This window comes from Streptococcus ovis DSM 16829 (assembly GCF_000380125.1).
GTDB lineage: Bacteria > Bacillota > Bacilli > Lactobacillales > Streptococcaceae > Streptococcus > Streptococcus ovis.
This window is the reverse complement of sequence record NZ_KB904574.1, coordinates 57672-266095: the sequence shown is the minus strand read 5'-3', so window position 1 is coordinate 266095 and position 208424 is coordinate 57672. Positions and strand designations below refer to the sequence as shown.

Genomic DNA, 208424 nt, shown 5'->3' with positions numbered 1-208424 from the left:
TTCCTTAACTCAGATGATGAAGAAGTTGTGTTTTTTGGCCATTTATTGCAAGAGCATAATATCTCCCCTCATATCTTCAGACACTGGTACACAACACAGTTAGTTCTTTCTGGTGTGGATGAGATCAGTGAGCTGATGTCGGCAAGGGGTGACAAATCTCCTGAAAGTGCATGGGTGTATCTACAAAATAAAGGTGAGANAGCTAAACAGTACAGACAAGTTAATGACGGTGTGTTTGATTATCTTAGTTGGAGAGCAAATGATTTATTTGGAGGAGGAGAGTAGTGGCAGTCGATTTAAAAAGATTTCTTGAAGCTCTTTTAATAGAGTTAAATGCAGATACTCCAAAAATGAGAGAGAAGATAAGTCAATATTTATTAGATAATAAGTGGTTTTATATTGGGATAAATAAAGATAATCAGTGTATTAAAGATCATGATACTCAGCTTTTAAAGAAGCGAATAGTTAGCTTTTTGACAACTGAGCCTGGAATTGAATCGATGGAGGCAATTTTTAAACAAAAATTTCCCATGTCACACCAATATTTTAAAGAATTTGTAACTATTCAAAATCTTGAAGAAGCTAGTCAATTTTATCTGATGGATTTTCTTAGTTATTACTTGGAGAAAGACATTTTTCTATATAATGATCGAAACCTTGAAAAACTCATCGAATACGCAACCGAAGCTCTGAGCAAGTCTCATGGTAAAGAGTTGATATCATTTTCTGATTGGTTATTAGGGAAAGGTGTGACACATTACAGAAACTCTTATGTTATGACGAATCGTTATACGCTTGAAGATAAAAACGGAGCATACGAGTTGAATGACTACTTACAATTGATGTTTTATCTTTTTAATGATGACTATATTCAAAAAAATAACATGCTTTACCTTGCAGCCCAATCTAAAGATTACGCTGACACTTGGCTTTATCTTGCACTCCATTTTATATGTGCCTTTAGAACTACAGATTTGGAAAGAATTGGACACCCCAAATTATCTCGTGTTCCTAACGACATACTAAGGGCAGTCAAGAATGGTACTTGGACTACTGGTGAGGCAAGGCGAACACTCCTTAGTATTACCACAAGATTGACATATCTCAACATTACTCCAAACAAGACTAAGAGAGCTTCAAATGTCAGCCAATTGAAATTCCATGTGCCTGAGAGCTGTCAGGTGCTGATTGGAACACTCCTGGCTATCTGTGAGGCACATTATCAAATAGCAAACAAACAAGCTTCTGAGTCACCTCTAATCAGGAAGATATCCGACTATGAACGAATTCATAGATACATGGGAGAAGAAATTGGTAGCTTATTTTTAGAAAGAAACTTTAGTAGCCGTTCAGCAAATAAATCATATCTCCAAGCTGTCGCGATGCTCGCCGATGATGTCATAGAGGAGAAATCTGAACTCAACATAAAAGGGTATTTCTTAGCAGCCTTAGCTAGAAGTCACAAAGGCTCTTACGATGAATTTGCTCAAACGACGTCAACATACTTAAAGGATGCTCAATTAGGACAAGTGCAGCCTGAAATGGTTGCAAAAGAACTATTTGAGAGAGGTGTACTATCAATGGTTCCATCAATGTTATTGACGATTGTAACGAGAGGTAAGTACAAAGAGCTGACTCCAAGTCAACAAACACGGATGATTAAAGAATTAGATCTGACACCTGCGGAAATAGAAAAAACTTTAGAAATTAGTATAAGAGCTGATTCTCGCTCGCAGAATGCGCTAAAAACAGTTATTCAAGAGCAATTGAGTCCTCAACAATTATTGACAGTTTGCCATAGAATCGGTAATGGAGAAGCATTTTCCAAACAGACCGAAAGCATGTGCTTGTTATCTGCACTTGGTAAACTTTGCCCCTACATCGACAAGCAGCATTGTGTAGGTTGTCAATATGAATTGCAGACGAAATCAACGCTTTTGCTTCTCATCGGAGAATTTAATCGTTTGAACCATCGTTATAACGAAGTAATAGATGATTTAGAAAAAGGAAAGATAAAAGCAATATTGGAATTGCAGTTGAAGCCCTGTTTGACTGAAATGCTACAGTCGCTTTCTGAGCAATACGGTGAAGAAGTCTTGAATGACTATGAAGAAATAATAAAGGAGTTAATCCATTGATTACAGAAGCAAAGCTATTTCAAACCATTAAAAGTATTACCGAAATCGATCAAGTCATGGTTGATAAGGCACATGTGTATTTTAAGGACTATTATGAAAAAGATATCATTCTTACTCCTGATTTTGAATCAGGAAAATGGTTATTAACTAATGAATATGCTAATGTAAATTTTCTCTTCAATGTTAACAGATTTCAATATGAACGATATTTTGAGACATTGACAGGTTTTACTTACCATTCATTTATTGAATATTTGAAGTCATATGTAGTCTTATCTATGGAACAGCATGTCCTGACCACTTTGCAAATCTTTTTACGAGATGTAAAAAGATTAGTAAAAACAACAAAGCAAAATGTTGTATCGGATATGGCAAATATCAAATTATCAGCTCCCAACTTATGTTTTGACTTTTTTGCAAGTCTACCTTGCGTTGAAGATTCACAAATGAATCAATTCTTGGAACAACTAGATCATGTGATTGCATTGCAATATCAATCAAAATCAAAGCAACAGCGTCAACTAGCCCAATTTCAGTCCTATTTTGCATTTAACGATATCCTAACTGACTATTGGTCTCAACCCCTCCCTGAAACTGAAAGGTTGTTTTACTACCCAATTTATCTTTGGTGGCAAATTACAGCAGTAGTTCCCTTACGACCACGGGAATTTTTATTGACTCAAAGAGACTGTCTATCTGAGAAGAATGGTAAGTATTATCTAACTCTTAGAAGAAATAACCTAAAAGGAAGAGAGAAGGCGATTTCACATAAAATTACTGAAGACTATTACTTAACGACCTATGAGATTCCCACTAATCTTGCTCAATCAATCCAACATTACTTAAAATTAACACAAGATTTAGAGTCAACAAAATTAAATACACTTTTTGTAACCGATACGCATTATCAGCGTTGGAATAGAAAGACAGGTATCAATAACCGCTTTTTAACGTATCAAAATATCAACACCATATTAAAGTATTTCTTTAATGAGATTATTGAGGTGAAATATGGCTATCAAGTACATTACATCGATCCCATATCTCGATTGGAAGATAAGGAAATCAACTTTATCCATATCGGAGACACTAGACATATTGCAATGATCAACCTAATTGCTGAAGGGGCTAGCCCAGTAACTGCAATGTTGCTTGCAGGCCATGATAACGTAGCAACTTCGTCACATTATTTTTCAAATCTTAGTCAATTCATAGAATGTCGAAGCTATCAAGTATTTCGTAAGCTGACTAGTTCACAAACAACTTATGAGATTAGTAAGGCACAACCTAGATATACAGTAGGAAAGGCGTTTGTTCAATTAGAAAACAAAGGACGGTGCTACTCACCGAGGTTTGCTTCGGGTGATTACTCAGATTGTCTAAAAGTTATCAGTAATCATGCAGAACTTGGAGCTTGTACGAGTTGTCCGTTCTATCGCAAGGCTGGAAAAGAGTATTTTTCAATGGATAAGACTTACAAGAAGTCAGTTGACCAAGAAGCCCTTATTGTTGATGAGGCTGTAAAACGAGTTAGACAAGGCAAGGGGAATATGGAAGATATTGGCGAGGCACTTTTGAAGCTATCGTCTGTAAGCCACTCGTATCAAGAGTATTTAGGTGCGAAACAAATGTTTAAAGCGGAGGGGTTAAATGGCTAGAAGAAGACTAATTTCTGATGAAGATTTATTCGAAAAATTCGAGGAATATGTCTTAAATGAGTGTTCAAATGATATTTCTTTGTTCAAATTACCAAAATTCGGTGATTACTTAAGAGTTACAGGTTTTCCCGAAGTTACCGATACTACCTTGAGGCGAAATAAAAATTTTCGATTAACTATCGAGAAACGAAAAGCTGAGGCAGAGGATGAAGAATTTCAAACTATCATTACTTACAAGACCTTAGATATAGACAGTTTTATGATGACCAATCGAACACCCAGGGCAATCCGTTCAGCACTAGTTGAACTGAACAAATACTATAAAGGGATTGTTGAAGTGGCTTTAAAGTATAAAGATGAAGCAGAAGTTCTGGTAATTGAGAATAAAAAGTTAAAGGATCAACTTGAATTGACATCAAGTAATATTGAAGAGTGCAAGGTATTAATGGATGAAATCAGCTCACTTAAAAGTATCATCAAAACTACTGTCTATCCTGAAATTGCTAACGAACTATTAAAAGCAGAGGGTCTTTTGAAATCAGAGAATAGAATCATTTCTGATGATTATCTAGCAAGTCAGATTATTACAGCAGATTCAAAAATTGATTTTCAATCAAAATCAACCAACAATGATGGAGCTAAAAATAAAATTGTAAATATAAAAAATTTACTAGATAGCAAAACAAATTATTGAGAGATGAAGTATGATAAAAACAATAAAAGAAGTGCCAGGTATGCTGTTATACTGGAATTTGAACTTGAATATATTGGATTTAGAAAGTACAAAAGTAAATAGTCGGCATTATGCAAACTGGATATGCCCCAGCTGTTCGTATCAATGGGAGGCTAAAATCAATGACATTTATAAAATAAGTCTGAAGATTCCCGATTTTTGCCCTTGTTGCAATCTTGGAAAAGTTCTTATTAGTGAGATAAATAGCATCAAAGCTATGTTTCCTGACTTTGAGAATTATATAAATTATCATCGTGAGGATAGAGAAACGATTAGTCACTTACTACAGAATCAAAGATTTAACTCTAGACATATATTCCAACTTAAATGTCCAACTTGTCATAGCTCCTGGAGAGATGCAGCTATAAATTTAAGATTATTTCAGTCTGAGGAAAAGGAAATATTCCATATTGGTTGTAATGAGTTATCGTATCAAAATTACTATACTGAAGTCTATCCGAATCTAGGACAAATATATAACGATGAGTTGAATGATATTCAATTCAATGAATTAAGGCTGAACACAAATGTTACAAAACCTATGCATTGGAACTGTGACAAGTGTCGTTATGATTTCACAATGCCAATTGATAGTTTGTTCGCTAGAATAAGGCGAAACGGCAGTTATTGTACTGAATGCAATGCAAGTTTTAATAACCCATTACAGAATTCATCAACAAATGCACCATTGGATTTTTTAACACCAGACTACATTGATGAATGGTCAGAAGAGAATAACATATCACCTAATCAAGTTGATGCGCTTTCAGATATGCCTGTAATATGGAGTTGTTCAAAATGCAAGGGTTCCTATTCATGTAAAGTCTATGAAAGGACTAACCATAGTTGCCCATTTTGTAGCAACAAAGAAATGTTGAGAGGCTTTAATACACTAGATAAAACCCATCCATATCTAAAACAATTTTTACATCCAAATAACCTGGAAAGTCTAACAGATTATTGGCACCAATCTACTGAAGAAATTACTTGGATGTGTCCTTGTTGCGATATTTCATTTGAATGCAGTCCAAAAGAAATGATTACTCGAACAGACTCTAAAAACGTATTTGTTCAATCCTGCCCAAATTTCTGTGAATGGTCAACCAGTGTATTTAAAAATAATTCTCTGCATAACGAACCCATTCTTATCAAAGAGTGGAGTGAAAAAAATAAAATACCTATGTTTCTAGCCCTCACAAATGTAGAAACTAAGAAATATTGGTGGAATTGCTCAGATTGTAAAAATGACTATCTTTGCTCTATACCAATTCGAAGAGAAATTCAAAGTTGCTGTCCGTATTGTAATAATGAGTTGCCTTTAAAGGGTGTAAATACCTTATTTGATCTTTATCCTGAATTGAAAACAATCTGGGATACAGAAAACAATATTACTACAGAATCTGTTATCCTAGATTACAAAAGCAATAGAAACTACAGTTGGCGCTGTAATAAATGTCAAATAAGCTACAGAGAAAGTATCAATGTAGTACTGAACAGATACTTAACTGATACGGTAAGTATCGATAATGTCTGTCCCAGTTGTAATAAATTAGATGTTCCTTATGTAGAAAATAACATGAGCGAAACATACCCTCATTTATTGAAAGAATGGGATTATCTAAACAATATGTTGCTTGGAAATCCAGAAAATCATACAGAAAATAGCAGACAGCAAGTATGGTGGATTTGCAACAATAATCCCGAACATCGCTATAAGGCATCTATTAAAAATAGAATAATGTGTGAGATAAGAAATCAAGAGCCATGTTCGATATGTAAAGGATTTAGAAGAAAACGAGCTCATTTTGTTCAATTTAAGAAATAATAAAACAGGTCTAAAATATAGATCTGTTTTAAATTTATGTAAAAAATGGGGGGATCTCTATGTCCGAAAACATAGTTTTAGGTATCAAATTAAATAGAAAAATGTACTTTTGAAAAAATTTCCAGTTTTGTCGTTAATAAAGTACACTTTTATAGAAAAATGAAGGTATCTAGAAATTCCAGTTTAGCCTTGAATTAAGTACATTTTTAGCTGATTTATCCTAGAAAAATTTTTTTGGTTATTGTAGAAAAATGTCCTTTATCATCTTTCCGAAAAACTATAATTTTCTTGAAATATATCTATATACGTGTTATACTACTTGTATAGAAATTTAGGAGAATATACGATGCGACGTGAATTATTATTGGAAAAAATTGAAGAATTAAAATCTGTGATGCCCTGGTATGTCCTGGACTACTATCAATCAAAATTGGCTGTTCCCTATAGTTTTACAACCTTGTACGAATACTTGAAGGAATATCGACGTTTCTTTGAATGGCTGATTGATGCTGATCTGGTATCTGTTCATCAATTAGCCGATATTCCTTTAGATAGACTAGAAACTTTAACAAAAAAAGACATGGAGGCCTTTATTCTTTATTTACGGGAACGACCTTTGCTCAATGCCAATACAACCCAGAACGGTGTCTCTCAGACAACGATTAACCGAACCTTATCGGCTTTATCCAGCCTGTACAAATATCTGACTGAGGAGGTCGAAAACGACCAAGGAGAACCTTATTTCTACCGAAATGTTATGAAAAAGGTCTCCACTCAGAAAAAACGTGAGACACTGGCGGCTCGTGCAGAAAACATCAAGCAAAAACTCTTTTTAGGCGATGAGACCATGGATTTTTTAGAGTATATAGATTGTGAATATGAGAACAAACTTTCCAATCGTGCCAAATCATCTTTCCGAAAAAATAAAGAACGTGATTTAGCCATTTTAGCTTTGCTACTGGCTTCTGGTGTCCGCCTTTCTGAAGCTGTGAATCTTGATTTGAAGGATGTTAATCTCAAAATGATGATCATTGAGGTCACTCGTAAGGGCGGAAAACGGGACTCTGTCAATGTTGCTGGCTTTGCAAAGCCCTATCTCGAAGCTTATGCTGCCATTCGCCAACAACGCTACAAGGCTGAAAAAACAGACTTAGCCTTCTTTTTAACAGAGTATCGAGGTGTCCCAAACCGTATTGACGCTTCTTCTATCGAAAAAATGGTCGCCAAGTACTCTGCTGACTTCAAGATTCGTGTGACACCCCATAAATTACGACACACTCTCGCAACACGCCTCTATGATGCGACCAAATCACAAGTGCTGGTCAGTCATCAACTAGGGCACGCCAACACGCAAGTTACAGACCTCTATACCCATATTGTCAATGATGAGCAGAAAAACGCATTAGATAATCTATAATTTACATAACATATATTATGTAAATTATAGATATTTAAAAAACACAGGAAAAACTCCTGTGTTTTCATTTAATCGATTTTAAAGGCTGCAACCTTCTGGGATTTGAAGACGTTTGTCTTGTTTATCAGTCCACGGAACTCTCGGCGGTCGTTTCCGTTCAAGACATGCAACAACTTGCTGACCACTCTTGTCAAATTCAAGCACAGCATAGAACTGATCATGGTAGAAAAAGAACTGATAACTGTTTTCATAAGCTATTTTCATCCATTTTTCTTTCGCCGCAATAGCATCCATTGGATAGTCATCCACTGCTGCTACCCACAGGGGATTGCGATGTGCATGGCTTATCAGCAAATCAGACATGTGAATCATTGTTTTGTCGCCTTGTTTCAGGAGAATAATGCTGTGTCCATTACTGTGACCTCCCGTGTGATGCATTTCAATCCCTGGAAGAACCTCTAGAAATTCACCGAATGTCACGACTTGTTTCTGAATAGCTTCCCAGTTTTCCTTTAGATAAGTGCCCCGTGTTCGTTTATTTGGATGACGTACCTCGTTCCACTCAATTTCCTGAATATAAATGGTGGCATTTGGAAACGTAGATACGATTTCACCATCTTTTAGCGAAGTTAAACCTCCAGCATGATCATTGTGCATGTGGGTCATCAAGACATAGTCAATATCCTGAATAGTTAATCCAAGACTCTCTAAACTTTCTACCACACGATTTTCCGATAGAATTCCTAGATTACGTCGTTGTTTTTCGTCTAACTTTTCTGTACCTAGGCTGGCATCAATCAGATAATGCTTTCCTTGATAGGAAATAAGAATTGGATCTGTCAAATCAGCCAATAGACCATCTTCGGTTGTGGGAAAAAATCGAGACCAGACTGCTTTTGGAACTGGTCCAAAAAGTGTCCCAGCATCTGTATATTTGTCGGCACCTCTTAACCACGTAAGCGTCATATCTCCAAATTGGTAAGTTTGTAATTCCATAGACTCATCCTTTTCTAGTTCTCTAGCCAAATCTGAGCAATATTTCGTTTCAAACTATCTGTTGCACCTCCATAAAGCCCAGTCACTTTAGCATCATGCACATAGCGTTCAATATCATTATCGGCAATAAAACTATAGGCTCCTGTGATCCGCACCACTTCATCTGCTACTTCTTGAGCTGTTGAAGTGGTCAGTAATTTTAACATGGACACTCGACGATCATCCACCATACTCCCTCGGATATATTCATGGTAATAGGCTTTGCAGGCAGCTAATTTCATTTCTATCTCAGAAAATTTGAATTGGTTAACACTCACATCAATCGGTCGTCTACCAAATCCACGCTTCAACCTACTATAATCCAGCCCTTTTCGAAAGACCCCTTCAGCAATTCCTAGGGCTTGTGCACTGATTGCTAATCGCATTTTCACAATAACCTGAGCCAATACCTCGAGGGCGTCTAAGCGATTCCCTAGTAAGGAATCCTTGGCTAATTGGACACCGTCAAAAGTAACAGGAGCAATCGGCATTGCCTTAACACCATATTTTTCAATTGCTTTTCCCACAGTCACTCCCTCTTGATGAGAATGAACAATGAAAATACCAGTCCCTTCTTGACCCTCTAGGGTCTGTGTACGGGCAAAGACGAGCAGGAAATCAGCCAGACTAGCATTTGAAACCATGTGTTTTTGACCTGTCAAAATCCAACCTGTCTCTGTTTGGATAGCAAGTGTTTGAGGAAGTTCTTTTTTCAGACGAATATCTTGTTCCGAAAAAGCAAAACCTCCAAGTATTTCACCGGAAACAAGACTTTCTAGATAGACTTCCTTTTGCTCCTCTGTTCCAAAATGCTCCAAGGTCCAAATAGCATAAATTCCTTGGGTCAATAAGATGCTTCCCAAAGAAGCGAATTCTTTAGAAATAATACGGATTGCTTCTAAAAAGGTCCGAAAAGAACGAGGTTGTGCATCTTTTGTAATTAAGCAATCAAATAAACGCAGATTTTTGCTTAAATAATGCCAGTGTTCCTGCGGAAAAGTTTGTGAATCATCAAATTCTCGCGCCTTTCCAGCAAGATGAGTATGTGTGTATTGAGATACTTCAGCAGTTAAATCTTCGTGAAACAAGTGTCTGACCTTTCTAGTCTGATACAGGCATATAAAACAGTTTTAGAAATTCTTCATAAACAAAGTTTTCAACATCATTTGTTCTTGTTTTATAGGGACGACAGAACCAAATATTAAAAGGAATAAAGTCCCTAAAACGAACGACCTTAAAACGATCATAATCTAATAAATTCTCAATCGGAGCAGGCAAAATACTGATGATGTCCGTTTTATACGTTGATTCCACTAAGTAATCCCAACTAGATGATAAATGAGCTAATTTCGCATTGATTTTTTCTTTTTTTAATTTTTCCTCTACAAGACCATAAGTTGTAAAGCTTTTTACAAAGGTTCCCAATTGATAAGCTTCTAGATCTTTCCATTCTAACAAGTCTTTTTGCGCCAGTGGATGATGTTTATCCATAAAGGCTACATACTCATCCATCTGAATGATATGTTGTTCGTATTTTTTAGTATCAAGGCTAGTTGGCTCAATTAATAGAGCGTAGTTGAGTTCTTCTGCCAATAATTTTTGACGCAAATCCACTCCACCACTCTCAACAATTTGAATATCAATATGAGGATGTTTCAATAAGAAGTTTGGTAGGATATTTGAGAAATAAAACCGAAGAATCAGAGAAGGGAGCCCCAAACGAATCGTTCCTTTTTGCTTGGCTGATTCACTTTGGATGGCATTTTGCATCTCTTCGTACTTGCTGATAATCTCTGTAGAATATCGATAAATCCGCTCTCCTGCTTCTGTTAATCCGTCCAAACGTCCATTTTTTCGATGAAATAGCTGAATATTCTCATTTTCTTCAAAATTTTTAACAAATTGACTCAGTGCTGATTGGCTAATATGAATTTTCTTTGCTGCTAAGGAAAGATTACAGCTGCATTCTACAATATTCATAAAATAGTACATTTGAATAATATCCATATTGGCTGCTTCACCTTCCCTTAAAATATTCTACACAACTAGTATAACATAGAAGTAGTTAACTATAACTAGTTAGAGATTCTGAATTTCAATTAATCAGTTAGGAAACTGACCATCAGCTTCCTAACTTATATTAAATCGGCATGGTGATGAGATTTTCAGATACAATCACATCTCCAGCAGTTTTTTCCAACACTTCCTCAACGGTCACGCCCGGTGCAAGTTCTTTTAACAAATATTTTCCATCCTGGAAATCAAATACTGCTAATTCTGTAATGACACGAGAGACGACTCCTTTAGCTGACAAAGGAAGAGTACATTCTTTTAAAATTTTAGAATTGCCATTCTTATCGACGTGCTGAATTGCTACAATCACACGTTTGGCACCAACGAGAAGATCCATTGCTCCTCCCATACCTGGAGCAAACTTTCCTGGAATAATCCAGTTGGCAATACTAGCATCTTGGCTCACTTCCAAAGCTCCCAATACGGTTGCATCTACATGTCCACCACGAATAATGGCAAATGATGTTTGGATATCAAAGGTAGAGGCACCTGGCATTAGGGTAATGGGAGAACCACCTGAATTTGCAAGATTGGGATTGTAATTCTCTTTCGTTGGTGTCTCACCAAAACGAAGAGCACCGTTTTCAGCTTGCAGTATCACATTGACACCTTCTGGAATAAAATCTGCTGAATAGTTTGGAATTCCAAATCCCAAATTGACAACGTCCCCATCACGGAACTCTAAAGCAACACGACATGCAATAACTTCTTTTGCGTTCATCTTCTTACCTCACCGCTAATTTCTTTGTCTCAGTCCACAAATCACCCATCATCTTATAATGCTCGTTTGTAGAAAGACCTTGGACAATATAGTCTACCAAGATACCTGGAATATAGATATCATCAGGTGAAATGTCGCCTACTTCGACAATTTCATTCGTTTCTACAATCACTACATCTGCAGCGAGTGCCAATTGACGTGAAATATTCCGAGTTGTTCCATCGATGAATAAATTTCCGTATGCATCAGCTTTCGTAGCTTTTATAAGCGCTACGTTCAACTTGAGTGGATCATAAATGAGGTAATCACGGCCATTCCGAGTAATCTTTTCTTGTGTTTCTTCAAGAATGGTTCCAACACCTGTTGGAGTAAGAACGGCCCCCAGCCCAGCTCCAGCAGCATGCAATCGCTCAACAACTGTTCCCATTGGTGTAAATTCAACTTCCATGGCTTCTTCAAAGTAAGCACGTTGAGCAGCTGCAGATGTTCCCACGTGGGCTGCGATGTATTTTTTCACTTGATAATTTTCACAGAGTCGACCTACTCCCACTTCTTTACCAGGGTGCGAGGTCACAACAGAGACCAGTGTTAAATCACCTGTGTTTTGTTCGACCAATTCTTCAATTAATTCAAAGGGTTCCCCAACGCCAAGAAAACCTGAAATTCCGACAACATCTCCTTGTTTGACTAAGCTAATTGCTTCTTGAACATCAACAATCTTTGCCATGTCTTCTCCTCCCTTATTTCCGTTTAAATGCTGCTTTTCGTTTTTCTACAAAAGCTCCCATGCCCTCTACTTTGTCTTCTGTTGAGAAGAGGAGTGCTTCTGCTTCTGTTTCCAAACGAATGGCATTTTGAAGGGGAAGATCAATACCAACAGTGATCACATGTTTTGCTTTTTCAACCGCAAGCGGAGCATTCTTCATGATACTACGTGCAAGATTTTCAGCTTCTTCAAGAAGATTTTCAGCAGGGACCAAACGATTTAAAATGCCTAGTGCAACTGCTTCTTCAGCTTTCACATGGCGGGCTGTGAAAATTAATTCTTTTGCTTTGCTTGTTCCGATAAGGCGTGGCATGCGTTGTGTTCCAGCAAAACCAGGAATAATCCCTAAACCAACTTCTGGGAAGCCAAGCAAGGTTTTCTCATGACCAAGACGAATATCTGTTGAGAGAGCTAACTCCATACCACCACCGAGCGCATAGCCATTTACAGCTGCAATCGTTGGTTGGCGAAGTTGTTCTAATTTAGAAAAGACGTCGTTCGCATAAGTCATATATTCAAAAGCTTCTGTTGGCGTCATTTTATCCATCTCTTTGATGTCAGCGCCTGCGACAAATGCTTTTTCTCCAGATCCTGTCACGATAACAACACGAATGTCATCATTTTCTTTTACATCATCCAGTACCTTATCCAAGTCTGATAATACTTGTGAACTAAGTGCGTTCAAGGCTTCTGGTCGATTGATTGTGATGTAACCAATTTGCTCCTTTACTTCCAGCAAGACAGTGTTACTCATAGTGTGTTCTCCTATTTTGAATTTTTAGCGAAGGTACCTAGCGTCAACAAATGTACCTTACTTCTTCAAAATGTAAAACGCTTACAATATTATTGTACCAGCAACATCAATTTTAGTCTACTTAAGTTAAATTAATACACCTATAAGCTAGACTTATAGGTCAGTGCGATAGAAATTAAAAAAGTTACAAGAAAGCTTAAACTTGTAACTTTATTGAATCATATGAAGGAAAATGGGAAATCTATTAAGATTTCTTAAGCTTTTTTATAAAGTAAAGTTGGAAGAGTATCCCAATAAGAGCCATTGCAATTACAATGAAGAAGGCAAGGGTATAATCTCCGTTATTGGCAGTTTTGATGTTGGTAGCTAATTGCGGGCCAAATAGAGCAGCTACGCCGTAAGCGGTAAACATCCAACCATAGTTAGAACCTGCGTTCTGAACTCCCCAATTTTCAGCAGTAATTCCAGGGAAGGCTCCAAGGAAACCACCGAAAGAAAGTGCTACCATCATTACACCAATAATACCTAAACTAGCACCAAGCGATTGATTAGAAGCAAGTAAGAATAGGCCTACTGCTATAACCATAAACATGGCAACAACGGTAAAATAGCGTCCAATTTTATCAGAAATCACTCCCCAGAAGATACGTCCGAAAGTATTGGCTAAACTGACTAACATTACAACCAGTACAGGGTCGGCTAATGCGTATGTTTTGGCAATATCACTTGCCGTACCAATCATCATCATACCTCCTGTCGCTCCAAGAGTGTAAATCAGCCAGAGTAACCAGAAGTTTCCTTCTTTGAGCATTTCTTTGTAGGTCTTGCCAGCTAGCACTACTTGTTCTGCTGCTCCTTTTGTTGTAGGTGCTTTTTCCATCACAATAGAAGCACCACAAATGATGACCAATAGAACCAAACCAAGAATGTTAAAGGTACGATAGACCCCTACTGAAGCAATCAAGCTCTTGATAATGGGTGAAAAGATAATTGGGCCTGAGCCAAAGCCTGCTGCTGTCAAACCACCAGCCAAGCCCTTTTTATCAGGGAACCATTTTACAGCAACTGATGTTGCTGCACCATAGGCTGAGCCAATACCAAGCCCGAGAAGCACACCGTAAGTTATATAGAGAAGTGGAATACTAGTAGCAAATCCTGTCAAGAACATACCTAGACCGAACAAGATACCGCCTAAGAAAACAAATTTCTTTGGCCCTTGCGCATCTATTTTTGGTCCAAAAAGAATCATTCCAACAGGGACCATGGCAAAGGAAATACTGAAGGCTAGGGATGTCTGTGACAGTTCCCAACCCTTACTGGCATTGGTTTCCAATAAGGCTGCTTGGAAAACAGACCAGGCATACCCTGTTCCCAATGAAAGGTTTGTGAGAATAGCAGCTGCTAAAATCAGCCAACGATTTGGTTGTTTCGTCATCGCCACTACCCCCTACTACCGTTCAACGATTACAGCAGTCCCCATACCGCCACCGATACAGAGAGTTGCTAATCCACGTTTGGCATCACGTTTTTGCATTTCGTGAAGTAAAGTAACGAAGATACGAGCACCAGATGCACCGATAGGGTGTCCTAGAGCAATTGCCCCACCATTAACGTTGACAATATCTGTGTTCAAACCGAGTTCTTGGTTGACTGCGCATGCTTGTGCTGCAAAAGCTTCATTTGATTCAATCAAATCAAGGTCACTGACTTTCAAGTCTGCTTTTTCTAAGGCTTTACGAGTAGCGTAGATGGGGCCACAACCCATGTATTCTGGTTCCAAACCAGCACTTGCATAGGATTTGATAGTCGCAAGGATTTCAAGTCCAAGTTCTTCCGCTTTTTCACGAGATGTTACGACCACGGCTGCTGCACCATCATTGATACCAGAAGCGTTCCCAGCTGTTACTGTACCATCTTTCTTGAAGGCAGTACGCAACTTAGCCATACCTTCCAATGACGCATTTTCACGTGGGTATTCATCCGTATCAAATACGATTGGGTCACCCTTACGTTGTGGCACAAGAACTGGAACAATTTCTTCTTTAAAACGACCAGCTTTGACTGCTGCAACTGCTTTGCGTTGTGAATGAACAGCAAAGGTGTCCTGTTGTTCGCGCGTGATGTTATATTTCTCAGCAACATTTTCTGCGGTGATTCCCATGTGGTAATCGTCAAACGCGTCCACCAAACCATCACGCAAAAGGGTATCTACAACCTTGCTGTCGCCCATACGTGAACCCCAACGTTGTTGTTGCAGGACATACGGTGCTTGACTCATACTTTCAGCTCCACCTGCTACGATGATATCTGCATCCCCTAGCATAATAGCTTGCGCTGCCAATTGGATGGTTTTCAAACCTGATCCACATACTTTATTGATGGTAAATGCGGGACTTGAAATTGGAATACCTGATTTTACGCTGACTTGGCGTGCCATATTTTGGCCAAGGCCACCACTCAAGACATTCCCCAAAATGACTTCATCTACTTGTTCTGGTTTCAAGCCAGCGCGCTCAATTGCACCTTTTACCACTGTCACACCTAAATCAACTGCTGAAACATCTTTTAATGATCCACCGAAGCTACCAATCGGTGTCCGAACTGCTGAGACAATTACTGCTTCTTTCATATTTTTACCTCTTTCTAACTCTGCTCTCTCTTAATATTTAAAGAAACCTTCGCCTGTCTTACGGCCAAGTTTACCTGCTTCAACCATTTTCTTAAGGAGTGGTGCTGGACGGTATTTTGGATCGTTGAAACCATTGTTCAATACGTTCATGATGGCCAATACGACATCCAAACCAATCAAATCACCAAGTGCCAATGGACCAATCGGATGGTTGGCACCCAATTTCATTGCTTCATCAATTTCTTCTGCTTCTGCCACACCTTCACCGAGCACAAAGATAGCTTCATTGATCATTGGAATCAAGATACGGTTGACAACAAATCCGTAAGAATCCGCAACACGAACCGCTGTCTTATTGATTTGACCAGCTAATTCTTCCATCAAGTGAACAGTCTCAGTTGATGTCTGGATGGCTTTAATAATTTCAACCAATTTCATCACTGGTGCTGGGTTGAAGAAATGCAAACCAACAACTTTATCAGGACGACCTGTCGCTGCAGCGATGTCTGTAATAGAAAGTGAAGAAGTGTTCGAAGCCAGGATGGTATTTTCACCAGTGATTTCATCCAATTGTTTGAAAATGCTGAGTTTGATATCACGGTTTTCAGTTGCTGCTTCAACAATCAATTCTACGTCTTTCGCATCTGCATAATCCACTGAAGGAATAATGCGGTCGAAGATTTCTTCCGCTTGTTCTTGTGTCAAACGCTCACGGGCTACTGAACGAGCCAATTGTTTTTGGATGCCTTTCAAACCACGTTTTACAAATTCTTCGTTGATGTCATTGAGATAAACTGTGAAACCAGATTGTGCAAATACTTGAGCAATACCGCTACCCATTTGACCTGAACCGATAATCATTACTTTTGAAATTGTCATTGTTCTTTTCCTTTTCCTCTTAAATATCCAACAAGAAAGGAACAGTCGAATGGCATCAGCCTTTCAACCATTCCTTCACATTCCTTTTTTATACGAATGCACCGATACCTGTCAATTCACGAGCAACGAGCATAGCGTTGATTTCATGCGTCCCTTCGTAAGTGTAGATTGCTTCTGCGTCAGTGAAGAAGCGTGCCACCTCTGTTTCAAGAGTGATACCATTACCACCACATACTTCACGTGCCAGGGCAACTGTTTCACGCATACGAAGTGAGTTGTGCAATTTCGCAAGAGATGAGTTGAGCATCACTTCTTGACCTTCTTCTTGCAATTCACCAATACGGACACTGTACGCAATAGCTGCTACTACGTTCGCTTGCATACGAGCCAATTTTTCTTGTACCAACTGGAAGCCAGCCAATTTACGGCCAAATTGCTCACGAGTTGTTGTCAAACGAAGGGCTGCATTATAAGCACCAGCTGCTGTTCCCATTGCGATGTACGCTACGTCTGCACGAGTACGGACAAAGATTTTTGCAACATCGCCGTAGCCGTTGATATTTTCAAGACGGTCAGCTTCTGCTACTTCAACATCTTTTAATGTGATGTGTCCGTTATTTACCAAACGAAGCGCAATTTTGTGTGGTACGTTTTCAACTGAAAGTCCTTCACTACCTTTTTTAACCATGAAACATTTGATTTTCTTCGTTTCTACATCACGAGCAAAGACTGGAATGAAGTCGGCTGTTTTTGCACCACCAATCCAACGTTTTTCACCATTTAAGATCCATTTGTCGCCACGGCGCTCAGCAGTTGTTGCCAAACCACCTGCGATATCTGAACCATGATCAGGCTCTGTCAAAGCAAAACAAGTTTGTGCTTGAAAGGTGCGAACAGGTGTACCGAAGCGTTCGCGTTGCTCTTCATTCCCACCGATGAGGATGGTGTTGTATCCCAAACCACCATGTACTGTATAGAATGTTGCTACTGAGGGATCGAAGCGAGCCAATTCAAGATAGAGGAAAGTGTTGTAGATTTCACGTGATTTCCATTGACCTTCGCGACCTACAAATAAGTCTGGGTGATCCATGATGCGAGCTGCTGCAAATGCACCAAGAATTTCTTCACGTGGCAACAATGCTTTTTCGTAGCTCTCAATGAGAACTGGGCGAATACGTTTCTCCATTTCTTCACGAAGGTGTTTCAAAACCTTCAATTCACCTTCCGTTAGCTTTTCAGCATAACCAAACAAATCCTCTGGGTACAATTCACGTGCTAATTCTTTAACTGACATCGTTAAAACTCCTTTTATATTTATTATGAAATTTTTCCGTGTAAAGCGTTTACATTTTTGTTGACACCCTTATCTTAATATGAAACGCTTTCAAAGTCTACTTAAGAAAAATTAATCAGACTATAAGTTAAAGTTATAGATTTGTGAAAAGGCTTTCTTTATTGATTTTTCGAAGTCTTTCCTCCTTAAACACGCTCACATTTTCCTTCAAAGTTTTCTGCTACTGTATCATAAAATTTGAAAAGGGCATAAAAAAGCAGGAACCATGTCCCGCTTTTTTTCAAATTTCACATCTGTTTCATATGTCTTTCTTATAAAATTCATACGAAATCTTAAGTAGTTTGACTGATAAATGCAATCATTTCATGAATCGCTTCTAGATTTTCTGCTGTCAAGATATACACAAGATTGCCCTGTAAGGCTACAAAGGCTTCTGGCATCCTTTTGACCATCTTCAATTTGCCTTGGTAACGAGCGCGAATTTCTTCTTCCGTATGGACATAGCTGGTCTGATCTCGTCGGCTAATTGAAAGAGAAAACTGAGCTGGATAGATTCGTTCCGCAACGGTTTCACCAGCAACCATTCGCGCATAATCGCTGTACAAATCAATGGAATGCGCAAAATTATAGGCATCAACTGTAAACCCACCAGCTGGACGATTATTGTATTCAATCACGATATAGTCATCGCCATCTTTGAAAAATTCAATATGGAAGAATCGTTCTTTCATACCAAAAGTCTTTATGATAGCCTGCCCATATTGACGAAGTTTTTCATCAACTTTATCATAAATAAAATAGGCATTGTCCTTCTGGTCTACTACCAAACTTAAAGGTGTATGGACATACTCTAAGCTCGTCTCATAGACGATATTACCCTGGCTGTCAATTAAGCCATCATAGGTAATCACCTTACTAGAATTGACAAATTTCTCAAAGAAATAGACAGTTTGACCATCCCACTCTGCTTGAAAACGTTCAACATCTTTTGGGGTAGATAGCTTATAAGTGGCTGCTGCCCCTACACCATTGTCTGGTTTTGCAATCATTGGAAAACCAATTTCTTTGACCGCTTTTTTGATGTGTCTCTCTGTTTTGATTATTTGGCCTGCTACTACTGGTACACCAGCTTTTTTGAAATACTTTTTCATTTCTGATTTAAATTTTGTTTTCTTCAAATCCGCAGGCTTTGGCCCAAATACATCAAATTGAGCACGGAGAGCTGCATCCATGTCGAGCCAGTATTCATTGTGCGATTCAATACGATCAATTGGACCATGTTTGTAAAAAAGAAAGGCAACTGCACGTTTCACTTCATCCAAATCTTCTAGATTTTCTACACGGAAATATTCCGTTAACGCTTCCTGCAATTCTGCTCCCAGCTGATCATATGGCTCTTGACCTATGCCTAATACAGTTACATTTTCTTTTTTAGCCAGTGCAGTGGTAAAGGGTTGGAAATTATCAGGATAATAAGGGGAAATCACAAGGTAATTCATAAGCAATCCTTTCTAGAGATTCATGTGATGAAGGAAATAAGGCATTTGCTGACGCCACCATACCCAGTCGTGCGCCACATCATAACCCCATTCGTCAAACCAGGCTGGAATATTTTTGAATTGAAAGGCATCTTTGAGTGTATAAAAGCTGGGTAAACCATCCTGTTCCCAAGCGCCCAGACCACTACAGACAATAATATCTGCTGCCCTATAATGGTCGATAAACCAACTATCCTCTTGATTCCAAAGATAGTCTGCTGGTGAATGTTGGTAAACGGTAGGATCATTGCCATAATCTTGATTTCCGTTAAAATAACGGACATCATAGACGCCTGAAAGGGCAATGACCTTGGTAAACACATCTGGGTGCTGAAGGAAGAAATTCACAGCATGGAAGGCTCCCATCGAGCAGCCTGTCACCATCATTCCGTCAAACCAACCCGTTTTGTGCTTGATAAAAGGAATGGCCTCGCTGATCACATAACCTTCGTAGGCTGTATGTGCTTGTGCACGGTCATACATCGATTTCCAATCTGCTAGCCAACTTTCATTATCAATACTACTTAGAGTAAAAAATTGCACTTTTCCTGCCTCGATAAACTCATGACAGGCTTCAATCATACCAAAATCAGCATATTCATTGTGGGTACCGCCTGATGATGGAAAAACGACAACAGGAATACCAGCATGGCCATACCGATTGAGCGCCATTTCACGTCCCAATTGCCCTGACCAATGACTTAAAAATTCAACATGCACGATGATAGGTCCTCCTTACCAATTTTCACTTAAAAATCGCAAGCAATCCGGTAGATATGATGCCCATGCTTCCTCGTGATGAATCGCTCCCGATGCAATAGAAAGCTTAAGATTGTCCACTCCAATTCCTCCCGCTATCAATTGACGATAGTAGGAGAGAGAAGAATCAATATAAGCCTGTTTAATATTTCCTGCCATAAGTGTTTTATCCGTGTCATCTGCTTCTTCTGTGCCTACATAGATATAAACGCGCTGCTCCTTATCCAATACCTGTCTGTCAATGTAACGATCAAAGGCGTCTTGATGAATCCAATTCGCAGACGAAAAGACACCAAGACAACCAATCTTCTCTTGATAAGCCAGGCCCATAAATTGCGTGATATTGCCTCCAAGAGAAGATCCTATCATCGCTGTATGAGCCTTATCAGATTTGGTACGGTATTCTTGATCAATAAACGGTTTCACGACATCCATGATGAACTCTGCATACTCTGTTCCCATTCCTCCGAATTGCACACCAGGAATTCCAAATTCTTGGTACTTCCATGCAGCATATTCATTCATCCGATTTGCGCCATCATTGTCAATTGCCACTACAATCATTTGCGCAATATCGGGATTGCGTTTAATCGCAGGAATCACCTTCCAAGAATGGCCAGCAAAAGCTTCTTTGCTATAAAAAACATTTTGGCCATCATGAAAATATACTACCGGATAAGTATCAGAGGCATTTTCTTCGTAGTTTTTTGGCAAAAGTACACGAATGCGGCGCATCTGATTGGTATAAGGAACGCATAATTCATGCGTTCTCATTTCAAGATAAAAATAGGCTTTGTTCACATGCATATTCCTGTCATTCTATTGTTTTTGCTATTATACCTTACTTTTCAGAAAAATTCTATATTCATATAAAAAATAATCTCCCTTGCATACAACAGAAAGGGAGATGTAGACAGAATGATTAGACTGTTAGATAGCCTTCTAAATCATTCAAAGCACGTGCTGCAATCGTTTCATAGCGCTCTTTTTTATCACGAATCCGTGGACCATCAAGCTCTTTAATAATCCCAAAGTTGACATTCATTGGTTGGAAATGTTTGCTTTCCGTATGCGTGATATAGTATGGTAGAGCACCGATAGCTGTTGTTTCAGGGAAGACAACTTCTTCTTCGCCCTTGAAAAGACGCGCTGCATTTATCCCTGCCACAAGACCAGATGCCGCTGACTCAACATAGCCTTCCACACCTGTCATTTGACCAGCAAAGAATAGATTTGGGTTGGTGCGGGACTGGAAGGTTTGTGTCAAGAGATTTGGTGAATCCATGTAAGAATTACGATGCATCACCCCATAGCGGACAAACTCAGCATTTTCGAGACCAGGAATCATTTGGAAGACGCGTTTTTGCTCCCCCCATTTGAGATGCGTTTGGAAGCCTACAATATTGTAGAGGCTCCCTGCTGCATTGTCTTGGCGGAGTTGTACGACTGCATAAGGTGTCTTAAACTCGCCATCACGCGGTCCTTTATAATCTTCAGGGTATTCTAGACCAACTGGCTTCATAGGGCCATAGAGAATGGTTTTAATACCTCGTTTGGCCATGACTTCAATTGGCATACAGCCTTCAAAGTACTTTTCTTTTTCAAAAGAATTTAGCGGAGCTTCTTCAGCCGTTGTCAAGGCTTCATGAAAAGCCATAAACTCTTCTTTGGTCATCGGACAGTTGAGATAAGCCGCCTCGCCCTTGTCATAACGCGATTTCAGATAGACCTTGTCCATATCAATCGTCGACTTGTCAATAATCGGCGCTGCTGCATCGTAGAAATAAAAACCGTCACCACCATTTAATTCATGGATTTTTTCTGCTAAGGCATCTGAAGTCAAGGGACCAGTTGCAATGACTGTGATGGCATCATCAGGAATCTCTCTCATCTCTCCACGAATGACTTCAATCAAAGGATTGCTTTCAATTTCAGCTGTGACAGCCTCTGCATAACCTTCACGATCCACCGCCATCGCCCCACCAGCCGGGACACGATTGGCTTCACCATTGCGAAGAATAACCGAATCCAAACGACGCATCTCTTCTTTCAATAAGCCAACCGCATTTGTTAAAGAATCACCACGGAAGGAATTGGAACAAACTAACTCAGCAAAATTGGCTGTCTTATGTTGTGGCGTTGGCTTGACACCACGCATTTCATATAGTTTTACTGGAATACCTCGTTTAGCAATCTGATAAGCTGCTTCTGAGCCAGCCAGACCAGCACCAATGACATTGATATACGACGCTTTTTTGATTGATTGAGACAATACACTAATACCTCTTACTAGAAATGTATTCTAGTTCAAATCTTTCTATTTTAATAATGACTATTATATCAGAAATACCTAATTCTTGCGAATGACCTACTCACCATTCATATTCAAAATATTGGAGCTTGAATGAATAAGAATGCAAAAAAGTTTACATAATACATGTTATGTAAACTTTTTTTGCTTATTTAACTTTTTCTTCTTCGTAATCACCATTTGGACAAACAACTTGCTTACCGCCACCACGAACTTTCTTTTCAACCAGGTAATGGTCGCATTTTGGACAGTGACGACCAACCGGCTTGTCCCATGAAGTAAATTCACATTCTGGATAGCGGTCACATCCATAGAAGAGACGATTTCGTTTGCTCTTTCGCTCAATGACATGTCCTTCTCCACAGACTGGGCAGGTTACGCCAATTTCTTTGACAATTTGTTTGGTGTTGCGACAATCAGGGAAATTTGAGCAGGCGTAGAATTTGCCGTATTTGCCTAATTTGATGACCATTGGATTACCGCAAACATCACAGTCAAAACCAGCAGGCTCATCCTTGATTTGGATTTTTTCCATTTCTGTTTCTGCCTTGGCCAATTCGACCTTGAAAGGCTGGTAGAAACTATCAATGACCTTCTGCCACTGCTCCTTCCCAACTTCGACATCATCCAGTTTTTGCTCCATTTCGGCTGTAAACGTCACATTGACAATATCAGGGAAGAATTCGACGATGAGTTTGTTGACAATTTCACCTAGTTCAGTTGGTTCAAAACGTTTAGAAACAAGTTTCACATAATAACGTTTCTGAATAGTCTCAATCGTTGGGGCATAAGTAGATGGACGTCCAACACCATTTTCTTCCAACGTCTTGATAAGAGTCGCTTCTGAATAGCGAGCTGGTGGCTGCGTAAAATGCTGTTCAGGATTTGTTGTCGAACGTGTGACAACATCACCCGTTTCCATATCAGGAAGCATCTTGTTCTTATCAGCATCATTGTAAACAGCCATATAACCGTCAAATTTGACCTGACTACCATTGGCAGTAAAGAGAACTCCATTTTGACCAAGACGGACATTCATAGTATCAAAAACGGCTGCGGTCATTTGGCTAGCAACAAATCGATTCCAAATTAAGGTGTAGAGTTTGAGTTGGTCCTTATCTAAGTGTTTCGCAATAGATTCTGGTGTCAGATTGACGTTCGAAGGTCGAATAGCTTCATGCGCATCCTGAGCACCTGATGCATTACGCACTCGACTTCCATGCTTCGAATATTTTTCTCCAAATCGCTCCGTGATGAAGGCTGCTGCTTGTTCCTGTGCCACAGGACTGATACGCGTAGAGTCTGTACGCATATAAGTAATCAACCCTTGCGCTCCACCAGTTCCCAAATTCACTCCCTCATAGAGTTGCTGAGCGACCATCATGGTTTTACGAGTTCGGAAATTGATTTTATTGGCCGCATCCATCTGCATCGTGGAAGTTGTGTATGGCAATGGAGCATTGCGTTTCCGTTCCTTGCGTTCCACCTGCTCAACTTGGAACTCATCTCCCTTGATGCGAGCCAGTACTTCTTTGACTTGATCATTGTTCTCGAGTTTCAGTTTTTTTCCATCAAGTCCGTAGAAATTCGCTTGAAACTTTTTATTTCCCTTTTTAAAGTTCGCATCAATGGTCCAGTATTCTTCTGGTTGGAATCGGTTGATCTCATTTTCGCGGTCAATGATCAGCTTTAAAGCAACAGACTGCACACGTCCTGCTGATAAACCTTTTTTGACCTTCTTCCATAGGAGTGGTGAAATAGAATACCCCACGATACGGTCTAAAACACGACGAGCCTGCTGGGCATCTACTAGGTCATGGTCAATCGTTCGAGGCTCTTTAAAAGCATTTTTTACAGCATCTTTGGTAATCTCATTAAAGACCACACGGTTGGCATCCGATTCGTCCAAGTTCAAAATATGTGCCAAATGCCATGAAATAGCTTCTCCTTCACGGTCCGGGTCACTCGCTAAATAGACTTTTTTAGCATTCTTTGCTTCTTTTTTCAGAGAGTTTATTAGGTCTCCCTTACCACGAATATTGATATATTGCGGTTCATAGTTATTCTCAAAATCAATTGACATGGTTGATTTTTTCAAATCTCGAATATGTCCAACTGAGGCAACTACCTTGTAATTTCGACCCAAATATTTCTCAATTGTTTTTGCCTTTGCAGGCGACTCTACGATAACTAGATTTTTCTTTGTTATCGTTTTCTTTTTTGTACTTGTTTTTGTAGCCATTTTCATACCTTTATAGTTTTAACTCTCAAAAGAATATACTATTTTTAGGTATGTGTCAAGAACTTTCTTTTTCCTATAGGAGAAACAACTTTCATTTTTCATACTCTGATAGGATGTCAAAGCCTGATGTGACGCACTTTGCGCCTTCTTGTATTAAAAGGTGGCATCCATCCGATTTTCCATCTAAAATGGAACCAGGAATTGCAAAGATATCACGTCCTTCTTCCAAAGCTCTCTCACAGGTAATCAGACTACCAGATCTCATCTTAGCTTCTGCTACTAGAACCGCACGAGATAGCCCTGCAATAAGTCGATTCCGTTCTGGGAAATGGTATTTCAAAGGCTTAGATTCTGGTTCATACTCTGACAGTAACAATTGGTTCTTGGCAAGATAGTTTTGTAACTCTCGATTTTCTCTTGGATAATACTGGTCGAGTCCTGTCCCAATAACAGCAATTGTTTGCCCACCGTTTTTGAGACTGGCAATATGCGCCGCTGTATCAATCCCACGTGCCAAACCACTCACAATGACAAAGCGATTCTTCAACTCATTGATGATTTTTTGAATAGATTGGATTCCATACGTACTAGCCTTGCGCGTGCCCACAACAGCAAGTTTTGGTAAATCCAGTAATTCTAAATTCCCCTGATAAAAGATAAGAGTAGGTGGATTGTAAATTTCTTTTAACTCCATAGGATAGATGGTGTCTAAAATAGAAAACGATGGGAAGCGATTGAACTCCTCACGGCAGGACTTAATATCTAATTGCTTATATTTTTCAATAAAGAGAATTGGTTCCTTGCACTCAGATACTACTGCAATATCCCGTAGCGATAGTCGCTTTCCGACTTTCTCTTTATACGCTAATACCTTATTGATATTGAGATTTGTCAGTCCTGCTTTTTTCAGCTTAAAAATGTCAAAATTATTCATAAAATCCCTCCATTTATTTAATTCGAAAACCGTCCAACAAACTTGTTGAACGGTTGAAAAATTGATCAAAATAGAGTGAATTGATTCACTTTACTGTTGTTGGGACTTCAGGATACCTTTAATCGGTTCGAACGTTTTTCGGTGAATTGGTGTCACACCATATCTTTTAAGACCTTCCAAATGCTCCGCCGTCCCATATCCAGCATTTTGAGCAAAACCATATCCCGGAAATTGCCGGTCGTAGTCTGCCATGATACGATCACGGGTGACTTTAGCCACGATGGAAGCAGCAGCAATTGAAAGAGAATTAGCATCTCCTTTAATAATAGATTGCTGTGGAATTTGAGTTTCTAGCTTCATGGCGTCAATCAGCAGATAATCAGGTCGCATCACTTCACCTTTCAAATTGTGAATGGCTGCTAACATTCCAATTTTGGTCGCCTCATAGATATTAACTTGGTCAATGGTTTCCTGGTCTACAATTCCGATTCCCACGCTGAGTGCAGCTTCTAAAACAGCTTGATAGATAGTCTCGTGCTTACTTTTAGGAATTTTTTTAGAATCATTAAGACCCGTAATCTTACAATTCTTAGGCAAAATGACACAAGCAGTCACCACAGGACCTGCAAGCGGACCCCGACCCACTTCATCAATCCCCGCAATCGCCTCATACCCTTTGCTGTATAACTCCTTTTCATAGCGCAACATGTTTTCCAAGCGTTCCTCTTCCGCAATCACCGCTTGAATAGTCTTTCTTCGCTGACGAATGGCAGATTGGACTCCTGCTCTGCTATCCGCCTCAAACATGGCCCAGCGTTCATCAGCTAAATCTGAGATAGTAGCCAATTCTTCTTTAATTTCCTTGATTGTCGCCATCTACTTCTACCCTATCCAGTGTATATAGCCCTAATTTTCCATCACGAACATCCTTCACAAAAAGACTGTAAAACCGATCATAATCATCTCGGAAACCTAATTTCTTTGTCAGTGACATGATCATTTCAGGCGCTTCTTCCTCCAAGTCAATCCCTTTAAACCGCTCTTTTAGGCGTTCTGGATAATAGGTTTTGAAATAATTTAATCCAAAAATCGTTACTTCGTCCATCGGGAGTAACTGATCTTTAATCGCACCTGTTAGAGCTAATTTTAGACCAACCACCTCATCTTCAAACTTGGGCCAGAGAATCCCTGGTGTATCCAAAATTTCCAAATCTTTATTCGATTTGAGCCACTGTTGCCCCTTTGTCACACCTGGCTTATTGCCAACGACGGCGATTTTCTTACCTGCCAAACGATTCATTAAGGTAGATTTCCCTGCATTTGGGATGCCGATAATCATGGTGCGTAAGGTTTCAATCTGGATCCCCCTCTCTTTCTGACGGGCAATTTTATCTGCCATCAAAGCCTTCGCCGCATCTGTCACTTTTTTAACGGTTGACTGTTCCTTGGAATTGATGACCAAGGTTTTAATTCCTTGACTTTCATAAAAAGTACGCCATTCCTTAGTCCGAACTGGATCTGCTAAATCCGCCTTGTTCAAAATCAGCAACTTTGGCTTATCTCCGACAATCTTTGTTAACATGGGATTTTGACTGGATAAAGGCAATCTTGCATCTACCAAAATCGTCACAAAATCCACAAATTTTATGTTTTCCTGTACCTGTCTCCGAGCCTTGGACATGTGCCCTGGAAACCATTGAATCGTAGCCATTTATTCACCTCATACAATTACATTTTCATTCTCTCTATTATACCATGAATGAGGCAATAATGGAGAAGCGACATTTTCATAAAACACATGACAAAAATCCCCACCAAGAAAACTCTCAGTGGGGATGCTATTAGAATATTGCAAGTACTTGCAGAACTCTATTATTTAAGAGTTACGCTAGCTCCAGCTTCTTCCAATTTAGCTTTGATTTCTTCAGCTTCAGCTGCAGAAGCACCTTCTTTGATGATTGATGGTGCGTTGTCAACGATAGCTTTAGCTTCTTTAAGGCCTTCACCAGTGATTTCACGTACAACTTTGATAACGCCAACTTTTTTGTCGCCAGCAGATGTCAATTCAACGTCGAATGAATCTTTAGCAGCTTCTTCAGCACCACCAGCAGCAGCAACTGCAACAGGAGCAGCAGCTGTTACACCAAATTCTTCTTCGATAGCTTTTACAAGGTCGTTAAGCTCAAGGATTGTAGCTTCTTTAATTTCAGCAATAATGTTTTCAATGTTCAATGCCATTGTGATTTCCTCCAAATAGTTTTTTTTAAAATAGTTTTTGTAGCACTAAGCAGCTACACTCTGACGCATTAAGCAGCGTCTTCTTCTTTTTCTGCAACTGCTTTGACAGCATATGCAACGTTGCGAACAGGCGCTTGAAGTACTGAAAGGAGCATAGAAAGCATTCCTTCGCGGTTTGGCAATGTAGCAAGTGCTTCAATTTCAGCTTTAGTTGAAACTTTACCTTCTACAGCACCACCCTTGATTTCAAGAGCGTCAGCAGTTTTTGCAAAATCATAGATAATTTTAGCTGGAGCAACTGCATCGTTTGAGAATGCAACTGCAGATGGACCTACAAACAATTCTACAAGTCCTTCAAGACCAGCTTTCTCTGCAGCACGACGCAAGATTGAGTTTTTAATGACTTTATACTCAACTTCTTCACCACGCAAGTTACGACGAAGAACTGTATCTTGTTCAACTGTCAAACCACGTGCGTCTACTACAACGATTGAAGTAGCAGCTTTCATTTGCTCGGCAACTGCATCTACTAATTCTGCTTTTTTAGCAATAATAGCTTCTGACATTTCGTTTTACCTCCGTTTTTATTTTGGGCTAGGCACAAAAAAAATCGCACCTAAACCTAGACACGAAAGTACAAATACGCATAATTAAGATTATCGTTTTGTGCCTCGGTAGGATCTTTATGAGTCCAGCTCCCCTACTGTCTTAGGTCAGTTTTTTCAAACCTCAATTATGATACCATACTTCTGTGATGGATGCAAGGATTTTCTTTCAACATTTGAAAAAAATCGGAAAAAATCCGATTTTTAATCAATTTTCTCTAAAATACTGTTCCAAGCCTCTTCAAATCCATGTCGTGTTTCTGATGAAAACACCACAAAATGATCACTTTTCTCAAAATCTAGTTTCTTCTTGATAGCTGATTCATGCTTATTCCATTTTCCGCGTGGAATCTTATCTGCCTTTGTAGCCACAACAATAACAGGAATTTCGTAATACTTGAGAAATTCATACATCTGTACATCGTCAGCAGATGGATCATGTCGCATATCGACTAAGCTCACCACTGCTCGAAGATTATCACGGCTGGTCAAATACTCCTCAATCATCTTACCCCACTTGGCTCTCTCTGTTTTTGAAACCTTAGCGTAGCCATAGCCAGGAACATCGACAAAACGAAGCTTGTCATCAATATTGTAAAAATTGAGTTGCTGAGTCTTTCCAGGTTTACTTGAGGTACGTGCTAAATTTTTACGTCCTAAAAGCGTATTGATAAAAGAGGATTTTCCCACATTTGAGCGTCCAGCCAAAGCAATCTCAGGCATATCGTCTTGAGGGTACTGTGCTTTCGAGACAGCACTAAGAACAATCTCTGCATTATTGGTATTGATTTCCATCATTTTCCTTTCAACAGTAGCCAGCGGAATCAACGCTGACCGGTATCATCATTCTGATTTAAGCTGTTTCTAACAAAGGTTTTTCAGTCCCTTGGACAGCTTCTTTGGTGATACGAACGCGTTTCACCTCTTCCTGACTTGGAATTTCAAACATGACATCTAACATAGTTTCTTCAATGATTGAGCGAAGACCACGTGCGCCTGTCTTCCGTTCAATCGCCTTATTAGCAATTTCTTGAAGCGCATCATCATCAAATTCTAACTCTACGTCATCGTAGGATAGAAGGGTTTGGTATTGCTTCACAAGAGCATTACGAGGCTCTGTTAAAATACGTACTAAATCGTCAACCGTTAGTTGATTCAACGCCGCAAAAACAGGTAATCGTCCAATCAATTCTGGAATAATCCCAAATTTCTGGATGTCTTCTGAAATGATATTTTGCATGTATGAATCTTTTTCGTCAATTGCTTTATTGTTATGGCCAAAGCCGATGATTTTTTCGCCGAGGCGCTGTTTGACAATTTCTTCGATGCCGTCAAAGGCACCACCAACGATAAAGAGGATATTTTTTGTATCAATTTGGATCATTTCCTGATTTGGGTGTTTACGCCCACCTTGTGGAGGTACACTTGCTACAGTTCCCTCAATAATTTTCAAGAGAGCTTGTTGCACCCCTTCACCAGAAACATCGCGAGTAATAGATACATTTTCACCTTTTTTTGCGATTTTATCAATCTCATCAACGTAAATAATTCCGCGTTCAGCACGCTCAATGTTATAATCTGCCGCCTGAATGAGTTTTAACAAAATATTTTCAACATCCTCTCCGACATAGCCTGCTTCTGTCAAAGAGGTTGCATCCGCAATCGCAAACGGTACATTTAGACTTTTAGCCAAGGTTTGAGCCAAAAAGGTCTTTCCTGATCCAGTAGGGCCGATCATCAAGATGTTGGATTTCTGTAAATCCACATCATTCTCATCTCGACTATCTTGGAAATTGATACGCTTGTAGTGGTTATAAACCGCAACAGCTAAGGCGCGTTTCGCCCGATCTTGTCCAATAACATAGTGGCTTAAGATGTTTAACAATTCCTGTGGCTTTGGTGTGTCAGCCAAATCAGTGAGCACCTCTTCCGCTAACTCTTCACGAATAATTTCCTGTGCTAATTCCACACATTCGTCACAAATAAAAACATTATTTCCTGCAATGATTTTTCTGACTTCTTCTTGACTCTTTCCACAAAAAGAACAATAAATCATCTCAGGCTGGTTGTGTATTGCCATTTTTTCCCTCTTACTCTACAAAATTCTAAAACAAAAAACCATAAAATGCATGAATACTATTGACCAAATTGGTAAAGGCATTCAGCAAGAAGATGGTGGCTAGCCCATAGCGTTTTTTTTGAAATGCTTGACCAGCACAAAGGACACAAATACCGCATAGGAAGGCTGTAAAGAGTCCAAATAAACTTTTTTGCATGCTCTTATTTCTCTCTTTCAAATATCCTAATGGTAAAATCAGCAGGATTTTCTGCATCTTTTGCTCTGAAGTCTGACCGAACTTCTTTCCAAACAGACCAATCAAAGTCAGTAGGAAAATACGTATCTCCTTCATAGTGAGCATGGATATCTGTACGGACCAATTGGTCTAAATAGGGTTCAAATATCGTAAATACCTGCTTACCACCAATGACATACAAATTTTTATCCTGCGCTTTGTACCAATCCAAAATCTCATTAACATCATGGAAAATGAGAACACGCTCGTTGTCACTGCGAAATTCCCTGTCACGCGTTAAAATGAGCGAGAGTCGACCCGGAAGTGCCCGTCTCCCCATTCCGTCAAAAGTAACACGCCCCATCAAAAGATTGTGTCCAATTGTGGTTTCCTTAAAATGCCGCAATTCAGCAGGAAGAGACCATGGCAAGACTTGATTCTTGCCAATGACACCTTCTTCATCTTGCGCCCAAATTCCGATGATTTTTTTTGTCATATTCTCCATCTTTCCATTATTATATTCTATCAGATATTCAATAAAAATGCACTTGCCAGACTTGTGGCAAGTACAAATTGTTAAATTGCGAGGTCAAATTTCAATTGTGGCCGAACAGGTTCATAATCCACCAACTCAAAATCCTCAGGTTTAATGTCAAAGAAATTCGTTTCATCTGGCACATTCAATACTAATCTAGGTTGACAATCTGTTGCCTCACGGCGAAGCAATTCTTGAGCTTGCTCAAATTGATTATCATAGATATGAAGATTGTTAACGAAATAAAAGAATTTTCCAACTTTCCAACCAAAATGTTTGGCAATCATCATTTGAAGGGCAACATATTGCATGGCATTAATATGATGAGCCACCAACATATCATTGGAACGTTGGGTCAACGTTGCATCTAAATATATTTCGCCATCAACATGTCGTACATCAAACATGGTCTGAAAAGCGCACGGCAAAAGTCCTTCTGATGTTTCAAAGGCTTCATAATCCCAAAGCGAAATGACATTCCGGCGATTCCAAGGATTTTCTTCCAATTGTTTTAGGATTTTATGGACAATCTGATGCTTTTTAACAATGGCACCATAGCGCTCACCAATTGTCCCGCTATCCCCTACTTCCCAGTCATTCCAATAATTCACATTGTATTTGTCCGTCAACACAGACAAATCACTGGTTTGATCCTGATAAATCCAAAAAATCTCCTTGATGGCAGACTTGATGGCAATCGGACGAAGGGTGGTAATAGGAAATTCCCCTTTATTCAAATCATAACTAGCGAAGACGCCTGTAATGTACTTAGAGTTGGCAGTTTGTCCATCCTTATACTTAGGCCGAGCCTGCTCTGACCATACACCTTCTTCCAAAATCTCACGAATATTCTCTTTAAAAATTTGATCTGCTTTTGTCATACTTTTATTATATCACGCAGACCCGTTTTTGTCTGAAAAGAAGTGAAACAAGAAAAAAGACTAGAAATCTAGTCTTTAAGAGTTTATTTCAACACCAATGACGCTGCACCAATAACACCTGCATCATTTCCAAGATTTGCCAAGGACAATTTGGTAGATGTCTTGATAGGTGGGAAGACATTTTCTTCATAAACCTTTTGAACACCCGATAGAAGAAACTCTCCTGCTGCTGATACACCACCACCAATAACGATAAAGGCTGGATTCAAGATACTGGCAATATTGGCACAGGCTGTCCCAAGGTAACGTGAAAAATGTTTGTAAACGATAAGAGCTAAATCATCACCTTCTTTCGCCAAGTCAAAGACATCTTTTGCAGTGACTTCTTGGCCGTCATCAATCATCTTCTTGAGCTGTGCATCTCCTGCATACTGATCAGCATAACGGCGCGTTAAATTGACAATCCCTGTTGCAGAGGCAACCGTTTCAAGACAGCCCTTCTTGCCACAAGTACAAGCGATTGGGTCTTCAAAATCAACCACGATATGACCCAATTCCCCTCCAGCGCCACCAAAACCATGAATGAGATTTCCAGAAGCGACAACACCGCCACCAACACCTGTTCCTAGTGTCATAAAGACAACATCTGGATTGTTTTCGCCAGCGCCAACCCACTGCTCACCAAGAGCTGCTACGTTGGCGTCATTGTCAATATAAAATGGCAAACCAATGGCTTCTTCAAATTGTTTTTTGACTTCTTGCAAGTCTTTCCAGTTGAGGTTATAAGCTCCGATGACAGTTCCTGCATGGCGGTCAACAACACCCGGCGAGCCCATTCCAATCCCCAAAAAGTCTTCTTGGTTTAAATTGTGCGTTTCCATGCGGTGCTGGATAGAAGCAATGATATCTGGTACGATATGACGTCCGTCTTCCAAAATATTTGTCTTAATCGACCATTTTTCTTGAATTTCACCATCAGTTGTTAAAATTGCTAACTTGACAGATGTACCGCCAAGGTCAATACCAATAATTTTCTTAGACATACTGTTCTCCTAAAAATAAATGAATGTTCAGTTTATTATATCATATTGGAAAGGGTTGCAACATCAAAAAATTCATTTTGTTATCGTAAAAAATAGAGCAACACTAATAATTGTAAATGAATGAGAAAGCGAACGGCACTAAACACAAATACCATTGAAAATTTACTCTTCTCTCCTTGGTAACTGGTATAGAAAAAGAGACTGGAAATAGATGTAAAACTAAGAGCGAAAACGACCATTTGAACTGGATGGTAACTTTTAGCATAAAACACCAGACCTGCTAACACCAATAGAAGAAATAAGCAAAGAAGTATAAAGAGAGATAAGCGCATCGTTTTCGTTTTTAAAAAATTATATAAGCCTGCAAACAACGCTACAAGAATATAGAGTATCAGGCAACCAATTGCAACTAATTTCATCTAATTTCCCTCGCTCTAATTTTCTAGTTCACTCAGATACTCGTAGCGCTCATACTTTTCTAAAAGGAGATCATTTCGAGTATCTAATTCTTTTTGTAAATCAGAAAGACGTGTGAAATCACTACCACAAGTCTGCATATCTGCTTCTATCTCTGCAATTTTTTCTTCGATGCTAGCAATATCTGTTTCTATACTTGCCCACTCTTGTTTTTCGACGTAGGACATTCGTTGCTTTTCAGTACGAACGCGATCCGTTTTTTCAGATTTCTCTTTGACCACTGTTTGCTGAGGCATTGCCAAAAAGGCTTTTTCATCTAAATAGTCCGTATAGTTTCCAAAGAAAATATCAATCCCTTGATCTTCAAAGGCAATGATTTTGTTAGCAACTTTATCAAGGAAGTAACGGTCGTGGCTGACTGTGATAACGGGACCTGCGAAATGCTGCAGGAAATTCTCCAAGACAGTCAGAGTCGCAATGTCTAAGTCATTGGTCGGTTCATCTAAGAGAAGAACATTTGGTCGTTCTAATAAGATTTTTAGCAAATAAAGTCGCTTCTTCTCTCCACCCGATAATTTTTCAATCAATGTTCCATGAGTATTACGAGAGAACAGAAATTGCTCCAGCAACTCTGCAATCGAAACCATTCCTGAGCTGGTTTGGGCTTCTTCTGCCACTTCCTGCAAGAAGTTAATGACTCGTTTTTTCTCATCCAGTCCTTTGATTTGCTGCGAAAAATAACCAATCCGGATTGTTTCGCCAATGTCAATTTTTCCAGTATCAGCCTGCAATTCACCTGCAATTAGATTTAGCAGGGTTGATTTTCCTTTCCCATTATCGCCAACAATTCCGATACGATCTGCATTTTGAATAAGGAGGCTAAAATCAGTCAAAATTGGTTTATCAGGATAAGAGAATGACACCCCTTCAAACTGAATGACTTTCTTTCCAATTCGGCTCGTTTCAAAATTCATTTCTAGTTGGCTATCATTTACCTTATGAGATAAATCTTCTTTCAAATCATGAAAGCGATGAATTCGCGCTTCCTGCTTCGTCGCACGTGCCTGAGGCTGACGGCGCATCCAAGCCAATTCCTGCTTGTATAATTGCTCTTTCTTATGGAGGGAGGCTGCGTCACGCTCATCCTGCTCTGCCTTCAGACGAACATAATCCTGATAATTCCCCTGATATTCTGTCAGATTCGCACGGTCCAATTCAAAAATTCGAGTCGCTACATTATCCAAGAAATAGCGATCGTGGGTAATGAAGAGAACTGTCTTTTTTGATGATTTTAAGAATTGCTGCAACCATTCAATGGTATCAATGTCCAAGTGGTTTGTTGGCTCATCTAGTAGGAGCAAGTCATCATCACCAAGCAAGGTTTGGGCCAATTGCACTCGACGACGTAATCCACCTGACAAATCTCCAACTTTTTGATTCAAATCTGACAGGCCCAATTTCGTCAAAACCGTTTTGACTTGACTTTCCACTTCCCAAGCGTTCAAGGCGTCCATCTCGGCCATGACCTTTTCGAGTTTTACCTGATTCGATTCATCATACTGGCTGGTCAACTGTTCGTAGTCTCTAATCAGTTGCATTTCACGCAAATCATTTGACAAGACTGTGTCTAACACGGTTTTGTCATCATCAAAGTCAGGATCCTGCGTTAAATAAGCCATCCGGTAGTCATTTTTCCGTGTAAAAGGTGAACGGTCACCATCAAATCCTAATCTTCCTGAAATCACATCCAGGAGCGTAGTTTTCCCAGTCCCGTTGACCCCGATAATACCGATTCGGTCTTCCTCATGAATAATGAAGGACAAATCTCTAAAAACGGTCTTATCTCCAACAGATTTTGTCAAGTGTTCAACAATAAAATCACTCATACTATCCCTTTCCCTTCTAAAAAGGCAAAGATTGCTTCTTTTTGATTTTCAATCTGGCCCCAAACAATTGCTTCTTCAATGGTCGTTAGGAGCTTCCCTAACTGCGGTCCAGGTTTGATACCAAATTCCTGCATCAATGTCGCACCATTGACCACCAGTTCATGCTTGTCATGAATTTGCAAACTAGCATCTAACGCTTGAATACTTTCAGTTTCTACCGAAAGCCCCTGCGCTTGACGCAAATCCTCAACTAACAGTAAATTGTCCAAACCATATTTGTAGCACAGCCACTTGTCCGCGGAAGCCTCTTCGCGAATTCGATAAACCTCAACTAAGTGTGAGACTGTTTTTTGAAAATCATTAGAAGTCTTCCATTTTCTAAGAAAGCCTCGAACATCCTTGACTTCCAAAGCGATCAACAGCATAGCCCACGCCTGTTCGGATGTTTGAAAACAAAAATCCTCTTTCAATCGCTCTAATAAAGCAGTCAACTCTGTTCCCTTCTGCTTCATCTCAGGCAAGAAATTGTAAGCTTTGGCTTCAATCAATTTCTGAAAACCTTTCCGCCAAAAACGTGCCAGCAATAGTTTATCAAATTCTATAAAAATACGTTCTACCGAAATTTTTTCAAGTAAGGGAGCTGTTTCACGCATGGCTTGGAAGGTTTCTGTTTCAATATCGAAATCTAGTGTCGCTGCAAAACGAAAGCCACGCATGATTCTCAAAGCATCCTCGTTAAACCGTTCACTAGCGACTCCTACTGCTCGGAGCAAGTACTGCTGTAAATCTGTCAAACCATCGAATTGATCAATCACCTCTCCTGACTGATTTAGCGCAAAGGCATTCACAGTAAAATCGCGACGTTTTAAATCCTCATCAAGGGAACGCACAAAAGAAACCTGACTTGGACGACGATAATCAACATAGACGTCCTCAGTCCGAAAGGTTGTAATTTCATATTCATGCTGATGATGTAGTACCAAAACAGTCCCATGTTCTATCCCAACATCAACCGTTCTTTGAAAGACAGACTTTGTTTCCTCAGGGTAGGCACTAGTGGCAATATCAACATCATGGATAGGACGGCCTAAAATGGCATCTCGAACTGAGCCACCAACAAAATAAGCCTCATAACCAGCTGATTGTAGTTTATTTAAAATCGGCAAAGCCTCCTGAAATTCAGAAGGCATATTGTGTAATTTCATATTAAATGTTCCAACCCATTTACAAGTTTTTTATCAGAATAAAGACAGCTTTGCATGTAAATGTCATCATAAGACTGAGATTCACACTAAAATGTCATTGTGTGTATCATAAAAATAAAATGCAAATGTCTATTCTACTCAATAATCGGTGTAATACCTGCTGCAATTGCCCCTTCACCTAAGTGTGTTCCAATGACAGATCCAAATGTGACAATTGGCAATTCCCCTGAAACTCCTTGCTCACGCAGAAGACGTTGAAATTCCTCAGCCTTTTCAGGGGCATTCGCATGAATAATCAATGTTTGATATTCACCATCTCCAAATTTTTCTTGAATAATTTCCAAGAGACGTTTTACGGCTTTTTTCTCTGTCCGAACTTTCTCGTAAACCTCTATTTTTCCTTCTTCAGTAAAATAAAGGATTGGCTTAATGCTCAGCAGATTTCCCAGCAAAGCAACGCCATTTGATAGACGACCACCTTTTACCAAATGATTCAGGTCATCTACCATAATGAAAGCTGCTGTTTTATCAATTTGATATTGTAATTTATCTAAAATCTCATCAAATGTACTTGTATTTTCAGACCAGCGCAATACATTTTCAACCATTAACCCTAGAGGTGCAGAGGTAATACGACTGTCTGGAAATGCGACTGTCAAATCTGACACTTCATCTGCTAAAAACTGAATATTTTGATAAAAACCTGAAATTCCTGATGACAAGAAAAGTCCAATAGCATGTGTATATCCCTGTGCTGGTAATGCAGTTAGAATTTCTGCAAGACTTGCTAAACTTGGTTGACTAGTTTTTGGTAATTCTGTCGACTGCGCCATCTTTTCATAAAATTCTTCTGCAGTGAGATTCTTCCCTTCGACATACTCCACATTATCAATGGTAACAGGAATTTCCAATACAAAAAGACGTTCATGCTGGGCAATATGTGAAGGCAATACAGCTGATGAGTCTGTAATAACGGCTAATTTCATTCTACATCTCCAATTTCACGCCTGGTGCATCAAAGGCAATTTCTGTCACTTCATAGGTCAAGCGTTTTAACATATCAATGAGGGGTTCAACCAAGAAATGTTTTTCTTCATCTGAAAATTCATTTGGTCCTTCTACGATTCGGTTTGAAATATGAACACCTTGTGTCATCAATCCTGAAATAACAAATTGGTCCAAGACAATCATAAAGTTCATGATGGTCACAACTGTCATAGTTTGTTCTTCATCATTTTTTTCCATCAAATGAAAATCCACTCGAACCCTAGTTTCAGGAACACCATGCTCTTCTTCCCACTGACGATTACGTGCATCAAAGTGATATTGATTGACAAATTCTTTCTCGCGTACGACTTCCATCTCTTACTCCTCATTACAATAATAATTTATATTATACCATAAATTCATGTAAACATCGAAAAAACCTTGTCCAAAACAAGGTTTCTTCATGCTATTTACAATTATTATTTCGCTTTACGAAGAGCTCCGAAGAGAACACCAGACACCAGTGCACCAATCAGAACAAAGACAAGGTAAAGGAATGGGTTAGATGTTAAGGCAATAACGAAGACCCCTCCGTGTGGCGCCATCAATTTAATACCTGCAAGACCAACAAGAGCACCTGCTAAAGCAGAACCAGCAACAAAGCTTGGGATTGCACGGGCAGGATCTGCAGCTCCAAATGGAATCGCACCTTCTGTGATAAAGGAGAGACCCATGATGATATTTGTCAAACCAGAATCACGCTCTTCTTGTGTAAATTTGTCTTTGAAAAGTAGTGTAGCAATAAAGACTGCAAGTGGTGGAACCATACCACCAGCCATAACAGCCGCCATTACGACCGAACCACCACTTGTTACTGTTGCGGCAAGTGTTCCTGTACCAAAAACATAGGCAGCTTTATTTACAGGACCACCCATATCGACAGCCATCATACCACCAACAAGAAGACCAAGAAGGACAGCTGAACTACCTGATAAGCTTGTTAAGAAATCATTCAACGCTGTATTGATAGCAGACATTGGAATATTCACAGCTAGCATCAACAATCCTGTAATCATTACCCCGAGAAGCGGTAATAGCAAGATTGATTTCGCACCTTCTAATGAACGTGGAACTTTCACATATTTTTTCAAGATATTGACAACCCAACCAGCCAAGAAACCACCAACAAGGGCGCCAAGGAAACCAGAAGGAACTCCTGCAAGAGCCAAAGTTTCTTCTCCTCCAGCTGCGAAAGGAATTTTACCATAAGCCAAACCACTTGAAGCAATGGAACCAGCTACAAAACCGGAAACAAGACCCGGTTTTTCAGCGATTGAGTACGCTACATAACCAGCAAATACTGGGAGCATGAAGCCAAAGGCTGCACTACCAATCTTATTGAAAATAGATGAAATTTCATGATATGAACCAAGGCTACCTAAGCTGTCTTGTGGCACACCAAGGATATTGTCGAAAAGGAAGGCGAGGGCGATCATAATACCACCACCGATAACGAATGGAAGCATTTGGGAAACCCCACTCATCAAGTGTTTGTAGAAAGCTTGACCAGCTGACATCTTTTCTTCAGTCGCTACTGTTGCTTGTGCACCTTCTTTGGCTACATAAACTTCCGCTTCATCGTTCAAGATGATGTTAATCAATTCTTCTGTTTTCTTGATACCATCTGCAACTGGACGATTCACAAGTGGTTTACCGTTGAAACGAGGCATATCAACAGCCTTATCCGCTGCAATGATAACACCTTTTGCTTTTTCGATATCTGCTGCAGTCAATTTGTTCCCAACACCAGAGGCACCATTGGTTTCAACTTTGATACCAACGCCCATTTCAGCTGCAACTTTTTTCAAAGCTTCTTCAGCCATGTAAGTATGGGCGATACCAGTCGTACAAGCTGTAACAGCGACGATAAAGTCTTCACCAGCTTTTGGTGCAACTGGAGCTTCTTCTACTTTATCAGCTTCTTCAGCAGCGTCAAATGTTGCGATCACATCATCTGCCGATGTCACCGTGCGTAATTTAGCAGCAAAACCATCTTTCAACAAGTATTTAGATAATTCCGCAAGAGCTGCTAAGTGGGTATCATTTGCTCCATCTGGAGCTGCAATCATAAAGAACAAGTCAGTTGGTTGACCGTCAAGCGCTTCGTAGTCCACACCTTTAGCTGATTTAGCGAAAAGAACGGTTGCTTCTTTCACTGCTGCATTTTTGCTATGTGGCATCGCAATGCCATCACCCAAACCAGTTGAAGTCTGCGCTTCACGGTTCATGATACCAGTTTTGAATGTATCAAAATCAGTCACAACGCCATTGTTCACAAGGCTTGTAATCATTTCATCAATGACTGCTTCTTTTGTAGTTGCTTGCAAATCAAGAAGCATCACTTCTTTTTTCAGAAGGTCTTGAATTTTCATAGTTTTTCTACCTCTACTTTTTCATAAGTTTCTTTAATAAATTCGGCTGTCGCCAAATCATCTGAGAAGGTGGTTGCTGTACCACAAGCCACTCCCCATTTGAGAGCTTCAACTGGATCGCCAGATTTGACAAATTCACCAGTAAAACCAGCTACCATCGAATCTCCTGCTCCGACAGAGTTTTTCACTTGGCCTTTAATTGGTTTTGCGAAATACGCAGCCTCGGGAGTGACCAAGAGAGCACCATCTCCAGCCATAGAAATAATCACATTCTTCGCACCTTTAACAAGAATCTCACGGGCATATTTTTCAATATCTGCCAGACTGTTCAATTCCACTCCAAAGATATCTGCCAATTCGTGGTTGTTTGGTTTAACCAAAAGTGGCTCATGTGCTAGTGAATCCAAGAGAGTTTGTCCTTCGAAATCACAAACCACTTCTGCGCCTGCTTTTTTCGCAATTGGAATCAAGGTATTGTAAACCGTGTTGCCCAAACTTCTTGGTGCAGAACCAGCAAATACCACTGTATCTTGACTGGTCAATCCAGCTAAAATAGATTCTAGTTCTGCTAATTTCTCAGTTGAAATAGCAGGACCAGCTCCATTGATTTCAGTTTCTTCACCCGCTTTGATTTTTACATTGATACGTGTATCATCTGCAACTTCAACAAAGTGAGTGGCAATCCCTTCCTCAACGAGACCATCTTTGACAAAACGTCCTGTAAAGCCACCGATAAAACCAGTAGCAGTATTTTCAATCTCCAAACGTTTTAAAATTCGACTAACGTTGATTCCTTTTCCCCCAGCGTACTTATCATCGCTCTCCATGCGGTTCACGCTCCCCAGCGCTAAACTTTCAAGGCGAACAATATAGTCAATCGAAGGATTTAGGGTAACGGTATAAATCATGCGTCGATTACCTCCGTTTTTTCCTTAATTTTTTTTACAAGGGCTCCCTCAGCTTTCGTAGTGAGAATCGTCACTTCATCTACTTTAGCTACCTTAACAAATGAGACCTGCCCAAACTTAGAAGAATCTAAGAGGACATAGGCTTTTTGTGCATTTTCAATAATTGCTTTTTTGATGACCGCTTCTTCAATATCAGGTGTTGTCAGATAATGTTCATCCACACCATTCATACCGATAAAAGCCTTATCAAAATTCAGCTGTGCAATCTGGTCTAACGCCACTTTTCCAATACTAGCATCTGTTGACTGCTTTACATATCCTCCGATGATAATCGTCTTGATTTGCTGATCAACCAGCTTTGCTGCATGGTGAATAGAGTTTGTTACGACCGTCAGCTGCTTTTGGTGTAATTCTTCTACTAATAGTTCCGTAGTCGTCCCTGCATCAATGAAAATCACCTCATCATCCTCAATGAGCGATGCTGCTTTTTTAGCAATCTCCCGTTTTTGCTGAACGTTTTTGATAGATTTTTCTTGAATGGATTCTTCCACTTGTAAGCGCGAAATCATCTCCGCACCACCGTGAACTCGACGTAGATGGCCTTCTGCCTCCAATTCGTCCAAATCCCTTCTAACAGTTGACTCCGAACTATCCACTAATTGAACCAGTTCTTCTAGCTGAATGAATTTTTTTTCCTTGATTTCCTTCAAAATCAATTGTTTTCGTTCAGATTTAAGAATAACCATCACCTCCTGCAACCGATTACATCTATTATTATACATCTTTATTTCATTTTGTCAAACATTTTCTATCAAAATCTTTCAAAATAATGCATTTTTTTGGGGTAATTCGATCAAAACTATGAAAACAAAGACGAAAACTATCATTTTCTTTCATTTCTCTAAAAAAACACTACATTTTACTGCAGTGTTTCTCTCTCTTGTTTGATTTTCTCAAAAATCTTTCGCTCTTCTTCTGTAAATGAGTAATGTTCTAGTAAATCTGGTCTACGTTCTAACGTCTTGCGCAGACTTTGTTCGATTCGCCAACGACGAATATTCTCATGATGACCACTCATCAAAACATCTGGCACTTTCATTCCACGGAAATCATATGGACGAGTGTACTGTGGATATTCCAAGAGACCTGATGAGAAACTATCGTCTTGATGGCTAGCTTCTTTGCCAATCACTTCTGGAATAAGACGAACGGTAGCATCCACCATGGTCATGGCTGCCAACTCGCCACCTGTCAATACAAAATCGCCTAGGGAAATTTCGTCAGTCACCAATGTTTTGATGCGTTCATCATAGCCCTCATAGTGCCCACAGATAAAAATTAACTCCTCTTCCCGTGCCAAATCTTCCGCGTAGGCTTGGTCAAAGGTGCGGCCAGCAGGATCCAGCAAGATCACACGAGGGTTCTTCGCTTGAATAGCATCCATTGCATCAAAAATCGGCTGAGCTCGAAGCAACATTCCTTGCCCACCACCATAGGGTTCATCATCCACATGACGTGCGTTCTCTGCATAATCACGAAAATTGTGATAGTTGATGTCTAACAGACCTTTTTCTTTCGCTTTTCCAACAATGGAATGCTCGAGTGGGGCGAACATTTCTGGAAAGAGCGTCAAAATATCAATCTTCATCATCTAACCCTTCCAACAGTTCAACATCTACGCGATTACCCGCAATATCCACATTTAAGACCACTGGTGGGATATAAGGCAAGAGCAAATCACGCTTGCCTTTACGAGCCACTACCCAGACATCATTGGCACCCGGTTGCAAGATTTCCTTGATTTGTCCGATGAGAACATCCCTTTCATACACATCTAATCCAATGATTTCATGATAGTAGAATTCGTCCTCTTCTAATTCTGTCAAATCTTCTTCAGCAACCTTAAGCGAACACCCTTTATACTTCTCTACATCATTGATATGATAGAGCCCCTTGAATTTGACAATGTCAAAATTCTTCTGCTTACGGTGAGTTGCTACTTCTACTTCCAATACAAACTGATCCTTGTCGTTAAAAATAGATAGTTTGCTTCCTTTTTTGAAGCGCTCTTCTGCAAAATCCGTCACCGATAACACACGCAATTCGCCTTGCAATCCTTGCGTATTGACAATTTTTCCAACGTTAAAGTAATTCATGTAAACTCCAAAACTATATTTTCTCTATTCTATCAGAAAGCTCTTTTTTTCTCAACTTGATTGAAAATATCAGCACAGCTTCTCTGCTTCTGAGCGAAATAAAAAATGGTCCACTGGACCATTTTTTATTTCTCGTCAATGACAAGACGTACTTTTTTATCACTTGTTGGAACTGAATAAACAATCGTACGAATCGCAGAAATTGTGCGACCTTTTCTACCGATTACACGGCCGATATCAGACTGATCCAAGTCCAAATGGTACTCTAAGAATTCAGGTGTATCAACGATTTTAATCGTCAAGCTATCAGGTTGTGAAATCAAAGGTTTCACAATTGCAATAATAAGATTTTCAATCATATCCATAAGTGTTCTCGTTTCGTCAGGTAATTATTTTGAGAATTTAGCGTCGTGGAATTTCTTCATAACGCCTTCTTTTGAAAGGATGTTACGAACTGTATCAGATGGTTGCGCACCTTTAGCCAACCAGTCAAGAACGCGGTCTTCTTTCAATGTTACTTGATTTTCAGCAACCAATGGGTTGTAAGTACCAACTGTTTCGATGAAACGACCATCACGTGGAGCACGTGAGTCTGCTACGTTGATACGGTAGAAAGGTTTTTTCTTAGAACCCATACGAGTTAAACGGATTTTTACTGCCATTTTTAAATGTTCTCTTTTCTTTAATTTTTTATTTTGTTGACGGTCTCCCGCAACTTACTTAATCTATTATAACAGAATTTCGAACAGTGTCAAGAAAAAAACTTGACAGATAAAAAATATTTTTAATCGTACTGAAAAGTAGATTCTAAAAATGAAAAGCCCTCATTCCGAATATGGATTATAGACTGTTCGTCAATATGTTGGATGGCTACTTATCAAACCAAAATCGTTTTCTAATTTATTGACGAATCAAATAGTCAAAGGCACCAAGGGCGGCTGTCGCCCCTGACCCCATAGAGATGATGATTTGTTTATAGGCGCTATTCGTACAATCACCTGCGGCAAAGATACCATCAATATTAGTAGCTCCGTGGCTATCCACTACGATTTCTCCTGCCTTAGTAAATTCTAAGCCACTGTCTGCCAACCAATTGGTGTTCGGAACTAGACCAATTTGAACAAAAACTCCCTCAATATCTAAAGGAAATTCTTTTTGAGTGGTGCGGTCCGTATAAATTAGACCTTCCACCTCATCGTGACCAACAATCTCTTTTGTCGCTACATTTGTCAACACAGTCGTATTAGAAAGATTATGTAGACGTTCTTGCAGAACTTGATCTGCTTTGAGGGTTTCCATAAATTCCAAAAGGTAAACATGATCAGCTAGCCCCGCCAAATCAATCGCAGCCTCAACACCAGAATTACCGCCACCGATAACTGCTACCTTCTTCCCTTCAAAAAGAGGTCCATCACAATGCGGACAATAAGTCACCCCTTTATTGCGCAATTCTTGTTCACCTGGAACATTGACATTACGCCATCGAGCACCAACAGCTAAAATAACAGTTTTCGCTTTAAGAATGTGACCATTTTCCAGTTCCACCTCAACTAAGTCTGTCTTACGAATGGATTTTGCACGTTGATTTTTCATGATGTCAATCGGATAAGACTTAGTATGATTCTCTACATGCGCCATCAACTTTGGACCTTCTGTATAGGTCTGTCCTATCATATTTTCAATGCCGACAGTTTCCATCACTTGACCACCGAAAGTCTCGACTAACATGCCTGTCTTAATTCCCTTGCGCGCCGCATAAATGGCTGCACTGTTACCTGCTGGACCACCACCGATAACCAAAACATCAAAGATCCCCTTTTTAGCAAAACTGTCATCTGGCAAAGGGCTAGCAACCTTATCAACCAGTTGCTCAATTGTCATTCGACCGCTGACAAACTCTTCACCATTGAGGAAGACAGTTGGTACTGCCATGATTTTTTTGGCTTCTACTTCCTCTTTAAACATACCACCTTCTATCATGGTATGACTGATCTTAGGATTGAGTACACTCATAATATTGAGAGCCTGAACTACATCTGGACAATTATGACAAGTCAAGCTAACATAAGTCTCAAAATGAAGTTCTTGATTGATAGACTGGATGCGTTCAACCATTTCCGCATCAACCTTAGGTGCGCGACCTGAAACTTGCAAAAGCGCTAGAACAAAAGAAGTAAACTCATGCCCTAGCGGTAAGCCAGCAAAACTAACACCACTTGTACCATCTGGTCTTATGATTTCAAATGTAGGTTTGCGTTGACCTAAATCGGTTTCTAATAAACTTAGACGTGGTGACATTGTGACAATTTCTTCTAAAAATTCTCGAACCTTTTGAGAATGATCGTTTGTTGCTAAATCAGCTTTGAAAATCAAATCTGATTCTAGTAATTCTAAATATTGCCCTAATTGAACCTTGATATCTGCATCTAATGCCATAGAATCACCTCTAAATTTTACCAACAAGGTCTAAACTTGGTTTTAGAGTTTCTGCCCCTTCTTTCCATTTTGCTGGACAAACTTCACCCGGATGCTGGCGAACGTATTGAGCAGCGCGAATCTTGTCTACCAAGACACTCGCATCACGCCCAATACCATCTGCATTGACTTCCATTGTTTGAACTACACCATCTGGGTCAATGATGAAAGTACCACGCTGTGCCAAGCCAGCTTCTTCGTCTAAGACATCAAAAATACGTGAAATATGGTGAGATGGATCACCAATCATGATGTACTCAATCTTGCCAATAGCATCTGACGTATCATGCCATGCTTTATGCGTAAAATGTGTATCTGTTGAAACGGAATAAACCTCTACGTCCAAATTCTTGAGAGTAGCATATTGCCCTTGCAAATCTTCCAACTCAGTCGGACAGACAAAGGTAAAATCCGCTGGATAAAAGCAGACAACGCTCCATTTCCCTTTGAAATCTTCTTGTGTAAGTGATAAAAACTTACCATTGTGATAGGCATTTGCTGTAAAATCTTCTACCGCTTTACCAATAAGTGACATAATAAAATCCTCCTTAGTATAGTATAGTTGTTTGATAATCAAAGAATATCACTAATCCTATTATAAACATTGAAAATGGTTTTTGCAACTATTTTATACTAATCTGGTAAATTATTTTTGTCACATTCTTATTGAACAGAGAAACTATTCACATTAAACGATAGCATTGTTCTACTCGGTACACTTACATCAACAGTATTCCATAATGAAACTTCTGATAAGGCCTCACAAATCGTTTGAATCCAAAGTCTTCAAAGACCGTATCTCGAAAATGGGCTTTTAGAATGATTTTATTACGAGCGACACGTTTGGCTTCTGATAAAAAAGCTTCGTTTAATTTAGCATAATTTGCCAACTGCTTGATACCAGAAAGATTGTCGGACTCTTTGATTTCCTCTGAAAACATGGGGTCACAGTAAATGATGTCGTAGGAATTGTCCTCTTGCTGCTTGAGGAAGTCAAGACTATCAGCACACGCCGTCTGAATCCGACGCATCGCTGTATTGACGACCATATTTCCCGTATCAAAAGTCTGCAACCCACGCGCAACAATCGCATGAATAAGAGACTGACTTTCCAAAGCAGTTACTACATGACCAGCAGCACTCATAACAATGCTATCGCTCGCCAAGCCCATTGTCGTATCTAAAATCGTCTGTGTTTCCTTACCCAGCAACTCAACCAGAGGATCACGTGGCGCCTTTATCCGCAACATAGCTGTATCAGGATGGAAAGAAAAGGAAGTCCCATCCGCATACTCTAGGCTCAACTTCTCCTGAGTTAACAAGAGAATATCACCGTATAATGCCTGTAACTTCTTCATAGACCGCTTCTCACGCGCTACATAGTCTATTTTTAGTGACGCTCCAATTGCCTGCGCCTCTTTCTCTAAGGCCGGTGTCACTCTTGAACTCGTTGTGATTATCATAGGAGTATTATAGCATGAATCCCTCATAAAAACTAAGACTGGATGTTTATCCAGCCTTTTCATCTTATATCGCTTGTGTGGTAAAACCGCGGTTTTCAAGGACTTGTAACATGGCTTCTGCTGTATCAAGTGCTGTAAAAAGTGGTACACCTTGACTAATGGCTGAGCTTCGGATCACTTGACCATCTTCATCAGCGGTCCGTTTGGTACCAACTGTATTGATGATGGCTTGAACTTTTCCTTGGCGAACGAGGTTTGGAATGGCGGTTTCTCCTTGACCAATTTTACCGACAAGTTGCGTTTCTAGACCATTTTCAGCAAAATAATTTGCAGTGCCTTCTGTCGCAAAGACTGTATAACCAATGCGGTCAAATCGTTTGGCCAATTCCAAGGCTTCTTCTTTGGTATCGTCCGCAATCGTAAAGACCACATTGCCAAATTCTGGTAGATGGAAATAAGATGCTTCAAAAGCTTTATAGAGAGCTTTTTCTAAAGTTACATCAGATCCCATCACCTCACCAGTTGACTTCATCTCAGGTCCCAACAAACTGTCTACTTTTGCCAATTTGGTAAAGGAGAATACCGGTGCTTTTACATGAACCTGTTGGCTCTCTGGATATAATCCATCTTCGTAGCCTTGTTCAGCCAGTGATTTGCCAAGAATCAAGTTCGTTGCCACTTGCGCCATCGGAATATCTGTCACTTTAGAGAGGAACGGTACCGTACGGCTAGCGCGTGGGTTCACCTCAATCACATATACCGTCTCGTCTTTAATGACAAACTGAATGTTCATCATACCGATACAGTTTAAACCAAGAGCCAAACGTTTGGTGTAATCTGCAATCGTATCTTGAATTTCTTTGGAAAGGGTCTGTGGAGGATAGACGGCCATGGAGTCACCCGAGTGAACTCCTGCACGCTCAATGTGTTCCATGATCCCTGGAATTAAGACATCTGTACCGTCAGAAATAGCATCTACCTCACACTCTCGTCCAACAATATAAGAATCTACAAGGACAGGGTGCTCTGGACTTGCTTTGACAGCTGTCCGCATATAGGAACGCAAGTCTTCTTCATTTTCTACAATTTCCATAGCACGACCACCGAGAACATAAGATGGACGAACCAGCACTGGAAAACCAATCTTACGGGCAGCTTCGACCGCTTCTTCTTCGTTGGTTGTAGTTTGCCCTGGTGGTTGAGGAATGTCTAATTCCTTCAGTGCTTTTTCAAATAAATCACGGTCCTCAGCACGGTCCAAATCCTCAACCTGTGTTCCAAGAATCGTAACTCCTGCATGCGACAAGGCTTCTGCTAAGTTAATGGCAGTTTGCCCACCAAATTGAACTACAACACCTTTGGGCTGTTCTAACTCAATGACATTCATCACATCTTCAAAAGTCAATGGTTCAAAGTACAGTTTATCAGAAACAGAGAAGTCTGTTGACACTGTCTCTGGATTTGAATTCATGATGATGGCTTCATAACCTGTTACTTGAATAGCCTTGACAGAATGAACCGTTGCATAGTCAAATTCTACCCCTTGACCGATACGGATTGGACCAGAACCAAGCACAAGCACAGAGTCTTTATCAGACTTGATAGACTCGTTTTCCCACTCATAAGTTGAGTAAAAATATGGCGTGCTTGATTCAAACTCTGCTGCGCAGGTATCTACCATCTTGTAAACAGGGACAATCTTATTCTCAAGACGAAGAGTACGTACTTCTGCTGATGTCATCTCCCAAAGCTCTGCGATCTTCCTATCCGCAAACCCATTGCGTTTTGCTTCTTTGAGCACATCAAGATCACCGATATGCGTTGCAAGTTCTTGCTCAATTTCATAAATGTGAAGAAGTTTATCAAGGAAAAAAATATCAATCTTTGTCAGCTCTGACAATTCCTCAATGGTATAGCCACGACGAATCGCCTCCGACAAATAGAAAAGTCGATCATCTTGTGCTTTGACGATTTTTGCTACCAAGTCGTCATCTGTCACTTCTGATAGTTCCCGCATTTCATTATGGAAAACACCGATTTCAAGGGAGCGACAGGCTTTTAGAAGACTTTCTTCGATGTTTCGACCGATCGCCATGACTTCCCCAGTTGCCTTCATCTGCGTGCCAAGTTGGCGTTCTCCGTGTTCAAATTTATCAAATGGAAAACGTGGGATTTTCGCCACAACGTAGTCTAAGGCAGGTTCAAACATAGCGTAGGTTGTACCTGTGACAGGGTTAATCATTTCATCAAGAGTTAATCCTACCGCAATTTTGGCAGCTAATTTGGCGATAGGATACCCAGTTGCTTTTGAAGCAAGAGCTGAGGATCGAGATACACGTGGATTTACCTCAATCACATAGTATTTAAAACTATGTGGGTCAAGGGCTAGTTGCACATTACATCCCCCTTCGATTTTAAGGGCACGGATAATTTTCAAGCTAGCATCCCGTAGCAGTTGATTCTCAATATCTGAGAGTGTTTGTGTAGGAGCAAAGACGATGGAATCGCCTGTATGAATGCCAACTGGGTCAAAGTTTTCCATGTTGCATACGACCAAAGCATTATCAGCTGCATCGCGCATGACTTCGTATTCAATTTCTTTAAAGCCAGCGATTGAACGTTCAATCAAACATTGAGTTACTGGTGACAATTTCAAACCATTTTTAGCGATGTCACGGAGTTCTTCTTCACTGGCACACATACCGCCACCGGTACCACCAAGTGTAAAAGCAGGGCGGACAATCACAGGGTAACCAATGCTATTAGCAAAATTCACTGCTTCTTCAACTGTTTCCACGATTTCAGATTCTGGAATTGGCTGCTCCAAATCTTCCATCAATTGCTTGAACAAATCACGGTCCTCAGCTTGGTCAATAGCAGACAATTTTGTTCCCAGAAGCTCAACACCAAGCTCATCAAGGATACCTGCTTTAGACAGTTGCATCGCCATGTTCAAACCAGTTTGACCACCAAGGGTTGGTAAAAGAGCATCCGGTCGCTCCTTGCGGAGAATGCGGGTCACAAATTCTAAGGTAATGGGTTCAATATACACCTTATCCGCAATTTCTTTATCTGTCATAATAGTAGCAGGATTGGAATTGACTAAAATGACACTGTAGCCTTCTTCTTTTAAGGCCAGACAGGCTTGTGTCCCTGCATAATCAAATTCAGCAGCCTGCCCGATAATAATCGGTCCAGAACCAATCACCATAATTTTTTTGATATCAATACGTTTAGGCATAATACATGATACAAAGCCGTCAAGCGAAGGCAAAATAAGAAACTTGAGGCAGACACTGGCGTCTAGCCAACGTTTATCTTTTTAGCACAGCTTGTAGGGCGTGTTCAAATTAGCAGACTCACTAACTGAACCTGTATCCTCTCCTTTCTTTATTCTCTACCTCACAGGGTAGAATTAAATAAATGTTCAACGATTTTTCGTCAAAAATCTAGTACAAATAACACCTGGACTATCCTTTTTCCAATTTCCATGCATCTATCATTTCTAAAAATTCATCAAAGAGATAACTAGCATCATGCGGACCAGGTGCAGCATCAGGGTGAAATTGTACAGAGAAAGCTGGAAATTCACGATGACGGACACCTTCAACTGATTTATCATTGATTTCCTCATGTGTCACCATCAAGCAATCAGGCAAACTCTCTCTATCTACTGCAAAACCATGGTTTTGACTGGTAAAGTCAACGCGGCCAGTCGCAATCTCACGGACAGCATGGTTAAAACCACGGTGGCCAAATTTCATCTTATACGTTTTCGCACCATTAGCTAAACTAAAGAGTTGATGTCCCATACAGATTCCAAAAATTGGAATTTTCCCCTGCACACCACGAATCATCTCTAACGCTTCTGGGACTGCTGTTGGATTGCCAGGACCATTTGAGAGCATAACACCATCTGGATTCAAATGTAAAATCTCTTCTGATGTTGTGTTGTATGGTACCACTGTGACATTGCAATCACGTTTTGAAAATTCACGCAGAATAGAGTGTTTCAAACCAAAATCAACCAGTACAATATTTTTCCCAATTCCAGGAGCAGGATAGGCTGTTTTTGTGGATACTTGTTTAATATGATTTGCTGGTAATACGGTCGCTCTCAATTGATCTGATAAATGCTCAATCGTATCCCCCACGTCTGCCATGGTCGCTTTCATTGTGCCATGTTGCCGAATAATTTTAGTCAAAGCTCGCGTATCAATCCCTGAAATTCCTGGAATCTTTTTCACTTTCAAAAACTCATCCAAGGTCATCTGATTTCGCCAATTGCTTGCACGACGTGCTACCTCCGAAACCACCACTCCTTTACAAGTTGGAAAAATCGATTCATAATCATCTCGGTTGACTCCATAATTTCCCACTAATGGATAAGTAAAGGTCAAAATTTGTCCATTATAAGATTGATCCGTAATAGATTCTTGATATCCAGTCATCCCTGTATTAAAGACAATTTCGCCTGTGACATCGATATCTGCTCCAAAGGCTAGCCCTTCAAAAATAGTCCCGTCTTCCAGTATTAATAGTCTCTTTGTCATTTACTTCCTTTCGTAGATTCTCTCTGAAATCCTTTAACGATGGTGAAAATTAGGCTTTACCGTTCAAAACTGCTTCTAAAATTGCCATCCGCACAAAGACGCCATTGGTCATCTGACGGACGATACGCGCTTTCGGAGCCTCAACTAAACTATCATCAATTTCTACATCACGGTTAACAGGTGCTGGGTGCATGACAATGGCTGTATCTTTCAAACGTTTATAGCGTTCCACTGTCAGACCAAATTGACGATTGTAATCCTCTTTTGAGAAACTTTCTTGACCATCATGACGCTCATGTTGGACACGAAGAAGCATCATCACATCTACCTCGTCAACAATGTCATCAATACCAACATGTTGGCCATATACATCAAATTCGGATGAATACCATTCTTTCGGACCAGCAAAAAAGATTTCAGCTCCCAAACGTTTCAAAATCTGCATATTGGATTTCGCCACACGCGAGTGCGTAATATCACCAGCAATGACAATCTTTAAACCTTCAAACCCACCAAATTCTTCATAAATCGTCATCAAATCTAACAAGGATTGACTTGGGTGCTGACCCGAACCATCACCACCGTTGACAATTGAAGTTTGGATGGTTGGACTATCAATCAACTGCTTGTAATAGTCCACTTCTGAGTGGCGAATCACACAAATATCTACTCCAAGCGCACTCATGGTTAAAATCGTATCATACAAAGTTTCTCCCTTATTAACTGAACTCGTACGTGCATCAAAGTCAATCATCCCCATTCCAAGGCGAAGCTCTGCCATTTCAAATGATTTATGCGTCCGAGTAGAATCCTCAAAGAATAGATTTGACGCATAGTAAGTGCGATCGTGTGCAATCTCAACTTCTCCTTTTTTGAACTGAATGCCACGTTTAATCAGACCAAGAACTTCCTCGTTAGAGAGAGTTTCCATTGTAACCAAGTGCTTGAGTGAAACCTTACCATTTGTGATTGTCATGCTTTGTACCTTTTTACCTTTGTTATTGAAATAATATGAAGAAAAGTGCGATGTAACTAATTTGCTTCTAAGAGAAGGACAGTGTCTTGTCCATCAATTTCGGACATATGAACAATAATTTCCTCAGTGCGACTGGTCGGAATATTTTTCCCAACATAATCCGCCCGAATCGGTAATTCTCGATGACCTCTATCTACCAGGACTGCTAGACTCACACGCGCAGGTCTTCCGAGACTCACAAGGTTATCAATCGCAGCTCGAATTGTCCGCCCTGTATAAAGGACATCATCAATCAAAATGACATCCCGGTCATTGATATCTGCCTTCATCATCGTCGTATCTTCTTCGACTTTTACATCATCACGGAAAGGTTTCGTATCTAGCTCACCGACTGGTACTTCGATACCTTCCAGTTGTTTCAGTCGCTCCTGAATTCTACGAGCAATAAAGACACCTCGTGTTTTAATCCCTGCCAATACAATCTTATCCAGATTCTTATTGCGCTCAATGATTTCATAAGTAATCCGAGTAATGGCACGTTTCATTGTCATTTCATCGACAATTTCTTTTGTTCTCATCAAAAGACCTCCTAATTTTTACCTAATGGCATGAAAAAAATCTCCTCTTTCAAGGAGATTTCAGAAAATCTAGGGATAACAAAACCAGTCACCCTATCTCTACATGATACTCCTTGCTTGCCTCACGGGACAATACTTAAAGGATTTTTAATTGCTCTTAGTATAGCAGAAAAAAAAAGAACTGACAAATGATTTCCGTTAAAATCAGAAATTTTCTAGTCAATTCCGAATGATTCTCGTTTTTTATCTCGTTTTTCAATCTTTTCTCTTCCACGACAGGGATTTCACCATATAAAAGACATAGCCTGCTAACACATAACTGACAAAAATTCCTGCAGCATACGTTAAGACGAACTGCCAGCCATACTTGGTCACATTCAGGAAAAAGTAGGCAAATGGGCTATCAACAGCTGCTGGAATAGGTATTTTCACTACTAAACCATTGAAAAGAGCAAAAATCATGTATAAAACAGGCAATACTGTCCAGAAAATTGGGTCATACCATCTATACTGCGACTGATGGTCTATCAAGAGGGTATCAATGAAAAAATACAGTGGAACGATATAGTGGCAAAGAATATTTTCGAGACGCCAAAAATCCGTTACCAAGGGAGCCAACATAAAATGATAGATGACGAAAGTAATCATGATCGACATGGTCACTCCAGCTTTTACACGTAAAAAAGATTGGTTTTGCAAATCCTTTTTATGATACATTGCAACGACCATATATACTGAAAAAACTGCGACTAATAAGTTGGACAAAACTATGTAATACAGCAACATTCCTGCACCATATAGGTAGATTTGTAAAGTTGTTCCAAGGATAGCAACAAATGCCAACAAACAACGTGAATAAAATAAAATATTTCGATTCATCTTTTCCTTCTAACTAAAAGAAGCTGGAACTTCCAGCCTCCTCATTTCACCATTAAATCTTTTTCACAAACTCTGATTTGAGCTTCATTGCTCCAAATCCATCAATCTTACAGTCGATATTGTGATCCCCTTCAACAATGCGAATATTTTTCACACGCGTGCCTTGCTTCAAGTCTTTTGGCGCTCCCTTGACTTTCAAGTCTTTAATCAGTGTGACTGTATCCCCATCTGCAAGACGGTTCCCATTCGCATCAATTGCGACAACACCTTCTTCTTCTACCACATCAGCTGGATTCCATTCATAGGCACATTCAGGACAAACAAGTAATGTTCCGTCTTCATATACGTACTCTGAGTTACACTGTGGGCAATTTGGTAAAGTTTCCATACAATTGTCATTTCCTTTTTCTATTTTTCCTGTTTTATAGTATAACACGTTAGGAGAAGAAGGGCAAGATGATAAGGTTTTCACTGCTTTTTCCAAGCAAAAATGATGACGATAGGCCATCATTTTGTTATGGTTACCTTGTTTTTAATTTCGCAAGCGTTTCTTGGAAAATAGCTGGCGCTTCTGCTGTAAAAGTCATCATTTCTCCAGTACTTGGATGCGTAAATCCAAGAGTTTGCGCGTGCAAGAATTGACCGTGGCCCTTTAAGGTTTTACGAGATCCATATACCTCATCTCCTGCAACGGGGTGGCCAATATAAGCCATATGAACACGAATTTGATGTGTCCGACCTGTTTCCAGAGTCAATTCAACCAGTGTATAGTCTCCAAATCGCTCCAACACTTGGAACCGTGTCACTGCCGGTTTTCCTTTTGCAGTCACCGCCTGTTTCTTACGATCTTTGTCAGAGCGACCGATCGGTGCTTCAATCACGCCACGGTCATTTGGCAGATTTCCATGAACGATAGCAAGGTATTTCCTTAAGGACTTCTTCGCCTTTAATTCATCCGCCAATTTTAGGTGTGCTTGATCATGTTTAGCAACCATAAGAAGGCCAGACGTATCTTTATCAATACGATGGACAATACCTGGACGCAAGACACCATTAATACCAGATAAGTCCTTCACATGATATAAGAGAGCATTGACCAAGGTACCACTTGTGTGCCCAGCCGACGGGTGAACAACCATGCCCTGAGGCTTATTGACCACCACTACATCCGCATCTTCATACACGATCTCAAGCGGTAGATTTTCTGGGAGGTATGCTATCTCTTCCACTTCAGGTATTTGATAACTGATAACATCTCCAGCCTGTACAGTGTATTTCGCTTTTTTAGGTTGACCATTGACCAAGACCTGCCCTAGTTTAATTTGCTCATTGGCTACTGTTCGTGACAAGTCAGTCAAATCTGCCAATGCCTTATCCAGACGAATCCCGCCCTTTTCAATTGTTAAGTCCATGATCCTCTTCTTTCATCAAACAAATAAATAAAATTAGTACACCTACTGTTAAATAACTATCCGCCACATTAAAAATTGGAAAATTAATAAAGTCCAAGTGAAACATATCAACGACATAGCCTAAACGCAGACGATCAATAAAATTCCCCAAGCCACCAGCAATAACTAAAGATAGACTGCTCACTAACCAAAGGCTTCCTTGCAAATTCTTCACCAAATACCAAACAGCTCCTGTCATTACCACCAATGTAACAATGATAAAAAAGAATTGTTGATTTTGCAAGAGTGACCAGGCAGCACCGTAGTTTCGTAAGTAAGCCAAACTCAGCACATTCGGTATAAAATCTTGTACTGTATCCAAGGCAATATGTTCAACAATCCACCATTTTACCAATTGATCAAGTACAATCATTGCCGCAATAGCAGTTGGAATCCAAATTTTTCTCATATTATCCTTTCTTTTCATCAAAGTATGCTTGCATCATTTCAATAAAATCTTGGGCACATTGCGTTAATTCTGCATCCTCTCGTTTCACATACACCATGCGATTATCCGTTTCTTCTTTCAAAGGAATCACAGTAATCCCGTGCACACTATGGCTATCTAAGAAACCGGACCCTGTTGCATAGGCGTCTGTCCGCTCCAAAATACCATTTAAGGTCGCACGGTCTGTCACATCAAAGGTTACTGAGGAATCAGACGTATCAAAGAAATTTTCAGAGTAATAGAGATACTCCTCTTTCTCTTGCGTGAACCGAACTGTTGGCAAACCGACTAAATCTTCTAGCTCAATTTCTGTTTTCTTAGCTAAAGGATGGCCCTTGCGAATATAGAGATGTGTTTGAAAATGAATCATCTCAACAGCCTCTAGATGTAACTTAGCTAACTTCTGTAAAATCCCTTTCGTATTGCGATGATTGAGATAAATAATCCCCAACTCGCTATATCCTTGAGCTACCTCATCTAAAATTTGTACCGTGGTCGATTCAAAAATGCGAAAGTTGGCATACTCAGGGTGAGCAGCAGAAAATTCTGTAATGAGTGGAGNCAAAAAATCATAGTGCTGACTAGAGATTGAAAATTCGACCTTCTCTTCTTCTGGTTGCAAATAGAGATTCTCAAACGAGTCGAAGCCTTTTACCAATTGCTGTGCTTTTTCGTAAAAATCCATTCCTCGTCGCGTCAAAAAAGCCCCAGAACTGGTCCGATTGAAAATTTTAAAGCCTAATTCCTTCTCTAAATCACGCACAGAGATCGAAAGACTTGGTTGTGAAACAAACATTTTTTCAGCTGCCTCACGAAAAGTTCCACTATTGGCAATCGCTACAACATAGCGCAATTGTTGAATATTCATATCATACTTCCTTCTTTTGCTTGCTTTATTATACCACAAAATCCCCTTAACAAACACGCCTTACCAACTAAAAACAGGCCATGGAGCCTGTTCTATTATCTAACTACTGAAATCTTCTTCTCCAACCAAGTAACTAAAAATTCTTGCGCTAGGCTATTTGAATAAATGGCTGCGCGTGCTTCTTCAGGTGTGAACCAAGTTGCTTTCCCAATTTCATAGTTACAGTTTAATGCTGCAGCTTCCTTGACGCAACAAGCAACATTTAACATCAATACATTGTTCTTCTCATAAAAACGGCTCGCATTGAAACAAATATCTGTCACCTCTAAACCAGTTTCTTCAGCAACTTCTCGACTGACAGCCTCTTCTAAAGCCTCCCCACGGCCTACATAACCTGCAACAAGAATATTTTGTTTCATGCCATATTGCTGGATGAGTAAAATATGTTCCTCACTGTCGTCGTATACAATTGCTGACATGGCAACATTGTACTGAAGGAATCGAAAAGCTTCACAATTCTCACAATATGGGATGATGCCTTCATGTTCTAGTTCTTTTGGAATCAATTTTGTTCCACAATCAATACAATAACTCATCATATTTCTTTTCCTTGGAATTTATTTTACCACAATCCAACTCAAAAAGGATAAAAATAATGAGCTTCCTGATTTCTCAGAAAGCTCATATTTCAGCTTTTATAGCCTTATTTTGCGATTGGGTAAACAGATACTTGTTTCTTATCGCGACCTTTACGTTCGAAGCGTACAACGCCTTCTACTTTGGCGTAAAGTGTGTCATCTCCACCACGACCTACATTAGCTCCTGGGTAGATTTTTGTACCACGTTGGCGGTAAAGAATAGAACCACCTGATACAGTTTGGCCGTCAGCAGCTTTCGCACCAAGGCGTTTTGCTTGTGAATCACGACCGTTTGATGTTGAACCTCCACCTTTTTTGTGGGCGAAGAGGTTTAATTGAGCAAGATTCAAGTTTAACATAATGTTATTCCTCCAAATTTATGTGATGATAGTTGTTATACTACGTGCTGATTAAGCGTTGATAGCGTTGATAACAACTTTTGTATATGGTTGACGGTGACCTTGTTTTCTGTGGCTACCTTTTTTAGGTTTGTATTTGAAAGTTACAACTTTCTTTTGTTTTCCTTGTTTTTCAACAGTTCCAACTACAGTAGCGCCAGATACAAGTGGAGTACCGACAATAGTTTTCTCACCACCAACAAGAACAACTTCGTCAAAAGTTACATCTTGACCAGCTTCAACGTTCAATTTTTCAACGTAGATAGCTTGACCAACTTCAACTTTAACTTGTTTTCCGCCAGTTTTAATGATTGCGTATGTGCTCATTATGCACCTCCTATGATTTTTGTGGGTTTCCCCAAGATTGTGAAGACTCGCCTAGTACCGTGGGGCGAACCACTTAAACGGTAGTCGTGCGGTTGCACAGGGTGTGCATAGTCAACTCAGTAATTATATTACATTTTATAAAAAAAAGCAAGAAAAACTTGCTTTTTACAATTCAAAGGCTCTTTGATGTTGCTTATTTGGTAAAAATACTGAAGCGATAATGCCGATAAGAGTTGGCAATAGCCAAGCCAATGATTGATTTCCAAGCGGCAAAGAGTGAATGCCATCTATGAGCGCTGTCCAACCAAACTGGCCTGCTAACACTTCTATAATAGAAAATATAGTCACAAATCCAACTGTCGCTCGCATTCCATAAAGGGACAAAGGCACCACTTTATTGACTAAGATGATTAGGACAATCGCAATCGTAATTGGATAGAGAATCAACAATGCTGGAAGTGAGTAAGCAATAATCTTACTTAATCCAAGGTTAGCAATAGCAAGGCCAATCAGTGTAAAGATGGTCACATAGACCTTATATGATAACTGTGGAAACCGCGTTTCAAAATATTCAGCAGTCGAGACAATAAGGCCAACCGTTGTTGTGAAACAAGTGACTACCATCATCGCCGCCAAGAAAATTTGCGAACTTGGACCAAAAATAGAGTGAGTAGCTTTTGTCAGCACATAGACTCCTTTGTTAGCATCCGACGCCATTACATCAGCAGGAATAGGAAAGTGATTACCTAGATAAGCCAAACCAATATAAAGAACTGAAAATGCCACAGTCACTACTGCTCCAACACTCCAAATGGTGGACATGTATTCTTTTTTATCTTTAAAACCAAGTTGCTTCATAGTATTGACTGCAACGACACTAAATGCAACAGCGGCAAGAGCATCTAAAGTATTGTAGCCTTCGATAAAGCCGGTTCCAAATGCTTGGTTATCCATATAAGCGTCACTTGCCAACATCGGAGGCTGATGACCGTATTTCCCGATACCTAAAATCACTAAAATGATAATCAAAAAGGCGAAGATAGGAGTCAAAATACGACCGACACGGTCTAGGATTTTTGAAGGATTTAGTGAAATCCAATAGGCAGCAGCAAAATACAAAACTGTAAAAAAGAATAAAGCTATGGGAAGATGACTCTTGTCCAAAAGAGGAGCAATCCCTACTTCAAACGAAGTAGTCGCTGTTCTTGGAATAGCAAAGAACGGACCAATAGCTAAATAAAGAGCTACAAGGTAAACCGTTGCAAACATCGGTGAGACCTTAGCAGAAATTTCATCATCGTATCCTTTAGGATTCATCATTCCCAGAATAAGTGTGAGAACAGCAATCCCCACACCAGAAACAATAAAACCTGAAATAGCTGGCCAAAAATTTTGACCTGAAAGCACGCCAAGCGCTGGAGGAAAAATCAGATTTCCTGCGCCAAAAAAAATCCCAAACAGAAGTAGGCCTGTCAGTGCACCTTTTTTCATAATAATCTCCTAAATAATATATTATTTGACTAGTCTACCACAAAGAATAAGAGTAGGAAAGATTTTTGCTCAATAGAGATTGTCCAAACAATAATCTCCTTAAAAGTTAGAAGCATCACATATAGATAATCGTAAATAATTTTTTTACTACTAATTCTCTACTGGCTTATTTTGATCTTGACTCCTGATGCTTCTACTCGCTTCGCAATCTTTTCAAAATAGTGAATGGGCTTATCAGGTTGAGTAGTCATGACATGATAGATTTCTTGATTCTCATGGTAACGATAGGCTGTTAAATAATATCCGTTTTTCTCATAAAAACTTAAGCGCTTCTTTCTCTGCAAAGCATTGTCAGCAGTAAAATCTAACGGTTCAATCGTCACATAAGAAGGTCTCTCACCTGCTTTTTTAGCAATCGCAGATAGTATTTTTCCTCCGCAACCTTGCGATTGCATCTCTGGAACAACCGCCAAAAAAATGGGATAATAAACCTCCTTAGAAGATAAACTAAAGGTAAATCCACAAAAAATTCCATCTAGATAATAAGCAAAAAAATCAGCACGATTTAACATTGCAGTACTTGTCATCCAAAAATAAGGCAGTCGCTCCACCGCAGGAAAACTATGTTCATATAGCTTCTTAACCTTCCAGTATACAGGAGTCAGAGGTTGAATTTTTTTTGAGACAAACGTAGAACTTTCAGTCATATTGTTTTCCTTTAGAGTAAATTGTCAATCAATCGTGACAAATCATCGCTCTCATCTTCTAGGGCTGTTATTTCCAAGATACGCACCCCTGCCACTGCTCGTTCAACCAGTCCTTCTACGTCTAAACGCTGTTCATATTGCTCAACGTTTTTAATCTTCGGATTCGTTTTAGGACGATCGGGTGCAAAAATAGTACAGCAGTCCTCAAAAGGCTGAATTGAAATATTAAAAGTATCAATCTTCTCGGCAATCTCAATAATTTCCAACTTATCCATGGTCACAACAGGACGAATCACTGGAGTATTTGTCACTGCATTGATAGCCTGCATTGATTCCATTGTCTGACTGGCAACCTGACCCAGACTTTCGCCATTGATAATCACCAGTCCTCCACGTTCCTCTCGAATACGGTCTGTAATGCGCATCATAAAACGACGAGTAAGGGTCATGAGATAGGCTTCTGGAGCTTTTTCTTTGATTTCTTCCTGAATTTCCGTAAACGGCACTTCGATGAAGGTAATATTCCCGCCGAAGGCAGTCAATTTGCGTGTCAAATCCTGTGCTTTTTTCAGTGCGCCTGGACTTGTATAAGGTGGACTAGCGAAATGCACTGCCTCGATATCGACACCACGTTTGAGAGCCAAGTAACCTGCTACAGGAGAGTCAATTCCACCAGATAACATCAACATACCCTTACCTGCGGTCCCAACTGGTAGACCTCCTGCACCTCTTATTTCTTCATGAGAAATATAAGCTGCGTCCGAACGAATTTCCACCCGTAGAGTAATGTCAGGCTTTTTCATTTGAACTTGCACATTTGGCAAGACATCAAATACAGCATCGCCCAAGACTTGGTTGAGGTCACGACTATCCAATTCAAAGCTATGGTCACTGCGGCGGGCTGCAACTTTAAAGGTCATTCCCTCCTTATAAATATTCTGCATAATAGTCTGAACTGCTTCCTTCAAAGCTGGAACAGTTTTTTCGATTCGGTAAGAAGGAGCAAAATTTTGAATCCCAAAAATCTTTTTCAACGATTCAGACACTTCTTGGTAATCTGCCCCGTGAAGATAAACATGACCACGGTCTCTATCAAAGTAGACCGTCACTTCTGGATAAATCGCCAGTGCCTCTTGGATATTTTTACGGAGTTTGTTGATGAAACGCATCCGGTTTTTTCCCTTCGTAGACAATTCTCCATAGCGAATCATAATTTCTGAATACTGCATCTTATCTCACTTTCTTGGTATTAGCGTAAATCTGTTTAAAAATTGTTAAAAATTGCTCTACTTGTCCCATATCGTTGTCATCATCGATACTAATACGCACAGCTGTTTGAGCGATTTTTTGCGGTACTCCCATCGCAATTAAAGTACCAGCTGGCTTACCTGCTTTGGACGAGCAGGCTGAAGTGGTTGAAATATAAATTTGATGTTCCTCAAATGCATGGACAATCACTTCGCCACGAACATTTTTTATACCAAAGGTCAAAATATTAGGGACAAAATGGTCTATCTGAGAAAAAATGGTGACATCTGGATACTTCGCCAACTCATCAAACATCACCTGTTTCATCGCGAATAAGCGTTTTTGGCTATCTTCAAATTTATCCGTCAAGAGACGAAGAGCCTTCGCTGTCGCAGCGATACCTGCAACATTTTCTGTTGTTGAACGTTTATCAGACTCTTGGCCTCCACCCGTCAGCAAGGGCGTGATTTTCTTGCCTTCCTTAGCGTAAATAAAGCCTACACCACGAACAGAATGGAACTTGTGACCTGAAAACGTCGCAAAATCGACACGGTCCGTTACATATTCTTTAAGAGAGACCTTGCCTATTGCCTGTACCGCATCCACATGGAAGCTAATCGTTGGTTTATCAGCTAATAACTCTGAAATAGCTTGAATTGGCTGAATGGAGCCAATTTCATTATTCACCCCCATCACCGAAATCAAAATCGTATCCGGACGGATTAATCCTGCTAGTTTATCAACATCTACAAATCCTTCTTTTGTCACGGGTGCCAAATCGATCTCAAACCCTTGTGTTTTCAACCAAAGGGCTGATTCCTTGACTGCAGGATGTTCAATACTGGAAACAATCAAGTGTTTTCCAAGGCGAGCCCTCTCAAAAGCAACTCCTTTAATCACCCAATTATCTCCTTCAGTCCCACCAGAGGTGAAAAAGATTTCTGAAGGTTTCTTTCCCAATAACTCTGCAATTTGCTTGCGTGACGCCTCCAAAATTCGAGTGGATTGACTACCAAGATTGTGCAAACTTGAAGGATTCCCCCAAATTTTTGTTGCAACTTCTGTGTAGGTTCTTAAGACATCTGGATAAACCTGTGTTGTTGCCGCATTGTCAAAATATATCATTCTTCTTACACTTTCTACCAGTATTTTCTTTCTAACACAATAGTCCTATTTTATCACGTTTTCAAGACAGATGCCACTCATTCTTATTGGAGGCCCACCATCTACAATCAAGACACAATGTGATTATTATAAAACTGCTCTCAAACCATCCAAGTCATCTTGAGTAGTGGACCAACTGGTCGCTAACCGAATGACAGTTCGATTGGCATCATACTTTTCCCAGAATCCATATACGACACCTGCCTCAGTTAATCTATTCAGCATGTCATTGTCTACAATGATAAACTGTTGATTGGTCGGAGATTGTAGAAAAAAGGAATAGCCTTTATCCAGGAGAATCGTCTTTAATTCTTCTGCCATTTCAATCGCATGCTTTCCTAACTCTAAATACAGATTTTCCGTGAATAGTCGATCGAATTGTACTCCTACAACACGTCCTTTTGCTAAAAGTGCCCCGTGTTGTTTCACTATAGAAACAAAATGTTTTGGCTGATTTTGTTTGGTAAAAACAATTGCCTCACCAATCAAAGCCCCCATCTTCGTTCCCCCGATGTAAAAGACATCTGTCAATTCTGCTATAGTTGGCAAATCTACATCTGTCCTATCAGCTGCTAGACCGTATCCCAATCGCGCGCCATCAAGAAAGAGTGGAATACTGTATTCTCGACAAACACGAGATAGTTCTGTCAACTCTTGCTTACTGTACAAAGTGCCATATTCTGTTGGATGTGAAATATAAACCATCCCTGGAAAGACCATGTGTTCATGATTGGCATCAGAGTAAAAAGTCTCCACATACTCTTTCACATCAGAAGCAGAAATTTTTCCATCAATATGGGGCAAGGTCAATACTTTATGACCAGAAAATTCAATAGCCCCTGCTTCATGTGAAGCAACATGTCCTGTTTCTGCTGCAAGAACTCCTTCATAGGAAGCCAACATTGAAGAAATCACTACTTGGTTTGTCTGGGTTCCACCAGCTAGAAATGTAACTTCTGCTTGTGGACACTGACAAGCCGTCCTAATTTTCTCAATAGCACTTAGGGTATATGTATCTGTTCCATAGCCAGATAGCCCCTCATTATTTGTCTTCACTAAAGCTTCTAATAAAGCTGGGTGAGCACCTTTGTTATAATCATTTTCAAAATGTAACATAACCTTCTCCTTGTCTCAATCTTTTACATATTTTATCAAAAAAATACAGATTCTGCTCTCATGCAATATGTCGCATTTCAACTCTATCATTTTTCCAGCAGATACCCACACTTTGAGATGATAAGGCTAAGTAAAATAAGCTAGCCATTATAGCTCAAAGCCACAAAAAGATGACCTATCGAGGTCATCTTTTTCCTAATTCAATCAATCCGTCCTGAGGGAATCGAACCCCCATCTCAAGAACCGGAATCTTACGTGATATCCATTACACTAAGGACGGAAAGAGAGAAGCTAGGACAATGTCCAAGCTTCTAAAATCATTTTTCAATGATGATTATAATTCGATGTCACCGAACAAGTCAGCCATTGAGAAACCAGTTTGTGTTTCTGGCAATTCGAAATCACGTTTTGCTTCACGTTTTGGACGACGTGCTGGACGTGATTGACGTTTTTCACCTTCTTCGCCTGCATTTTCTTCACGTGCTGGACGCTCTTCCAATGCTTTGATAGAAAGTGACACACGTTCGTCAGCTGCATTGACTTCAAGAACTTTCACAGTTACATCTTGACCAACAGTCAAAGCATCTTTTGGATTTTCAACACGTTTGTGTGAAATTTGCGAAATGTGAACAAGTCCATCAATACCTGGCAATACTTCAACGAATGCACCGAAATCAGTCAAACGTTTCACTTTGCCTTCGATAACATCACCAGCAGCAAGTTTTTGCTCAACGCCATCCCATGGTCCAGGTGTTGTTGCTTTCAATGAAAGTGATACACGACCTTCTTCTTCATCGATTGCCAATACTTTTACTTCAACATCTTCACCAACAGTTACAACTGATTTAGGTGAAACGTTACGCTCATGTGACAATTCAGTCAAGTGAACCAATCCATCCACACCACCAAGGTCAATAAAGGCACCAAAGCTAGTGATACGGGCTACTTTACCAGTTACAACTTCGCCAACAGACAATTTGCTGAATACTTCAGCACGAGCTGCAGCTGCAGTTTCTTCGATAACTTCACGACGTGAAAGGATGAAACGGTTTTCAGCTGGATCAACTTCTTTGATTTTTGCGTCAAATTCTTGACCAACAAAACGTTCAGTATTACGAGTGAAACGGCTATCGATCATTGAAGCAGGAATGAATCCACGAAGACCTTCAAATTCTACTGACAAACCACCTTTTACAGCGCGAGTCACTTTTACGTTTACCACTTCGCCTTCACGGCCAACCAATTTGTCCCATGCTTTGCGTGCTTCTAAACGTTTTTTAGATACAAGATATGTAACAGTGTCAGTATCTTTACCAACAACTTGACGAAGAACAAGCAATTCAAGTGTTTCGCCAACTTTAACAAGTTCGTTGATATCTGCATTGCGGTCGTTAGTCAACTCACGAAGAGTCAATACACCCTCAACACCAGTTCCAGCGATTGCCACGTTAGCTTGACCAGCATCTACTGTCAATACTTCCGCAGTTACCACATCACCAGGTGTAACTTCATTTACACTGTTCAACAAATCTTCAAATTCGTTCATTAAAAAAACCTCCGACATCAGCTAGCCCCATTGCTAGACTGATAAAAATATATTTTATTTAAGGCACACGCAAGGACAACATTATTTAGCTTCTTTGACGAATTAGGATTACTCCTAATACCTTGACTGGGGTAGCTGGATTCGAACCAACGCATGAGGGAGTCAAAGTCCCTTGCCTTACCGCTTGGCTATACCCCAAGGTGGATACTGTACAACTTCTTCAACCTTTGAAAGAAATTGAACTCGAGATTAATTTCCTAGGAAAATAGATAGACTTCCTTGAGTGAGTAACACTCAGCGTCAGTCTCCTAATTTTCTACGGAAATTTCTGGCATGCCAGACCATCTCTCGTATCTTAATGGAGAGAGAGGGATTCGAACCCCCGAACCCGAAGGAGCGGATTTACAGTCCGCCGCGTTTAGCCTCTTCGCTATCTCTCCACAATACTAACAGTCACTATTTTAGCACAAAATAGCAACCATTACAAGTGTTTAATGACTTAAATTGTAATTTTCAATAATATTTCCGACAGCTTTTTCTAATTTCTTATAAAAACTTTCGGTATTTCCGTTCTTTACAACTGCAAATTGATTTTCTGCGATTTCTGCAATCTCACCAATTACTTTTTTTCCAATACTCAATTGATAACCGTCAAAATTTTGCCCATTGACTTGTACCTGACTATCTTCAATTTGAATTTCAATTTTTTTATCTTTTTTGCTCATCTTTTTACCTCACTTCCACCATTTTACCGAAAAAGAAAAAAGCTTGCAAGAGCAAGCCCTTCTTTTTAATCAATTTTAACAATCCATCCTTCAGGAGCTTCCACATCACCAAATTGAATTCCGGTCAATTCATCATACAAGCGACGCGTAACAGGACCGACTTCTGTCTCACTGTAGAAAACATGGAAGTCATCTCCATGCTGTACTCCTCCGATAGGAGAGATAACAGCCGCCGTACCACACGCTCCCGCTTCAACAAATTTATCTAAATCATCGAGAAATACATCGCCTTCAATCGCCTTCATTCCTAAACGGTGTTCTGCCAAGTAAAGGAGTGAATATTTTGTGATAGACGGTAAAATAGATGGACTCAGCGGTGTTACAAATTCATTATCTGCAGTAATTCCGAAGAAATTCGCTGAACCGACTTCTTCAATCTTAGTGTGCGTAGCAGGGTCCAAATAAATGACATCTGAGAATCCATTTTTCTTAGCCAGCTGTCCTGGAACAAAGCTACCAGCATAGTTTCCACCAACTTTAGCTGCACCGGTTCCATGTGGAGCTGCACGGTCGTATTCATCTTGAATAAGGAAATTAGTAGGTTGCAAGCCACCTTTGAAATAGTTTCCAACAGGCATCGCAAAGACAGTGAAAATATATTCATCTGCTGGTTTCACACCAATGATATCTCCGATTCCAATTAAGAGAGGACGAAGATAGAGAGTCCCGCCGCTACCGTAAGGTGGTACAAAATCTTGATTTGCTTTCACAACTTGTTTACAAGCATCAATAAACATTTCTTCAGGCACTGGCGCCATCATCAACCGATCTGCTGTACGTTGTAGACGTTTGGCATTTTGGTCTGGACGAAAAAGTTGAATCGAACCATCTTTTGTTCGATAAGCCTTTAGTCCTTCAAATGCCTGCTGTCCATAATGCAAGGATGGAGAGCTTTCAGAAATATGCAAGACTGCCTCTTCTGTTAATTCCCCTTTTTCCCATTGGCCGTTTTTATAGTAAGCCAAATAGCGATAAGGTAATTTCATATAAGAAAAGTCAAGGTTTTCCCAATCAATCGTTGCTGCCATCATTATCTCCTTTACTTATCCATTTTATTATAAAAAATATTGTATCTCTTTTTTTACAAAAAATCAAGGAATTTTCAGAAAATTCTATATAGTTTGGATTTTTTATCATCCATGAAGAGGTTTCAGTTTTTCAACCAACAATTCTTATCAACAGAAAAAAGAAGTGGAATCCACTTCTTTTTCGTTATAATTCAAGATTTTGAATCGCTTGAGCAACTGCTAATTGATCCTTCGCAATCAAATGAATACGTGACTGAATATCTTTGATTCCCATCTCAATATTGCGACTCAACGCCATATCCGTTAATTGAGGTTCAAAGAAAACCTTGTATTCCGCTAAGCGCTCTTCTGTTTTGAAGGTATTGGAAGGGATAACCACAAATTTGTCAAAGCTCATATCACCGCCAAGTGCTGCTTTGATCCAATCCCAATCAGTCCGCGCCCATGCCCACACTTTTTCTTGTGCAAATGGTTTGCCAAGGAAATTCAAGTACCACGTCGCCAAATCTTGTGGCTTAATGATATCCTTGTTTTCAAAGGCAGTAATCAATGTATCGAGAACGGCTTCTTGTTTCGTCTCAGCCAATGCTGCAATCAGTTGACGTTGGAAGGCTCCGTCATTAGTTTGGATATACGTATCCAACAACAGGTCTGTTAACTCTTTGCTTTCCGCATGTTTCACTTGGTTTGTCAATACATCCGCACGGATGGCAGCTGGAATGCTGGCTATATTTTCTTTATGTGCATCGAAAATAGCTTTTGCTTTCTCAATAGCATGTTCTTGGTCCGCATACAGCGTAAAGGCTACTGCAAATTCACGAAGTAATTCATCTTCGTCTGTTTCTCCTTCTTTTCTCTCAAAACCAAGACGTTCAAAATTTTTGGCAAAAATATTAGCAACCATTGATTTGAAGAGTGTCTCTTCTTCACTGTCTTCATCGATAAATCGTTTCAGTCCACTAAGAACTTGTGCGATAGCACCTAATACAGCTGAATCTGTTTCTTCTGTCAAACCAGCAACAAGTGGAACCAATTCGCTGTAAGAAATCACGCCACTTTCTGCCAAGAAACGACGTTCTTGCAAGACTTGTAGTTTAGAAATCTTATCCAGATTATTCCAGTTTGCTAGGAGATTATCCAGTAATTCGCCTTGGTAAGCCGTTAGGTAATGAGCTGTATTTCCTGTGTTCAACTGCAGAGCTTCACTATCTTGACTTGCCAAAGCACTAAAGTTCGGAATGACTAATTTTTCATCTGTTAAGGTATCAGGTAAACCAGCCCAATTACTATTAAGCGGTACTTGCCATAAACGTCCCTTCTCTTCATGCTCTCCAATGAAGAATTGCTCTTGTGACAAAATGAGTTGATCATTTTCAACGGTTGCCGTTACAAGTGGATAACCTGGTTGTTCCAACCAAGAGTCCATAAATCCAGCTACATCACGTCCAGAAGCTTCAGAAAGGGCATTCCACAAATCACGACCAACGGTATTACCATACTGATGACGCTCAAAGTAAATTTTGAGACCAGAGCGGAAGTCTTCGTCTCCCAACCAACGACGAAGCATGTGCATGAGGCGACTGCCTTTAGCGTAGACGATGGCTGCGTCAAATAACGTATTGATCTCATCAGGATGATTAACCTCTACGTGTACAGACTGAACGCCATCTGTTGCATCCCGCTTCAAGGCTGCTTGGACACCACTTGTTTGGAAATCTTCAAAGATATTCCAGCTTGGTTCAATCGCATCGATTGCCACATATTCCATCATGTTTGCAAAGGACTCGTTGAGCCAGAGGTCATCCCACCACTTCATTGTCACAAGGTTACCAAACCATTGGTGAGCCACTTCGTGCGCAATGACAAGGGCAACTTGTTGACGGCTGGATACGGTTGAATTTTCATCCACAAGTAGATAGACTTCACGATAAGTCACCAAGCCCCAGTTTTCCATGGCTCCAGCTGAGAAATCTGGCAAGGCAACATGAAGACATTGTGGAATAGGGTATTTGACTCCAAAGTAATCTTCATAGAACTCAATCACACGCACAGCAATATCCAGTGAAAAATCCAATTCACTAAGTTTGTGTGCTTTTGTCGCATAGGATCCAACCAAAGTACCATTTTTCGTATGAGCTGTTTTTCCGTGCAAGTCTCCAAGGGCAAAGGCAAGCAAGTAAGAGGACATACGTGGAGTTGTATCAAAAGTCCAGATACCTGTTTTCTTGCGTTCTTCACTCTTAATTTCAGGCATGTTGGACAAGGCTATTTCGCCTTCTTCTTGGTCAAATTTCACTGAGAAGTCAAACGTTGCTTTCGCTTCAGGTTCATCGACAGATGGGAAGGCTTCACGCGCAAAGTGACTCTCAAACTGGGTAGAAATTACTTCTTTCTTCACACCATCCACTGTGTAATAAGATGGATAAATACCTGTCATATTGTCCGTAATGCGACCTGAAAACTCGAGATCAAGTGCAATTTCACCAACTTCTGGTACTTGGATATGTACAACCTCATTCTCATCATCCATAGTAAAGTCTAGAGTTTGTTCACCAATGACTACTGAAGCAATGGTCAAATCTTTTTGATGAAGGGAAATTGTCGTCTCTTTCGCTTCTCCCTTAATGGTTACACGACCAGCAAAGGTCTTGCTTGCACGGCTCACGTCTAAGAACAACTCATAGTGTTCAGGCACAAATTTTTCAATCAAACGATGTACACTCGTCATAATGTCTCCTTTTCTTTTTTTCTATTCAATGCCATTGTAACACAAAAAGACAAGATGGAGTATTTCCAACCCTGTCTTTCTCCATTTATTTCATGGCAACTCTGAATACTCCCTGATCTGAAATCTTATCTGAAATAAAACTTCCATTACTTGTCCGCTCAGAAATACTCAAATTGGTCAAATTGATTTCTTCGACTTGACCTGTCGTGGAGGTGACTTGCAGGATTTGTTGCTTCTCTTCTACTTCTGTCGCAAATAAATCAAATTCTGCTCCGCCATTTTCAGCTAAGACAGGACCTGCTACGAAGACACGGTGAGGTTTTGATTTTAATTCCCGAAGGACTTGAAGACCGCGGCCTGCACGTTTGGCAACAGGAATATCGGAAATCGCCATCCGTTTCAAACTACCGCGCTGCGTCAAGAGATACATGGTCTTGGTGTTGGCAATGAAGGCAGCCTGTACCACATCATCATCTTTCAGATTAATAGCTTTCACACCCGCTGCCTTGGCCCCAATCACAGGGACTTCTTCGATATTGAAACGAAGTGCGTAACCATTATGCGTCACAACCATCACATCATCTAAAAGAATCGGAGAAACGGTCACAACACAGTCATCATCATCCTTTAACTTAGCATACTTGAGGGATTTAGATTTATAGGTCCGCCATGGTGTAAATTCCTTGCGCTCAAAGCGTTTGATTTGACCCAATTTCGTCACAGCAAAATAAGTCTCGCCACCAAATTCATCGACAATCTCAGCATAGATGACCTCTTCATCTGTCGCAAAGGTGGTAATGGTTTGCGACAAGTGTTCCCCGATATCTTTCCACCGAATATCTGTCAATTCGTGAATCGGACGATAGATAACATTTCCTAGATTGGTAAAGAGGAGTAAATGCTGCGTTGTCTGAGCGTTTTGTAAGAAGATAAGTTCATCTTCCTCCCGTTTCCCAATTTCTTCAATCGTTGAAGAATTGAAAGAACGTGGACTAGTCCGTTTGATGTAACCACCACGTGTCACGCTGACAAAGGTTTCCTCTGCTACAATCAAGCTAGCTGTGTCAATCTCAATCGCCTCTGCTTCCATCTGCAATTCAGAACGACGTGGATTGCCAAAGACTTTCTTCAATTCACGGAGTTCCCGTTTCATGACATTGTACATGGTCCTCTCATCTCCGATAATGGCTGTCAGCATGGCAATCTTATCGCGCAAATCAGCCTCTTCATTTTCCAATGTCACAATGTCGGTATTGGTCAAACGATACAGTTGCAGAGTCACAATCGCTTCTGCCTGCTCTTCTGAAAATTCATAGCTAACCTTCAGATTTTCCTTGGCATCTGCCTTGTTTTCCGACGCACGGATCAATGCAATGACTTCGTCCAAGATGGAAATCACTCGAATAAGTCCCTCAACGATGTGAAGGCGTTTTTCAGCTTTTTCCTTGTCAAATTTTGAACGGGCTACGATAATATCACGACGGTGGGCAATGTAGCTAGATAGCATCTTTTGCAAACCAACCTGACGCGGCGTGAAATTATCAATCGCTACCATGTTAAAGTTGTAATTGATTTGCAAGTCTGTGTATTTGAACAGGTAGTTCAAAATCGTTTGTTCATCCGCATCCTTCTTCAGCTCAATCGCAATCCGCAAACCATCACGGTCTGATTCGTCGCGCACTTCTGCAATACCAGGTACCTTATTATTGACACGCACATCATCGATTTTCTTGACGAGATTGGCTTTGTTGACTTCGTAAGGAATCTCCGTGGCAACAATCTGCTTCTTGCCGCCTTTGAGGTTTTCGATTTCTGTCCGCGAACGGACGACAACTCGGCCTTTTCCAGTTTCATAGGCCTTGCGGATTTCATCAGCCCCTTGGATAATGGCTCCCGTCGGGAAATCAGGGCCCGGCAAGAATTCCATCAACTTGTCCAACTTAGCAGACGGATGGTCTATCATATAGACAACCGCATCGATGACTTCTGCCAAATTATGCGGTGGAATATCGGTCGCATAACCTGCTGAAATACCTGTCGCACCATTGACCAATAGATTTGGAAAGGCTGCTGGTAAAACAGTCGGTTCTTTCTCCGTATCATCAAAGTTCCAAGCCCAAGGCACGGTATTTTTGTCAATATCTTGGAGTAGGTAACCCGCAATTTCAGATAAGCGAGCCTCTGTATAACGCATGGCAGCCGCAGGGTCACCGTCCATTGAACCATTGTTCCCATGCATCTCAATCAGGGTTTCACGGTTTTTCCAGTCTTGCGACATCCGAACCATGGCATCATAAATCGAACTGTCACCATGCGGGTGGAAATTACCCATGACATTACCCACAGACTTGGCGGATTTACGGAAGCCTTTTTCAAAAGTATTGCCATCCTTATTCATCGAATAAAGGATGCGGCGCTGAACAGGTTTCAACCCGTCACGAATATCAGGCAGCGCCCGCTCCTGAATAATGTATTTGGAGTAGCGACCAAAGCGCTCTCCCATAATATCCTCGAGGGATATATTTTGAATATTAGACATAATTAAGATACAAAGGGACGTTTCACGTACGAAAGATTTCGTAGAAAAATAGGAAAACTAATAACCACGCTTGCGTCTAGGTAGGTTTATCTTTTTTCCTAGAAATTTAGTCCCGTGTTCAGTTAGGAAACTAGCTGAACATTCCTTTCTTTGTTTCTCTGGGTTCTTCTCCTAGCCGGAGTAGCTTTTTAAAATTATTATTTTTTACTAGTCTTGGCTCGCTTCGGTCACCGAAATCATTCTTTTTTACAATTCTTCTGTCTTATACAGATGATACCCCTCATAATGATAAGAAGCATCCACTCCTTTAAAGAAGGTTGCTTGACTCATATCATCCGTCAAGGAATTTAATAATAAATACTTGAGCTCTCCTGTTGAAATAGGACTGCGTTTCATGGCATTAAGATACTCGTCTTTATCAATCTGATTCCAGTCTACGATTTTCCCCAGTTTATCCCGCAACATATTGTCTAGCCAAATTCGCATCGCACGCCCATTTCCCTCACGAAAAGGATGAGCGACATTCATTTCTGCATATTTGTCAATAATCTCATCAAAATTTTCATGGGGAAGAGTGTCCAGATAGTGCAGAGACTGCTTCAAAAACATACGAGGAGCAAACTGAAAATGATCCTTAGCAATATTAACATCACGAATGTTGCCAGCAAACTCATAAATATCTGAGAAAAGTGCTTTATGAATAGCAGACAGGCCTGCAAACGTCCCAATTTCAAACTCAAACAGCTGACCACTCTCAAACAGTTCTTTCGCTCTCAACTTCGTCATGCGTTCTTCTTCACGCGCAAGCTCTGCTGAATTGGTCAAACCTAATTTATTTTCAAGTACCATATTCTTTCCTTATTTCCTATATTGGTAATGTGTCTTCCGCCACTCCATATAGTCTTTCAAGTCTGATTGGACTAATTTCCAGCAGATTCCTAAGACAACAGCATCATCTGAATACCCCAAGAGTGGAATAAAGTCTGGCAGACCATCAATTGGGGACAGGAAATAAATCAAAGCACTCACTACTGCTAATAAGGTGCCAACTGGTACTTCTTGGTATTCCTTTTTGAAATAATTTCGCAAGAGAGAAAGAAGGATAGGAAGCTCCTTTATTTCTCTCCCCAATAAAGGAACCTGCTTTAGCTTTTGCTCCAATTTCTGAAGAAATCGCTCTATCTTATCAGGTTCTCTGAGCAATTCCTGAGCTTGTGCATAGCCCTGCTCCAATTCAATGCGCGCACGCTTTTCCTTAAACCAAGGAAGATTGAGTTTTGTTTTCATATACTTTTACCATTTGAAAAAAAGAAGTCGTTATTGTGTCGCTTTCGAGATAATTGACTTCGAGGTATCTTGCTGCCAAGCACAAGTATTCTATTCCTTAAAACACAGTATTTTCTTCCAATGTAAACTTGACATTGTCTTCAATCCATTTACGGCGGGGCTCGACTTTGTCGCCCATGAGGACATTGACGCGGCGTTCTGCACGGGCAAGGTCTTCGATGGTCACACGGATGAGGGTACGGGTTTCGGGATTCATAGTCGTTTCCCAGAGTTGATCGGCGTTCATCTCACCGAGACCTTTGTACCGTTGAAGCATGGCCCCTTTGCCAAATTTCTTCCGTAGGTCTTCTAACTCACCATCAGTCCAGGCATATTCAACCACTTCCTTAACTCCCTTACCTTTGGACATCTTATAAAGTGGTGGGAGGGCGATATAGACATGCCCTGCTTCTACCAAGGGACGCATATAGCGGTAAAAGAAGGTCAACAGCAAGGTCTGAATATGAGCGCCATCTGTATCCGCATCGGTCATGATGATGATTTTGTCGTAATTGCTATCTTCTACATTGAAATCGGCCCCAACACCCGCACCAATCGTGTAAATCATGGTGTTGATTTCTTCGTTTTTGACAATGTCACTCATCTTGGCCTTGGCTGTATTCAAGACCTTACCACGCAGTGGCAAAATGGCTTGGAACTTCCGGTCACGTCCTTGCTTAGCAGAACCACCGGCGGAATCCCCTTCGACTAGATACAATTCATTTTTCTTCGGATTTTTAGACTGGGCAGGTGTTAATTTTCCTGACAACAAGCCTTTATCTTTTTTATTTTTCTTTCCATTCCGCGATTCGTCACGCGCCTTACGAGCAGCTTCACGGGCATCACGCGCCTTGATGGCTTTTCGAATGAGGTTAGAAGCTACTTCCCCATTTTCTAAGAGGAAGAAGGTCAATTTTTCAGACACAATCCCATCGACAATCGGACGTGCCAGTGGTGAACCCAATTTATCCTTCGTTTGTCCTTCAAATTGCAAGTGTTCTTCTGGCACAAGGATGGACAGGATAGCTGACACCCCTTCACGGTAATCAGAGCCTTCCAGATTTTTATCCTTCTCCTTGAGTAAGCCAGTCTTGCGAGCATAGTCATTCATGGCCTTGGTAATGGCTGATTTCAGGCCTGTCTCATGCGTTCCTCCATCCTTGGTCCGGACATTATTGACAAAGGATAGAATATTGTCTGAGAATCCATCATTATACTGAAGCGCTACCTCCACTTGGAAACCTTGGTCTTCTCCAGAAAAGAAAATAACAGGTGTCAAGGTTTCCTTGTCTTCATTCAGATACTCAACAAAATCTTGCACCCCATTTTCATAGTGGAATTCTTCATGCAATACCTCATCAGGTCGCAAATCTGTCAATGACATCGTCACATTTTTTAATAGAAAAGCAGATTCCTTCAGACGTTCAGAAATGGTGTTGAATTTGAAATCAGTCGTTGAAAAAATGGTCGCATCTGGCATAAAGGTAACCTTGGTCCCAGATTTCGACTTGGGTGCTGTCCCAATTTTCTTCAAGGTCGTAACAGGCTTGCCTCCATCTTCGAATCGTTGCTGGTAGACAGTTCCTTCACGTGTAATCTCTACCTCAAGCCAGCTAGACAGGGCATTAACCACCGAAGAACCAACCCCGTGCAGACCGCCTGACGTCTTATAACCACCCTGGCCGAATTTTCCTCCGGCATGGAGAATGGTGAAGATGACCTCAACCGTTGGAATCCCCATGGCATGTTTACCGACTGGCATTCCACGACCGTGGTCTGAAACGGTTAAACTACCATCTTTATTAATCGTAACATCAATACGGTCACCAAATCCTGACAAGGCCTCATCGACCGCATTATCGACAATTTCCCAGACAAGGTGGTGAAGACCCGTCCCATCTGTTGAGCCGATATACATCCCAGGACGTTTTCGAACTGCATCCAACCCTTCTAGCACTTGAATGGCATCATCATTGTAATTATTTACTGTAATTTCCTTTTTAGGCATACTAAACTCCTCTAGTTCATCCTAACTATCTTACCAAAAAATCCCTAATCGCGCTATCCTTAACCTTTTTTTTACCGTGCTCGTCCCCTCATATCATCCGCTGTATCAGAAAAAAATCTTGTTTGCCTCACCGAATTAAAACACTCTATGTTATAATAAAAGAATGTTAATGAATGTATTTTGTTTAATAATTGCCTACCTTTTAGGTTCCATTCCCTCTGGATTGTGGATTGGACAAATCTTCTTTCATAAAAACCTGCGCGACTATGGTTCAGGAAATACAGGTACAACCAATACTTTTCGAGTGTTAGGTCCAAAAGCTGGCGTGATTGTCTTTATCATTGACTTCTTAAAGGGAACAATCGCAGCACTTCTCCCCGTCCTGTTCCATTTAAACGGCCTGTCCCCTATTGTTTTCGGACTAGTTGCCGTGCTAGGTCACACTTTCCCTATCTTTGCTCAATTTAAAGGGGGGAAAGCTGTTGCAACTTCTGCAGGTATGTTGATGGGGTTTGCTCCATTATTCTGTCTTTATTTGGTTGTCGTCTTTGTTGCTACTCTTTATCTGTCCTCAATGGTCTCTTTATCAAGTATTGTTGCTTCTGGATTTGCGATTTTGGGTGCCATTATCTTCCCAGTTTTTCACTTTATTTTGCCAAGCTATGATTGGATTTTTACTCTGATTGTCCTATTTCTTGGAACATTTGTTATCATCCGTCATCAAGACAATGTAGCGCGCATTCGACAAAAATCTGAAAATCTTGTCCCTTGGGGATTAAACCTCACTCATCAGAATCCAAAAAAATAGTTAGTAGAGGTCTACTAGCTATTTTTTCATATACTCATAACCCAATTTTTAATCGTTTCTGCCATCTGACATCCTCACTCATCAAATCTGGTTAGGTGATATTGCTCAATCAAGGCATTGAGTTTGCTTGCATAGTGGGTGTCAGTTGCGTAACGTCCTTGGAGATAGGCAGTCGCATCTTGGTAGGATTTAGTACGACTTTTCCATGCACCCGCATAATAGTCAGAATCCCATGAAACACCATTTTTAAGCAGACTAGCATTATCTTCTAAGGAACGATGGTAAGTCGGATATTTACGAAAATCTGCCATAACCGTATAGAGCTTGCCTGTCCCATCATCTTCCTTCGTTTCAATCTGATAGGACTCTCCGTGGTACTCTCCCTTCACGCCAAAAAGGTTGTTAGCTTCTTTGGTCAATTGACTTTTTCCCCAATCACTTTCTAAAATGGCTTGTGCGACCATGACAGATGCATATAAGTCATTCTCCCCAGCAATTCTACGAGCAGAGTTTCCAACAATCTCAATAAATTCCGTATGGTTGGCTTTTTCAAAAGCCTCTTGCTCAACATGAAGGGTCCATGCTTGATACAATCGGATGCCTCCAAACAGAAGCAAAACAAGTGCTCCAAAAAGAATGAGTCGATTCCGTATGGATTTTTTTAGTTTTTTTCGCTTCTTTTTTGTTCCTTTTTTGGAAATAGAGGCTTTTTTCTTTGTTACTTTTTTTCCCATATCCTAGTCCTGATAGACAATCTCACCTTTGCAGATGGTGTACTTCACTTGACCTTTCAGCTTGTCACCAATAAACGGTGAATTGCTTGCTTTTGAAGCAAAATGGTCAGATACCTCACGGTCTGCCTCCATATCAAAAATGACTAAATCTGCAGGACCATTTTCCACCAGATAGCCCGCATCCAAACCATACAATTCAGCAGGTTTGTAGGTCATCTTTTCTAAGAATTGAGGGAGGGTCAAATGACCAGCATGAACCAGATAGGTCAAACCGAGAGAAAGAGAGGTTTCAAGTCCTGTCATCCCAGACGGTGCCTTGGTCACATCTGCTACATTTTTCTCGTCAGCATGGTGAGGAGCATGGTCTGTCGCAATCACAGAGATAACACCTGATTTCAGCCCTTCGATGACTGCCAAACGGTCACTTTCTAGACGCAAAGGCGGATTCATCTTGGCATTGGCACCTTTGGTCAGCAAGAGGTCTTCTGTCCGTGAAAAATGTTGCGGTGCGGCTTCAGCAGTTACATTAGCACCTAGCGACTGGGCGAATTCGACCACCTTGACAGACTCGGCTTTTGACAAGTGCTGAATATGGACCTTGGCCCCTGTTTCATAGGCAATCATCACATCACGCGCTACCATGCTATATTCAGCGACACCTGTAGCGCCACAGATATGGAAATGTTTTTTAGCAATATTTTCATTGAGGCCCAACACGCCGTTCAAGTTTGGATCTTCTTCGTGCAAGCTCAAGAGGACATCATGTTTTTTCGCTAATTTCATAGCATCACGAAGAACGCCCGCATTGGTCAATGGAATCCCGTCATCTGAAAAAGCGACAGCGCCATTTGCCAATAATCCATCGAAATCCGTAATAGTCTCCCCATCAAAGTCCTTAGTGATAGTCGCAACTGTATGGATATTGATATTCTCTTTAGCGGCTGAGCCCAGGACTTCTTTTAAGGTTTCCACGGTCGAAATGGTTGGATTGGTGTTAGCCATCATGACAACGGAGGTCACACCACCAGCCGCAGCAGCAAGAGCGCCCGTATGGATATCTTCCTTGTGAGTTTGACCAGGCTCACGGAAATGCACATGGACATCGACTAAGCCAGGAGCCACCACCAGACCAGTCGCATCAATGACTTGTACTTCTTTTTCTTCGATATTTTCAGCAATTTTGATAATCTTTCCATCAGACACCAAAATGTCTAAAACCTTATCTGTGTTTGATTTTGGGTCAACAACACGACCATTTTTGATTAAAAGCATGGCTTCTCCTTCTTTTATTGAAATTCAATATGAAATACAGTTTTTACTTGCTTATCTTTTGAAATTTCGATGAGTTGAACGCCTGTAATGCATCCTTCTAAGTTTGACAATCGCCCCTGACAAAAAGCGAATGCCTCCTGTAATTGATCAGCTGATAAATAATTCGCGAGCGTTACATGGGGAATCCAATGTTCTGGACTATATAGATTCTGAGCAGACCATTGATGAAAGGTTTGATAGTGCGCTTGATGCAAGACAAATAATGATTGCGTGACAACAGGACTAAGAAAAAGCGTAGCCGACTGTAAAAAGGAGCCAAGTGATGAAAATTGAACAGTCAAACTTGGCACTTGACGATAGAAAAGATTGAACTGTTTCTCAAACACTTCTACATTCGCAATCTCTTCATAAGAAGCCAGCGTCAGATGAGGTTTTCGATTTTGGACTTGGCTAGCATAATCAGAAATCCCCTGCTCCTCTAGTTCTTGCCATATTTTCTTAATTCTATCTTCTATTTGTTCATCAAATGTTAAAATAACCGCGTACATTCTGTATTCCCCACTCGTTTCTCAGACTCTATCACTCCTCATAAAAAGTCACACTCTTTTATCTCACTTTTCCCATTAGTTCATCTATTTCACGAACACCATATTCATCGCCTAGTTCCACGAAAATATCTCTTGCTTTTTGGAGATAAGATATGTCAGTTAATATCTCTCCTAAACCACGATAGGCACAGGCATGGGCAACCTTATCCTCTGTTTGCAGAGCCAATTTCAAACTGAACTGCATCTCTTTTTCTGCTACTGCTTTATTTCCCAATAGAAAATTAAGATAAGCATATTCGTAAGTAGCGACCGCTTTATCTAGCGTAACATCATTTCCAGCCAAAGCCAACTGTTCGATGATTTCTTTTTCTTGGATGATGTAGTCCAATGCCTGTTGATACTGTTTAGCCTCACGTTCAATATAGGCAAGTTGGTGTAAGGCGATATGTTTTAATTCCAAATTATCAAGTTCTTCTGATAGTCTGATATTTTCATTGCCAAATTCTCTGGCTTCTTGAAATACGCACTTTTTTATAGAGAGATAGATATGGTTGTTATTCAGCCAGAATAAACTATTTTTATCATCTGATTCTAACAATTCATAACTCTCTTTTAGTATTTCATCAGCCTCTTCCAGTCGTCCCTCTTCTAAGGTTGTGAAAAATAAAACGGTTCTGTCGAGTTCTGTCATATAACTGTCCTCTATCCTGTCTTGATACCGAGTATTCACTCTCCATAAAAGGTCACACTCTCGTCCACTAGTTTATCTCCCTTATAGGTGAAACTGGCCGAAAAGAAAGGTTTATTTTCAAGAAGCCAGCCGACAAAGGTATGATCTCCCTCCCAAGTGGGTTTGTCCCAGACTTGATCGTAAGGCACCCATTCCAACGTTCCTTCGTCACAATCTTTAAGCTCTCCTGAAAACTCCGTCACCTTAAAAACATAGGTATACCAGTCATGACCAGGAGTAAATTCTGGAAAGGTGATGACACCAGCAAAGTGCATTTTTTCAACCGTTAAGCCCGTTTCTTCAAGGATTTCACGCCTAGCGCAGGCTTCTGGCGTTTCTCCTTTTTCGAGTTTGCCTCCAACCCCAATCCATTTTCCAGCATGAACATCATTGGGCTTTTTATTGCGGTGCAGGAGTAGAAATTCCTTGCCATTATCGATATAACAAATGGTTGCTAACATAACCATATCTTACCTCAACCAATCTATTGTTGCTCTGCCATTTTCCACCAAAAAATCATTGGTTTTTGAAAACGGACGGCTACCGAAGAAACCGCGATAAGCAGAGAGGGGACTAGGGTGCGCTGATTCAATAATCAAGTGCTTAGGGTTGGTAATCAAGGCTTTCTTCTTGCGTGCATAAGAACCCCAGAGAACAAAGACGACCGATTGCTCCTGCTCATTTACTACCTTGATAATAGCATCTGTAAAGGGTTCCCAGATAAGTCCAGCGTGTCCATTGGCATTGCCCGCTGGAACAGTCAAGCAGGCGTTGAGAAGCAATACTCCCTGCTCAGCCCACGGCGTCAAGTCGTGTGAAACTTTCACGCCGATGTCATCAGACAATTCTTTCAAGATATTTTGGAGAGAGGGCGGTGCTGGTAAATCATTTGGCACTGAAAAGGACAAACCTTGTGCTTGCTTGGGTCCATGATAAGGGTCCTGCCCTAAAATCACCACCTTGACATCTTCTAAGGCTGTTGTCTGAATCGCAGCAAAAACTTTTTCCTTGGGCGGATAAACCATGCCTTGTGCATACACTTGGTTAAGAAAGGCATTGATTTGAGCATAGTAATGTTCTGGTAGTTCTTTTTTGATTGCTTCGTGCCAAGCTGAATGTTTCATTTTCTTTCTACCTCCTCTACATGGAATAACTAGTCTACAAACGAAGATAAAGCCACACTCTTTTACTTAAAACTTCCATCCTATCAGTTTATCTTCTGCTACAGGAGAATCCTAAAATGCTAGCAGGAGATATTTTGGCTGTGATTGGCCATATATCGTTATCAGATATCGTTACATTTTTCTATATTATAGCATAAAAAGGCGGGTTCCCCGCCTTTTAGCCTATTCTTGCCAGTTTTCTTGGTCTTCCTTGAATTTTTTCAACAATGTCAATCCATCAGCATTGATATAGCCTTGCACTTTTGCTACCTTAATTAGTTCACTGTAATTGGATAAGGTTACCAATTTCACGCCTGCTTTTTCAAAGTTTTCAGTAGCTTTTGGCAGTTCATAGGTAAAGATAGCAACAACTCCCAAGACGTCGACACCTGCATCCTGCGCAGCCTTGACCGCATCCAGCACAGAGCCACCTGTCGAAATCAAGTCTTCGATGATGACCATTTTTTGTCGCTTCACCACGCGCCCTTCAATCTGATTACCAGCCCCGTGTTTTTTAGGTTTGCTGCGGATGTAAGAAAATGGTAGATTCATCTTATCTGCAATGATTGCACCATGTGGAATCCCTGCGGTAGCAGTTCCTGCAATCACTTCAACCTCTGGAAAATGTTCTTTGATTTTCTCAACAAAACCATTTTCAATCAGTGTCCGTGTTTCTGGATAAGACAGTGTAATACGGTTGTCTGTATAAATGGGCGATTTGATCCCTGAAGCCCATGTGAATGGTTCCTCAGGTTTTAAATAAACAGCTTTAATGTCTAATAAATCTGATGCAATTTGTGTCGCTAATGTCATAAAATTTCCTCCTCCAGCATCTCAATGCTTGATGTAAAATATTGTTCAATAAAATATGTCTGTGCCTGAATAGCTTCAAGCGTTAGATTTTCTCCTGGAGAGGTTAGTATCCATTTGTCTTCCACATCATCTTTACGATGAATGATGGCCACCAATTCTCCGAAAAAAGTCGTCAAAGGCTGTGAAACATGCTGAGAGATAATGTAAACATCTTGCTCCTCACCATCTCCTGCTAACAATTCAGGGATGTAACCATAGTTAACAGGATAGGTATTCCCAAAATGATCTCGAAACCCCATAGGTCTATCAATGATGACCTGATAACTCTTCCTAACCATTCCACTCTTCCTTAATTGCTTGGTAAGCCGTCACAGGATTTTCTGCCTGTGTAATTGGACGTCCTACCACGATGTAGTCACTGCCAATTTTCCTAGCCTGACTAGGTGTCATGACCCGTTTTTGGTCACCAACAGCAGAGCCTGCAGGACGAATGCCCGGTGTCAAACAGACGAAACCACTCGATGTAGCAGATTTAATAGCTTCAACCTCATGAGCTGAGCAGACGACACCATCAAGACCTGCTTCCGCTGATTTGCGAGCGTAGTTAAGGACAGACTCTGCGAGGCTGGTTTGAATATTTTGGTCAGACTGCATTTGTTCTTCGGAAGTTGAAGTTAGTTGCGTCACCGCAATCAATTTGGCACCTTCTCCCAAACCTTTTCGTGCAGCCTTCATCATCTCAACCCCACCTGCTGCATGTACATTGGTCATGTCAACCCCTAAATTGGCCAGCGCAGCCATTGCCGACTGGACTGTATTGGGAATATCGTGCAATTTTAAATCCAAAAATACACTGTGCCCTAAAGATTTCACATAACGTACAATCTCTGGACCAACCGCATAATACAATTCCATGCCAATCTTAACATAGAGCTTTTCTTCCCGAGGAAAAAGAGCTAAAAATTCTTTAACCGCTTCAAAATTAGGAAAATCAAGGGCAATAATCGGGCGAGCTTCGCGCATATTCTTCCTTTCTGATACATAAGGGAATCATGTACTGTCTTTTCTCTATGCTATCCAACACTGTTTTTGACGCTACAAACTTGTAGCTGCTACATCTACTCTCACACTGTTCTAACAGTACAAAGAAAAGCCTCACCAAAGAGGGTGAGGCTACACAAAATATGGGTACACTGCACCCTTTTTCCGTGGACCTTTGATGCCTCTCTGGACATGATTAAAGGTTATTTGATTATCTTCATTCTACATGGCTTTCCAACGATTGTCAAGGAAAAACCAGATTTCTTAACATTCTACAATGCGAATGGGATGATTGACAAAATCCATGATTTTTTCAAAATCTGTATAAGCAATATTTAAGGTCGTCGAGTTAATAAATGGATGGAAACCTACTGTCAAGGTTTGGTCTACTTCCGCATCCACCACTACTTGAATCCGATTATCTGTGTCAAAAAGGAGACCAAAGGGCGTCACCGTCCCAGCTGGAACATGCAGCAGCTCCTCCAGTTGTTCATCACTGGCAAAAGAAAGACGTTTTTCCCCTAATCGCTCTGCTAAATCGGCAATGTTGGCCTGCTTTTCATCATGTAAAATGACCATATAAAATTGACGACTTTTCTTGTTTTTCAAGACTAGATTTTTTACTTGTTGACCTGGTAAAGTAAACTCTAAATCCTGAACTGAAGTAATCGGACGATGATCCAACCGTTCATATGAGATCTCTAATTTTTCTAGTAAATCATAGGCTTCTTTTTCAGTCGCAAATACCATTTAAACTACCTTCTTTCTATCCTTTCAGATTGATTCTGACTTCTTTTCGCAAGTCTTCCAAGCTTGCAATCCCATATCGATCCATCACTTTTGGCAAGTCTTCAATTATATTCGGACAAGCGAACGGATCCGTAAAATTAGCTGTTCCTACACCAATAGCAGACGCACCCGCAATCATCATTTCAATGGCTGCTTCGGCCGAATTCACACCACCCATCCCAATAATCGGCAAATCAGAAGCTAGGGCAACCTGACGAATGAGTTTCAAAGCAACTGGAAATACTGCTGGCCCTGACATGCCTCCTTGGCCATTCGCGATAATCGGCTGACGCGTTTTCAAATCATATCGAGTTCCAACCAAGGTGTTGATCATGGTAAAGCCTGTCGCTCCTGCTTCTTCCACAGCTTTAGCAACTGTCGTAATATCCGCAACACTTGGTGTTAGCTTGACATAGACAGGCACAGCGGAGTTCTCTACACTGGCCCTCACCGCTGCATAAGCCAATTCAGGCACCTGACCAATGAGCAGTCCCGCATTGCCATGATCCACATTGGGGCAGGAGATGTTCAGCTCAATGGCTTTTACATTTGGTGCCTGAGAAATCTTTTCAGAAACATAGGCATATTCGTCGTTTGAAAAGCCAGCGACATTGGCGATGATGGGGAGGTCCGGAAAATGCTCTGCCAACCAAGGGAGTTTTTCAGAAAGAACAGCATCCACTCCTGGATTTTGCAGACCAATGGCATTGAGCATCCCCGAAGGCGTCTCTGCTACTCGTGGTGTCGGATTCCCAAAACGAGGTTCTTTTGTCGTCGCCTTTATCATGATAGAACCTAGCACATCAAGATCATAATACTCAGCATATTCCTGTCCAAAACCAAAGCAACCCGAAGCAGGAATAATAGGATTTTTCAGTTCTAATCCAGGAAGTGAGATATGTAATCGATTATCATTCATCCTTGTCACCAACTTCTACAAGACAACCTTGCCTGCCTCAAAGACAGGACCGTCTTCACACACACGCTTGTTTGCTGCGCCATCTTGATCACGCAAGCGCACCACACAGGCATAACAAGCTCCCATCCCGCAAGCCATTCGTGATTCCATCGAAAGATAGGCATGCGGATGATTCTCAAATTTGGCATCCACGTACTTGAGCATGCCTGGTGCTCCACAGGAATAGACTGCATCAGGTGTCCAGGCGAATTGATCCACGACTGTAGACACATAACCATGAATCCCATACGAGCCATCGTCCGTCGTCACATAGACCTCACCGTATTGACACAATTCTTCTTCCAAAATCACTGCATCTTTATGGGCAAATCCGATAACAGATACGACTCGCACGCCCTTCTGAGCCAACTGCTTAGCTGTTTCAACTAGAGGTGGAACACCAATACCGCCGCCAATCAAGAGAGCAATCTGTCCTTCTGATACAACCGACAGATCAAATCCATTACCTTGTGGCCCCATCGTATCTACGACGTCACCCTCCTGTAAATGGGATAAGAGAGCCGTTCCTTCTCCTTCCACACGATAAATGATCGTCGCTTCCCCTTTTTCCTTATCAATCTGAGAAATCGAAATCGGACGACGCAATAACTTACTCGGATCTGGAACCCGCAAATGTAAGAATTGCCCAGCCTTCATCTCCTGAACCATCCTCCCTGATAATACCATCTCAAAAATCCGAGGTACCATCTCACGCTGGCTGACAATTGTCAACTCCTCTTTCAATACAGAGGAGTTCTTACACCCACTCACACCCATTTTCTCTCTCCTCACTTTCTACAAACCGAAGGACACAAACGATAGAAAAAAACCTCGCCCCAAGGCAAGGTTACACAAAAACAGGCAGAGCTTGCAATACTACTACTCAACCATTTTTCACGACAACCTTGCCAGCCTCACAGGACTACATTAAAGGTCTAATTTTCACTCATTATAACTTGAAAAAAGAAGGTTGTCAAGGGGAGGCTATTTTCTGGAAGTACCAGTTCGTTTATCCGTTTTATTTGTCAAAATCCCTAAAAAGAGTAAAATACTTAACACAATACAAACCGTCTGTTCAATTTGATTCAGTGGCTCACTTAAGTTCATATGAAAATTAACTGAAGTAATATGTCCACCAACATCAAAACCAATGAGACTAGGCCGATCCAAAACATATGCCGATGCATTCGCTTTTTAATATTATCCATAAACATTTTCTCCTTTTCAATTTTTATAGAATTATCATGCTAAAAAGTTGAAAAAATGAGAATATATTACTGTTTTTTTAATAAAATAATTCGGATATCACGAACGTAATATCTGAAAATCTAAAAATTTTGATTGACTAAAATCGAACTACGATTTATGGTTTGGCTCTAGTAATGAAGTATTAACAAAATTTTTATCTTTTATTAAAAGAAACATTTTACACATTAATGCGACTGCTTTCTCACCTGTAAAATTTTATTTAGTTCTTGGATAAATATTCTACGTTTTAATAATAAAATCAGCAATAAAACAAGTATCAGACCAAATCGCCACAACGGATAATTGTACGTCAACAATACCATATTACCAATTATTAAAAATGTCAAAGAAATAATAATGACCTTCTCTTTCTCATATGGTCGAACTCCACCACAGTACAAATCACATACTCTATTCATAAAGATATAATGACCTAATCCATATATAATGTAGCAGAATAATGTTGTATAGCCTGCTGCAATATAGCCAAATTGAGGGATAAAAATATAATTTAATGCTATATTTACAATTGCTCCGATAACACTCGCAAACATAATAAATCTTGTTTTTTCATAATAGAACGCAAATTTAGCAAATAAATCATAGATGAACATAAAATAAACACTCATCGTAACTGGTGGAATAATCCATATTGCTTCATAATAAGATGGTGGTGCAAAAAATCGGACGGCCTCTGGCGCAAAAAAGATTAATAGAATATTCACAAATGCAATGAGAATCATCGTAAAATAAGCAATTGATTTAATCTCTCCAAATTGCTTTGCTCTAATTTTCTGATAAATCCATGGACTAAGAGTTTGCATCAACGCTGTATTAAATAATGTCATCAAAACAGCGATTGAATAGGCTAGACTGTATATACCTGCTTTATCAGTAGAAATCATATTTTTTATCATGATTCTATCCGCACTATTTAAAACTGTTTGGGATAGATAATGAGGAATCAATGGCAAATTAAACACCAATGCATACTTCCAAAACATGAAATTAACTTTTCGCTTAGATTTTCCTAGTAAAACAAAAAACAATGGAGTAAAAAATACGATTTCTACTAATAATATTGCCACTATCCTTGCTGTCACTTTATCTGTAAAAACAGAAACAAAAATAACTCCAATCACTGGTTTTAATAAAGATACTAATAGTGTAATAAGAACTAGCACTTTGTATTTATATTCTACCCTCTGTCTAGCAGCCCAAAAATTAAACATACTCGTTGTCCATATCATGATTAATAACGACAACATTTGTATAGAATCAAGAGATAGCAATCGCCCGAAAAAATCTTGAAATCCGCCCCAAGAAACCAAAGAGAATGCAGCGATAGTTGTTGAAAGAAGGACTAAAGAAGAAGTATACTCTTCTTTTTCAGAATCAAATTTAACTAACCCCTGTAAATAAACCCCTGAAGTCAGATTTAAAGATACAAAAATGCTAATAATGCTCAGCCATGAATCAAAAACACTATATTGTCCATATTCAGACGCAGACATCAAACGAGTAAATATAGGTGTCGCAATGACAGAAATCCCCTTTTGAACAAAAACCGAAAATAAAAACCATATTGATGCTTTAAAAGGAGTTGACAACTCCTTGTAATTATTTAATAATTTTTTCATATTTTATATTAATTCTTTGAATCGTTCAAAAATTCTTTAATACTTGAAGAAGAAATTCCGTCTGTTCTCTTCAAGCGAACAACCTTCTTTCCGTGTTCTATACACCACTTCTCTATCTTGCAAAAACGTTCAGCAACATGATCTTCACCCAGTGCTAAAATATCAAAATCTATGATTGATAAAAAATCAATTGAAACAGTTTGATAAATTAAAACTTCATCAACACATTTGATAGCTTCTAACATCTCTACTCTTTCACTTGTATTGTATAAAATCTTAGCCTCAGGCTTATATTTTAAAATGAAATCACTATCTTGTACAGCAACAATCAGATAATCTCCATGTAAATGGCACTGTTTAAATAAACGTAAATGACCTAAATGTAGAAAATCATATACTCCAAATGTTAATATTTTATTCATTTATAAATTCTTCTTTCAACTTATCTAATACTAGTAATAATGGATCGTATACTTTCTCACAACTAATCTTATCAAAATATCTTTCATACAAAATAGGTAATTCTGTACACCCTAAAATACAGATAGAATTTGCATTGATTAATGAAAGAAACTTACTTTCTATATCTTCACTATAAGAATGTTGTTTCACTGCCTCAATACAATCTCTTAATATTTTATATTGCTCTTCTTCGGGAACGAGACAACGTATGCCACTTTCTTCAAGAATCGTTTGATATACCCCCGATTCAATCGTACCTTCGGAACCTAGCAAATAGACTTCATCAATACTATCTTCTAAAATTTTTTGGGAACAGTTTTCGATAATATTTATAATCATCCCCTTCGCTTGAGGAAATTTTTCTTCAATTTTTGGAATAAAAATATGAGACGTATTGCAAGCTAAAATAATTTTATCAGCACCCGCATTCACTAAACTTTTAATTGAATCTACCATTTCGTCAACAAGTTGATCAGTATTTTCATCATATAAAAAAGCTCTCACTCTACTAGGCATAGTACACCGATTATCAATTATTATTCTAGGTCTTTCCCATTCCTTTTCCGCCTTAAACACACTGGCATACTGTTGGAAAAAATGGATTGTAGCAAAAGTCCCCATTCCTCCAAGAACACCAATTGTCATCTTTTTTTTCATAAATTCCTCTCCATTCAATTAATCTTGGCAACCGTTCGCAAACCAATTTACCATCTTTTCATAATCATCAGGAGTATCTATTTCACGCGACCGTACTCTTATTAAAGGTAGCGGAAGATGTTCTTTCATCATCTCGATTACACTATCCTTATATTGATGAAGTTTAAAAGTTTCAATTTTTACCAGTCCAATCCACTCTGTCTCAGTTTTATTTTTTGAAAATTCTACAATTCTTGTTGCATCAGAACTTGTCGACATATAAATAGTTTCTTCTGAAGTTGGGTCACTACCTGCAATACATTCATATGGTGCTTCTAAAAATCCTTGGAAATCATTTGGATTAATTAATAAATCACCATCAATAGAAACCACATATTTTCTAGCTCCTAGAATTGCTTTAGATAGACTAGCAGCAACACCTGTTGTTTTATAATCATAATTAAATGCAAAAGTGATATCTTTTCTAAATTCTTTTACAACATTGATTACTTTTTCAGCCTGAAAGCCTACTACTATCCGAATATCATCATAATCTGATAACATCTCTAAAAGATGGATAATAAGAGGCTTTCCACAGATATTCACTAACGTTTTTGGAGTACCAATGCCTAAACGTGTTCCCATACCTGCACAACATATTACAATGGTTGTATCGTTCTTATTCATCATTAAACCTCATTTACTACAACAAACTTTCTAAAAAATTTGCACAAGCTATATCATCGTAAAATGCATAATCAATATTTCTAAGTAACGATGGAGCAATTTCTCTAACTCCACCAAAACCAATCGCAATATCTGCCAACCTTGCCATTCCGGAATCATTATCACCATCACCAATTACAACGAGTGGATGTACAAATTGCCGAGCGATTAATTCTTTATCAGCAACGCTAACGACATGATCAATTTTGTTTTCCTTGACATTTGCTTTTGAACAATATAAATGCTCCTTCATAGATAATTTTTCCATTAGTGTGTCAATCCATACATCCAAATTACCAGTAACAATATAACATCTGTCCTTATTACTCATAATAAAATTGGCAATTGCATGATTCAACGGAATATCTTTCACAATATCTCGAACATCATTGACATCAATATCTTTAAGAATATCCACTCTTTGCAAAAAGCTTGTCTTAAAAGGTAGCTCTCCTTGCATTGTAGCCTCTGTCAATCTTCTCATCTCACTCAACTTACCAATCTTTTCTGAAACTGTTGGTAAAATTTCTTTTTTTGTAACAGTCGAATCTAAATCAAATAAAAATATATATTCGCTCATTTAATAATCCTTAAAATACCTATCAAGCTTGATAAAAATCTCTTAAATCAGTTAATGTCTGGATGCCATAATTTCGAGGGATATTGCATTCATAGCTGTCCACTCCCGTAAACTCCCCGTCCATATAATATTCTTTTCCTGCTAACTGAGAATACCAAGTAAGAACTTCATCTGTTTTTGGAATACTAATCTGACATATATCAGCTAAACCTTTTACAAGTGCCAATCTATATGGAAAACTTTCTGTAAAATATCTCGAATTTAAATCAACCACATACTTTCCTTTCGTTGTTTCAATAAGAGGTCCCTTTATACTAGAAAGGGAAGAAATCGAACATAGTTTGTGTGTCAATAATTCTGGTGTTTCGCTCTCATAATGAATAGAATAGGGAACAAGTTCGCTAGTAGGAATTCCTTTTTGTTCTAAACTACTTGCCACTTTGTGTAACTCTGAATCAAGTTCTAAACAAATTTCAGAGGCAGAGTCTCTCCATTCTCCATAAAAATATGGATTTACATCTAGCAAGTCTCCCTCTTTGTAATCCTTGTATAAATCGTATAACCTAGAAGTATGCAAAGTAGGAGTCAGTGATATGGATATAAATTGGCTCATCGCATCACACGGAACCTCGAATAATTCCGAAATAACTCCTGCTAATGAAATAGCCTCAGCACTAGGAATGGTAGCTATACGATAATGTTGTTTTTTTGAAGCGCAAACACTTTTTCCATAATCTCTTACTCTAGAAATATAAGGAACTCGCTCAAAACCAAAAATAGGAACTTTTCGATCCACCAATTCTTTCGAAAGATACTCAATTCCCCCTGCACCTGGAACGAACCCTACCTTTACATCCTTTTGTAAAAAAGGAATAAGTTTCTCTACGGTTTCTTTAATTAAAAAAGTCGGTAAGCAAATAAAGATAAGTTCAGCATCAAATACAACTTCCTTGTAATCATTCGATACAAGAGCAACATTTCCAAAATGTATTACCTTAGTTACTTCATCAATATATTGCAAACTCTTTCCAAAACTTTCTGGCCTTGAACTATATATTTTGACTTCGTGATTTCTTCCTAAATCAGCGGCGATTGCTGTTCCCAAATTACCAGCACCGATAATAGCTATATTCATTTTATAATCTCCAATATTAATTAGGGCTCTAAAATTTTACAAAAACCTTTTTTCCCTGACAAGACACGACAAGCTGGACCAGAACCTGCAACCCAGTTAGGATTAGGTACCCTCCAAGTTGAAGTATACAATCCAGCCAAGTACTCTTCGTATTCGTTAGGGACATGGAATTGCTTTCCATCAATCAACATCACTTGAGAACCACTTAATTTTACAGTATTAAAGGTTCTCACACTTTGCTCATTCTCAGAAGCATATTCTTCTCCCATAATTTTATAATATGAATAGAAATAAGTTTCATCTTCAGTTTCAAAATGCCTAAAGAAATCAACATAAGTATTATTTCGACGATAAGTCTGTTCTGTTAGTAACTCATTTTCAAAGTAAAACTCTTTATACTTTGAAAAGCCTAAATTACGAAGGCTAGATTCTAATGTTTCCCAGCCGAATTGTTCATCAATATAGATACCGTAATCAATATCATGATCCCATTTAATCATTTCTCCATCTCGAACTATACCCAATAGTGAACCATTCCCCAAAAAGAATGTGGCTCCTTTGCTGGATAATGCTTCCTCTATCTCCTGAATAGTTTCGATGCCGGTATGTTGTATCTCATTTCGTCTATCTGTCAAGAAATAATTCGTAATATGCTTCCCTATATATTTTTTATAGAGCGGAAATAATAATTTGTTTTTTTGAAATTTTTTCCAATATTTCGTGTCTGTAAAATTCACTTTCATTCCTCCACATCAAAGGTACGCTTTAATAAACGCTCCCAAAATCTTCTTACCTGTATTCTTTCAAAAAATTTTAGCCTTAAATAGTCAATCAATAGACTCATACTAAACACAAGAATAGAAATTCCTAATAAACTAATGATAAAATACACAAATGGATACTCTACTAGATATGTCAATTTATTCTTTAAAAAAAGTTCATAAGCCATCGGTTGAAAATGCAATAAGTACACCCCTAAAGTTAAAGAACTAATCACTGCTAATACCTTTTTCGTCGTATTTGATGGAATTTGGATACGACTAAATAAGATAAAAACAGATATTGCGCTCAATAAAATTGTAGGAGAACTATACATTAGCCAATAATCAGCCTTAAAAACTTGCTTCATTAGCACTGTTACAAAAATTGAACTGAAATAGATGACACAAAGAATAACATTTTTAATCTTATGTAAATCTATTTTATACAATAATGCTCCAATCAAATATAAATTTATCAACCAAATTGTGCTTAGCCCCTGATTTACTCCTAAAAACTTATTACTATCTGATAATATTGTTGGAAAGAATGAAAAAAGAAAAAAAGAAACTAAACAGACTCTCATCAACTGAGTTGCTGTCATTTTTTTTAAAATTGGATTCATAAGAGGGATAAAAATTAACATTCCAAAATAAGCCGTCATATACCAATATGTGCCACTAGATATAGGAAATAACGTTTTTTTCCATATTTCTGTCGTAATATCAGTATAGCCTATCAAAAATAACAATAACGTCCCACCTAAGCTATAAAAAATCACTTGAGACCATAACAAGAAAATTTTTAAATAATTTGATTGCTTCTGTACTCCTAAATATCCACTGATTAAACCATAGCAATTAACATGACAATAAAACGCAACAACAATTGCCGAAACAACATAATATTTGCTCCCCCCAATATGTTGGAGGGTAGAAATAATTCCACCTTCTCCAAGTAAATGAATAAACAGTATCATAAACATTGCGATTATTTTTAATATATCTATTCCAGAATTTCTTTTTTTCATTCTTACTCCTCATTACCTAAAGTTTAACCTTCTCAACATAGCTTTAAAGGGTAAACTTGGAAAATAAATAAAGGAAATCAATAAACTAGATATAGCTTTTAAGAAAGAATACTCTTGAATAGCCGATAAAGATTGAGATAAATACTGGGAGGCAATTAAAAAATTCTTTTGTCTTCTAGGTGTTATTTTCTTTTTGTTGAGAAATCTTTGCAATTCGTCCATTGAATATTGATCTTTACCATTCTGTTGACGCCTTTTTTCAGATAATGAAACAATATATTCGCTAATATAATATTGCTCCAATGCTCTACCAATTGAAGCACTAGTACTTCTTAATCGATATTTCAACAATACTTTTCTAATATGACCTATTTTATAGCCACTTTCAAGCATCCTTAACCACAAATCATAATCTTCAGAATTTGGAAAATTACGATACCCTTTCAAGGCAATTAGAACACTTCTTTTCACTAATACTGTAGGATGATTAACAATATTACTCCCAGAATACAAACTCTTCTGAATATCTCTGTCTGATATCTTTTCTTCAAAAAAAACAGCACCATCTTCACTCATATTTATTTTATCAGAAAAGACCAAATCATATTCATTTTCTTCCAAGTGTTTCAACTCTTCTTCGATTCGACTAGATAACGATATGTCATCCGCATCCATTCTTGCTATATATTCCCCTTTTGCAAGTTCAATCGCCTTATTCATAGAAGAAGCCAAGCCAATATTTACTGTATTTTTCTCAATCCTTACATTAGAATATTGAGACGATAATGTTGTCAAGTACTCCAAAATGGAGCTATCGATTTCGGGATTATCTACAATAATAATCAACTCAAGATTGGTATATGTTTGATTTAAGATTGAATCAATTGACTGTTGAATCCATAATAATTTTTCATTATAAATGGACATGATTACTGTGATCAATTTTACGCTCCTTCACCGCTAACATTACAATTGGTAAAATAATTGAAATGATGTAAAATAAAGTTTCACCCTTCATTTCAAACATCACAATCACTAATACCATCAAAATGCTGAGTAAAAATCTATCTAAATTAAATTTCTTAAAAAAGATTCTAACAAATTTAAAACCAACTGAAACTGCAAATAGTACTTCTAAAAAATAATTTATAATTCCATAGAACAAGAGATGTCGCATAAAACCAATATCAGTACTCATATAATAATGTCCTAAATCAGTGTATTTAAAGTCTCCAAAAAGTAAAGTAGAGATTTCAGGTATCCAGTACATCTCCTTTAACCTTGAAACAGATCCAACATTATCTACAAAACGCCCCTTTTGATAAAAATTAATGAAAGCAGAAAACATCCAATTATACCATTCATTCAAAAAAGAGATATGTGACTTTACGAATACAAGTAATATTATCCCAGATGCACCTAAAAGCATTACTTTTATAAGATAGCCAAATTTTAAATTAACTGCTAATATAAAAACTAATACGACCAAAGAAATAGCAGACACTACAAGTCCTGTTCGGCCATAAAACATATTCCCCATGATATAAATTGGAATTCTCATTAAATAACGTACTTGTTTTTTTCGATTATTCTTATAAAAAACAGATAGAACAATACAGAACAATACACCGAGCGTACTCCAAATCGTAAAATCAAAACCTGACCAGCCTGACCAACCAAAACGAGTCAAAAAAGTAGGCAACGTCAAATAATTTGCAAATTTTGAATCAATTTCAAGAATATTTAGCAACAAACTCCTTAAAGAAGGAATCAAAATTAAGACTAAACTAAAACTGATATATAGCGTTAGAGCATTTAAAAAATAATTAATGAATTGTTCTACTTTACTTCCATTGTTTGTCGCAAAATATTTATCAAACGCAATAATCAAAAATAGATTTTTTAGGAAAAAAGCAGAGAAACCAAACCAATAAATTGTTAGAAATGAAAAATCAAAGGTTCCAAACAGTATCGGAAGCAATAATGATATACCAAGTAAATACATATATCCAATTAAAACAAGGAAAAATACTGATTTCTTTAATTCAGTAAAAACCTGTACAACCCATCCCAAATTAAAAAAAATATACGTAATCGGTAATGCATATAAGAATAAGGAAGATATGATCCCCATTCCTTTTAATCGTAGAGGAAATTCAATAAAGGCAACTAACAAAAAGAACACTAAACCAAATTTATTTTTATTAAAACTCATAATCTATCTATCCACCAATTGACAATATTTTTCCTCAAGTAAATTTGTCGCATTTCTAATATCAAACCGTTCATCTATTATTTGTCGTCTCGCTCTCTGATAATCATCTAAAACATACTCAATCTTATCCGCCCATTTTTCAGCAGAATCCAGCGGGAGAAAGGAGACTTGGTCAGAAATCGCCACTTCTTTTGAAATATTCGCTGACAAAAAGACTGGTAGATGGCTCGTTTGTGCTTCGACCGCTACCACTGGAAAACCTTCAAAAAAACTTGGGAGTACGAAAGCGTCAAAGGCTTGATACCAAACAGCTGTATCACTTCTTTTTCCAAGACAATGAACCGAATCTTCTAAACCTTTTTTCGACACCTCTTCTACAAAGGATTGAAGCAATTCTCCCTCTCCAACCGTGACCAGCTTATATTGAGCTGATTTTTGTAACAACTTCTCTAGCACATCGATGAGGAAAAACACATTTTTCTCATCACCAAATCGACCGATAAAACCAAGAACTTTATCCTCTGGTTGGAGTTTCAACTGCTCTCTACTTTGGTTTCGCAGAACTGAATCAAATGCAAATTTTCGCATATCAACTGCATTTGGAAGAACATAGTCTTTATCAAAATGCCCTCCCCACATCCATTCTCCAGCCTTAATCCCACAAGCCCACTTATGAACTCGCAGGTTACGCAATATCGTTGTATTGGTCGCATTGAGAACTTTTCGTAGCAAGCCGTTCGGCGTTGAACTTGAATGCGAATGGCAAATGACATTTGCACATTGTTTTTTAGCCACTAATACCGGCAGAATATTGGCGGCTGACTGCATATGGATATGGATGATATCATAGTGATGATTTTCTAAAAAACGATTAAATTCCTGAATAAACAAAACAGTTTTCTGCTTATAATTAGGCAAGGTGATAACTTGTCCCCCTAGAGTTTGAATATCCTCTGCAAAAGCAAGACCATCTCCATAAATATCCGCAAAATCAAATGTAAATTGTGTTTTATCCATATTGCGGAAGTAATTCAGCATCAGATTTTCAACACCACCTGGATTAGAACTCAATCCAACATGAAGAATTTTTATCACCTATCGCTCCTGTTATTCACTAATTTTCTCTCTTAATAGCTTGGTAAAGATAAATTTACGGACACCTGTCGGCACAATCGCAACTAAAGATTGGACAATCACGCTGGAAGCATAATCCATAAAACCAATCTGATGCCGTTTGTACATCAATTTTCGTGCTCCCGAATATTGTTGTAAATATGAAAAACCTCCACGTCTTTCATACATACCGTCTCCCACTCGTACATGACATAAAACGAGGTCTAAATTTTTTGTGTTAGCACCCGCAGACAACATATTAAGCCAAAGCAAGTCATCTTCCATGTATAGACCATGTTCATAGTTGCCCGCTTTTAGAACAGCATCTTTTTTGAACATCACTGTAACATGATTAAAGGCACTGCGTTTTTTCTGATACTTTGCAATCTCCTCATGTGTAAGAGGAACACGTCGGTGAGCAGTTGGACTGTTTGGAACTGTCATAAATTCACTGATATGTCCACCAACAATATCTAATATCCCATCTTCTTCAAATGCTTTTTCTTGCAATGCCAAACGATTTTCAACAGAAATGTCATCCGTATCCATGCGTGCAATCAGACTAAAACGACATTTTTCAACACCAAATTTCAAAGCTAACCCTAACCCTTGATTTTCTGCGAGGGGATAACGTTGAATCAAATCTGGAAAACGACCTTGTAAATCATTTAATTCACTATAAAGTTCGTCCGTCAAGGGACCATCTTCAACGATGACAATCTCGTCTGGCACTCTAGTCTGATAAACCATGCTCTCAACTGCTTGTTTCAAAAACAATGGCTTCTCATTTTTATATACTGAAAATAATACACTGATACCGTAAGGTACACTACTCATGAATCTCTCCAATTATTTGTTTTAATGTCTCAATTACATATTCAACTTCTTCATCTGTCAACTTCGTATGTAATGGCAACGTAATGGTGTTTTCAAAATAGCTCTGTGCATTTGGGTAATCCTCCATTTTAAAGCCCATTTTTACATAAGCTGTCAATAATGGAAGTGGTTTATAATGCACATTGCAAGCAATCCCTGCTTCTGCCATTTTTGTAATCAACTCATTACGCCGTTCTTTCGTAATACCATCAATATGTGTGATATAAAGGTGATAAGATGAAACATAATTATCGCTAACGTGTTGTAATGGATGAATATTTGTCCCCTCAAAACCTTTATTATACGCTTCGACAATCTCACAACGACGTTTTAATAACTCAGGGTATCGTTTATACTGTGCTAAACCAATTGATGCCATAATGTCAGTCATATTGCACTTAAAACCCGGAATAACAATATCATACTCCCAAGCACCAAGTTGTGTCTTTGCAAGCGCATCTTTGGTTTGACCATGCAGTGAAAACACTTGGAATTGACGATAGATTTCGTCATTATCAACTCCATCGTGATTTTTCCAAGTAATAGCTCCTCCTTCTGCTGTCGTAAAATTCTTAACAGCATGGAATGAAAAGGCCGTAAAGTCAGCAACATTTCCAATCATTTTACCTTTGTAACTTGCACCAAAAGCATGAGCTGCGTCAGAAAGAACAATGATTCTACCATAAAGCTCTTGAATAGAATTGCTTGGTCTAAACAACTCTTTTTTACTATTAATCACTTTTTGGATTTTTTCATGATTACATGGAATCCCTGCTAGTTCGACAGGAATAATGACCTTTGTACGTTCAGTAATTGCTTTCTCTACCAAATCATAATCCATTTCATGACTATTCTCTTGAATATCGACAATAACTGGAGTCGCACCAACATGCTCGATAACACTACAAGAGGCTGTATAGGTCATCGCTGGGACAATCACTTCATCACCTGCACCAACTCCTAACACACGCAAAGCCAGCTCTAAGGCAGCAGTAGCTGAGTTAAGACAGACCGTTTTAGAAGTCCCAACATATTCTGAAAGTAACGTTTCTAATTTTTTGGTTTTTGGACCTGTTGTAATCCATCCTGAACGTAATGCATCTGCTACTTCCGCTATTTCTTCTTCAGAAATATCTGGTGGAGAGAAAGGAATATTCATTTTCTTTGTCATTTCTTGTCCTCATCTTATAACACTAATCACTGTCATCAACATAATTTTAATATCTGAAAAAAAATTAAAAGAGTTGATATATTTGATATTTGGAATCATTTTTTTCGGGAGAATACGGTGTATATAAATATCATCAACGGTCTCTCCCTGCTTCATAAATTCTTCAATAATAGTATCTTCATCCTTAAATTGTATACTAGAAAGTGAAGTAACTCCCGCTGGTAACAACAGAGTTGTTTTCATTTCATCTGTGTACGATAATACATACTTCACAACTTCTGGCCGTGTTCCTACAAAACTCATATCACCGAGCAAGATATTAATCAATTGAGGAATCTCATCTAACCGATAATCTCTAATTTTTGCCCCAATCTTCGTAATCCGCGAGTCATTTTGCTTCGTTACTAAACTTCCAATTTTATCAGCATTCATGACCATAGTACGAAATTTAAAGATTTTAAACAATCGTCCATTAGTTGTTACGCGTTCCTGCCGATAAAAAATGGGGCCCCCATCTTCTAACTTAATAAATATAGCTAAAATCAAAAAAATAGGCGAGAGAAAAACTAATAATAAAACTGACATTAGCTTATCAAATAGAAGTTTTAAAAATAATGATACGCGTTTCTTTTTTAACTGTCTTCGAGCTTCGTGAACTTCAAAAACATCAAGAAATTCTTTTTCTAGCACAATTCTACTCCTGTTTTGCAAATTCAATCAAACGTTCTTTTAGCGTCACATTGTCTAGTTGCAATAGATTATCAATAAAACACTCTACTTCGTCAATTGGTTTTGGTGTAACCTTACCCACAAAAATCTTCTCATGAATTTGTTCGCTCACACGCTCATCAGAAGACAACAATTCTTCATAGAGTTTTTCTCCCGGGCGAATACCTGATTCCACAATTCCAATCTCCGCAACAGTGTGACCGCTCAATTTAATGACTTTTTTCGCTAAATCTACGATTTTTACTGGTTGTCCCATATCAAGGACAAACACTTCACCACCATGCGCCATATAACCCGCTTGAATCACTAATCGACTCGCTTCTGGAATGGTCATAAAGTAACGCGTCATGCGGAAATCAGTAACAGTAAGAGGACCACCTTTGGCAATCTGCTCTTTAAAGACAGGTACCACACTACCACGGCTCCCCAGTACATTCCCAAAACGCACTGCCACAAATTGTGTTTTCCCAGCTTCATTAAGACCTGTCACAATCATTTCAGCCACACGTTTGGTTGCCCCCATCACATTTGGCGGATTAACTGCCTTATCTGTAGATACCATGACAAATTTAGCGACACCGGATGCCTTAGCTGCTTCAGCCACATTTTTTGTCCCAAAAATATTATTCTTCACTGCTTCTTTTGGATTGTATTCCATTAGAGGGACATGTTTATGAGCAGCAGCATGGTAAACGATATCTGGCTTGTACTGTTGCATCAAATCAAAGATTAGGTTTTGATCCTGAATATCCGCAATCAAGGGTACAATTTCAAACTTTCCACCATACTTATCCACCAATTCACGATGAATGAGATAAATCGAATTTTCCCCATGTCCTAATAATAACAAGCGTTTTGGGTGAAATTTTGAGACTTGACGACAAATTTCTGAACCAATCGATCCACCTGCGCCAGTCACTAAAACTGTCTTATCCGCAAAAAATGTCCGTAATTCACCTTGTTCAAGGACGATTTCTTTACGTCCTAATAAGTCAGCAATATCAATTTCTCGCAGTTGTTTACTTGAAATTTTACCGACAACGATATCTTCAACACTAGGCATGTTATTCACTTTAATGTTGAGTTCGTGGCAGAGGTCAACTAACTTTTCACGTTCCTCACCTGATAAGGATGGGATAGCAATGGTAATTTGCTCTACATCATAGTTTTTGACAATATATGGAATACCATCCCGATTTCCAAGCACTCGAGCACCGTGGATATAAGTCCCTAATTTATTAGGATCCGAGTCAATCAAACCAACAATCTCAATATCGCTATTGCCACTTAAAACAGTATCGACAAAGAGACGTCCACCTGCTCCGGCACCGATTACTAGTGTTTTGACTTTTTTCTTTTCACCATTTGAATGAGTATTGTTCTCGATTTTTTCACTTAGCACTCGCCACACAATCCGTGGCAACATGAGAATCGGAAATGTAAAAAACCATGCTAAGAAAAGAAAACGATAGCTGTAATCATTGAATAAGTACGATGCACCAAATAACACAGCATATGCAAACGTAGTGGAAACGAATAGCGCAAACAATACACGATAGTCCGTATAACGGTTAATAATAGAAAATATCTTAAAATAACTTGCAATGACAAAGTAAGCCACTAATACGATAGCATACGAAATCAAAAAACTGGTATATGAAACACTAGCAAAAAAATTGACAAATGCCAACGATAGTCCCATCGCAAACAATAGCAAAATAGTATCAATTGCGATTAATATTATTTTTTTATTTGTACGAGTTAGTTGATTTATATCCATCTTTTTTCCTATATCTTACTTAATTCTGTCAATTACTTTTTAGAAGCTTTCTTGGCATGTTTTGCTGCCTGCTCCTTTTGTTTTCCATAATCTCCGTATGACCCGTAGCTACCGTAGTTATCTTTTTTGGTATCCACCTTATTCAAGATAACCCCTAAAAACGGTACACCACTCTGTTGCATTTGCTCCACTGCCTTCTTGACAAACTTACGGCTAACTGCTCCAAATTCTGTAACCAACAGGCTAGCATCTGACCGTTGTGCAATGACGGCTGCATCAACGACTAAGCCGATCGGTGGCGTATCAATAATGACGAAATCATAAATATTTGATACCTGATCAATCATCGATGAAAAAAGAGCGTTTTGCAATAAGGTCGTAGGGTTCGGTGAAACCTGTCCAGCAGGTACAATATGAAGATTTTCTACACTTGTTTGAGAGATAATATCTGCTAATCCCACATGACCTGATAAATAACTAGTCAATCCATGATAGGCATTGTCTGCCTTAAAAGTCCCTGTCATGACAGAGTTCCGGATATCAGCATCAATCAGCAAAGTCCGGTATCCTGCCTGTGCAAATGAGAGAGCCAAATTAGCAGAAGTCGTCGACTTCCCCTCACTAGGCTGTACAGAAGTCACTGTAATCACCTTAAAGCTACTGCCACTAAATTGAATATTGACACGGATGGAGTTATAGTACTCTTCCATCGTTTTAAACATTTGAGCTTTTGTTCTTGCTAATACAAACTGTGCCATTTTTCTCTCCTTATAACTTTTCTGAATTTGGTACGACACCAATCAAAACAAGCCCTAATACTTCTTCAATATCTTCCGGACGACGCACATGATCATCTAGCAATTCTTTTAAAAGAACACCTGCTACTGAAAGGAAGCCTCCAGCTAGCACACCTAGTAGGACATTTCTCTTTGTATTTGGAGAGGTTGGCTTTTCAGGAACCTTGGCCTCTTCAATCGTTGTGACATCTTCTACTTTTGTCACTTCTTTGATTTTTTCTGCCGCTACTTTCCGTACCCCATTTGCTAATCGTTGGGCTTCTTCCGCATCATGACTGTTCACAGAAATGGTGATAATGCGAGTGTCCGCAGGAATAGATACCGAAATCATCGAGGAGAGTTGCCCCTCAGACATTGCAAGTCCTTCTTTTTGGATGGTATCAGACATGACCGCACTTGACGTAATAATCTCTTTATAGTCATTTACCAAGTAGGAACCTGCTTGCAAGTCTTGTGCCGTAATGCTTTTTTCTCCCATTTGATTAACAACATAAATCCGAGTAGAGGAAGTATAGGTTGGTTTTATCAGTAACACACTGATCAATAACGATAAAATCCCAAAAAAGAGGGCGCTAAATAAAATTAAAACTTTTGCATTCCAAAGTTTTCGCAAGAGATAGAGGACATCAATCTCAATGGTATTCGTATCTGTTGAATTCATTTTTACTCCTATAAATTACTATTTTCTAATAAAGTTTGAGGATTGAAGCGAAAAAGCTCATGGGCTCGTTTTCTGCCGAACTCCCTCATCACAATCCGATAGGCTTCCGCCATATAAGGCTTTCTCTCTCCAGTATTGTGCATGTCACTAGCTACACAATGCACTAAATCTTCTTCTAAAAAGTAACGAGCACGTTTCTTAAAGATCTTGTATTTGTCGCCAAACAACTTTGGCTTTAAAACGTGAGAACTATTGACCTGCGTATAACATCCCATATTAATCAGTTCTTGAACCCGCTCTCTTTTAAATTCCAGTGCATTGTAGCGTTCAATATGGGCAATAATGGGGGTAATGCCCAGCATCAGCACTTTTCCAACTGCTGCTTGGATGTCTTTCCACGGGGTGTTCATACTAAACTCAATCAATGCGAAGCGCGTTCCATTCATTCTTGGCGCATTTCCTGCTTCTAACTTTTGAAGAATATCGTTGCTATAATAAAGCTCTCCACCATAATATAACTCAAGATCCGGAAAGTATTTTGCAACTTCTGCTTTCACAACTTCGTAATGCGCACGAATCTTCTCTTCGGGAGTTTCAAACATGCCTTTGCGCCGATGGGAAGTAGAGACGATTCCACGTACCCCCTGAGCATAGCTTTCAGCAATTAGCTGCATACTTTCCTCTAAGGTACGCGGACCATCGTCAACATCAAAAATAATATGCGAATGAATATCAATCATAAGTTATCCTATTATTTTCCTTCCATCACATCTCTTATAGCTTGCTTCGCTGCATCTACACTTGCTTGGTCTAGGGACATCATATAGAGACTAGCACCTGGCATTGCATAAGATGGCAATTGCCCTGTCGAACCAGTCCCTGTCACATCTTGAGATGTTACCGTAAATGGATTCTTAGAAGACAACTGATTATTGGCAAATTGCATCACTGTTTCTAAAGACATATTGGTTTGAAGTGAATCTTGCAAGCCACTGACGATATTTGAAAAATTAGCAATGGAATCAATAGAGGCTAATTTGTTGATAATAGCTGCTATGACTTTTTGCTGATTCCGACCACGGTCTGCATCTCCATTTGTCAATGAATAGCGCTCTCTTACAAATCGAAGTGCCTTTTCTGAATTGAGGGTAATTTTTCCGACAGGGAAATCATATTCAGATGTGCTGAACGCCTGATCATTATACACTTCGACGCCACCGATTAGATCAATCAATTTCAAGAAACTTGTGAAGTTAATCCGAGCATAGTAATTGATATCGATACCATACAGGTTTTCAAGGGTCTTCATGGACGTTTCAACACCGTAGATACCAGCATGTGTCAACTTATCATACTGATCTCCACCACCATCTGGGATTTGAACATAGGAATCCCGAGGAGTCGTCGTCAATAACACCTTATGCGTATCCATATTAACCGTCATGATAATGTTCACATCTGAACGAGAAACCGTTGAAATAGAACCATAGGTATCAATCCCACTAATATAGAGATTCAAGACATTTGCATTCGCTTGTGTTTGCTTCTCTGGCGCTACTTTTTCAGTAATTTTATAGGTATAAATGGTTTTGAGCTTCTCTTCGTAATCTGGATAAGTCAGCTCTAGCAAACTAGAATAGGCACCGTTTAAAACCATCGCCTGCGTTGAGCCACCCGTCACATTTTCATAGGCATGTTGATAAGAATCAACTGTTTCTGTCGCCAACGTGACGCCCTTATTTTGCTGAATATCGTTGACTAATTTTTGGATATTTTCCGAGTCATTCTTCGTTGGTGCCTGGACAGTCGTTAATTCCGAAACATCTGAAATAGGACTATCTGCCGCGACAACCACGCGCATCTCTGTTTCTGAGTAAGAAGCAGTTTTATTGATTTTTTCAGCAACTTGGACCGTTGACTGCACAACATATAAGCCAGCAGCAGATAAGAGGGTAAATACCAGTAAGACAATTGCAGTTCCTAATTTTGCTTTTTTCGATAACAGCAAGAGGAGCCCAAACACAAAAATAGCAACCAAGATACCTGTCAGAATGACATTGAGGTGTCTAAAAGCCAAAAAATGATGGCGGAACATCTGATAGGTAAAAAAGGCAGCCAAAACCGTATAAAGTGTTAACAAGGCAGAGTTTATCATACTCCAAGTTCGATGGGAACCTGTCTTTTTCTTCTTAGATTGTGCACGTCTAGACATTGAATTCTCCGATTTTTAAAAATACTTAAACGAATCTAGAATACCATTTTTTCAGAAGTTTTACAATGAAAATCACTGCTTTTTTACATTATTAGTGAAATTTATTTATATTTTTACACATCCTTTTTAGAACATTTCTATATTTCCGAACATTAACCGTTTTCATAAGAAATGTCAGAAAATTAGAAATTGGTGCGGTGTTTTTAATTTGTACCTTGTTCAACTTCTTGCAGGAAATCCGTTTTTGAGATACACTACTATTATGAGAATCCAACAATTATACTATATTATTAAAATTGCAGAAACTGGCTCCATGAACGAGGCGGCAAAGCAACTCTTTATTACCCAGCCCAGTCTGTCAAATTCCGTCAAGGATTTAGAAAAGGAAATGGGGATCACTATTTTCAACCGCCATCCAAAAGGCATTACCTTAACAAAGGACGGTATTGAGTTTTTATCCTATGCACGCCAAGTGGTCGAGCAGGCTGAATTATTAGAAGAACGGTATAAAAAATCAGATGTCCGACGTGAATTGTTTAGCGTATCCTCACAGCACTATGCTTTTGTCGTGAACGCCTTTGTGAGCCTCTTAAAAAAGACAAACATGGAAAACTACGAGCTCTTCTTGCGGGAGACGCGGACTTGGGAAATTATTGATGATGTCAAAAACTTTCGTTCAGAAATCGGCGTTCTCTTTTTAAACCAATTTAACCGTGATGTCTTATTGAAACTGCTTGATGATAATCATTTGACCTATACACCACTCTTCACAGCAAAACCACATGTGTTTGTCAGCAAAAAAAATCCTCTGGCTAAAAAAGAAGTCGTCACACTAGATGATTTGGTCGATTTCCCTTATCTCAGCTATGAGCAAGGGATTCATAACTCCTTCTACTTTTCAGAAGAAATTTTATCCCAAGAGCACCACAAAAAATCAATTGTTGTGTCCGACCGTGCTACACTTTTTAATCTCTTAATCGGACTAGATGGCTACACCATCGCAACAGGTATTTTAAACAGTAACCTAAACGGAGATGGTATTGTCTCCATTCCACTGGAGTATGATGATACGATTGAATTGGTTTATATTCAGCATGAAAAAACGCACCTCTCTAATATGGGAGAAAAATTTATCCAATACCTACTTGATGAAGTGCCGTCTGATTTTTAAAAGCTCCAGTTGATGGCTCTTTGTAAAGCGAATCTTATACAAAATTATGAAAAAATAATGAAAAGTTTTTTGAATAAAATTGAAAACTCTTCAATTTTATAACAGGAAACGCTTTCATTATTTTTTCTTTTATGGTATAATTTAATTATCTTAAGAAATAAGGAGTGATCATTTTGGCACAAAACAAATTATTAGCGATGATTCTTGCTGGTGGACGTGGTACACGTTTGGAAGGCTTGACAAAAAAAGTCGCAAAACCTGCCGTAGCTTTCGGAGGTAAATACCGTATCATCGACTTCCCTTTAAGTAACTGTGCAAACTCTGGTATTGATGTTGTTGGTGTCTTGACCCAATATGAATCTGTCCAGCTGAATTCTTACGTCGCACAATCGCAACGTTGGGGACTTGATGTTCAAGGATCTGGTATCTTTGTCTTACCTCCTCGTGAAAAAATCGAAGGTTTTGGACTCTACAAAGGTACTGCTGATGCGATTACCCAAAATATTGATTTCATCGACCTACACGAGCCAGAATACGTCCTTATTTTGTCTGGTGACCACATCTACAAGATGAACTACGATAAACTGTTGGACACTCATATTCAAAAAGAAGCGGATGCTACTATCGCAGTTATTGAAGTCCCAATTAAGGAAGCTTCTCGTTTCGGTATTATGAATACGGACGAAAACTACCGTATCGAAGAATTTGAAGAAAAACCTGAAAATCCTAAGAGCAATCTTGCTTCAATGGGGATTTATATCTTTACCTGGAAGAGCCTCAAAAAATATTTGCAAGAAGATGACAAATTGGACACTTCTTCTCATGACTTCGGACATGATATCATTCCAAAATATTTGGAAGATGGCAAACGTCTCTATGCTCATCCGTTCCGTGGATACTGGAAGGACGTCGGTACTGTCAACAGCCTTTGGGAATCCAATATGGACTTGATTGATCACTCTGGTGACCTAGATCTGTCTGACCCAACTTGGAAGATTTACTCAGAAGACTCTGGCTCTCCTGCTCAAGTAATTGGCTCAAAAGCAACTGTTAAAAATGCTTATATTGATAAAGGAGCTATCATTGACGGAACAGTCGATCATTCTGTTGTTTCAACGGATGTCATTGTCGGAGAGGATTCTTCTGTGAAAAATTCTGTCCTTCTACCAGGCTCTTCTGTCGGTGAAGGTGCTCAATTAGAATATGTCATTGTCGCTGAAAATATAAAAATCGGTGATGGCGTGAAACTTGCAGGAACTGCTGATAAAGTCTTGCTAATTGACAAGAATACGACAAAATAAGAGAGGGAAACTATGTTAAGAAATACATTGGGAATTGTCAATATCGAAGGAACAAATGTTCATTTTGGAGATGTTATGAACCACCGCGGTGTGCAAGCTTACGCTTTCCTCGGTCGTTATCGTTTGATTGACTTTATCCTATCCAATATGTCCAACTCTGGCTTGACAGAATTTCAAGTCTATATGCCAGCTAGAATGCGCTCCACAATCCAACACGTGGGTACAGGAAAACATTACAATATCAACAGTAAACGTGGCAAACTCCGTCTATTGAACAGTGTAACAGATCCAAATTCTGTCTACCAACATGATATTAAGGCTTTCTCAGATAATATTCACTATATCGAAAGTTCAGATAAAGAGTATGTCTTGATTGCTCCTTCTTACTTCATCTATAGTCAAGATTTCTCAAAATTGCAAGACGAACATTTGGAAACTGGAGCTGACATCACTGTTCTCTACAAAAATGTAACAGATGCTAAAAATCATTTTATTGGTTGCCAAACATTAAAATTTGGTGATGACAAACGGATTGTAGAATTCCAAGAAAATCATGGAAAATACAAAAACCGTCCCGTTTCTTTGGAAGCCTACTTCATGAAACGTAGTTTGTTCCTTGAGCTCATCAAACGTGCAAATAAAGTATCATCACTCTATTGGTTGAAAGATATTCTACGTGATGTCGTAGATCAATACAAGATTATGGGCTACGCCCATCGTGACTATGTCGCATGTATCAACACTGTTGAAGCTTACTACCAAACACAATTAGAACTGATTGACCGTGACATCCGCAAATTGCTCTTCAAGAACAACTGGCCAATCTACACACAAACAAGTGATAGTTCACCATGTCTATATGGTCCATTGGCTGAAGTAAAAGGTAGCTTGATTGCAAATGGTGCTCACATCAACGGACAAGTTGAAAATTCTGTCATTGACCGTGATGTTGTCATTGAAGAAGGCGTTGTGGTGAAAAACTCTATCATCCTCAACGGAGTCGTCATTAAGAGTGGTGCAAATATTGAGAATGCCATCGTTGATAAGGCAACAAAAATCATTCACCCAGTAGATATCAAAGGAAGCGAAACATCCCCTGCTTATCTGAAGACTTACCAAATCATCTAAGGAGGGAATTATGACCAAAAAATCAGTCTTGTTTGTCGCTTCTGAGGGGCTTCCCTTTATTAAAACAGGTGGTCTTGCAGATGTGATCGGCTCTCTGCCGAAAGAATTAGTCCGTCAGGGAATGGATGTTCGTGTTGTGATGCCACTTTATTTGAAAATGGCCATCAACAACCACAATCAATTTGATTACGTAGCTAGTTTTGACGTTCGAGCAGGTGACATTCAGACAATGGCGAATGTGTATAGTCAAGTTGTTGACGGTGTTACATTCTATTTCATTGAACATCGTGACTACTTCGAACGTGATCAACTCTATGGCTATGATGATGATGCGATGCGTTTTGGATTCTTCCAACATGCAACCTGCCGTCTCCTTGAAGCCCTCAACTATTTCCCAGATGTCATTCACACGCATGACTGGCATACTGCTGCTATTCCTTTTCTCTGTCATACATTTTACAGTTATCGGGAAGAATTTCGTGCCATTAAGCATGTCTTTACGATTCACAACCTTGCTTTCCAAGGAATTTTCCATGAGCACTATCTCTGGTCTGCGCTTGGTATGGACTTCGGTTATTACTTGGATGGCACGGCGCGCTTCTACGACGATTGTATCAGCTTCATGAAGCTGGGTATTCTTTACGCAGACAAAGTAACGACTGTATCAGAAACCTACGCACAGGAGATTTTAACAGAGGAATTTGGCGAAAACATGCAGCATGTACTGGAGTTGCGTCGCCATGACTTATGCGGTATTGTCAATGGAATTGACTATGATACTTGGAATAGTCAAACAGATTCATACCTTGTAAAAAATTATGGCAAAGATACCATTGCTGATAAGAAAGTAAACAAGCTGGCTCTTCAAGCGCAATTTGGTTTACCACAAGATGAAAATATTGCACTTGTAGGGATTGTTTCCAGATTGACTTGGCAAAAAGGATTCTATCTGATGACGGAAGTCTTAGGCCATCTCTTACAAGCAAATGTTCAATTTGTCATTCTTGGGAATGGTGAAACAGACATCGAGAATGCCTTCAACCACTTCAAGAATGCCTATCCTGATAAATTTGCCTTTTACCGTGGGTATAATGAACCTCTTGCGCATCAGATTTACGCTGCGAGTGATCTCTTCCTTATGCCATCCATGTTTGAACCATGTGGTATTAGTCAATTGATTTCCATGCACTACGGTACACTTCCACTCGTTCGAGAAACTGGTGGTTTACGTGACACGGTAACGCCTTACCATCTGGATACAGCTGCAGGTACCGGATTTAGCTTTGGCGGAAAAGACGCCTACAGTATGAGACAAGTCTACGACTTGGCACTGAAAACATACTATGAACGTCCTGATGACTGGGCAAAACTGGTACAACAAGCAATGGACTTAGATGTGAGTTGGACAGCTTCTGCTGAGAAATACACCTTCCTCTATCAAGAAATCACACAATAAAGCAAGCAAGGGAGTACGATATCGTCGATTCGTCGATTGTCTGTCGGCTCCCTTTTTGAAAGGAGAATTCATGACACAATTTAGTGATGTTGATCTTTACTATCTTCAAACTGGTGAACATACCAATCTCTATGAAACCATGGGAGCTCATATGGTCAAGGAGAGAAACAAAATCCTTGGAACTGAGTTCCGTCTGTATGCTCCAAATGCTGCACAGGTTTTTCTTGTGGGAAATTTCAACAACTGGGAACGCACTCACGAAATGCAACGAGAAGTTGATGGTGTTTTCTATCTTTATGTTGAAGGACTCAAATCACTTGAAACGTATAAGTATTTGATTATTACACAGCAAGGTTGGGAACTCCACAAGGCGGATCCTTATGCTTTCTTTAGCGAGGTTCGTCCGAAAACAGCATCTGTCACATACAATCCTCGCTACAAGTTTAAAGATGATGTCTGGATGTACAATCGTGTCAATTATGATTTCAAGACGAGCCCATTTTCTGTCTATGAAGTCCATCTAGGCTCTTGGCGCCAAAAGGTGGTTGACCAAGCAGCTCTTGAAGCTGATTCAACAGCTTGTTACTACTCTTACAAAGAATTGGCCAGTATGCTGGTTGACTATGTGAAAGAAAACCATTTTACTCATATTGAACTCATGCCTATTACCGAGCATCCTCTCGATGCTTCTTGGGGCTATCAAACAACAGGTTATTTCAGTGCGACTAGCCGTTATGGCAAGCCAGATGAGTTGAAATACTTGGTAGATGCTTGTCACCAAGCAGGTATTGGGGTTATTCTCGATTGGGTACCGCTCCACTTCTGTAAAGATGCGCATGGTCTCTATCAATTTGACGGTTCATCTCTTTATGAATACGAAAAGGAATATGACCGAGAAAATGTGCAATGGGGCACTGCAAATTTCGACCTTGGAAAAGGTTCGACACGTTCCTTCCTTCTTTCGAACCTCAAGTATTGGTTGAAGGAATTCCACTTTGACGGGATTCGTGTAGACGCGCTTTCTTATCTTCTCTACTGGCGTGGAGAATGTGCGGATGAAAATATCAACCATACCGCAGTTGACTTTATCAAACGTGTCAATGCCCTTGTCCATGCTGAGTTTAAAGGTGTGGTCATGATTGCGGAAGATTCTTCTAGCTTCCCTAAAGTCACACATAGCCTAGAAGATGGTGGTATCGGATTTGATATGAAGTGGGATTTGGGCTGGATGAATGACACTCTCAAATACATGGAACGTCCTGCTGTTTATCGTAAATATCATTCGAATGAGTTAACCTTTGGTATGTACTACAACCAAAGTGAGCAATTCTTACTACCACTCTCACACGATGAAGTGGTACATGGAAAGCTTTCTATCATTGATAAAATGAATGGAGACTACGAAGACCGCTTCCATCTAGCACGCGCTTATTACAGTTACTTCTATGCTCATCCTGGTAAAAAACTCCTCTTCATGGGTAATGAATGGGGGCACATACGCGAATGGCACGAATATACTGAAATGGACTGGAATCTGCTTGAGTTCCCAATCCATCAATCCTTCCATCAAATGATGAACTACTTATCTGGCTTTTATCGCGAACATCCTGCCATGTGGAAATACGATTACCAAGCTTACGAAAAAGGGTTCAATTGGGTAAAAATAGATGCTGATTGCAACCTATTTGCCTTTACTCGTACTGCGGAGGAGGATGAAGTGCTGATTGTCAACAACTTCAATGATGTTGATATGTATGAAACCCAATTGAATTTGACGCCTGATACTGAATACAAATTAGTCTTCTCATCAAGCATCCTTCCAATGGAATCATTCTCAATCTTCACAAACGAACACGGCGATACCCATCTCAGTGTACCTCGCTTAACGACTTATTATTTGCAACGAGTGTTTCCCGAAACCCCAAAGAAGAAAAAAGCTACTCGAAAAACAAAGAAAGTTGAAAAATAACTCGATTTGAAGAAACAGTAAAAATCCCTCTGTCGCTGTGACAAAGGGATTTTTTTACAATTCTTAGAGCATTCTGTACTGTGTTTCAATTGTTGCCGTATCTCACCAAAATTCTCTGACAAAATCATCTTCTAGTCGTTCAGAGTAGAAGAGTTCGGACAGCTCTTCCTCTTCAAAAATACGAAGCAGGTTGAGCAAGTCATAAGCTAACTCCATTTCTGGAAGTGCTTGGCGTGAAACCCACTTCACTTCTCCTTCTTCTGATGACCGTAGTTCTCCGGTAAACTCAGACGTCCGGTAGAGAAAAACTAGATAGCGCACATTTTCAGTAGTGTGCCAATGCTTCATCCCAACCAATCGCGGATTTCGAATGGTTAATCCTGTTTCCTCACGTACTTCTCTCGCAACCGCCTCATGCAACGATTCTCCAGCTTCGATATGCCCACCAGGCAAGGCTGCACCAGACCAAGCATAGCGCTTGGGGTCTCGTATTTGCATGACAATATTTCCTTGTCCATCTTCTATCAGGCACATATTGGTTAAAATCACATTTTCTGAACGGGACATTATCTACTCCTTTTATCACGATGGCTGTATTTTATCAAAATTAAGGGTAAAATACAATTTTTTGAGGAATAGATTAATAACAATTTCAATTATACTCAGTAATAGATTTACAGATAACAGCCCGACAAGCATTTTCATAATATGGTTTGATTCCAAAAATATCAACTATAAAATGTGGAAAAGCAGATAAGATAAGAACCTGATTAGACAGATTAATAAATTTTTCGTATTGTTTTAAAAATATAGTTTCAGAATTAGCAATTTCCGATTTGTTTTCAACTAAATACAAAGAACAGAATATAAAATATTGAACCAGTTTTTCGATTTTCTCAACACTATAAAATGGATTATTGTAATTGTCAGTAGAAATGAACTTATATTTTTTCTTAAAAGTTGTTGCACTTCCTTCAACTTCATAAATATCAAACAAATACAATAAAATTTCATCTCTAGTCAAACATTTATCATTAAAACATTTTAAAGCTTCAAACATAGGATAGCTGATTAACAGTTTTCCTTTTTCTGTTGATTCGTTGAAAAAAGACAAAAGGTCTCTCATTGCTGAATATAGAATCGCATTCCTATTCCTTTTTTTATAGTGATAATGCGCATCTAAATCAAAAAAAAGAAAAATATCTGAAAACATCTCATATTCTTCTAATCTAGTATCATACTCAACTCCTCTAGAGTTTAATATTTCTAGTAAAACAGGTATCGTTTCAAATTCATCATCACTACGGTAGCTTGAAAGTCTTTTATACAAATCATAGATTAATGTTCCATAACTCTGCACTACAATTGATGAGACATTGTTTCCGTTTTTCGTCATGAGTTCTTGATGATATTGAATAAACTGATCTATATATTTAGGTTCATCTTTGAGTCCCTCAACAATAAATAATATGTTACTCATTATCAAAACTACCTGCTCTATACATTTTTTCAATATTTTGTGCTTGACGAATTTCACGACCAGAGCGCTCTGCAATATTAGCAATCGTTCCATTTGAGATAATAAAATAGCTATCTGGTCTTAAAATTGCATTCGACATATTTGCAGTGTTGTGTGTCGTTAGAATTACCTGTGCTTTACAATTCTTTAGTTTTTCTATTAGTTTTCTTGATACATCATGATGAAAGTAAGAATCAAATTCATCAATAAACATGAAGTTTATACCGTCAACCAATTGCATATACCACATAAAAAATAATGATAAAGCTAATGTACCTTTAGACATGATTTTAAAGAAATTAGCTTCTTTTCCTGAAGCAAATTTTGTGAAAATATATTTCGTATCATCGATTTCTTTTTCAAATAAGTTATATTTAATGCCGACATATGAAAGAAAGTCTTGATACTCTTTTACTTTATTTTTTTCGATAATAATCTCAGCAATACTTCCACTACCTGTTGTGTATCCTTGGTAATGGTTACCATATATAGAATCAAAAGATAGCATCGAATCAACAAACGTTATAAATTTATTAAATACATCATCCTTGCTACCTTCTATATGATCACTCCCTGTAGCATAAACATACGCCAATTTAACCAGAGATTGATCATCTCTTAATTTATCAAAGTTTATGTTATTACCATTTTTTAGATTTATCCTTCTAAGTTGTTGTTCTTTATCATATTGAATAATTAAATCACCATCTATAAATAATTCCTCATACACAATATCATCATGATTTTTTTTAGAATAGTTATATTCGACAATATGCTTATTGAAATTGAATGTATATTCAAACTTTGCAACCTCGGGCACAGTTTCTAAATTTAAAAAATGCTTTTTATAATCATCACTATTCTTTTCATTATCTGTCAAATGAGTAATGATATCCATAATAGCCAAGCCTAAATTAGATTTTCCAGATGCGTTATCTCCATAAATCACTACTGTATTCAGTATTTCATTTTGAATAATCTCATCATTAAATGCATAATTTCCAGATGTTAAATTAAATTCTATCTTTGACGAAAAATTTTTAAATCCTTCTACTTTAAACTTTTGTAACATTTTGTGGCCTCCTTGTTGACCGTAAAAAAATTACGGCCAAATTTATTATACGATAAATAATTAACCAGTGCAAGTCACAATATCTAGTTTATCAACCAAATACTCAACATTTCGAGCCATTTTCGCTCAAGTTATACCAGTTTCCCTTTTGGTGAAATGATAATTGTAAATTTCTCTAGCCGTCTATTCTAGAAAGTATTATAATAAAGATAGATAATACTGCTTGAGGTGCCTGTATGAAAACGTCACGTTATTCTTATTTCAGACGAGTTTTACTAGTTGGAATAGGGCTTTTACTCCTTTTTCCTAGTCAACTATCCTACTTCTCCTATCCTCTGTTAAATGCTGAAACCACACACTCTGCCAATTATACACTGGAATTAAGCGAGCTTGACGCACTTGGAAGAGCTGGGAGGGCGCATATCCGATTAAAAGAAAGTGATGAGCCTAGGAAAAAGCGTGCAAGCAGGCTCAAATACAATCCTGCGGGTTGGCACAATTATAGATTTTACTACGACAATGGGCAAAAGAGAGCCTGGCTCATGAATCGTGGCCATCTCATTGGCTATCAGTTTTCAGGTCTAGAAAATGAAGCACGAAATCTTGTTCCGATGACGGCTTGGCTGAATTCCGGCAACTATAACGGCATGGACAAGGGAAATCCAGATGGCATGCTCTATTATGAAGAGCAATTGGACAACTGGCTCGCACTCCACCCTAATTATTATTTAGATTACGCTGTTTATCCGATTTATGATGGCAATAATCTCCTCCCCCATCAAATCCTGCTGGCTTATTTTGGAATTGATAAGGATGGAAATAAATTAGAAATTCGTCTCGGTGGTAGACGGGAATCCATCAATCAAGACGGAGTGACTGTTGTCACGCTAGACAACACTTCCCCAAATGCGACCATTGATTACGCTACTGGCGTCGCGACAAATACAATCCAAAAATTTTCGGAACAAACAAGCACTCAAACACCTCCCACACAATCAGCAGCAAGCGAAGCAAGTGTGCCTAGCATTTCAGAGGACCGCATCGTTTATATCGCTCGAAACGGAACTGCGGATGTTTACTGGTATTCAAAGGATAGCATGCCTTACAATACCAATTTCTCCAATGTCATTGAAGTCACAGAGCAAGAAGCTATTTCCATGGGCAAACGTCACACCAGCAAAGAATAGTCAAGCCCGATGATTCTCCAAATGAACGAATGGTGAAAAACAAAAAATAACACTTGATAATTTCATCAAATGTTATTTTTTTATTACAATTTAGTTCGGAAATAGCCATAGATTGGCGCGATAATCGCAAGTGAAATAAGTAAGATAATTCCGATAGTTGGCGCAACTAGCAAAGGTTTCACCTGCGTTGCCTCAGAAGTCACACGTGCTTTCTTAGCAGCATTCTCAATTCGATGTCCTCTGACCAATAAGCGATGAGAGTTCACTCCATATGGTGTACAGGTCACTAGCGTCACATAATCCTGCTCTGGATCAATTTTAAGGGCTGAAACATCATCAGGAGTTACCGTTAAAATCTGATCTACTTCATAGGTTAACGTTTCATCCAAAACTTGAATTAAGAAGGTATCTCCTTCCACCAACTGGTCAATATCTGTAAATAACTTTGCGGATGGAAGACCACGGTGACCAGAAATGACAGAGTGTGTTCCCTTTCCTCCAACAGGCAAAGAAGTTCCTGGAATATGCCCAATTGCCACCTGCAAAATCTCATCACCAACTCCATGGTAAATCGGCATAGTAGTGTTTAACTTCGGAATTTCGACATAAGCCATGATTCCTGTTCCTGTCACATCCAAAAGTTTATTATAGTTACTCACATCATCATTAGTTACATTTAAGTCAGGAATGATGTTCTTGTCTAAATTCTCATTGTACTTGTTTGCATTCGCAAACATCTGATCGTACTCTTTCTTGGTCATGTCCTCTACTTTTTCAACATAACCTGCCACAGCTCGAGATTGGTGGAAAGAATTCCAGTAGTCACTGACTGTTGGGTACAACAGTAGGGACAACCCAATCAATAATGTAAAGACCAATAAGATAGTCGTCAGATTTGATTTTATTTTTTTCAGCATAAAATAGGCTCTCCTTACCATTGTCAAAAGGAAAGAGGTAGCCAGGCTACCTCTCACCCTATAACAACAGAAATGTGTTTTTGTTAGCTTAGATTAAGCATCCATACGTTTTTTAGTAACAAGAAGGACACCTGCACCAATAGCCAGGATTGCACCGACTACATAAAGAATAGTTGTACCTGTGCTACCTGTACTTGGAAGTTCAGAACCTTTGTTATTGACAACGTCAGTAGTCAACGAACCAGCAGTTACATCTTTAGTGAATGTAATTTCACCTGAAACTGCATTACCGTTAAGGTCAGTCAATTTAGGCTCATCAGCTGTTTCATCATGAGTTGCAACGATTGTGAAAGTGATATCTGAAATTTTGTTGTATCCTGCAGGAGCTTTTGTTTCACGCAAGACGTAGTCACCATCATCAAGACCGTTGAAAGCAAATTGTGTACCTTCTTCAGCTACAACAACTTTAATTTCTTTCTCTGAACCATCTTTCAATTTCTTGAAGAGTGTGAATTCAGCACCAGCCAATGGTTTTTTATCTTTGTCAACTTTGTTTACAACTGTTTTGTAAGTGAAGACGATAACTTTGTCTTTTGGAGTTTTACCTTTAGGTTCTTTATCACCACCACCTGTGTAGTTAGGGTCGTTTGAGTAAATCAATTGAACTTCATTGGGGTTACCAGTTGAACCGATAACAGCATTTTCGTTAAGAGTTGCTTCGTATTCTACAACAACTTCGCTACCTGCTGTAGCTGCTGGTACAACTGTTTTCAAGTCAGCGAAGCTGAGTGAGAAACCTGCAGCAGAAGTAGTAATTGCATATTTAGATGCATCTACTGCAACACCATCAACAGTCACTTTTACTGAAGCTTGGTCAAATGTCAAACCTTTTGACATCGTATCAGCAAATTCAAGATAGTAAGTTTTGTAAGCAGTATAGTTGCTTGGAAGTGTAGCAGTCAATTGGAAAGGAACTTTATCATTAAAATCATGGTCAGCAGAATCTTGCCAATTTGAAGTTTCACCAGTTGTATCGTTTGTGTCTTTAACTTTTTTCTGTACAGTTGGAACATCAGCTTTTGGTTTTACTGTCACATCTTTCACAACTTCTAAGATATATGACGTGTAAGACTTGTCAGTATCGTTGAGAGAGCCATCTTTATCTTTGATCAAGTAGTAACCAGCTTCTGGCGCTGTAATTGTTGCGCCATTTGCAGCGATTGCATTTTGCAAGTATGGTGCAAGTTCTTTCGCAAATGCTTCAGCTTTTGCAGTGTCAGTCAACGTTTCAGCCTTAGTTCTAGCATCTCCAAGAGCAGCTTGACCTGCCGGACTTACTCCGTTACCCCAAGTAATATTTGAAAGTGTGTCACCAGACAAGTCACCTTTGAAGATCTGGTAAGCTTCATAAGTGTGCCCATCAATAGCACCATCTACAGTAATTGTATAGGTGTCTGCAGAAACGTTCTGTGCACTAGCAAAAGCCACAAGAACTGCAACAAGTGTTGCAAAGATTAATTTTAATCTTTTCATGTTATTCTCCTTTTTAAAATAGTTTAGTAAGAATGACTTCTTACCGCCAACAATAATGCCCGAGGGCTGAGAGGTCGCGATGCTTACCAGTAAGCATCACCACCTCTACTATTTACCACCTTTAACATCACAAGGATCCACCTCCTTGATAACGTTTATAAGATTGATAACTAATTAATGAAATTGTCAAGATTGACAACGCTAGACCCATCCATAGAATCTTTTCAGGACCAATACCACCCGTTTTCGGTAAGCTGTATTCCTTATTTGCTTTGTTGATGACGTTGATGCCACCAGACTGTATTGCAAAATCTTTCGGTGTCTCACTAAGAGCACTACTGCTTGTCGCATCACCGTACATCGTTGAATAACCTGAAACAGCTTTTTCAACGACATAGTAAGTATAGTTCACTGAAGCCCCAGCTGCATTTTGACCTTGAACCGGCAATTGATCAAATTTCTTCATCCAATTATCAGCAAATGTAACAATTGCAGTTGCATAGTCTTTTTCTTGACTTGTGCCATCTGCCTCAGTAGCGATTTGTTTCAATGTCAACTCAATTTGACCGTCTACACGTTCAGTTTCCTTACCATCGGCTTTTTGCCAAATCTTATGAACTGTAATAGACGTTTCATCAGGAAGTTTCTCATTTTCAAGATAAACTTGCCTACTTTGCTTAGCTAAGTTTGTCCACTCATTTGAGACAACACTACTAGTGCCACTATTTATAGGAATTGTACCTGTCGGAGAATAATAGAAGAAATATCTTTCCCTAGCATCTTCTTCTGGCAATACATAACCCATTGGCGCCTTCACTTCAATCGCGTAGTAGAGTTTATTTTCTTCAAGTGCGACACTACCTGGCTGAGCTTCTTTACTATCTTGTGTGATATAGAAGGAACCATCAGCACCGGTCTTATAAGTAGCAACAACTTTATCACTAAGATTTTCTCTCACTTCGAAGATTGCACCGGGTAGGATAATACCAAAGTTTGCTACATCTACCTTTGTAATCTTAAAGAACTTATTACTTTGAGCAGTACCACCAGCATTAATTTTTTGCCAAGTGATGTCTGTACTATCTTCTGTACCGCCAGTCTTAAGACCTGAAATTGAAGCCTTATTCTTAACTGTCAAACTAGCTGAGGCATCTGCTGCAACATCTTGAGAAACGCTATACTTATACTTCAATGTTAATTTCTGACTATCTGGTACTGTCAATTTCATTACACTACTATAAAGTCCACTAGCATCTTTTGTCTTTTCAACACGCCAAGACCATAGTGACTTGTCAATTGGTTTTCCAGATTCATCTAAGAGCTCTACAGATTCCTGTACCAAGTCATAACTTAGATGAGTTGTTAGATTTTCTTGATAAGTCAGAGTATCAGTTACCTCAATAGTATCTTTTGAAGCAACTAAGTCTTGTTTATCTGGATTAATAGTTAGTGAGTACTCAACAGCACGAGAATCATTATTCCAAATACCATTTTTTTGAATCTTTTGACCTGGTTTATGCGTAATCTTTTGCGTATGATCGTCTTCACCAGAAGGAACACCATCAATTGTAGCTGAGGCCTTATTCGTATATTCTTTTACGATATCGTCATCGAATGGAACGACATCAGATTTAAACTTGAAGCGAGCATAAAGTTTGTTGCTACCTTTCAGTATTTCCTTCAGAGTCTTACCGTTTTTAGCTTCAAAATTTACTGTTACAGATCCATTCGAACCAATTGTTCCAAGTACAGATATATCTGTACCATAGCCACCTGGCCAACCTGTATTCGTCCATTTGACCTCAGTGTCGGTTACTGTAAAGTCACCACTATTGATAGAATATGTTGCATCACCATAAGTAAATCCAGTCAACTTCAATCCAGCAGGAGGCGTATCTGTAATAGTAACCTTATTAGTATTATCCTCAATTAAAACACGAACAACCCAGTCAATTGTACCATCTTTATTGACAATATGCGATGTATCTTTCGCGTCAAACTCACGTCCTTGGCCATCCCAAACTGTGTCATGTCCATCCATCTTACGAACTTTGCTCGTATCTTCAAACTTATAAGTGGCTGACTTCTCAAAGCCAGAGCTTGAGATTTTATTTGTAAAGTTCACCATTGATAATTTATTAATAGTGGAATTATAGGTAAGACTAATATCTGAGCCAGTATAGGGCTTCAAGAGTTTGAATTTGAAACCTCTATATGTCTTAGTAGAAACCATCTGCTCGTATGGAACATAGGTATAATAGTCAAATGGCCAAATAGTAAACTCGACATTACCTGCCCCAAATACATCAGTCAACTTCTGGTAAATAGCATCTAATTGTGCCTTCGTGTAGTAATGTTCTCCAGTCTGACTATTATCCTTACCAGTTAATATATCTTCGAACTCTACGTTTTGCGGTAATTTTTTATCAGCTGGCATCTTAATGACTGATTTCCAAGTCACTTCTTTGATGTCATCGTTATCGGTAGGTGTCATTTTTTCGACAACCTTATCAAGTCCACCCGTATTACCACCATCATTAGGTTTTGGAGCTGTTGAAGTTGCGCTATTTGGTTCACCACCATCAGTAATCGTAGCGGTATTCGAAATATTTTGTGACTGCTCACCCCAACTTTGTGGCGCCGGACCAGCATCTGTTTGATAAGTCAGTGTATATTGCTTGGTATTCCTACCACCATTTGTGGCAGAAAACTCAATGTTTTTAATTGTACCATCTGGATTGGCATTAATTTTCATGCCAGACATATCCGTTGATTTCAAATCAGCCACCTTGACTTGATTAAACATGGTATCCGTCAAGACTGTGCCAGCAATATCATTTTTGTTCTCGTTAATCTTAATCGTCCAAGTGATTTTATTTGAATCTTTATCATATGAACTAGATTTTGAAATCTTATTCCGTTCCAGTGTTACAGAATTATCTTTCGGACCTGGGTTAGGAACATCAGGTGATTCAACTTCCAGCTTGTTATTAACAACAGTTGCTTTACCCGCTGGGAAGCCTGTTACTTTATAACGATAAGTAATGGTATATTTCTGTTTCGCCTCAAGTTTTGGCAAAGTTAAATCAAATGACGTGTTTGAAATCTTATTCGGTTGTACTGTAAGAGTCTGAGGATTATTGTCTTCATTCGCATAATAATATTGATAGCTACTCTTCTTAATAGAGGTTACTTCGAGTGGTGTTAATGTCAGTCCATTCGCAGTTAACGTATCTTTCAATTTCACAGTCTCTTTCGTACCTTTGTCAGACCAAACGACAACAGTGTAATCAAGAATTCCTGTATCCCCATCATAAGAGACTGAACCACTCTTTTGACTACCTAAGTCATATTTATTTTCTTGCGGTGTTGGAACTTCATTGTAACTATTTGGTGGGATAGTAATGATTACATCATCCGAGTAAGGAATCTTATACTCACCGTTTCCTCCACGGCGAGACTCACCAATACTTGCATTGTAATAAATATCCCCTTTAACATCCGATCCTTGCGCAACACTATTGACGTAAGTATCTAAGAAAGTTAATGCAAGATACTTTTTACCATTCTGCTCGATAAATCTAAACTTGAAGGCATCTCGATTCCCATCTTTACCAGTATAATCTGTATAAGGTTGAAGTCCTTCTCCCCACGAAGTATCCGCTGGTAGCTCGATTGCATACGATTTGTTTGCTGCTAAAGCAGACTGTGGAATCTTGTAATCAAGATTAATTTGAGCAAGTAGTTGCTTGGTGCTTTGTGTGTAGGTTGCACTTCCTGAAAGACTTGCAGCAGTAAGGTACCCTGAGAAATCAGCATACTGAACTCCAGCTAGTATATATGGTGAGAAAGAGTCAGACTTAAAATTAATTCCTGTCACTTCTTTTTCCGCTGTCTCAGCAATGGTTGTCGTCTTTTCTTCTGTCAAATCTTCCACTGCTTCTACTTTATCTTCTTTAAAGTGATATAGTTTCCAACCAGCTTGTAAGTCTTCAGCAAGAGCGACCTTGTTTTTGAAATCAATTGAGACCTGAACTTCTTGGCTTGGTTCAATCTCCACTCCGTCTTTATTTTTAAAAGAAATGTCATACGAGTGAGCGACAGTAAGTGTTTGATTTTGTTCGTTTAGAAGATCATTAATTTTCGCCTCATACGCACTAGAATTCTCTAGAGGTCGAACATTCAATACCACTTCTTCAGAAAAGGTATCGGCTCCATAATGAACTGTAACAACAACATCATCTGTTTCTGCTTTAAAAGTACCCGCTTCTCTAGCTTTTCGTTCTCTTTCTTCTTCGGTGTCTTCTTTACTTGATATTGATGTTTCAGTTTTTACAGTGCTTGGCTCAGTTTCCGACACAGTAGGCACATCCATTTCATTTATAACTTCTGCTGCTGTCGTATCAACAACTTCAGTTGTAACCGCAAACTCACTATTGTCTCCACTCGCATCTGTCACAGGGGCTTGCGGACTTGGTGGATCTTCCTGCTGCAAAACCGTTTTGCTTGCATTATCAGTTAATGTTAGGGCCGGTAGGACAAGGGCATATGTTGTACAAAATACTACCACGATCGATAGTACTAAAGCAATCCTAGCCCAAATACTCTCTCGTACCCTTTCTCTGATAAGAGCAACCATTCTTTCCCATAGTGTTTTCAAAGATAGTTCTCCTTTCTATATAATAGCTATTTTACCCATCCCATTTTTGGGAAAGGCCAAATACGAAATGTCAATTTTCCAACATACTGCTCTTCACTTATTGGACCAACTGCAGTATTTCGAGAATCGACAGACACACTTCTATGGTCCCCCATTACAAATATCTTACCATCTGGAACCTGATAGGGTAATTCAATATTGGTATCACCTAACGCTTTTGCTTCTTCATCTAGATAAGGCTCATCTAACTCTTCGCCATCAATGTAAACCGTGCCATCTTTTTTAATATCAACCCATTGGCCGGATGTTGCAATCACACGTTTTACTAGAACCTTATTATTGTAATAAAAAGCTATCATATCTCCTGCTTTCAATTTTCCTGCACTGACAGAAACAACCATATCACCGGCCTCTAGCGTCGGGCTCATCGAGTTTCCATATATTTGTAAAACAGGAAGCCATATCGTCGCAATTAGCACTGCAACTGCGGCTACAGTAATCAAGGTGGAGACTGTACTTTTTAAGGTCCTTCGATAGCGTTCCTTATGCTGTACCAACTTCAGCTCCTCTGCTAAAACAGATGCTGGTGGTAAGTCATGGAGACTTATCTCACTCTTTTGAATCTTAAACAATCTTTATTCCTTCTCTTCTGTTTCTTTCTCAGCGTCAGTCAATCGTTTGACATTCTCAACATATAAATCGGCCGCTCGCTGGGCCGCCTCGAAAATATGTTGTACTTGTAAGGCAGCTTCAGCAATTGAACCAGCTTCTCGTATCAAAATCTCTTTCTCGTCCACTTGTGCTTGCAGGTCCGTCACTTTTTGCTCTAATCGTTCAATCTCTTCTGCTTGAGAAACTAGCAAACTAAACAAGTCTGACCGTCGTAATTTTCGTAAATCTTTTTGTTCCATACTTAATTTTTTACTCTATTTTTTCCTTTTCACATTTTATGTTAGCACATCTTTTTAAGCAAATCAATATATAACTAGAAAAAGATACTTATTTGCAAAAAAGTTTCAGATTTGAGTACAATCTTACTTTTCAAATATCATTAAATAGTGATATTACAATTGAAAAATAGACAAAAAAATGCTAGATTGTCTAATTTTTACACTTTCTACATAATTTCTTGACTTATCAATTTGAAAAAGCGATCATGTTAAGAAATGTTTTTTAGGGCATTTTCAATATATTTTTTACCACTGAAAGGTGAAATGATGAGATTAGATAAAAAAGAAAATAAACGACTCTACTCAAAAAATCAAATACAGAAAGCGTTTTTTATTCTATTAGAACAAGAATCCTATCAACATCTTACTATTGCGATGATTTTAGATGAATCGCAAATCTCTAGGCGGACTTTCTACCGTCACTATTCCAATAAACAAGCGATTGTAGAAGATTACCTTGAATCCTTGTGAGATGGTTTTTATAAACAACTAAAACTCATTGTAAAAGAAACATCTCTTTATGATGTACTCATTTCTTGTTTAGATTATTTCTATCAAGAAGTTCATCATTTGATACTTCTTAGTAAGAATAATATTCTATACTTATTACTGGAAAATTTCAAGAACAATGAACTGTTAATTGTCGAACAGTTGCGTGGATCTGAACGTTTTTCACACTATAATAGTGAAAATTTTTACCTAATCAAATTTTTGATAGGGGGTTGTTTCACTGTGATCGAGTCTGCACTTCAACAGACACCGCCACCACCACCTGAAGTCATCGCAAGTGACTTGGTAGCCCTCTTACATTCCAATATCAATCAGTAACCAAGATACCATTTCATAAACCAAAAAGGAGTTGAACGGATAAAGTCAACTCCTTTTAGCTATTTTTTAATCTTTTCCCTCATTAGGTCAATCAATGTCATTGTCGTATTGGCATTACGCAGGGTCACCATCTGATTAAAAGGTTTCGCCATGATTTTCTTCGCATGAGCCGTCTTACGATATTCTTCCTTAGTGGGAGCTAACCAATAGAGTGCTTTGTCTCCTAGATGATAGTTTTCCCCCTCTGTCAACGGCCAAGTCGATATTAAGTTTGCTACTACTTCTTTAGTAATAGGCGGTAAATAAAAGAGAGCATCTCTCCGATAAGCGGTTTCATCCTGCCACCAGTCAGGTAGATTTTGTCCTTCTTCCAGTAATTCCTCCATGTTTATTAGGGTAAAGGGAATCGCAAAGTCATAATAACTAGATAAAAGAGTCGCAATCTGACTGACCAAATCATCATACAAGCAATTGGAACTGAAAAAAAGATTACCAGTACTGATATAGGAAGAAACCTCTTCTAATCCAATAGTCTCTAACTGCTCTCTTAAAATAGGCATACTGACCTTATTGTCATTGCCAAGATTGATGCCACGAAGTAGGAGAAGGTAAATTTTCATATTCATTCTTTTCTCATTTTATGTTACTGATATTTAAAAAGATATCGTTAATTTCATTTTACCATATACTAGTATTGTCTATGATTTTTTACTTAATCGAACTTTGATTTCTTCTAAATCATTAATAAAAGCTAAATGTTAACTAACATTTATTTTATCTAAAGCAATTCATAGCAACAACCATTGATGGAATTTCCCATTTATATCAGTAAATCAATCTATTCATTTTTCTATCTACTATTTAATATCTCAGTATCAATAATTGATATCTGAATATATACACAGATTACCGTACAACTTACTAATAACATATTATACTATTCCACTTTTGTCTGTCGAAAACTATAATACAAAAAAGGTAATATTGCAATTGATAATAAAGTATAAAACAGAACAAGAAATGGTATCTGCTTAAATACAACACTTCCAATTTGATAAATATAAGGAATCCGTACGCTATTCATGATATTGGTTAACTGATCTGGCGTTAAACTGAAGAAACTCTTAAAAGGAAGCACCCTACCAATAAAAGGAGAAACAAAAAATAGAATAAAAGGAGCTACAATAGCAATACTTGTCATTCTTGTTTTAGCAGCGACAAACATAGACAGGCTAGCTGATAATAAACTAGCAATATAGCCACAAATTAAAATCACACCGTAAAGTTCTCCAAATGTCAGAGAATAAATAGAGTAGGGTTGATAGAATTGATAGGCTGTTAAGATGCCACTGATTCCCATCACACTAAAACAAATAAATGACAATAATCCCATACCTATCACATATACAAATGTCGTGATTGCTAAACCAGCGTAAATCTTACTTTTTATAACTTTACTTCTTCCATATTTAGTCGAAAAAAGTATGGCAGACGTATGATAACGAAATTCATCAGAGAAAATTCCAGCTGTAATAAGACTGATGATCATGATTAAAACTAGACTAAAAGTTGTTGCATAGAGGAGCATGGTGTCCCACGCATCAGCTGCTTCATAGTAAAAAGGGGAGCGAATTTTTTTATACTCTTTCATCAGAAACCTTCTTTGCTCCGGAGTCTTCCCCACCTCCTCAACTTCTTTTTTCAAATTTTCTTTATAATAGTCATAAAATGATTGGAGGCTTTCCGAATCAGCTGTCAAGATTGCTTCATAATCATAAGACTCATTATCCTTTGCTTCTCCAACTAACATTTCATTCAGCGCAAAGAGAATATCACTTGTTGATTGCCAATCACCATTTTGTTTTGCTTGAATTAGCTCCACAATCCTATCAGGTGACAATTCCCCACGCCATTGGTTTTTAGTCTCCACCAACATTCGTGGTGCAGAAATCCCTTTTATCAGATGATTGTCCGTATCTTCATATTGAAAACTGCCAATAGCAAATAAACTAAAAACAAAGGCTAGTCCAATTGCTATCAGAATGGCTATTTGAGTGACTCGTTTTGATAGAACTTTCTTCATCTCATAGAATGTCAGCATGTGCATTCCTCACTTCCCGTCCGAAATAATATAAAAAGGCATCTTCCAATGTCAACTGTTCTTGTACCGCTCCTGGAATAGGGCAGGTATCTGATAAGATCCGAACTTCTACTCCATTCACAATTGTTTTGACATTGGCAACTAAATACTGAGTTAAATATTTTTCTAATTCTATATTTGAAATCTTACACGTCCATACTTGTGTATCAACACTGGATAGGATTTCTTCCAATGTTCCTGTTAAACAGAACTCTCCCTTATTCATCAAGACAATTTGTTTCGCTATGAATTCGATATCTGACACAATATGAGTAGACAGAATCACAATTTTATCCATTGCTATCTCGCTAATAATATTTCTAAATCGAATCCGTTCACTCGGATCTAAACCAGCTGTTGGCTCATCTAGAATCAAGATTTTTGGATTATTCAACAAGGCTTGGGCAATGCCTACCCGTCTCAACATGCCCCCGGACAATTTTCTCATTTTCACATTTCTTTTTTCATTCATGCCAACTTGCTCTAATAACTCGCCAATTCGTTTTGTAGCTTCCGAAACCTGCAAACCCTTCATCAAGGAGACCGAGAATAAGTAATCCCAAACCGTTAAATCCGGATAATAGCCAAAATCTTGTGGGAGATAACCTAGCTTACTTCTGTATTCTTCTCCCATTTCTTGGATATTATTCCCTTTATAGCAAATCCTTCCCTCACTTGGAGAAGTTAGGGTACAGATCATATTCATTAGTGTGGTTTTTCCAGCACCATTGACACCAAGCAAGCCATAGACACCATTTTCAAATACAAAACTTTGATGATTCACCACAATTTGAGAACCGTATTGTTTAGTGATATTTTTTAATTCAAGACTCATAACCGCCTCTCTTTCTAGTTTTTTCAATTTTAAAACACCTAAAAAGCCATCCTGCAAAATAGGATGGCTTTTTTTGACAATTAACTGACCAAGTATTTTGCTCACATCTAGCTTACAGCTTTTTGAAATAAAATACGTGGTACTTTTGTGCACGTTTATTCTAAAATATTTTCTTTTATGTAGCCAAGATGCGTTGCCTTTCGAATCATTTCTTGGTAATTCTTAACATCTAGTTTTTCATAAATCTTATTGAGGTGATTAGCAAGTGTTCTTAAGGAAATGAACAGCTTTTGAGCCACTTCATTCCTTGAGTAGCCTTGGGCATAAAGGGTAACAATCTCTAATTCTTTTGGTGTTAAATCCGTTAATTTATCTTCTTGAATTTTAAAGAGTTTATTTCCGAGTAGAACTTCTTGTAATTTTTGATGCAACGTTTCTGTTTCGATTTCTTTATTTAAAAAACCGAACGCTCCCATATTTTTAGCTTCTTTTTCAAAAGCATAATAATCATATCCCGTCAGAAATAGAAGTCTTGCTTCTGGTTTTATTTTTAAGATTTTCTGACCCAATATGAGCCCATCACTGTCACTAATCCGTTTAATATTAATATCCAGCAATAGAATATCAAAATCATTTTTTTCAATTAGGTTGAATAGATTCAATTCGGAAATGGGAGAATCAATCACAGCAACTTCTTCTATATCAGGATATTTTAACAACTCATTCTTCAGACTCGTCGATAATAGTTTATGATCTTCGATTAATAGAATGTTCAATGACAATCCCTCCTTCAATCGGAATACGAATAATGATCCGTACACCATCATCCTGTGGTATTAGAAATTCCCCATTTAACAAATCAACTATTCGGTATATCTGAGCTAAACCTGAAAAAACGCGATTGTTATACAAAGCCTTTTCGTCTAATGTGCCTTCGTCATTATAGGCTTCGATATGCACTTCATTTTCTTCCTTGATGATTCTTATTTCAGCAAATGTTGATTGAGAGTGTTTATAGATATTATTCACCAATTCTTTCACGATTCTCAACACTATTTCGTCATAGGGAGATTCAAGATATAGTCTTTCATCACAAAATATATCTAATAGTACAGGATTCTCTTGGTACCTGTTTTGAATCTCTTCAATCGTTAGACTGATGTTTTCAGAGAATGTCTTATCTAAATACATTTTAGGAGAAAGCGTGGCCATTTTTTCTCGAATTGATAAAATGATCTGAGAGAGCATTTCTGAAGCTTCTTGATGTGGAACATTCTCAGCATCAAATTTCTTTTTTAGATAGATGATGTCTTGTAACACTGAATCATGAAAATCATTAGCTATTTCTGACTGGAATTGTGATTCATTTTTCAACTGTTCCACTCTTCTTTGGAATTCATGTTTACTTATTTGCTGGTGTACTAATCCAAAATAATGATTCATTTTAGTAAATACATATCCATTTAACCCAAACAACATCACTAGACCAATAAGATAAAATCGTCCGATAAGTAGAATGATTGCAGCAATTGTTAACCACACAAAACTTTCTTTTACCAGCTCTTTTATGTTTGAATAATAGGTCAAAAAAAGATTTTGAACACTGTAGTGAATCATACTAAAGATGATAAATAAGTTTAACGGCGAATAAGTTCCATCCATTACTCCTAATTTATAATAAACCACAACGAATACAATCCATAACATCGTTAGAAATATAAGGATATTCTTCTTATACTCCATATAATTGATGATTCGTTTATAATTCACTAAGACATGCCCTATCGGCAGTAACATCATGACGAGTACAGATACAGCTAAATAGATTTCAAGAATTCTCTCACCAAAGAAGAAAAGAACAGAACCTATCAAAAATGACAAACATAAACCAGTCCATATCAGCACCTTATGCGCTTGATACTTCTTATTGTCTAATATACTATGCCAATTCACAAATATAAGGAGATTGGCAATGATTAACAACATATGCGCAAAATAATCATCTACATCCTGAAAATAAATCAATAAAACAAACGATAATATCAGACTGACTACTTGAAAATTGAGTAACAGAGGAGTCTCAATCTTAGTTTCAGACATCCATAATAGTTGGATAGACAGGACATTAAACAAAAAGATTGCAAAAAAATGCTCAAAATGTAACTTTCCAAATAGTGTTAGAGCAAAAATAGCCACCATAATGAACACATAAATGCCTTCTAACACGAATCTACCAAAGCGATGATTGTACATATATCTCCTCAGTCTATATTAAATCAAAGTTTCTTTCATATCTAGAAAATCCTCATACCAAGACAAGCTATTCTTCTCATTCCACTAATGCCATCAAAGTCTGACATTGTGCATCGGTCAATTTTGTCCGAGAACCCGTTCGGCTAATTTGAATGAAATGTGTAAATGCAGAAAATGGTATTGGTGTTGCTAACACTTGAAAATCAACAATATCTGCATACCACCTACTTTCCCAAGCAGGATTAGCGTAATTTGAATCAGATTCAAATGGTACACTACCAACTTTTCCAATAGCTACAATGTGACCAGCATATTTCCGATACAACTCTTTTTTCTCACGGGAAAATGCAATAAAATCATCATCAAACAAAAAAATCTGTCTCTTCAATTTCACTGAGTAATCGATTCATATGATCAATTGAGGTCCTAGCACAAGAAAAGAAAATTTTCTCTCCAATCTTAGCGTATTTATCAACCGTCCACTGTCCAATCGTATCTTCAAAATGAAGAATATGATCAATGTTGGTCAATCCATCATATTCCCATCTATCTAATAAATCATCAAGGGTTTTTGGTGATTGAAAATTTAATAAAAATGCCATATTTTCCTTCCCTAATCCATCGCTTTCAGCTCTAGCACCACATCACGGATTTGAGCTGCCAATTCAAAGTCAAGCAACTCTGCTGCTTCCTGCATTTGTTTTTGAAGTTTCTTGATGGCGTCTTGGCGCTCTTTTTTGTTCATGGCTGAATAGTCCACAGTCTCTTCTGCCACGTCTGTTTCTGTCACTTTACTGATAGCAATGAGGTCACGGATGTCTTTCTTGATAGTTTGTGGGACAATGCCGTGCTCTTCATTATAAGCCATCTGAATCTCACGACGGCGTGCGGTTTCATCCATAGCCCGTTGCATTGATTCGGTAATCTTGTCAGCGTACATAATCACATGCCCTTCGCTGTTACGCGCGGCACGACCAATAGTCTGAATCAGTCCACGCTCATTGCGGAGGAAGCCTTCCTTGTCCGCATCAAGAATGGCAACCAAGCTCACTTCTGGTACATCAATCCCCTCACGGAGCAGGTTAATTCCAATCAGCACATCGAAGACACCGAGGCGGAGGTCACGAATAATTTCTGTCCGCTCTAAAGTTTTAATATCCGAGTGCATGTACTTGACCTTGACACCCATTTCCTTGAGGTAATCGGTCAAATCCTCTGCCATCTTCTTAGTCAAAGTGGTAACAAAGACACGCTCGCCTTTTTCAGTTCTGCTATTGATTTCCCCCAAAAGGTCATCCATTTGTCCCATAGTCGGACGAACTTCTACTTCTGGATCAAGAAGACCTGTCGGACGAATAATCTGTTCAATTACCGTGTCTGTCTGCTCCATCTCATAATCCCCAGGGGTCGCTGACACATAGACAATCTGATGCACATGACTTTCAAATTCTTCTCGGCGCAGCGGTCTGTTATCCAAGGCTGACGGTAAGCGGAACCCGTAATCCACCAGCATCTGCTTGCGAGAGCGGTCGCCATTGTACATGCCCTTAATCTGCCCCATGGTCATGTGACTCTCGTCGATCATGATGAGGAAATCCTCTGGGAAGAAATCAAGAAGTGTATAGGGTGGCTCTCCTTCCGAACGGCCATCCATGTGGCGGGAATAGTTTTCGACACCGTTGGTGTAGCCCATTTCACGGAGCATTTCCACATCGTATTCTGTCCGTTGTTTCAATCGCTGTGCTTCTAAGAGTTTGCCCTCTGCTTCAAAGAATTTGAGTTGTTCTTCCATTTCAGCTTGGATTTTGGCAATGGCCACTTCCATATGTTCCTCATTGGTCATGAAGTGGGTGGCAGGAAAAAGCACCAAATGTTCCACCTCACCCATTGGACGCCCTGTCAAACTTTCGATTTCCTGAATGCGGTCAATCTCATCACCAAAAAATTCAACACGAAAGGCATGTTCGTCACGAGAAGCAGGGAAAATTTCCACCACATCGCCACGCACGCGAAAACGCCCACGCTGGAAATCAATGTCGTTCCGTTCAAACTGAATATCCACCAGTTGGTTCAACAGTTTGTCCCTTGAAATCTCCTGACCAGGACGCAAACTAACGGCTGAATCTGCGTATTCTTTTGGAGACCCCAAACCGTAAATGCAAGAGACAGATGCTACTACGATGACATCATTGCGCTCTAAGAGTGAAGACGTCGCTGAATGGCGGAGTTTATCAATCTCATCATTTACCGAACTATCTTTTTCGATATAGGTATCAGATGATGGTACATAAGCCTCTGGCTGATAATAATCATAGTAGGACACAAAGTATTCCACTGCATTATTGGGGAAAAATTCCTTGAACTCCCCATAAAGCTGTCCTGCAAGGGTCTTGTTGTGGGCAATGACAAGGGTTGGTTTGTTAACCTTAGCAATGACCTGACTCATGGTATAGGTCTTACCAGTCCCTGTTGCCCCCATGAGGATTTGTGCTTTTTCACCACCTTCAATATTGTCCACTAGCTGCTCAATGGCCTGCGGCTGATCTCCAGATGGTTCGTATTTTGACACCAATTCAAACTGATTATCTTCTCTTCTATCAATCATATGATTCTATTCTCCTCATTTCTTCTATTATATTCTATCACAGAATGAAAAAAGATTGGCCATGCCAATCTTTTTAGTTTTTATTCTCAATCGAATAAGTGCTAGATTCCTTCTTTCCAAACAGAGACCAACTTAAATACAGAATAAAAGCAAGCAAGACAGCGGAGGCAATCAAACTTCCCTCTGGACCAAAGTTGCCTCCTGATAAATAATCAGGTACTGCACCTATTTGAAAACTCATCGTTGCATAGCTTGTAGAAATTCCACTCACATTCAATCCAAAGAAACTTCCTTGGAAATAATTCCAGGCAGTATGGATAGCAGCAATCCCCCAAATATTGTCCGTTTTAAGAACATATAGACAGGCTAGCAGTCCAAAAAGTGCGATATTCAAGAGTGAAATCCATGAGACAGAGGGATTTGCTAAATGAAGCACTGCAAATAAGAGACTAGAAACCGCTGTCCCAACCAAAAGATTACTATTACGAGAGACAACTGGGAAAAGCCAACCACGTGTTATTAATTCTTCCGTTCCGCTTTGAATGAACCAAAAAGGGAGGATCAAAATCAAGCTCATCAGGTTTGCAACAGAAAAATCCAATCGAGTAAGCTCAATACTCCCACTCAGCACTTGCAGACCAACTACTGTACCAATCAATAGCACTCCAATGAAAAACCCCTTCAGCAACTCAAAGATAGCCCTCTTCTTAAAGAAGCCTAAGCCAGATACCGGTCTTTTTTCTACAAAGCCAACCCAAAGACAAACCAGTGTACTCGGCACCAGGAAAACTACTAAGGACAACAAGATAGGATCAATGGTAAACAAAAGGGTTTGCAGCCACTCCCCAGGTAGTAAGGCAATCATTCCTCCTAATAGCGACTCACCAAGAGCAGAACCAATAACTAAGAACAACTGCACTCCGACAATTGCCAATAAGGCATATAGTCCTCTCAATCCTTTGCTTTCTGGTACTTTTACACTTTTTAGCATGCGCTTTTCTGTCATCCAGCCGCCTCCTTTCCTATTATTCTATTGTATCGAAATTCAACTTCTTTTTCAAGTTTCTTACGACCTTTAAATCGATGTTAGATTTTCTTACATCAGAAGTTTGCAAATTTTCTGACTTTATGCTATACTTTTAGTCATATTTAAAAAGGAGCTAGAATATGAAGAAAACATTACTCATTTTATTAGCAAGTGTCGTATCACTGCTCCCTATCTACATTGGTGGGGTTGCTTCTGCAGATACGATTCAGGTTGTTTCTGACACTGCCTATGCCCCATTCGAATTCAAAGATTCTGACCAGATTTACAAAGGAATTGATGTCGATATCATCACAGAAGTGGCAAAACGTTCCGGTTGGGACCTTGATATGACCTATCCAGGTTTTGATGCGGCTGTCAATGCCGTTCAATCTGGTCAAGCAGATGCCCTTATGGCTGGCACGACGATTACAAATGCCCGCCAAAAAGTTTTTACCTTTTCAGATCCTTACTATGACACAAAAATTGTCCTGTATACACGCGCTGATGCCAAGATTAGTGAATACAAAGCATTAAAAGGGAAAACAGTTGGTGTTAAAAACGGCACCATTGCTCAATCCTTTTTAGAAGATAACAAAGACAAGTACGGCTATACTATCAAATCATTTGATACAAGCGATTTGATGAATAATAGCCTAGATGCTGGTTCCATTGAAGCTGCAATGGATGACCAACCTGTTGTCCAATATGCCATCAAACAAGGAAAAGAATACGCCATTAATATGGATGGTGAAGCCGTCGGAAGTTTCGGATTTGCGGTCAAAAAGGGAAGTCAGTATGAAGGCCTTGTTGAAGATTTCAATACAGCCTTAGCTGACATGAAAAAAGATGGCACCTATGCTCAAATTATGGCCAAGTGGCTTGGTGCTGAAACCAGTACAGCTAGCAAGGCTACAGGAGATGCTTCAGCCAAAGCGACACCTGTTAAAAAGAGCTACAAAGTTGTCATGGACTCTTCATTTGCTCCATTTGAATACCAAAGCGATAACGGAGAATACGTCGGTATTGATGTTGACTTGATTAAAGCAATCGCAGAGCAACAAGGCTTTACCCTTGAATTGTCAAACCCTGGATTTGATGCTGCCTTGAACGCAGTTCAAGCAGGTCAGGCTGATGCTGTCATCGCAGGTATGTCTATCACAGACGCCCGCAAAGAAATCTTTGATTTCTCAGACTCCTACTACACTTCAAATATTATTTTAGCTGTCAAAGAAGGAAGCATTGTCAAAGCTTATAAAGATTTAAAAGGCATGACAGTCGGTGCAAAAAACGGTACTGCTTCTTATAGCTTCTTAGAAGAACACGCCAATGAATATGGCTACACACTCAAAGCTTTTGACGAAGCTTCTTCGATGTATGACAGTTTGAATGCTGGCTCTGTTGACGCTATCATGGATGACGAAGCCATTCTGAAATACGCTATCCAACAAGGCCGCAAATTTACAACACCGATTGATGGGGAACCCTCTGGAGATTATGGCTTTGCTGTGAAAAAAGGGAGCAACCCAGAATTGATTGCTATGTTTAACAATGGACTGGCTGCTCTGAGAAAATCAGGAAAATACGATGAAATCCTAGCAAAATACCTGGGAGATGGCAAGGCCACCGACTCATCTAAGACGGTCGATGAAACGACTATTTCTGGGCTCCTTTCAAACAACTACAAACAATTACTATCTGGTTTAGGAACAACCCTTAGTCTCACTTTAATTTCCTTTGCCATTGCGATGGTAATCGGAGTCATCTTTGGGATGATGAGTGTATCACCAAGTGGCGTCTTGCGCACTATCGCTTCCATCTTTGTGGACGTTGTGAGAGGTATCCCGCTCATGATTGTAGCAGCCTTTATCTTCTGGGGAATTCCAAACTTGATTGAATCCATGACTGGAAACCAAAGTCCGATTAATGACTTTGTAGCTGCTACGATTGCCCTTTCCCTCAACGGTGGCGCTTATATTGCCGAAATTGTCCGAGGAGGAATTGAGGCTGTCCCAGTTGGGCAAATGGAAGCTAGCCGTAGTCTAGGTTTGCCTTATGGTAAGACCATGCAAAAGGTCATTCTACCACAAGCCATCAAGCTCATGCTTCCAAACTTCATCAACCAATTTGTTATTTCATTGAAAGATACGACTATCGTTTCTGCAATCGGTTTGGTTGAACTCTTCCAAACAGGGAAAATTATTATTGCCCGTAACTACCAATCTTTCCGTATGTATGCTATTCTGGCAGTGATCTATCTTGTCATGATTACACTATTGACCCGTTTGGCAAAACGACTAGAAAAGAGGCATAACTAATGGCTGAATTAAAAATTGACGTACAAGATTTACACAAGGCTTATGGAGAAAACAAGGTCTTGAAAGGGATTGATGCCAAATTCTATGAAGGCGATGTTGTTTGTATCATTGGTCCTTCTGGCTCTGGCAAATCCACCTTCCTACGTACACTTAACCTCTTAGAAACCATTACCAGTGGCAAGGTCGTCGTAGATGGCTTTGAACTATCTGATAAAAATACCAATGTGGACAAGGCACGCGAAAACATCGGAATGGTCTTTCAGCATTTCAACCTCTTTCCTCATATGACCGTTTTAGATAATATCACTTTCGCCCCTGTCGAACTGGGTAAGGAAAGCAAGGAATCTGCTGAAAAACACGCCCGCGAACTTCTTGAAAAGGTGGGGTTGTCCGATAAAGCAGATGCTATGCCAAATAGCCTCTCTGGTGGACAAAAACAACGGGTTGCCATTGCACGCTCCCTTGCAATGAACCCGGATATTATGCTCTTTGATGAGCCAACTTCCGCCCTTGACCCTGAAATGGTCGGTGATGTATTGAACGTTATGAAAGACTTGGCTGAGCAAGGTATGACCATGCTCATTGTTACACACGAGATGGGCTTTGCTCGCAAGGTTGCCAACCGTGTCATCTTTACCGATGGCGGCGAATTCCTTGAAGACGGCACACCTGAAGAAATCTTTGACCATCCAAAACATCCACGTTTAATTGAGTTCTTGGATAAAGTCTTGAATGTATAACATAAAATAGAGTTCTGCAATCAGAACTCTATTTTATTGACTCCATATGATAAAGAATATTCCTCCTCACTCACCCCTCCATTTTTGACATCGTTTTCAAAACATGCTACAATAATTTCAGAAATACATTCGGAGGTAAAGGAGCCATGATCAACTAAAAAACAAAAACGTTGATACTTTATCAAGTTGTGGTTTTTTAGTGTGCGCTCATCTCCTACTTGCCCCTCTATGGTGCGGTCTTTTTGAAGTAGCAAACAAATTCCCTGCTTGGTAAAGTAGGGGATTTTTTATATGGGCAAGAAAGGAAAAGAAGATGACAAAATTGGTAAGCTTTAAAGTAAAAATCAAACCGCATAGCATACAACAAACGCAGATTTTCAGTAAAATAACCTGCTCTAACCCTACCAGACAGCACATAAAAGTGATCCCTAACCATAATCGCGGGAATCGTTAACGCCATTATTAATCAAAGGAGGTTCTATGCTAAAATTCGAACACCTAACGATAACACACCAAAAAGATTTACAGGAACTCATCCACGACCTGAACCTTGTCATTAATCCTGGTGATAAGGTAGCCATTATCGGTGAAGAAGGTACTGGAAAATCTACACTTCTCAAAAGCATCGTATTACCTGAAGAAATAGCTCAATATGTAAGTATCGAAGGGCAGATCATCAATCAGTTCCACCAGACAGCTTATTTACCACAGAGATTGACTGCGGCACAACTCGCCCAAACTGTCCAAGACTTCCTCTACTCCGACATTGATTACACCCTTTTTGACTTCAATCTTTTTTATAAAATGGCAGAGCAGTTTCAACTAGATGTTGATGGGTTTCAAGAAAGAAAGCAAACTTTGGCCAGTCTATCAGGCGGAGAACGACTCAAAATTCAACTCCTAAACATTCTGGCAGAAGATCCAGACCTCATTCTCCTTGACGAGCCATCTAGTGACCTCGATTTAGAAACCGTCAAATGGTTGGAGCAATTCATTCGTCAAACAGAGAAAACAGTCCTCTTCATCTCCCATGATGAAGCTTTGCTGACTCACGCAGCTACTGCTATTTTACACTTGGAATTGCTCAAGAAACGCAAGGAACCACGCGCCAGCTATTTCCACGGGAACTATGAAAACTATAAAGTCGAACGTCGAGAGCAATTTGAAAGACAACTACAAGTCGCCAAAAAAGAAAGGGAAGAACATGGGAAGAAAGTTCAAGAAAATCAGCGGATTCAGCAGCGAGTACAACATGCACTAAGAACTACTAAAAATGATGTCATCGGCCGACTACTAGCTAAAAAAATGCGTGCCCTTCAGTCACAAGAGCGTCGCTATGGCAAGGAAGCAGAACATTTCACAGAAATTCCACAGGACATGGATGCTATTCATCTCTTTTTCAACCAAATTGAGCCCCTTCCACCACAGAAAAGAGTGTTAACATGGGAGAAGAAAGAATTACCCACGGGCCAAAAAATTGATTTAGACATCCGTGGACAAGATAAAATCGTCATTACAGGTCGAAACGGTATTGGTAAAACTCGTCTGCTCAAAGACATCAACGCGGCATTATCACAATCACTAGGCTTATCGATTGGCTACATGCCCCAGCATTATGAGGAATTACTGATTGGATATCCTTCTGCTCTGGATTTCGTAGCAGAGCATACCAATGAGCAAACTGCTCGGACCTTTCTGGCTAGTCTTCGCTTCACCAGAGACGAAATGACTCATGCATTGAGCGATTTATCCGGTGGTCAAAAGGCAAAGCTTTTCTTGGCTAAGATGGTCGTCAGTGGAAACAATGTTTTACTCCTTGATGAACCAACACGACATTTCTCCCCAACCAGTCAGCCACTAGTTCGGCAACTCTTTCAAGACTATCCCGGTTGCATCATCAGCGTTTCTCACGATCAGCTCTTCATCGAAGAAGTCGCTCACAAACGTTATGTATTAACTGTCAATCATTTACATTTAGCGGAATAAAAAATAAGGTCATGACTGGCCTTATTTTCTTATCTGTTAAAAATCAGTAGGAAAGGATTCGGACTGAACTGAATCTAGAAAATGGGCATCGCCAATCGTTATATCCCTGACAATGACAGAGGAAGCCGAATGACGAACGCTTTTGTATAAGGGGCAATATTCTTAGTTTCCAATGTAATTGTTCCACCGTGCATTTCAACAAATTGCTGAACGATTGCTAGACCTAAACCAGTGCCTCCCTTTCCAGCAGTTCTTGCTTCTACTCCTGTTACAAATGGTTGGAAAAGAGTCGCGGCAATTTCTTCACGGATTTCCACACCATCATCTGCTATTTCTAATTTAACAAACTGTTTCTCACATTGTAAATGGAATGCTAAGGTTGTATGTGGCGGATTGTATCGCATAAAATTATTCAATAGATTGTCCAATACACGCGTAAATTTAACGATATCCAAATCAATCATGTACCGTTCTTCAGGGATGTCAATGTCTAATTCGTATTCTTGAAGAATGAACTCATCATAGTGCTGTGCCCAGTAATGACGTAGATACTCACAGAAATCAAGTCTCTCTGTTTGGAGAGTAAATTCTGGATGTTGAATCTGACTAAACTCATAGAGTGATTCAATTAATTCATTCAGTACAACAGATTTTTGGTAGATAATCTGCATATACCGATCCCGTGTGTCTTCTTCAATCATTTGATCTGAGAGAGCTTTTGAATAGCCTTGAATAACGGTAATAGGTGTTCGTAAATCGTGTGAGATGTTGGCTAGCATCTTCTTTTTACTCTCTTCAATCTCATGTCTTTGACGTTGACTTTCATACAATTCAGCGGATACTTCGTTAAATGTATTAAAAATCGTCGCAAATTCTTGAGGTGCACCACTATCCTCATACACGACAACCTCATCACGATTGACTAATTTTGTAATCGCCTCATTCAGAACTGTTAATGGTTTTGAAATTTTTCTGTGTAATCTCCATATGAACAAAATCATAAACAGGATTACTGTTACCAATAATATGACAACTGTAATCAAAATATGATCATTAATAGCCTTATCTTCCAAATCCAGATTGTAAGTCTTCATAATGACAAATGCCATCTTCTCGCCTTTGTTATCTACAAAGTCATACTTATATAGGTGGTATTTATCTTGCAATGACTGGGTTAAAATCTGAATATCTCTTTTTGAAAATCGACTTCTTCCACTTGAGAGATTTTGTGAAATGATATTCATCTTTTCATCCAGCAAGTAAGCAAATTCCTCTGATTCAACTGGCAGTACCCCTACTAAATAGCGATCTCCCTTGTTCGTATTTTTTTGAATCAAATAGCGATGTTTCCCACTTTCTGGAGAAGTATACTTCATACTTGTATAATAATAGTTTGCATTATAGGGCAAAATTAAGTCTAACTCATCTGAAGTAAATTTTTGGGCTGTAGCTGGATTACTAGCATATACAAGTCCTCGCTCATATGACACAATCTCATACGTTGTTCCATAAATGTTGTAAGGTCGAAAATCAATCGACTTGTATTTTCCTGCTTTCAGTGGCTTCTCCAACCGTATCATCTCACTGGGTTGTATCAAACTACTAATATCATCTAGTATCTTAAAAGATATCAAAACCCAAATGACAACCCCAACAAGTACGACGATGAGATAAAGGATGAATTGGCTGAGGAGGAGATGAATGAGACTCCAACGCTTCTTAGTCTTGCTTTTCAAATTTATATCCTATTCCTCTTAAGGTTTTAATGTACCGCGGATTTTTAGGGTCTTTCTCAATTTTATCCCGTAAATTCGATACGTGCACCACAATAGAGTTATCATCACCTTCAACATAACCGCCATTGATATGTTCATATAATTGCAATTTGGTAAAGATTTGCCCGGGTGAACTCATGAACACTTGAAGAATTTTAAATTCTGTTGCAGTTAATTGAATAAACATCCCATTTTTCAACAGGGTTGCTTCATCAACATTCAAGATGAGTTCTCCTAATGATAGTACTGGAACCGTTTTTTTAGCACTCTTATTTAAATCATAAAATCGACGCAAATTAGATTGAACACGTGCTACAACTTCAAGCGGATTAAACGGTTTTGTAATGTAGTCATCTGCTCCGATTTTTAATCCCAAAATCTTATCCATATCATCAGTCTTAGCAGAAAGAATTAGAATTGGGATAGCACTTTCTTGACGGATTAATTTTGTCAAGCCATATCCATCTAATTTCGGCATCATGATATCCAGAATGGCTAAATCAATTTTATAACTTTTGAAAAGATCATAAGCTTCTTCGCCATCATTTGCAACCAAAACTTCATAAGAAGAGGTTTCGAGATACAATTTCAGTAAATCAACAATGTCATGATCATCCTCAGCAACTAAAATCCTATACATATCATTCCTTCTTTCTAATCTTGCTAGTTATTTACTCTCATATCTCTTATTCTAACATTTTCTATCTGTTTAGAAAATAGCTATCAGCAGCCTTTATCACATGCTTACCATTGCCTTTATATCACTACCAATTCTATTATTATTTGATGCCATTTGGTAAAATTAGTGTTTGAATCAACTCATTTTCTTCTTGAATACGAATAAATAATGTATAGGCATACAAGGGGCCAACAAATACTAGTGTCCACCATGCATGACATAATAAGGCAAGTCCAAGTAATTCAGGGAAGATATTCAAGAAATAGTTTGGGTGTTTAATAGTCCGAAAGAGCCAATGATTGTTAAACTGATGCTTTTTAGCAATCATCAATTTGACTGTCCAAATTCCTTTTAATAAATGTACCACTGTATAGAGCATCACTAATGCAAAAACTAGTAAAGCCACTCCTACCATACCAATAATGTCTAGTCTAACATGACCAAGCACAGCTTCTATACAAGAAGCTAAATAAAATAGAATATGCAACATCGTTAACCGTTTTGTATTTTCCTTCCCGTACTCTGTACCGCCTTCTGCTAAGATGCGTGCTTCATTTTGTTTAGAAACTTTTAAAAATACTAGTCGAATGATAAATATCACACCCACAATCACTAAAATCATCTTCATCTCACTTTCATTTCCTTACCTTCTTACCAAAAATAGATGATCCATTCTGTTATGACATCTATTTTTCGTTGTCTTTTTTCCACCAATATGCCAAAATCGAAATCAATCCCAATACGCCAATCGCCGCAATTAACATTGAATAGAGTGTCAACATTATTTTTTCTTGTGAATAGGTCGCATTCTGTCGATAACAAACTGTTTTGTCTCGAATTGGTACCAGGTTTTCTTGACGACTATCTGCTATCTTGATTTGGTTAATTCCTGCTGGCTGGTATTCAACGACTTCTACATGAATCGTATCATTTATATCTTCATCTTTTATCGAAAGTTGGTGAAACTGATTCACCACCATCGCATTTTCTGTATGAGCACGTGCCAGTAAGGGAGAGAATACGGTGCATATGCAGATGAACGATACGCTGGCGACAGCTACAAGTTTCGCTATGCTTTTTTGAAAGATTTGTTCTTCTTCGAATGTTATATGTCGTTGCATTTGCACATTTTACCTCCACTCTTTCTTTTATTTCCCTTTCTTCTATTTTACAATCTCTTTTTTCAAATACAATAGGATTTCGAAAGTTTAAGTAAAAGCTTTTCTGAACTTAATGTAACCTTTAGATTCTTTATATTATCTTAATAAAACTATTAAATCTTAAGGAATTTCACAATCATATACATGCTTTGTCCTCACTTTATGAACATCCGAGTTCAAATAAAAAGAGCTGGATTTTCGTCCAACTCTCATTTTTCATCTTTTTCTTTTGCTAATCTCTCTCGTTCCAGACGAAATTTGCGATTAGGGTTAAGCCTGTTAAAGAGCTCTTCCAATTTCTCTGCGTTCCAGACATCAGCAGCAGATACAAAATTACCATTTTTATCTTTGAAGGATATTGGTTTATCTCCCATAACACACCTCGCAGGTCTCTAGCTGTCAACTAATCAGTCAACAAATTCAAACTCAAAGTTTCCGATGCGGACAATATCACCGTCTTTGGCGCCGCGTGCACGAAGAGCTTCGTCAACCCCCATCCCACGTAATTGCCGAGCAAATTTCATGATAGATTCGTCTCGGTCCATATTGGTCATAATGAAGAGTTTTTCCAATTTCTCACCTGAGAGGATCCAGCTTGCATCGTCATCGCGAGAGATATCAAAGGCAGGCTCGTCTTCGTTAAAGCCATAGTAAACTTCTTCTTCCTCTAGATAATCTGATTCATCATATAATAAGAACTCATCTGTCTTATCAAGAAGTTCTGCAGTTGCTTCCAAAAGATTTTCTAACCCTTGATGCGCTAGGCTAGAAATTGGGAAAATCATCGGCATTTCATCAAACTCATCGTAGTTAGCAGCCAATTTTTCCTTGAATTCTTTCAAATTGTCTTCTGACTCTGGCATATCCATCTTATTGGCAACAATAATCTGTGGACGCTCCATCAGACGAAGATTATAGGTTTCTAGCTCATTGTTAATCGCTACATAATCTTCGTAAGGGTCTCGTCCTTCGCTAGCTGACATATCAATCACATGAAGGATAACACGTGTCCGCTCGATGTGGCGAAGGAATTGTGTTCCCAAACCAATCCCCTGACTAGCGCCTTCAATCAATCCAGGTAGGTCTGCCACGGCAAAGGATTCCCCTGATTTGGTACGAACCATTCCAAGATTTGGCACGATGGTTGTAAAATGGTAGGCACCGATTTTTGGCTTGGCAGCTGTAATAACACTGAGAAGAGTTGATTTCCCAACAGATGGAAATCCAACCAAACCGACATCCGCAAGAACCTTTAATTCTAATTCGAGCTGACGCTCTTCACCTGGTTCACCATTTTCTGAAATTTCAGGAGCTGGATTCTTTGGCGTTGCAAATCGAATATTGCCACGGCCACCACGACCACCACGCGCAATGATAAATTCCTGATCATGCTCTACGAGGTCTGTAAGAACTTTACCTGTCTCCGCATCACGGACTGTCGTCCCCTGAGGTACGCGGACAACCAAGTCTTCCGCTCCACGGCCGTGCATGCCCTTGGTCATCCCTTTTTCGCCATCTTTGGCTCTAAATTTACGATTGTAGCGGAAGTCCATGAGGGTACGCAACCCTTCATCTACACGAAAGATAACAGAGCCACCTTTTCCGCCATCACCGCCCCATGGTCCGCCATTGGGAACGTATTTTTCACGGCGAAAGGCCACCATACCATCGCCACCCTTACCAGCCTTAACTGAAATCTTGGCTGTATCTAAAAACATACTCATTTTTTCTATATGAAAGCAAGGCCACACTGACTCTGCTCTCCCTTTCTGATTCTAATTCTTTCCTAGAAAAAAACGCTTATCAGCGTTTCTTACAAAATAGCACTAATCGCTGGGAATACAAGTCCTGCAATTGTTGCCAACACCATTAAAACAATCACAACCATCGTAATTTTTTCAAAAGTGCTTTTTTTATGTTTTTCTTCACCAAATGCCATGGTATCTCCTTTAACAAGTCATATTCTACTTATTTTAGCATGAAAGAAGGAAAAATTCAATTATGTTCCTTTTTATTCGAAAGAAACAGTCTAGACGGTCTAGACTTTGCTAATACAGGCTAACTTAAAAATTTTGTCTCCTCTCGTGTTTAGCTATAAGTCACCCACTACAGTTGACAAAGAGCCACTTAAAAATACACTCAAAGATTGGCACACTGTACTTAGCAATCTTCAAGTGTATTATATTCATAAATTATACTTTACTTCGGACACCCGACTTTAAGTTCTCTCTTGTGTCGCAGAGGAATGATGATTTCTGTTACAAATTCCTCTTCATTTTGTGTCACCCAATAATCAATAACATGACGTTCATAGCATTCTTCTTTAAGTTCATACTCATTTTCTTCTGAAAATGCAATCATGCTTTGATAAGTCTCCTTAATATCATCTAAAGAACCGATATGGTAACAACTCAACGCCATAAAACCACCAAATCTATCAAACCCTTTTGACTCTGGAAAGACATGTTGTAGGATGGTCGATGATTGGATATTTCCCGCCATTTTTTTCTCATAAGAATCATATTTCAAAATAACCGGACCTGATACTTTCATCTTGTTTTCTTCCAAGAATTTTGTCCATTCAAGGTTAACAATGGATTCCTTATGAGAATAATGATAAGATTGCTCTACACAGTAATAAGAAGACTCTTCTTGATAATATTTAAGACTAATATTTGGTCCATATTTATTAGTAAGGTTATTTTGTAAACAAATCTCGCCTTCAATAATAAGTTGTAACCAGTCATCAATTGAAGTCATTGAAACTAATAATTGTTTGTGCTCCGCCTCTAACTCATCTCTCCTCTGCCGTAGATACTTGTAATGATTTGAACAGCCATTAAACGATATTAAGTCTTTGATACGTTTGAGACTAAGTCCGATTTGCTGATAGTATTTAATCATAGGTATCAAAAGCAATGTTGCCTTATCATAATAACGATAATTGGTATCCTCGGCAATATACTTGGGGAGGATTAGACCAAGACTCTCATAGTATCGTAGTGTCTTGGCAGACACTCCACTCATACTTGCTGCTTTACCAATAGGAAACAAACCTTCTTCTGTCATTCCTCTCCTCTTTTCTATCTATATTTTTAATCTTAGATTATTTATTATATAATAAAATTGTAAACCATTCCATAGTAGTAAAGTCAAGAGATTTTCAAGCGAATAAAGCATGGCAATTGATCATATCTGTTCGACTTTTAGGAAAGTTATCTCATTTTTATAGTCGATTTTGATGTAAAAAACATATCAAATTTATATTTTATTATTTTTATAGTGAAAAACAACACGTAAACTTTACCCTTAGTGGAACGTTTTTTATTGTTGGTTTTGCATAAATAGCAAAAGGATAACCATCCACAACAGAGATGGAATCTTTTTCTTTAATTGTTGACCATTTAAAACTCAAGGTTCTTCAAGATGTCTTGAAGAGAATCTTCACTGATTTCAATTACCTTTTTACTTTCTTTTACACGTTTCTTTTCTAAGCTTTTCGTAATTCGCTCAGAATCTCCAGATAGGGTCGCATATTGTGTAAACCGGCGTTTTGCTTGAGCGACAGTTTGTTCAAATAGACGATTTGCCTCATCTGGCTGCACCTGATAAAGAGCTGAGAAACGTTCTTGTTTCAACATAAAATCAATCATCTGATTGAAGTCAGGACGCTTAAAGTCCAATATCATTGGTTTTTTTCCTTGCTCTGCTAAAAGAGGATTGTAACGGTAGAGAGACCAGTAGCCTGAGTCCACTGCTTCTTTAGCTTCGGTTAATGACTCTCTCAATCCGCCTTGTAAACCATGACTGATACATGGAACATAGGCAATGACAATAGATGGTCCTGGATAACGTTCAGCTTCTTCAAAAGCTTTTATCACTTGTACAGGATTGGCACCGCTCGCTACTTGAGCAACATAGACGTTTCCATATGTCATCGCCATCATGCCCAAATCTTTTTTCGCACTGCGATTTCCAGCCGCAGAAAATTTTGCAATAGCTGAGGTAGGGGTTCCTTTGGAGAGGTGACCGCCTGTATTTGAATAGACTTCATTATCCAAAACAAGAATATTAACATCTGCACCACTTGCGAGGACATGATCTAAGCCACCATATCCGATATCATAAGCCCAACCGTCTCCACCAATAATCCACTGGCAAGGTTTCACAAACAAATCACGTTTGTCATAGAGCTGTTGGAGAATCGGATAAGAACCCTTGACTTCTTGCAAGAGACTTGTTAGTTTGGTCGAACGAGCACGAGAGCCTTGACCTTCATCCATATGATCTATCCAATCTTGCAACAATGAGCGTAGATCTGTATCCGCCACCGCCATCGCTTCTTGCATCATCGGGATGAGAGCTTTTCGTCTAGCTTCGTTAGCAATGACCATACCATAGCCAAACTCAGCAGAGTCTTCTAGGAGCGAATTACTCCACGCTGGACCTTGACCGTGACAGTTTTTACTGTAAGGACTCGTTGGAGCCATTCCTCCCCAAATAGAGGAGCAACCTGTCGCATTGGCGATTAGCATACGATCCCCAAATAACTGAGTTAGGAGTTTCACATATGGTGTCTCGCCACATCCCGCACAGGCTCCTGAAAATTCTAAGAGTGGCTGTTCAAACTGGGTACAAGCAACCGTTCCAGACTTAGCAGGATTTTCTTTAGCACGTAGCGTTTGTGCAAAAGCCCAATTGACAACTTCTTGACTCACCTCTTCTTCTGTTCGTTGATGTACAGGACGCATTTTCAGCGCTTTTCCTGATTTTGGACAGGCATTGACACATAAGCCACACCCTGTACAATTCTCTACAGAAACTTGAATACGGTAGAATAGACCATCTTTTCCTTTGAAATCCATGACACGATAGCCTTCTGGTGCTACTTGCAGTTCGTCTTCTTCTGCTAAGAACGGACGAATGGCTGCATGCGGACACACAAAGGAACATAGATTACATTGAACGCAGTGGTTATTATCCCACTCTGGAACTTCCCATGTAATATTTCGTTTTTCTTGTGGCGCTAGACCTAGCGGAATATCACCTGCTGTCATTCCATTATTTATCAAGGTTCCAACAGAAATCGTTTCTCCTTCTAAGTGATTCATCGGCAATTGAATCTGGCAAGAAAAACGGGTTAAGTCTTTGTCAAATAACTGCTCATTGACTGTTAAATCCTTCCAGTCGGCAGGAACAGGTACTTGTTGAACTGCTCCTATTGAACGACGAATCGCCACTAAATACTTAGCGAATTTATCGTTTGATGCATGACCATAGATTTTTTCGATTTCTTCTTCTAATACATGCTGAATCGTATTCTTAGGAAACAGGTTGACAATTTCCAAAAAGGCTGCTTCTGAACAGATACTTGTCCTTGGAAAAATATCTGTGTCTTGAGCAATTTGAAAGGCATCAATGATATAGAACCGAATCTGATGTTCTGCAAAATATTTTTTGAGTTTCTTCGGTAATTTGCGAGCAGCTCCCTCTACGCTATCAGGTGTATTGAGTAGGAAAACTCCACCAGGTTTCAAGCCTTTTGTCACATCATATTTGGCTAAGTAAGCTGGTGTTGATACCGCTACAAAATCCATTTCTTGAATTGAATAGGTTGAGCGAATCGCTTCCTCTCCAAAACGAAGCTGAGAGATAGTCAACCCGCGTTGTTTACGAGAATCGTAATAAAAATAACCTTGTATTTCTTCGTCCGTTTGCCGTCCGATAAGCTTAAGAAGGGATTTGCTGGTGCTGACAGTTCCATCTCCTCCTACTCCCCAGAACTTAGCTTGAAATGTACCGTATGGTGTTAGGTCAAGACTTGGTCCTGTGGTAAGAGATAAATTGGTTACATCATCGTCAATCCCAACTGTAAATTGTCTTTTAGGACTAGCAGTCAGCAACTCATCATAAATCGCTACAATTTGCTCTGGCGTTGTATCTTTGGAACCGATACCGTAGCGTCCCCCGATAATCCGAGGACGAAGCTGACTTTCGTAAAAGGCAGCCTGCACATCCAACAAGAGTGGTTCACCAATGGAACCTGGTTCTTTTGTACGGTCTAAGACCGCTATGGAAGTGATGGTCTGAGGTACTTTTTCCAAGAAGGACTCTACCGGAAATGGGCGATAGAGATGAATGTGCAAGAAACCAACTTTCCGTCCCAATTGATTAAGATAGTCCACGGTCTGTTCGATTGTTTGAGCAACAGAGCCCATTGCAACGATGAGTTCTGTCGCTTCTGGATGACCATAATAGTTGACCAAATCATAATCCGTTCCTTGAATCTGATTAATCTGATCCATGTATTTTTTCACAACATAAGGCGTCACTTGGTAGTTTCGATTAACGGTTTCCCGTTGTTGGAAAAAGATGTCTGGACCTTGGTTCGTTCCTGAAACAGAAGGATGGTTCGGGTTCATTGCCCGCAAGCGGAAGGTTTCCAATGCTTCTTGGTGAATGAGTCCTTCGAGTTCTTCATAGTCTAGAACTTTGATTTTTTGCAGTTCATGACTAGTCCGAAATCCGTCAAAAAAACTGAGAAATGGTAAACTAGTCTCTAAACTAGCGAGATGAGCGACAGCTGATAAATCCATCACTTCTTGCACAGAACTTTCAGCCATCATCACAAACCCAGATTGACGTACAGCCATCACATCACTGTGGTCGCCATAAATACTCAAGGCATTGGTAGAGACGGAGCGTGCTGCTACATGAAAAACTGTCGGTAGCAGCTCTCCTGCAATCTTATACATATTTGGAAGCATCAGTAGCAAGCCTTGTGAAGATGTAAATGTCGTCGTCAAAGCTCCTGTTTTTAGAGAGCCGTGGACAAAGCCAGCTACACCTGCTTCTGACTGCATTTCAACAATTTGTAAGGGGTGACCAAAGAGATTTTTTCGGCCTTCTGTTTGCCAAATATCTACTCTTTCTCCTATGGTAGAGCTCGGCGTAATAGGGTAAACACCTGCAACTTCGCTAAAAGCATAGGCTATATGCGCTGCTGCTGTATTGCCATCCATTATCTCTTGATGTGCCATCGTACTCTCACCTCCTTTTTGTGACTGCTTCTCTATTGGCTAAAAACGCCCACCCTCTTGATTAGGATGGGCGTTTCTTGCGTATCTTTACTACGATTGTTTTAGTTGTGTTTTGGTAAAATTGTTTCGACTTCTGTATGTGGACGTGGAATCACGTGTACAGATACCAATTCACCAACACGTTGGGCTGCGGCTGCTCCAGCATCTGTCGCTGCCTTCACAGCACCGACATCACCGCGTACCATGACAGTGACTAATCCGCCACCAACATGCTCTTTGCCAACTAACACAACATTGGCTGCTTTAACCATCGCATCGGCTGCCTCAATAGAGCCAATCAAACCTTTTGTTTCAATCATTCCTAATGCTTCTGATGACATATGTATTACCTACCTTTATGTTATTTATGCGCCAAAATTGTTTCGACTTCTGTATGTGGGCGTGGAATCACGTGTACAGATACCAATTCACCAACACGTTGTGCCGCTGCTGCTCCAGCATCTGTTGCTGCTTTCACAGCGCCTACATCACCGCGTACCATGACAGTGACCAAGCCGCCACCAACATGTTCTTTACCAATCAAGGTTACATTGGCTGCTTTAACCATCGCATCGGCTGCTTCGATAGAGCCAATCAAACCTTTTGTTTCAATCATTCCTAATGCTTCTGAATGCATGTTCGTTACCTTCCTTTGCTTTATTTTGCTAAGATTGTTTCAACTTCTGTGTGTGGACGTGGAATCACATGGACAGATACCAATTCACCAACACGTTGTGCTGCGGCTGCTCCAGCATCTGTCGCTGCTTTCACAGCACCGACATCACCGCGTACCATAACAGTCACCAATCCGCCACCAACGCGTTCTTTGCCAATGAGAGTTACATTGGCTGCTTTGACCATGGCATCGGCTGCTTCAATAGAGCCAATCAAACCTTTTGTTTCAATCATTCCTAATGCTTCTGATGACATATGTATTACCTACCTTTTATTTTATTAGTTTTAATTTGTTTTTGGCCGATATACCTAAGGCATTGGCTTCTTCTGTATCTAAATGACACTCTAACGTAAATGTCTCATGAACGCGTATCGTTACATTATTCAGAATTCCTCCGCGTTCTCCTGGACATTCCAACGAAACAACCTGATTGTCTACAACGCCAAATTCTTGTGCATCAACTGGTGACATATGGATATGGCGTTTCGCAACGATGCATCCCTTCGTCAATTGTACAGAACCTTTTGGTCCTATCAAGGTACAACCAGGTGAACCTGCAAGATCTCCTGATAGACGAAGTGGAGCGTCTATTCCTAATTTGAAACAATCAGATGCTAATATTTCAACTTGAGTTTGACTGCGTACAGGTCCTAAAATACGAACTTTTTCTATGACACCTTTTGGTCCTGCTACAAAGAGACATTCCCGCATCGCAAATTGACCGATTTGAGACAAATCTTTTAACTTTTGAAATTCATAACCAGGTCCAAACAATACATCAGCATCCGCTTGAGACAAATGAATGTGGCGATTGGACACTCCAAGTGGGATTGCAAAACCGTCTACATCCAGTTTCTTTTGCGAGGTGATGGATGCTACTGCTGGTTGGTTACTTGCTGTGTGAGGGACAACAACTGGAGGTTGAGTTGACTCACTACCAAGTTGATCAATCACTCGATAAAATAATTCTTCTAATTCTTCCATCGAATCCCCTCCTTATTGCTGTCGAAGTGCAGATAAAATTTCACGAACAACCGCTTCGTTATCAATGTCGGCTTCACTTGCTGATGGTTGGCCTACATGCACGCTAGCAGATCCAACGGCATCTAGCTGTACTTCCTTATTTTCCTCAAGAGATTGACCACTTAATTGATCAATCGCCTGATAAAATAGTTCTTCTAATTCTTCCATCGAATCGCCTCCTTATTGTTGTCGAAGTGCAGATAAGATTTCACGAACAATAGCCTCATTGTCAACACCCGTAGCAGTTGTTGCAGCAGGTACCGCCTGAGAAGTCGTTCCTTGTTCATACTTTTCTTGAATAGACTGTGGTGTCTGTTTCAAAAAATCATTTGTTTGATAAACTGGACCTCTTCGTCCTGTATGTAAACTAGCGGATGCAATAGCATCTGGTTGTGCTTCAGCAGGCATTGCTAATTTTGGCAATGATTGGAAAACAGGGTCGTCAATTAAGGTTGTGACATCTTTGACGCCATAAGCAACTGTCTTGATATTGACCAAATGTTTTGGTGAAAGGTTATCTGAAACAGAACTACCACCGCTTGTTCCACATCCAAGTGTGAAGGAAACTGGTAAACCAGTTGAAATACCGGTTCCTCCTTGGCTACCACCTGTATTGATCAAAATACGAGAAGCTGGTTTAGAAGAGAAGCGCAGAATCATATCTGGATCCTCTGTGTGCATACTCATGGTATGGCCAATTCCGTTTTGGAGAAGGCGAATACTGAGTGCACAAGCCTCTTCCCAATTTTTCACAACATAGAAACCAAGTACTGTTGTTAATTTTTCAAATGATAAAGGATTTCCTTGACCAACACCGGCTTGTGGACCAACCAAAATCTTGGTATCTTTTGGTACGTTGATACCAGCTGCTTCTGCAATTTCAACTGCAGGACGACCAACAAATTTTGGATTCATAGCTGGATTGCAACCATGTGAATTGCCACGGAACAGTAACTCACAGACCTTGTCTGTTTCTTCCTTGGTCATCATGTAACAACCTTGCTTCGTCAATTCACGAATCACTTCATCTTTGTTGACTTCTTCACAGATAATGGATTGCTCAGATGCACAAATTGTACCATTGTCAAAGGTTTTGGAAGCTACAATTGAGCGAATGGCTTTTTCCACATTTGCAGTGCGTTCGATATAAGCTGGAGAATTTCCCGCTCCTACACCGATAGCTGGCTTCCCACAACTGTAGGCTGCCTTGACCATGCCAGGACCGCCCGTTGCGATAATCATGGAAACATCTTTCGCGTTCATCAATTCATTGGTTGCTGCAAGTGATGGGTTAGAAACTGCACCGACAATATGTTCTGGTGCGCCAGCTTCCACCGCTGCTTTTCTCACAATATCAACCGCTGCATTGCTACACCGTTTAGCTGATGGATGTGGCGCAAACACGATTGCATTGCGTGACTTGATGGCAATCATACTCTTGAAAATCACCGTCGATGTTGGATTTGTTGAAGGTGTAATTCCTAGCAAAAGTCCCATTGGTTCTGCTACAGTAAATACTTTTTTCGCTTCATCAAAGTCAAGAACACCTGATGTTTGCATGTCTTTGATTTCATCGTAAAGTAAATGCGCTGCTGCATAATTTTTGTAGGCTTTATCTGTAATTTTCCCAAAGCCTGTTTCTTCCACTGCCATATCTGCTAGGTAGTAGGCATTTGCCCCAACTGCCTTGACAATATTTTTTAGTATGGCATCAATTTGTTCATCTGAGAAAGTCGCTATTATATTGGCAGCTTGTTTCCCATTCCTTACAAGATCTCGTGCTTCTTGGATTGAACAGAGATCAACGTCTAATGTTTTCATCATCCGACCCCCAAAAATTTTCTTTTACTTGTTTTCTTTATCTTGTTCCTTGAAATCTTCCAAAAGAAGTGCTATCATTTCGCGTCGGACTAAGTTCTTCAAGGCTTCTTCTCCAATCTCAATACGAGGATTCTGTGCTACCATTTCTCTTAGTTCTGCCGCACGCGCCCGATCAACTTTTCTCTTGTACTCTTTAAAGGTCAAGTTGTTTGCGGTCGTTTCTACCGAAGAATCAGCAACTATAGTATCTGGTTCAGATACAGGTTCTAATTGTTCTATATCTTCTTCGCTTTCAACAGGCTCTACTGGAACAGGTACTTCTGCTTGTACAATCGGTTCTTTTTGCACAACCTGCTCTTCTTGAGTGATTTCTTTTGACACAGTGATTGGATGATGGAGATCCGCTAATTGGTCGTCTGGGCGTGGAATAACGTGGGCACCTTGTAAACAATTTGCTCCAAGGCGTCGAACGGCTTCAGCACCCGCATCGACAGCTGTTTTAACGGCTCCAACATCACCAGTAATACTGATGTAGTATAAGCCATCGCTAACTTTTTCGGTTCCTAAAAGAGAAACATCTGCACATTTTAGCATCACATCAGCTGCTTCTACGGAACCGATAAAACCGTAGGTTTCAATCATTCCTAATGCCTTCATAGTGGAGTCCTCTCATTACATCAAATCAGACCAGTTTGAAGGGTACGTAGTATAGAAAATTTTGGCATTGTCTGGTGAACCCCAGATAACATCTGAGCCAGCTGGTACAAAGAGTACATCTCCTGCACGGCCAACATAAGTTTGCCCATCAATTTCAACCGAAACGGTTCCTGAAATGACGTAGTCAATCTCTTCGTATGGGAGTTTCCAAGCAAATTTTGAGTGATCAATAGTTAGGAAACCTGCACTCATTTTGGATTCGTCTTTGCTGACTAATTCTTGGAAACCAACTTTAGCACCTGGTGTACCGGTGTCAAAATCATCCATCCGAACGGTTCCACCTTTTACGACTTTCAACCCATTTGCATGAGATACACAACGATAAGGTGGAATTTCTTTGGCAGGCGTTGCGTCGTCTGCTACTAATAATTTTTTCAATAGGCACAATAATTCATCAGAAGTAATCCCATCCAGTCCTTTTTCTGAAGACCCTTTTGATAAGCATACTTCTTTACCATCTTCAAAGCAAATTCCATGTTTTTTTGCTTCATCACGAGCCGCTGGTGTGACGATTGTTCCTGGTTCAAGGTAACAAACTGTTTGACCAGCTTCGTGGCATTGCAAAACATCTTTTGCTGTAATTAATTTTGCCATATCTTCTCCTTCTTTTAGATACGAGGGTGTGGGACATGAACGGTGATATCATGTGCGAACACCCGAGTTCAGTTATGAGAATCGTTCTATTTTTCCATTTTGTTTTTTAACTTCATCATAATTTTCATCGATAATCCCGATGACTGCTGCATCAACTGGCATTTGGTCATCCCCCATCATTCGTCGAGCTGCAGATCCAGTCGCAATGATGACCCGGTCGCCAATGCCTGCACCAATCATATCTACAACAACAAGAAGTTCACCCGCTCGGCTTCCTCCCTTGACTTCTGCCAATAGGAACTTGACACCGTTTAATGCTTCGGACTTTCTAGTTGCCCAAATTGTATCAACTAATTCTGCAACAAGCATATCTGCCTCTTTTCTAATAGAGAATGTCTTGACTGCAATTCATTGCAATGCCGATTGGAGTCACAAACATTGGGTTAATTGGTTTGATGGTTTTGATGTGGGTTTCTTTCTCGATAATTTCCTCGATACCAGCTAAACAACTTGTCCCGCCGACCAAGTAAATCACATCCACATCCATTCCCTCGATGCTTCGTTTAATGATGGAAGCAACTTTTTCGATGACTGGTTTTAAGACGCTAAGCAGTTCTTTGTGGTGTTTCGGATCACGTTTGTAGGCATCAGCTTCTTCAAAACTCATTTGATAAGCGCCTGCTACGACTAAGGTAAAATGGGTTCCACCAGTTGCTTCATCCACACATTTAATGACTTTTCCATCTTTTAAGATAGAAATACCAGTCGTTCCTCCACCGATATCTACGATAGCACCGTTTTGTAGTCCCACAATAGTATTGGCAGCTGTTGGCTCATCTAACAAAGCTGTTAATTCAAATCCAGCTCCTTGCACAACATTTTTAATTGCTCCACCATCCAACAAATCTGTTCCCGGCGGAATCGCGGCTGCTGCATACAGTAACTCTTCTCCTAGTTGTTCTTCTAGGGATTCTTTTAACTCACGGACAATCCGAATAGCTCCGATGTAGTCTACAACCATCCCATCTCGAATAACTGAAGCAGGTCTGTGAGCTCCCGCAACAATCTGCTTGTTCTCATCCAAGACTACCAAAACAATATAGGCAGTTCCTAAATCCACTCCTGTCAAATACACCGGACCGGTACCCTTGATTGGATTTTTTTCAGCACGTTCAAATTCTTCAACGTATTGATCACAGGTTTTAGGTAACTGTTGTGACATCATTGTTCACTTCCTCTCTTGTTTTTAAGTAGTGGGCAATAAGTTGCCCAAGACGATTCAGTAACTCACTTAAATTCGTCTCTTCTTGCCATTGACTTCCTTCCATCCTTCTCTCTAAGTGAAAATAAAGCGGATAGAGTTTGGTCAAGATGCGACCATTATTTGTTTGCAAAAACATTCCAACATTGGAAAGATTGCCATGGACAAATGCTTTGTCTACCATTTCTTCAGCTAATTGTCCTGTAGAAATCGGTGGCAAGATACATTCGCCATTTGACAGAGCCGTTGCCAAAAAACGCTCTAATGCATGTAATTCCTGTGCCAAAGCCAACTCAATCGACGCCAAGTCTACTGCCGTCTGCAAGAATTCACAACGGAGATCCAACCAATCTGAATCAGTTTGAAAAATCAGCGTTTCTTGTTGAATCCCCTCTTGTTTTGCAACTAGCTGAGAACTGTTTCTTGGCTTGCTTGGTGGTGTCACATCATTTTCATCAATGACCTTCACTTTACGGTCTGCTAGAAACGTTCGTGCTCCAGGCGTCAACCGTTGTGCTTTTTTGATGGTAAAAGTGTCAAATGGAACTTGACGATACTCGACTCGTAAATCATCTTCGGTTAAAAATTTCATCTTACTACTTCCTTTTACCGATAGTTGATGATTCCTCTCAAGTTTTCCATTGATTACAAGGCGCGATAAATCGCCTCAAGGTCCTCGATTGTGACAGAACGTGGGTTCCCTGGTGTACAAGCGTCAGCAAGGGCACGTTTTGCCATTTCAGGAATCATTTTCTCAAATTCATGACGATCAATTCCTAACCCTTCAATCGTCATTGGCATCCTCATTTTCTTCGCCAAACTAGTGATGGCATAGTTCAATGCCCGAACGCCATGTGTTGGCGTTGGTCCGTAGAGTCCCAGTAGATTGGCTACTTGTGCATATCGTCTTGTAACAGCTGTTTCTTCCTTCTCTTTTAAAGAGGCGTTGAAGGCAATCACATGTGGAAGGAGCATGGTATTGATACGGCCATGTGGTGCATGGAAGAAAGCTCCTATTGCATGCGAAAGACTGTGACAGATTCCCAAGCCAGCGTTATTAAAGGCAATACCTGCAATCGCTGATGCATTATGCATTTTTTCTCGAGCAAATTGATTTTGACCATTTTGATAGGTTTCAAAAAGATATTTATAACTCAAGGTAATGGCTTTTTCGGCACAAGCATCTGAAAAATCAGTCGCTCCATTTGCCACAATAGCTTCTAAACCATGGGTTAGGACATCCATTCCAGCATCCGCGGTGACAGCTGGTGGAACACTCATAGTGAAGTAAGTATCCAAAATCGCCATATCTGGGACCATGGAGTCATCAATAATGACAAATTTTTCATTTTTTAATGGATCTGAAATAACGGCAAAAGCTGTAATCTCGCTACCACTACCACTTGTTGTTGGAATGGCAATCATTTTTGGCTTAGCCACTTTTTCAGATTCAGTGTAAACTTTCAGAACTGCCTTAGTTGAATCAAGGGCTGACCCGCCACCTAAAGCAACGACAATATCTGGTTTAAATTCTTTGATTTCTGAAACACTTTCAGCAATCACTTCAATGGTAGGATTTGGGACAACCTTGGAAAAGACTTTTGTCTCCGCGCCTGCTTTCATTAGTTCTTTCAAAACCGCCTCTACCATGCGACTTTGTGCCATAAAGGGATCACAGATGATATAGGCTTTTTTGACAGTTAATTTCGAAAGCTCTTCTGTGGAATGATGTCCCATGATAAATTTAGGTCCTACGCTAAATTCTTGTGTTTTCATATCATTCCTTCTTCAATAAGACTTATAGTGTGTAAGAGTTGTTGACAGTGCGCATCATTTTCTAAATCTAGCACTTGGATGCGTTCAATCTTTGCTTCTTCTAATTCACTCCGACAGCGTTTAATGTCCTCAAAAGTGTGGCACCCTTGCTTTGTCAATATAATCCCAACAATCGGTATGCGAAACACTTTTGCAAAATTAGGAGAGTAAATTCGAAAGGATTGTTCGGGCGACAACAACATTAAGATAGCGCTTGCATTTTGTTGTGTAGCAATAATATGCTTCAGCATCCCCGAGCCTCTTAGATAGGAACTCGGTACTTGAATGGTCTTATCAAGGTAAACCATCGACTGCACAGGAGGAATCTGTTTGCCTTCCTCTAGTAATGCGACAAGTTTTTTTTTATCTTGGTCATTCGGACCAATCAACATCATGCGCTTCTTCATGATTGCGTCACATTCACAACTGAAAACTCCAGTTGCTCTTTGAAATAATCTAGAATCGATTGCAAAGCTGTTTTAACACTCTGCACATCTCCACTAAACATCACCGAACCGGTAAATCGATCGACAAAGCAAATATCCACATCTGCTGCTTTTCCTGCAATGTCTGCTGCAATGATGGCCGTTTCATAGGGGGTTAAGGCAAGAATTCCAATCGCCCCTAACTCTTCAACTCCTAAACTTTGGTAAACAGCCTGGATGGGCGCAGCAATCAGATGCGCTAAGGTAATCTGCTTTCCTGGAACGGATTCTTGAATAATCCGCTCAATCTTTCCAATTCCCTCTATCAAGACTGCACCTCCTTTTGTTCCGTATTAGTGTTTGACAACTGTTACTGGAAAATCATAGGCTAAAATATAGGATTCAATTCGGTCCAAATCATATTGGCTAAGTGATGGATCCCCTTCGATTTGGTATTCCAATCCTAGCTGATGGTATTTATTAACCCCTAATTTATGATATGGTAATAGGTCAATTCCTTGGAAATTACTATAATCCTTGTAAGGAAGGAGAAATTCAATAATCGCTTGGATTTCTTCTTGGCTATCATTGATTCCCTTCAGCATTGGCATGCGAATTTTAATATTATAACCTGATTCAATGACGTATTTGAGATTGGTCAGAATGCGTTCATTTCCAACCCCTGTCCATTCATTGTGCTTCTTCGAATCCATATGCTTCATGTCAAAGAGGAAGAGGTCTACATACGGTGCGACTGCTTGGAATACTTTGTTTGGTACATGACCAGCCGTTTCCACAGCCGTGTTAAGCCCGTCTTCTTTGCAAGCCCGTAATAAAGCGATAGCGCCTTCTGGCTGAGCCAGACACTCACCACCTGACAAGGTCACTCCTCCGCCTGACATGTCATAAAAAGCATCGTCTTCGTGAATGATGGACATGAGTTCAGAAATCGTTTTGGATTCACCCGCGACAGTCAGAGCACCCTCAGGACAACCCTTGATATCTTCCTTTGTAGGAAGGCGTTTTTTGTACTTGCGGATATCAATTGGATGCTCCTTGTCAGCGTAGTCAAAAGGAATAGGGTTTTCTTGATTTCTATAGGAAAAACAGATTTGACCAAGTGGACAAGTTGCCGCACACGAGTTATACGGCTTGCATAAGGTTTCTTTGTACATGACATTGGAACCAAACTCAAGCCCTTCTGGATTGGCACACCACTTGCAACGCATCGGACAGCCTTTGAAAAACACAATGGTTCTAATCCCAGGGCCGTCATAAAGATTGTATTTTTGGACATTGAATACATTAATTCGTGTCTCATGTTTCTTCTTCTGCATTCCCATCACTACTTCCTAACCATCATTCTCGTCACTTTTCCAGCAACGACTTCTTATTCACTAAAATTTTGTCAATACAGTACGTGAAATAATTTCATCCTGTACATCTTTACACAATTCAACGAAGAAGGCACTGTATCCAGCTACACGTACAATCAAATCACGATAATTTTCTGGATGTTTTTGTGCATCAATCAAAATTGAGTTGTCTAAGTAGTTGAATTGCATTTCACCATTTCCGAGAATACTTGCTGTTCTCAAGAGAGTAATCAAACTTTCTTCCCCTTGTGGTGTATCGAGCAAACCAGCCATAATCTTGAAGTTATGTACCATACCAATGTTCATATTTTCATTGGCCATCTTAGATACAGACTTGATAATCGCTGTTGGGCCTTTTGTATCCATACCATGGTCTGGAGAGATACCATCTGACAATGGTGCCCAAGCACGGCGACCTGAAGCAGATGCCCCTGTAATTTGACCAAGTGGTGTATTGTTTGAAATAGACAAAGTACCGTGACTCAAGATAGAGTACAATGTCTTGTATTTACGGTGTTCTTCTTCTGTAAATTCGATGATATCAGATGCAAAGTAATCTACATAGTCATCGTCATTACCATATTTTGGTGCTGCCAAGCAGTCTGCTCTGATTTGTTCATAGCCTTCAAAATCAGCTACCAATGCTTTGTTCAATTCTTCAAGAGTATATTTCTTATCTTCAAAGACTAATTTCTTGATAGCAGCCATTGAGTCTGCGTAGTTTGCCAAACCTGACCAAACAACACCTGGACCGAAGTTATACATCGCACCACCAGATTTCACACCACGACCATTTTCCATCGTACCTTCGTACATCATAGACATCAATGGAACCGGTGCCAATTCGCGTTGCACACGTTGTGAAATGACAGTCATCACAGAAGTCCATTTTGTTACATACTTGATAGTTTCTTTAACTGCTGCTTCAAATTCTTCAAAGGTCTTGTATTGATCAAGTGGTCCCATGTCTGGTGTTACAGGTTTACCATACCAGAGTGGTACACCACGGTTAAGAGTTGTTTCAATCAAGATTGGCCATTGTGTATATGAAGTAGATGTCCATTGGTAGAGACGGCCTGATTTTTGTGGTTCAACACATCCCATCAAACAGTAGTCACGCGCATCTTCCATGGATACACCTTTTGCCAGCATCATCTTGATATGGCTATCATCGAAGTGGCAAGCAGGGAATCCGACACCCGCACGAACAACATCTACAATTTTCTTCAAGTATTTACGAGGAGATTTGTTATTGATACGTGTTGCAAGGGTTGGTTGGTATACTTTCACGTGACGAATAGCATCCATCAAGAGGTAAGTCAAGTCATTTGTCGCATCACGACCTTCACGTGTTACACCACCCACACACATGTTTACGAATGGTTGGTAACCTGCGAAGAACTTAGAAGAACCTTCTGATGTCAACCACATCATTTCTGACATCTTAATGAACATAGAACCAGCAATTTCAAATGCTTGGAAATCTGTCATACGGCCTTCTTCGATATCTTTCTTGTAGAATGGATACATGTATTGGTCCACACGACCGATAGACAAACCTGTTTGGTTTTCTTCACAAAGAAGCAAGTGTTGGATGGTTACCAAATATTGCATTGCTTCCCAGAAAGTTTCTGGTTTATGAGCTGGTACATTCGCATTGACACGAGAAATCATTTCCAATTCTGCTTTGCGTTTTGGATCTGTTTCCTTGCTTGCCAATTGAGCTGCATAATCAGACATACGCTGTGCGTAAATCATGACACCTTCTGCTGTCAAGATTTGTCCTTTATAAAAGTAAATCTTTTCAAGGTCATCTGGATTTGCATAATCCAATTCTGCCAAGTGAGCCTCAGCTTCTGCCTTGATATCGAGCATCCCTTTCTTCATACCAACAACGTCGTAACCTGGGTTGGAGTCACCACCACCAGATTGTGCGTGGTAAGAACAGTCTGATACAAAAGATTCACCAGACAATTCCCAAGCACCTGCTTCACGGTATTGAGATTCACACGCTTCATCAACAGATTTACCTGTCCAATATGGGAAGATTTCTTCTACTAAGATTTTCTTGTCTTCTTCTGACAAATCATATGGGTCTTGTGGACGAGTAGATACTGTGTCTAATTCATCACGCAACCAACGCCATGAAATATCTGGTGAGAAGGCACCCCAACGTGGACCACCATTTGGTGCACCAACCAAGAGTTCGTGATCTTGGATAACCAGTGGTGCAATTTTACAAAATTCTTTAAAGGCTGTACCACGAAGAACAGCTTTTGGCATTCCTTCATTTTCTTTTGACACACGTGTCAAGTTAATGGCACGAAGCAAAGAAATTGTTGGACGTGCATGGAGGTATTGGTTTTTCAAAGCTTGCAAACGAGGTGTGATGCCATCAGGCACTTCTGTTCCTTCGCTGACCAATACTGGTGCTGATTTTACTTCTGGTTTTTTAATATCTTCTGAAACACTTTGGAAAATTTTTACGAGCGACGCACGTTCTGCTTCGCTAAGCTGTTTTGTAGCCGCTTCCAATTTGGCTGTAAATTCATTCATATCCATAGGTATTCTTTCCTCTCTTTGTTATATAGAACTGCAGACATTTTATGTGGAATGAACTCCCATCTGCTCGGACTATACATTTTATGTCTTGTCCCCTTACTCAAAACCTACTTGACGAGTATAAGTCAGGTGTCTTGGAGTAATATTTTCTGAACGGTTCCCACGTCCTGTGGTAATACCGCCCAATATCAATGACGGTGCAAAACTCGATTTGACACCCGTCGCAGTACAAGCTGTCGGTGCATTGACAACAATTCGTCCAACAGCTTTGACCATTGCAAACTCTTTGATGACTTTCCAGTCTGCTGAGTGAATCGTCAAGGTATGTCCCATCCGTAACTCTGATAAAATGCTCATACATTTGACGCAAGCCAAAGTCCAATCAGGCTCACGATACAAAACGATAATCGGACAAAGTAACTTTTTATTGAAAAAGTCTTCATCGTTCATATATTCTTGTACTGAAACGAGAACTTGCGTATCTTCTGGAACAGCAATACCAGCCATTTTTGCTAGCCAAATAGCTGATTTTCCATGATAACTATTGATTATATTTTTTTCAGAAGCCTTTAGAAATGCAATTAATTTTGCGGTATCTTCTTCAGTTAAAATATAACCTCCGTTGGCTTCCATAATCTGTTTGATACGGTCAGAGATGATATACTCTGTCACGAGAAATTGCTCAGATCCTGGCAGGATTCCATTGTCAAAACTTCTAGAGTGAAGGACATCTTTGACGGCCTTTTCCAAATCTGCTGTTCGTTCAATAAATACTGGCCCCGAAGATTCTCCTCCATAAATTAGAGGGGTATTCGTCCGGAAGTCATTGTTAATGTATTCTGGACAGCCGATATTGATGAGCAGTGATAATTTATCGCTTAGTAATAACTCTGAAACACCAGCGTCATTTGCTGTCTCAGCCAGTGAAAGACTACCTTCGGGATATCCCATGTCATCTAACATCTCTAGCAATTTTCCAATCGCATCAATCGTTGATTGTTTAGTGGATTGATTGGCAACGAGTACCATCGCATTACCAGATTTGATAGCCAGTAATAACAAATTGACCAGCAGGGTATAGGTTGGATAGGCAGGTAACAAAACACCTACCACACCTAAAGGAACCCCGATTTCAATCACTTTTTCCTCGCTACTACCTGCAATAATTCCAGTAAACACTTCCTTTTGTATGGTTTCATCAAAGCGTTTTAGAAATTCTTGGCACAGGAACCATTCATCCTCTTCATTACCAAACTGATTTTTGGCAACGAATTCCTTGATGGCTGCCGGCCCATCTCTTTTAACACGCTGTATCAAAGTGGCGCTATACTGATCCAAGTCAGCCTGAGTTAATTTTTGTAATTGAGCAAAAGCAGTTTGAGCATTCAAGAGTAAGTTTCGGATTTCTTGGATAGATGCTAAATCTTTGTCAATATACAACATACTCTACACACTTTCTTATGCTTCGGCTTCTGGACTTTCTGGTAATAGAACGGACAATGAGTAACGATCAATAATTTTGCTAAGATCTTCGTGTGGCCCTGGAATAACAACATGGCTGTATACTTCAGCGCCCATTGTTTCCACAGCTTTCACACCAGCGTCTACGGCTGTTTTGCAGGCTTCTGTTTCACCCTGAACAATGACAGAGATATAACCAGAAGCAACGTTTTCATAACCAACAACTTCTACTTCAGAGGCTTTTACCATGGCATCTGCTGCTTCCAAAGCAAAGACTAAACCAAATGTTTCAATCGCCCCAATTGCTTGATATCTTTTCACGGTATTCTCCTTTATATCTAGTTGTCAATATCGTGTACTGACACAATATCTCCGACGCTTGGGATTGGTCTTGGCATCACATTATGCGCAGTCAATTTACCAATCGCTGCAGCGGCAGCTGCCCCGGCTTCAACAGAAGCACGAACAGCAGCTACGTCGCCGACAACCATGACGGTTACGAGAGTTGAGCCGACATTTTCATAGGATACTAGTTTGACATCGCTGGCTTTCAGCATCTTGTCACATGCTTCCATCGCAGGTACTAGTCCTACAGTTTCGACTAAGCCCAAGGCTTGTCCACCATAATATCTCATTGAACATTCCTCCAATTATCTTTTATGTTCTGCTGAAATGTATTTCTTCACGGCATCTAAGCCGTCAGCGTTAATTTTGTACAATACTCTTAATTGTTGGCTTTCATCCAAATCATAGCCTACTTGCTCCACATATCCATTGCACTCTAAGGACATGAGGTGCTCAATGAACAGTGGAACTGTAAATTGTTTTTCACTGCCATACTGTGATTTCAAGGCATCCATCACTTGATGAACATCCGCCTCTTCTACTGTACTCATGTAATTCAAAACAGCTGTTCTTGCTGGTAATAGACCCATTTCTTACACCTCACTCTTTCTAAATAAATCCAATGGATTTGTTGTCACAATGATTGCTCCTAGGATAACAATGATCGAACCAATTGCAATAGTTGGTGTCAATGCTTGTCCCAAGAAGAGGATACTGAAGAATACTCCCCAGAAAGCATAGGTAATGTTCAATGACATACCAATTGCTGTACCAACCATGGCATTTGACTGATACCAAGTTGTGTAAGAGATTCCGACCAGAGTTCCTGATACTAATAAGAGAACCATTGGAAGAGGAGCTGTAATCAATTGAGTAAACAAACCAGTTGCACCAATCATTGGTACAATGATGACCATTTGAATCAAGCCAGATACGATTTGACGAAGCGTAACAGCCACTTCTGAATCCAACATAGCACCACCAAAGCTTGAAATCGTTCCCTCAAGTCCCCAACAAATAGCCGCAAAAACTGCTAGGATAATTCCTAATGTAAAGTTTGTTGCACCTTCTGGTTTTACCAAGTTCAGGATAACCGCACCTGCTACACAAAGGAGCATCCCTGCTCCAACACGAGGAGTGATTTTTTGTTTCAAGAAGATAGCTGCAAACAAAGCACCGAAAGCTGCCGTTGTTGCAGACACTGGAATGGCAAACGCACCTGCAAGTGATAAACCTACAAGGTAGGCACCGTTCGCGATTGGACCACCCAAGATAAATCCAAATAACATAATCTTCCCTGGTTTGGTCGCTAAGCTTCTACCTAGTTCTTTAAACTTGCCTGTACGGATAACATTTGCTAGCAAGACGCATCCACCAAGAAAGTCATTGAGTCCTCCCATCACAAAGGGGGCTGCAAAAATCCCTACGGCTGACTTAATGGGGTCAAACCCACTGATAATCATGACTACGAAGGAATACAGGCCATAAAACAAGCCTGAAATAATCCCACTTCGAATCCCAATCGACTGGAATTTCTTGGTCAATGCTGCCATTTGTTGATCTGCTGTCCCGTGATTTCCACTATTCATATTTTGTCCCATGGAAAAACTACTCCTTCTTCATTGATTTATTTTTTTGCTGGTAAAATGCTTTCCACTTCTGAGTGTGGACGTGGAATCACATGAACAGATACCAACTCACCAACTCGTTGCGCTGCTGCTGCTCCAGCATCCGTTGACGCTTTCACCGCACCTACATCTCCACGGACCAAAACCGTCACCAATCCGCCTCCGACGAACTCCTTACCGACCAAGGTCACATTTGCCGCCTTGACCATCGCATCGGCTGCCTCAATTGAGCCGATCAAACCTTTTGTTTCAATCATTCCTAATGCTTCAGAACTCATGATACAATCCTCCTTTTTAAAAATTTTTTTCAAAAAATAAAATTAGAGATTTTCTAATAAATCCTCTTTCACTTGTGTAAGTTTACTATAAATAACAAGTGTTATTATTTAAATTGTAAACCCTTCCATTACGATAAAGTCAACATTTTTTTGAAAAATTTTTTTCTTGTGATTTTCTATACAATTTAAGAATTTTGAGTTCCTTTTTTCTAATGAAAAAAATATAGATTGAATTTTCTGAACAATTAACTTATTTTAGCTTCAAAAAACTTTTCCCCAAGGGGTAAGTTTTAAAAGAATTGGTATTTTCTATTTGTATGCAAAAAAACTGGAAACATTTCCAGCTTTTTTAAGATATTTATAAAAATGAAACTAATCAGTTAATTTTCCTAAAAAAATCAATACTTCAGAAACCTCATTCTATCCTTGCCTCCAACTTTTCCTTCACGCGTTCTGCTACTTGATAAGGGACTCCAGCTTCAGCGATTTCTGTCACGCTCGCTTCCTGTATGGCTGTGACGGAATTGAAGTGTTTCAGAAGCAACTGCTTCCGTTTTGGCCCCAACCCCTCGATACCATCTAACTTGGATGAAAAACTATTCTTGCTACGGACTTGTCGGTGGAAGGTAATCGCAAAGCGGTGCACTTCATCCTGGATGCGTTGTAGAAGGAAAAATTCCTGTGAATTACGTTCCAGTTCAACCACTTCTAAAGGATTGCCAAAGAGTAATTCGTGCGTCTGGTGTTTGTCATTTTTCTGCAAACCAGCGATAGGAATATAGTCCATCCCCAAGCGTTTCAAGCTATCCAGCGCAGCATTGACCTGACCCTGCCCACCATCGATGATAATTAAATCAGGCTCAGGCAAATGCTCCCGCTTCACTCGACTGTATCTGCGGTAAATGACCTCCCGCATACTGGCATAGTCATCTGGGCCATCAACTGTCTTAATCTTGTACTTGCGATAGTTGTTCTTGCTAGGACGACCGTCGACAAAGACCACCATGGCAGAAACTGGACTGGTTCCCATGATATTGGAATTATCAAAAGCCTCAATCCGGCGAAGCTTCCCAAGTCCCAATTCTTTCCCCAAGTCTGTCATAGCACCATGCGTTTTCTTGAGGTCTTTTTCCAGTAAATCAAATTTCTGCTCAAGACTGACTCGCGCATTTTTAGTAGCGAGATTAACCAACTGCTTCTTCTCACCACGTTGTGGCTTGACGACCTTTGTCGGCACCAACGCCTTAACGGCTTCTTCATCAATATCCTGCGGGATAAAAATCTCATTTGGGACTAAGTGCTGCTGGTCTCGATAAAATTGCCCGATGTAGGTCAAAAAATCCTCATCCGCATCGTTATAGTAAGGGAAAAGATTGACATTTCGCTCAATAAGCTTGCCCTGACGGACAAAAAAAACCTGCACACACATCCAGCCCTTATCTACATAGTAGCCAAAAACATCTCGATTCTGCAAATCATGTGCCATGACACGTTGCTTGGTTCTTAGAGTAGAAATAGACTGTAATAAATCACGGTACTCAGCAGCGCGTTCAAATTCCATGGCACTGGCTGCCATTTGCATTTTTTCCTTGAGTTGACGAACAATCTTGTCATCCTGTCCATTCAAAAAGTGGCTGACCTCTGTCGCCATCTGAGCGTAGTCTTCTCGACTAGGCATATGGTCGCCATGTGCTAGACATTGCCCCAAGTGGTAATAGAGGCAGAATTTATTTTCAGGCAACTTGCACTTACGAAATGGATAGAGCCGCTCCAAGAGTTTCAAGGTCTGATTCGCCGCATTGACGTCAGGATAGGGACCAAAATACTGTCCTCCATCCTTTCTGACCTGTCGGGTAATGATGAGACGAGGATGGCGTTCATTGGTAATCTTGATAAAAGGATAAGACTTATCATCCTTGAGCATGATGTTAAACTTGGGCTTATTTTCCTGAATGAGATTAATCTCTAGAAGCAAAGCCTCAATATTGGACTCCGTCACGATGAACTCAAAATCAGCAATCTCAGACACTAACAGTTCCGTCTTGGTATCATGACTTCCACGGAAATAAGACCGCACCCGATTCCGCAGATTTTTCGCCTTACCGACGTAGATAATCTGTCCAGCTTTATTCTTATGAAGATAGCAACCTGGGCTATCTGGAAGTAATTCTAACTTGTGTTTGATGATGTCATTCATAGGTTTATTATAACAGAAAAAGCAAGAAAATCTTGCTTTTAGCATTTTTCAAGTATCTTAAGAAAACCACTATAATCCATAATCGTATAGGTCGGTTGAATGACTGATCCATTTTTTATACCAGCGGGATTATACCACACTGTATCAATCCCCGCATTGATGCCACCTTGAATATCAGCCGTCAAACTATCCCCAATCATAAGAGCTCTGCTATGGTCAAACCCCTCCACTGCACGCGCAATATAATCGTAAAATTCCTTTTGTGGTTTGTGGAGGCCGACTTCGTCTGAGATAAAGACCTGCTCAAAGTAAGGAGACAGCCCTGATTGCGCCAAACGACCCTTCTGGATAAAAGTCACTCCATTAGTCGCTCCAAAAATACGATACCCCTTCTGTGTTAAAGTTTCTAAAAAGTTTGGAACGCCATCAAAAAACTGCCCCTGCTGACTAAGATGATGTTGGTAACGCTCCGCAAAAGCTGCTCCGTCCACCTCTTGGTCGAAGTGGGCAAATAAGCGTGAAAAACGTGTACGAATGAGCTCTGGTTTACTGATTTTCCCAGCCGTCAAATCCTCCCACATGGCCTTATTCATCGGCACATAGTAATCTTTATAGGCTTGAATAGCTGTCACACCAGCTTCTTTTAATAACAGTTCCAAAGCCACATCTTCTGCCAAGGCAAAATCAAGTAACGTGTGGTCAAGGTCGAATAGTAGGAATTTGTAGGACATTGTGAGGTTTTCCTTTCTGAAGTTAGGTGCTAACAACTAGTTTTAAATCCCTCTCATTATATCATAATATCAAGCAAGTAGTTGTTTCAAAATTAACTGCCTCTAATCCACTACCTCTTGTTGTATCCTTGATTCTATGTACAAATGTACTAATTGTCATGCTTGATGGCTCATTTGGCTGTCTTACCAAGTGCCCAACAAGGCTTGCATGGCAAGACTGACACAGGTAATGGCAATCCAGCATGCTGCTCCAACGCCAATGGCTTGGCCACCTGTTTTGACCAATTTGACAATATCTGTATTAAGACCAATTGCTCCCATCGCCATCACAATAAAGAATTTTGAGAGAACCTTCAATTGACTAAAAATCGCAACATCTACGTGCAATGCACTTGCTACCGTCGTTAAAACAGAGGCCAACATAAAGTACAGCAAAAACATTGGAAAAGCTCGTTTTAAACTAAAGGTTGATTGGGTAATGCCACCATGCTTAGAAGAATGGTAACTTCTATACAGAGACAGGCCTAAAGTAATCGGAATGATTGCTAACGTTCGGGTTAATTTGACAATGGTTGCTCCGTCAAGGGTATTGCTGTGGTGAATTGCATCCCAGGCTGTCGCTGTTGCAGTGACTGATGATGTGTCATTAACAGCTGTTCCAGCGAACAAGGCAAAACCATGATTAGAAAGGCCTATCAAATCGCCTAAGGTTGGGAAAATGAGTGCAGCCAAAATGTTAAACAGAAAAATAACAGAGATGGCTTTAGCAACTTCGTCATCTTTAGCTTCAATGACAGGAGCTGTTGCAGCAATAGCAGAGCCTCCACAGATAGAGGAGCCAACCCCTACCAATGTGGCGGTATTCACATCTAATTTTAGCCACTTTTGCAATTCATAGGCCACAAGTAAGGACGTCGCAATTGTACTAATGATAATAGGGAGAGAACGAATCCCTACCGACATAACCTGTGATAAATTTAAACCAAATCCTAGCAACACAACTGCAGCTTGTAAAATGTATTTAGAAGTAAAGGCAATCCCTGCATTTGTTTGTTCACCATTCTGATAAAATCGTCCTGCCAACATTCCAATGAAGATGGCAAAGACCGGAGCACCGATTAACGGAACCCATTGCCCTAAAAACCATGCTGGCAGGGCTATCAATAAACAAACAAGTATTCCCGGAATTTTTCTTTGTATGTTCGACATAAATGCCTCCTTTTTCTAGTGACCATTATAGACCTTTTTGACGAAAATGTAAAATCCAGCTCCGATTCAAACAAAAAGTGAAGTACCATAATCAAAAACCTCTGAATAGTAAAATCCAGAGGTTTGTAAAATTTGACTGTTTTATACTCAGTCTTTATTCGACATTCGTTAGTACCATCCCAACAATTGATGAACGGTCTCTTCCACTTGAGGAAATAAATGAAAGATGGCCAGCATTACAATTGCAACAGAGAGAATGGCTATCAATAATTTTTTCATAAGATATCCTTTTACTTTATTCTTTCTTTCAGTTTTTCGACAAAAAGATAGGCTGCTGGGCAAAAGAGGGTGTTTTTGATGGTTAAGTGATTGATTTGATAGATTTTCTTCCGATCCGTATGCGGAAAGGCTGCGCAAGCTTTTGGACGAACGTCATAAATATCACAAAGATTATCTGGTCCTAAAAAAGGGCAAGGCATCGATTTGAAAACCTTATCACCATCTTCATCTACCTGCAAATACATTTCTTCAAAGGCAGGCAATTTCATTCGAAAATGCTTGGCAATCCGAGTAATATCTGCTTCGGTAAAGTCTGGTCCCAACGTTTTGCAACAATTGGCACATTCTAAGCAATCAATTTCATTAAATACCTCCGTATGGATTTCCTGCACGATCTTATCCAGATTTTTTGGTGCTTTCTTTTTCAGTCTCGCCAAGAAAATCCGATGTTCCTTCTGCTTTTGTAAAGCCAATTGGCGGTATTGTTCTATGTCCATACACATTCCATCTCACTATCATTTTGTCTTTTTTCATTCTAGCACAGATTATATGGATAATCAAAAACAAACTAGATCTTAGCGACTCTATTTTCCAGCAAAAAAACTCGTGCTTTACACGAGTTTGTCTTTTCATTTCATCCTTCGATTACGAATGATGAAAAAGAGATTAACCCCAACAAGGACTGTCCAGACAACTGCCATAAAATAATTGCCTGACATTAGGTTCGTATAGATACCAAAAGCATAGAGAAGGATAAAGAAAATTCCCATAGCCGTTGATAATTGGAATGGTTTCTCATCTTCTTTTTTTGCCGGCTCTTCCTGCTGACGTATTTCTTTGATTTTTTTCGGCTTCACTGACATTATTTTCTCATTTCTTTACGAATGATTTGGTATAAGACTAGGATTTTTACTCCAGCATTAGAATAACCTAGCTTATTTCTTCTCATCTTCATCCATGGACAAGACACTCAAGAAGGCTTCTTGAGGCACTTCTACGCTACCGATGGCTTTCATCCGTTTCTTACCAGCCTTTTGTTTTTCAAGGAGCTTGCGCTTCCGAGAAACGTCACCACCATAACATTTGGCAAGGACATTCTTCCGAAGGGCCTTGATGTCACTACGAGCCACGATTTTCTGACCGATAGCGGCTTGGATTGGCACTTCAAACTGCTGACGTGGGATGATTTTCTTTAATTTTTCAACAATGAGTTTTCCACGTTCGTAGGCGAAGTCTTTGTGAACAATAAAGCTGAGCGCATCCACTTTATCTCCATTGAGGAGAATATCCATTTTCACCAGTTTAGACTTACGGTATTCTGAAATCTCATAGTCAAAGCTGGCATAACCACGAGTAGAAGATTTCAACTTATCAAAGAAATCAAAGACAATCTCTGCTAGTGGAATTTGGTAGATGACGTTGACCCGATTATCATCGATGTAGTCCATAGTGACAAAGTCACCCCGCTTGCGCTGGGACAATTCCATCACAGCACCTACGTAATCTTGTGGCACAATGATTTGCGCCTTCACATACGGCTCTTCAATCGTATCCACGCGCGTTGGATCTGGGAATTCTGATGGGTTGGACACTTCCAGCATTTCCCCATCTGTCGTATGGACATGGTAGACTACGGACGGTGCCGTCATGATGAGGTCAATGTTAAACTCGCGTTCCAACCGCTCCTGGATAACATCCATGTGGAGCAATCCTAAGAAACCACAACGGAAACCAAAGCCCAAAGCTTGTGACGTTTCAGGTTCAAACTGCAAGCTGGCATCATTGAGTTGCAATTTCTCCAAGGCTTCACGAAGGTCATTGTATTTGTTGGACTCGATTGGATATAGACCCGCAAAGACCATCGGATTCATCTGCTTGTAGCCTGATAGCGGCTCAGATGCAGGATTATCAGCTAATGTAATGGTATCCCCTACACGAGTATCTGCAACTGTCTTGATGGAAGCCGCGATATAGCCAACATCTCCGGTCGCAAGCACATCACGCCCCACTGCCTTTGGAGTGAAAATCCCAACTTCTGTGACATCAAAGGTCTTGCCATTGCTCATCATCTGGATCTTATCGCCTGGCTTTACCATTCCATTGACAATTCGCACCTGCAGGATAACCCCACGATAAGCATCGTAAACAGAGTCAAAAACAAGAGCTTGAAGTGGCGCTTCTACATCTCCAGTCGGAGCTGGTACTAACTCCACAATCTGCTCCAAAATGTCTTCAATACCAATACCTGCTTTTGCAGAAGCCAAGACAGCCTCTGAAGCATCTAGACCAATCACATCCTCAATCTCCTGACGAACCCGTTCTGGATCGGCAGCAGGAAGGTCAATCTTGTTGATGACAGGCAGGATTTCAAGGTCTGCATCCAAAGCTAGGTAAACATTAGCTAGCGTCTGTGCTTCAATCCCCTGCGCAGCATCCACAACCAAGATAGCTCCCTCACAGGCTGCCAAAGAACGCGATACTTCATAGGTGAAGTCCACATGTCCCGGTGTGTCAATCAAGTGGAAAATGTAGGTTTCTCCATCTTTAGCCTTGTAATTCAACTGCACAGCATTGAGCTTAATCGTAATCCCACGCTCACGCTCCAAATCCATGCTATCTAATAGCTGCGCCTGCATTTCACGACTCGATACCGTCTCTGTCTGCTCCAAAATACGGTCAGCCAAGGTCGACTTCCCATGGTCAATATGGGCAATAATAGAGAAGTTCCGAATCTTCTCTTGGCGTTTTTTCAAATCTTCAATCTTCATTTCAGAAATCCTATACATTCAAATTTTCTTACCCTTCATTATACCAAAAAAGCCGACTTTGTGCTCGGCTTTTCTCTGTTCTATTTAGGGTATTTTTCTAAGTCTTCAGCAAGCAAAAAACCAACATCTTTCAGACATTGGTTTTTCATTCTAATTCGCTTCCACTGCATCCACGATTTCAGCAATCAGTTCTTGGTCTGTTAGACCTGTCACTTCTTTGACAACCTCTGATAATGGTTTTTCAGCTAGAAGGGCTTGGAGTTGCACTGACTGTTCATCAGTTTCGTCTTGATAGGCAAAGACATAGGCTACTGTTTGAAGAAGGTATTGGTAAGATAAACCACGTTCTTTCAACTCACGAATTGGACGAATGAAACGCTCATCAAAACCTAATTTACGGATTGGAGTACGAGCGACACGTGTCACTTCGTCCACGATAAATGGATTTTCAAAACGGCTGATAATGACCTTGTGATAGTCCACCAAAGCCGCTTCGTCAAAGCCCCACTTAGCTATCAAGAGGCTACGAATCTCAGCCAAAACAGCTTCAACGTTATTTTTAACAGTAACATTTTGCAAAGCTTCCAAGATAGTCTTCGCTCCGTAGTAAGCACCTGTATAGGCTGATGTCGCGTGTCCTGAGTTAACAGAAAAGAGTTTCCGCTCGATGAAAGGCTCAAGGTCTGTTTCATAGTGTACCTTGTCCAATTTTAATGCAGAGTTTTTCATACGACTGGTTTCTACCACCCACTCGTTGAATGGTTCAACCACTACAAAGAGTGGATCTTCATGACTTTGAGCAGGCACGATACGGTCTACTGCTGCATTTGGGAAGCCAATATATTCTTCAGCAAAAGCCAAGCCAGCTTCTGACAAGTGTTTTTTTACTTCTTCATAGAGGAATTCTGAACCGCCAATCATGTTTTCACAGGCTAAGACATCTAGTGGTGTCGTGTTACCTACTGCCTGACGAGCTTCAATCCCTTGTGCTACTAAACTAGCGATAAAAGGCAAGATAGTTGGTCCAATGGCTGTCGTCACCATATCTGCTTCCGCAATCGCTGCAACAACATCATCGGGATTCTTGGCGTTGTTAATGCCGCGAACACCTGATACAGCGATATGGCGTTGACCTTCCTCTGCGATTTCAATTTCATATGAACCACGCTCGTTTAAAGCATCAATAATTTTCTCATTGACATCCACAAAGGCAATCTCAAAACCATTTTCAAATAAAATTTCACCGATAAATCCACGTCCGATATTACCAGCACCAAAATGAACTGCTTTTTTCATCTGATTTTCTCTCCCTTTCCACTCGAAATTAGTCTACACTATTGAGCAAGGCCACCACTTCATCAACAGATTGCGCATCTGCTAATTTCACAACATTATCTACATCTGCACAGAAGATAGAGATTTTTTGGATGATTTCCAAATGCTCATCACCAAGTCCTGCAATCCCAAAGAGCACTGTCGCCACTTTTGGATTGTCCTCTGTTCCGAAATCCACACCAGCTGGCACTTGGACAATGGTAATCCCTGATGAAAGCACTTCTGTCTTTGCCTCATCTGTACCGTGTGGAATGGCAATAAAGTTGCCCATGTAGACAGATAATTCTTCATTACGTTGGATCATCGCTTCGATATAAGCTTCATTCACATGACCTGCTTCAAATAATTGACGCCCACAATAACGAATTGCTTCTTCCTTTGTCGCAAAGGTCTGGTTCAATTTGATTAGTTCTTTTTGAAATTCCATCTTAATTCTCCAATTTCTTAATTTTTTCGGTAAATATGGTATTGAGTAGATGATAGATAATCTCTTGGTTACCTGTTCGGTAAATTTCCGTATAGAGATTATTTTCGATAATGGATTGGCTAATGGCTGTCATCAGGTCTCGGATTTCCTCTTTTTCACCTAACTTCGTCAGCATCACTAAGACACGCTGCACCTCTTCATGCTGATGATTCATCGAAACAGCAGAAACAGATTGGGTTAATTCGACCACTAGAAAATGACTTTCTGTCACCGTACTGGACTGGGTGTGAATCAAAGCTAAATTAGTATTAGGAATGGCTAGAGGACTTAATTCAAAACGGGATAAAAGTTTATGAGCCAGATAATCTCCATCTGTCACAAAGTCTAACCTTCTCACAATTTGTGTCACACTTTCCTCAAACTCTCTAGGATTCTCTAGAGTAAAAAGAGTAAAGTTCCGCAAAAGTTGACTAGAGGCTTCCAGATACTTCTGCAAATCATAAGATTGTTGCGGTACCAATTCTTTTCGCTCTGAAATAGTTCGATGCTCCTGAATCCGCTGCAAGGTTTCCTGCAAGGACAGAATCTCCTGTGTATTTGGAAATGTGGAAATCAACTCGATATCACGTCCTGGAATCGGCTTCGTACTCAACCAGTAATCATATTGACTAAGGTCAATATAAGGTAAATCCGTCGTACTCTTGATATCAATCCATTCGACAAAGGGGGCAATATTCTTGATTTTTGACATCAACACACTGATGGTCAGCGGACGTTCGTCTGTGACCAACAGGAGACGAATCGGGTAGATATCTGGACTTCTTCTCAGACTAGAAGCAAAGTGCAAGGTCACCAGCTCATACTCAAATTCGTTTTGAATAAAGGTCGGGAAAATATCCCGCATCACCAAGCTGACAATACTATACAAAAATTGATTCTGCTGGGCAGCCAGATAGGCTACATTTGTGGTTGCTCGCTCTGGAAAGAGAATAGGAACCGCCAAACTCAACCGCACATGGTTAAAGAGCAATCGAAATAGGAGTTTGTCCTTAAAAAAATCAATTTTTGTAAAACGCGAAACGGCATCCACTAGTTGAGAAATTCCATAGTAAAATTCACTATCAAATTTCTCACGAAAAAGAGGGACCTCTTGTCGCTTAATAATGACCTCGTCTAAGATATTAGCAAAGTAAATAATCTCTTGCAAATTATAAAATCTTTTCGTTGCTTTGGCCAAATCTGCAAACACTTTTTGCGAAAAATCCAATGCTTCCTTAGACACATTGACTGCTGAAGCAAGCTCTTCTTGATTATCTGCTAAGCCCAGCAAAATAACCAAGAATTCCCGCAATTTAGGATCGACTTCTCCCAAAACTGTTTGATAGTTTTCAAAAATCAAACGAGCTATTTGAATGGTCTCTTTTTTCAAGACAGGAAATGCTTCATATTGGTCTTGCCAGAAATCCTGTATCGAAATAGCATTACTGAGTAGAATCGCTAAAAAACGACGTTTTTGAGCCGAATACCCTTGAATTTGATAGCCCCTCTTCCTTTGAATTTCTAAATCAAATTCCTGTAGCCGTTTTTCAATCTCCGAAATATCTTGAATTACCGTCACATTAGATACCCAGAAAAGCTCCTGAAGTTCTTCATTGATGACCGGTTCCCGACTGGTTAAAAGGTGATAAGTGATTCGTATCAAGCGTTCGCTGGCAGAATGTTCTGCTGTCACTTGAGTTTCTGATAAACGGCTAACATCTCCTGCCAGATAATACTTCTTCCCATCCTTGATGATTTGTATATCCTGTCCAGCTAAGGTCATGGTCAAATCTGACAAGGTTCGATAGACTGTGCGGGAAGAGACCTGCAAAATGTCTGCCATTTCTTTCAATGAAAGCTTCCCTACTTGGAGGAAAGCTTTCACTAGTTGTTCTTCACGTTTTGTTAATAGCATATAGTTACATTATACTACTTTAAATTTATTTGTGCATTCTTGCCACAATTTTATCATATTCTGGTGTCGTCACCACACTGTCTACGACTAAAAGTTGAGCATTTGGAGCTGCTGCTTGCACATCAGCCTGTTGTTCAATCGTTGTAACGACAAGAATATTTTTCGCATTGTGCTCACCGAGCGTTGCGTAAGGCACTGTTGCAACTGGAATGTGAATGCCTTTATTTTTGAAAATTGCACGAAGGGTCTCTTGGCCCATGGTTGCAGAACCTTGTGCATTTCCGTAAGCAAAGACTACTTCATCAATCTGATTGAGGTCAACTTCAGCAACTGCTTCTGCCGAAGTTGTTTCAAACTTTGGGGAAGCATCACCTGCCAATTTTGCAATAATTTCATCATATTTTGGTGAAGTCAAGAAGTTATCTACTGCCACATGAACAGCGCTTGGTGTGCGTTGTGCTGCACGTGCTGCCAATTCTTCTTGAGTCACAATAAGAGTGTTTGGCTCATCTGTCAAGTTTGAAATAGCTTTGTTGGTTACAGGAATATCCAAACCAGCTTTTTTCACTTTATCACGCAAGAGTGATGCACCCATTGCTGAGCTACCCATACCCGCGTCACAAGCAAAGATAATTTGTTTCACATTGTCTGTTGAAATTTCTGCTGAAACAGGGGCTGCTTGACCTTTTGCCTGTGCTTTTGCTGCTTTTGTTGCTGCTTGCGCTTCAGCAAGATCATCGCCTTCAGATTTGTCTGCTTTCAAAATTGCTGACGCTACCAAGAATGATACCAAGGCACCGACAAATATACCAGCGACAACCGCCACATGACTACCTTTTGCTGTCGCCAACAAAATCGCGATAATTGAACCTGGTGAGGCAGGACTTGCAAGACCTGCGCCGAGCAATTGATTTACAAAAGTACCAGATACACCACCTGCAATAACCGCAAGGAACATAAGAGGTTTCATCATGACATATGGGAAGTAGATTTCATGGATACCACCAAAGAAGTGGATAATGCTTGCACCCCAAGATGATGATTTAGCTGACCCCTTACCAAAAATACCGTAAGCTAACAAGATACCAAGACCTGGTCCAGGGTTTGCTTCGATCAAGTAAAGAATAGATTTACCTGTTGCAGCTACTTGTTCTGTACCAAGTGGAGTAAAGATACCGTGGTTAATCGCGTTATTCAAGAAAAGAATTTTAGCAGGCTCAACCAAGATATTGGCAAGTGGTAAGAGTTTAGCATTCACGATTGCTTCTACACCAGTACCAAGAAGATCTGTCAAGGTTGATACAACAGGACCAACTGCAAGGTAAGCTAAGATGACAAGAGCAAAGCCGATCAAACCAGCTGAGAAGTTGTTGACCAACATTTCGAAACCTGGACGAATTTTATGCTGAAAAGCTTCATCAAATTTCTTAATGCACCACCCTCCGAGAGGACCCATAATCATGGCACCGATAAACATTGGTACAGAAGCACCGGCAACAGCACCAAATGTTGCAATAGCACCTACTACTGCCCCACGTTGACCGTGAACCATATGACCTCCGGTGTAACCAATCAAAAGTGGCAATAAGTATGTGATAGCAGGGCCTACCATAGCACCAAGGTGTTCATTCGGCGTCCATCCTGTTGGAATAAAGAGCGAGGTCAAAACACCCCATGCAATGAAGGCACCAATATTAGGCATCACCATATTTGATAAAGACGTACCGAGTTTCTGAACTCGAACTTTCAAAGAAGATTGTGTATCCATTTCTTCTCCTCCTATAAATAAGATGCAAAATCTTCATCAATTGGTCTATGCAACTTTCAAAAGATTTTGTTCATTTTTTGATAAGTCTATTATACATTGCCCTTTATGGCAAGAAAACTCAAATTTTGTCACAATTTTTGTGACAAATATGTAAAAACTTTTCACCTGTCATTATTTTAAAGAAAAAGCCTGAGATAAGAACCTCAGACTTTCATTATTTCTCTATTCAACTGTAACAGCTTTCGCAAGGTTACGTGGTTTATCTACATCCAAACCACGTTGTAATGAAGCATAGTAAGCTATCAACTGTGTTGGGATAACCATAGCAATCGGTGCAAGGTATGGATGTACTTTGTTGACGATAATGTCATCACCTTCTTTGTCCAATCCTTCTTCTACGATTGTTAAGACATTGGCACCACGCGCTGCCACTTCTTGGATATTGCCACGTGTATGGGCAGCGACGACTTCACTTGAGGAAATCAAACCAATAACTGGTGTGCCATCTTCAATAAGAGAGATGGTACCATGTTTTAATTCTCCAGCTGCAAATCCTTCACATTGAATGTAAGAAATTTCTTTCAACTTCAATGATGCTTCCATAGCTACGTAGTAGTCATTTCCACGACCAATATAGAACGCATTACGAGTTGTGCTAAGAAGATTTTGTACTTTTTCTGCAATCTCATCTTTTTCTGACAAAGTAGCTTCAATAGATTGTGCCACGATAGACAACTCATGTACCAAATCAAAATCAAAGGCTTCTTGTTTGCCATTTGCTTCGCCAACTGCTTTTGCAAGAAAAGCAAGGGCAGCTACTTGCGCTGTATAGGCTTTTGTAGAAGCGACAGCAATTTCAGGACCAGCATGAAGTAACATCGTATATGTTGCTTCACGTGAAAGGGTTGAGCCTGGTACATTGGTCACTGTCAAACTTGGAATACCTGCTGCGTTTGCTTTTACCAATACTTGGCGGCTATCTGCTGTTTCACCAGACTGACTAAGAAGGATAAACATTGGTTTTTCGCTCAAAAGTGGCATATTGTAGCCCCATTCGGAAGCCACACCCAGTTCAACCGGTGTATCTGTCAGTTTTTCAAGCATAGCTTTTGACGCAAAGCCAGCATTATAAGACGTTCCTGCAGCAAGAATATAGATTCGGTCTGCTTCCTGAACTGACTTGATAATCGCTGGATCAACAGTCATCTTACCATTTGCATCTGCGTAAGTAGAAATCAATTTCCGCATAACAGTCGGTTGCTCATCGATTTCTTTCAACATATAGTAAGGATATGTTCCTTTACCGATATCAGACAAGTCTAATTCAGCAGTGTATGAATCACGTTTGATTTCATTTCCTTCGTAGTCCGTCACTGTGACAGAATCTTTTGTCAAAACAACCAATTCTTTATCATGGATTTCCATAAATTCGCTCGTTTCGCGAATCATGGCCATCGCATCTGAGCAGACCATGTTGTAGCCATCACCAAGACCAATCAAGAGCGGTGATTTGTTTTTAGCAACCAAAACAGTATCAGGATTTTCTGCATCAACCAAAGCGAAAGCATAAGATCCTTCAATGATGTTCAAGGCTTTTTTGAAAGCTTCAAGAACTGACAAACCGTCTTCTACAAATTGACCAATCAAATGAACAGCAATTTCCGTGTCTGTTTGACCTTTGAAAGTATGACCTGCTAACATTTCCTTGATTTGCAAGTAGTTTTCAATCACACCATTGTGAACCAAGACAAAACGTCCTGTTTCTGATGTATGTGGGTGGGCATTGTCTTCTGAGGCTGGACCATGTGTTGCCCAGCGTGTGTGACCAATCCCAGTCGTCCCTGCCACATCAATACCAAGTTTACTGCGAAGATCAGCAATGCGACCAACTGACTTGATGAGACGTCCATCATTAGCCCCATTTGAGACATAGATACCTGCTGAATCATAACCACGGTATTCTAACTTTTCCAATCCTTGCATCAGGATATCCGTTGCATTCTTATTTCCTACAACACCAACGATTCCACACATAAGTTTTCCTCTGCTACTCTATTAGAGTAGCTCTCCTTTTATTTTAAAATTGGTATAGTCTAATTTATAAGTCAAAAAAACTAACAAAATCAGTATATATCAAGATTTTATGATTGTCAACAAAAAAATTGGTATAGTCTAATTTATAAAAAAACTAACTCTATTGAGCTAGTCCAGTTTCGATAAAGCCAAATTTTCCTAAAGGACTAATTCTAAATGTTAGCCGCCCAACAATTTGTTGATCTGCAATCAGTCCAAACTCACGGCTATCTCTTGTATCAGTCCGCTTATCATTCAATATGAGATACGATCCCTTCGGTACTACTACATGGGCATCATCTGTCAAACTAGCAATTGTCATGTCCTGTGTATAGTATTCCCCCATCCCTTCACGAGTTAGATAGGCTTCATGCACAATTTCTTGATTGCGATACAGTACATCATCCATATAGGTCACACTATCTCCTGCCATGGCAATGACACGTCCAACATATTTCTTATTTTTTACCGTATACAAAACAAAATCGCCATACTGTATTTCTGAATTTCTTTTTGCAAGAATCACTTCCTCTTTTGCTAGATAATGATTGGCCATTTGTTCATTGATCCGAACAGGCTCAAAAACCCAAACTCGTAGGGCGAGTATGCCTATTATCAAAACCAGTATCAGTGCTATATGCTGAAATAAATCTCTCTTTACCATCGATTCTCCAATCTCTCCAGTTATTAGTATAGCATACTTTACCAAATATTGTCTAAAAGATTTATTGCATCAAGGCAGAATAAATTGCTTCAGCAATGACTCGATTTCCCAAAGGAGTCAAATGCAAACCGTCGCTGTAATATTCCAAATGACCTTCTGTCACTGGATAGAGATTCACAAATGGCAGATGATATTCAGTGGCAATTTGTGGAATGATTTCTTGCAAGTCATCTCGCACCACATCATTATTTAGACCAAAGCGACTAGTTGGGATATAAGGCGGAACGACCAGAAGAACATCTGGTTGACTAGTCATGGACACATATAAGTCCACTAACTCTCGGTACTCTTTCACAAATTGACTACGATTCCAAAAAGTTGGGCGACTATCATTGCTACCAATCATAATAATCACAATATCTGCCTCACTCTCCAAAGAAAGCTTAGCATTTTTTTCCTCTAAATACGGATATTCAGTCGTAGAAAGGAGAGAGCGACCACTCAATCCAAAATTGGATACTCGATAATGCGATCCTAATTTTTCTAACAAAATAGACGGATAAGCGTCTTGTACCCTATTTTCTAAACCATATCCATATGTCAAGCTATCACCAACAGCCGCAACCTTAATCGCTCCAGTTCCTAACTCTAAAACGCTAGGATTCATCACATCTTCCATTCTATTTCCTGACTTCTTTTCTAATATTTCCATTCTATCATGTTTAGACAAATAAAGAAACTGTCCTGTTTTGTGTTATACTAGACATATGAAGAAACAAATCATTATAATAGGTGGAGGGATTGTTGGTTCCACAGCTGCCTACTACTTGTCAACATCTAAAGATACCAGTGTTACCTTAATTGATAAGGGGATTGGAACTGCAACACGTGCTGCAGCCGGTATTATCAGTCCCTGGCTCTCTCAACGTCGCAATCAAAATTGGTATCAATTAACGGCACAGGGAGCAGCTTTTTATCAACAATTAATGGAAGACTTAACTGAGGCTGGCGTGAAGCAACTTCCCTATAAACAAACAGGTACACTCGTATTTAAGCAAAAACCTGAACTATTGGAGAAATTGTATCGGCTTGCCGTTCAACGAAGAACCGAAGCACCAATGTTAGGTGAACTTTCCATTCTTGATGCAAAAGGCATTCGCTCGCATATCAGTGATTGGCAGGGAACCGACGGGGCAGTCTTGACAAGTGGTGGGGGCCGTGTTGATGGTGGAGCTCTCCTAGATATTCTTCAAGAACTATTCGTCCAAAATGGTGGTCGAATGATCAAAGGTGAGGCACACCTACTCCCCAACAATATTGTTGCAGTGGGACCAGAATCACTGACATATGATCACGTCCTACTAACTGGCGGGGCTTGGTTGCCAGAATTACTAGCCCCTCTCTCTTATCAAGTCGATATCCGCCCGCAAAAAGGACAATTACTAGAAGTAAAAACAGATGATAATACCAATCATTGGCCGGGTTGTATGCTTCAAGGAGAAATAGACATATTACCATTTGAACAGGGAAGATTAGTGATTGGGGCAACACACGAAGATAAAATGGGCTTTGATTTAGAAATCGATACAAAACACATCCAGCATATGAAAACCACTGCTGAAAAAATGCTACCAAGAATTGCTCAATACCCTATTTCTGCAATCCGTGTTGGTACAAGGGCCTATACTTCTGATTACCTGCCCTTTTATGGACCATTGGCGGATAAATCTTCCATCTGGGTAGCTAGTGGTCTTGGATCATCAGGTCTGACTTCAGGTCCTTTCATTGGTTGGCAAATTGCACAGGAATTGCAAGGAAAATCAACAGGATTTAACCGCAGACCATATAGCCCAAATTCCTATATCATTAAAAAATAATCCACGAAAACAGTGGATATTTCAACACTAAAAAAACCTATCAAAAGATAGGCTTTTTCATTTGATTACAATACTGTACGAACACGCATTGTGTTAGTAGAACCTGATACACCGACAGGCACACCTGCGACGATAACGATGTTATCTCCTGGTTCAACCAAACCAGCTTTAAGTGCTTCACGTTCCGCCAATTCAAACATATCATCAGTTGATTTTGGTTTTTCTGTTACAACTGGAATAACACCCCAGTTGAGCATCATTGATTTTTGAACTTTTTCAGTAAATGTAACAGCCAAAATGTCTGCGTCAGGACGATATTTAGAAATAGCACGTGCTGAATAACCTGTTTCAGTTACAGTAACAACCAATTTGATATTCATTGAGTGACAAGCATCTTTAACTGCTGATGCGATAACTTCTGTTTTAGATTTACGATCAAATTTATCTGATGACAAACGACCATACTCTTCTAAAAGTGTTTGAGCATTTTTCACAATAGTTGCCATGGCTTGCACAGATTGCAATGGGTATTTACCATTTGCAGATTCACCTGAAAGCATTGTTGCATCTGTACCATCAATAACAGCATTGAAGACGTCAGAAACTTCAGAACGAGTTGCACGAGGTTTTTCAGTCATTGTTTCAAGCATGTTTGTTGCAGTGATAACTGATTTACCAGCAGCATTCACTTTTGTAATGATTTGTTTTTGGTAAACTGGAACCATTTCAAATGGTACTTCAATCCCCATATCACCACGCGCAATCATGATACCATCAGCAGCTTCGATGATTTCATCCAAGTTATCGATACCTTGTTGGTTTTCGATTTTTGCATAAAGACGAACATGGTCGTTACCTGTTTCTTTACAAATTGCACGAACTGCTTCAACGTCTTTTGCTGAACGAACAAATGAAATTGCAATATAGTTCAAGCCATTTTCAAGACCAAAGCGGATATCAGCATCATCACGTTCTGCCAATGATGGGAAAGGAATTTTAGTGTAAGGAATGTTTACACCTTTTTGTTTCGCAATCACGCCATCGTTTTCAACTTCAACGATAAATTCACGTTTTTCAGCATCTTTATCAATGACTTTCAAACCAAGTTTACCATCATCAACAAGGACTTGTTTCCCAACTTCAACATCGTCAAAAACATCAAGAGCACCTGCAACGTTCAAAGCAATCACGTCACGAGTTGATTTGATACCTTGTTTTGTTGCAACACGAATCACTTCACCAGTTTTGTATGAAAATTCTTTTGCATCACCTTCAAACAATTCTGTACGAATTTCAGGACCTTTTGTATCCAAAAGGAAACCAACTTTTTGACCTGCAATCTCTTCTGCACGACGAACAGTTGCCATACGAGCACCTTGTTCTTCATGGTCACCATGTGAGAAGTTGAAACGGAAAACATTGGCACCAGCTTCAATCAAAGAAGCAATAGTTTTTGCTGATGTTTCTACATCAAGTGGCTCACCCCAGTAACCATCGTCACCGAATTTTTTACCACCGCGCGTTTCAACGGCTGGACCAAGTGTTGCAACGATTTTGACACGTTTGTTCATTGTTTTAGATTCTCCTAATTATTCTTTTATCTTTTAAAGATTATATACCATTAACGACGTAACTCACGATTTAAAACAGCAAAGTCAAGTTTCGCTTTATGTGGGTTATTCACTACAATACCACCTTCAGCATCTAAGCTAAAGAGAGCATTTTCTTCTGCTGAACCAAGGATTGGGTTTTCTACAAGGTGTCCATCACGCACACCAACTGCAAGGCCACCCTTACCTTCTTTCAGAAGTGCAACTGCATGAGCACCCATACGTGATGCAAGAACGCGGTCACGTGGAGTTGGGCTACCACCACGGAGAAGGTGACCAAGGTTTGTCGCACGAAGATCACTTGTATCTCCTGCTTCTTTCATCTTCTTCGTAAACTCGTCAGCTGACATGACACCTTCTGCAAGGACGATGATTGCATGGCTCTTACCACGTTTTTCATAACCATCCATGTTACGTTTTACTACTTCATTGATATCGTACTCTTCTTCAGGAATGATGATTTGGTCTGCACCAGTTGCAAGTCCTGTCCAAAGTGCGATGTCCCCAGCATGGCGACCCATCACTTCAACAACGAAAGTACGTTTGTGACTGTAAGATGTATCACAAATTTTATCGATAGCTTCAACAGCTGTGTGAACAGCTGTATCAAAACCAATTGTGTAGTCTGTTCCAACAATATCGTTATCAATTGTACCAGGTACACCAATTGCTGGGAAGCCATGTTCTGTCAAGCGCATCGCACCATGATAAGAACCGTCTCCACCAATAACGACTACACCTTCGATCCCATGTTTTTTCAACTGTTCAATCCCTTTTAATTGGCCTTCTAATTTGGCAAATTCTGGGTAGCGTGCAGATTTCAAAAATGTACCACCACGTGAGAGAATATTGGTTACACCTTTTGTGTCGAATTGGAAGATATCTCCATCAACCATCCCAGCGTAGCCGCGGTTGATCCCGAACACTTCCATTCCTTCATAAAGTGCCTTGCGAACAACTGCACGAATAGCAGCATTCATACCAGGGGCGTCTCCACCACTGGTCAAAACAGCAATACGTTTCATTCGTTAATGCTCCTTTAAATTTTCATTTTAACTGTATTATTATATCACAATAAACCGCATTATGCTTGACTTTTTCATAGTTTTTATCGAAAAACCGTTTTCAATGAAATCCCTTGTAACTTTTCTTGCAATTCTGGTGATTTTTGAACATGAAACCCTTCTAGTTGCACCGTTTTATTTTCCGTTTTATAGTGCAAAATCACTGGAACTGTTCCTGGATAGTTTTCTAAGATATGGGCAATATCCATATCATGCTGATGATCTTCTACTAATACCCAGAATTTCTCATTGGTGATGTGTTCTAAACTTTCGAGAATTAGCTGCAAGTGATGATCTCTTTCCTGCACACGACCCATCATGTAGAAAATAGCCCCTTCTGTCAAATCAGACATGTACCGACGATAAACATCTGGAAAAAGCGTAACATCTAGTTTTTGTTTGGTATCTGTCACCTGCACAAAGGCCATCTGCTCGCCTGTTTTTTTTGTACGGATGATTCGAATTTGCTGAATTTGCACTAGAATAGTTACCCTTTCACCCTGTACGAGATCAGATAAAGGCGTAAAGGAACGCTGGGCACTTTGACCTATTTTGATTAAAGGATGAGGGCTGATGCCAACTCCAATAATGCCCTGCTCTAGTTCATATTTCTCACTATCCGTATAATCTTCTGCATCCACCCAACTATATTCTGCTTCAGCAAAAAAACTCCCAAATGCTTCTGAGAAAACAAAGAGATTTTCAAGATTGCTGATGATTTTTTGACGGTTCTTATCAAAAATATCAAATAAGCCAAGCTGAATAAGCGGCCTTAACATTTCCTCTTTTTTATAGTGATTCGGTACTTGTAGAATAAAATCCTCTACACTTTTAAATGGACGATTTTCAACAATCCAAAAGAGAAAATCTTTAGGGATTCCCTTGATATTTTTCAAGCCCATAAAGATATTTTTTTGATCAAACTTGTCATGATAAGGAATGGTATTAATGGAAAGAGGAGCAATCTTGAAATCAAATTGAAGAGCATCTGTGATGTAGTCACTACTAGAATAGTTCAGCATGATATCAAAGAAAATATCAGGATAATGCGTTTTGAAATAGGCTAACTGAAAAGCAAGGGCCGAATAGGCATAGGCATGGCTTCGGTTAAATCCATAACCCGCAAACTTGGCCATCATCACAAAAATATCTTTTGCTTTTTGTTCCTCATGGCCTAATCGCTGGGCACCTGTTAGAAATTCTGCTTCCATCTTCTGCATTTCAGTAGCATCTTTCTTGGACATCGCTCGACGAAGCAAGTCGGCTTTTCCTAGTGTGAAGCCAGCATAGCGTTGCGCAATCTGCATGACCTGCTCCTGATACAGCATAATGCCATATGTTGGCTGTAAAATATCAGCAATCGAATCATCTAGTAAATCAATTCTCTCCTGTCCATGCTTGCGTTTCACAAAATTGTCGGAATAATCACTTGCTCCGGGACGATTTAGACTGGTTGTAGCCACAATGTCTTCAAATCGACTTGGCCGCACCCGTTTCAACAGATTGATGGCACCGGGTTGCTCAAATTGGAAAATCCCTTTCGTTTGGCCCGATGCGAATAGACCTAAAGTTGCTTCATCTTCCAAGTCAATCTCTTCAATGATGATACTGGTCCCATATTTCTCTTCCACAGCCTCTTTCATTTTTTGAACAAAAGTCAGATTACGCAGACCAAGAAAATCCATTTTCAAGAGACCATTCGCTTCAACGGCGTGGGCATCATACTGGGTAATCAGCATATCCTCACCCTGCTTGAGCGGAATGACATCGGTTAAGTCGTTGTCACTCATGACAACACCTGCTGCGTGAATAGAAGTCTGTCTTGGTTGCCCTTCAATCTGTCTTGCCAGTCCAAAAGCCTTCTGATACTCAGGCTTGCTATTAATCAGCTGGCGAAAAGAGGCATTACGCTCATAGGCAGATTGCAAGGTATCGCGGAAGGAAATTTTCTTTGTTAAGTTGCTCAATTCATATTCAGGTGTACCGAAACGCTTAAAGACATCCCGTATAGCCTGTCTAGCACCAAAGGTCGAATAAGTCACAATTTGAGCAGTATGCATACTGCCGTATCGCTCACGGACATAGCGAATAAACTCACCCCGATAAATGTCTGGAATGTCAATGTCAATATCTGGCATACTGAAACGCTCAACATTTAGAAAGCGTTCAAAGAGCAACTGATGGCGAACTGGATCTATCCCTGTAATATTTAAAGCATAGGCAACCAAGCTACCAACTGCTGAGCCACGTCCCATTCCCATATAGTATCCTTGACTGCGACCAAATCGAAGTAAATCCCAGACAATGAGAAAATAATCATCAAAACCCATCTGGTGGATAGTCCTCAGTTCTTGTTGCAAACGCTGAGTGTATGCTGTGCTTGTCAAGCCCTTAGCACGCAAGCCTGTTTCTGCTTTTTCACGTAATTCGTCGACCGCAGGACGTTCCCGATTAAAACGAGGAAGTTTTAATTCCTTATCCAATTCATAGTGGACATCCACTAGCAGATTTTCCAAATTTTGAACTGCTTCTGGAAATCGCTCAGAAAATAATCCTTTTAATTGTTCGGGGCCATAGAGGTATTGATGGCCAGCTACATCTCCCACTTGACTTAAACTCACATTGTCTCGAATAGCATGTAAAACTTGGAGAGTTTCCAGTTCAGAGGGTTCAAAATAACGAACTGTATGAAAAGGCAAAGTCGGATAGATAAAATCTTGCTTAGGCGTATCTGGTCTGACCCCAATATACATCTTTTGATGCCAACGAAATGAAGGCATATCCTCACTAAACGGAAGAATCAAGGCTACATCTGAAAAATATTGCTGGAGGTTCGTCACATCTTTTTGTCCCATCATACGAGCAGTTGATAGCTTTAAAAGTTGCTGGTAGCCTTTACTATTTAAGGCTAAACAGTGTAGTATGAACGGTTGTCCCTCAAATTCAAGTTCGAATTCACACCCGATTACTGGCTGAATTCCATTACGGTAGCAAGCTTCCATAAAGGAATAAGCAGCATACAGATTGTTACGATCCATTATTCCTAAATGGGTATAGCCCAAATCTTTAGCACGCGCAACGTATTTATCAATGGTAATCGTACTATCCATAAAAGTATAGACCGTTTTCGTATCGATTTGAGCCAGCATCAGTATTCTCCTTTGTCTTTTATTCTATTATACAAAAAAAATATGAAAAGCTCTACATTGACTGGTTATAAGCTTATTTTGCAGCAATCACTCCTTGTCTCATAAACACCAAATGAGCTACCTATCTCAAAAAATTTTAAAAAAACATAAAAAGTACTTGCAAATTCATTTTCATTGATGTATTATATATATAGTACAAAGATACAAATAGTATCTCATCATTTGAATTTCCCTTTTTCTTCAATAAAAGGAAATTAGAAAGGATTAGTCATATGGCTTGGAAATTTGATAATAAAATCCCCATTTATACGCAGATTAGTAATATCATCAAACTCCAAATTGTAACGAAGCAATTACAATCTGGTGATAAATTACCAACGGTACGTGACCTAGCAGAAACGTCAGGTGTCAATCCAAATACCGTCCAGCGCGCGCTCTCGGATCTTGAAACGGAAGGATTTGTCTACTCAGTCCGAACAACAGGACGTTTCGTGACCGACAATATTGAGCTCATCGCTAAAACACGTATTGAATTGGCACAACAAGAGCTGGAAAATTTTGTAACCAATATGCTCAATTTAGGCTTTGAAAAAGAAGAGCTGATCCAACAATTGGAACAGTTCATGAAGGGAGAATAATATGGAAAATCAATTGAATCTTGTCGAATTCCAACAAGTATCAAAATCTTACGGTGGCCTCGTTGCTTTGAACAATATCAACCTCAAATTAGGTGCTGGTAAAATCATTGGACTCTTAGGTCCTAACGGCTCTGGTAAAACAACCTTTATCAAGCTGTTGAATGGTCTTCTTCAACCAGAATACGGTCAAATTCTGATCAACGGTCATACTCCTTCACCTGAAACCAAGCAGATTGTTTCTTACTTACCAGACACAACCTACCTTGATGAAAACATGAAGATTACAGATGCCCTTGCCTTTTTCAAAGACTTCTATGCGGACTTTGATGAAGCACGCGCTCTTCACCTTCTCCAAGATTTGAATATTGATGTCAGCAGTCGTATGAAACATCTGTCAAAAGGAAATAAGGAAAAAGTACAACTCATCCTTGTGATGAGTCGCCAAGCGCAACTCTATGTTTTAGATGAACCAATCGGTGGAGTTGACCCTGCTGCGCGCGACTATATCTTAAAAACAATCATTAACAACTACTCGCCTACTGCTTCAGTCATTATCTCTACTCACTTAATATCAGATATCGAACAAGTATTAGACGAAGTCATCTTCCTGCAACGAGGCAGCGTTGTTCGTCATGGAAATGTTGATGACTTACGGATTGAAAGCGGAGAGTCCATTGACGAATTGTTCCGTCGTGATTTTAGAGCCTAAGTGTGAAAGGAGATATTATGTTTGGAAAATTATTAAAATACGAGTTTAAATCTCTCGGAAAATGGTACCTTAGTTTATACGCAATCGTCACTCTGCTATCAGTCGTGATTGGTATTTGGATTCGCTCTTTAGTCGCTCGCCAAGAATCCACTCCTGAATTATCCGAAGCAGAAGGCTGGCTCTTTGGGATTGTCCTCTTTGCTTTTGCACTTGTGATTGCTGGTTTGATGATTTCAACCTTCCTAGTGGTTGTTCGTCGTTTCTACATGAACATATATAGCCGTCAAGGTTACTTGACCATGACACTTCCAGTTACGAGCCATCAAATTATCTTGAGTAAATTTGTTGCTGCTCTTATCTGGTACACATTCTCTGGCCTAATGGTCCTCCTTGCCGGCTTCATCATTGCTGGATTAGGTATTCCTTCATACGTACTAGCAGAAGCCATGAAAGAACTGCACACCGTCATTGAATCGGCTGACTTTAGCTACCTACTCCAGTTCTTCCTAAGCTCACTTATCAGCAGTATCTCAGGAATCTTCCTAATGTATTTAGCTATTTCATTAGGCCAATTATTCAAAGACCATCGTGTTCTCATGGCTGTTGTCTTCTACATTGGGATTAACTTTGCAATCGGCGTATTTGAAACAATTTCTCTCTTCTCCATTACACCTGTCATGCTAGATGCTTACAGTTCTTATAATCCATTCCCATTCACAATGGGATTGCATCTCATCTTGATTCCAATCTTCTACTTTGGAACACATTACATCATGACAAAGAAATTGAACTTACAATAATTTATAAAGACAAGACGACTAGGGTTCGCCCTAGTCTATCTTGTATATAAAAGAAAAAAAGCACTGTTTCCAATGCTTTTCCACCAAACGGAAGACATGGGATTCGAACCCACGCACGCTGTTACACGCCTACCGCGTTTCCAACACGGCCTCTTAAGCCTCTTGAGTAATCTTCCTTCATCAAAATATGGAGCCGGTGGGAGTCGAACCCACGTCCAAACACCTGCCAACTCATTCGTCTACAACCATAGGTTATGCATTTGATTTAGCTGAACTGACGAGACATAACTCAACTCTTCAGTCAGCGAGCCCATGAATCTCTTTTGACTTAGCTAGGCAATAAATCAACGTAGCTTGCTATTTTAAGACCAATCAACAAACGCAAGCAATCTGCGACTGGTCACGCAGGCAGGTGTTTAGGCTGCTAATGCGTAAGAATTTGTATTTTTTGCAGTTATATTTAAACTGAGCGGTTACGCCGCCAATCGGGTTGCAGAACAAGCCTCATAATGCCTGTCGAATCCGTAACGACCCCTAATTGCGCTACAAATTATATTGTATCAGATTTTAATGTAAAAGGCAAAGATATTTTTTATATCTGGTTAGAAAACTAAAAACTAGAAAATGTATGGTAAAATAATAGTATGTATAAATTCTGGCAAAAAACAATTCAAGTATTGAGTGTCCTCGTCATTATAGCCACTTTCTTTATTCTCATTTGGCTCTACAAAATCGGCATTCTGAACGACCAAAATGTTCTGAAGGAATTTCTTGAGCAACAAGGGCATTATGGCAGTTTAACCTATATTGCCATTCAGATTATCCAAGTTGTTTTCCCTATCATCCCTGGAGGAGTCACAACTGTTGTGGGGTTCTTGGTATTTGGACCTATGTGGGGATTTCTAGTGAACTATGTTGGCATTATTATAGGGAGCGTTATCCTCTTCTGGTTGTCACGTACCTTTGGTAAAAAGTTTTGTCTGCTCTTCATGAAGGAAGAAACATTTTACAAATATGAAAGCAAGATTGACGATAAAAAAAGCTATGAGATTTTCTTTATTCTTTGTATGTTGTCTCCTATATCACCTGCAGATGTGCTGGTCATGATTACGGGATTGACTAGTATGAGTTACAAGAAGTTCATGACCATTATCTTACTCTGCAAACCACTTTCGATTATTGCTTATAGCTACTTCTGGATCTATGGCTCACAGCTTTTACAGCATCTGTTTAACAAATAATTATTTATAAAAAAACGAACAAATTTGGTTCAGTGTAACAACAGAAAACCAAACTTGTTCGTTTTTCGTTTAATCGAACTCAGCAGACCACATGATGACAAGACATTCTTACAGCAACGGCTTATTGTTCTAGAGCATTTGCAATATCAGAATCATTTCTGGAGTCTATCAAAGTTTCACTAGATCAATCTTCTCACCACCAAGGAGGACTAGATATTTATCTACTTGCTGAATATGATAGGATTGGCGTAGTGCTTTAGCATAGAGTTCCATTTGCACTTGGTATCGTCTGCCAATATCCGCAGGATGGGTATAGCGGTCTGTCTTATAATCAAAGAGGACAATTCGATCATCAAAGAGCAAGTAGCCATCAATAATCCCACGAATAACATACTGTTCTTGACTATCTGCATCTTCTTCTAGCATGGCAAAAGGAGCTTCTCGATAGAGTTTATCCAGATTAGATAAGATTAACTGGCCTAACTCTGTTTGGAAAAAGGTTTCAATCTTTTCTAACTGAATCTGTTTTTTAACCTGTTCCGGTGCCTGAACCCCATCTAATGCTTGCTGGAGGTCTGCCTGACTGACAACTTCTGACAAATGCAGGCGTTGCATGAGTTCATGCGTAGCAGATCCTACCGCTGCTCCTGTCGCCTGTATTGTTTGACCAAATTCTGGTAAACGAAAATGTGGTAATTCCCTTTCCGTCCGAACGCCTGTATCCATAATGTCTACCCCTTCGCTCTCCATAACAGGTTCGTAGAAGGCCTTAATCTGGCTTGGAGTACGGACAGTTGGTAGGTGAATGGCAACTTGGTACTCTTGATTGAGTTTCTCCACACTTTCAAGGACGGTCAGAGCTCGTTGAATGGCCTCTGATTGCCGATTATCTACTAGATTATCCGCCTGAATCGGGCTTTCTAGATGCGTCAATTCTCCAAGTACAGTTTCTTCTTTTTCTACAAAGCGGACGGTGTAAGCCAGTTCCTGACTTGGAAAGGCTGCCTCAATCGCTAGAAGCCAATCTTGGAAAGTCATGAGATTTTCTCTTAAGTTAGCAGGCAAAAAACCATTGTCGCTCGTCCCATCAAATTTTTCAACTAATTTATCCTTGCGACCTTTGCCGACCAAATAGAGTTTCTTCTCTGCCCGTGTCATGGCGACATAGAGGAGACGCATTTGCTCAGACAAGGTGGCAAGATTCAACTCCCGTCGGTTTAGCTGATAAGGTAAGGTTTCGATGGCAACATTGAGGTGAGGCAGGTCTGTGTCCACTTGCTGTTTCATATCTGCCACATATTTGATACCTGCACCATTTTCCCGACTGAGAATCAGCGACGAATGCGAATCCTTCATACTGAATCGCTTGTCTATGTTCAAGATAAAGACATAAGGAAATTCTAGACCTTTGGAATGGTGAATGGTCATGAGGCTGACCGCATTCTTAGGAGCCGCCACTTCCACTTCCATCAGGTCATTGTCGCTTTCTAAGACCTTATCAATCATGCCGATAAAGCGAGAAAGCCCCTTAAATCCAGTCTTTTCAAACTGGTTTGCCCGCAATGCAAGTGCGTAGAGGTTGGCCTGACGGCGTTCCGCATTTGGCAAGGCACCTACATAGTCATAATAAAAGCGGTCATGGTAAATCTTCCAAATCAAATCATACAGACTATGCTTTTTCGAATAGCTCCGCCATTCTGCCAAGGTTGCAAGAAAAAGCTGAACTTTCTCTAACAACTCTTTGTCTAGTAGCTCTGGATGATTTCCCTGTCCTTGTCTTGCCAGTAAAACCTTCTCATACAGTTCTCCCTTGTCTACTTGAACAGCCAAGCGTGCCAATTCATCTTCATTGAAATGGAACATAGACGAACGCAAAAGAGCAACTAGAGCATAATCGTTGAGCGGATTGTCAATAACGTGGAGAGTGTCTAGCATAATCATCACTTCCAGCGATTTAAGGTAATTCTTCTCGCCTCCGTCTGACACGACAGGGATACCATAACTTTCAAAGGTTTTGATCAGAGGTTCATTTCGTGTACGGGAAGAAACCAGAAGGGTGATGTCTGAAAAAGGTACCTCTTCTTCCTGATGCAGGCGGATGATTTCCTTAGCCACTAGGTCAATTTCTCCTTGACTAAGGTTGGATTCTTCCTCTTCTTCGAGAGGCTCAGTCTCCTCTGTATTGTAGATGAGGACTTCTGTTTGACGATGAGGATAGGCCTCTTTTTGCGCTGGACTACCTGCCACCAAAAGATGTGTGTTGTCGTACAGAATATCTCCTACTCCCTCATCCATCAAGTGACGAAAGACACCATTGGTACTGTCTAACACCTCGGACTGGCTACGGAAATTTTCCTTGAGAAGAATCAATTTCCCAGCCTCAGGCTGTTCTTGGTAGAGCTTAAATTTACTATTGAAAATCTGTGGATCAGCCTGACGAAAACGATAAATGGACTGCTTGATATCTCCTACCATGAAACGATTATGGCCATTGGCTAGGAGTTCCAGCATTCTTTCCTGCGTATGGTTATTATCCTGATACTCATCCACCATCACTTCGTGGTACTTGTCCTTGAAGATTTGCGCTACACTTGGATTTTCCTCCAAAATTTGGATAGCAAAATGTGCAATATCGTTAAATTCAAAGGCATTTTCTTGGATTTTGGCCTGCAAATAACGGTCTGAAAAATCTAGAACAAAGGACTGTAAAAGGCTCAACATGGGAAAGATATTCCCCTGATGAGGCGCTAATGCTTGAATGGTAAAGATTGCCTGCGCTAATTGTTTAAAAGGTTCCAAATACTGATGTCTGTCCCGATTATAAGCAGCCGCAAAGCTTTTGAGATTTTCATCCTTGGCAGAGCCAATCGCCATCACTAACTGACGACCGCTGGTCAGAGCATCAATCTTCTCACAGAAAGCCTGTAAGGCATTTAAGTCCATTGCCCCATTAAAGCCTGCTAGTTCATCTAACAAAGCCGACACATTTGATAGGTATTTATAAGACTTTTGAAATTCCTGTGTGACACTTTCATAGTGCGATTTGAAGTAAGATTCGGCCTCTGTGATGATGTCTGATAAGTCCTTACCAGCTAGAACGCTTCTCAAAAAATCTTCTGCTTGTTCTTCAGGATTTGCCTGATAGGATTTAAGGAAGACATTCTCCAACCAGCCCTTAGGGTCGGCTGTGGATTGGCTAAAATTGTAAATCTGGTAGACTACTTCGCGAAAGGCCGTGCTATCTTTCCGATTTCCTGCAAAATTGCGGACAAGCTGCTGAAAAGCCTGTCTATTTTCCCCTTGCATATAGTCAGCAAACAGGTCTGCATAAATGGATTTTTTCAAAATATCTTGCTCAGAAGCATCGGTCATAATCCGAAAAATTGGTGAAATACCCAGCAGGTAACCATATTGATTGACCAGCTTCTGTGTGAAAGCATCCATGGTCCCAATATCTGCCGTTGATAGGGATGCGATTTGGCTGGCATAGTGCTGTCGTTCCTCGTCCGTTTGGGCCTTGCCTAACTGAACGGTCAAGCGTTTTTCCAAACGCTCTTTTAATTCACCAGCCGCCTTGACCGTAAAGGTGGAGATAAAGAGTTGATCCACTCCAACACCACGGGAAATCATATCCAAAATCCGTTCGACCATGACAAAGGTTTTCCCTGAACCAGCTGAGGCAGAAACTAGAATATTTGTTCCATTACTGTAAATGGCTGTTAATTGTTCTGGCGTCATCTTCTGCGCCTTATCTGAAGCAGCTTCCTCAGCAATCCGACGCTCGATTTCTTCATTTGTTAAAAATGGTCTTGTTTTCACAATTCTTCTCCTCGATTGTCTTCTTTGGCTATTTCTTCCTGCATCAATGCTAAAAAAGCTTCCTTTTTGCTCTTAGTAGGTAACTTCAATAGTTTACGGGCATGTTTCATATGACGGTCTGCTTCAAAATGGGTGATATTCTTCAATTGCTCTCCTTGGACACTCTTACCATCTGTTGTATAAGGATTGATGAGGAATTCACCTTTACGAATCCTGTCAGCCGCTGTTAGATAGAGATGGGCATTGTAATCCAGTAAGGTCGTCAATTCCTCAGTTTGATAGGTGGCATTGTGTAAGTGATAGGCCCCTTTAGTCAGAAGTGGTTTTTCTGCTTCGGCAAAGAGACCCTTGTAGACTAATTCCTTATTAGCTTTTTGACCTAAGTCCTCGTAACTTTTAGCCTGTTTTAGGTCCACAGTTGGATTTTGCATATGAAGATACATAGCTCCAAAGAGCTGCTCCTCCCCGACACCATACTGACTACGCAGGGCTTCCAAATAGGTCACTAGCTGTGAATTTAGGCCATTATAGAATTTCTGAATGTCAAATTGGTTGGCACCTGATTTGTAATCAACCACACCCAAACTGCCATCACTTAAACGATCCACACGGTCAATAATGCCGCCAATCTGTACCGCATTTTGCAAACGCAATTTGAACTGTTCTTCCTGACTAGCGATCTCAATGGCTTGATGTTGACGCAAGACAGTCGCCGTACTACGAGCAATATCATCTAGCATGGCTTGTGAGAGACGGCCTTCTTCATCTTGACCATACAGGAAACTGTATTGACTTTCTTGACTGGTCTCTTGAATAGCCTCTTCTAGGCGAGCATCAAACTCTCTACTATCTTCCTTCATCGTTTTTTCAAAAATCCGATGGAGATACATTCCGTGATGACGGCTATCTGGATGAATGCTTTCTAATTCCTTCAACCCCAGTACATACCGTAGGAAATAAAGGTACTGATTGTTATAGAAGGTCGCAAGACCAGAAGCTGATAGACGAATTGGCTCTTCCTTTGGAAAACGAATGGCCATGACTTCGTCTGACACTTTCTGCGTCGTAACATCATCTACTACCTGAGGAATCAGCACCTTATTCTCTTTCAGACGTTTGCGTAAATAGCGAACAGCAACAGACCAGAAAGTTTGTTCTTCCTTGGTCAATTCTCGTTCTAATTCTCCCTGTTGAAGGGCCAAAACCGTTGACAAAAGGTCCTTATAGTGGCCAATACCGTCTGCATCTGCTTCGAGTTTGCGACGATGACGATTTTCTGCTGGCACACCTAGCTCAATCCATTCTTTCAGATAGACGGATAGCTCATCTTCTGCTTCATTGAGAAGACTGGGGTAGCTCAACGTCAGCTGCTTCGTCGCCGCATTGAGAAGAGACAGGGCTGAAAAATGATTTTTCTTGATGTTTTCTCCTGATACAATTTCAAGATTTGAAAAATCACCTGTCTGCTCATTCAGCCATGTGCGGTCTTCGTCCGTCAAAAGGCTCTTGTTCTGCGCGATTTTTGGAAAATGCGACCGCGTCATCCCAAGGGCAAAAACGTAAGGTTTACTATGAGGTTCCACCAAATCATAAGACTTCACAGACACCACATCCACGGTTGCTGGCACCGTCCGATAATCCGCCGCCAGCATTCCCGACCGCAGAAGAGATAAGAAATCATCCACTGTTAGCTGGTCTTGTCCGAAAATAGTTGCCATTTGTACCAATAAATCAGTAAAGACCTTCCAAACCTGCTCGTCCTTGTCAACATCATGGTCAGTTCCTGTAGCGGCTAGTCGTTCCATATTTTCTGGAAGTTGTATCTCACTCAAAAAGGCCTGGAATTTACTTAGTAAGTTCTCCCCTTTCTGCGCCCTAGCTTGTAAAAAACGATTCAAGGGGCCTACCAAATCTTGACGGATACGATTGAGGTATTCTAAATCGTATTTCCCCCCATTGTCCACCGTAAAATCCTTGGTAAAACGACTTCGCCCCTTGATATCTGCATAGGTCACATAATGGGCAAAACGGTCACTTTCTTCTTCTGAAAAAGTCCCATATAAGCCTGATTTGAGGAGATCTAGGACATCCTCTGCCCGATAATTATAGCGCTTCATCCGCTCAAGAGAATCTACAAAATGCACCAGAGGATGGGCTGACATGGACTCCGCCTTCCCCAAGTAATAGGGAATGTCAAATTTTTCAAATAGTTGTTGAACCTGCAATTTGTAGCTTTCTACATCTCCCAAGAGAACGAGAATATCCTTGTAGCGTACTCCATCAGCCAAGAGTTGCCGAATTTTTTTGGCTACATCCTCAATTTCTTCCTTCTGCTGACCATGATGCCAAATTTGAATAGAGTGTGCACTTTCCGCTTGCCATTTACCATCTAAAGGTTTGAAATCATGCTGTCCTTCCCAAAATGTCGTCAGTTTGAAAAAATCAGATGTTTTTTCATTACTACTTTCAATATAAAACGGCTTGGCAGCATAAGTCGTTGCCAGACCACGAAGAAATTCAACAGATGCCTGATAGATATTTCCCTGAATAAAGATAGCACGATAGGCTTTCTGACTCGCGTAAGTCCCAATGACAATCTCCTGACACTTATCAGATAGAAGGTGAATAAGGTATTCCTCCTCAGCAGAAAAACGGGTGAATCCATCCACCACTAGTACCGTATTGTCCAATGCTAGGTCCAACGAACCATTCTGCACCTGCTCTGCAAAAAATGTTAGCTTGCTCTCGTTTTCCATTTGGTGCTGGTCAAGCAAGTCGGATACTGCTAAAAAGATTTTGAGTAAATCATCGCCCTTTTCATCGTCTAGCAGTTGCAAGTCAAAAAGGGAAACATTTGCCGTTTTTACTTCCTTATACAAATCCACCAATTGCTGGATAAAGGCAGGATCTTTACGCAAACGACCATAAACTCTCAGGTCTGATTCATCCAGTTGAGAAAGAACTCGGAAAAAGACCATGGATAACCCTACATCGTCAATGCCCTGTTTAGCCTGCACACTATTTAAAACAAAATAACGCGCCATTTGAGCAAAACGAGTAACTGTTATCTGAAAAGAGGCTTGTTGAGGGAGATATTCCAAGACCTTCCGCTCTTTCTCAAAAGAAAGTGAGTTAGGCGCAATATAAAAGACCCGCTTTCCTTTCGCAGCGTAGTTTTCTGCCTCTTTTGTCAAAATTTGCGTCATATCCTGTGAGATATCAGTGTAGAGTAATTTCATGGAGTTCCCCTGATGTTTCAAATAAGATTTCTTTCCTCTTATTATACCATAAGCCTTGGTACTAAAAAGAAACCAAGTCGGACTTGGTTTCAGATAACTATTCGTTTTCTTTCTTGGTAATCGGTGCAATGGCTGCCAAGACTTTTTTGAGACCAATTCCTGGGAAATTGATTTTTAATTCTTGTTGCTGACCGCTACCAGATACTTCTAGGACAGTCCCATCTCCCCATTTTTTATGACTGGCAATATCTCCGATAGACCAGTCAGCCGAATTAGAGGACGAACTTGTAGCAGCATTTCCAAACGGTAGGTTAGCCCCCAGATTGCGAACTGGTTGAGCAGCTGCCTTTCGTGTTTGTAAAGCCTGTGCTAGACTCATGCCTTGACCAAAAGTTTCCGTTTTTCCATTGATGTAGGAAGCTTTGAAGCTGGTATTGGTAGGACGAGCCAGTCCTTNATAATCCAGCAAATCAGAAGAAATCTCGCGGATAAAACGACTCGGCTGATTGAAGTTGGTCCGTCCGTACAGGAGGCGAGAATTGGCATTGGTCAGGTAGAGGGTCTTCTCTGCCCGTGTAATACCTACATAGGCCAGACGCCGCTCCTCCTCTAACTCACTTTCATCTTCGGAAGCTCGACTAAGTGGGAAGACATTTTCCTCCATTCCAATCAGAAAGACCACTGGAAATTCCAATCCCTTAGCTGCATGCAGGGTCATAAGGGTCACTTCTGCGTTCTCAACATCTCCATCATCCGTATCTGCAATCAGTGCCAAATCATTGAGGAAACGACTCAGTTTCTCTAAACCAGTCTCCTCTTCTTCTAATTCTTTCTCATCAAAATTCTTGGTTACAGATAAGAATTCTTGGATATTTTCAATACGGGCGTTCGCTTCCAAGGTTGCCTGAACGGTCAAGGCTGTCATATAGCCCGTCTCAGCTAAAACAGCCTCCACTAATTCCGTCACAGTTAGCTTATCCAATTCACTGCGTAGCCGAACGAGAATCTGTGCCAAATCCCAGACGGCCTGCGCAGCCTTTCCTTTGATTCCTGACAACATGATATCCTGTGAGGCTTCCAGAAGAGATAGATCCTGCACATTGGCAAAATCACGAATTTTTTCAACAGTTCCAGGCCCGACACCACGCTTGGGCTCATTGACAATGCGCTCAAAGGAGATATTGTCAGAAGGATTGGCAATGACATTTAAGTAAGCAATGACATCACGAATTTCCTTACGGCTGTAGAATTTCGTGCCGCCAACCATGGTATAAGGAATGTTGGACTTGAGCAGGGCTTCTTCAATGGTCCGTGACTGAGCATTGGTCCGATAGAGCACCGCCATATCCTTGTACTGGAATCCTGCACGTGCCAATTCATCCATCTTACCAGCTACAAAGACCGCTTCATCCTGCTCGTCATTGGCACGGTAATAAACAATCGCCTCCCCCTCTTCATTCTGAGTCCAGAGTTTCTTCGGACGGCGGTTTTTATTGCGCTCAATCACATCATTTGCAGCCTGCAAAATGGTCTTGGTAGAGCGATAGTTTTCTTCTAAAAGGACAACCTTGGCATCTGGATAATCCTTTTCAAAATCAAGAATGTTCTGCATGTCCGCTCCACGCCAACCGTAGATGGACTGGTCAGCATCCCCAACCACACAGAGATTTTTAAAACGAGACGCCAAGAGTTTGACCAATTGGTACTGGGCATGGTTGGTATCTTGGTATTCATCCACATGGATATACTGATAACGCTGTTGGTAATAGGTCAAAACATCGGGATGCTCATCAAAGAGGCGCAAAGTCAGCATAATAAGGTCGTCAAAATCCATCGCTTCTGACTGCCGCAATTCCTTCTGGTAAAGCTTGTAGCACTTGGCCACAATTTCCGTATACAAATCGCCTGATAATCGCTCATAAGCTACTTCATCAATCAAGTCATTCTTGGCATTGGAAATGGTTCCTAAAATCGAACGCTCACTCCACTTTTTTGGATCCAGATTCAGATTTTTTAAAATCCGTTTCATAAGCGTACGCTGTTCACCAGGGTCTACAATGGTAAAGTTTCGATTGTAGCCAATATGATCTGCATCCCGACGTAAAATTCGCACACACATGCTGTGAAAGGTCGCAATCAAACTATCCTGTGTTGCAGGATTTAAAGCCATCGCCCGCTCCTTCATTTCACGCGCCGCCTTGTTGGTGAAGGTAATGGCTAGGATATTCCACGGATTAACCATTTTCTCATCAATCAAATAAGCGATGCGGTGGGTCAAGACACGGGTCTTTCCCGATCCTGCCCCCGCCATAATCAAAAGCGGCCCTTCTGTTGTCTGTACCGCCTCTGCTTGTCTGTCATTCATACCATTTAAAAGAGGATTTCCCATTTTAATCTCTCCATTCACAAAAATAAGCTCCTCTATTTTACCATTTTTTAGGAAAAATAGCAGAGCTGAGCAGACAAAAAATCCGAAACAATGTTTCGGATTTTTCTTCTATTCAGAAATCAATCTGAGAACTTTTTCTCCCTGTAAATAATGGGCAGAGGTTAGACTCTCTTGACCATGATTCACAAAGATTTCAATTGAATTTTTATCAAAAATGATTTGCAAATGTTGAGTAGCAACTGTCACTGAACGGCGACTAGTTGACCACTCTTCCTCACCAGTGATTTCCAACTTCTGATGACTCCGGTCAATGAAAACCGCACCATTTTGATAGCCAAATTCGATATAGTCATCTTCAGCTCCCAAACGCAGGCAAAGTTCATTTTCAACGGTCAATTCTAGACAACCTGCTCCTTCAACCGGTTTGCCAATTTGAACGACTGGCAAGGAAGCAAGGAGGGTTTCTGGAACTTCCTGACGTAATTTATCGCCATCTCGATGTAAAATCCGTGGCACGGTCATATTACAAGCCCAGCCGTGGTTCAACTCATGTGGTACCACTGTGCGTCCCCAATTATGCAACCAAGCAATGGTAATACGCTGGCCTTTATCATCTAACAAGCTCTGTGGCGCGTAGAAATCTTGACCGTGGTCCATTTCATGAACAGCCGTTTGAACAAATTCTTTCTTGTCCCAATCGACATTTCCAGCAATGACAATGGTCGAATTCAGATTCAGGAAATCCTCCTCTGTCCGTCGATAGCGCATAGGAGAAACAGTGATATAGGACTGACCATCTATTTCAAAATAGTCTGGACATTCCCACATAAACCCTTGATGAGCCTCACCTTTGAGAAAAATCGACTCAAACCGCCAATGAACCAAATCATCTGAGCCCAATAGGACAATCGTCCCAACCTCATCTTGATGTTTAGCAGCTACTACCGAATAATACCGTCCATCATGTTCAAACAACTTTGGATCTCTAAAATCCGCGGCCACTAATTCAGCAGGTAAGATATCTCCTGTAGCGACAGGATTTTCTGCAATTTTTTCAAAGTGAATACCATCCTTAGAATAGGCCATGTTTTGAATTTGGCGAACTGAACCATCTTCATTGATGATATTTCCAGTGTACATGAGCCACAAAGTATCATCTTTGACAATGGCAGAGCCTGAAAAGCAACCATCTTTGTCATATGGTTGATCCGGTGCCAATGCGACAGGGAGATGCTCCCATGTCACAAAGTCACTCGTTTTTGCATGACCCCAGTGCATTGGGCCCCAAAAGCTACCGTAAGGATAGAATTGGTAGAATAGATGATATTCTCCCCGAAAATAGACGAATCCATTTGGGTCATTTATCCAACCAACAGGTGCCGAAAAATGTTTTTCTGGTTTGAATTGTAGATTGACAGTGTGGGCTTGTTCTTGAATATACTGATTTGCCGCAGCAACGGTATATTGTTTTCCTTCCATGCACTACCTCTTAGTCATTTATTTTTGTGTTTTCAAATAGTCGTTGTAGTAACGTTCCTTGATTTCCATCCAGTCAGAAAGACCATATTTTTCAAGTTCTGCTTTATAAGCATCCCATTCAGAATCAATACCGCCTTCTGTAATCCATTCTGCACGTTTACGAGCGATAAAGTCTGTCATATCTGCTTCAATTCGAGCAATCTTATCAAGGTCTTCTTCTTCCATGAAGACTTTTGGATAGATATTTTCATTGTTCATGTAAGGAACATAGTACTTCTTCAATAGATCCAAACGCCATGCAGCATCATCTGGCATTGTTGTCACTGAACCGTAGTATTCATCAATAATAGCAAGTGGTCCACCAACTTCTGTCTTTTGACGCAATTCAGCAGGGGCTGTTCCATCAAGTGGCAAGTGTTTCAATGAGTTGCTTGCCTTATCAAATTCAAAGATATTTTGTTGTTTCTTATCGCCGTAAGTACCCCAGTTATTTTGAACAGATTGGATTGGTTCGTATTGAGCATCAATCCATTTTGCAGTCAACTCAAGGTTTTTATTAGCGCTTGTGATAACCATACGGTCACGAGAGAAACCGATATTATTTGTACGAGTGATATGTTTCTTACCGCTAGGACCAGCCAATACTGGAAGAACATCATAGTTTTCATTATCACCAGTAACGTTCATCTTGTCCCAAGTGAAGTAAACACCGTACAATTGGTCTGCCCCTTTGGCAATATAGGTATTCCAGTCTTGTTCAAAGGCTTCAGTATCCAACAATCCTTTTTCATAAAGGCTATTCATAAAGGCTACACCTTGTTTGTAAGAATCATTGTCAGCTGTAAAGTCCAATGTATGGTCATTGTTTACAACAAGGTGATCATCGTTGTCGCCTTCACCAAAGGCACCAAAGAGAATCTTGAAGTCTTCGTTACCACCGTTATTAATGAAGGACATTGGAATTTCATCAGCCTTACCGTTTCCGTTAGGATCTTGTGTCTTGAAGGCTTCCAAAACCTTGACCAATTCATCCGTTGTTTGTGGCATTTCTAGGCCTAGTTTCTTGAGCCAAGCTGTATTGATCCAAGCCATGTCGTTCACGCTGTGGATAGATTCTTTGCCTTCACCCAATTCTTCAATCCATGGGAATGAGTAAATATGGCCATCTGGTGCTGTAATCATTGAACGGTATTCTGGATTTTCATCCAAAATCTTCTTCAAATTAGGCATGTGTTTGTCAATCAAGTCTTCCACTGGAACGATAACACCTTGTTTTGCCCATGACATCAATTCATTGTCAGAAGCCCCGTCATTGTGGATAGCATCTGGTAAATCACCACTCGAGATATCCAAATTCCGCTTTTCAGCAAAGTCATTTTGATAGTTGGTCCATTCGATATGAACGCCTGTCTTTTTCTCCATCCGTTGGAAAATCAACTTATCGTTAGGGTCTTTTGGTGCAAGTGTTGAACTTCCAGTCATGAATTTCAAGGTTACCTTTTCCTTCAATGGGAAATTCACATCTTTCAGACCGTAGTCTTCACTAGAAGCTGAATTTTTTGACCCACAGGCCGCCAACAAGAGAGAGCTAGCAAGGACAACCATTCCTTTAGCAAAATAATTTCTTTTCATCAGAAACTCCTTTTTAAAAAATTTTTTTAATTGACAATAATGATGTGGTAAGACCAACTTACCCTTTAAGTGAACCAGCCATAATCCCTTTATCAAAGTATTTTTGGAAGAATGGATACATCATAATCAATGGTAAACTTGAAATGATAATGGTAGCATAACGAACCATTTCAGCAATTTTCTTCAACTCATTCATGGCTGCTTGCGCACCAATCATATTTGCATTGACTTCATTTTGAATCAAGATATTCCGCAATACCAATTGTAGCGGTGCCAAGTCTGGATCCTTGATGTAAATCATGGCATCAAAGTATGAATTCCATTGTCCGACAAAGGCGTATAAGAACAAGACGAACATAATCGGTTTTGCCAATGGCAACATGATTTTGACAAAAATCTGAAAATCATTTGCCCCATCAATGACAGCTGCTTCTACTAACTCTTCTGGAATCCCTTGGAAATAGGTACGTGCCAAGATAATATTCCAAACACTAACAGCACCCGGAACGATAATCGCCCATGGCGTATTCAGCATTCCCAAATCCTTAATCAGCAAGTAAGTTGGAACCAAACCTCCACCGAAGAACATGGTGAAGAGAAGGAAATAGTTAATCCAACGTCTGCCGACTAGATATTTTTTTGACAATGGATAAGCTGTCAATACAGAAATCGCTACGGTTAAAACAGCAAAACCAGTTGAGTACAGCAGGGAATTGATAAATCCCCGTAAGATAGACTGATCGCCAAGTACCCGCTGATACCCTTGAACAGTCCAATCATCTGGATTAAAACTAATTCCTTTGGTTGCTAGTACCTGCGGATCCATAAAGGATGCAATCAAGATATACCCCATCGGTACGACGGTAATCAAGACAAGTAATGCAATCAAAATCTTATTGATGAACAGAATACGTTTATCAAAAGCTGTATATAAATTTGTATTCATATTCCCTCCTTATAGTCCTTCACCATTGTTCATCTTCTCAACAATCTTATTCACTGAGAAGAGCAAAATCATATTGATAATCGAATTGAAGAGACCAACCGCTGTTGAGTAAGAGTAATCACCAGATACCAAACCGACTTTATAGACATAGGTTGAAATAATTTCAGACGCTGTTAAGTTCAAGTCTGTCTGCATCAAGAAGGCCTTCTCATAACCAACGTTCATGATATTTCCAGCTGCCAAGATGAATTGGATAACCATGACAGGTTTCAATGCTGGCAAATCAATGTGACGAATCCGTTGGAAAATATTGGCTCCATCCAGTTGCGCTGCTTCAATTAAAGAAGTATCTACGTTAACCAAGGTCGCTGTATAAAGCGTGGAAGCCCAACCCATACCCTGCCAAATTCCGCTTAAAATATAAAGCGGTCTAAAGAAAATGGGGTCCGTCATGAAATTCGTCTTCATCCCGAAGTGATTTAGAATCCCGTTAACAGGTCCTTCCGCTGAGAAGAAAAGGAAAATCATACCAACGATGACAATGACCGAAATAAAGTTTGGCATATAGAGAACCAATTGGATTTTTTTCTTCGCTTCTTGGCTCAGCAGTTGATTCAACATGATGGCCAAAATAATCGGTGGAAAGAATCCAAGCAACAAACCATAGACACTGAGTTTCAAGGTGTTTGATAACAAGGTCATAAAGTTTGGAGAAGATAGAAACTGCTGGAATTCTTGGAAACCAACCCAGGGACTTCCCATCACCCCTTGTAAAGGATTGTAATCCTTAAATGCGATGAGAACTCCGTACATTGGGATATATTTGAAGACAAAAGTCAACAAGAGCCCCGGAATCAACATAAAGAGCAGAATCTTTTGTTGCTTGATTTTTTCTAGCAAACTTGGACCTGCAACTGCTTTATTCATAATTACCTCCTCTTTTTTGAAACGTTTCAATTTTGGCTTTTTAGATAAAGGCCTTATTGACATAAAACCTTTTTCTTTTTTTGAAACGTTTCAATAATTGTTTAAAAATAAAAAATTTACTTATCTACGATACAATCATAACACTGATAGCGCTTTCTGTCAATAGAAAAGTGAAACATTTTTATTTTTTTGTAGTTGGACCCTCTATGTAGGTTACTGGGACCACTACCTGCAATTGATGAGCCCGTTTTTCAATAACGCTGACTAACATATTAACGGCTTCTTTTGCCATTGCAGCTAGTGGCTGTTTAATCGTTGTCACTGGATTTCGTCGTTCATGGGCCAAGCGAATGCCATCATAGCCAATCACTTGCACGTCTTCCGGAACTCTACGCCCCTGTTTTTCTAAAATCTCCATCACATCTAAAGCGGTAAAATCATTGATCGCAAAAATCCCATCAATCTCCTTATGCTCTTCAAGAAATGCTTCTAATGGTGTTAAGAAATCGTCATAAGGCTCTACCATATCAAAAACGAGACTTTTTGCTCCTACTTCTTTCAGATAGGATTCAAATCCGTTTCGCCGATTTTTAGTCTCATTGAGTGTATCATTATGACTCCCAACAAAAGCCACATTTTGACAACCTTTTTCCAACAGCTTTTGAGCCGCAAGACGTCCACCAGCCAAGTTGTCAGAAGTAACCCAAGGAAGGTCTTTGTCCCCATAAGAGCGATCAATACTGACAAAAGGGATATTAGAAGCCAGATAATCTTCGATTGGACTATAGGTAATAGCAATAATGCCGTCGACCTTATTTTGTTGCAACATGGAGATGTACTCAATCTCCTTTTTGGCTCCGTCTGTATTACAAAGGAGCATCTTATAATTCTGAGCACTCAATTCCTTCTCAACATAAAAGGCAAATTCACCAAAGAAAGGATGCCAGATAGTTGGTACAATCAAAGCGACTGTATCTGTTCGATTGGTTTTCATTCCACGCGCATAGGCATCTGGTACATAATGCAAGTCTGCAATGGCTTGTTGAACCTTTTCTAAAGTAACCTTTTTAATACCTGGTTCCTGATTGATAACCCGTGAAACTGTCCCAACGCTGACACCAGCTAATTGTGCCACATCCTTCATTGTGACTGATTTTTTCACTTCTTTCACATCTTCACCCCCCTTGCTTTATTTTTCATTTTATCACTTTGTGCAATCGTTTTCAAGTTCTTTTCACCTTTTATCTGAAATTGACAAAAAATCCATCCAATAGTACTATCAGATGGATTCATTGCTAAAAATTAAAGACATCATTCAAATTTTCTGCCATGGTTGGATGGGTGAAGATTTGATTTTTCAGATAAGTATATGGGATATGGTTATCCATGGCCATTTTAATCAGGTTAATGATTTCCTGTGAACCTTCACCAAATAAGGTTGCACCAAGAATTTCATTCGTTTCCGTATTGACAACTACCTTATAAATACCACGTAAGTCATTGTTGACATGGGCACGTGGCATATTCGCAACTGGTAATTCATTGGCTTTATAAGGGAGTCCTGCTTCTTGTGCAGCTTTTTCAGTCAAACCAACTTGTGATAGAGCTGGCGCAATAAAGAGGGTATTGGGAACATTTTGACGATGGTGAAGATTGTACTCTCCATTGCCAGTCAATTTACCAAATACGATACGGAAATCGTCCAATGAGGTATAGGTAAATTGCAGACCACCATTGACATCACCAACTGCATAGACACCAGGTACGCTCGTCTCACAGTATTCATCAACTTTCACAGCGCCACGGTCTGTCAATGCAATATCCGTATTCTCCAATCCTAAACCTTCTGTTGCTGGTTTGCGACCCAAAGCATAGAGCACAACATCAAAAATGTGGTCTTCTCCATTAACTGTAACAACCACTTCATCGCCTTGATTTGACACGTTTTCAGTCTTAGCATTGATAATGAACGAAACACCATCTTCTTCCATATAATTTTTAGCTAATTGAGCCGCTACTTCTTCATAGCGACCCAAAATAGCTGGCGAGGCTTCAAATACTGTTACTTGACTACCTAAACGGGCGTAAAGGCTAGCAAATTCGAGCCCAATATTTCCGCCACCGATGATACCTAAGCGATTCGGTAATGTTTCTAATTGTTGGATACCTGTACTATCAAAAACATTCTTACTCTCTAATAAACCTGGAATTGGAAAAACATTGGATACCGCACCTGTGTTGATCACAATCGTTTCGGCAGTTAACTCTTCTATTTCATCACCAGCAGAAATTTCAATGACTTTGTTCGACACAAACCTTGCTTCTGCTAGATACAAATCGACACCTGCGCCTTTTAAGACAGCTTCATTTTTACCACGAAGGCGTGTTACAACTGTCTCTTTATGAGTCATCGCTTCTTCAAAACTTGCCCCTTCTTCCGCTAATGTAATCAACGACTTCGTCGGTATACAGCCAATATTAATACAAGTACCACCGTACATACGGCTATTTTTTTCTACTAAGGCAACTTTTTTTCCAAGGCTAGACATTTTACCAGCCAATGTTTTACCAGCC

191 protein-coding genes, 4 tRNA genes, 1 other RNA gene, 1 pseudogene and 2 other annotated features (1 of these 199 only partly in view) are annotated in these 208424 nt (G+C 39.8%); of the genes and pseudogenes, 22 read left to right on the top strand and 175 right to left on the bottom strand.

The genetic code is table 11. The annotated features are described in order from the left end of the window. The 6 genes and pseudogenes from A3I9_RS13540 to xerS form a co-directional block, all read left to right on the top strand. A pseudogene (locus A3I9_RS13540) lies at window positions 1-285 on the top strand (site-specific integrase); the annotation flags it as partial. Further along, the gene (locus A3I9_RS0106245) at window positions 285-2138 is read left to right on the top strand and encodes a hypothetical protein (RefSeq protein ID WP_018378188.1); all 1854 of its coding nucleotides are present in this window, start codon (window positions 285-287) and stop codon (window positions 2136-2138) included. The pseudogene A3I9_RS13540 and the gene A3I9_RS0106245, both read left to right, overlap by 1 nt. Beyond that, on the top strand, window positions 2135-3796 hold the full coding sequence (locus A3I9_RS0106240; RefSeq protein WP_018378187.1) for a hypothetical protein: 1662 nt from the start codon (window positions 2135-2137) through the stop codon (window positions 3794-3796). Before A3I9_RS0106245 ends, A3I9_RS0106240 begins: the two co-directional genes overlap by 4 nt. After that, a complete protein-coding gene (locus A3I9_RS0106235; protein ID WP_018378186.1) occupies window positions 3789-4490 on the top strand; it encodes a hypothetical protein in 702 nt (233 codons plus the stop codon). Before A3I9_RS0106240 ends, A3I9_RS0106235 begins: the two co-directional genes overlap by 8 nt. Before the next feature lie 10 nt (window positions 4491-4500). Next, a complete protein-coding gene (locus tag A3I9_RS0106230) occupies window positions 4501-6354 on the top strand; it encodes a zinc-ribbon domain-containing protein (protein ID WP_018378185.1) in 1854 nt (617 codons plus the stop codon). 346 nt (window positions 6355-6700) lie between these two features. Beyond that, complete coding sequence (gene xerS / locus A3I9_RS0106225; RefSeq protein ID WP_018378184.1) at window positions 6701-7771, top strand: tyrosine recombinase XerS; 1071 nt, start codon at window positions 6701-6703, stop codon at window positions 7769-7771. A gap of 78 nt (window positions 7772-7849) precedes the next feature. On the opposite strand, the gene A3I9_RS0106220 is transcribed toward xerS, so the two are convergent. The 69 genes from A3I9_RS0106220 to parE all read right to left on the bottom strand — a co-directional run bounded on the left by A3I9_RS0106220 (window position 7850) and on the right by parE (window position 76033). Then, window positions 7850-8767 (bottom strand): MBL fold metallo-hydrolase, encoded by a 918-nt coding sequence (locus A3I9_RS0106220; RefSeq protein WP_018378183.1) that lies wholly within the window; start codon window positions 8765-8767, stop codon window positions 7850-7852. A gap of 14 nt (window positions 8768-8781) precedes the next feature. Then, window positions 8782-9894 carry an acyl-CoA dehydrogenase family protein gene (locus A3I9_RS0106215; protein ID WP_018378182.1) on the bottom strand — a complete coding sequence of 371 codons (1113 nt, stop codon included), beginning with the start codon at window positions 9892-9894 and terminating at the stop codon, window positions 8782-8784. Window positions 9895-9907: 13 nt separating this feature from the next. Further along, complete coding sequence (locus A3I9_RS0106210) at window positions 9908-10813, bottom strand: LysR family transcriptional regulator (protein WP_018378181.1); 906 nt, start codon at window positions 10811-10813, stop codon at window positions 9908-9910. Between the two features lie 133 nt (window positions 10814-10946). Further along, window positions 10947-11600 carry a 3-oxoacid CoA-transferase subunit B gene (locus A3I9_RS0106205; protein WP_018378180.1) on the bottom strand — a complete coding sequence of 218 codons (654 nt, stop codon included), beginning with the start codon at window positions 11598-11600 and terminating at the stop codon, window positions 10947-10949. Window positions 11601-11604: 4 nt separating this feature from the next. Further along, window positions 11605-12327: a CoA transferase subunit A gene (locus tag A3I9_RS0106200; protein ID WP_018378179.1), complete on the bottom strand. Its 723-nt coding sequence runs from the start codon at window positions 12325-12327 to the stop codon at window positions 11605-11607. 13 nt (window positions 12328-12340) lie between these two features. Further along, a complete protein-coding gene (locus A3I9_RS0106195) occupies window positions 12341-13120 on the bottom strand; it encodes an enoyl-CoA hydratase-related protein (RefSeq protein WP_018369138.1) in 780 nt (259 codons plus the stop codon). 244 nt (window positions 13121-13364) lie between these two features. Next, complete coding sequence (locus A3I9_RS0106190; RefSeq protein ID WP_018378178.1) at window positions 13365-14555, bottom strand: L-lactate MFS transporter; 1191 nt, start codon at window positions 14553-14555, stop codon at window positions 13365-13367. 15 nt (window positions 14556-14570) lie between these two features. Continuing rightward, window positions 14571-15749 (bottom strand): acetyl-CoA C-acetyltransferase, encoded by a 1179-nt coding sequence (locus A3I9_RS0106185; RefSeq protein ID WP_018369140.1) that lies wholly within the window; start codon window positions 15747-15749, stop codon window positions 14571-14573. Window positions 15750-15779: 30 nt separating this feature from the next. After that, window positions 15780-16628: a 3-hydroxybutyryl-CoA dehydrogenase gene (locus tag A3I9_RS0106180; protein ID WP_018378177.1), complete on the bottom strand. Its 849-nt coding sequence runs from the start codon at window positions 16626-16628 to the stop codon at window positions 15780-15782. An 88-nt stretch (window positions 16629-16716) separates the two neighbouring features. Then, window positions 16717-17922, bottom strand: a complete 1206-nt coding sequence (gene fadE, locus A3I9_RS0106175; RefSeq protein ID WP_018378176.1) for an acyl-CoA dehydrogenase FadE — start codon at window positions 17920-17922, stop codon at window positions 16717-16719. Window positions 17923-18254: 332 nt separating this feature from the next. Beyond that, a complete protein-coding gene (locus A3I9_RS0106170) occupies window positions 18255-19421 on the bottom strand; it encodes an ATP-grasp domain-containing protein (RefSeq protein ID WP_018378175.1) in 1167 nt (388 codons plus the stop codon). Window positions 19422-19433: 12 nt separating this feature from the next. Then, window positions 19434-20180, bottom strand: coding sequence for an esterase family protein (locus tag A3I9_RS0106165; protein ID WP_018378174.1), 747 nt, complete (start codon window positions 20178-20180; stop codon window positions 19434-19436). 15 nt (window positions 20181-20195) lie between these two features. Continuing rightward, window positions 20196-21020: an alpha/beta hydrolase gene (locus tag A3I9_RS0106160; protein ID WP_026217363.1), complete on the bottom strand. Its 825-nt coding sequence runs from the start codon at window positions 21018-21020 to the stop codon at window positions 20196-20198. 121 nt (window positions 21021-21141) lie between these two features. After that, window positions 21142-22491: a methylenetetrahydrofolate--tRNA-(uracil(54)-C(5))-methyltransferase (FADH(2)-oxidizing) TrmFO gene (gene trmFO / locus A3I9_RS0106155; protein ID WP_018378172.1), complete on the bottom strand. Its 1350-nt coding sequence runs from the start codon at window positions 22489-22491 to the stop codon at window positions 21142-21144. Between the two features lie 187 nt (window positions 22492-22678). Further along, window positions 22679-24772 carry a type I DNA topoisomerase gene (gene topA / locus A3I9_RS0106150; protein ID WP_018378171.1) on the bottom strand — a complete coding sequence of 698 codons (2094 nt, stop codon included), beginning with the start codon at window positions 24770-24772 and terminating at the stop codon, window positions 22679-22681. Window positions 24773-24863: 91 nt separating this feature from the next. Beyond that, complete coding sequence (dprA, locus tag A3I9_RS0106145) at window positions 24864-25706, bottom strand: DNA-processing protein DprA (RefSeq protein ID WP_018378170.1); 843 nt, start codon at window positions 25704-25706, stop codon at window positions 24864-24866. Window positions 25707-25796: 90 nt separating this feature from the next. After that, entirely contained in the window at window positions 25797-26582 is a 786-nt protein-coding gene (locus A3I9_RS0106140; RefSeq protein WP_018378169.1) for a ribonuclease HII, read from the bottom strand. Continuing rightward, window positions 26560-27417 carry a ribosome biogenesis GTPase YlqF gene (gene ylqF / locus A3I9_RS0106135; RefSeq protein ID WP_018378168.1) on the bottom strand — a complete coding sequence of 286 codons (858 nt, stop codon included), beginning with the start codon at window positions 27415-27417 and terminating at the stop codon, window positions 26560-26562. Before ylqF ends, A3I9_RS0106140 begins: the two co-directional genes overlap by 23 nt. A gap of 161 nt (window positions 27418-27578) precedes the next feature. Next, window positions 27579-27944, bottom strand: coding sequence for a 50S ribosomal protein L7/L12 (rplL, locus tag A3I9_RS0106130; RefSeq protein ID WP_018378167.1), 366 nt, complete (start codon window positions 27942-27944; stop codon window positions 27579-27581). Between the two features lie 68 nt (window positions 27945-28012). Further along, window positions 28013-28510 carry a 50S ribosomal protein L10 gene (rplJ, locus tag A3I9_RS0106125; RefSeq protein WP_018378166.1) on the bottom strand — a complete coding sequence of 166 codons (498 nt, stop codon included), beginning with the start codon at window positions 28508-28510 and terminating at the stop codon, window positions 28013-28015. A 29-nt stretch (window positions 28511-28539) separates the two neighbouring features. Further along, window positions 28540-28675 (bottom strand) — a sequence feature (ribosomal protein L10 leader region). Between the two features lie 78 nt (window positions 28676-28753). Next, window positions 28754-29344, bottom strand: coding sequence for a ribosome biogenesis GTP-binding protein YihA/YsxC (yihA, locus tag A3I9_RS0106120; protein WP_018378165.1), 591 nt, complete (start codon window positions 29342-29344; stop codon window positions 28754-28756). A 58-nt stretch (window positions 29345-29402) separates the two neighbouring features. Further along, entirely contained in the window at window positions 29403-30629 is a 1227-nt protein-coding gene (gene clpX, locus A3I9_RS0106115) for an ATP-dependent Clp protease ATP-binding subunit ClpX (protein ID WP_018378164.1), read from the bottom strand. 25 nt (window positions 30630-30654) lie between these two features. Continuing rightward, window positions 30655-30825, bottom strand: coding sequence for a hypothetical protein (locus A3I9_RS13395; RefSeq protein WP_018378163.1), 171 nt, complete (start codon window positions 30823-30825; stop codon window positions 30655-30657). 4 nt (window positions 30826-30829) lie between these two features. Then, the gene (locus A3I9_RS0106105) at window positions 30830-31339 is read right to left on the bottom strand and encodes a dihydrofolate reductase (protein WP_018378162.1); all 510 of its coding nucleotides are present in this window, start codon (window positions 31337-31339) and stop codon (window positions 30830-30832) included. Window positions 31340-31419: 80 nt separating this feature from the next. Further along, a complete protein-coding gene (locus A3I9_RS0106100; RefSeq protein ID WP_018378161.1) occupies window positions 31420-32259 on the bottom strand; it encodes a thymidylate synthase in 840 nt (279 codons plus the stop codon). An 83-nt stretch (window positions 32260-32342) separates the two neighbouring features. Continuing rightward, window positions 32343-33302: an ROK family glucokinase gene (locus tag A3I9_RS0106095; protein ID WP_018378160.1), complete on the bottom strand. Its 960-nt coding sequence runs from the start codon at window positions 33300-33302 to the stop codon at window positions 32343-32345. 80 nt (window positions 33303-33382) lie between these two features. Next, window positions 33383-33721: a hypothetical protein gene (locus A3I9_RS0106090; protein ID WP_018378159.1), complete on the bottom strand. Its 339-nt coding sequence runs from the start codon at window positions 33719-33721 to the stop codon at window positions 33383-33385. A 15-nt stretch (window positions 33722-33736) separates the two neighbouring features. After that, the gene (locus A3I9_RS0106085; protein WP_018378158.1) at window positions 33737-35605 is read right to left on the bottom strand and encodes an ABC-F family ATP-binding cassette domain-containing protein; all 1869 of its coding nucleotides are present in this window, start codon (window positions 35603-35605) and stop codon (window positions 33737-33739) included. Continuing rightward, on the bottom strand, window positions 35602-36810 hold the full coding sequence (locus A3I9_RS0106080; protein ID WP_018378157.1) for a CCA tRNA nucleotidyltransferase: 1209 nt from the start codon (window positions 36808-36810) through the stop codon (window positions 35602-35604). The genes A3I9_RS0106085 and A3I9_RS0106080 overlap by 4 nt, the downstream gene beginning before the upstream one ends. A 134-nt stretch (window positions 36811-36944) precedes the next feature. Continuing rightward, window positions 36945-37796: a DegV family protein gene (locus A3I9_RS0106075; protein WP_018378156.1), complete on the bottom strand. Its 852-nt coding sequence runs from the start codon at window positions 37794-37796 to the stop codon at window positions 36945-36947. A gap of 1 nt (window position 37797) precedes the next feature. Then, on the bottom strand, window positions 37798-38172 hold the full coding sequence (locus tag A3I9_RS0106070) for a DUF1149 family protein (protein ID WP_018378155.1): 375 nt from the start codon (window positions 38170-38172) through the stop codon (window positions 37798-37800). 104 nt (window positions 38173-38276) lie between these two features. Then, window positions 38277-40229, bottom strand: coding sequence for a fructose-specific PTS transporter subunit EIIC (locus A3I9_RS0106065; protein ID WP_018378154.1), 1953 nt, complete (start codon window positions 40227-40229; stop codon window positions 38277-38279). Beyond that, window positions 40226-41137: a 1-phosphofructokinase gene (pfkB, locus tag A3I9_RS0106060; RefSeq protein WP_018378153.1), complete on the bottom strand. Its 912-nt coding sequence runs from the start codon at window positions 41135-41137 to the stop codon at window positions 40226-40228. Before pfkB ends, A3I9_RS0106065 begins: the two co-directional genes overlap by 4 nt. Continuing rightward, window positions 41134-41883: a DeoR/GlpR family DNA-binding transcription regulator gene (locus A3I9_RS0106055; protein ID WP_018378152.1), complete on the bottom strand. Its 750-nt coding sequence runs from the start codon at window positions 41881-41883 to the stop codon at window positions 41134-41136. Before A3I9_RS0106055 ends, pfkB begins: the two co-directional genes overlap by 4 nt. A 173-nt stretch (window positions 41884-42056) precedes the next feature. Continuing rightward, window positions 42057-42785, bottom strand: a complete 729-nt coding sequence (gene trmD / locus A3I9_RS0106050) for a tRNA (guanosine(37)-N1)-methyltransferase TrmD (RefSeq protein WP_026217362.1) — start codon at window positions 42783-42785, stop codon at window positions 42057-42059. Further along, window positions 42775-43293 carry a ribosome maturation factor RimM gene (rimM, locus tag A3I9_RS0106045; protein WP_018378150.1) on the bottom strand — a complete coding sequence of 173 codons (519 nt, stop codon included), beginning with the start codon at window positions 43291-43293 and terminating at the stop codon, window positions 42775-42777. The genes trmD and rimM overlap by 11 nt, the downstream gene beginning before the upstream one ends. Before the next feature lie 125 nt (window positions 43294-43418). Further along, window positions 43419-43658, bottom strand: coding sequence for a KH domain-containing protein (locus A3I9_RS0106040; RefSeq protein ID WP_018167302.1), 240 nt, complete (start codon window positions 43656-43658; stop codon window positions 43419-43421). 24 nt (window positions 43659-43682) lie between these two features. Next, entirely contained in the window at window positions 43683-43955 is a 273-nt protein-coding gene (gene rpsP, locus A3I9_RS0106035; RefSeq protein WP_018378149.1) for a 30S ribosomal protein S16, read from the bottom strand. 238 nt (window positions 43956-44193) lie between these two features. Then, window positions 44194-45729 carry an alkyl hydroperoxide reductase subunit F gene (ahpF, locus tag A3I9_RS0106030; RefSeq protein WP_018378148.1) on the bottom strand — a complete coding sequence of 512 codons (1536 nt, stop codon included), beginning with the start codon at window positions 45727-45729 and terminating at the stop codon, window positions 44194-44196. Window positions 45730-45739: 10 nt separating this feature from the next. Further along, window positions 45740-46303 (bottom strand): alkyl hydroperoxide reductase subunit C, encoded by a 564-nt coding sequence (gene ahpC, locus A3I9_RS0106025; RefSeq protein WP_018378147.1) that lies wholly within the window; start codon window positions 46301-46303, stop codon window positions 45740-45742. A gap of 184 nt (window positions 46304-46487) precedes the next feature. Next, complete coding sequence (locus A3I9_RS0106020) at window positions 46488-47231, bottom strand: class I SAM-dependent methyltransferase (RefSeq protein WP_026217361.1); 744 nt, start codon at window positions 47229-47231, stop codon at window positions 46488-46490. A gap of 64 nt (window positions 47232-47295) precedes the next feature. After that, window positions 47296-50472, bottom strand: coding sequence for a carbamoyl-phosphate synthase large subunit (gene carB / locus A3I9_RS0106015; RefSeq protein WP_018378145.1), 3177 nt, complete (start codon window positions 50470-50472; stop codon window positions 47296-47298). Between the two features lie 229 nt (window positions 50473-50701). Next, window positions 50702-51784 (bottom strand): carbamoyl phosphate synthase small subunit, encoded by a 1083-nt coding sequence (locus tag A3I9_RS0106010; protein WP_018378144.1) that lies wholly within the window; start codon window positions 51782-51784, stop codon window positions 50702-50704. Window positions 51785-51833: 49 nt separating this feature from the next. Further along, entirely contained in the window at window positions 51834-52760 is a 927-nt protein-coding gene (locus A3I9_RS0106005; protein ID WP_018378143.1) for an aspartate carbamoyltransferase catalytic subunit, read from the bottom strand. Window positions 52761-52816: 56 nt separating this feature from the next. Beyond that, window positions 52817-53338: a bifunctional pyr operon transcriptional regulator/uracil phosphoribosyltransferase PyrR gene (gene pyrR / locus A3I9_RS0106000; protein ID WP_018378142.1), complete on the bottom strand. Its 522-nt coding sequence runs from the start codon at window positions 53336-53338 to the stop codon at window positions 52817-52819. Between the two features lie 255 nt (window positions 53339-53593). After that, entirely contained in the window at window positions 53594-54217 is a 624-nt protein-coding gene (locus tag A3I9_RS0105995; protein ID WP_018378141.1) for a Pr6Pr family membrane protein, read from the bottom strand. A gap of 52 nt (window positions 54218-54269) precedes the next feature. Continuing rightward, window positions 54270-54605 (bottom strand): zinc ribbon domain-containing protein YjdM, encoded by a 336-nt coding sequence (locus A3I9_RS0105990; RefSeq protein ID WP_026217360.1) that lies wholly within the window; start codon window positions 54603-54605, stop codon window positions 54270-54272. Window positions 54606-54738: 133 nt separating this feature from the next. After that, window positions 54739-55629, bottom strand: a complete 891-nt coding sequence (locus tag A3I9_RS0105985) for an RluA family pseudouridine synthase (protein WP_018378139.1) — start codon at window positions 55627-55629, stop codon at window positions 54739-54741. After that, window positions 55613-56077, bottom strand: a complete 465-nt coding sequence (gene lspA, locus A3I9_RS0105980) for a signal peptidase II (protein WP_018378138.1) — start codon at window positions 56075-56077, stop codon at window positions 55613-55615. The genes A3I9_RS0105985 and lspA overlap by 17 nt, the downstream gene beginning before the upstream one ends. Before the next feature lies 1 nt (window position 56078). Continuing rightward, the gene (locus A3I9_RS0105975) at window positions 56079-56984 is read right to left on the bottom strand and encodes a LysR family transcriptional regulator (RefSeq protein ID WP_018378137.1); all 906 of its coding nucleotides are present in this window, start codon (window positions 56982-56984) and stop codon (window positions 56079-56081) included. 95 nt (window positions 56985-57079) lie between these two features. Beyond that, complete coding sequence (locus A3I9_RS0105970) at window positions 57080-57580, bottom strand: NAD(+) diphosphatase (protein ID WP_026217359.1); 501 nt, start codon at window positions 57578-57580, stop codon at window positions 57080-57082. A gap of 107 nt (window positions 57581-57687) precedes the next feature. After that, window positions 57688-57981, bottom strand: coding sequence for a 50S ribosomal protein L27 (rpmA, locus tag A3I9_RS0105965; RefSeq protein ID WP_018167286.1), 294 nt, complete (start codon window positions 57979-57981; stop codon window positions 57688-57690). A gap of 51 nt (window positions 57982-58032) precedes the next feature. Then, window positions 58033-58347 (bottom strand): 50S ribosomal protein L21, encoded by a 315-nt coding sequence (rplU, locus tag A3I9_RS0105960; RefSeq protein ID WP_018378135.1) that lies wholly within the window; start codon window positions 58345-58347, stop codon window positions 58033-58035. Window positions 58348-58380: 33 nt separating this feature from the next. After that, window positions 58381-58451, bottom strand: a sequence feature (ribosomal protein L21 leader region). 61 nt (window positions 58452-58512) lie between these two features. Then, window positions 58513-59841 (bottom strand): branched-chain amino acid transport system II carrier protein, encoded by a 1329-nt coding sequence (brnQ, locus tag A3I9_RS0105955; protein ID WP_026217358.1) that lies wholly within the window; start codon window positions 59839-59841, stop codon window positions 58513-58515. A gap of 155 nt (window positions 59842-59996) precedes the next feature. Next, complete coding sequence (locus tag A3I9_RS0105950; protein WP_018378133.1) at window positions 59997-60545, bottom strand: GNAT family N-acetyltransferase; 549 nt, start codon at window positions 60543-60545, stop codon at window positions 59997-59999. Between the two features lie 11 nt (window positions 60546-60556). Continuing rightward, window positions 60557-61774 (bottom strand): tRNA uracil 4-sulfurtransferase ThiI, encoded by a 1218-nt coding sequence (gene thiI, locus A3I9_RS0105945; RefSeq protein ID WP_018378132.1) that lies wholly within the window; start codon window positions 61772-61774, stop codon window positions 60557-60559. 1 nt (window position 61775) lies between these two features. Continuing rightward, the gene (locus A3I9_RS0105940; protein ID WP_018378131.1) at window positions 61776-62918 is read right to left on the bottom strand and encodes a cysteine desulfurase family protein; all 1143 of its coding nucleotides are present in this window, start codon (window positions 62916-62918) and stop codon (window positions 61776-61778) included. A gap of 126 nt (window positions 62919-63044) precedes the next feature. Next, a complete protein-coding gene (locus A3I9_RS0105935; RefSeq protein WP_018378130.1) occupies window positions 63045-64073 on the bottom strand; it encodes a threonine aldolase family protein in 1029 nt (342 codons plus the stop codon). 208 nt (window positions 64074-64281) lie between these two features. After that, a tRNA-Arg gene (locus A3I9_RS0105930) sits at window positions 64282-64353 on the bottom strand. Between the two features lie 54 nt (window positions 64354-64407). After that, the gene (gene rpsA / locus A3I9_RS0105925) at window positions 64408-65619 is read right to left on the bottom strand and encodes a 30S ribosomal protein S1 (RefSeq protein ID WP_018378129.1); all 1212 of its coding nucleotides are present in this window, start codon (window positions 65617-65619) and stop codon (window positions 64408-64410) included. Between the two features lie 126 nt (window positions 65620-65745). Then, window positions 65746-65817: transfer RNA gene (locus A3I9_RS0105920), tRNA-Gln, on the bottom strand. A gap of 161 nt (window positions 65818-65978) precedes the next feature. Next, window positions 65979-66059: transfer RNA gene (locus A3I9_RS0105915), tRNA-Tyr, on the bottom strand. 51 nt (window positions 66060-66110) lie between these two features. Continuing rightward, on the bottom strand, window positions 66111-66344 hold the full coding sequence (locus A3I9_RS0105910) for a DUF2969 domain-containing protein (protein WP_018378128.1): 234 nt from the start codon (window positions 66342-66344) through the stop codon (window positions 66111-66113). A gap of 65 nt (window positions 66345-66409) precedes the next feature. Further along, entirely contained in the window at window positions 66410-67432 is a 1023-nt protein-coding gene (locus A3I9_RS0105905) for a branched-chain amino acid aminotransferase (RefSeq protein ID WP_018378127.1), read from the bottom strand. A gap of 184 nt (window positions 67433-67616) precedes the next feature. After that, entirely contained in the window at window positions 67617-70160 is a 2544-nt protein-coding gene (locus A3I9_RS0105900) for a M1 family metallopeptidase (RefSeq protein WP_018378126.1), read from the bottom strand. Window positions 70161-70245: 85 nt separating this feature from the next. Next, complete coding sequence (parC, locus tag A3I9_RS0105895; RefSeq protein WP_026217356.1) at window positions 70246-72699, bottom strand: DNA topoisomerase IV subunit A; 2454 nt, start codon at window positions 72697-72699, stop codon at window positions 70246-70248. Between the two features lie 246 nt (window positions 72700-72945). Next, on the bottom strand, window positions 72946-73548 hold the full coding sequence (gene fic / locus A3I9_RS0105890; RefSeq protein ID WP_018378124.1) for a protein adenylyltransferase Fic: 603 nt from the start codon (window positions 73546-73548) through the stop codon (window positions 72946-72948). Between the two features lie 9 nt (window positions 73549-73557). Then, a complete protein-coding gene (locus A3I9_RS0105885; RefSeq protein WP_018378123.1) occupies window positions 73558-73986 on the bottom strand; it encodes a YkvA family protein in 429 nt (142 codons plus the stop codon). Between the two features lie 97 nt (window positions 73987-74083). Continuing rightward, window positions 74084-76033, bottom strand: a complete 1950-nt coding sequence (parE, locus tag A3I9_RS0105880; RefSeq protein ID WP_018378122.1) for a DNA topoisomerase IV subunit B — start codon at window positions 76031-76033, stop codon at window positions 74084-74086. 163 nt (window positions 76034-76196) lie between these two features. Between parE and plsY the strand changes: the two genes are divergently transcribed. Next, window positions 76197-76841, top strand: coding sequence for a glycerol-3-phosphate 1-O-acyltransferase PlsY (plsY, locus tag A3I9_RS0105875; RefSeq protein WP_026217355.1), 645 nt, complete (start codon window positions 76197-76199; stop codon window positions 76839-76841). 74 nt (window positions 76842-76915) lie between these two features. On the opposite strand, the gene A3I9_RS12540 is transcribed toward plsY, so the two are convergent. From A3I9_RS12540 to cpsA, 31 genes are all read right to left on the bottom strand, one after another. Continuing rightward, the gene (locus tag A3I9_RS12540; protein WP_018378120.1) at window positions 76916-77575 is read right to left on the bottom strand and encodes a glucosaminidase domain-containing protein; all 660 of its coding nucleotides are present in this window, start codon (window positions 77573-77575) and stop codon (window positions 76916-76918) included. A gap of 3 nt (window positions 77576-77578) precedes the next feature. Next, a complete protein-coding gene (locus A3I9_RS0105865; RefSeq protein WP_018378119.1) occupies window positions 77579-78847 on the bottom strand; it encodes a dihydroorotase in 1269 nt (422 codons plus the stop codon). 14 nt (window positions 78848-78861) lie between these two features. Then, on the bottom strand, window positions 78862-79395 hold the full coding sequence (locus A3I9_RS12535; protein ID WP_018378118.1) for a 2'-5' RNA ligase family protein: 534 nt from the start codon (window positions 79393-79395) through the stop codon (window positions 78862-78864). 58 nt (window positions 79396-79453) lie between these two features. Then, window positions 79454-80086: a hypothetical protein gene (locus A3I9_RS0105855; RefSeq protein WP_018378117.1), complete on the bottom strand. Its 633-nt coding sequence runs from the start codon at window positions 80084-80086 to the stop codon at window positions 79454-79456. 35 nt (window positions 80087-80121) lie between these two features. Continuing rightward, the gene (locus tag A3I9_RS0105850; protein WP_018378116.1) at window positions 80122-80592 is read right to left on the bottom strand and encodes an NUDIX hydrolase; all 471 of its coding nucleotides are present in this window, start codon (window positions 80590-80592) and stop codon (window positions 80122-80124) included. A 3-nt stretch (window positions 80593-80595) separates the two neighbouring features. Beyond that, entirely contained in the window at window positions 80596-81249 is a 654-nt protein-coding gene (locus tag A3I9_RS0105845) for a uracil-DNA glycosylase (RefSeq protein ID WP_018378115.1), read from the bottom strand. A 222-nt stretch (window positions 81250-81471) separates the two neighbouring features. Beyond that, entirely contained in the window at window positions 81472-82101 is a 630-nt protein-coding gene (pyrE, locus tag A3I9_RS0105835) for an orotate phosphoribosyltransferase (protein ID WP_018378114.1), read from the bottom strand. Beyond that, a complete protein-coding gene (locus A3I9_RS0105830) occupies window positions 82098-82439 on the bottom strand; it encodes an inorganic diphosphatase (RefSeq protein ID WP_018378113.1) in 342 nt (113 codons plus the stop codon). Before A3I9_RS0105830 ends, pyrE begins: the two co-directional genes overlap by 4 nt. Continuing rightward, window positions 82432-83124: an orotidine-5'-phosphate decarboxylase gene (pyrF, locus tag A3I9_RS0105825; RefSeq protein WP_018378112.1), complete on the bottom strand. Its 693-nt coding sequence runs from the start codon at window positions 83122-83124 to the stop codon at window positions 82432-82434. The genes A3I9_RS0105830 and pyrF overlap by 8 nt, the downstream gene beginning before the upstream one ends. 282 nt (window positions 83125-83406) lie before the next feature. Further along, the gene (locus tag A3I9_RS0105820) at window positions 83407-83892 is read right to left on the bottom strand and encodes a prolyl-tRNA synthetase associated domain-containing protein (protein ID WP_018378111.1); all 486 of its coding nucleotides are present in this window, start codon (window positions 83890-83892) and stop codon (window positions 83407-83409) included. Between the two features lie 16 nt (window positions 83893-83908). After that, window positions 83909-84850 (bottom strand): dihydroorotate dehydrogenase, encoded by a 942-nt coding sequence (locus A3I9_RS0105815; protein WP_018378110.1) that lies wholly within the window; start codon window positions 84848-84850, stop codon window positions 83909-83911. Window positions 84851-84865: 15 nt separating this feature from the next. Continuing rightward, window positions 84866-85666, bottom strand: a complete 801-nt coding sequence (locus tag A3I9_RS0105810; RefSeq protein WP_018378109.1) for a dihydroorotate dehydrogenase electron transfer subunit — start codon at window positions 85664-85666, stop codon at window positions 84866-84868. A 656-nt stretch (window positions 85667-86322) separates the two neighbouring features. Continuing rightward, window positions 86323-87777 (bottom strand): lipopolysaccharide biosynthesis protein, encoded by a 1455-nt coding sequence (locus tag A3I9_RS0105800; RefSeq protein ID WP_018378107.1) that lies wholly within the window; start codon window positions 87775-87777, stop codon window positions 86323-86325. A gap of 8 nt (window positions 87778-87785) precedes the next feature. Then, window positions 87786-88199 carry an FAD synthase family protein gene (locus A3I9_RS12525; protein WP_018378106.1) on the bottom strand — a complete coding sequence of 138 codons (414 nt, stop codon included), beginning with the start codon at window positions 88197-88199 and terminating at the stop codon, window positions 87786-87788. Then, complete coding sequence (locus A3I9_RS0105790; RefSeq protein WP_018378105.1) at window positions 88192-88896, bottom strand: aspartate/glutamate racemase family protein; 705 nt, start codon at window positions 88894-88896, stop codon at window positions 88192-88194. Before A3I9_RS0105790 ends, A3I9_RS12525 begins: the two co-directional genes overlap by 8 nt. An 18-nt stretch (window positions 88897-88914) precedes the next feature. After that, complete coding sequence (locus A3I9_RS0105785) at window positions 88915-89565, bottom strand: NTP transferase domain-containing protein (protein ID WP_018378104.1); 651 nt, start codon at window positions 89563-89565, stop codon at window positions 88915-88917. A 13-nt stretch (window positions 89566-89578) separates the two neighbouring features. Continuing rightward, window positions 89579-90181, bottom strand: coding sequence for an HAD family hydrolase (locus A3I9_RS0105780; RefSeq protein ID WP_018378103.1), 603 nt, complete (start codon window positions 90179-90181; stop codon window positions 89579-89581). 22 nt (window positions 90182-90203) lie between these two features. Further along, window positions 90204-91316: an NAD/NADP octopine/nopaline dehydrogenase family protein gene (locus A3I9_RS0105775; protein WP_018378102.1), complete on the bottom strand. Its 1113-nt coding sequence runs from the start codon at window positions 91314-91316 to the stop codon at window positions 90204-90206. A gap of 20 nt (window positions 91317-91336) precedes the next feature. Then, on the bottom strand, window positions 91337-92053 hold the full coding sequence (locus tag A3I9_RS0105770; protein ID WP_169333650.1) for a LicD family protein: 717 nt from the start codon (window positions 92051-92053) through the stop codon (window positions 91337-91339). A 2-nt stretch (window positions 92054-92055) separates the two neighbouring features. Continuing rightward, window positions 92056-93105 carry an acyltransferase gene (locus tag A3I9_RS0105765; protein ID WP_018378100.1) on the bottom strand — a complete coding sequence of 350 codons (1050 nt, stop codon included), beginning with the start codon at window positions 93103-93105 and terminating at the stop codon, window positions 92056-92058. 12 nt (window positions 93106-93117) lie between these two features. Beyond that, window positions 93118-94047, bottom strand: a complete 930-nt coding sequence (locus tag A3I9_RS12520) for a glycosyltransferase (protein ID WP_156809174.1) — start codon at window positions 94045-94047, stop codon at window positions 93118-93120. After that, window positions 94019-95320 carry a hypothetical protein gene (locus tag A3I9_RS0105755; protein WP_018378098.1) on the bottom strand — a complete coding sequence of 434 codons (1302 nt, stop codon included), beginning with the start codon at window positions 95318-95320 and terminating at the stop codon, window positions 94019-94021. The genes A3I9_RS12520 and A3I9_RS0105755 overlap by 29 nt, the downstream gene beginning before the upstream one ends. A 3-nt stretch (window positions 95321-95323) precedes the next feature. Continuing rightward, window positions 95324-96415, bottom strand: coding sequence for a glycosyltransferase (locus tag A3I9_RS0105750; RefSeq protein WP_018378097.1), 1092 nt, complete (start codon window positions 96413-96415; stop codon window positions 95324-95326). A 12-nt stretch (window positions 96416-96427) separates the two neighbouring features. After that, window positions 96428-97270 carry a glycosyltransferase gene (locus A3I9_RS0105745; RefSeq protein ID WP_018378096.1) on the bottom strand — a complete coding sequence of 281 codons (843 nt, stop codon included), beginning with the start codon at window positions 97268-97270 and terminating at the stop codon, window positions 96428-96430. Further along, window positions 97263-98480: a DegT/DnrJ/EryC1/StrS family aminotransferase gene (locus A3I9_RS0105740; protein WP_018378095.1), complete on the bottom strand. Its 1218-nt coding sequence runs from the start codon at window positions 98478-98480 to the stop codon at window positions 97263-97265. Before A3I9_RS0105740 ends, A3I9_RS0105745 begins: the two co-directional genes overlap by 8 nt. A 9-nt stretch (window positions 98481-98489) precedes the next feature. Next, complete coding sequence (locus tag A3I9_RS0105735) at window positions 98490-99170, bottom strand: sugar transferase (protein ID WP_018378094.1); 681 nt, start codon at window positions 99168-99170, stop codon at window positions 98490-98492. Window positions 99171-99174: 4 nt separating this feature from the next. Next, a complete protein-coding gene (locus A3I9_RS0105730; protein WP_018378093.1) occupies window positions 99175-100989 on the bottom strand; it encodes a polysaccharide biosynthesis protein in 1815 nt (604 codons plus the stop codon). 32 nt (window positions 100990-101021) lie between these two features. Further along, window positions 101022-101747 (bottom strand): tyrosine-protein kinase, encoded by a 726-nt coding sequence (locus tag A3I9_RS0105725; protein ID WP_018378092.1) that lies wholly within the window; start codon window positions 101745-101747, stop codon window positions 101022-101024. Between the two features lie 10 nt (window positions 101748-101757). Next, the gene (locus tag A3I9_RS0105720) at window positions 101758-102447 is read right to left on the bottom strand and encodes a Wzz/FepE/Etk N-terminal domain-containing protein (protein WP_018378091.1); all 690 of its coding nucleotides are present in this window, start codon (window positions 102445-102447) and stop codon (window positions 101758-101760) included. A gap of 8 nt (window positions 102448-102455) precedes the next feature. After that, window positions 102456-103187 (bottom strand): capsular polysaccharide biosynthesis protein Cps4B, encoded by a 732-nt coding sequence (gene cps4B, locus A3I9_RS0105715; RefSeq protein ID WP_018378090.1) that lies wholly within the window; start codon window positions 103185-103187, stop codon window positions 102456-102458. Between the two features lie 11 nt (window positions 103188-103198). Further along, window positions 103199-104659 carry an LCP family glycopolymer transferase CpsA gene (gene cpsA, locus A3I9_RS0105710; RefSeq protein WP_018378089.1) on the bottom strand — a complete coding sequence of 487 codons (1461 nt, stop codon included), beginning with the start codon at window positions 104657-104659 and terminating at the stop codon, window positions 103199-103201. A gap of 262 nt (window positions 104660-104921) precedes the next feature. Here cpsA and A3I9_RS0105705 point away from each other — a divergent pair, with 262 nt between their 5' ends. The 5 genes from A3I9_RS0105705 to glgB all read left to right on the top strand — a co-directional run bounded on the left by A3I9_RS0105705 (window position 104922) and on the right by glgB (window position 111684). Further along, complete coding sequence (locus A3I9_RS0105705) at window positions 104922-105830, top strand: LysR family transcriptional regulator (RefSeq protein WP_018378088.1); 909 nt, start codon at window positions 104922-104924, stop codon at window positions 105828-105830. A gap of 173 nt (window positions 105831-106003) precedes the next feature. After that, window positions 106004-107131, top strand: a complete 1128-nt coding sequence (locus tag A3I9_RS0105700; protein ID WP_018378087.1) for a glucose-1-phosphate adenylyltransferase — start codon at window positions 106004-106006, stop codon at window positions 107129-107131. A 12-nt stretch (window positions 107132-107143) separates the two neighbouring features. Next, window positions 107144-108259, top strand: coding sequence for a glucose-1-phosphate adenylyltransferase subunit GlgD (glgD, locus tag A3I9_RS0105695; RefSeq protein ID WP_018378086.1), 1116 nt, complete (start codon window positions 107144-107146; stop codon window positions 108257-108259). 10 nt (window positions 108260-108269) lie between these two features. After that, complete coding sequence (gene glgA, locus A3I9_RS0105690) at window positions 108270-109715, top strand: glycogen synthase GlgA (RefSeq protein WP_018378085.1); 1446 nt, start codon at window positions 108270-108272, stop codon at window positions 109713-109715. 70 nt (window positions 109716-109785) lie between these two features. After that, on the top strand, window positions 109786-111684 hold the full coding sequence (gene glgB, locus A3I9_RS0105685; protein WP_018378084.1) for a 1,4-alpha-glucan branching protein GlgB: 1899 nt from the start codon (window positions 109786-109788) through the stop codon (window positions 111682-111684). A gap of 102 nt (window positions 111685-111786) precedes the next feature. Here the strand turns inward: glgB and A3I9_RS0105680 are convergent, their stop codons facing one another. From A3I9_RS0105680 to A3I9_RS0105670, 3 genes are all read right to left on the bottom strand, one after another. Continuing rightward, window positions 111787-112251: an 8-oxo-dGTP diphosphatase gene (locus A3I9_RS0105680; RefSeq protein ID WP_018378083.1), complete on the bottom strand. Its 465-nt coding sequence runs from the start codon at window positions 112249-112251 to the stop codon at window positions 111787-111789. 85 nt (window positions 112252-112336) lie between these two features. Next, window positions 112337-113164, bottom strand: a complete 828-nt coding sequence (locus A3I9_RS0105675; RefSeq protein WP_018378082.1) for a hypothetical protein — start codon at window positions 113162-113164, stop codon at window positions 112337-112339. Further along, entirely contained in the window at window positions 113157-114275 is a 1119-nt protein-coding gene (locus tag A3I9_RS0105670; RefSeq protein ID WP_018378081.1) for an AAA family ATPase, read from the bottom strand. The genes A3I9_RS0105675 and A3I9_RS0105670 overlap by 8 nt, the downstream gene beginning before the upstream one ends. Before the next feature lie 236 nt (window positions 114276-114511). On the opposite strand from A3I9_RS0105670, the gene A3I9_RS12515 reads away from it, so the two are divergent. Continuing rightward, window positions 114512-115462, top strand: a complete 951-nt coding sequence (locus A3I9_RS12515; RefSeq protein WP_083903941.1) for a DNA/RNA non-specific endonuclease — start codon at window positions 114512-114514, stop codon at window positions 115460-115462. Window positions 115463-115545: 83 nt separating this feature from the next. On the opposite strand, the gene A3I9_RS0105660 is transcribed toward A3I9_RS12515, so the two are convergent. The 5 genes from A3I9_RS0105660 to A3I9_RS0105640 all read right to left on the bottom strand — a co-directional run bounded on the left by A3I9_RS0105660 (window position 115546) and on the right by A3I9_RS0105640 (window position 123483). Then, window positions 115546-116379 carry a class C sortase gene (locus A3I9_RS0105660; protein WP_018378079.1) on the bottom strand — a complete coding sequence of 278 codons (834 nt, stop codon included), beginning with the start codon at window positions 116377-116379 and terminating at the stop codon, window positions 115546-115548. A 93-nt stretch (window positions 116380-116472) separates the two neighbouring features. Further along, window positions 116473-117912 carry an isopeptide-forming domain-containing fimbrial protein gene (locus A3I9_RS0105655; RefSeq protein WP_018378078.1) on the bottom strand — a complete coding sequence of 480 codons (1440 nt, stop codon included), beginning with the start codon at window positions 117910-117912 and terminating at the stop codon, window positions 116473-116475. Between the two features lie 127 nt (window positions 117913-118039). Continuing rightward, window positions 118040-122572: a Cna B-type domain-containing protein gene (locus A3I9_RS0105650; RefSeq protein WP_026217354.1), complete on the bottom strand. Its 4533-nt coding sequence runs from the start codon at window positions 122570-122572 to the stop codon at window positions 118040-118042. Window positions 122573-122598: 26 nt separating this feature from the next. Continuing rightward, window positions 122599-123204, bottom strand: coding sequence for a signal peptidase I (lepB, locus tag A3I9_RS0105645; RefSeq protein ID WP_018378076.1), 606 nt, complete (start codon window positions 123202-123204; stop codon window positions 122599-122601). A 3-nt stretch (window positions 123205-123207) separates the two neighbouring features. Further along, complete coding sequence (locus tag A3I9_RS0105640) at window positions 123208-123483, bottom strand: hypothetical protein (RefSeq protein WP_018378075.1); 276 nt, start codon at window positions 123481-123483, stop codon at window positions 123208-123210. Window positions 123484-123786: 303 nt separating this feature from the next. Between A3I9_RS0105640 and A3I9_RS0105635 the strand changes: the two genes are divergently transcribed. After that, window positions 123787-123993, top strand: coding sequence for a TetR/AcrR family transcriptional regulator (locus A3I9_RS0105635; protein ID WP_169333649.1), 207 nt, complete (start codon window positions 123787-123789; stop codon window positions 123991-123993). A gap of 416 nt (window positions 123994-124409) precedes the next feature. On the opposite strand, the gene A3I9_RS0105625 is transcribed toward A3I9_RS0105635, so the two are convergent. The 9 genes from A3I9_RS0105625 to A3I9_RS0105585 form a co-directional block, all read right to left on the bottom strand. Further along, a complete protein-coding gene (locus tag A3I9_RS0105625) occupies window positions 124410-124976 on the bottom strand; it encodes a DUF1697 domain-containing protein (protein WP_018378072.1) in 567 nt (188 codons plus the stop codon). 311 nt (window positions 124977-125287) lie between these two features. Next, window positions 125288-126451, bottom strand: a complete 1164-nt coding sequence (locus tag A3I9_RS0105620; RefSeq protein ID WP_018378071.1) for an ABC transporter permease — start codon at window positions 126449-126451, stop codon at window positions 125288-125290. Next, complete coding sequence (locus A3I9_RS0105615) at window positions 126435-127325, bottom strand: ABC transporter ATP-binding protein (RefSeq protein WP_026217351.1); 891 nt, start codon at window positions 127323-127325, stop codon at window positions 126435-126437. Before A3I9_RS0105615 ends, A3I9_RS0105620 begins: the two co-directional genes overlap by 17 nt. 155 nt (window positions 127326-127480) lie before the next feature. Further along, on the bottom strand, window positions 127481-128101 hold the full coding sequence (locus A3I9_RS0105610; protein ID WP_018378069.1) for a response regulator: 621 nt from the start codon (window positions 128099-128101) through the stop codon (window positions 127481-127483). Beyond that, on the bottom strand, window positions 128073-129578 hold the full coding sequence (locus tag A3I9_RS0105605) for a sensor histidine kinase (protein WP_018378068.1): 1506 nt from the start codon (window positions 129576-129578) through the stop codon (window positions 128073-128075). Before A3I9_RS0105605 ends, A3I9_RS0105610 begins: the two co-directional genes overlap by 29 nt. Before the next feature lie 76 nt (window positions 129579-129654). Continuing rightward, window positions 129655-129948 carry a hypothetical protein gene (locus A3I9_RS0105600; protein WP_018378067.1) on the bottom strand — a complete coding sequence of 98 codons (294 nt, stop codon included), beginning with the start codon at window positions 129946-129948 and terminating at the stop codon, window positions 129655-129657. Further along, the gene (locus tag A3I9_RS0105595; protein WP_018378066.1) at window positions 129941-130180 is read right to left on the bottom strand and encodes a hypothetical protein; all 240 of its coding nucleotides are present in this window, start codon (window positions 130178-130180) and stop codon (window positions 129941-129943) included. Before A3I9_RS0105595 ends, A3I9_RS0105600 begins: the two co-directional genes overlap by 8 nt. Before the next feature lie 11 nt (window positions 130181-130191). Beyond that, the gene (gene uvrB / locus A3I9_RS0105590) at window positions 130192-132183 is read right to left on the bottom strand and encodes an excinuclease ABC subunit UvrB (protein ID WP_018378065.1); all 1992 of its coding nucleotides are present in this window, start codon (window positions 132181-132183) and stop codon (window positions 130192-130194) included. A 73-nt stretch (window positions 132184-132256) separates the two neighbouring features. Further along, complete coding sequence (locus A3I9_RS0105585) at window positions 132257-133189, bottom strand: CPBP family intramembrane glutamic endopeptidase (RefSeq protein WP_018378064.1); 933 nt, start codon at window positions 133187-133189, stop codon at window positions 132257-132259. Between the two features lie 161 nt (window positions 133190-133350). Between A3I9_RS0105585 and A3I9_RS0105580 the strand changes: the two genes are divergently transcribed. From A3I9_RS0105580 to A3I9_RS0105565, 3 genes are all read left to right on the top strand, one after another. Further along, a complete protein-coding gene (locus A3I9_RS0105580) occupies window positions 133351-135525 on the top strand; it encodes an ABC transporter substrate-binding protein/permease (RefSeq protein WP_018378063.1) in 2175 nt (724 codons plus the stop codon). After that, window positions 135525-136265, top strand: coding sequence for an amino acid ABC transporter ATP-binding protein (locus A3I9_RS0105575; RefSeq protein ID WP_018378062.1), 741 nt, complete (start codon window positions 135525-135527; stop codon window positions 136263-136265). The genes A3I9_RS0105580 and A3I9_RS0105575 overlap by 1 nt, the downstream gene beginning before the upstream one ends. A 480-nt stretch (window positions 136266-136745) precedes the next feature. Further along, window positions 136746-138251: an ATP-binding cassette domain-containing protein gene (locus A3I9_RS0105565; protein ID WP_018378060.1), complete on the top strand. Its 1506-nt coding sequence runs from the start codon at window positions 136746-136748 to the stop codon at window positions 138249-138251. Window positions 138252-138349: 98 nt separating this feature from the next. On the opposite strand, the gene A3I9_RS12990 is transcribed toward A3I9_RS0105565, so the two are convergent. From A3I9_RS12990 to A3I9_RS0105345, 44 genes are all read right to left on the bottom strand, one after another. Then, window positions 138350-139987 (bottom strand): sensor histidine kinase, encoded by a 1638-nt coding sequence (locus A3I9_RS12990; protein ID WP_018378059.1) that lies wholly within the window; start codon window positions 139985-139987, stop codon window positions 138350-138352. Beyond that, entirely contained in the window at window positions 139971-140666 is a 696-nt protein-coding gene (locus tag A3I9_RS0105555; protein ID WP_018378058.1) for a response regulator transcription factor, read from the bottom strand. The genes A3I9_RS12990 and A3I9_RS0105555 overlap by 17 nt, the downstream gene beginning before the upstream one ends. Before the next feature lie 139 nt (window positions 140667-140805). Then, entirely contained in the window at window positions 140806-141333 is a 528-nt protein-coding gene (locus tag A3I9_RS0105550; protein WP_018378057.1) for an isoprenylcysteine carboxyl methyltransferase family protein, read from the bottom strand. Window positions 141334-141391: 58 nt separating this feature from the next. Next, window positions 141392-141826, bottom strand: a complete 435-nt coding sequence (locus tag A3I9_RS0105545) for a hypothetical protein (protein ID WP_156809173.1) — start codon at window positions 141824-141826, stop codon at window positions 141392-141394. Window positions 141827-142074: 248 nt separating this feature from the next. Beyond that, on the bottom strand, window positions 142075-142239 hold the full coding sequence (locus A3I9_RS13390; RefSeq protein WP_018378055.1) for a hypothetical protein: 165 nt from the start codon (window positions 142237-142239) through the stop codon (window positions 142075-142077). A 33-nt stretch (window positions 142240-142272) separates the two neighbouring features. Then, the gene (gene obgE, locus A3I9_RS0105535; protein ID WP_026217349.1) at window positions 142273-143589 is read right to left on the bottom strand and encodes a GTPase ObgE; all 1317 of its coding nucleotides are present in this window, start codon (window positions 143587-143589) and stop codon (window positions 142273-142275) included. A gap of 89 nt (window positions 143590-143678) precedes the next feature. After that, a complete protein-coding gene (locus tag A3I9_RS13190; RefSeq protein ID WP_018378053.1) occupies window positions 143679-143804 on the bottom strand; it encodes a DUF4044 domain-containing protein in 126 nt (41 codons plus the stop codon). Between the two features lie 260 nt (window positions 143805-144064). Then, on the bottom strand, window positions 144065-144934 hold the full coding sequence (locus A3I9_RS0105525; RefSeq protein WP_018378052.1) for a MerR family transcriptional regulator: 870 nt from the start codon (window positions 144932-144934) through the stop codon (window positions 144065-144067). Window positions 144935-145269: 335 nt separating this feature from the next. Continuing rightward, on the bottom strand, window positions 145270-148905 hold the full coding sequence (nifJ, locus tag A3I9_RS0105520; protein ID WP_018378051.1) for a pyruvate:ferredoxin (flavodoxin) oxidoreductase: 3636 nt from the start codon (window positions 148903-148905) through the stop codon (window positions 145270-145272). Between the two features lie 101 nt (window positions 148906-149006). Next, window positions 149007-149285, bottom strand: coding sequence for an ethanolamine utilization microcompartment protein EutM (gene eutM / locus A3I9_RS0105515; protein ID WP_018378050.1), 279 nt, complete (start codon window positions 149283-149285; stop codon window positions 149007-149009). Window positions 149286-149305: 20 nt separating this feature from the next. Continuing rightward, the gene (eutM, locus tag A3I9_RS0105510; RefSeq protein ID WP_018378049.1) at window positions 149306-149581 is read right to left on the bottom strand and encodes an ethanolamine utilization microcompartment protein EutM; all 276 of its coding nucleotides are present in this window, start codon (window positions 149579-149581) and stop codon (window positions 149306-149308) included. 20 nt (window positions 149582-149601) lie between these two features. Further along, window positions 149602-149874, bottom strand: a complete 273-nt coding sequence (gene eutM, locus A3I9_RS0105505; RefSeq protein WP_018378048.1) for an ethanolamine utilization microcompartment protein EutM — start codon at window positions 149872-149874, stop codon at window positions 149602-149604. Window positions 149875-149890: 16 nt separating this feature from the next. Then, window positions 149891-150604 (bottom strand): phosphate propanoyltransferase, encoded by a 714-nt coding sequence (locus A3I9_RS0105500; protein ID WP_018378047.1) that lies wholly within the window; start codon window positions 150602-150604, stop codon window positions 149891-149893. A 12-nt stretch (window positions 150605-150616) separates the two neighbouring features. Next, complete coding sequence (locus A3I9_RS0105495) at window positions 150617-150811, bottom strand: hypothetical protein (protein ID WP_018378046.1); 195 nt, start codon at window positions 150809-150811, stop codon at window positions 150617-150619. A 12-nt stretch (window positions 150812-150823) separates the two neighbouring features. Beyond that, complete coding sequence (locus A3I9_RS0105490; RefSeq protein WP_018378045.1) at window positions 150824-152464, bottom strand: acetaldehyde dehydrogenase (acetylating); 1641 nt, start codon at window positions 152462-152464, stop codon at window positions 150824-150826. Between the two features lie 24 nt (window positions 152465-152488). After that, window positions 152489-153121, bottom strand: coding sequence for a BMC domain-containing protein (locus tag A3I9_RS13815; protein ID WP_018378044.1), 633 nt, complete (start codon window positions 153119-153121; stop codon window positions 152489-152491). Between the two features lie 15 nt (window positions 153122-153136). Further along, window positions 153137-153775 carry a cupin domain-containing protein gene (locus A3I9_RS0105480; protein ID WP_018378043.1) on the bottom strand — a complete coding sequence of 213 codons (639 nt, stop codon included), beginning with the start codon at window positions 153773-153775 and terminating at the stop codon, window positions 153137-153139. 72 nt (window positions 153776-153847) lie between these two features. Next, window positions 153848-154144 carry a EutN/CcmL family microcompartment protein gene (locus tag A3I9_RS0105475; RefSeq protein ID WP_018378042.1) on the bottom strand — a complete coding sequence of 99 codons (297 nt, stop codon included), beginning with the start codon at window positions 154142-154144 and terminating at the stop codon, window positions 153848-153850. A gap of 13 nt (window positions 154145-154157) precedes the next feature. Next, a complete protein-coding gene (gene eutJ / locus A3I9_RS0105470) occupies window positions 154158-154997 on the bottom strand; it encodes an ethanolamine utilization protein EutJ (protein WP_042361626.1) in 840 nt (279 codons plus the stop codon). Further along, window positions 154978-155628, bottom strand: coding sequence for a hypothetical protein (locus tag A3I9_RS0105465; RefSeq protein ID WP_018378040.1), 651 nt, complete (start codon window positions 155626-155628; stop codon window positions 154978-154980). The genes eutJ and A3I9_RS0105465 overlap by 20 nt, the downstream gene beginning before the upstream one ends. Window positions 155629-155681: 53 nt before the next feature. Beyond that, the gene (locus tag A3I9_RS0105460; protein WP_018378039.1) at window positions 155682-156812 is read right to left on the bottom strand and encodes a 1-propanol dehydrogenase PduQ; all 1131 of its coding nucleotides are present in this window, start codon (window positions 156810-156812) and stop codon (window positions 155682-155684) included. After that, window positions 156809-157246, bottom strand: coding sequence for a EutP/PduV family microcompartment system protein (locus A3I9_RS0105455; protein ID WP_169333648.1), 438 nt, complete (start codon window positions 157244-157246; stop codon window positions 156809-156811). Before A3I9_RS0105455 ends, A3I9_RS0105460 begins: the two co-directional genes overlap by 4 nt. A gap of 8 nt (window positions 157247-157254) precedes the next feature. Further along, window positions 157255-157605 (bottom strand): BMC domain-containing protein, encoded by a 351-nt coding sequence (locus tag A3I9_RS0105450; protein ID WP_018378037.1) that lies wholly within the window; start codon window positions 157603-157605, stop codon window positions 157255-157257. Window positions 157606-157629: 24 nt separating this feature from the next. Beyond that, window positions 157630-158619 (bottom strand): choline TMA-lyase-activating enzyme, encoded by a 990-nt coding sequence (gene cutD, locus A3I9_RS0105445; RefSeq protein ID WP_018378036.1) that lies wholly within the window; start codon window positions 158617-158619, stop codon window positions 157630-157632. 54 nt (window positions 158620-158673) lie between these two features. Next, on the bottom strand, window positions 158674-161214 hold the full coding sequence (gene cutC, locus A3I9_RS0105440) for a choline trimethylamine-lyase (RefSeq protein ID WP_018378035.1): 2541 nt from the start codon (window positions 161212-161214) through the stop codon (window positions 158674-158676). 96 nt (window positions 161215-161310) lie between these two features. Beyond that, entirely contained in the window at window positions 161311-162657 is a 1347-nt protein-coding gene (locus A3I9_RS0105435; RefSeq protein ID WP_018378034.1) for an aldehyde dehydrogenase family protein, read from the bottom strand. Window positions 162658-162672: 15 nt separating this feature from the next. After that, entirely contained in the window at window positions 162673-162996 is a 324-nt protein-coding gene (locus A3I9_RS0105430) for a BMC domain-containing protein (protein WP_018378033.1), read from the bottom strand. A gap of 17 nt (window positions 162997-163013) precedes the next feature. Next, window positions 163014-163310 carry a BMC domain-containing protein gene (locus tag A3I9_RS0105425; RefSeq protein WP_018378032.1) on the bottom strand — a complete coding sequence of 99 codons (297 nt, stop codon included), beginning with the start codon at window positions 163308-163310 and terminating at the stop codon, window positions 163014-163016. Between the two features lie 15 nt (window positions 163311-163325). After that, entirely contained in the window at window positions 163326-163610 is a 285-nt protein-coding gene (locus A3I9_RS0105420) for a hypothetical protein (RefSeq protein ID WP_018378031.1), read from the bottom strand. A 3-nt stretch (window positions 163611-163613) separates the two neighbouring features. Continuing rightward, window positions 163614-164621: a DMT family transporter gene (locus tag A3I9_RS0105415; protein WP_018378030.1), complete on the bottom strand. Its 1008-nt coding sequence runs from the start codon at window positions 164619-164621 to the stop codon at window positions 163614-163616. Window positions 164622-164647: 26 nt separating this feature from the next. Then, window positions 164648-164926, bottom strand: a complete 279-nt coding sequence (gene eutM, locus A3I9_RS0105410; protein ID WP_018378029.1) for an ethanolamine utilization microcompartment protein EutM — start codon at window positions 164924-164926, stop codon at window positions 164648-164650. Window positions 164927-165341: 415 nt separating this feature from the next. Next, a complete protein-coding gene (gene uvrC / locus A3I9_RS0105405) occupies window positions 165342-167123 on the bottom strand; it encodes an excinuclease ABC subunit UvrC (RefSeq protein ID WP_018378028.1) in 1782 nt (593 codons plus the stop codon). Window positions 167124-167161: 38 nt separating this feature from the next. Further along, window positions 167162-167854, bottom strand: coding sequence for a pyrimidine 5'-nucleotidase PynA (gene pynA, locus A3I9_RS0105400; protein WP_018378027.1), 693 nt, complete (start codon window positions 167852-167854; stop codon window positions 167162-167164). Between the two features lie 183 nt (window positions 167855-168037). Then, window positions 168038-169063: a YeiH family protein gene (locus A3I9_RS0105395; RefSeq protein ID WP_018378026.1), complete on the bottom strand. Its 1026-nt coding sequence runs from the start codon at window positions 169061-169063 to the stop codon at window positions 168038-168040. A gap of 290 nt (window positions 169064-169353) precedes the next feature. After that, window positions 169354-169839: a YkgJ family cysteine cluster protein gene (locus A3I9_RS0105390; RefSeq protein ID WP_018378025.1), complete on the bottom strand. Its 486-nt coding sequence runs from the start codon at window positions 169837-169839 to the stop codon at window positions 169354-169356. 132 nt (window positions 169840-169971) lie between these two features. Next, entirely contained in the window at window positions 169972-170205 is a 234-nt protein-coding gene (locus A3I9_RS0105385; RefSeq protein WP_018378024.1) for a hypothetical protein, read from the bottom strand. 72 nt (window positions 170206-170277) lie between these two features. After that, entirely contained in the window at window positions 170278-172110 is a 1833-nt protein-coding gene (gene lepA / locus A3I9_RS0105380) for a translation elongation factor 4 (RefSeq protein ID WP_026217346.1), read from the bottom strand. A gap of 150 nt (window positions 172111-172260) precedes the next feature. After that, entirely contained in the window at window positions 172261-173406 is a 1146-nt protein-coding gene (locus A3I9_RS0105375; RefSeq protein WP_018378022.1) for a mannitol-1-phosphate 5-dehydrogenase, read from the bottom strand. 28 nt (window positions 173407-173434) lie between these two features. Beyond that, window positions 173435-173872: a PTS mannitol transporter subunit IIA gene (locus A3I9_RS0105370; RefSeq protein WP_018378021.1), complete on the bottom strand. Its 438-nt coding sequence runs from the start codon at window positions 173870-173872 to the stop codon at window positions 173435-173437. 1 nt (window position 173873) lies between these two features. Continuing rightward, window positions 173874-175826, bottom strand: a complete 1953-nt coding sequence (locus A3I9_RS0105365; RefSeq protein WP_018378020.1) for a BglG family transcription antiterminator — start codon at window positions 175824-175826, stop codon at window positions 173874-173876. Window positions 175827-175851: 25 nt separating this feature from the next. Next, window positions 175852-177594, bottom strand: coding sequence for a PTS mannitol transporter subunit IIBC (locus A3I9_RS0105360; protein WP_018378019.1), 1743 nt, complete (start codon window positions 177592-177594; stop codon window positions 175852-175854). Between the two features lie 222 nt (window positions 177595-177816). Next, window positions 177817-179628, bottom strand: coding sequence for a glutamine--fructose-6-phosphate transaminase (isomerizing) (gene glmS / locus A3I9_RS0105355; protein WP_018378018.1), 1812 nt, complete (start codon window positions 179626-179628; stop codon window positions 177817-177819). A gap of 160 nt (window positions 179629-179788) precedes the next feature. Beyond that, window positions 179789-180331, bottom strand: a complete 543-nt coding sequence (gene lepB / locus A3I9_RS0105350) for a signal peptidase I (protein WP_018378017.1) — start codon at window positions 180329-180331, stop codon at window positions 179789-179791. A 61-nt stretch (window positions 180332-180392) separates the two neighbouring features. After that, window positions 180393-181010, bottom strand: a complete 618-nt coding sequence (locus A3I9_RS0105345; RefSeq protein ID WP_018378016.1) for a GDSL-type esterase/lipase family protein — start codon at window positions 181008-181010, stop codon at window positions 180393-180395. An 88-nt stretch (window positions 181011-181098) separates the two neighbouring features. On the opposite strand from A3I9_RS0105345, the gene A3I9_RS0105340 reads away from it, so the two are divergent. Continuing rightward, on the top strand, window positions 181099-182208 hold the full coding sequence (locus A3I9_RS0105340) for an NAD(P)/FAD-dependent oxidoreductase (RefSeq protein ID WP_018378015.1): 1110 nt from the start codon (window positions 181099-181101) through the stop codon (window positions 182206-182208). A gap of 65 nt (window positions 182209-182273) precedes the next feature. Here A3I9_RS0105340 and pyk read toward each other — a convergent pair whose 3' ends face one another. The 3 genes from pyk to A3I9_RS0105325 all read right to left on the bottom strand — a co-directional run bounded on the left by pyk (window position 182274) and on the right by A3I9_RS0105325 (window position 188031). After that, window positions 182274-183779, bottom strand: a complete 1506-nt coding sequence (gene pyk / locus A3I9_RS0105335; protein ID WP_018378014.1) for a pyruvate kinase — start codon at window positions 183777-183779, stop codon at window positions 182274-182276. A gap of 50 nt (window positions 183780-183829) precedes the next feature. Beyond that, a complete protein-coding gene (gene pfkA, locus A3I9_RS0105330) occupies window positions 183830-184843 on the bottom strand; it encodes a 6-phosphofructokinase (RefSeq protein ID WP_018378013.1) in 1014 nt (337 codons plus the stop codon). A gap of 83 nt (window positions 184844-184926) precedes the next feature. Next, window positions 184927-188031 (bottom strand): DNA polymerase III subunit alpha, encoded by a 3105-nt coding sequence (locus tag A3I9_RS0105325; RefSeq protein WP_018378012.1) that lies wholly within the window; start codon window positions 188029-188031, stop codon window positions 184927-184929. Window positions 188032-188303: 272 nt separating this feature from the next. On the opposite strand from A3I9_RS0105325, the gene A3I9_RS0105320 reads away from it, so the two are divergent. Genes A3I9_RS0105320 through A3I9_RS0105310 form a run of 3 tightly spaced genes read left to right on the top strand, consistent with a single transcriptional unit; the run spans window position 188304 to window position 190178 of the window. Then, window positions 188304-188669, top strand: a complete 366-nt coding sequence (locus A3I9_RS0105320; protein WP_018378011.1) for a GntR family transcriptional regulator — start codon at window positions 188304-188306, stop codon at window positions 188667-188669. 1 nt (window position 188670) lies between these two features. Then, window positions 188671-189378, top strand: a complete 708-nt coding sequence (locus A3I9_RS0105315) for an ABC transporter ATP-binding protein (protein ID WP_018378010.1) — start codon at window positions 188671-188673, stop codon at window positions 189376-189378. A 17-nt stretch (window positions 189379-189395) separates the two neighbouring features. Further along, entirely contained in the window at window positions 189396-190178 is a 783-nt protein-coding gene (locus tag A3I9_RS0105310) for a hypothetical protein (protein WP_018378009.1), read from the top strand. 88 nt (window positions 190179-190266) lie between these two features. On the opposite strand, the gene A3I9_RS0105305 is transcribed toward A3I9_RS0105310, so the two are convergent. Next, window positions 190267-190354: transfer RNA gene (locus A3I9_RS0105305), tRNA-Ser, on the bottom strand. A gap of 9 nt (window positions 190355-190363) precedes the next feature. Then, window positions 190364-190713, bottom strand: a transfer-messenger RNA (tmRNA) gene (gene ssrA, locus A3I9_RS13185). Between the two features lie 109 nt (window positions 190714-190822). Here ssrA and A3I9_RS0105300 point away from each other — a divergent pair. After that, a complete protein-coding gene (locus A3I9_RS0105300; protein WP_018378008.1) occupies window positions 190823-191419 on the top strand; it encodes a TVP38/TMEM64 family protein in 597 nt (198 codons plus the stop codon). A gap of 168 nt (window positions 191420-191587) precedes the next feature. On the opposite strand, the gene addA is transcribed toward A3I9_RS0105300, so the two are convergent. The 9 genes from addA to A3I9_RS0105250 form a co-directional block, all read right to left on the bottom strand. Beyond that, complete coding sequence (gene addA, locus A3I9_RS0105295) at window positions 191588-195238, bottom strand: helicase-exonuclease AddAB subunit AddA (protein WP_018378007.1); 3651 nt, start codon at window positions 195236-195238, stop codon at window positions 191588-191590. Next, entirely contained in the window at window positions 195235-198477 is a 3243-nt protein-coding gene (gene rexB / locus A3I9_RS0105290) for an ATP-dependent nuclease subunit B (protein ID WP_018378006.1), read from the bottom strand. Before rexB ends, addA begins: the two co-directional genes overlap by 4 nt. A gap of 97 nt (window positions 198478-198574) precedes the next feature. Next, window positions 198575-200866: a DNA helicase PcrA gene (gene pcrA / locus A3I9_RS0105285; protein ID WP_018378005.1), complete on the bottom strand. Its 2292-nt coding sequence runs from the start codon at window positions 200864-200866 to the stop codon at window positions 198575-198577. Window positions 200867-200974: 108 nt separating this feature from the next. After that, entirely contained in the window at window positions 200975-202345 is a 1371-nt protein-coding gene (locus A3I9_RS0105280) for a glycoside hydrolase family 32 protein (RefSeq protein ID WP_018378004.1), read from the bottom strand. An 18-nt stretch (window positions 202346-202363) separates the two neighbouring features. Then, window positions 202364-203977, bottom strand: a complete 1614-nt coding sequence (locus A3I9_RS0105275) for an ABC transporter substrate-binding protein (RefSeq protein WP_018378003.1) — start codon at window positions 203975-203977, stop codon at window positions 202364-202366. Window positions 203978-204035: 58 nt separating this feature from the next. Then, the gene (locus tag A3I9_RS0105270; protein ID WP_018378002.1) at window positions 204036-204923 is read right to left on the bottom strand and encodes a carbohydrate ABC transporter permease; all 888 of its coding nucleotides are present in this window, start codon (window positions 204921-204923) and stop codon (window positions 204036-204038) included. 9 nt (window positions 204924-204932) lie between these two features. Next, window positions 204933-205850 carry an ABC transporter permease gene (locus tag A3I9_RS0105265; RefSeq protein WP_018378001.1) on the bottom strand — a complete coding sequence of 306 codons (918 nt, stop codon included), beginning with the start codon at window positions 205848-205850 and terminating at the stop codon, window positions 204933-204935. Window positions 205851-206031: 181 nt separating this feature from the next. After that, window positions 206032-206994: a LacI family DNA-binding transcriptional regulator gene (locus A3I9_RS0105260; RefSeq protein ID WP_156809176.1), complete on the bottom strand. Its 963-nt coding sequence runs from the start codon at window positions 206992-206994 to the stop codon at window positions 206032-206034. 151 nt (window positions 206995-207145) lie between these two features. After that, window positions 207146-208424 carry the 3' portion of an FAD-containing oxidoreductase gene (locus A3I9_RS0105250; protein ID WP_018377998.1) on the bottom strand. 38 nt of this gene lie beyond the right edge of the window, so the window shows 1279 of its 1317 coding nt (coding positions 39-1317); its start codon lies beyond the right edge, outside the window — the gene reads right to left on this strand; it ends in the stop codon at window positions 207146-207148.

What these genes read in the sequence shown, in the direction of transcription:
- A3I9_RS0105935 (WP_018378130.1), bottom strand. Translation starts at nt 64,073, where the DNA reads ATGTTACATTTTGAAAATGATTATAACAAAGGTGCTCACCCAGCTTTA.
- A3I9_RS0105655 (WP_018378078.1), bottom strand. Translation starts at nt 117,912, where the DNA reads ATGAAAAGATTAAAATTAATCTTTGCAACACTTGTTGCAGTTCTTGTG.
- A3I9_RS0105315 (WP_018378010.1), top strand. Translation starts at nt 188,671, where the DNA reads ATGGAAAATCAATTGAATCTTGTCGAATTCCAACAAGTATCAAAATCT.
- A3I9_RS0106070 (WP_018378155.1), bottom strand. Translation starts at nt 38,172, where the DNA reads ATGGAAGTCGTACGCGAGAAAGAATTTGTCAATCAATATCACTTTGAT.
- A3I9_RS13395 (WP_018378163.1), bottom strand. Translation starts at nt 30,825, where the DNA reads ATGCAAAAAAGTTTATTTGGACTCTTTACAGCCTTCCTATGCGGTATT.
- A3I9_RS0105345 (WP_018378016.1), bottom strand. Translation starts at nt 181,010, where the DNA reads ATGGAAGATGTGATGAATCCTAGCGTTTTAGAGTTAGGAACTGGAGCG.
- A3I9_RS0105420 (WP_018378031.1), bottom strand. Translation starts at nt 163,610, where the DNA reads ATGGGTCTATTACCAGCAAGAACAGCTGTTTTGAATTACATGAGTACA.
- A3I9_RS0105660 (WP_018378079.1), bottom strand. Translation starts at nt 116,379, where the DNA reads ATGCTGAAAAAAATAAAATCAAATCTGACGACTATCTTATTGGTCTTT.
- obgE (WP_026217349.1), bottom strand. Translation starts at nt 143,589, where the DNA reads ATGAGTATGTTTTTAGATACAGCCAAGATTTCAGTTAAGGCTGGTAAG.
- rpmA (WP_018167286.1), bottom strand. Translation starts at nt 57,981, where the DNA reads ATGTTAAACTTGAATCTTGCTCAATTAAACCTCTTCGCCCACAAAAAA.
- dprA (WP_018378170.1), bottom strand. Translation starts at nt 25,706, where the DNA reads ATGAATAATTTTGACATTTTTAAGCTGAAAAAAGCAGGACTGACAAAT.
- A3I9_RS0105720 (WP_018378091.1), bottom strand. Translation starts at nt 102,447, where the DNA reads ATGAATTCAACAGATACGAATACCATTGAGATTGATGTCCTCTATCTC.
- xerS (WP_018378184.1), top strand. Translation starts at nt 6,701, where the DNA reads ATGCGACGTGAATTATTATTGGAAAAAATTGAAGAATTAAAATCTGTG.
- lepA (WP_026217346.1), bottom strand. Translation starts at nt 172,110, where the DNA reads ATGAAGATTGAAGATTTGAAAAAACGCCAAGAGAAGATTCGGAACTTC.
- A3I9_RS0105465 (WP_018378040.1), bottom strand. Translation starts at nt 155,628, where the DNA reads ATGAAATTTTTAACCGAAGATGATTTACGAGTCGAGTATCGTCAAGTT.
- clpX (WP_018378164.1), bottom strand. Translation starts at nt 30,629, where the DNA reads ATGGCAATACACAACCAGCCTGAGATGATTTATTGTTCTTTTTGTGGA.
- A3I9_RS0105675 (WP_018378082.1), bottom strand. Translation starts at nt 113,164, where the DNA reads ATGAGTAACATATTATTTATTGTTGAGGGACTCAAAGATGAACCTAAA.
- yihA (WP_018378165.1), bottom strand. Translation starts at nt 29,344, where the DNA reads ATGGAAATCAATACCAATAATGCAGAGATTGTTCTTAGTGCTGTCTCG.
- cutC (WP_018378035.1), bottom strand. Translation starts at nt 161,214, where the DNA reads ATGGATATGAATGAATTTACAGCCAAATTGGAAGCGGCTACAAAACAG.
- glgB (WP_018378084.1), top strand. Translation starts at nt 109,786, where the DNA reads ATGACACAATTTAGTGATGTTGATCTTTACTATCTTCAAACTGGTGAA.
- A3I9_RS12540 (WP_018378120.1), bottom strand. Translation starts at nt 77,575, where the DNA reads ATGGGAAAAAAAGTAACAAAGAAAAAAGCCTCTATTTCCAAAAAAGGA.
- A3I9_RS0105435 (WP_018378034.1), bottom strand. Translation starts at nt 162,657, where the DNA reads ATGTTGTATATTGACAAAGATTTAGCATCTATCCAAGAAATCCGAAAC.
- fadE (WP_018378176.1), bottom strand. Translation starts at nt 17,922, where the DNA reads ATGTCAGTTAAAGAATTAGCACGTGAATTGTACCCAGAGGATTTGTTT.
- A3I9_RS0105985 (WP_018378139.1), bottom strand. Translation starts at nt 55,629, where the DNA reads ATGGACTTAACAATTGAAAAGGGCGGGATTCGTCTGGATAAGGCATTG.
- A3I9_RS0106140 (WP_018378169.1), bottom strand. Translation starts at nt 26,582, where the DNA reads ATGGCGACAATCAAGGAAATTAAAGAAGAATTGGCTACTATCTCAGAT.
- rexB (WP_018378006.1), bottom strand. Translation starts at nt 198,477, where the DNA reads ATGAAATTACTCTACACTGATATCTCACAGGATATGACGCAAATTTTG.
- A3I9_RS0105595 (WP_018378066.1), bottom strand. Translation starts at nt 130,180, where the DNA reads ATGGCATTTTTATTAAATTTTCAATCACCAAAAACCCTTGATGATTTA.
- A3I9_RS0105320 (WP_018378011.1), top strand. Translation starts at nt 188,304, where the DNA reads ATGGCTTGGAAATTTGATAATAAAATCCCCATTTATACGCAGATTAGT.
- A3I9_RS0105800 (WP_018378107.1), bottom strand. Translation starts at nt 87,777, where the DNA reads ATGAAAAAATTATTAAATAATTACAAGGAGTTGTCAACTCCTTTTAAA.
- A3I9_RS0106080 (WP_018378157.1), bottom strand. Translation starts at nt 36,810, where the DNA reads ATGAAATTACACAATATGCCTTCTGAATTTCAGGAGGCTTTGCCGATT.
- A3I9_RS0106230 (WP_018378185.1), top strand. Translation starts at nt 4,501, where the DNA reads ATGATAAAAACAATAAAAGAAGTGCCAGGTATGCTGTTATACTGGAAT.
- parC (WP_026217356.1), bottom strand. Translation starts at nt 72,699, where the DNA reads ATGTCTAATATTCAAAATATATCCCTCGAGGATATTATGGGAGAGCGC.
- A3I9_RS13815 (WP_018378044.1), bottom strand. Translation starts at nt 153,121, where the DNA reads ATGAAGGCATTAGGAATGATTGAAACCTACGGTTTTATCGGTTCCGTA.
- A3I9_RS0105830 (WP_018378113.1), bottom strand. Translation starts at nt 82,439, where the DNA reads ATGGTTAGGAAGAGTTATCAGGTCATCATTGATAGACCTATGGGGTTT.
- A3I9_RS0105620 (WP_018378071.1), bottom strand. Translation starts at nt 126,451, where the DNA reads ATGCTGACATTCTATGAGATGAAGAAAGTTCTATCAAAACGAGTCACT.
- A3I9_RS0106195 (WP_018369138.1), bottom strand. Translation starts at nt 13,120, where the DNA reads ATGAGTAACACTGTCTTGCTGGAAGTAAAGGAGCAAATTGGTTACATC.
- A3I9_RS0105325 (WP_018378012.1), bottom strand. Translation starts at nt 188,031, where the DNA reads ATGCTGGCTCAAATCGATACGAAAACGGTCTATACTTTTATGGATAGT.
- A3I9_RS0105780 (WP_018378103.1), bottom strand. Translation starts at nt 90,181, where the DNA reads ATGAGCGAATATATATTTTTATTTGATTTAGATTCGACTGTTACAAAA.
- A3I9_RS0105705 (WP_018378088.1), top strand. Translation starts at nt 104,922, where the DNA reads ATGAGAATCCAACAATTATACTATATTATTAAAATTGCAGAAACTGGC.
- A3I9_RS0105385 (WP_018378024.1), bottom strand. Translation starts at nt 170,205, where the DNA reads ATGTCAGTGAAGCCGAAAAAAATCAAAGAAATACGTCAGCAGGAAGAG.
- A3I9_RS0106055 (WP_018378152.1), bottom strand. Translation starts at nt 41,883, where the DNA reads ATGGTTATTCTTAAATCTGAACGAAAACAATTGATTTTGAAGGAAATC.
- A3I9_RS0105395 (WP_018378026.1), bottom strand. Translation starts at nt 169,063, where the DNA reads ATGTCGAACATACAAAGAAAAATTCCGGGAATACTTGTTTGTTTATTG.
- topA (WP_018378171.1), bottom strand. Translation starts at nt 24,772, where the DNA reads ATGGCTACAAAAACAAGTACAAAAAAGAAAACGATAACAAAGAAAAAT.
- A3I9_RS0106090 (WP_018378159.1), bottom strand. Translation starts at nt 33,721, where the DNA reads ATGAAATTAGTTGCAATTGGTTGCCTGATACTCTATATTCTTGTAGCG.
- A3I9_RS13190 (WP_018378053.1), bottom strand. Translation starts at nt 143,804, where the DNA reads ATGGCATTTGGTGAAGAAAAACATAAAAAAAGCACTTTTGAAAAAATT.
- A3I9_RS0105940 (WP_018378131.1), bottom strand. Translation starts at nt 62,918, where the DNA reads ATGATATATTTTGACAATGCGGCAACAACACAGGTTTATCCAGATGTC.
- A3I9_RS0105500 (WP_018378047.1), bottom strand. Translation starts at nt 150,604, where the DNA reads ATGGAAGAATTAGAAGAATTATTTTATCGAGTGATTGATCAACTTGGT.
- A3I9_RS0105550 (WP_018378057.1), bottom strand. Translation starts at nt 141,333, where the DNA reads ATGAAGATGATTTTAGTGATTGTGGGTGTGATATTTATCATTCGACTA.
- A3I9_RS0105765 (WP_018378100.1), bottom strand. Translation starts at nt 93,105, where the DNA reads ATGAAAAAAAGAAATTCTGGAATAGATATATTAAAAATAATCGCAATG.
- A3I9_RS0105425 (WP_018378032.1), bottom strand. Translation starts at nt 163,310, where the DNA reads ATGAGATATTATGGTGGACAAGCCTTGGGCTTAGTCGAAACTGTAGGA.
- rpsA (WP_018378129.1), bottom strand. Translation starts at nt 65,619, where the DNA reads ATGAACGAATTTGAAGATTTGTTGAACAGTGTAAATGAAGTTACACCT.
- A3I9_RS0106190 (WP_018378178.1), bottom strand. Translation starts at nt 14,555, where the DNA reads ATGACGAAACAACCAAATCGTTGGCTGATTTTAGCAGCTGCTATTCTC.
- uvrC (WP_018378028.1), bottom strand. Translation starts at nt 167,123, where the DNA reads ATGAATGACATCATCAAACACAAGTTAGAATTACTTCCAGATAGCCCA.
- A3I9_RS0106020 (WP_026217361.1), bottom strand. Translation starts at nt 47,231, where the DNA reads ATGATAATCACAACGAGTTCAAGAGTGACACCGGCCTTAGAGAAAGAG.
- glmS (WP_018378018.1), bottom strand. Translation starts at nt 179,628, where the DNA reads ATGTGTGGAATCGTTGGTGTTGTAGGAAATAAGAATGCAACGGATATC.
- A3I9_RS0105340 (WP_018378015.1), top strand. Translation starts at nt 181,099, where the DNA reads ATGAAGAAACAAATCATTATAATAGGTGGAGGGATTGTTGGTTCCACA.
- ahpF (WP_018378148.1), bottom strand. Translation starts at nt 45,729, where the DNA reads ATGGCATTAGATGCAGATATCAAGGTTCAATTAGGGCAATATTTAGAA.
- A3I9_RS0106095 (WP_018378160.1), bottom strand. Translation starts at nt 33,302, where the DNA reads ATGTCTAAGAAAATTATTGGTATTGACCTTGGCGGTACATCTGTCAAG.
- A3I9_RS0106235 (WP_018378186.1), top strand. Translation starts at nt 3,789, where the DNA reads ATGGCTAGAAGAAGACTAATTTCTGATGAAGATTTATTCGAAAAATTC.
- A3I9_RS0106100 (WP_018378161.1), bottom strand. Translation starts at nt 32,259, where the DNA reads ATGACAAAAGCAGATCAAATTTTTAAAGAGAATATTCGTGAGATTTTG.
- thiI (WP_018378132.1), bottom strand. Translation starts at nt 61,774, where the DNA reads ATGCAGTATTCAGAAATTATGATTCGCTATGGAGAATTGTCTACGAAG.
- A3I9_RS0105905 (WP_018378127.1), bottom strand. Translation starts at nt 67,432, where the DNA reads ATGGCAGCAACGATTGATTGGGAAAACCTTGACTTTTCTTATATGAAA.
- A3I9_RS0106005 (WP_018378143.1), bottom strand. Translation starts at nt 52,760, where the DNA reads ATGACAATCACAAATGGTAAGGTTTCACTCAAGCACTTGGTTACAATG.
- A3I9_RS0105415 (WP_018378030.1), bottom strand. Translation starts at nt 164,621, where the DNA reads ATGGGACAAAATATGAATAGTGGAAATCACGGGACAGCAGATCAACAA.
- eutM (WP_018378048.1), bottom strand. Translation starts at nt 149,874, where the DNA reads ATGTCATCAGAAGCATTAGGAATGATTGAAACAAAAGGTTTGATTGGC.
- A3I9_RS0105310 (WP_018378009.1), top strand. Translation starts at nt 189,396, where the DNA reads ATGTTTGGAAAATTATTAAAATACGAGTTTAAATCTCTCGGAAAATGG.
- A3I9_RS0105360 (WP_018378019.1), bottom strand. Translation starts at nt 177,594, where the DNA reads ATGGATACACAATCTTCTTTGAAAGTTCGAGTTCAGAAACTCGGTACG.
- A3I9_RS0105855 (WP_018378117.1), bottom strand. Translation starts at nt 80,086, where the DNA reads ATGACAGAACTCGACAGAACCGTTTTATTTTTCACAACCTTAGAAGAG.
- trmD (WP_026217362.1), bottom strand. Translation starts at nt 42,785, where the DNA reads ATGAAGATTGATATTTTGACGCTCTTTCCAGAAATGTTCGCCCCACTC.
- A3I9_RS0105265 (WP_018378001.1), bottom strand. Translation starts at nt 205,850, where the DNA reads ATGAATAAAGCAGTTGCAGGTCCAAGTTTGCTAGAAAAAATCAAGCAA.
- A3I9_RS0105615 (WP_026217351.1), bottom strand. Translation starts at nt 127,325, where the DNA reads ATGAGTCTTGAATTAAAAAATATCACTAAACAATACGGTTCTCAAATT.
- A3I9_RS0105845 (WP_018378115.1), bottom strand. Translation starts at nt 81,249, where the DNA reads ATGAAACATTCAGCTTGGCACGAAGCAATCAAAAAAGAACTACCAGAA.
- pyrF (WP_018378112.1), bottom strand. Translation starts at nt 83,124, where the DNA reads ATGCGCGAAGCTCGCCCGATTATTGCCCTTGATTTTCCTAATTTTGAA.
- rplL (WP_018378167.1), bottom strand. Translation starts at nt 27,944, where the DNA reads ATGGCATTGAACATTGAAAACATTATTGCTGAAATTAAAGAAGCTACA.
- cutD (WP_018378036.1), bottom strand. Translation starts at nt 158,619, where the DNA reads ATGGGAATGCAGAAGAAGAAACATGAGACACGAATTAATGTATTCAAT.
- A3I9_RS0105865 (WP_018378119.1), bottom strand. Translation starts at nt 78,847, where the DNA reads ATGCTTTTAATCAAAAATGGTCGTGTTGTTGACCCAAAATCAAACACA.
- A3I9_RS0106010 (WP_018378144.1), bottom strand. Translation starts at nt 51,784, where the DNA reads ATGACAAAGAGACTATTAATACTGGAAGACGGGACTATTTTTGAAGGG.
- A3I9_RS0105575 (WP_018378062.1), top strand. Translation starts at nt 135,525, where the DNA reads ATGGCTGAATTAAAAATTGACGTACAAGATTTACACAAGGCTTATGGA.
- A3I9_RS13390 (WP_018378055.1), bottom strand. Translation starts at nt 142,239, where the DNA reads ATGGGAGATAAACCAATATCCTTCAAAGATAAAAATGGTAATTTTGTA.
- A3I9_RS0106185 (WP_018369140.1), bottom strand. Translation starts at nt 15,749, where the DNA reads ATGAAAGAAGCAGTAATTGTCTCAGCAGTTCGGACACCGATTGGTAGC.
- glgD (WP_018378086.1), top strand. Translation starts at nt 107,144, where the DNA reads ATGTTAAGAAATACATTGGGAATTGTCAATATCGAAGGAACAAATGTT.
- A3I9_RS0105740 (WP_018378095.1), bottom strand. Translation starts at nt 98,480, where the DNA reads ATGACAAAGAAAATGAATATTCCTTTCTCTCCACCAGATATTTCTGAA.
- glgA (WP_018378085.1), top strand. Translation starts at nt 108,270, where the DNA reads ATGACCAAAAAATCAGTCTTGTTTGTCGCTTCTGAGGGGCTTCCCTTT.
- A3I9_RS0106200 (WP_018378179.1), bottom strand. Translation starts at nt 12,327, where the DNA reads ATGGCAAAGATTGTTGATGTTCAAGAAGCAATTAGCTTAGTCAAACAA.
- rplJ (WP_018378166.1), bottom strand. Translation starts at nt 28,510, where the DNA reads ATGTCAGAAGCTATTATTGCTAAAAAAGCAGAATTAGTAGATGCAGTT.
- A3I9_RS0105375 (WP_018378022.1), bottom strand. Translation starts at nt 173,406, where the DNA reads ATGAAAAAAGCAGTTCATTTTGGTGCTGGTAATATCGGACGTGGATTT.
- lspA (WP_018378138.1), bottom strand. Translation starts at nt 56,077, where the DNA reads ATGAGAAAAATTTGGATTCCAACTGCTATTGCGGCAATGATTGTACTT.
- fic (WP_018378124.1), bottom strand. Translation starts at nt 73,548, where the DNA reads ATGGTACTTGAAAATAAATTAGGTTTGACCAATTCAGCAGAGCTTGCG.
- A3I9_RS0106105 (WP_018378162.1), bottom strand. Translation starts at nt 31,339, where the DNA reads ATGACAAAAAAAATCATCGGAATTTGGGCGCAAGATGAAGAAGGTGTC.
- carB (WP_018378145.1), bottom strand. Translation starts at nt 50,472, where the DNA reads ATGCCTAAACGTATTGATATCAAAAAAATTATGGTGATTGGTTCTGGA.
- pynA (WP_018378027.1), bottom strand. Translation starts at nt 167,854, where the DNA reads ATGTCCTACAAATTCCTACTATTCGACCTTGACCACACGTTACTTGAT.
- A3I9_RS0105490 (WP_018378045.1), bottom strand. Translation starts at nt 152,464, where the DNA reads ATGAAAACATTAGACGTTGATCTCTGTTCAATCCAAGAAGCACGAGAT.
- rplU (WP_018378135.1), bottom strand. Translation starts at nt 58,347, where the DNA reads ATGAGCACATACGCAATCATTAAAACTGGCGGAAAACAAGTTAAAGTT.
- pyrE (WP_018378114.1), bottom strand. Translation starts at nt 82,101, where the DNA reads ATGACATTAGCGACACAAATTGCATCAGATTTATTAGACATTAAAGCT.
- A3I9_RS0105900 (WP_018378126.1), bottom strand. Translation starts at nt 70,160, where the DNA reads ATGACGAGTGTACATCGTTTGATTGAAAAATTTGTGCCTGAACACTAT.
- rpsP (WP_018378149.1), bottom strand. Translation starts at nt 43,955, where the DNA reads ATGGCAGTAAAAATCCGTTTAACTCGTATGGGTTCTAAGAAAAAACCT.
- A3I9_RS0105970 (WP_026217359.1), bottom strand. Translation starts at nt 57,580, where the DNA reads ATGAGTTATTGTATTGATTGTGGAACAAAATTGATTCCAAAAGAACTA.
- A3I9_RS0105640 (WP_018378075.1), bottom strand. Translation starts at nt 123,483, where the DNA reads ATGGAACAAAAAGATTTACGAAAATTACGACGGTCAGACTTGTTTAGT.
- eutM (WP_018378050.1), bottom strand. Translation starts at nt 149,285, where the DNA reads ATGTCATCAGAAGCATTAGGAATGATTGAAACAAAAGGTTTGATTGGC.
- A3I9_RS0105990 (WP_026217360.1), bottom strand. Translation starts at nt 54,605, where the DNA reads ATGGAAACTTTACCAAATTGCCCACAGTGTAACTCAGAGTACGTATAT.
- A3I9_RS0106065 (WP_018378154.1), bottom strand. Translation starts at nt 40,229, where the DNA reads ATGAAAATTCAAGACCTTCTGAAAAAAGAAGTGATGCTTCTTGATTTG.
- A3I9_RS0105495 (WP_018378046.1), bottom strand. Translation starts at nt 150,811, where the DNA reads ATGGAAGAATTAGAAGAACTATTTTATCAGGCGATTGATCAATTAAGT.
- A3I9_RS0105455 (WP_169333648.1), bottom strand. Translation starts at nt 157,246, where the DNA reads ATGATGTTGATTGGTCCGAATGACCAAGATAAAAAAAAACTTGTCGCA.
- A3I9_RS0105480 (WP_018378043.1), bottom strand. Translation starts at nt 153,775, where the DNA reads ATGGCAAAATTAATTACAGCAAAAGATGTTTTGCAATGCCACGAAGCT.
- parE (WP_018378122.1), bottom strand. Translation starts at nt 76,033, where the DNA reads ATGCCTAAAAAGGAAATTACAGTAAATAATTACAATGATGATGCCATT.
- A3I9_RS0106040 (WP_018167302.1), bottom strand. Translation starts at nt 43,658, where the DNA reads ATGGATATGATTGAAAATCTTATTATTGCAATTGTGAAACCTTTGATT.
- A3I9_RS12535 (WP_018378118.1), bottom strand. Translation starts at nt 79,395, where the DNA reads ATGTACGCGGTTATTTTAACATTTGATGAACAAATAGAAGATAGAATT.
- eutJ (WP_042361626.1), bottom strand. Translation starts at nt 154,997, where the DNA reads ATGTCACAACAGTTACCTAAAACCTGTGATCAATACGTTGAAGAATTT.
- A3I9_RS0106075 (WP_018378156.1), bottom strand. Translation starts at nt 37,796, where the DNA reads ATGAAATTAGCCGTTATTACAGACTCATCAGCTGTATTGCCTTCACAT.
- ahpC (WP_018378147.1), bottom strand. Translation starts at nt 46,303, where the DNA reads ATGTCACTTATTGGTAAAGCGGTAGAAGATTTTACAGCAAATGCCTAT.
- A3I9_RS0105995 (WP_018378141.1), bottom strand. Translation starts at nt 54,217, where the DNA reads ATGAATCGAAATATTTTATTTTATTCACGTTGTTTGTTGGCATTTGTT.
- lepB (WP_018378017.1), bottom strand. Translation starts at nt 180,331, where the DNA reads ATGGTAAAGAGAGATTTATTTCAGCATATAGCACTGATACTGGTTTTG.
- A3I9_RS0105605 (WP_018378068.1), bottom strand. Translation starts at nt 129,578, where the DNA reads ATGTACAATCATCGCTTTGGTAGATTCGTGTTAGAAGGCATTTATGTG.
- A3I9_RS0105545 (WP_156809173.1), bottom strand. Translation starts at nt 141,826, where the DNA reads ATGCAACGACATATAACATTCGAAGAAGAACAAATCTTTCAAAAAAGC.
- A3I9_RS0106085 (WP_018378158.1), bottom strand. Translation starts at nt 35,605, where the DNA reads ATGAGTGATTTTATTGTTGAACACTTGACAAAATCTGTTGGAGATAAG.
- cpsA (WP_018378089.1), bottom strand. Translation starts at nt 104,659, where the DNA reads ATGTCTAGACGTGCACAATCTAAGAAGAAAAAGACAGGTTCCCATCGA.
- A3I9_RS0105785 (WP_018378104.1), bottom strand. Translation starts at nt 89,565, where the DNA reads ATGATGAATAAGAACGATACAACCATTGTAATATGTTGTGCAGGTATG.
- A3I9_RS0105565 (WP_018378060.1), top strand. Translation starts at nt 136,746, where the DNA reads ATGCTAAAATTCGAACACCTAACGATAACACACCAAAAAGATTTACAG.
- A3I9_RS0105810 (WP_018378109.1), bottom strand. Translation starts at nt 85,666, where the DNA reads ATGGGTGTGAGTGGGTGTAAGAACTCCTCTGTATTGAAAGAGGAGTTG.
- A3I9_RS0106170 (WP_018378175.1), bottom strand. Translation starts at nt 19,421, where the DNA reads ATGAATTACCTTGTGATTTCCCCTTATTATCCTGATAATTTCCAACCC.
- pyrR (WP_018378142.1), bottom strand. Translation starts at nt 53,338, where the DNA reads ATGAGAACAAAAGAAATTGTCGATGAAATGACAATGAAACGTGCCATT.
- A3I9_RS0105260 (WP_156809176.1), bottom strand. Translation starts at nt 206,994, where the DNA reads ATGAAGGATGTGGCACAATTAGCTGGTGTCAGCGTTGGGACAGTTTCA.
- pyk (WP_018378014.1), bottom strand. Translation starts at nt 183,779, where the DNA reads ATGAACAAACGTGTCAAAATCGTTGCAACACTTGGTCCAGCCGTTGAA.
- A3I9_RS0106180 (WP_018378177.1), bottom strand. Translation starts at nt 16,628, where the DNA reads ATGACAATTTCAAAAGTAATGATTATCGGTTCAGGTCAAATGGGTAGC.
- eutM (WP_018378029.1), bottom strand. Translation starts at nt 164,926, where the DNA reads ATGAGTTCTGAAGCATTAGGAATGATTGAAACAAAAGGTTTGATCGGC.
- A3I9_RS0105625 (WP_018378072.1), bottom strand. Translation starts at nt 124,976, where the DNA reads ATGAATATGAAAATTTACCTTCTCCTACTTCGTGGCATCAATCTTGGC.
- A3I9_RS0106210 (WP_018378181.1), bottom strand. Translation starts at nt 10,813, where the DNA reads ATGGATATTATTCAAATGTACTATTTTATGAATATTGTAGAATGCAGC.
- A3I9_RS0105730 (WP_018378093.1), bottom strand. Translation starts at nt 100,989, where the DNA reads ATGGATATAAATCAACTAACTCGTACAAATAAAAAAATAATATTAATC.
- nifJ (WP_018378051.1), bottom strand. Translation starts at nt 148,905, where the DNA reads ATGGCACATCAAGAGATAATGGATGGCAATACAGCAGCAGCGCATATA.
- A3I9_RS0105850 (WP_018378116.1), bottom strand. Translation starts at nt 80,592, where the DNA reads ATGGTTATGTTAGCAACCATTTGTTATATCGATAATGGCAAGGAATTT.
- cps4B (WP_018378090.1), bottom strand. Translation starts at nt 103,187, where the DNA reads ATGATTGATATTCATTCGCATATTATTTTTGATGTTGACGATGGTCCG.
- A3I9_RS12515 (WP_083903941.1), top strand. Translation starts at nt 114,512, where the DNA reads ATGAAAACGTCACGTTATTCTTATTTCAGACGAGTTTTACTAGTTGGA.
- A3I9_RS0105910 (WP_018378128.1), bottom strand. Translation starts at nt 66,344, where the DNA reads ATGAGCAAAAAAGATAAAAAAATTGAAATTCAAATTGAAGATAGTCAG.
- A3I9_RS0105950 (WP_018378133.1), bottom strand. Translation starts at nt 60,545, where the DNA reads ATGACTGAAAGTTCTACGTTTGTCTCAAAAAAAATTCAACCTCTGACT.
- A3I9_RS0105525 (WP_018378052.1), bottom strand. Translation starts at nt 144,934, where the DNA reads ATGACAGAAGAAGGTTTGTTTCCTATTGGTAAAGCAGCAAGTATGAGT.
- pfkA (WP_018378013.1), bottom strand. Translation starts at nt 184,843, where the DNA reads ATGAAACGTATTGCTGTTTTGACCAGTGGTGGAGACGCCCCTGGTATG.
- A3I9_RS0105775 (WP_018378102.1), bottom strand. Translation starts at nt 91,316, where the DNA reads ATGAATATAGCTATTATCGGTGCTGGTAATTTGGGAACAGCAATCGCC.
- A3I9_RS0105300 (WP_018378008.1), top strand. Translation starts at nt 190,823, where the DNA reads ATGTATAAATTCTGGCAAAAAACAATTCAAGTATTGAGTGTCCTCGTC.
- ylqF (WP_018378168.1), bottom strand. Translation starts at nt 27,417, where the DNA reads ATGGCTACGATTCAATGGTTTCCAGGGCACATGTCCAAGGCTCGGAGA.
- A3I9_RS12525 (WP_018378106.1), bottom strand. Translation starts at nt 88,199, where the DNA reads ATGAATAAAATATTAACATTTGGAGTATATGATTTTCTACATTTAGGT.
- A3I9_RS0105820 (WP_018378111.1), bottom strand. Translation starts at nt 83,892, where the DNA reads ATGGTATTTGCGACTGAAAAAGAAGCCTATGATTTACTAGAAAAATTA.
- eutM (WP_018378049.1), bottom strand. Translation starts at nt 149,581, where the DNA reads ATGCATTCAGAAGCATTAGGAATGATTGAAACAAAAGGTTTGATTGGC.
- A3I9_RS0105745 (WP_018378096.1), bottom strand. Translation starts at nt 97,270, where the DNA reads ATGAGTAGTGTACCTTACGGTATCAGTGTATTATTTTCAGTATATAAA.
- A3I9_RS0105635 (WP_169333649.1), top strand. Translation starts at nt 123,787, where the DNA reads ATGATGAGATTAGATAAAAAAGAAAATAAACGACTCTACTCAAAAAAT.
- A3I9_RS0105460 (WP_018378039.1), bottom strand. Translation starts at nt 156,812, where the DNA reads ATGAAAACACAAGAATTTAGCGTAGGACCTAAATTTATCATGGGACAT.
- A3I9_RS0105790 (WP_018378105.1), bottom strand. Translation starts at nt 88,896, where the DNA reads ATGAAAAAAAAGATGACAATTGGTGTTCTTGGAGGAATGGGGACTTTT.
- A3I9_RS0105755 (WP_018378098.1), bottom strand. Translation starts at nt 95,320, where the DNA reads ATGAGTTTTAATAAAAATAAATTTGGTTTAGTGTTCTTTTTGTTAGTT.
- A3I9_RS0106205 (WP_018378180.1), bottom strand. Translation starts at nt 11,600, where the DNA reads ATGAACGCAAAAGAAGTTATTGCATGTCGTGTTGCTTTAGAGTTCCGT.
- A3I9_RS0105580 (WP_018378063.1), top strand. Translation starts at nt 133,351, where the DNA reads ATGAAGAAAACATTACTCATTTTATTAGCAAGTGTCGTATCACTGCTC.
- A3I9_RS0105475 (WP_018378042.1), bottom strand. Translation starts at nt 154,144, where the DNA reads ATGCTTGTTGCAGAATTAGTTGATACAATTTGGGCAACTAGAAAGTCC.
- A3I9_RS0105370 (WP_018378021.1), bottom strand. Translation starts at nt 173,872, where the DNA reads ATGGAATTTCAAAAAGAACTAATCAAATTGAACCAGACCTTTGCGACA.
- A3I9_RS0105270 (WP_018378002.1), bottom strand. Translation starts at nt 204,923, where the DNA reads ATGAATACAAATTTATATACAGCTTTTGATAAACGTATTCTGTTCATC.
- uvrB (WP_018378065.1), bottom strand. Translation starts at nt 132,183, where the DNA reads ATGATTGATAGAAGAGAAGATAATCAGTTTGAATTGGTGTCAAAATAC.
- A3I9_RS0105815 (WP_018378110.1), bottom strand. Translation starts at nt 84,850, where the DNA reads ATGAATGATAATCGATTACATATCTCACTTCCTGGATTAGAACTGAAA.
- A3I9_RS0105390 (WP_018378025.1), bottom strand. Translation starts at nt 169,839, where the DNA reads ATGGACATAGAACAATACCGCCAATTGGCTTTACAAAAGCAGAAGGAA.
- A3I9_RS0106220 (WP_018378183.1), bottom strand. Translation starts at nt 8,767, where the DNA reads ATGGAATTACAAACTTACCAATTTGGAGATATGACGCTTACGTGGTTA.
- A3I9_RS0105365 (WP_018378020.1), bottom strand. Translation starts at nt 175,826, where the DNA reads ATGCTATTAACAAAACGTGAAGAACAACTAGTGAAAGCTTTCCTCCAA.
- A3I9_RS0105280 (WP_018378004.1), bottom strand. Translation starts at nt 202,345, where the DNA reads ATGGAAGGAAAACAATATACCGTTGCTGCGGCAAATCAGTATATTCAA.
- A3I9_RS0105275 (WP_018378003.1), bottom strand. Translation starts at nt 203,977, where the DNA reads ATGAAAAGAAATTATTTTGCTAAAGGAATGGTTGTCCTTGCTAGCTCT.
- A3I9_RS0105670 (WP_018378081.1), bottom strand. Translation starts at nt 114,275, where the DNA reads ATGTTACAAAAGTTTAAAGTAGAAGGATTTAAAAATTTTTCGTCAAAG.
- A3I9_RS0105885 (WP_018378123.1), bottom strand. Translation starts at nt 73,986, where the DNA reads ATGAAAACAAAACTCAATCTTCCTTGGTTTAAGGAAAAGCGTGCGCGC.
- A3I9_RS0105725 (WP_018378092.1), bottom strand. Translation starts at nt 101,747, where the DNA reads ATGGCACAGTTTGTATTAGCAAGAACAAAAGCTCAAATGTTTAAAACG.
- pfkB (WP_018378153.1), bottom strand. Translation starts at nt 41,137, where the DNA reads ATGATTTATACCGTTACCCTAAATCCTTCGATTGACTATATTGTTCGC.
- rimM (WP_018378150.1), bottom strand. Translation starts at nt 43,293, where the DNA reads ATGAATTACTTTAACGTTGGAAAAATTGTCAATACGCAAGGATTGCAA.
- A3I9_RS0105680 (WP_018378083.1), bottom strand. Translation starts at nt 112,251, where the DNA reads ATGTCCCGTTCAGAAAATGTGATTTTAACCAATATGTGCCTGATAGAA.
- A3I9_RS0105555 (WP_018378058.1), bottom strand. Translation starts at nt 140,666, where the DNA reads ATGTATAGGATTTTAGTTGCTGAGGATGATCATGACATTGTTGATTTA.
- plsY (WP_026217355.1), top strand. Translation starts at nt 76,197, where the DNA reads ATGTTAATGAATGTATTTTGTTTAATAATTGCCTACCTTTTAGGTTCC.
- A3I9_RS0105585 (WP_018378064.1), bottom strand. Translation starts at nt 133,189, where the DNA reads ATGACAGAAAAGCGCATGCTAAAAAGTGTAAAAGTACCAGAAAGCAAA.